The organism is Nonomuraea sp. NPDC050556 (assembly GCF_044457355.1).
Lineage (GTDB): Bacteria > Actinomycetota > Actinomycetes > Streptosporangiales > Streptosporangiaceae > Nonomuraea.
This window is the reverse complement of record NZ_JBITGU010000001.1, coordinates 621,365-843,753: the sequence shown is the minus strand read 5'-3', so window position 1 is coordinate 843,753 and position 222,389 is coordinate 621,365. Positions and strand designations below refer to the sequence as shown.

The following is a 222,389-nucleotide window of genomic DNA, read 5'->3' as shown; positions in this document are numbered from 1 at the left end:
CCTGCCCGTCGGCGGGCGCCGCCTGGGCGGGCCGCCCCGAGGCGGCGAGCCGCTCCAGGAGGAACGCGGTGAGCGAGGCGGGCGTGGGGTGGTCGAAGGTGACGGTCGCGGGCAGCCGCAGGCCGCTGCGGGCGTCGAGCCTGTTGCGCAGTTCGACGGCGGTGAGGGAGTCCAGGCCCAGGTCGCCGAAGGGCTGATCGGGCGCGACGGCCGCGGCCGCGACGCCGAGCACTGCGGCGACGTGCCCGGTGATCGCCTCCAGTACGGCCGGGGCCCGCCTGTCCTCCGGCAGGGAGGCCAGGTCCGGTCCCGGGGCGGTGACGGTCTTGCGGGACGGCCGTACCAGAGAGCGCAGGATGGGGGGCGGGTCCTGGATCGCGGCCAGGTCGAGCGCGGCGGTGACCACGACGGGCGGTGCCGCGCCCAGCGCGGCGTCGAACAGGGCGAGCGCCTCCCGCGTGGGCAGGGCGCGCAGGCCACCGCGCGCCGCCCGCGCCCGGTCGAGGTCGGTGAGGTGGGCGGTGATCCCGCTCGGCTGTGCCCACAGGCCCCAGGCCAGCGAGGTCGCGGGCAGGCCCGCCGCCCTTCTGGTCTCGGCCAGCGCGTCGAGACAGGCGTTGGCCGCCGCGTAGGCGCCCTGTCCTGGCGCGCCGAGGAGGCCGGCGACGGAGGAGTACAGGACGAAGGCGGCCAGGTCGTGCTCCTTCGTCAGTTCGTGCAGGTTCAGGGCCCCTCGCACCTTGGGGCGCAGCACCGCCGCCACGCGCTCGGGGGTGAGCGAGGTCAGCACACCGTCGTCGACGAGGCCCGCGGCGTGCACGACGGCGGTCAGCGGGTGTTCTGGGGGGATCGCGGCGAGCACCCGCGCGAGTTCCCGGCGGTCGGCGACGTCGGCCGCCGCCACCGTGACGTGCGCTCCCGCCGCCGCGAGCTCCTCCCGGAGTACGGCGGCGCCCGCCGCCCGCTCGCCGCTCCTGCTCACCAGGAGCAGGTGGCGGACGCCGCGGGTGGCGACCAGGTGTTTGGCCAGCTCGCCCGCCAGCACCCCGGTGCCGCCGGTGAGCAGGACCGTGCCCCGGGGGTCCCAAGGCCGCTCGTCGAGGGGTTCGGCGGTCAGCCGGGCCAGACGCGGAGCGAGCACCCGGCCGTCGCGGATCGCCACCCGCGGTTCCCCCGAGCCGACCGCCGCGTGGACGGCCTCCATCTCCGCACCGTTCTCCACGTCCCCGTCCGCGCCGTCGGTCACGTCCACCAGGACGATGCGGTCGGGATGCTCGGCCTGTGCCGATCCGACCAGCCCCCACACCGCGGCCATGGCGGGGTCGGGTTCCGCCGTGGACACGGCGTTCGTGGTGACGACGGCCAGCCGTTCCCCGCCTTGGAGCCGCTCCCGCAGCTCGGCCAGCACCCAGGCCAGCCGTTCCTCGACGGGCCGCGGCGACGGCGGCACCACCAGCACCTGGAGCGCCTCGGCGGTGGAATCCGCGCCGGTCGCGACGGGCGCCCAGGTCACGTGGTAGAGCTCGGCCGAGCGCAGCCGGTCGGCCGAGATCAGGCGGGCGCGCAGCGAGTCGACGGTGAGGACCGGCGCGCCCGAGGTGTCCGCGGTGTACAGCGACAGCTCGTCCTCGCCGCGCAGATCCAGCCGCACCCGCAGGGTGTGGGCGCCGGAGGCGTGCAGCCGGACGCCGCGGTAGGCGAAGGGCAACCGGTTGTGGCCGGGCGGGCTGTCGCGCAGGCCGTCGTGCGCGGCGAGGTGCAGCGCGGCGTCCAGGAGCGCGGGATGCACGCCGAAGCGCGCGGCCTGCTCCCGCTGCGCCTCCGGCAGCTCGACCTCGGCGAACAGCACGTCGCCCGAGCGCCAGGCGGCCCGCAGCCCCTGGAAGGCGGGGCCGTAGGTCAGGCCCGCTGCCTCCAGCTCCGGATAGACGTCCTCGGTGCTCACGGGCGTGGCGCCGTCGGGCGGCCAGACCGCGAGCGGGGCGGGCGGCTCCTGCGTGTCCCCGGTCAGGGTCCCCGAGGCGTGCCGGACCCATGGCGCCGTCCCGGTGCGCGAGTGGACGGCGACGGAGCGGCGGCCGGAGTCCGCCGCGCCCACCGAGACCTGGAACTCCACCTCCCCGCGCTCGGGCACGACGAACGGCGCCTCCAGGACCAGCTCTTCGATCGCGCCCGTCCCTGCCTCATCACCGGCCCTCACGGCCAGTTCCACCAGTGCGGCCCCCGGCACGATCACGGTGCCCATGACGGCGTGGTCGGCCAGCCAGGGATGGGTGCGCAGCGACAGCCGTCCCGGCAGCAGGACCTGGTCGCCGTCGGCGGCCACCACGGGGGCGGCGGCCAGCGGGTGCCCATCCGCCGCGACGCCCGAGGCGGGGTCGAGCCAGTAGCGCCGGTGCCGGAAGGCGTAGGTCGGCAGGTCGACGCGGCGCGCGCCCGGCAGCACCGCGTCCCAGTCGACGGGGCTGCCGTGGACGTAGGCGTGGGCGAGCGCCCGCGCGGCCGACAGTTCCTCGGGCTGGTCGCGGCGGAGCACCGAGGCGACGGCGTGCGCGTCGGGCAGCGTCTCGGCCGCCAGGACCGACAGCACCGCGTCCGGGCCGAGCTCCAGGAAGCCGGTCACACCCGCGGCCTCCAGTACGGCCAGCGCGTCGGCGAAACGCACGGGCTCGCGCAGCTGCCTGACCCAGTAGCCCGGGTCGGCCAGGTCACCGTCCGCCACCACGCGGCCGGTGAGCGTGGACACCAGGGGGATCTTCGTCGCCGCGGCCCGCACACCTTCCAGGACCTCGCGGAAGCGGTCGAGCACGGGGTCCATCAGGGCCGAGTGGAACGCGTGGCTGACCCGCAGCCGCCGGGTGCGCGCGCCCCGCTCGTCGAAGGCCGCCACCAGCCGGTCGACCAGGTCTTCCTGCCCGGAGACGACCACCGAGCGCGGGCCGTTCACCGCCGCCAGGCCGATACCGGGCCCCTCGGGCAGCGCCGCGAGGACGTCCTGCTCTCCGGCCTCGATCGCGGCCATCGCGCCCCCGGGCGGCAGTTCGCCCATCAGCCTGCCCCGTGCCGCCACCACCTTCGCGGCGTCGGCCAGCGACCACAGGCCGGCGACGTGGGCGGCGGCGAACTCGCCGATCGAGTGGCCGGCGACGTGGTCGGGGCGCACTCCCCACGACTCCAGCAGGCGGGCCTGTGCCACCTGGAGGGCGAACAGCCCCGCCTGCGTGTAGGCGGTCTGGTGGAGCAGGCCGCCGGTGCCGAAGACGGCCTGCCGTACCGACGGGCCTTCGATGTGCCGGTCGAGCTCGGCGACGGCCTCGTCGAAGGCGGCGGCGAAGACGGGATGGCGTCCCCACAGCGCGCGGCCCATGCCCTCGCGCTGGCTGCCCTGCCCGGTGAACAACCAGGCCAGGGCGCGGCCGGGCCGTCCGCTGACCACGTGCGCCGAGGGCTCGCCCGCCGCCAGCGCGGCAAGACCCGCCGTCAGGCCGCCGGCGTCGGCGGCCACGACCGCCGCGCGGTGGTCCAGATGGGCGCGGGTACGGCCCAGCGACAGGCCGACGTCGGCCGCCGCGGTCGCGGGACGCTCGGCGAGGAAGGCGGCCAGCCGCCCGGCCTGGGCGTTCAGCGCCTCCGGTGAGCGGGCGCTCAGCGGCCACGCGACGACCCCGTCGTACGGCTCGGCGGTGTCCTGCTCCTCTTCGCCGGCCTGTTCGATGATCACGTGCGCGTTGGTGCCACTGACGCCGAACGACGAGACGCCCGCCCGGCGCGGGCCGTCCGTCTCCGGCCACGGGCGGGCCTCGGTCAGCAGCTCGACGGCTCCAGCCGACCAGTTCACGTGCGGGCTCGGCTCGTCCACGTGCAGGGTTCTGGGCAGCACGCCGTTCCTGATCGCCTGCACGACCTTGATCACCCCGCCGACTCCGGCGGCCGCCTGGGCGTGCCCGAGGTTGGACTTCAGCGAGCCCAGCCACAGCGGCCTGCCCTCGTCGCGGTCCTGGCCGTAGGTGGCGAGGATGGCCTGCGCCTCGATCGGGTCGCCCAGGGAGGTGCCCGTGCCGTGGGCATCCATCAGGTCGACGTCGGCACCGCGCAGCCGTGCCGCGGCCAGGGCCTGCGTGATCACCCGCTGCTGCGCCGGTCCGTTGGGCGCGGTCAGGCCGTTGGAGGCGCCGTCCTGGTTGACCGCGGTGCCGCGGACCACGGCCAGCACCTCGTGCCCGAGCCGCCGCGCGTCCGACAGGCGCTCCACCAGCAGGAACCCCACGCCCTCCGCCCACCCGGTGCCGTCGGCCGAGGCGGCGAACGCCTTGCACCGGCCGTCCACGGACAGCCCGCGCTGACGGGAGAACTCCACGAAGCCCACCGGCGTCGCCATCACGGCCACGCCGCCCGCCAGCGCGAGGTCGGACTCCCCCGAGCGCAGCGACTGGACCGCCAGGTGCAGCGCCACCAGAGACGAGGAGCAGGCGGTGTCCACGGTCACCGCCGGGCCCTCGAACCCGAAGGTGTAGGCGATCCTGCCCGAGGCGACGCTGCGCAGCGTACCCACGCCCAGGTGGCCCTCCAGCTCCTGCGGCGTTCCCGGGCCGACGCCGTAGTCGCCGCCGGCCAGCCCCGCGAACACCGCCGTGCGGCTGCCGCGCAGCGTGCCCGGGTCGATGCCGGCCCGTTCGAACGCCTCCCAGGCGACCTCCAGGAGCTGGCGCTGCTGCGGGTCGATGGCCAGGGCTTCGCGCGGCGAGATGCCGAAGAACTCCGCGTCGAAGCCCGCCGCGTCGTGCAGGAAGCCGCCGTGCCGGGTGTAGGAGGTGCCGCGGTGGTCGGGGTCGGGATGAAAGAGCCGTTCCAGGTCCCAACCGCGGTCGGCGGGGAACTCGCCGACCGCGTCCCGCCCGTCGCTCACCAGCCGCCAGAGGTCCTCGGGCGAGTTCACCTCCCCCGGGTACCGGCAGGCCATGCCCACGATCGCGACGGGTTCGCGGCGGGCGGCCTCCACCTCGTGCAGGCGGCCGCGCAGGGTCTGCACGTCGGCGATCGCACGCTTGAGATATTCACGCAGCTTGTCGTCATCTGCCATGGCAAGTGCTCCCCTGAGGCGTCACAGCGAGTCGTGGTCCAGGAGCCGGAAGAGCTCCTCGTCGGTGGCGGTGTCGAGGTCGACGCCCGGCAGGGCGCTCCCCCACTGGTCGAGCAGCCGCCGCATGCGGTCGAGCAGGCCCGGCTCGCCGGCTCCCGAGGAGAGCGCGGCCTCCAGGTAGTCGAGCGAGGCGAAGGCGGAGGGGAAGCGCACGGCCTCCACGGAGGCTGACAGCTCGTCCCTGAGGTAGCCCGCGACGGCGGCGGGTGTCGGGTAGTCGAAGATCAGCGTGGCGGGCAGGTCCAGGTCGGCGGCGGTGCCCAGCCGGTTGCGCAGGTCCACCGCGGTCAGCGAGTCGAGGCCCAGATCGCGGAAGGCCCTGTGGAGCTCGATGGCGTCCGGCTCCTCGTGGCCCAGGACGACGGCGGTCTCCACGCGGACGAGCTCGACCAGGGCCGCCTCGAGGTCGGCGCCCGACAGGGCGGCCAGCGAGCGGTCCGGCGCGGGCGGCTCGGGGGTGGGACTCTCGGCCCGTCCCTGGGCGGGGGTGGCGACGTCGAGCCAGTAGCGGCGGTGCTGGAAGGCGTAGGTCGGCAGCTCAGCCGGACGGGCGCCGGGGAAGCAGGGTGTCCAGTCCACCGGCACGCCTCTGACGTGCACCTCGGCCAGCGAGGTGAGGAAGCGGTCGAGCCCGCCCTCGTCCCTGCGCAGCGTGCCGGCGACGACGGCGCCCGCGAGCGTCTCCTGGATGCCGGAGGTGAGCACGGAGTGCGGGCTGATCTCGATGAACACCTGGTGGCCCGCCTCGGACAAGCCGCGTACCGCCTCGTCGAAGCGCACGGGCTCGCGCAGGTTGGCGTACCAGTAGTCGGCGTCCATCGGCGCGTCGCCGATCCAGCCGGCGGTCACGGTCGAGTACAGCGGGATGTCGCCGGCGCGCGGTTCGACCGGGGCCAGCGCGTCGAGCAGGCCTTCGCGGATGCGTTCGACGTGGGGCGAGTGCGAGGCGTAGTCCACCGGGATGAGCCGCGCGCGGGCGCCCTCGGCCTTGTGCCCGTCGACCAGCGCGGCCACGTCTTCGGGATCGCCGGAGATCACGACCTGGGCGGGGCCGTTGACCGCAGCGATCGCCACCCGGCCCTCCCGGACGGCCACCTGGCCGGGCGGCAGCGCGATCGAGGCCATGGCGCCGCTTCCGGCCAGGCCGGTGATGGCGCGGCTGCGCAGGGCCACGACCAGCGCGGCGTCCTCGATCGACAGCTTGCCCGCGACGCAGGCCGCGGCGATCTCCCCCTGGCTGTGGCCGACGACCGCGTCCGGGCGTACGCCGTAGGACTCCCAGAGCGCGGCCAGCGCGACCATCACCGCCCACAGCAGCGGCTGCACCACGTCGACCCGCTCGGGGTCGGGCGCGCCCGACAGCCCGCGCAGCGCACCGGAGGGCGACCATTCCACGTACGGCTCCAGCGCCCGCTCGCAGGCGGCGAACCGCTCGGCGAAGACCGGCGCCGACTCCAGCAGCTCCACGGCCATCCCCGCCCACTGCGAGCCCTGGCCCGGGAAGACGAAGACGACCTTGCCCTCGGCGTCCGCGACACCGCGCACCACGCGGCTGGACGAGCTTCCCGCGCTCAGTGCCTTCAGCGCGCGCTCGTGCCCGCCGCTCTCGCCGGGCAGGAGCACGGCGCGGTGCTCGTGCGCGGCACGGGTGACCGCCAGGGCGAGGCCCACGTCGCCGGCCGGGACGCCGGGGTGCTCGGCGACGAAGGCGGCCAGCCGTTCGCCCTGGCCGCGCAGCGCGCCGGGGCTACGAGCGCTCACCGGCCACGGGACGATCCCGCCGGACGGTTCCGCGGCGCCCGGCTCCTCTTCACGTACCTGTTCGATGATCGCGTGCGCGTTGGTGCCGCTGACGCCGAACGACGAGATCCCGGCCCGGCGCGGAGCGTCCGTCTCGGGCCACGGGCGCGCCTCGGTCAGCAGTTCCACGGCTCCGGCCGACCAGTCCACGTGCGGGCTGGGCTCGTCCACGTGCAGGGTCTTGGGCAGGACGCCGTGCCTGATGGCCTGCACCATCTTGATGACCGCCGCCGCCCCCGCCGCAGCCTGGGTGTGGCCGAGGTTGGACTTCAGCGAGCCCAGCCACAGCGGCCGGCCGTGCTCGCGGTCCTGGCCGTAGGTGGCGAGGATGGCCTGTGCCTCGATCGGGTCACCGAGCGTGGTGCCGGTCCCGTGTCCCTCGACCACGTCCACCTGGGAGGGTTCGAGGCCGGAGGCGGCCAGCGCCTGGCGGATCACGCGCTGCTGCGAGGGTCCGCTCGGCGCGGTCAGGCCGTTGGAGGCGCCGTCCTGGTTGACCGCGGTGCCGCGGACCACGGCCAGAACCTTGTGGCCGAGCCGCCGGGCGTCGGCGAGGCGTTCGACCAGGAGCAGGCCCACGCCCTCCGCCCACCCGGTGCCGTCGGCCGAGGCCGCGTACGCTTTGCACCGGCCGTCCGGCGCCAGGCCCCGCTGGCGGGAGAACTCCACGAACACCGCGGGCGTGGCCATGACCGCGACCCCGCCCGCGAGTGCCAGGTCGGACTCTCCGGTGCGCAGCGACTGCACGGCCAGGTGCAGCGCCACCAGAGACGAGGAGCAGGCGGTGTCCACGGTCACCGCCGGGCCCTCGAACCCGAAGGTGTAGGCGATGCGGCCCGAGGCGACGCTGCCCGCGTTGCCGTTGGCCAGGAATCCTTCCAGCGGCACGGGAGCCTCGCCCACCCGCGGCTGGTAGTCGTGGTACATCACCCCGGCGAACACGCCGGTCCTGCTGCCGCGCAGCCCCGCCGGGTCGATGCCCGCGTGCTCGAACGCCTCCCACGTGGCCTCCAGCAGCAGGCGCTGCTGGGGATCGGTGGCCAGCGCCTCACGCGGCGAGATGCCGAAGAACTCGGCGTCGAAGTCGGCCGCGTCGTGCAGGAAGCCGCCGTGCCGGGTGTAGGAGGTGCCGGGGCGGGCCGGGTCGGGGTCGAACAGCGTCTCGACGTCCCAGCCCCGGTCGCCGGGGAACTCCGAGACGGCGTCCCCGCCCTCGGCGACCAGCCGCCACAGGTCCTCCGGCGAGCGCACGCCGCCGGGGAGCCGGCAGGCCATGCCGACGATGGCGATCGCGTCGTCTGCCGCGGCCGGGGCGGGCGCCCTGACCGTTTCGGCCCGGCCGGTGTCGCCGTGCAGTTCGGCGCGCAGGTGGCCGGCCACCGCGTGCGGTGTCGGGTGGTCGAAGGTCAGCGTGGCGGGCAGCCTCAGGCCGGTGGCCTCGTTGAGCCGGTTGCGCAGTTCGAGGGCGGTGAGGGAGTCCAGCCCCAGGTCGGTGAAGGCGCGCCGTACCGGGATCTGCCCGGGGTCGGTGCCGAGCACCGCGGCGGCCTGGGCGCGCACGAGGGCCAGCAGGTCCTCCTCCACGCGCGCGGCCGGGCGCGGCGCCGCCGCACCGCCGGCCCGCCGCGCGGGCCTGCGCGCCGGACGGACCAGCTCGCGCAGCAGCGGCGAAACCCCGGCCCCATCCGGTACGGCCCGCACGTCGAGCGCGGCGGGCACCACCACCGGCAGGCCCGCGCCCAGGGCGGCGTCGAACAGCTCCAAACCGGCCCGCTCACCCAGCGGCTGGATGCCGGCCCGCGCGAGCCGGGCCTGGTCCTGCGCGCCGAGGCGGGCGGTGATGCCGCTGCCGCCCTCCCACAGGCCCCAGGCCAGCGACAGCGCGGGCAGCCCTGCCGCGTGCCGGTGCTCGGCCAGGCCGTCGAGGTAGGCGTTGGCCGCGGAGTAGCCGGCCTGCCCGGCGTTGCCCAGGACCCCGGCGACCGAGGAGAACAGCACGAACCAGGCCAGGTCCAGGTGCTGGGTGAGCTCGTGCAGGTGCCGGGCGCCCTCCGCCTTGGGGCGGAACACGGTCCGCAGCCGGTCGGCGGTGAGCGCGCTCAGCACGCCGTCGTCGGTGACGCCCGCCGTGTGCAGGACCGCCGTCAGGGGGTGCGCGGTGGGAAGGCCCTCGATCAGCTCCTTGAGGAAGGCGCGGTCGGCCACGTCTCCGGCCCGGATGTCGACGCGTTCGCCCCACTCCTCCCGCAACCGCGCGGCGCCGGGGGCCTGGTCGCCCCGGCGGCTCAGCAGGAGGACGCGGCGGGCGTTGTAGGTCGTGAGCAGGTGGCGGGCGAGCAGCGTGCCGAGCGTGCCGGTGCCGCCCGTGATCAGGATGGTGCCCTCGGGGTTCAGCGGGCGGGTGGCGCCCGATCCTGTCTTTGTGGTCAGGCGGGGTGTGAGGGTTCGCCCGGCGCGCACGGCTATCTGTTCTTCTCCGCCTGCCAGGGCGCGGGCCTCGTGTGCCGTCGCCTCGCCGTCGATCAGGACGATGCGGCCCGGGTGCTCGGCCTGTGCCGAGCGCACCAGCCCCCACACTGCGGCGGCGCTCGGGTCCACATCGTCTTCCGGTACGGCGGCGACGGCTTGGTGGGTGAGCACCACGAGGCGGGCGGTGCCGTCGAGTTCGGCGGTTAGCTCGGCCAGAACGTGACGGGCCGCCTCGTCCGGTTCGGAGCCGGGGGTGGCGGTGATCACCGTCAGCTCGCCGTCGTGGGCCGTGGCGGGGGTCTCGCGCCAGGCGACGCTGTACAGGCCTTCCGGGCGGGCGGCGGGCCGGGCCACGCGCAGGCGCAGGGCGTCGACGGTGAGGACCGGGGCGCCTTCGGTGTCGTACACCTCGACGCGCCACTCCTCCGGGCCGGTGGGCGTGAGCCTTACCCGGGCGGCGGTCGCGCCGGCGGCGTGCAGCCGGACGCCGCGCCAGGCGAACGGCAGGCGGTTGCCCTCCTCGGGCAGCGTCTCGTGCGCCGCCAGGTGCAGGGCGGCGTCCAGAAGCGCCGGGTGCAGGCCGAAGCGGGCCGCCTCCTCCCGCTCGTCCGGCGCCAGCGCCACCTCGGCCAGCAGGGACTCGCCGTGCCGCCAGCCCGCGCCGGTCCCCCGGAAGGCGGGGCCGTAGTGGAGTCCTGTGCGGGCCAGCGTGTCGTAGAGGTCCGCGACGTCCACCGCGACAGCACCGACCGGCGGCCAAAGCCCTGGCGAACCGGCCTCCTGGCCCTGCTCGGAGACCTCGGGGAGCAGGCGGCCGGTCGCGTGTCTGGTCCAGTGGGTGCCTTCTGCGGGCCGGGAGTGCACGGTGACGGCGCGTGCGCCGGTCCCGTCCGGGGGTTCGACGCCGACCCGCACGTAGGCGGCGCCGTCCAGCGTCATGGGGGTCTCGATGACCAGCTCGTCCACCACGGGGGCGCCCACCTCCTCGCCCGCCCTGACGGCGAGCTCGACGAAGGCGGTGCCCGGCACCAGGACCGTTCCGGCGATCACGTGGTCGGCCAGCCACGGGTGCGAGCGCGCCGACAGGCTGCCGGTCAGCAGGACGGCGTCCGTCTCCGTATGCTCGGCCAGGCCGCCGAGAAGCGGGTGATCCGGGGAGTCCAGACCCAGCCGGCGCGGATCGGCGTCCGCCGGGCGCCGGTCCAGCCAGTGGCGCCGCCGCTGGAACGCGTAGGTGGGCAGGTCGGCCCGCCGGGCTCCGGGGAAGAAGGCCGTCCAGTCCACGGGGCTGCCGTGGACGTGGGCGTGGGCGAGCGCGGTGACCACGCTCGTCTCCTCCGGGCGGTCCTTGCGCAGGGCGGGGGCCAGGAGCGGGGCCTCGATCGCGAGCGACTCGCGGGCCAGGGCGGTCAGGACGCCGTCGGGGCCCAGTTCGAGGTAGGTGGTGGCGCCCTGGCGTTCCAGCGTGGTCACGGCGTCGGCGAAGCGGACGGGGGCGCGTACCTGCCTGACCCAGTAGTCCGGGCCCGCCAGCTCGTCCGGGGTGGCGGCGCGGCCGGTGAGCGTCGAGATCAGCGGGATGCGCGGCGCGGAGAAGCCGACACCGGCCAGGACTTCGCGGTAGGCGTCCGCCATGGGCTCCATGCGAGCCGAGTGAAAGGCGTGGCTCACCGTCAGCCGCCGGGTACGCCTGCCGCGTGCGGCGAATTCTGCGGCCAGCGCCGCGGCCGGTCCCTCCTCGCCGGAGATCACCACGGACGCGGGGCCGTTGACCGCGGCCAGCGAGACGCCGGGCGGCAGGGTGATCTCCCGCTCGGCGGCCTCGATCGCGAACATCGCGCCGCCCGGCGGGAGCTCCTGCATCAACCGGCCGCGCGCCGCCACGACCGCCGCGGCGTCGGCCGCCGACCAGACCCCGGCCACGTGGGCCGCGGCCAGCTCGCCGATCGAGTGGCCGGCCACGAAGTCGGGCAGCACGCCCCAGGACTCGAACAGGCGAAACAGCGCCACCTGCAGCGCGAACAGCCCCGCCTGGGTGTAGACGGTCTGGTCGAGCAGCCCGAGGCCGCCGAACACCACCTCGCGCACCGGCGGCCCCGGCAGGTGCGCGTCGAGCGCGGCGCCGGTGGCGTCGAACGCCTCGGCGAACACCGGGAAGCGCGCGTGCAGCTCACGGCCCATGCCGGCGCGCTGGCTGCCCTGGCCGGTGAACAGGAAGGCCAGCCCGCCGCCGGCTCTGCCCCTGATCACCCGTGCGGAGGCTTCACCGGCGGCCAGGGACGACAGCCCGGCCACCAGGCCGTCCCGGGTGCCGGCGACCACGACGGCGCGCTCGTCCAGCCGCGCCCGGGTCGTGGCCAGGGAGAACCCGAGGTCGACCGGGCCGGGTGCCGCCTCGCCGGTGGCGAAGGCCGCCAGCCGCGCGGCCTGTGCGCGCAGGCCCGCCTCGGTCCGCCCCGACACCGCCCAGGGCACGACCCACCCCTCCCCCGGCTCGCCGGACACGTCGAGCAGGTCCGGCCCGGTCGGGGGTTGTTCGATGATGACGTGGGCGTTGGTTCCGCTGATGCCGAAGGAGGAGACGCCCGCCCGCCGGGTGCCGTCCGGCCACGGCCTGGCCTCGGTGAGCACCCTGACCGCGCCCGCGCTCCAGTCCACGTGCGTGGTGGGCGCGTCCACGTGCAGGGTCCTGGGCAGGACGCCGTGCCGGATCGCCTCGACCGCCTTGATCACCCCGGCGAGGCCCGCCGCCGCCTGCGTGTGGCCGATGTTCGACTTCACCGAACCCAGCCAGAGCGGACGTCCGTGCGGGCGGCCCTGACCGTAGGTGGCCAGCAGGGCGTGGGCCTCGATGGGGTCCCCCAGCGTCGTGCCGGTGCCGTGCGCCTCGACCAGGTCCACCTCGGCGGCCGACAGGCCCGCGGCGCTGAGCGCCTGGCGGATCACGCGGCGCTGGGCGGGGCCGTTCGGCGCGGTCAGGCCGTTGGACGCGCCGTCCTGGTTCACCGCGGAGCCCTTGACGACCGCGAGCACCTGGTGCCCGTTCCTGACCGCCTCCGACAGCCGCTCCAGCAGCAGGAATCCCCCGCCCTCCGCCCAGCCCGTGCCGTCGGCGGCGTCCGCGAACGCCTTGATCCGTCCGTCGGCGGCCAGCCCGCGCTGGCGGGAGAACTCCACGAACCCGAACGGAGAGGTCATGACGGTCACCCCGCCCGCCAGGGCCAGATCGCACTCGCCCGCGCGCAGCGACTGCGCCGCCAGGTGCAGGGCCACCAGCGAGGACGAGCACGCGGTGTCCACCGTCACCGCCGGGCCTTCGAACCCGAAGGTGTAGGCGACGCGGCCGGAGGCCACGCTCGCCGCGGTCCCGACGATCAGGAAGCCGTCCACGGCGGGCGGAACCTCGCCGGGCCCGGCAGCGTAGTCCTGCCCGTTCATCCCGGCGAAGACGCCGGTTCTGCTGCCCTTCAGCGTCGTGACGTCGATCCCGGCCCGCTCGAACGCCTCCCACGCGGTCTCCAGCAGCAGCCGGTGCTGCGGGTCCGTGGCCAGGGCCTCGCGCGCGGAGATGCCGAAGAACTCGGCGTCGAAGTCGGCCGCTCCCTCCAGGAAGCCGCCGTACGCGGTGGTGGAGGTGCCGCGGTGGTCGGGGTCGGGGTGGAAGAGCCGCTCCAGGTCCCATCCGCGGTCGCCGGGGAAGGGCGCGATGGCGTCGCGCTCGTCGGCGACCAGCCGCCAGAGGTCCTCGGGCGATCGGACCCCGCCGGGGAAGCGGCAGGACATCGCGACGACGGCGATCGGCTCGGTCCTGTCGTCGCGCACACGCTGGAGTTGGCGCTGCGTGTCCTGCAGTTCGCTGGTGACCCGCAGGAGCAGCTGCTTGATCTTGTCCTCGCTCATCGACTTCTCTTTCACGAAAGGCCAAGGGTGTTGTTGACGAAGGCGAGCAGCGCCTCGTCGTCGGCGGGGGGCGGGTCTGTCTCGGGGGCGGCCGGGCGCCAGCTGCGGGCCAGGCGCGACAGGCGGGCGGCGGCGGTGTCGCGTTCGGCTTCGGTGACGCTCTCGTCCGCGCCGGCCAGCAGGGTCTCCAGCGCCTCGATCCCGGCCAGGACGGCGTCGATGGTGACCGCTTCCGGCTCCGGGGTGAGCTCGCCGTACAGGTGATCGGCGAGTGCCGCGGGGGTGGGATGGTCGAAGACGGCCGACGGCGGCAGCCGCAGGCCCGTCGCGGCGGCCAGCCGGTTGCGCAGCCGTACAGCGCCGAGCGAGTCGAATCCCTGCTCCTTGAAGGCCCTGCCGGGCTCGACCGCCTCCGGCGAGCGATGTCCCAGCACCGCCGCGACCTCGGCGCGCACGAGGGTGAGCAGGGCGCGCCGGCGCTCGGTCTCCGTCAGCCCGGCCAGGCCGTCGAGCGGCCGGGCCGCCGCGGCCGCGGTGGCGGTGGCGGTGGCGGTGGCGGCGGGTAGCAGCTCACGCAGCAGCGGGCGCTCTCCGTCCATGGCCGCCCAGTCCGCGTCGGCGATCACGAGGTACGGCTCGCCGCGCTCCAGCGCCCCGCCCAGCGCGGCGAGCGCCCGGCCGGGCGGCATGGCGCGCAGCCCGTAACCGGCCAGCGTGCGTTCCGCCGCGGCACTCATGAGCCCGTCGCCCGCCCAGGTGCCCCAGGCCACCGAGGTGGCGGGCAGCCCGAGCGCCCTCCTGCGCACAGCGAGCGCGTCCAGATAGGCGTTGCCGGGCGCGTAGTTGCCCTGGCCCGGCACCCCGCACAGCCCGGCGACCGAGGAGAAGAGCACGAACGCCTTCAGCCCGAGGTCCTTCGTCAGCTCGTGCAGATGCTCGGCCCCACCGGCCTTGGCCCGCAGTGCCCGGTCGATCCGCTCCGGGGTCAGGTCGCCGATGAGGGCGTCGTCCAGGGCGGCGGCGGCGTGGACCACCGCGGTCAGCGGGTACTCGGCCGGCACCGACGCGATCACGTCGGCCAGCGCTTGCCGGTCGCCGGCGTCGGCCGCGGCGAAGGTCACCTTCGCACCCGCGGCCGCGAGCCTGGCCCGCAGCGTGGCGGCGCCGGGCGCGGCCTCACTGCTCCTGCTGACCAGCAGCAGGTGCCGGGTGCCGCGTCCGGCCAGCCAGGTGGCCACGTGCCCGCCGAGCGCGCCGGTGCCGCCGGTGATGAGCACGGTGCCGTCGCTCTCCCAGCGGTGGGTGCGCGCGGGCGGTTCCGCGCGGACCAGTCGCCGCGCGTGGAGCCCGCTCTCGCGGACGGCCAGTTCCCGCTCGTCGCCGCCGAGCGCGGCGGCCAGCCGCTCCCAGTGCCGCTCGTCAGGCTCGGCGGGCAGGTCGATGAGGCCGCCCCACCCGGCGGGGTTCTCGACGGCGGCGACCGCGCCGAACCCCCACGTGAGCGCCTGTGCGGGGACGGGCGGGCGGTCCCGCTCGCCGACGGAGACGGCCTCGCGGGTGACCAGCCACAGGGGTACGGCCCGGCCCGCGTCGTCCAGCGCCTGGGTCAGGGCGACGTTCGCGCCGTGGTCGGCCAGGAGGGACAGGACTCCGGTGAGCTCGCCCTGCCCGGCCAGGCAGGTGGCGAGGTCGGCGCGGGCGGCCTGCCGTACCGTGAGGGTGACGACCTCGGCGCCCCGCTCGCGCAACGCCCGTGCGGCGAGCTCGGCCCACGCTCCGTGCTCGGGCGCGACGAGCGCCCAGGTCCCCCGGAGCGGCGCGGCGCCCGGATCGCGCACCGGCCGCCAGACGAGCCGGTGCGTCCAGGTGTCGGCGCGGGAGGTGTCCAGCCAGTGCCGTTCGCGCTGGAAGGCGTAGGTGGGCAGGTCGGTCAGGCGGCCGTCGGTCGCGGCGCTCCAGTCGACATCCGTCCCGTTGACGTACAGGTGGGCCAGGGCGGTGAGGAAGGACTCCGCCTCGGGACGCTCGGGGTGGGCCGTGGCCGCGACGGTGCGCGGGGGCTCCTCGTCGAGGCAGCCGAGGACCAGGGCGCTCAGCACGGCGCTCGGGCCCAGTTCCAGGTAGTCGTCCACGCCCAGCTCGCGCAGGGTCGTCACGCCGTCCAGGAACCTGACGGGCCGGCGAATGTGCCGGGTCCAGTAGCCCGGGTCGCGCAGTTCCGCGGCGGTCGCCAGGCGGCCGGTCACGTTGGAGACCACGGGGACGCGCGGGTCGGCGAAGTCGAGCCCCTCGGCGACGCGGTGGAAGGCGTCGAGCACCTCGTCCATGTGCGGTGAGTGGAAGGCGTGGCTGACGGCCAGGCGCTTGGCCCGGCGGCCGGCGGCGCGCCACTGCCCGGCGAGGTCGTCCACGACCGCTGCTGCGCCGGAGACCACCACCGCGCGGGGGCCGTTGACCGCGGCGACGTCCACCTCGGCCAGGTGCGGGGCGATGAGGTCGCGTACCTCGCGCTCGTCTCCGTCGACGGCGAGCATCGCGCCGCGTGCCGTCACCGCGGCCATCAGCCGCCCGCGCGCGGCGACCAGCGCGCACGCGTCAGCCAGGGACAGCACACCGGCCAGGTGCGCGGCGGTCAGCTCGCCGACCGAGTGGCCGATGAGGTGGCTCGGCCGCAGCCCGAACGACTGCGCGAGGCGGAAGAGCGCGACCTCATGGGCGAAGATCGCGGGCTGGGCGTAGGCGGTGTCGTCCAGCAGCGCGGTGTGCGCGCCGCTCGTCACCTCGCGCAGGGGATGCGCGAGGTACGGGTCGAGGTGACCGGCTACCTCGGCGAGGGCGTCGGCGAACACCGGGAAGCGCTCGCTGAGCTCGCGGCCCATGCCGGGGCGCTGGCTGCCCTGCCCGGTGAACAGCACGGCCAGCCTGCCCGGCCGCCCGGCCCGGCCCTTGACCACCACGGGTGGAGCTTCCTGGCCGCTGACCACGGCTGGTGTCGCTTCCTGGTCGGAGGCGATCGTGTCCAGGCCAGCGAGCAGGGCTTCGCGGTGCTCGCCCAGGATGACGGCGCGGTGCCCCAGTGCGGCACGGCTCGTCGACAGCGTGTGGGCGACGTCGCCGATCCGCACCGACGGGTCGGCGGCCCGATCGCGAAGCCGTGCCGCCTGCTCAGCCAGCGCGTTCTCGCCGGCGGCGGTCACCACCCATGGGGTTGGGCCGTCGCTCCGCGCCTCGGGCTCCGTCTCCTCCGGCGCCTGTTCGAGGATCAGATGGGCGTTGGTGCCGCTGATGCCGAAGGAGGAGACGGCGGCCCGGCGCGGTCGCTCCACGGCCGGCCACGGTGTCGTCTCCGCCAGGAGTTCCACGGCGCCCGCCGCCCAGTCGACGTGCGGCGTGGGCCGGTCCAGGTGAAGCGTCCCCGGCAGCGTCGCCGCGCGCAGCGCCTGGACCATGGCGATGACGCCGGTGACCCCGGCGGCGGCCTGGGTGTGGCCCAGCTGCGACTTCGACGAGCCGAGCAGCACCGGCCGTGCCCGGTCCTGGCCGTAGGTGGCCAGCACCGCCTGCGCCTCGATCGGATCGCCGAGCGCGGTACCCGTCCCGTGCGCCTCGACGGCGTCCACGTCGGCCGGTGCCAGGCCCGCGTCGTCCAGCGCCCGCCTGATGACCCGCTCCTGCGAGGGGCCGTTCGGGGCGGTCAGCCCGTTGGAGGCGCCGTCCTGGTTGACGGCGCTGCCCCGGATGACGGCCAGCACCGGACGGCCCTCGCGCCGGGCGGCCGTCAGCGGCATGAGCAGCACCAGCCCGACCGCCTCCGACCAGGCCGTGCCGTCGGCCGAGGCGGCGAACGGCTTGCACCGCCCGTCCGGGGCCAGCCCGCCCTGGCGGCTGAACTCCGTGAACATCCCCGGTGCCGCCATCACCGTCGCGCCACCGGCGACGGCCCGCTCGCACTCCCCCAGCCGCAGCGACTGCACGGCCAGGTGCATGGCGACCAGCGAGGAGGAACAGGCGGTGTCCACCGTGATCGCCGGCCCTTCGAGGCCCAGCGTGTACGCCAGGCGCCCGGAGGCCACGCTCGCCAGGGTGCCGGTGAGCACGTGACCCTCGTACTCCGGCGGCGCCTCGTGCAGCGGCGGGCCGTACTCCTGCGGCATCACCCCCACGAACGTGCCGGTACGGCTGCCGCGCACGCCCGCCGGGTTGATCCCGGCCCGCTCGTGGAGCTCCCAGGCCGACTCCAGGAGCAGTCGCTGCTGCGGGTCCATGGCGGCGCACTCGCGAGGGCTCAGCCCGAAGAAGGCGGCGTCGAAGCGGTCGGCGTCGTACAGGAAGCCGCCTTCGCCGGTGACCGAGCCGCCCGGCCCGTCACCGGCGCGCAGGCGCTCCAGGTCCCAGCCCCGGTTGCCGGGGAAGGGGCCGATGGCGTCGCGGCCGGAGACCAGCAGATCCCACAGCTCTTCCGGGGTCCCGGCGCCGCCGGGCCAGCGGCCGCTCATGGCGACGATCGCGATGGGCTCCCCGGCCGCCGGAGCGGCCGTCTCCGCCCGGACGGCGGGCGCCTGCTCGTTCCTGGTGAGGAAGGCGGCCACGGCCGAGGGGGTCGGGTGGTCGTAGACGAGGGAGGCGGGCAGCGACCGGCCAGCGGCGGCGCTCAGCCGGTTGCGGAACTCCACCGCGCCGACCGAGTCCAGGCCGAGGTCGCCGAAGGTGCGGGTCTCGTCGACCGCGTCGCCGCTCGGGTGGCCAAGGACGATCGCGAGAGCGTCCTTGACGAGGTCGAGGGCGTCGAGCCCGGCCCCCGGAACGTCTCGCTGTACCTCCCAGACCTCTCGCCCGGCTTCCTGGGCGGGCCGCGCTGCCGGTATGTCCGCGGCCGCTCCGTGCGCGGCGTCGAGCCAGAGTCCGCGGCGCTGGAAGGCGTAGGTGGGCAGGTCCACGGGCCGAGCCTCGGGGGCGGTGGTGGCCGGCCAGTCCACCGCGCCGCCGGCCACGTGCAGGCCCGCGAGCGAGGTGAGGAAGCGCCGCAGGCCGCCCTGGTCACGGCGGAGCGTGCCGATGCCGAGCACACCGGCCGCGCTCTGCTCGATGCCTTCGGTGAGCAGAGGATGCGGGCTGGCCTCGACGAAGAAGCGATGGCCCGCGGCCGCCGCCGCGGCGACCGCCCGCTCCAGCTCGACGGTCTGGCGCAGGTTGCGGTACCAGTAGTCCGCGGTGAGCTCCGCCGGGTCGAGCAGGCCGCCGGTGACGGTGGAGTAGAAGGCGGTGCCGGTGGCGCGGGGACGTACGTCGGACAGCTCGTCGAGGACCCGCTGACGGAGCGGCTCGACCTGGGGCGAGTGGGAGGCGTAGTCGACGGGGATCTCGCGGACCCTGACGCCCTGCGCCCGGTAGGTGTCCAGGAGTTCCGACAGCGCGCCGGGCTCGCCGGAGACGACGGTGGCGGCGGGGCCGTTGACGGCGGCGACGGCGAGCCGGTCGGACCACGGGATGAGCCTCCTGCGGACGTCGCGGGCGGGCGCGGCGATGGCGGCCATCGCTCCGCCGCCGATCGTGGCGACGGCCCGGCTGCGCCGTACGACGATGGTGGCGGCGTCCTGGAGGGTCAGCGCGCCGGCGACGTGCGCGGCGGCGATCTCGCCCTGGGAGTGCCCGATAACCGCGTCGGGACGCACCCCGGCCGACTCCCACAGCCGCGCCAGCGACACCATGACCGCGAAGAGCGCGGGCTGGACCACGTCCACCCGCTCCAGCGACGGCGATCCGGTACGGCCGGCCAGCACGTCGAGCAGCGACCAGTCCAGCCGCAGCGCCTCGGCGCACGCCTCCAGCTGACCGGCGAACACCGGTGACTCACGCAGCAGCCCGGCGGCCATCCCCGGCCACTGCGAGCCCTGACCGGGGAAGACGAAGACAGTGCGCCCGCCAGGCCCGGCCGTGCCCCGGACGAGGCCCGCCGCCTGGCCGCCCCGGGCGAGCGCCCGGAGCGCGGCCCGCGCCTCCCCGGCCGCGCCGACGACCACGGCCCGGTGCTTGAACGCCGTCCGCGTGGTGGCCAGCGACAACGCCACGTCAGCGGCGTCGAGCCCGCCGCGCTCCACCGCCTCGTCCAGGCGCCCGGCCTGCTCGCCCAGCGCCCCCGGAGAGTCGGCCGACAGCACCCACGCCACAACTCCCGCGGCGTCCGCGGGACGCCGCTCCCGCCCGGCGGGGGGCGTCGGCGGTTCGGCCAGGATCACGTGGCAGTTGGCGCCGCCCATCCCGAACGAGCTGACCCCGGCCACGAGCGGGCGCTCCGGCGCCGGCCACGGCCCGAGCGCGGTCTGGACGCGCAGGTTGAGCCGGTCGAGCGGGATGCGCGGGTTGGGCGAGGCGAAGTTGAGGCTGGCGGGCACCTGGCGGTGTGCGATGCTCAGCACCGTCTTGAGCAGCCCGGCGATGCCGGCGGCCCCTTCCAGGTGCCCCACGTTCGTCTTGACGGACCCGACGGCCAGCGGCCCCGTCCCGCGCCGTTCGCCCAGCGCCTGTCCCAGCGCCTCGGCCTCGATGGGGTCGCCCACCTTGGTGCCGGTTCCGTGCAGTTCCACGTACTGCACAGCGGACGGCGGCACTCCCGCGCGCCGGGTGGCCAGCCGGATCACCTCGGCCTGCGCGGCCGCGCTGGGCACGGTGAGCCCGTCGGTCCTGCCGTCGTGGTTCAGGGCGCTGCCGAGGATCACCGCGAGGATCCTGTCGCCGTCGGCCACGGCCCGTTCCAGCGGTTTGAGCACGACCAGCCCGCCGCCCTCGCCCCGCACGTAGCCGTTGGCGCGGGAGTCGAAGGTGAAGCAGCGTCCGTCCGGCGAGAGCCCGCCGAAGCGCTCGGCCTGCGCGGTCGCACCCGGAGCCAGGTTGAGGTTGACCCCGCCGGCCAGGGCCAGGTCCGCCTCCCCGCGCCGCAGGCTCTCGACGGCCAGGTGCACCGACACCAGCGAGGAGGACTGGGCGGAGTCGACGCTCAGGCTCGGCCCGGTCAGGCCCAGGACGTAGGAGACGCGGTTGGCGATGAGGCCGCGGTTGAGGCCGGGCATGGTGTGCCTGCTCAGCGCCTCGGGACCCGCCTGGGCGGTGAGGGTGGCGTAGTCGGAGGCGATCGCGCCGACGAAGACGCCCGTTGCCGTCCCGGACAGGGCGGCCGGCACGATCCTGGCGTGTTCGAGCGCTTCCCAGGCCAGTTCGAGCACGAGCCGTTGCTGCGGGTCCATCGCCACCGCCTCGCGGGGCGAGATGCCGAAGAACTCGGGGTCGAACCGGTCGACGTCCGCCACGAACCCGCCGGACCCCTCGATCCCGGCCCAGCGCCCGGGAGGCGGATCGGTGATCGCGGACCCGCCGGTACGCAGCAACTCCCACAGCGCGGCCGGGTCGCCGGCGGCGGGCAGCCGGCAGGATATTCCGATGACGGCTACCGCGCCGGCCGGACTGGAACAATCCTGCTCATGCGAATTGCCGCGACCCATCTTCGCTCCCTATCGTGGACCGGCGAGAAAGCTGGATCAAGCATCGCCAGTCCACAAATAGGGGGGTACCCCTAATGACCCCAGAACGTGAAATCTAATCGAGGCTGGCGGGCAGGTCGAGTCGCCGGGAAATGCCGAGCTTGCGATAGATATGGGTCAGGTGCTGTTCGACGGTGCTGACGGAGACATAGAGTTTCTCCGCGATCCGCCGGTTGGTGTATCCCTGGGCGGCCAGGGTGGCGACCCGGCGCTCGGCGTCGCTCAGCAACTCGCGTGCCCCGGGCTCGGCGTCCGGGCCCGGCCGCTCGATGGTCAGCGCCCTGCGCTCGAACAACCTGGCCCGGTGCGCCTGGCCGAGCTGGGAGTTCACCGACGCCAGCGCCTTGAGCGCACGCGCCAGCCCGGCCTGGTCGCGCACCACCTGGAAGATCTCCACGGCCTCCTCCAGGAGGGCTTGGCGCGCCTGCACGGGCATGGCGGCCGCCCGCAGGGTCAGCGCCGCTCCCCTGCCCTTCGACGGGCCGGGCGGCAGGAGCGCCAGGTGGTCGCCGACGAGTTCGCCCGCCCGTTCCGGTCTGCCGAGGTCCAGGTGGGCGCGCGCGGCGCCGAGCCGCCAGGGCACGATGCCGGGCAGGTCCAGGCCCCAGCGCGCCATGGACTCCCCGCACGCGGCGAAGTCGTCCAGCGCGGCGCTGGGCGCGCCCGTCGCGAGGGCGTACTCGCCTCGGGCGCAGCGGTAGTGCAGGCCGGCCGGGGTCTGGAAGGTGGCCTCGGGCACCGGTACGGCGAGGTAGCGCGCGGCCTCCTCCGGCTTGTCCAGGGCGAGCTTGGCGCTCACCATGCTGGCCAGCGGGAAGCTCAGGGCCACGCCCCATTCGCGCAGAGACAGGTGGGTGAGGGCGGCGCGGGCGCACCGCTCCGCCTGCGCGGGCTCGCCCTGCCGTACGTGGATCTCGGCCTGGATCGCGGCGAAGACGCCGAGCCAGCCGGGGTCGCAGTGGGTGGTGGTCTGTTCGAGCAGCGGCACGCACCAGCGGGCGGCCAGGTCGGCGCGCCCGGCGTAGACCAGCGTGATCAGGGCGGAGGTCAGCGACTCCAGCGCGCCCTCGCCCATGGGGCAGTGCCGCAGCACCTGCTGGGCGTGGCGGACGGCGGCGCGCTCGTCGTGTTCGCCGAGGAGGGCGTTCAGGACGTCGAGCCCCTCCAGGCCGGTAACCACCTCCACCGGCCCGCCGGACGGCGGGACACCGAGGTCCGGATACCAGAAACGGATCCAGGCGGCCGAGTCCAGCCAGGAGCCGGGACCTTCCGCCATCGCGGAAACGGCCTCGTCCACCCGGCCACGCCAAAGCAGCATTTTCACCGATCGCGAATTGACGGCGGCCCGCCGGATGTCGAACCATTCGTCGATCAAATGGGCCACGCGGGCCGAGGTCTGCTCATCGAGACAAACCTCGTCGAAAATACGGCGAAGCAGTCTCGCCGGAGCGTCGTAATTGCCGGAAGAATAGCGCGACAATCGCCTGGCCGCGGTCCGGCCGACGGCGACCCCTGAATCCATGACATTCATCAGTGCAAACATCCCCGCCAGAACGGGCGGCGTGGGTGACCGTCACCGAACCCCGGCCGCCGCCAAGATCGACACTCCTCCTCGGCCGTCACCGCCACTCGCGGACATCCGGCGAGCAGTATTTACCTACATTTCCTACTAATTAACCATGTAATTGGTAGATCGTCAAGGAGGCCTCCGAGCCAGCGCCGGCGCCGGCTCGGCTGAACAGGGGATCGAAGAAGAACACCACTGGCGGAGCGCAAGAGCGAGGCGGGGATCGGCGTCCCGTCCCTGGGGTGTGCCCGTCCACCGGATCGCGCCCGGCCCCGTCGATGATCCGTGCCCCGCTGAGGGCGATCGCGTCCATGCTTCTGGCAGGCTCATGGAGGGGTGATCCCCGCCGCTCGTCGAGCGGCGGGGATGACCGGGCCGTCAGCTGATCCTGGTCAGCCTCCACTGCTGGTTGGTGCCCGTCCCGCAGGTGTACTGGACGAGCTGGGTGCCGTCGGTCGTGGAGGCGCCCGGCACGTCCAGGCACTTCCCGCTGTTCACCGAGACGAGACGGAACGCGCCGCCCGCGACGGGGTCGAACGTCCACTTCTGGTTGTTGCCCGTGCCGCACGTCCACTGGATGAGCAGCGCGCTGTCGGCGGTGGAGGCGCCGGTGACGTCCAGGCACTTGCCGCTGTGGACGGCCGCCAGGGTGAAGGCGCCGCCGCCCGCGTCGGTGGCCTTCCACTGCTGGTTGGTCCCGCTGTTGGGCGCCCACTGCACGACGGTCGCGCCGTCGGCGGTCGAGCGCCCGCTGACGTCGGCCGCCTTGTTGCTGTGCGCGGCGGTCAGCGTGTAGACGCCGCCGTTCACGGGCCCGGCGCCGCCGCCTGATCCGCTGACGGTGAAGGAGTCCAGGTCGAACGGCGAGGCGACCGGGGACTTGAACACCGCGTACAGGGCCGCCGTGCCGCCCGGGTCGGTGACCGGGACGGCGGGCAGCGACACGTAGGTGTCCCAGCCGCCGGTGCTCGGCACCGTCTGGCTGGCCACGAGCGGGCCGGTGGGCGAACCGCTGCGCAGCTCGATCGAGCCGCCGTTGTTCGCCGGGGAGGACACGCGGAACGAGACCGAGGTGATGCCCTTGAGGTTGATCGGGTCGAAGGCGATCCAGTCGTTGTTGGAGATGTCGCCGATGCGCTTGCCGTTCTCCGCCCCGCCCTGGTCGATCACCCGGATGCCGGAGGAGCCGGTGAAGTGTTCCGCCTGCTTGCGCATGGTGTTGAGCTTGATGCTGGCGATCCCGGAAAGGCCGCCGTTGTCGGTGTACTTCGCCGTCAGGACGTGGAAGAAGTTGGAGGTCGGGTCGTGGCCGCCGTTGTCGTAGGGGAACGAGCCGGTGCAGCCGTTCTTCGTGGCCACGTCGTGGCTGTGCTCGTCATGGCCGATCGCGTAGAGCACCGACACCTTGGTGCAGTCGATCGCGGTGCCGTCTTCCGGGTCGGTGACCTTCACCTTGTAGGTGATCGTGCCGGAGGAGGCGACGAAGCCGCCGTTGGGCGGGTCCTCGAACACGACCGCCGGCCGGGTGTTGCCGACCGTGATGTCGGCCGTCGCCGAGCCGGTCTTGCCGCCGGGGTCGCGGACGGTGAGCCGCGCCGTGTACGTGCCGTTCGCGGTGTAGGTGTACGTGGGGCTGGCTGCGGTGGAGTCGGTGGTGCCGTTGCCGTCGAAGTCCCACGCGTAGCTGAGCGTGTCACCGTCGGGGTCGGACGATCCGGCCGAGGAGAAGGTCACCTGCAGCGGCGGCTGCCCCGAGTTCGGTGCGGCGGAGACCTTGGCCAGCGGGGCGCGGTTGCCGTTGACGTAGTCGACCCGGTAGACGCCGTCGTCGGAGTGGTCCTCGAACCAGCCGGTGCCCCAGTCGAGGTAGTACATGGCCCCGTCGGGGCCGAAGTCCATGTCCATGGGTGAGCGGAGGGTCAGGCCGGGCACGAAGTTGTTGATCTTCAGGAGATTGCCTCCTGTGTCCAGCCGCATCTCGCGGGCGTAGTTGCGGCTCCACTCGAAGAAGAACGGCGTCTTGTCGTAGTAGGCGGGGAACTTGCGCTCGGACGTGCTGGCGGCGTCGTAGTGGTAGAAGGGGCCGCCCATCGGCGCGGCCCCGCCGCTGGTCCCCATCTCCGGGTACGGCGAGCCGGCGTGGTAGTCGTACCAGACGGTGGCCGCCTGGGCCGCGGGCAGGTTCTGCAGGCCGGTGTTGTTGGGCGAGGTGTTGACCGGCGACGCGCAGTTGAACTTCGCGCCCGAGGTGCCGGTGGCGAAGTTGTAGTCGTTGAACGGCGTGTTGGCGCCGATGCAGTACGGCCAGCCGTAGTTGCCCGGCCCCTTGACCAGGTTCCATTCCACGATGCCTTCCGGTCCCCTGTTGGGGTTGGCGGAGCCGGCGTCCGGCCCGTAGTCGGCGGCGGAGAGCCAGCCGGTCACCGGGTCGACGTTGAAGCGGAACGGGTTGCGCCAGCCCATCACGTAGATCTCCGGCTTGGTCTGCGCGGTGCCCGGGGCGAACATGTTCCCGCTGGGGATCGTGTAGCCGCCGTTCTCCTCCGGGTGGATGCGCAGGATCTTGCCGCGCAGGTCGTTGGTGTTGGCGGCGGTGCCCTGGGCGTCGAACCGCTCGCGGCCCGGCCGTTCGTCGATCGGGGTGTAGCCGTCGGACTCCGACGGCTTGGTGTCGTCGCCGACGCCGACGTAGAGGTTGCCGCCCGGGCCGAACTCGATGTTCCCGCCGCTGTGTCCCGGCTCGGGGCTGCGCCAGGCCGGGATCTCGATGATCTTCTTCTCGCTGGCCATGTCGAGCGCGGTCCCCGCCGCGTTCAGCGTGAACCGGGAGACGCGGACGATCTCGGCGCTCCCGGCGGGCGAGTAGTTGATGAAGACACGCTTGTTGGTGGCGAAGCCCGGGTCGGCCGCGACGCCGATGACCCCGTCCTCTCCCCCGGTGTAGACGTTGAGCGTCGCCAGCGTGGTGACGGCGCCGCCGGTCGAGATCTTCTTCACCTTGCCGAGCCGCTCGACGTAGAAGAGCGTGCCGTCGGAGGCGACGTCCAGCGCCATCGGCTGGGCGGGCTGGTTGTCCAGGGTGACCTTCTGGAACCGGCTCGCGACGGTGCCGCCGCAGGATCCCGCCTCTGCGCCCGCCGCCCACTTCACCCCGCCCAGGAGGTGCTGGCGGAACAGCGGCTCCGAGTAGGAGGAGGCCTGGTGGCCCATGGCGGTGGCCCACACCTTGGCCGGCTGGCCCTCGCGGCACCAGGAGATCGGGTGGTCGTAGCCCATCTTGGACGGCCCGGCGTCGTAGGTCGTCTCATCAGCCGTCACCAGCACGTGCACGTCGCCGCGCAGGTTCTTGTCGAAGTTGTACCACTCCTCGGTCCGCACCCACCGGTCGGGCAGCCCCTTGGTGGAGGGGTGGACCTGGTCGGCCACCTTGGCCGTGCCCTGGAGGATGGACGAGTGCGCGGTCATGTGCGCGCCGCCCATCACGGCCTGGTCCCACCACGGGAACTGGGCCTCGATGTTCATGTCGGTGGTGTTGTGGACCGCGACGATGCCCTTGCCGCTGGCCGCGTAGTTCTGGATGCCCTGGCGCTGGGCGTCGGTGTCCCAGACCATGCCCGAGTTCTGGAGCATGATGATGACGTCGTAGCTGCTCAGCGTGGCCGAGGTGAAGACGTTCGCGTCCTCGGACAGGTCGAGCTGGAAGTTGTTGTCCGTCGCCAGCTGCTGGAACATCGCGATGCCCGCGGGGATGGAGTCGTGCCGGTAGGCTCCGGCGGCCGTCTTGGTGAACAGCAGCGCCTTGAAGGTGGCCGCTCGTGCGGCGGGGACGTGGACGAACAGGAACGTCAGGGCGAGGGCGAGTAAGGCGGATAACTTTCGCACAGCGGGTTCTCCTAGAGGATCCATCTCTGGTTGGCGGCGCCGCCGGTGTAGGCGGCGCGGAGCTGGTCGGTGGGCTTGTCGGGCAGCGAACCGCCGAGGTCCAGCTTCACCCGGTCGAACAGGGCGCGGTGGTCGGCGACGTGGGCGGCGCGCAGGTCCTGGTAGGACAGGGTGGTGTCGACGGCCCGGGTGACGGCGGCGTGCGGGTCGACTCCGCGATAGGTCGGATATTTCAGGGCGTAGTTGGTTCTCGCACTCAGGACGAAGGTGGCGCTGTCGGCACCGCTGACCCGCACCTGGCCGCCGGTGCCGGTGACCGTACCGCCCACGGTCTTGACCTGGACCTGCGCCTCGAAGGCAAGGCCGTTGTCGGCCAGCGCGCCGCGGATCGTCAGCCTGCCGCCGGTCGAGGTGGCGGTGAAGTCGCTGCGCGGCGAGGTGTAGCGCAGGGTGAAGCTGATCTTGCCCGGCTGGTTCGCGGTGAGCCGCCCGGCGATGACGTTGCCGGGGTGGCTGGCGAAGTACTCCCGGTCGAACACCGTGCCAGCGGCCGTGTAGGAGACCTTGGCGACGGCGTTGGCGATGTTCAGCGAGCGTTTGTAGCCGGTGTAGCCCGTGTCGGCCATGTCCAGGTGGAGATCGCCGAACGTCTGGTGGGCGCCGTAGCCCTGGCGGGGCTGGCCGAGCTTGCCCGCGACCCAGGCGGGGTCCGCCCTGCCGGTCGCGTCGATGGTGTCGACGACGTCCTTGACGGCGGTCGGCCGGGGTGAGGTCCAGTTGCCGTAGGTGTATCCGGGCGAGCCTGGGCCGCCGGTCCACAGCGTCTTCTCGTTGAACTGCAGTTGCTCGGAGCCGACGCCGCCGAAGAGCATCGCGCCGAGGGCGCCGTTGCCGATGGGGAGCGTCTGGGACTCCCAGCTCGTGGCGGGCTGGCCGTACCAGAGCGTGTACGGCTCCGCGGCGGCGATGACCGGCGCGCCCGTGAGCAGGAGGAGCAGGGTCAGGAAGGTTCTCATGACAGCGTCCAGCGCTGGTTGGAGGTGGCCGTGCAGTCCCAGATGATCAGCCTGGTGTCGTTGCCCGTGCCGCCCTGGAAGGCGTCCAGGCGGTTCTCCTCGTGCCGGGTGGTGACCGGTGAGGCGAAGGTGTACTGGCCGGGCTGCCAGGTGTCGCGCATGACGGCGTAGCCGCTGGTGGACAGGTAGAACGGGGCCGGGCTGGCGTTGGCGCCCAGCCGCAGGCCCGTGCCGTGGAACTGCTCGTCCGCTCCGCGCGACAGGGTCTGCGTGGCGCCGGTTCCGTCCCAGCTCAGGCCGGTGGCCTCGGACCAGACGAGCGTGGCGTTGTCGGCCTTGTAGAGCGCGAACCGCAGCGGGTTCTTGTACACCCGCAGGGTGAGCGCGGCGGTGGTGATCCGGTAGTGGTCGCCCGCGTCGGTGTAGGCGGGGTTCACCGCGCCGAACTCGGTGGCGATGGCCAGTTGCCCGACGACCGGGTCGGTCAAGGTGCCGTCGGGGGCCGGCCACCGCCGGAAGATGTCGGCGAGCACCACCCCCACGAACCGGGCGAGCAGGGCTAACGACAGTGTGCAGCGGAAGATGACGGTTCGACGGGGCATATCGGAGCCAATCCGTTCGGCGACAACTGGCTAACGCCGTCCTGCGCCGAAATATAGAGCCCCATCGCGGCCCTGCCCAGACCCTTTTGTCGGCAATCACTCGTAAGTGTGAGGGCTGTGAGCGAAAGCGGGCCTTGACAGGCAGGGCCTTGCGCGAGTGGATCCAGGTGTGAAATTTTACAGCTCTCCCCGGGCGCACACGTGAGGGGATTGGCAACGTGCAACTCGAACTTCGTCACTTACGCGCGGTGATGACCATCGCCGAGGTCGGCAGCGTCAGCCGCGCCGCGACCCAGCTCGGTGTCTCCCAGCCCTCGCTCACCGCCCAGCTCCACCGCATCGAGGAGGCTCTGGGCGGCCAGGTGTTCCGCCGCAGCCGGTCCGGCGTCAGCGTCACCCCGTTCGGCCAGTTCGTGCTGACCCGCGCCCGCGCGGCGCTCGTCACCGTCGACGAGCTGCTCAACGGCGACCACGAGGCGCGCACCGGGGTGATCCGCCTCGGCGGCTATGCCAATCCGGTGCTGAGCGGCCTGCTGCGACGGCTCAACGAGACCACGCACGCGGGCTTCACCGTGCACACCGAGCACTCTCCGCGCCTGCTTCTCGACCTGCTGGTCGCGCGCCGCCTGGACGCCGCCACGCTGATCGACTACCCGGGGCACGAGCTGCCCGCCGTACCCTCCGTCGACATCCGCACGATCGGGACGGAACCGGTCTTCGTCGCGATCGGCAGCCGCCACCCGCTCGCGTCCCAGCGCGAGATCTCCCTGGCGGACCTGGCCGGCGAGGACTGGGTCGTGTCGCCTCCCGACGGCGTGGGCTGGCCCGCCTACCTGGTGACCGCGTGTGAGGAGGCGGGCTTCACCCCGCGGGTGGCCCATGTGATGGTCGAGGCGGCCATGATCCGGGAGCTGATCGCCAACCATCATGCGATCTCCCCCTGCCTGGCGACCTTCGCCTCGGACGCCGACATCACCGTCCGCCCGCTGGCGGGCACGCCGCTGTGGGTGCGGCACCTGGTCGCCTGGCGGAGGGACGGGCCGCTGGCCGGACGGAGCGACGAGCTGTGGCAGATGGCCACGGGCGCTCATCGGGATGCCCTCGCCGGCCAGCCTCACCACGCGACGTGGCTGGCCCTGCGCACCGACTGAGCGATCAGCCGGTCTTGGCGCGGATGGCGCTGATCATGGCGTCGAGCCCGATCGAGTTGAACGGGCGGCCGAGGGAGCGCATCAGGGAGTTCTCCGAGGGGCGGTAGATGCCGTAGCGGTAGTAGCGGGCGCCCTCGTAGGTGCCGATCACGCCGCCGTCCGGGGTGGGCTGCCCCAGGTACCGGTACCACTTGAGGTGGTAGTACTGCTGGGTCGCCGCGGGGTAGACGCTGACGTTCGCCTCGTACGGCTCGCCACCGGCGTACCGGCCGTAGGGGTAGTCGTACTCGTCGGCGAGACCGGCCATCGAGTGGCCCAGCTCGTGGACGGCGACCCAGCCGGAGCTGGTGTTGCCGCCCGAAGCCGTGGCGACGCCCCCGCCGGCTCCGCCGTACTTGGTGGAGTTGGCCAGGGCCAGGACCTGGTCGGCCTGCGGGGCGTTGGCCGCGTAGGCGCGGGCCGCGTTCTCGTTCACGCACAGGAGCCGTTCGGTGTTGGCGCACCAGAAGCCCATCCCGAGCGCGGTGTTGCGGGAGATGCCCTGGGTCGGGTCGTTGTCGACGCCGGACTGCGGCGAGACGACGTCGACCATCCAGACGTTGAACGAGTTCCTGTAGGTCCTGAACGGCTCCACGGTCTGCAGGAACGCCCACTTCTCCGCGGCGTGCGCGTGGAAGGTGCCTAACTCGGAGGAGGTGTAGCCGTCGCCCACGAAGACCAGGTCGAAGCGCTGCTCGGACGGCCCGGTCTGCTGGAGGGCGACCACGTTCGCTGGCGGGGGTACGGCGAAGGCCGTACGGGGCTGGTCGCGCTTGGGGACCTTCACCTGCTGGATGGTGCCGTCTTCGGAGAACACCTCCACCCATTCCGTCGGGCCTGAGGCGAGGGCCGGGATGCCGGTCAGGGTACTGATCAGCAGGGCACTCGCCATCGCGTAGAGGACGCGGCGCATGGCAACTCCTGAGGCTGGGGGATCTTGTCCCCAGCGTGGGCGCACAGCCGCCTGGTGAATAATCTCGTTTGTCATACCTCTCGGGTTATGTCTGGCTCTTAGAATCCCAGGCATGGCCAGGCCGCTCAGAGTCGGCACCGCGGTGCTCGCCGTCTCGGCGATGGGCGGGTGGTTGCTCGCCGTCTCCCTCCCCCAGCAGCGCAACGGCCTGTTCTGGGCGCTCGGCGCGCTGGTCGGGCTGTCGTTCCTCGGCGCGGGCGTCGTGGCCTGGCGGCTGCATCCGCGCAACAGGGTCGGCCTGCTGATGGTGGCCGTCGGGATCGCGTGGATCCCGCAGCAGCTCCTGCAGGCGCGCGCGGACTCGCCGCTGTTCCTCTGGGCGCTGGCGTGGGGCGGGCTGTGGGCGGCACTGGCCTGCCACCTGTTCCTCGCCTTCCCCACTGGCCGGCTGACCGGGCTCCCGGCCAGGGTCGTCACCGGCTTCGCCTACGCGGCGGCGGTCCTGCTGCAGCTGGCCAAGGTCACCTTCATCCTGCCGGTCCCCGGACCCGTGGTGTCGGCGGCGAAGGTCCTGGACCAGTCCTCGTGGCTGGTGGTCACGGTCACCGGGGCCGCGGTGCTCGGGCTCGCGGTGGTGCGCTGGCGCGAGGGCAGCGCGACGCAGCGCCGCGCGAGCACCCCGGTCGTCGTCGCCTCGATGGTGGCGACGGTCACGTTCGTGGCCGAGATGCTCGCGGACGCCTGGGGGTCGGGCGACTCGGAGTACCTGTCGGCCATCGTCATGTACGGCGCGTTCGCGGCGGTGCCGCTGACCTACCTCGGCAGCCTGATGAGGACGCGGATGGACCGCGGCCGGGTGGCCGACCTCGTGGTCCGGCTGCGGAGCAGGAAGCCGCCGGACGACCTGGAGGCCGACCTGGCCTCGGTGCTGCAGGATCCCACGTTGCGCGTGGGCTACTGGATGGCCGACCTCGACGGCTACGTCGACGCCGAGGGGCGGCCGGTGGAGGTGCCACCCCTGGAGCACGGGCGGGTCATGACCAGGGTCGACCGGGACAGGTCGCGGCTGGCCGTACTCCTGCACGACGCGGCGCTCCTGGAGCAGCCCCTGCTGGTAGACGCCGCGTGCGCGGCGGCGGCGCTGGCGCTGGAGAACGAACGCCTCACCGCCGACCTGCGGGCGCGCCTGCGCCAGCTCGCCGCCTCGCGGGCGCGCATGCTCGCGTGGGGCGAGGCGGAACGCCGCAGGATCGAGCGCGACCTGCACGACGGCGTGCAGCAGCGGCTGCTTTCGGTCGCCATGACGCTGGGCCTGGCCGAGGCCACCGCCGAGCGGTCCAGAGCCACCGCGCTGATCGGCGAGGCCAAGACGGCGGTGCTCGGCGCGCTCGACGACCTGCGCGCGGTCAGTCACGGCATCCATCCGCCGGTGCTCACCGAGCGGGGCCTGCCGGGTGCGGTGAAGGAGCTCGCCGCCGTCGCGCCGATCACGGTCGAGTGCGTGATCGACGTGAGCGGGCGGCTGCCTCCCGCGGTGGAGAGCGCGGCCTACTACATCGTCAACGAGGCGCTGGCCAACGTCACCAAGCACGCCGGGGCGAGCCGGGCGTGGGTACGGCTGGCCCGCTCGGACGGCCACCTCGAGGTGGAGGTCGGCGACGACGGCCGGGGCGGCGCCGACCCTGCGGGCGGTTCCGGCCTGGAGGGGCTGGCGCACCGGGCGGAGGCCAACGGCGGGCAGCTGCATCTCCACAGCCACCCGGGCCACGGTACGGTACTGCGGGTGATGCTGCCGTGCGCGTAGCGATCTGCGAGGACTCCACCCTCTTCCGCGAAGGTCTGGCGCGCCTCCTCCAGGAGGCGGGCTTCCAGGTGGTGACGAGCGTGGACAACGCCGAGTCACTGCTGGAGCAGGTGGCCGCGACCAGGCCAGACGTCGCGCTGCTGGACATCCGGCTCCCGCCCACGCACACCGACGAGGGCCTGCGCGCCGCCGAGACGCTGCGGCTGCGCCATCCCGAGGTGGGCGTGCTGGTGCTGTCGCAGTACGTGCGGGTGAGCTACGCGGTCGAGCTGCTGGGCGGGCGCAACGAAGGCGTCGGCTACCTACTCAAGGACCGCGTCTCCGACCTGGCGGAGTTCGCGGCCGCGATCCGCCGGGTGGGTACCGGCGGCTCCGCCCTCGACCCCGTGGTCATCGAGCAGCTGGTCAGCAGGCACCGCCAGCCGGACGACCCGCTCATCCAGCTCACCGAGCGGGAGCGCGACGTGCTGCGGCTGATGGCGGAGGGCCGCACCAACATGGCCATCGCCGCACGGCTGGTCATCGCGGAACGCACGGTGGAGAAGCACTGCACGAGCATCTTCGCCAAGCTCGGCCTCGAAGCGGGACCGCACGACCACCGCAGGGTGCTGGCCGTCCTGCGGTATCTCAACGCGTAGGTGCGGCTACCCGCACCCCGCGAGTGCGGCTGCCCAGCTTCTGCGGCGGGCGCTGGATCGGCCACGATGGCGGCATGGCTACTGTTGACGCTCGCGTGCGCCGCTTACTGGCCGACTCCGGCGAACCACGCGCCTGGGTCTCCCCTCGGACGGACCTGGTCACCGCCCTCCTCGGCGTCTGGTTCGGCATCGGACTGATGATCGACGCGTGGGCGCACAGCAACCTGTCCCAGCTGGAGACGTTCTTCACCCCGTGGCACGCCGCGTTCTACTCCGGCTTCGCCGCGGTCTCGGGGTGGATCGCCTGGCAGGTGTGGCGGAACGTGCGCGCCGGACGCAACGGCCTGGCCGCGGTCCCCATGGGCTACCTGGCCGGGCTGCTGGCGATCCCCGGTTTCGCCCTGTTCGGCCTGGCCGACCTCACCTGGCACACGGTCCTCGGCATCGAGACCACCATCGACATCCTCTTCAGCCCCTCGCACCTCGGGCTGGTGGTGATGATGCTCATCATCATCACCACGCCGCTCCGGTCGGCGTGGAAGGCGCCCGACGTCGGCGCCTCCCCCTCGCTGGGCCGCCTGCTGCCCGCGCTGCTGGGGCTGGCCTTCGCCACCACGCTGGTCTCGCTTTTCCTGTCGTACGGCAACGCCATGCAGTTGGGCACGGGCACCGTCGTCGGATCGTTCTCCACGGTCGACGAGGCAGGCACCGACCGGCTGGCGGCCGCGATGGTCATCACCAACGTGGTCCTGCTCGCGCCCGTGCTCTTCCTCGTGCGCCGCTGGCGGCTCCCGTTCGGGAGCGTCACCCTCCTGTACGCCGTGGGCGTGCTCATGCCCGGCGCGCAGACGGCCTTCCGCAACCTGCCGATCCTGCTCGTCTTCGTCGCAGCGGGTCTCGTCGCCGACCTGCTCATCAGGTGGCTGCGGCCGTCGGCCGAGCGCCGGGCGGCCTACTGGGCCTTCGCCGCGCTGTCGGCGTTCGCCACCTGGTCGCTGTACATCGGGGTGGCGTCGGTGGCGGAGGGCACTCTGCCTGCCGTACCTGAGCTGTGGACCGGGGCCCCGATCGTCGCCGGGCTCCTCGGCCTGCTGCTCGGCGCCCTGTTCCTGCCCGACAAGGCATGATCCGCCGGATCCTCTGCCTCGCCCTCCTGCTCGTGCTGGCCGCCGCCTCCCCGGCGGCGGCGCACAACGTCATCGCGGGCTCCGACCTGCGCGTCGCCCAGACGATCGCGGGGACGGAGCTCACCGTGGTGATCCAGGGGACGCGGCGGGTGCCAGGTCCGCTGCGCGTCTCGATCGTCGCCTACCAGCCCTTCGCCGGGCCCGCGCTCCAGGTGGAGGTCCGCTCGCTCGCCTCCGGCCGCGCGGCGTCGGGCACCGTACGGCCCGGCGGCGCCGTACAGCTCCGGGTGGACCGGACGGGACCGCACGAGCTCACGCTCCGTGCGGGCGGCGAGGTCGCCCTCATCCCGTTCCGCGTGCTGGTGGAGCGGGCGGCGGGCTGGGAGTTCCTCATCTACGGCGGGCTGTTCTTGGCCGGAACCCTGCTCATCGGCGGGCTGCTCACCGGGACGCTCTCCCGGCCGTCGACCGGCCGCTACCTCGTCGCGGGAGCTGCAGCGGCGGCGGCCGTGGCGGCCACGATCGTCGTCCTGGAGCCGCAGCTCCCCGCGCGGCAGCCGGACGGGGCGGCGCCGGTGGAGCCGGTGAGCGGACGCCCGTACGCCGTGGGGCAGGTGCGTACCGTGCCCGAGCAGCCGGTGGCCGGTCAGGAGTTCACCGTCCGCCTGGACCTGGTCGACGGCGCCACCGGCCGGGCCGTCGACGACCTCGCCGTGCACCACGAGGCGCTGGCGCACCTCGTCGTGACCAGCCAGGACGGCAGCTCCTTCCGCCACGTGCACCCGCTGCGCACCGCGCCGGGGCGGTTGGAGACGCGGCTGCGTGCGGACGGTCCTGGGCGTTACCTGGTGTACGCGGAGTTCGAGCGCCAGGACTCCGGCGGGCAGATGGTCTCCGGCGCCTTCGACGTCACCGGCCGCGCCGTGACCGTTGCGGCGCCCCGGCAGCACGCGCCGCCCCGGCTGACGCCCGCCGCACCGACGGCCGGTCGCCCGGTGAGCATCGAGGTGGACCCCGCGGGGGTTGTGCGTCCTTGGCTGGGCATGCCGGGTCACCTGATCGTCCGCAGTCTGGACGGCGGTTTCCTGGGGCACGTCCACGCGATGGGCTCGGGCGTGCCGCTCCGCTTCACCTTCAGCTTTCCCGTGGCCGGTCGTTACCTGGCCTGGGCCCAGTACGCCGTCGAGGACCGGATCGTGACCGTGCCTTTCACCGTGGACGTCTCATGAGACGCGCCCTCATCGTGGTGGTCCTGGCCTTGGTGGCGATCACGGTGTTCGTCGTGGGCAACGCTTTTGGCGAGGACCCGTTCCAGGCGAGCGTCTCCGGCACCCGGTACGCCGTCGACGTGCGCATAGCCTCGCCGGGTACTGGCCCCGTCGTGGTGGACGTCCTTGTACGCACCGGCTCACCGGACACGGTCACGATCTCCACGGTGATGCCCAGCATGGGCCACGCCGTACCGGAAACAGCCGCGCCCCTGGCGGAGCCTCGGCATTTCACGGTCAAGGGCACCCTGTTCCCGATGGCCGGAGTCTGGGAGATCACGATCCGCCTGTCCGGGACCACCGGCACCGAAACCCTCACCGTCAACGCACTGATCACGTAGGGCTGAGCCGTTCGGACCGTTTCATGGAAACCGGCCCCCGACGGGCCGCATCATGAACGGGAGCGGGCGACGAGGAGGCCGAACATGGGCGGGATGGAATTCACGTGGCGTATGGCTTCCACGCTCGCCTGGCCGGTCGTGGCCATCATTGTCGCGCTCGTCTTCCGCAGATGGATCATCGAGAAGGTCAGTTCCGTCGCTGTCAAAGCGGGGCCGGTCGATGTGGAACTGACGCTCCTGGACAACAAAGTCGACGCGGTCGGCCAGGACATCTCGGCGACGCTTTCCGACAGCTCGCCCCTGCCAGAACCCGACGGCGCGATCCCCACGAGCCTCGTTGATTTGTTGTCGGTGGTCACCGAGAACCGCGACGAGGGGATTCGTACGGCGTTCCACCTCGTGCAGCAGGCGCTCAAGGAGCACTATCCCCAACTGCGCGGGGTGCCGCCGCAGCAGCTGCCGAACGCCATGCAGCGACTCGTGGCCAAGGGCGAGATGGAGGCCGACCTCGCATGGTCGGTGCAACAACTCTACGAGCTGCTCGTGATGCCGGAATGGAAGCAGGATTCGTCCGGCGACACCCGCGGCTACGCCTTTCTGATGCTGGCAGAAGGCGCGATTCATGGAATCCTGCGCAGCAAGGCGGAACCTTCTTCCCCGGTACCCGTGGAAACCTCGTGGCGCGGCATCTACAACGACAGCTATCCGATCGGGCTCGACATCACGACCCGGTCCGACGGCCGTTTCGATGGGACCATGACCTATCCGGACGACGATACGGCGACCAGCGTTACCGGGACCATCGAGGCGGACGACGACGGTATTCGCATCAACTGGAAAGAGCACGCCTACACCCGCAGAGGACTTCGGCCCATCAACTTCAACGGGACCTATTCCGCGGTCATTCGTGGAGACGTCATGGAAGGCGGCTGGTACCAAGGGAACCGCCACGTCGCGGATTTCACGATGACGGTCTCCGGCGTGACCGCTCCTTAATCGCATTCACCCAGAAAGTCCGCCTCGCCGTACGGTCTGCAGCTTCGCGCATCGCTCGGCCAGTCCCTCCCCCGTTCCCACGAGAGGTGAGCCCAGGCCCACGGCGAGCGCTCCGGCAGCCAGGTAGGTGGGGACGTCCTCGACGGCTATGCCACCGACCGCCACCAACGGGATGTCGTTCAGCGGTCCGCGCAGTGCGGTCAGGTAGGAAGGGCCGTGGGCCGAGGCGGGGAAGATCTTCACAGCGGCCGCTCCCGCCCGCCACGCGGTCAGGACCTCGGTGGGTGTCAGAGCCCCGCACAGGACAGGGAGCCGCGTGGCCTCGATCACCTCTGGCAGTACGGCGGGCGTCACCAGGAACTCGGCGCCCGCATCAGCAGCCTGCCTGGCCTGTTCTGCGGTGAGTACGGTGCCCGCGCCTACGCGTCCGCCCGCTTCCCTGATCGAGGCGATGGCGGTCAGCGCGTCCGGGGTGTTGAGCGTGACCTCCACCTGCGGCACCCCGTTGGCGGCCAGCCGCGCGGCGGTGGCCACGGCCGCGTCGGCCGACTCCATCCGCAGGATCGCGAAGACCGGTTCCAGGAAGCTCACCATTCGGTCACCTCGGCGCTTCCTTCGCGGTAGATCTTCGCCGACGCGATGCGGCCGCCGTCCAGCCGGTAGAAGCCCGCGATGGAGTAGGAGCGTTCCTCGCCGCCCACAGTCAACGTCTCGGTCATCTGGCAGGCGGCCTGATCACCCACCGCGAGCAGGTTCTCGATCGTCAACGTCGGCAGCAGGCCCTCCATCGCGCCCGCGAAGAGGGCGGTCAGCTCGTCGCGCCCCTTGACGACGCTCGTCCCGGTGACCCACACGGCGTCGTCGGTGAAACCGGCCATCAGGGCGTCGAGGTCGCGGTCGTTGAAGAAGCCCACGTGGGCCCGGAGGACGGCTGCCGCATCTGCTTCGATCATGGTCGGAGTCTTCCAGTCCTCAGCGAGCCCTGCCAGCGGGATTCGGCTCCTTCGGGACGGCGGTCCGCTCGGCACGGCCAGCGCCCAGCCGAACCTGTGCCCAATTGCCACACCGGCGCTGGCCGCCGCCTGCGTCGCCCGCGAGAAGACCCGCTTCGCCTACACCGGCCGCCGCCTGACCGAGCCGCACCAGCTCGTCATCGCCGGACGCCGCTGGTACCTGCTCGCCTACGACCTCGAGCGCGACGACTGGCGCGGCTTCCGCCTGGACCGCATCACCGACGTCCATCGCACCGGGCAGCGCTTCACCGCCCGCGACCTCGACGCCGCGGCCCAACTTGTGGACTCCCTGGCCGCCGTTCGCGGCGCGACCATCCGCGCCGAGGTCCTGCTCCACGTCCCCATCGACCAGGCGCGCATTCCCGCCTCGCACGGCACGCTCACCCCGGTCGACCAGCACTCCTGCCGCCTGACCACCTCTCCGGACTCGCCGCGCTACCTCGACCACCGGCTGAGCCAGTTGCGCGTGCCGTACACCCTGCTCGGCCCGCCCGAGGTCGCCGACCGGCTGCGCGAGCTCGGCCGGCGCGCCCTGGACGCCGTCACCCAGGCTCCTGAGCGCCCACCCGCTCCACGGTCCCCGCGAAGGCCCGGATGATCTCGGACGCCTCGACAAGATTCCCGCCCAGTAGGGCGTGGATTTGGCGTGTATGACCGGCGCTGACTAGGTTGGGACCGCACCCCTCGGCCCGTTCACCGGTATGTCGAGAGGAATGCGCATGAGTGAGATCCGCCAGGTCGCGACCACCCCCGACTGGTACGAGCCGTACAAGATCTCCCAGGCGATCCGCGCGAACGGCTTCATCTACGTCTCGGGCCAGGCCGGATTCGACGGGACCGGGGCCACCGTCTCCACGGAGTTCCTGGAGCAGGGCAGGCAGGCTTTCCGCAACGTCGAGACGGTGCTCGCCGCCGCCGGCGCCACCTTCTCCGACGTCGTCAAGGTCGGCATCTTCGTCCGCAACATGGCAGCCAACCTCGACCACGTGGTCCAACTGCGCGGGGAGTTCCTGACGAAGCCCTATCCCGCCGACACACTGATCGAAGTGGTGTCGCTCGCACAGCCGGACTGGCAGATCGAGGTGGAGGTCATCGCCCTCGACCGCCAACCCGGCCTGTGACTCGCTGGAGAGCCGGGACAACGACCCCCGCTTCGCCGCGCCGCTTGCAAACCTAGGATCATTAGGTTTATAACTGGGACCCCTAGGCGACGCTGGGCTGGTTCGTCCCTCGACGCCCCGCACCCGCGAAGGAGAACCATCATGAAGCTGCACGTGAACGGCGCGACCCTGCACTACGAGGTACGCGGCCAGGGCCCGCTCCTGCTGCTGATCCCCGGCGGCACGGGCGGTGCGGCGGCCTTCGACGCCATCGCCGACAGCCTGGCCGCCGACTACACGGTCGCGACCTACGACCCGCGCGGCATCTCCCGGAGCACGTTGGACGACCCCGAGGCCGAGCAGCGGGTGGCCGAGCACGCCGACGACGCCCTCCAGCTCCTGGAGCTGCTCCACCCGGGCGGGCCCGCCCGGGTGTTCGCCTCCAGCTCGGGCGCGATCGCCGCCCTGCACCTGCTCACCACCCACCCGGAACGCGTCGAACTCCTCGTGGCGCACGAGCCGCCGGTCGTCGAGGTCCTGCCGGACGCCGCCGAGCACCGCGCACTCATCGCCCGCGTGCAGGACACCCTCAGGGCCGAGGGCCTCATGCCCGCGATGGCCGAGTTCGCCGCAGGCTTGGGCGGGAACGGCGAGGCCAGGCTCCCACCCCAGGCGGCGGCGCGAGCCGAGCAGACGATGACCGACCTCCCGTATTTCGTCGGACGCATCGTGCCCAGCTTCATGTCCTACACCCCGGACCTGCGCAGGCTGGAGGAATCGTCAGACCGGCTCGTGCTCGCCGGCGGCCAGGACTCGCACGGCGAGCTCCCCTACCGCGCCGTCGCTTTCCTGGCTGAACGGCTGGGCAAGCCGATCGCGCACTTCCCCGGCGGACACGTCGGGCTGACCACCCACCCCGCCGAGTTCGGCGACACGCTCCGCAAGGCCCTCCATCAATAAGCACCATGGCCAACAGGCGGACCAGGGTGCGTCGCAGACAGCCGCGCCAATAGTCGGCGCGCGCGTCATGCATTAGTTCGGCTTATCGGATCATGGCCAGATTTGTCGTTGATGCCAGGGTCGCCAAAACCGACGATTGATCCATCCGAAACATCCCGTTTCAGGCTTCGCGGCGAGAGGAGTACAGGCGGCTGCGGCAGGCGGGCGCCAACATCACCCTGCCCGCTTCACGAGGAGCCCTGGGGTGAGCGGCTGTTCCAGCTCACCGACCCCGACGGCGTCGTGGCCCAACTCATGGAGTGGAAACCTCCCGCGGAGCCGGCGAGCCAACCCAAGGAGACCTAGATGCGTAAACTGACCTACTTCATCGGCGCGAGCGCCGACGGTTACATCGCCGCCGCCGACGGCTCCCTTGAGGACTTCTTCCCGCTGCCGGACGGACTCCTCGAGTACCTGGTGGCGCACTATCCGCAGACCCTTCCCACCCACCTGCACGCCCCGCTCGGCGTCACCGACCTGGGCAGCCGCTTCGACACGGTCCTGATGGGCCGCGGCACCTACGAACCAGGTCTGAAGGAGGGCGTCACCAGCCCTTACTCCCACCTCAAGCAGTACGTGGTCTCGGGGAGCCTCATCAACCCGGATCCCGCGATCACCGTCATCTCCGGCGACCCGGCGCACGCCGTACAGCAGCTCAAGCGCGAGACCGGTGGCGGGATCTGGCTCGCCGGTGGCGGCCGGCTGGCCGCCGCCCTGCTTCCCGAGATCGACGAGGTGATCGTGAAGATCTACCCGTTGATCCTCGGCAAAGGCATCGGGATGTTCGACGGGCAGATCCCAGCCGTTCGCCTCACCCTCACCGACGCCCACGTCCTGGCGGGCGGCGCCGCCGTCCACACCTACACCCGGAAGTGAGCCCAGCCGTGCGGACCATGCTCAACCCGGCGCCGCAGGTGGTGATCATCCCCCAGCAGGAGCCGCGTCACGTGAGTTCCACGATCTTCATCAGCCTGCCCGTCCGGGATCCGGAGGCTTCGGGAGCGTTCTTCACCCGGATCGGGTTCGCTCCCGATGCGGACTTCACCGGTGGCGACGTCGTCAGCATGCTGGTCGGCGGCGGGATCCACGTGTTCCTCGTCGCCGAGGCGTCCTTCCGCCGGGCCACCGGGCGCGCGGTCGCCGACCCGGGGAGGTGCGCCGAGGTCGAGCTCGCCGTACAGGTCGAGTCCCGGGCGCGGGTGGACGCGATCGCCGACGCCGCCTTGGCGGCGGGCGGTGCGGCGGCGGGCGGGCGTGACGAGCCTGGCATCGTCTTCCGCCGCGGATTCCGCGACCTGGACGGTCACCTCTGGGCCGTCGTGCACATGGGCTGAAGGATTAGCCCCCGCACGGCGGGCAGAGGTCTAGCCTGCGCCCCTTTGACAGTCAGATGAGCGCCTGCAGGGGAGCCGTCATGACCATCAGCACCTACCGGCAATGGGAGATCACCTCCGAGCTGTCCGACGTGCGCCGCCACCTCCGTGGTCACGCCACCCGTTCCGGCCTGGTCGGCGCACGGCTGGACGACCTGCTCATGGCGGCCAACGAGGCGGCCAGCAACGTGCTGGAACACGGCGGCGGGCACGGGATCGTGGCCAGCTGGTACGACGAGGAGTTCCTCACCGTCGAGATACGCGACACCGCTGGTGAGCTGACCTCGGCCGACACCCACCGCCGACGGCCCGCCAGGACCGCCACCCGTGGTTACGGGCTGTGGTTGATGGGCCAGCTGTGTGACCACTTCACCATCCACCAGCAGCGCGGCAGTTCATACGTGCGGCTGGTCATGGACCTTCGGGCAGGTTCACCGCACTCGTGGCAGGCGTGCGCGTAGCCGACCCGCCGTCGCGCTCGTCGGCGGTTTCCAGCCAGCCGAGCCGACCGGCGAGATCTCTGGCGCTGTCAAGAACGGCGCCCACGTAGGCGGACGGCTTGCCGGTACGCCACAGGAGCGACCACGGATAACTCGTCGCGGGCTCGACCACAGGCCGCCACGTGGTGCCAGGCCGATTGGAGGTACGGAAGGAGGAAGGGACACACAGCACACAACGGTGCTGGAGCACAAGGTCGGCGGCGGCTCGGCTACTCTCCACAGTCCCCTCATAGACGGTGGGCGAGAATCCGGCCGTACGGCACAGCTCAACGACGAACTGGTTGAACTCCGGCGTCTCAGCGTCCTCGCCCATCAGCAGCAGCTCACCCGCCAGCGCGGCGACGGCCACCCCATCCAGGGCGGCGAAAGGGTGATCGTCAGGCACCAGCACCCCGAGCGGGTCGAGCCTGATGAGCTCGGAGGTCACGCCCGACGGTGTCTGTGAGGATCGGCCGATCCCGATGTCCAGACGCCCGTCAGCCAACTGCCGGTACTGCTCGGGCGTGGACGCCTCGATCTGGTGGATCGTCAACTCCGGATGCTGGCGCTGGACCTCGCGCAGAACCTGCGGCATCGAGTCATAACCCGCGTCCACGATGCCGACCCGCAGCGTGGGCGGGGCTGCAGCCGCGTTACGCGCGGCATGCGTAGCCCGGCCCACCTGCGTGAGAATCTGCCGCGCTTCAACGAGAAACGCGGCACCCGCCGCAGTGAGGTCGACGTGATGGGTGCTGCGATCCAGCAACCGGACACCAAGCTCACGCTCCAAACGCTGGATCTGCTGACTCAACGCGGACTGCACGATGTGCTCGCGGGCCGCGGCCCGGCCGAAATGCAGCTCCTCGGACAACGTCACGAAGTAGCGCAACTGGCGCAACTCCACTTTCCTCACCCTAAGTCCTCGCGAGCGGGCGTTACTTGCTGGGTTTCGGTGTCTGGCAGTCGATCTTCGGGTTCATCCCGACGTAGTTGAGCGCGCCTGCCACGATCGTCACCGCGATGGTGGCGATCTTGTTGCAGTTCTCGACGGTACCGGTGTAGTAGCCGCGTTGACCAGCGGCGAAGGCGCCGATGACCAACCACAGCACGAGCACGATCGATCCGATGCGCATCGATTCCTCCCTTCACTTCCTGAAGACGTCCCTGGCCTTTCGCCGGTCAGCTTCAGGTTGCCCACGACCTGATCGGCCCGATGCTCCGCGGAACGGCTGGCGGCGCCTTATGGATGGCTGGACCTGCCGGTCGGGGACCAGCGCCGGCCACAAGGCGCCTGGACCCACTCTCTGCCCTGAGACGACGTGCGGAAACAGGCAGGTACAGGGCTGGTTATCACCGGAGCTGATCACCGGGAACCCCACCTTGCGCCAACCTGTCCAAGGCCGCGCGCGGAGGCGTACCGTAGGGGGACAGCGTCAACGGGCTTCCGACGAAGGTGCTGTGCCGTCCTGACCCTGCGGCTTGTCTGCACCGGCAAGCCCCGGAGGTACGGGATGGACGCCATCACCAGCTCAGCGACGTTCCCCGCTGTCACCTACGACAACGGGATCCTGCAGATCACCGTGGCCGCCGATCCGCCGGGCTTCGTCCTGTACGGGGCTCTGGACCTCAGCGGCTTCGTCGCCCTGCAAGACCTGCTGGCGGTCATGGGCGGCGGTCCCGTCGACGCCCACCTGGGCGAGCTCGACTTCATCGACGTGGGCTGCCTGCGGGTCCTGGTCAACGCGTCACTCAACCAGGTGATCAAGGTGGTTTCCGCATCGGCACCGGTAGGCCGCCTGCTGCGGCTCACCGGGTGGAACACGCTCGTCGACTGGCGGGCGCCGGATCCCTGCTCCATAACCGGCGGAGGTTGATGAACGCGCACCGCTCGGCAGCAGTGTGGGCGGCGATCAACATGCGCGCTCGCGCGGACGGCACGCCACCCTCCCTGAAGACGGTGTGCTTGACCTGCGCGCACGCGCTGGACGCCAGCGGCGCGGCCGTAGCCCTGAGCGGCCGGCGCATGGGTTACGAACCGGTGTACGCCAGCAGCCAGGACGCCCAGCGGCTGCTGGACCTGCACGCCACCCTCGGCGAGGGGCCGGGGCTCACCGCCATGGCCGATCGGCGGCCCGTACTCGTCCCGGACCTGAGCCAGGACGAGGCCCAGCGCCGCTGGCCGATGTTCGCCCCGGCCGCCCTGAAGCCACAGATCCGGGCGTTGTTCGCCTTCCCCCTGCAACTGGGCGCGATCTCCGTCGGCGTCCTGGAGATCTGCCGCGCGGAACCGGGCTGGCTGACCCCCGACCAGGTGGCCGACGCGCTGCACTTCGCCGACGCCGCCCTTCTCGTGCACGTCCAGCACCCCAACCTGGTGGAGGAGCACGGGATGATCGAGCTCTGGGCGCCGGTGCACCAGGCCACCGGTATGGTCGCGGTGCAGGCCCACCTCGACCTGAGCACAGCGTTCGTACGGCTGCGCGCCCACGCCTTCGCCGAAGGCCGCGGCCTCCTGGAGGTCGCGCACGACGTCGTCGCCCGGCGGCTGCGATTCCCACCAGAGTCCTCTTGACTCGTGCGACTATGAGAATTCTCAGGACGAGGTGAAGACGATGCTCGACCGGCACACCGTACAGACGTTCGTCGAGCTGGCCGACACCCTTGTGGTCGGCTTCGATGTCATCGACTTCCTGCAGACGCTGGCGGAACGCTGCGTCGACCTGCTGGAGGTGGACGCGGCCGGCATCCTGCTGGCCGACCAGCGCGGCACCCTGACCCTGGTGGCGGCCTCCACCGAGCGGGTGCGCCTCCTGGAGCTGTTCCAGTTGCAGAACGAGGAAGGCCCCTGCCTGGACTGCTTCCACGGCGGGCAGATGGTCACGTGCACCGACCTGGCCGCCATGCCCCAGCGGTGGCCGCGGTTCTCCCAGGCCGCCCACCAGGCCGGTTTCGCCGCGGTCCACGCCTTCCCGCTCCGGCTGCGCGATCAGACGCTGGGCGCGATGAACCTGTTCCGCCAGGCCCCCGAGGGGCTGTCGGAGGAGACGGCCGCCGTGGCCCAGGCGCTCGCCGACGTGTCCACCATCGGCATCACCCACGAACGCACCCTGCGCCAGCACCAGCTCGTCACCGAGCAGCTGCAGTACGCCCTGAACAACCGCACCATCATCGAGCAGGCCAAGGGCATGCTCGCCGAACGCGCGCACATCACCCTCAACGAGGCCTTCAACCGCATGCGCGCCTACGCACGCAACCACAACCAGCAGCTGTCCGCCATCGCCCTGCAGGTCATCGACCAGGAGGCGGCCATGGTGGCGCTCCTCCAACCCCAGCCGACCTCGGCCCGCCGCAAGGCGACGGCTCGCCCCGAAAGTGCCGCAGGGTACGAAGGAAGCCCCAAACCGACCCAATGAACGTCAGCGTGGTGATCCCCGCCACCGCGAGGGGCCGCACCAGCAGGTAGACCTCGATCGGCTGGCCCAGCAGCAGCCAGACACCCACGCTGGTGTTGACCAGGAGAACCAGCGCCCACACCACGGTCAGCCGCGCGAAGCACCGCTGGACCCGCTCCTGCCGGACGATGGACGCGGGCAGCCCGACGTAGTCGAGGATCAGCTTGCCCACCAGCGGCCTGCGCAGCCGTACGGACACCAGGAACGCGACGCTGACGCAGACGGTGCCCAGCTCGGGCTGCAGGAAGTAGACGATCGCGCTGCCGCTCCACAGCGCCAGCGCGGACCTGGCGGTGATCGCGAGCATGGCGAGAACCATGGTGCCGGAGATCGTCCTGCGCCACAGCAGCCTGACGGCGGCATTGCCGTACACCCAGGCCAGCACCGCCGCCAGCGCACCGTTCAGCCCGAAGAGGGTCAGCGCGGCGTAGAACACCGCCAGAGGCACGATCACGCCTTCGAGCAGCCGGGGAACGGCCTGTGACACCAGCGTCCTGACGCTCGGAAACGACACTCGCAGCGGATCTCCGTCGATCGGGCGGGCGGCGCTGTCGACACTGACCTGGACGGCTGTCATGGCGTTTCCAGTCAACATCGCCCATGAAAATGCGGAAACCGGCGTTCCCAGCAAGGCTTATCGATTCGGCTCACAACAGCTCGGGCGCAGGGTCTTATCGTGCGCTTAACGTCGCGGCAGGCCGCTCTTAGGGATCACTGCGGCATTCTCTGGGTTGTCGGAAGAAACACCGGAAACCGGGGGTAACCGAAATGCGCAAGATCATCGCCACCGCCCTGCTCGCCGCGACCGCCTTCGGCGGCACCGTGCTCGCCACCACCACCGCCGCCCAGGCCAGCACCACCGTCCTCGCCAGCGACGTCGTCCAGCCCGCCGGTCAGTCCTACTCCGGTACGGTCGCCACCAACGGCGCCCCCATCAAGGCCGCCCCCGCCAAGGCGTCCGACACCATCGACTGGCTGCCCTACGGCACCCAGGTCACCGGCACCGTCCAGGGCAGCTGGCTCGCCCTCAACGGCGGCGGCTACGTCTACCTGGGCCGCCTGGCCGCCAACTGACCCCGCCCAAAAGCGCACAACACATCGATCAGGAATCGAGAAGCGGGCCCATCCCGGGCGCACCTACCGTGAACACCATGGCCTACCTGGAATTCGTCACCCTAGAGGTGCCCGACCCCGCGGACGCGGAACGCTTCTACGCCGCCGCCTTCGGCCTCGACGACCGGCTGCGCCTGCAGTTCTCGGACGCGCCCACCTCGGGCTTCCGCGGCTTCGCCCTGTCGCTCGTCGTCGCCCAGCCCTCCACCGTCGACAGCCTCTACAGCACCGCCATAGAGGCCGGCGCCAAGCCGCTGAAACCGGTCGCGAAGTCCCTGTGGGGCTACGGCGGCGTCGTGCAGGCCCCGGACGGCGCGATCTGGACGCTCGCGAGCTCGTCGAAGAAGGACACCGGCCCGGCGACACGCGAGATCGACGAGGTGGTGCTGCAGCTGGGCGCGCACGACGTGCCCGCGAGCAAGCGGTTCTACGTCGAGCACGGATTCGAGGTGACGAAGAGCTACGGACGCAAGTACGTCGAGTTCTCGCCCCCGTCGTGTCCCGTCTCGCTGTCGCTCTACACCCGCAAGGCCCTGGCCAAGGTCGCCGGACTGCCGCCGGCGGGCAGCGGGTCGCACCGGCTGGTCATCGGCGGTGACACCAAGCCCTTCACCGATCCGGACGGCTTCGTGTGGGTGAACCACGACCTAGGGACGCAGTGACCTCCACAGGGACGCCGCCGAGGGGGCGAAGCGGACCCAGGCCGCCGGGTTGCCCGGGTCGGGCTCCAGCGGCGGCGTTGCGAACCTGACACGCGACAGATCCACGTCGCGCAGGTCCATCGCGAGCCTGAGCCGCGCGGCCGGAGTGTCGAGGCCCGGGTCGGTGACGATGGCCGCGCTCGCCGTCTTGGCCAGGGTGAGGACGGCCTCCGGCCCGAGGGTCTTCACCCGCTTGAGGAACGCCCGCAGGAAGCTCTGCTGCCGCCGGATCCGCCGCAGGTCGCTCTGGTCAGCGCCGACGTGGCGCAGCCGAAGGTAGGCGACGGCGTCGCGCCCCTTGAGTAACTGCCTGCCCGGCTTGAGACCGTCCGCGTCCTTGGCGGGGATGCCCGCGGGTACGGTCACCGGGACGCCGCCCACCGCGGTGGCCAGGTCGGCGGCCGAGGCGAAGTCGAGCACGGCGAAATGGTCGACGCGCAGCCCGGTCACCCTCTCCACGGTGGCGACCGTGCAGGTGGGGCCGCCGTAGGCGAAGGACCAGTTGAGCGGCGACCGAGCGGGGCCACAGGCCGGGCGGGCGACGACGGCGTCGCGCGGCAGGCTGACGGCGATCGCGGAACGGTGGCCGTAAGGGATGTGCAGCAGGACGGTCGTGTCGGAACGCGGGGTCTGCACCTTGCCGCCGCCGAGGGCGCGGTTGCCGTGGGCGCGGGTGTCGCTGCCCATGATGAGGATGTTCATGGCGTCGGGGTCGGGCGCGGGCCGCGGGCCGGTGGGCATCGCGACGGTCCTGATCTGAGCGGCCATGTCCGCGTATTGAGTGACGACCGCGGCCAGGCCGGTCAGCAGCACCGCGCCCAGCACGATCCACAACGTCAGGCGGCGGTTCATCAGACCTGGTACCCGGTGCCGAGTCCCTGCGCGGCCACCCACGCGGAGGTACGCACCAGCCCCTCGCGCAGGGGCACCCGCGGTGACCAGCCCATCAGCGCCTGCGCCTTGCTCGAATCGCTCAGCAGCCGATGCACCTCGCTGCCCGCCGGCCGTACCCGCTCGGCCCGCGCGGGCGCCACGGTCGCCGACGACCCGGTGATCTCGATGAGCAGCTCGGCCAGGTCGCCGATGGAGATCTCCCGGCCCGAGCCGACGTTGACCACCTCGCCGACCGTCTTGTCGGCGCGGGCCGCCGCGAGGAAGCCGCGCGCGGTGTCCTCGGCGAAGGTGAAGTCGCGGGTGGGGGTGAGCGCGCCCAGCTCGATCTCGGTGGCACCCGCGTGGAGCTGCGCCAGGATCGCCGGGATGACCGCGCGGGCGGACTGGCGCGGGCCGTACACGTTGAAGGGGCGCACCACCGCGACGGGCAGTCCGAAGGCGTGCCAGTACGACAGCGCCATCATGTCGGCGCCGATCTTGGAGGCCGAGTACGGCGACTGCGGCTGGATCGGGTGCTCCTCGGTGATGGGGACGAATCTGGCGGTGCCGTACACCTCGGAGGTCGAGGTGTGGACCAGGCGCGACACCCCCGCGCGCAGGCAGGCCTGGGCGACGTTGTGGGTGCCTGTCACGTTGGTCTGCACGTAGGACTCGGGCGCCCGGTAGCTGTAGGGGATGCCGATCAGCGCGGCCAGGTGGAACACGGTGTCGCAGCCGTTGACCGCGTCCATGACCAGTCCGGCGTCGCGCACGTCGCCCGCGACCACCTCGACGTCCTTGCCCGCCAGGTTGCCCCTGTCGCCGTAGGGCTTGTAGTGGGCGAGCGCCCGCACCTCGACGCCCTCGGCCAGGAGCGTGTCCACCAGCGTGCTTCCGACGAAGCCCTCCGCGCCGGTCACCAGTGCCTTCTTCATCGGGTCAGCTCCAAGGTCCAGGCGGCCAGCTCGGCGGCGGCTCGCAGGTGAGGGTGTGCGGGGTCGAAGGCTCGGCGCGGTCCGAGCCTGCCGAGCGCCAGCTCCAGCGCCGCGCCCGACAGCTCGCCGTCGGGCAGCACCACCGAGCCGTCCAGGGCGCGGGCGTTGCGGGTCTGGTGGTCGTGGGGCGCGTGCGGGTAGGGCACGAGTACGGCGGGCGTGCCGTGCACCGCCAGCTCGGCGACCGTGGCGGAGCCTGAGCGGCACACCAGCGCGTCGGCCGCGGCGTAGACGAGGTCCATGTCGGGGAAGTACGGCACCGCCCACGCGTTGCCCCCGCCGGGCAGCCGTTCGCCGAGCAGCTCGACGCCCTCGGTGCCCGCCTTGATGACGATCCGCACGTCGTCGCGGTCGCGCCAGCGGTGCGCCAGCTCGACGGCGGCGGCGTTGAGCCGTACCGCCCCGGCACTGCCGCCGTTGACGACGATCAGCCTCGCGTGGTCCGGCACGCCGAGCTCTGCGCGGGCGAACGCGCGCGGCAACTGGCGTACGGCGCGCATCGGCATGCCGACCACCCGGCCGGTCATCCCTGCCGACGGCATGGCCAGCGCCACGTTCCCGGTGAGCCTGGCGGAGAAGCGGTTGGCGCGGCCGGGCACCGCGTTGGACTCGTGGATGAGCGCGGGCACCCCGGCCAGGCGGGCGCCGGCGATCAGCGGGGCGCTGGCGTACCCGCCCATGCCGACGACTGCGCGGGCGCCCGTGCGCCGGATCAGCGCGCGGCACTGGGCGGCCGCGCGCGCCAGGGCGAACGGGAACCGGGCCGCCTCCGAGCGGATCATCGGCACCATGTCCACCAGGTGGAGGGGGAAGCCGGTGATGAGGCGGCTCTCCATGCCGCGTGCCGTACCGACGAAGGAGATCCCCGCGTCGGGGTCGGCCTCGCGCAGCGCCGCGGCGAGCGCCAGGCCCGGGTAGATGTGACCGCCCGTGCCGCCCGCGGCGATCATGACCTTCAGGTTCGCAACCATGACGGTCATGGTCGTGAGCTGGACTAAGAGAAATCTAAGAGCTCTGGCGGGCGGGTAGCCTCGGGCGAATGCGCGTGCTGGTGGTTGAGGACGACGGGGAAGTCGGCGAGGCGGTCGCCACCGCTCTCGAGCTGGACGGCCACGACACGGAGCGGGCGGGCGACGGGCGCGCGGGGCTGGCGGCCGTCCGTGACTTCGAGCCGGACGCGATCGTCACCGACGTGCTGATGCCGGTGCTCGACGGGCTGGCGATGTGCCGGGAGCTGCGGGCGAGCGGCGACCGGGTGCCGATCCTCATCCTGACCGCACGCGACGCCGTCGCCGATCGGGTCGACGGGCTCGACGCGGGGGCGGACGACTACCTGGTCAAGCCGTTCGAGGTGGAGGAGCTGCTCGCGCGGGTGCGGGCCCTGCTGCGCCGCGCCTACCCCGAGACGCCGCCCGAGCTGCGGCTGGGCGACCTGGTGGTGGACGTCGCGAGCCGGACGGGCAGGCGCGGCGGGCGGAGCGTGGACTTCACCCGCACCGAGTTCGCGCTGCTTGAGCTCCTGCTGGCCAACGCCGGTCAGGTGCTCCCCCGCGAGCTGATCGTGGACCGGGTGTGGGGTTACGACCTGGATCCCGCCACCAACGTGCTGGAGGTGTACATCGGCTATCTGCGGCGCAAGCTGGGCGAGCCGAAGCTGGTCCACACCGTGCGCGGGGTCGGATACGTGATGCGCGATGCCGATTAGGGCCCGGCTGGCGGTGGTCGCCGCGCTGGCCGTCGCGCTGGTGGTGGTGGCGGTGACCCTCGCGACGTTCCTGGTCGTGGAGCGCGAGCTGTACCGGGAGGTGGACCTCAGCCTCGTGCGGGCGGCGACGCGGGCGCAGCTGGAGGTGAAGGCCGACGGGGCGCCGGTGGAGCGGGAGTGCGCCTACCTGTCCTCGCCGGGGTGCGCGCAGCTGATCTCGCGCGACGGGCGGGTGGCCGATTCCGCGCTGCCCGCCGTACCGGAAGCCGCTCGTCAGGTGGCCAGGGGCGAGCACGACGCGCGCTTCGTCGACGGCGCCTACCTCGGCAACCCCATGCGGGCCTACGTCGCTCCGGTCGAGGGCGGTGGCGCGATCATGGTGAGCATGCGGGCCGACAGCGCCCACCGGGGCGAGGCCAGGGTCCGTACGGCGCTGCTGGTGCTGGGCGGCGGCGGGATCCTCGCCGCCGCGGCCATCGGCTACGTGGTGGCGCGCACCGGGTTGCGTCCGCTCACCCGGCTCACCGCGATGGCCGAGACCATCGCCGCCACCGGCGACCCCTCGCACCGGATGCGGGAGGGCGGCCGTGACGAGGTGGGCCGGCTGTCGGCGACGTTCAACACCATGCTCGGCGCGCTGGAACGATCGATCACCGCGCAGCGGCGCCTGGTCGCCGACGCCTCCCACGAGCTGCGCACGCCGTTGACGGCGCTGCGCGCCAACATCGGCCTGCTCGGCCGCGACGACCTGCCCGCCGCGTACCGGGCCAAGCTCACCGCCGCGCTGCGCAACCAGGCTGCGGAGATGACCGGGCTGGTCAACGACCTGATCGAGCTCGCCCGCGGCGAGGAGGAGACGGCCGAGGAGGAGCAGGTCTGGCTGGAGGCGCTGGTCGCCGACTGCGTGGCCCGCGCCCGGCGCAACTGGCCGCAGGTGAGCTTCACGGTCTCGCTGGAGTCGGTACGGATCACCGGGGTGCCCTCGCGGCTGGCACGGGCGGTGAACAACCTGCTCGACAACGCGGCCAAGTTCGGCGACGGGCGGGTGGAGGTGGCGCTGCGGCCGGGCTGGGAGCTCACCGTGCGCGACCACGGGCCTGGCATCGCCGAGCAGGACCTGCCGCACGTGTTCGACCGCTTCTACCGTTCACGGCAGGCGCGCACCATGCAGGGGTCCGGGCTGGGGCTGGCCATCGTCCAGCAGGTCGCCCACGCCCACGGCGCCTCGGTGTCCGCCGTCCGGGCGGCGGGCGGCGGTACCTTGTTCCGGCTTGCCGTTCAGCCCCGCAGGGAGGAGATGGCCTTCTCGATCCGCCGCTGACGCGTCTCGGGCTTCTTCGCGCTCTCGATCGCACGCACGTGCTCGCGCCTGTGGCTGTAGGCGAGGCCGTCGTACGCGGCGCGGGCGGCCGGGTCGGCGTCCAGGGCGCGGGTGAAGTCCTCCGGCTCGACGACGACGCGCGGTTCCGTGTCGAGTTCCAGGTCGACCTCGACCTCCTCGCCGATCTCGACACCGGCGGCCTGCCGGTTGGCGATGCTGAGGCCGAGCAGGTGGCGGCCGCGCATGAGAGCGATCCGGCTCTTCCAGGAGTGCCCGTTGACGGTGATCGTCACCGGCGGCCGCACTCCCCCGCCGAGCGCTTCAACCACTTCCGGGGGAACTTCCAGGCCGCGCATGGGCTCTGGGGGCTCGACGTGGGTACGGAACTTCATGGTCTTCTCCTGGTCGGTCTGCCGGTTCACTGCGGCCGTCCGGGACGGCTGTCCCGGACGGCTGTCGCGGTTACTCCGCGTAGGGCTGGTCGGTTCCCTCGGTGCTGAACCCGAGGCTCCAGATGTAGCCGTCGGGGTCGGCGAAGGTGCCGCCGTACCCGCCCCACGGCAAGGCGCCGGCGGGCTTGAGGATCGTGGCGCCCGCCTTCTCGGCCTCCGCCATGACCTCGTCGACCCGGGCCTCGCTGCGGACGACGTAGGTCAGGACCACTCCGCTGAAGCCGCTGCCTTCCTGGTCGGTGCCCACCAGGTTGGCCAGGCCCTTGCGACCGTAGAAGCCCACGGGCGAGGCGCCGTCGGACTCGAAGAACACCGAGATGCCGAAGTCACTCTTGATCTTCCAGCCGAGCCCTTCGATGTAGAACTGCTTGGCCCGGTCAAGGTCGCGGACGCCAAGAAGGATCGAGCTGACGTGTGCCTTCATGTCTTACTCCATACGAATGAGTGGTTATGTAGCGAAAGGGTAGTTGTGTACCCATTGCTCCGACGAAGCAGCTGCCGGAAATGTGAGGCGAGGTCAGCGCTCGTCGACGACCTCACCGAACTGCGCGGTGGCGTCCTTGGTGAGTGCCATGGTCAGCGGCGCTTCGGGGAAGGTGGGGATGGCGGCCAGGGCGGCGCCGAGCTCCTCGGCGCTCTCCCAGTGCCAGGTGTCGGTGTAGGTGCCGTCAGCGAGCTGGATCAGTACGGCGTGCGTGAGGCCGGGGTGGCCCTCGCGGACCGTGGCGATCAGCGAGGCGCGGCGGGCGAGGAACTCCTCCAGGTCGGATTCGGCCACGGAGTAGGCGTGCGTACGGACGACCGACATGGCTGTGGTCCCCTTACCAGGTTCCGGCGATCTGGCGGATGGGGGCGTTCAGGCGGTTGAACAGGTTCGTGGTGGCCGTGATCAGCAGGATCGAGGCCAGCTGCTGCTCGTCGAAGTGGTCGGCGGCGTTGTCCCAGACCCGGTCGGTGACCCCGGCGGGGTTGTCGGCCAGGCGGGTGGCCTCCTCGGCCAGTTCCAGGGCGGCGCGCTCGGCGTCGGTGTAGTACGGCGTCTCGCGCCAGGCGACGACCAGGCCGATGCGCTCGTCGCTCTCCCCCAGCTTGCGCAGAGCCTTGTACCCGGCATCGACGCAGAAGCCGCAACCGTTGATCTGGCTGACCCGCAGGTGGATCATCTCGGCCAGCTCGTGGGACAACCCACCGGACTGAGCAGCCTTCATCAGCTCCATGATCGGCTTCTGCGCGGCGGAGATGACCTTGGCGGGGTTCTTCATGCGGGCTTCCATCGTGTTTTCCTCCGTGTCGGCTGGTGTGAGATGAGCTTCTCCGCCACGGTTGATATTTCGGCGATGCGCGCACGATGCGCGCGTTTCACCTGGTCAGGCGTTCAGCCTGCGCGCGTCCCACCTCTGCGGCGCGGTGCAGGTATTCGACGATCACCGCCAGATCGTGGTCGGTGAAGCCTTCCAGCGCCTGGCGGAACGCCGCCGCAGGTTCGGCCCACGCCCTGCCGATCCTGGCGTTCGCGTCGGGGGCCAGCGCGACGAGCGTGCGCCTGCGGTCCTCGCCGTCGGCCTGCCGTACCACCAGACCGGCCTTCTCCAGGCGGTCGACCAGCCGGGTGGCCGAGCCGTGCGTCAGGCCGGTGAGCGTGGCGATCGTGCCGGTGGTCACCGGGCCGGGTTCGAGGTCGAGCAGGGAGATGCACTGCAGGTCGGTGGGGTGCAGGCCCAGGTTGTCGGCCATCGCCTGGTTGAACAGCGCGTACGCGGCGTAGTGGCGCTGGCTCTCGGTGACGAGCTGGTTGAGCAGGTCCGCTCGGGTTGACATCGCGCCTCCCCCTCTCTCATTATGTGCGTGACGCAAATGTTGCGTCACGCACGCTTCTATCGTACCAACGTCAGGACATCCTTGCCATGACCATCCTTGTCACCGGTGGCCGGGGCTCCGTCGCCCGGAGCCTCGTTCCCCTCCTGCGCGAGCAGGGTCTGCAGGTCCGCGTCGGCTCCAGCGCGCCGGAGGGCGCCGACGCCGTCCGTTGCGACCTCACCGACCCCACCACCTTCCCCGCCGCCCTGGACGGCGTCGCCTCGGTCTTCCTGTACGCCGAGCCGTCCCACGTCGGCGCGTTCGTCACCGAGGCCGTCAACGCAGGCGTGCGGCACATCGTGCTCCTGTCCTCGGCCGCGGTGTTCTTCGAGAAGGCAGACGAGAGCCCGCTGGCCAAGTCTCACCTGGACGTGGAGCGGGCGCTGATCGGCTCGCCGATCCAGGCCACGCTGCTGCGCCCCGGCACCTTCTGCGGCAACGCGCTGGCCTGGTCGTGGGCGATCAAGTCGGGCGAACCGATCAGCCTGCCCTTCCCCGGCGCCCACTGCGACCCGATCCACGAGGCCGACCTGGCCGCGTGCGCCGCCGCCGTCCTCACCGACCCGGCACTGGCCGGGAGGCCGTACACGCTCACCGGGCCGCAGTCGCTGACCTTCACCGAGCAGATCGGCATCCTGGGCCGGGCGATCGGGCGGGAGATCGCCGTCAAGCCGGTCACCCGCGAGGAGTGGAAGGCGCAGATGGCCGGCCACGTCCGCGGCGACTTCGCCGACGCGCTGCTCGACTGGTGGCAGTCGTGCGACGGCGTACCGGCCACGCTCACCGGCACCGTCGAGGAGCTGACCGGCCGGCCCGCACGGACTTTCGAGAGCTGGGCCCGCGAGCACGCCGGCAGCTTCACCCGCTGATCTAATCCCGGCAGGGTATTGACCCTGCCGGGATCCTTGATCCATGTCCAGGTTGTCAGGAATCTCGCTCGCTCTCGTCATAACGCTCGCCGCCGTCGCCGTGCCCGCCGAGGCCGCGAGCAACGCCGTGCGAGTGGATCTTTCGCGCAGCATGGGGGCTTTCCCCTTCTCCCCCGGGCGCCAGTTGAGCAGCATCCCGAAGAGCTGGAGGTACGGCACGGCCGCGAACGCCGCCCTCGACCGGCTCGATCTCGACCAGGTCCGGGTGTGGCTGAAGTTCGGCGACGCGCCGGAAAAGTCTTACGACTACCTGGCGGCCTACGCCACGCGCTCGAAGAGCCTGCTGGTCAACTGGCAGTCCAGCTACTCCCCTCTCGTCACGGGCGGCTCGTTCACCGAGGCGGAGCTGTTCACCGCCCAGCGCGACACGATGGCCGACTACAAGCGGCGCTTCCCCTCCATCGAATGGCTGGAGTCGGAGAACGAGGTGCCGAGCATCGCCGACTACTACCCGATGTACAGGTTCACCTACCGGGTGGTGAACGCGGTCAACGCGATGGGACTGCCTGGCCCGAAGATCAAGATCGGCGGGCCGACGACCGACATCTTCTCGACGCGGCGCATCGGCCAGTTCCTCGATCTGTACGCCGCCGACCAGGACCCGCACAAACGGCTCGACTTCATCTCCTACCACCAGTACCTGATCGACACCTCGGGCGACCCCGCGAAATGGACGGACACGAAGGAGAACCCGGCCGCCATCGCCACCGAGCGGACCCAGCTGAACGCGATGCTCGCCCAGCGCGGCCTCAGCCCCCTGCCCGCCCTGGTCAGCGAGACCGGCATCTTCCCCAGGGACCGGCAGACCTCCCTGGGGCTGCCGGCCGACCTCCGCATCCAGGCCGCCGCCCTGGCCTCGATGCACTACTACTACCTGGGCCAGCCCCAGGTCACCCCGTTCCACTGGACGGTCGACCACCCGGAGAACGACAGGAAGGACCTGTTCGAGGACACCGCGACCGGGGCCGCCCTGCCGTACTACAACACGATGCTGATGCAGTCGATGCTGCCGAAGACCAGATACGCGGCGGCCTCCGACGCGCTCAGCGCGCAGGGCCTCGGCGTGTACGGCCTGGCCGGCGCGGAACCCGGCAGGGTGGCGGTGATGACGTGGAACTACCAGTGGACGCACCAGACCACCTACCAGTCCAAGATCGTCCTGACGAACTTCCCCAGCGAGTTCAGGACGTCCAACGTCCTCGTGACCCGCTACAAGATCGGCAGCGGCGCGCTCGCTCCCGTCGAACAGTTCGTCATCGGACCGCGCACGGACGGCTCCTACACGAGCCAGACTCTGGAGCTGCAACCCAACGAGCTGCGGCTGCTCGTGCTCACTCCGACGACGAAGCCCGCAGGTCGTGGTTCAGCCGGGCCTGGTTCACTTCGTTGATGTGGCGCTCGGCCCAGTCCCTGACGGCCGCCAGCGGCTCGTCCAGGGTCAGTCCCAGCTCGGTGAGCTGGTACTCGACCTTGGGCGGCACGCTCGAATGCACGGTACGGCTGACCAGGCCGTCACGTTCCAGGCTGCGCAGGGTCTGGGTGAGCATCTTCTCGCTGATCCCCTCGATGGCCGCGCGCAGCTCGCTGAAGCGTTTGGTCCCCGTCGACAGCGAGCCCACGATGAGCGCCGTCCACTTGTCGGCGATGCGGTCGAGCGCCGCGCGCGACGGGCAGGGTGCGCTGTAGACGTCGGCGGGCCTTCCGTCGGGCAACCAGGCCAGCACCTGCCCTGGGGTGCCTGGGCGGGGACGGCGGGTGCGGGGAGGAGCCATGCCCAGAACGCTAGCCGACGGGAAGCAGGCTGGCCCACGCGCGCCGGGCGGCCGGGGGCAGCACGCGGCCGAAGACGTTCCCCGCGAAGTGGCCTCCGGCCAGCATGGTCCTGCCGTCCTCCAGCTCCTTGAGCACTCGCTCGCGGGTGCCGGTCGCCTGGGCCGGGTCGGCGTCGAAGGCGAAGCTCCAGTGGGTCTCGGTCACCTGGACCTGGCAGTGCATCACGTCGCCGAGGATCACCAGCCTCCGGTCGTCGGCGCCGCTGGGGTCGGTGACGACCAGGCTGCTGTGCCCGGGGGTGTGCCCTGGCGTGGCCAGGACGTGGACGCCGGGGGCGATCTCCTCGCCGTCGGCGGCGAACCCGATCACGTCGGCGAGCGGGGCGCGCACGGCGGCGGGGTCGGGGCCGACGAGGTCCTCCGTGCCCGCCCAGTGACGCCATTCCGCCTCGGTCACCAGGTGGCGGGCTTGGGCGAAGGTCAGTCCTTCGACGATCTGCCCCGGGCGGGCGTTCGGTGCCGGTGCGACGTTGGTGGTCCAGCCGACGTGGTCGTGGTGGAGGTGGGTGTAGAAGACGGTGTCGACGTCGGCGGGGGTGAGGTCCTCGGCGGCGAGGGAGTCGAGGAGGGCGCCGCCCTTGAACGTGGCCACGTCGGGGATGGCGAAGTCGACGGCGCCGAGACCGAGGTCGACGAGGAGGGTACGGCCTGCCGTACGGATGAGGAAGGATCCGACGCTGACGGGGAAACGGCCCTGGGCGTCGAGGTAGGGGGCGTGGGTGGACCAGCCGTCGGGTGAGCTGGCGGGGAACAGGACGGCGGGGTTGAGCCAGCCGTGGCCGTCGGGGAGGAACGTGACCGTCGTGTCGCCGAGGGCGAGCTGGGCGCGGGGCGCGGGATTGACCATGGACTAACTATCGGAGAGTGACTCTCCAGCGGGAAGTACGCACTTGCAAGTGCGCCCCCTATGCTGCCGGACATGATCCTTCGCCCGGGTGTTGAACACGCTGGCCACGCTGGTGGGGCCGACGATTCTCTACGCCGGGGTGATCGCGGGCGTGCTCGAAGGCGTGGAGATCCCCGACATGGTCGCGGGGGTCGGGATGATCATGATCTGGGCGGCGAGTCTCTTCCTGGCCGTACGAGCCTGGCGGCTGGCGATCGTCTGCCTGCCCGACCGCATCGTGATCCGGGGGTACCTGCGGTCACGTTCCGTGCCGATCTCGCGGATCGTCAAGATCACCGATGCCGCGTGGCCGGAGCTGCGCTGGGAGGGCAGGACGGCGGGGTTCCGCTCGATGTACCTGACACCGCTGATCATCCCCAGCTGGTCTCTCCCTATCGTCAAGAAACACGTGCTGGAGTGCCGTACGCGCCTGGAGGAGTGGATCGGCTCGCACGGGTAGGACGTGGAGGGATCCGCTGGTAGCGCTCCACACCACGGTTCTGGTCCTGCTCTTCGGCAGCGTCACGGAGAGGGTCCGCTGACACCGCGACTGGTGGGCGTCTTCACCACCGAGAACGGCGGCGTCGGGACGAAGGCGTGGGCCACCGGGAAGGCAGACAAGGGCTTCAACGCCCTCGCCGAGCTCATCGACGACCCGACCACGGCACAGGGGCAGTATCCGTCCTCCGCCGCCTGCTACGAGATGGTCATGGGGCTTCTTGAAAGGTACGGCGAAAGGCGGGGCTGCTTCTTCACCACCGTCACCTATGGGTGATCCAGCGGATTGAAGTGAGTACTCACTCCGCTCTTGACGGAGTGAGTACTCACTCCGTACCGTTGGCCGCATGACAGAGACACCAGAGCGCCGGAGAGCGCCGGGCATGAGCCCCGACCAACGCCGGGCGATGATCGTCGCCGCGGCACTCCCGCTGGTCGCCGAGCACGGCGCCGCCATCACCACCAGTCAGGTCGCCCGCGCGGCGGGCATCGGCGAGGCCACCATCTTCCGGGTCTTCACCGACAAGGACGAGCTGCTGGGCGCCTGCGTGATCGAGGCGATGAACCCCGACCACGTGCTGCGCGAGCTGGCCTCGATCCCCCTCGGCGAACCGCTGGCGGACCGGCTCGTCCAGGCGGCCGAGGCCCTGCGCGCCCACCTGGAGCGCATGGGCACGGTGATCGGCGCCCTGCACGCCTCCGGCCTCCGCCGCGACCGGTCACGCGGAGACCGGCCCTCGCCGGGCAGCCGGGAATCCTCGATGAAGGCCACACACGAGGCGGTGACCGAACTGATCGAGCCCGACCGTGCGACCCTGCGACTGGAGCCGGGAAAGCTCGCCTCGATCTTCCTGGGAACCCTGTCCATGGGCCGCCACCCCATGACGGGCGAAGCGGACGTGGCGCTACCGGACCTGATCGACATCCTGCTACATGGAGCTCTGCGCGCCCCCGGGAGCACCGCATGACCATCACCCTGAACCACACCATCGTCCCAGCCCTGGACAACCGGCAGGCGGCCCACTTCTTCGCCACAATCATGGGCCTCGAGGAGCTCCCGCCCGCCGGCCGTACCGGGAACTTCGCGCCGGTGCGGGTGAACGCGCAGCTGACCCTCGACTTCATGACGGTGGAACAGCCCGCCGCCCTGCACCTGGGCTTCGACGTGGACCCGGACACCTTCGACCAGATCCTGGCCCGGCTGCGGGAGAACGGCGTGCCTTTCGGCAACCATCCCGCTCACCCCGACAACGGCCGGATCGACCACCCGCTGTGCCCGCGCGGCCTGTTCTTCGTCGACGAGGTACGCAACCTGTACGAGCTCATGTCCCCGGCGTGACCATCGGCGAGATCAGCGTACGTCGACGTAGTCCACGCGGCTGGTGGCGGAGGTGTACGCGCCGGTCCCGCCGTACACCACCTTCCAGTAGCCGTCCCGTTTGGCCACGAACCGGCCGCCGAACGTGCCCGAACCGGCGGTCGTCACGCTGGCCAGCCGTACGTATGACGAGGAACCCGTCCTGCGGAAGAGGACGTCGACCCGAGCCCCGCCGAGCGCCCCGTACGTGGTCCCGCTCGCGGTCACCGCCTGCAGGGTGCCGGTCACGCTGAGCCCGGCTCCCCGGCGTACCGGCTCAGGGGCGGCATTGAAGGTGCTCAACCGGCTGGCACGCTTCACGGTGACGGTGAACGCCTTGGCCTGACCGGGCACCCCACTGGTGTCGTAGGCGGTCGCCGCGCAGGCCAGTGCGCCTGACGGGGTGGTCACGGGGAGACTCGCGGTGGTTCTGTAGGTCCCGCTCGCCACCCGAGCCAGGGTGAAGGCGGAGGCGCCGCAGGTGACGCGGACCTTGCCGACGGAGCCCGCCGTCTTGACCGTGATCGTCGACTTCGCCGATCCGGGGACGACGGTCACCGCGGTCGCCGTGGCGGAGCCGATCTTCGCCTGGGACGCCGCGACGACCGTGACCGGCAGCGTCCTGGTGACCGTCCGCTGGTTCACGTCGGTGAACGACATCGTGACCGTGTGCTCCCCCGGCCCGAAGGTCGTCCAGGAGCCCTCGTAGCGGCCCCGCTTCGCGTCGCCGTCCACGCGCTCGATCTCCGCCACACCGACATTGGTGATCTGCACCGCGGCGCTCTCCAGGCCCTTGGGGCTGGAGACCACGGCCTGGTAGGTGACCTTCTGCCCGACCGCGGCCCTGGCCGGGTTCACCTGGGCGGAGATGATCTGCGGTGCCGTGCTCGGGACCACCGCCACCTGGAAGGGGACCTCGGCGGACAACTGCCCGTAGTGGTCGCGTGCACGGGCGGTCAGGGCCAGTTGCCCCAGGGGCGCGTCCGCCGGGAGCGTCAGCTCGCCCGAGTAGGTGCCCTGCGGGCCGTAGGACAGCGTGGTGAGCAGCCTGTCACCCTGATGGACAGGAACTTCCAGCAAGTTGTAGTGCGCATCAGTGGTGGCGGTTGCCTGAAGCGTCACCTTGCCGCCAGGTTCTGCGGTGGGCGAGAGCGCAGTGACGCTCGTCAGAACGGGCGGATTCGCGGGCCAGATCGTGACCGGCGCATCTCGCCGGACGACCGTCCCGTTGTTGTCGGTCGCGGTGACGGTGAGCGTCGCGGAGGTCTTCTCCGCCACCTTGTGCACGGGGAACGAGCCCTCATACATGGCCAGGACGCTGTGCTGCAGCGGATGGGCGGTTCCGTCCAGGCTCAAGGTCACTTCCTTGAGGCCGAGCCCGCTGTAGGTGGAGACGCTGACCTGGGCGTTCCCCAGCTGGCCGCCGTCCAGGTCCTTGGGGTTGATCCAATTGATCACCGGAGGGGCGTCGGGATTGGGGGTGATGAAGAAGTCCAGCGTGGCGACGGTGACCCGCTTGCCTGCCGCGTCGCGGGCGGTGAGCGTCGCCTTGGCCGTGGTCGGGGCCTGGACGGCGGGTGCCGTACTCCTCCAGCGCAGCTGACCGGCCACCCTGGTCATGCTGACGCTTTTGCTGCCATAGGCGTACTGGACGAGCGGACCCAGCAGAGAGGCGTCGGACGGCGAGACGGCGATCTCGAAGCGCTCCCCGCTCTTGGGCGAGCCGGATGAGAGCGACAGTTCGACCGCGGTCGTCGGCGTGGGCGAAGGCTCTGGCGTGGGGTCGGCAGACGGCGAGACCGTGGGCTCCACGGTGGGTTCGCCGGAGGAAGGCTCCTCGCTCGGCTGGTCGGCTGGCTCATCCGATGCGGCCCCCTCCGGGACGGTGACCTCGGGGGATGATGCGGGTATGGGCTCGGCGAGTGCCACCGTGCCGGGGAACACAACCCCCAGGGTGACCATGGCCGCGACGATCAGCGAGCGCAACAACGTTCCTATCTACCTCAAAACGGTCAAAGCGCCCTTAATGTATCTTTATCTTCACATAACTCTCGCCAGTCTCTCCCTGGAACGGACAGGGCCGCCGCGACACCGTCGCGGCGGCCCACACGTTTGGAGCTACTTCTTGGGCGGTGTCACGTAGACGAGCGCGCCCAGGTTGCCGGGAAGCGGGGTGATCAGGTCGAACTTGATCCCCAGCGCCTTGCCCTCGTCACCGGGGTTGCCGGTACCCAGGACGTGCCCGTTGGCGATGACCTGCCCGTAGGCCTCGGTCGCCGGCGTGCCGTCGGCGTGGACGACGCGGGTGCTGTAACGCTGGTCGTCCTTGGACGGGACGACCACGGACGCCTCGGAATCCCTGTAGTACAGACTCCCGTTGACCAACTCCAGGCCCGGGTACCAGGTCTTGGCGTCGGTGAAGCTGGAGACGCCGCGCAGACCGGCGAAGTCGGTGCAGTAAGCGCTGAACGGCTCGTTCGGCGCCTCCAGGCACTCCTTGAACGGATACGTCTTGTTGAAGGAGAACGCGGCGTTGGAGGTCTGCACGCGGCTGTCGAGGTTCTTCGCCCTCGACGGGTCCTTCGTGGCCGCCTCACCGGTACGGCGCAGCGGGTCGTAGTGCGAGTCGACGACCAGCAGGCTGCCCTTGGAGCCGAGGCTCGGCGGCAACCCCAGGTAGGACCTGGCGGCGTTGTTGGCGTAGGTCGAGTCGCGGTACCAGACCAGCAGGCCGGGCGCGTTGTACTTGATGCGCTGGACCTTCCAGGCGCCCTCGCGGTTGTAGTCGGTGTCGTAGGTGTACTGCAGGCCCTTGTCGAACCCGTCGAAGTTGCGCCACTCCGCCAGGTAGAACCGGGAGATCTCGCGGTTGCCGTCGTTGATGGTCCAGCCGAGGCCGCCGGTGTTGGTGAAGGAGCCGCCGACGGCGGTCCAGCCGTTGGCGCCGCCCTCGACGTCGTCGCTCCAGACGGTCGTGCCGCCGTTGGTGAGCGCGAAGTCGTCGGCGTGCCAGCCGCGCGGCATGTAGGCGGCGTCGGTGTTGTAGACGAGACGCAGCTTGACGGACTGTCCGGCGAAGGCGTTCAGGCTGACGTAGTCGTGGCGCCAGCCGGGGCTCGTGCCGGTCAGACCGTACTTCTTGTTGCCGAAGGCGTGCAGGTTGCCGTTCGGGTCCGGGTAGCTGTCAGGGGTGCTGACCTCGGTGCCGGCCTCGTCGTAGACCTTCTGCTGGGTCCACGTGGTGCCGCCGTCGGTCGAGACCTCGACGAAGCCGTAGTCCCAGTCCTCTTCGATGTCGTAGTTGTTCCACATCCAGAACCGCAGGTCGGTTCCGGCGGGCACGGTCAGGTCGCGGGTCAGGCGGACGTTGGCCCATTCCTGGTCCATGCCGGACCACCAGGCGTGCGTGCCGCTGTGCGGGTCGAGCATCTTGATCGGGGCGCTGGCCACGTTGACGCGCACGCCGTCCTCGGTGAACTTGGGCGTGCGCGAGGCCTGCCCGATGGTCACCACCTTGGGCTTGTCACCGGGGTTGAAGACCTTCGGGTTCGCCCAGCCGAGCACCCACTTGTCCCACAGGCCCATGTGGACCGGCATCGACTGGAAGATCGGGCCGCTGTGCGATCCGGCCGACATGAGGTCCCAGAAGTCGACGGCCGCGTTGCCCGCGTTGGTGCTGTCGTACAGGTCGGGGAGGCCCAGGTCGTGGCCGTACTCGTGGGCGAACACGCCGACGCCGGCGTCCTCGGGCTGCACGATGTAGTTCGAGATCTTCAGCTGGGTGCCGGGGATCTGGAAGCCGCCGGCCACCGCGCTGGAGTGCGCCCACAGGGCGTAGGTGCCCTGCGCGCCGCCGTCGCTGGACTTGTCCTTGCCGGAGTGGACGAGGACGAGGTGGTCGATGACCCCGTCGGGCTCGGCCGTATTGCCGTCGCCGTCGGCGTCGCCGACGTCCTCCTTGTCGTAGTCGGCCCACGGGAAGCTCGGCTGCGCGGCCGCGAGCGCCTTGACGGCGTCGATCGGGAGCTGCCGGTTGCCGAGCGGGTTGTCGGGGTGCCCGGTCATGTCCTGGTACGGCTGGCCGCACGCGGCTGCGCCGTACCACGCCTCGGAGTGCGGGAGCTTGATCCAGCCCACGGCCGAGCCGGAGACGGAGTAGGCGCCCTTGGACATCTCCTCGTACATGTTCTTCATCGTGTGCTTGGAGATGTCGATGCCGGGCTTGCCGTCGCGCGGGTCGGTCAGGTCGGGCCGCACGCGGGTGGTGATGCCGTTCGTGCTGTAGAGCATCTTGTTGTAGTGCTCGGTGCTGAAGTCGGGCACCCAGAAGGAGTTGTTGTCCTTGTGCGCCAGCGTCGCCGGGTTGGGGATCTGGCTGTGCAGGGGGCCGTTCTTGACGGTGCCCGCGGGCTCCACGACGCAGTCGGTTGGAGCGCTCCGGACGGTGCGCAGGCGGTTGAACCCGGAGAAGTCGTCGTTGGCGTTCTCGTTGAACTCCACCAGGACGGTCAGCAGCTTGGCCGTGGTCGTGGTGGGGGAGTTCTTGAAGATGAAGTCGGCGGGGTTGCGGCCTGTCCTGATGGCCTCGTCCTCGCGCTGGGCCAGGACGCGGGCGGCGACCGGGTTGCCGCTGGTGAACTTGCGCTGGAGCTTCTGCCCCGGCGACAGCGAGCGCGCCTCGTTGCCCGGCAGCGCGGGCTCGTCGGTGCCCGGCCCTTCGATGGGCGCGGAGTAGTTGATGTAGTAGTCGTCGGCGCTCGGCTGGTATTGCGCAGCCGACTGTGCCGGCGACGCCGCCCCGGTGATCCCCAGACCGGCCACCACGAGCGCGGTCGCGGGGACGACGGCTAAGAGGCGTTTCCTTGACATTTACACCCTCCGTTGCCCGGGGTCTCCGGGCTGGGTCCAACAAGATCTGGTAAGGCGGACGCTAGAGGGCGGGTAAAGAGAAGGTAAAGAACGTTTGTTGAACTGTGATCTATCTGCTCATTGAGCACAGCAGGAGCATGGATAATACCTGGCCCGTAATGGCCTCCCCGTCCCCTGCGGCTCAGGGTCCGAGCAGGGGCGGGCGGCCCGGCACGCTGGACAGGCCCGTGGAGTCCGTGAAGGTCAGCCCGGAAAGGTCCAGGACCAGCTTCGGCGCGTGGTCAGGGAGGCGAGGACTGCGCGGCTGCGACGATCCGCTGCAGCGCCGCCGCGTGCCGTACGAAAGCCTGCCGGCCCGCCGTGGTGAGCTGCACGTAGGTGCGGCGCGCCCGCTTGTCCTGGTCCTTGCGCACCGCGACGTACCCGGCCTCGGCCAGCGCCGAGACCTGCTTGGACAGCGCGGAGTCGCTGGTGCCGATCGTGTCCCGCAGGAAGGCGAAGTCCACCCAGTCGGCCGGGGCCAGCAGCGCGACGATCGACAATCGTGCGGGAACGTGCAGGAACTCGTCGAAGTTCGCGTCCATCAGCGCAGGACGTCCCTGAAGACGCGGCGGGTCAGCGGCGTCAGGGCGAGGTAGGTCAGCGCCGTCGCGGCGGCGGCCAGGACGCTCTGCGACACCAGCCCGTGCGCCGGCACGTCGAACAGGGCCCAGGCGGCGATGCGGAAGGCCCCGAAGAGCACGCAGACAACCACCAGCAGACCGGCGTAAGGCAGCAGCTCGAGGCCCTTCGGCTTCCTGCGGACCAGCGCCCAGTGCTCGTGCACGACCCCCGCTCCCGCGAAGAGGCCGAACCCGAGGACAAGGGCAATGGTGTTCCACGGGCGATCGAGGTCACCCGACGCGAATCCCACGAAGAGGCCCAGGGCGGCTGCGAGCACGTAGGAGCGGGCGAAGGCGTGGCGGGCGATCTCCTCCCGGGTTCTGTCCTGCATGCGGCGCATCTCTTCAAGGGTGTCCTGCGCATGGTCGGCGTTCATGATCCGTCCTTGGTCGACGACTACTTTCCTGTGAAGAAAGTAGCATGTACTTTCCTCACAGGAAAGTGGCACGGCGGCGCGGTCTTCAACCCCTGCGCACGTGTCACCGGCCGCCGACGAAGTACCTGGCGGGGATGAAGAGCTCGTGCCCGGTGTCGAAGAGCACCCGCACCCCGGCGCTCGTCCACTCGGTCGACTTCACGGAGGTGGCGGACGTTTCGATGTCCACCCAGTGACCGTAGGAAATGCCGGGATCCCGACCGGCGAAGATCTTGTGCGACTCCCCGAACAGGGCACGCTCGCGAACCAGAGCGAGCACGTGCCGGGAACCGTCGGCGTACGCCACGGTGGCCGGCTGATCGCTGCGATAGACCACCTCGGACCGCGGCCACCGCGCCCCGACAGACAGCACCACACCCAGCACGACGCCGAGAACGACCAGCCCTAAGCCCTTCATCTACGGCCCGTGGCGTTGAGGACTGCGTCCACCACCATGTCGGCGTACGCGGCGTCGATCGGCCGGCCGGTGATCAGCAGCCGGTACCACAGCGGCGCGATGAGCATGTCCTCGATCAGGTAGGGGTCGAGGCCGACCAGTTGCCCCCGCTCCTGCCCGGCACGGATCCGCTCGCGGTTGCGCTCCGACAGGGAGACGTGGACCTGGGCGTGGAGGATGGCGGCGAGGTCGGGGTCGTGCTGGGCCGAGCCGATCACGCCGGCGACGATGCCGCGCAGTTGCTCGTCGGTGAAGATCGTGGTGACGGTGTGCATCCAGGTGCGGATGTCGGCCGCGAGATCGCCGGTGTCGGGGATCATGAAGTACGGCTCGCCCATCTGCTCGGTCACCGCCTCCAGGATCAGCGTCCCTTTCGAGGGCCACCAGCGGTACAGCGTCGGCTTGCCGACCCGGGCGCGGGTGGCGATCGCCTCCATGGTCACCGCGGCGTAGGAGCGCTCGGCGCACAGGTCGAGGGCGGCCTGGAGGATCGCCGCTCGTGAGCGCGGGCTTGCGCCGGCCTTTCCAGTCACGCGTCGAAGCTACCACAGAACGTGACGTTTCGTTCTTGACAGCGGGATCGCGGGCCTGACTTAATACCGCTCTGAACGTAACGTTACGTTTTCTAGCAGGAACCCTGGAGCAATACGTGAACGCCCTCATCTCTGACACCGTCATGCAGGCTCCGACAAGCAGAACGAGGAACACCATCCGCGGACGGGTTCACCTCCCCGGCGAGGCGGGCTTCGACGACACCGTCGACCAGCGAGTCGTGGCGGTCGTCGAGGCCGCCGGCGTCGACGACATCCGCGCCCTGCTGCGCTTCGCCGCCTCCGCCGGAATCCCGGTGACCACCCAGCCCGGCGGCAGGACCGGGGGCTCGATCCTGCTGCGTACCGGCCGCCTCAACGAGATCGCCGTGGACCCCCGCACGCGGATCGCCCGCGTCGGCGCGGGCGTCCGCGCCGGGGAGGTCCAAGCCGCCGCCTCCCGGCACGGCCTGACCGGGACTCCGGGCAGCTCTCCTGCGGTGTCGGTCACCGGCTACCTGCTGGGCGGCGGGCTGGGCTGCTTCGCACGCGAGTACGGCTGGGCCGCCGACCACGTGCGCGCCTTCGACGTCGTGGACGCCACCGGCCGACCCGCCCGGGTGAGCGCAGACTCCGACCCCGACCTGTTCTGGGCGCTGCGCGGCGGTGGCGGCGACTTCGCCATCGTCACCGCCGCCGAGTACGCCCTGCACCCCGAGCCGCTCCTGTTCGGCGGCCGCATGACGTGGCCAGCAGAGCGAGCGGCCGAGGTCGTCGACGCCTTCCGCGCCATCACCGCCGACGCCCCGGACGAGCTGACCGTCTCGGTGGACCTGCTCCCGCTCCGACGAGTCGCCGTGGACGCCACCTACCTGGGCGAAGAGGCCACGGCGCGGGACCTGCTGCACCCGCTGGACCGGATCGGCGATCTGATCTCCGACAGCCGCACGATGACGCCGATCACCGCGGAACCCATCGCCCGCGCGGAACTCCTCACCGACCTGGACGACGTCGCGGTCAAAACGCTGCTGTCGGCCCCGTTCCGGGTCCGGATCCGCCACCTGGGCGGGGCGCTGGCACGGCACTCGGACACCCCGCACGGCGCGGTGTCCGAGCAGTACGCCGTCCACCTCTCCGGAGCCATCCGCGACCGGCAGCACGCGCTGATCGCCGCGCTCGGCGACAAGGTCACCGGGCGCAAACCCTTCGCCTTCCTGGCGCCAGGCGAGAGCGCCGCGCAGGCGTTCTCCCCCGACACCATCGACCGCCTGCGGCGCATCAAGCGCGAGCGTGATCCCAAGGGCGTCTTCCGCAGCAACTTCCCCGTCCTCGCCCGATAACCCAGGAGTACTTCCATGCCCACCCTGCCCTGGACCACCCCCCACTCCCCCGAAGGACACGAGACCGCGCTGATCATGGCGTCGCGCTTCGAGGTCCGCAGCTTCAAGGACGTGCCGCGGTTCTTCCTCAACTCCCTCGCGGCGTGGCGTCAGGTCCGTAAGGCCCCGGGAGCCTTCGGCGCCTCACTCGTCGCCCGGCCGTTCAAGCGAACATTCCAGACGTTGTCCGCCTGGGAGAGCCGTGAGCACCTCATGGCGTTCGTCAACACCGAGCCGCACCGCGCCATCATGAAGGCGATGCGCCCCACGATGAGCGACTCCGCGTTCGTGTTCTGGAACGTCTCCGCCACGGATCTCCCGATCACCTGGGCCGAGGCCGAGCGACGCCTCGACGAACAGCAGGCCTGACCAGAGGCCGCCCGCAGGACACCTCATTGCCCCATGTGCGGCTATCCGAACGGCCAGGAGGAGGGGCCCGTCCCTCGGTAGCAGCAGGTGGCGCCCGTCGTGATCCGGGCGCGCAGCGTCGCGCCGATCGCGGGATCGGTCTCCGTGACGCGGTCCAGCGCGCGCCGGATGGCCCGTCCCACCGCGATCCTGACCCGCTCGCCGTCCCCCGGTCGCGACTCGGGACGAGCGGCGGCGGCCAGGTCACCGGCCGCGATCGGACGGCCAGGGGAGGCCAGCAACCGGGCCAGATGGTCCATCCCGACGCTGTGCGCGACGAACATCGCCCGGTCGTTCATCGCCAGCCGCCACCCCCCGCCCTGGCGCCGCAGGACCAGCGCGGGCTCCTCCGACGGCAGCGTCACCGCACCGCCGGAGGCGAGCGTGCGCGCCTGGGCCAGGCGCGCGCGTGACAGCGCCGCTGCAGGCGCGTGCCCCAGAGCAAGGTTGTCCTGTACGGCAGCGCGCAGGTGTTCGACAGCCGCCTCGCTGTCCCCGCCGGTCAGCGCCAGCACGCCGAGAGCGTGCTGGACGGAGCCCAGGCAGGTGACGCCGAAGCTGGCGAGCACCGGCAGGTGCGCGTACGGGGCGAGGAGGGGGTAGGCCTGGGCCGAGATCGTCGCGTCCCGCAGCAGGAACGCCGCCTCGGCCACGCAGTACATCGTCACGAGCCAGCTGCTCGTCCGCGGAATCGCGGCGAGATCGCGGCCGCACAGCCGCGCCAGCATGGTCTTGGCCAGCCGCCGCTGGCCCACGGTGGCGGCCGCTGCGGCCAGGATGGCGAAGAAGGAGTTGTCCGTCGCGCCGAGCAGCCTGGAATTCACCAGCTCGGACAGGAGCGGCACCAGCTCGCCGATCCGGCCCTGGTACCAACGGATGGTGGCGAGCTGGCCCAGGTGCCGCGCCTGGACGGAGTGGTCACCGGCCGCCGCGCCCAGCCGGGCGCACGCGGACGCGAGCTGCTCGGCGTGCCTCAGCCGCCCGCTCCTGATGGCGAGCATCACCTCCAGCCCCGCGGCGACGAACCCGGCCGCCAGGTGGTCCGCGGCGGTCAGGTGGGAGCGCAGCTCTCCGAGCGCCCGTTTCGCCCCCGGGTCCCCTGCCATGAACAGGTCGACGGTACGCAGCAGCGACGCCATCAGCGGGTCGCACCGGCGACCGGTACGAGGTGCCTGGGCGATCAGTTCCGTGACCAGCGCGGCGCGCAGTTCGCCGTGCGGCGGGCCCATCGCGCAGTGGTAGGCCATCCGCAGCGCCTCGGCGAGCGCCACCGCGTCGCCGTACCGCCGCACCTGGGGCAGGAGGGCGAGGATCGCGGTGTGGCTTCCCGCGCGGTAGTCCTCTTCCGCGGCCAGCCTCGCGCGTAACCGCAGGGCGAGCGGCGAGCCGGCGTCGATCAGCGACAGGGCGCGCACCTGACGTCCCCGCACGGTCGCCGCCTCGGAGACCGTGCGGTGCTCGTGCACCCACAACCCGCTCAGCCCCAGCGCGGCCGCCGCCGTCGACTCAGGCTCGTGTGCCTCCTGGTAGGCGGCCTCGAAACACGCCCGCGCGGCCCCGAGATCGCCGCGTACGGATAACTCGTACTCTCCAGCCTCAAGCGACACCTCGAAACCCTACCGGGGTAGTTGTTACAGCTGGAGGAACGGAGCGGAACGCCATCCGGACGAAACGTTCACCCCATCAGGAGGAAATCGTGCGCCGCTCATTCCTGGCCATTCCCTTCGCGCTCGCGCTGACGTTCGGGCTGCCGGGCGCCGCCCAGGCCGACCCGTCGACCAACATCCGCACCAGCGCCTCGTTCAGCGCCAAGTGCATCGGCCTGGCCGACAACGGCAGCACCGCCAACGGCACCAGGCTGGTGCTGTGGGACTGCCACGGCGGCATCGACCAGTACTGGTTCGGCAGGTCTGACCATTCCATCCGCAGCCTCGCCAACAGCGGCAAGTGTGTGGGACTGGCCAACAATGGCAGCACTGCCAACGGCACCAAGCTGGTGTTGTGGGACTGCCACGGCCACAACGACCAGATATGGGCCTTCACCCCTGCCGGCGACGCCCGCAGCTACCAGATTCGTAACTTCCCATCCGGCAAGTGCGTGGGTCTGGCCAACAACGGCAGCACCGCCAACGGCACCTCCCTGGTGTTGTGGGACTGCCACGGCGGACCCGACCAGGGGTGGCTGCTACCCGCGCCGTACGACAACGGGAACGCGCAGGCCCGCTACGGATTCACGCACTGACAGCGAAGGCCCCGAGAGTCATCTCGGGGCCTTCCCCGCGCCGGTCGTCATCTCTTCCCGCCCCTGTACGGCCGCGATCACCACCACGACCACCAGGGCCACCGCGACCAGCGGCAGGCCCGCCAGGAAACCCCACCGCCACGACAGGTACTCGGCCGCGATCCCGCCCACGAGCGGCCCCGCCACGAGCCCCACCAGGATCGCCACGACGGGAACGGAGATCGCCCTCCACAGTTCCGGCCCGGGGAAGGAGGCCCTGATGAGACCGGTCCCCGCCCACAACACGACCGCCCCCGCCAGCCCCTGCAACGCCCGGCCGCCGACCAGCAGGCCGGGCATGGGAGCCAGGCCGCACAGGGCGGTCGCGAGCCCGAAGGCCGCCAGCCCGAGAGCCACCGACACGACCAGCAGGACCCGCTGCCGACGGGGCGCCGGAACGAACGCGCCCGCGAACGCCAGCAGCGGGACGTACACCCCCACCTGCAGCGCCGAGCGGGACACCGCGAGATCAGCGCCGACCATCGGCATGATCGTGATGACCATCGTCGCGTAGACCGACACGAGCAGGGCGCACAAGCTGAGGGCGGCGAGCAGTAACCAGCGACTGGACATGCCGGAGACCCTAGTGGTTTACGGCGTATACATGACATGTATACGCCGTAAACCTGACAACCGCCGAGCGAATAGCCTCCGCCGCAGGGCCTGGTCCTGCCCTACCTCAACGGCCGCATCGCCCTGCCGGAACCCGACTTCCGCCGCCTGTGCGAAAGAACCGCGAGAAGGATCATCCATGGCCTCCAGGCCTGGTCTGGCCGCGGCGGCCTCCGCCGTCCGCCGGGCTCTCACCCATGGGTGGCGCCCCTGCCTCTACTGTTGATCGCCCCCAGGGTGAACGCGGCGGGTGCGGCATTCCTGGCCTACCAGCTCAGCCGGGGACCACGTCGTACGCCTGGTTGCGCGTGGTCTTTACGGTCGCCGCGGTGCTCGCCACGCGCCGCAGCAGCACCTGATCTTGATAACGGCGTAGACGATCGCACCGATCACCACCGCCAGCCCCCGGACGATCCGCCGCGACACGCTTCTGCTCATGGCCCCAGGCTGGACGCCACCGATAGACGATTCATCATCAATCCGTAATCGGCCTCCAGGTCAGTAGTCCAGCTCGGTGAGCGGCGCCAGGTCGGCCTCGCTCACCGCGAGCCTGATGCCGTCCTCGCCGAGCGCGGCGATCTGCTCCCAGACGACGAACCTGCTGTTCCTGTGCAGCCGCCTGACCAGCGCGCTGACCAGCCACGGAGCCCTGCCTCCCGGGCCGCGCTCGTAGCCGAACAGCTGGCCGGTGTAGCGAGGGCTCACGATCAGGCCGGACAGTTGGAAGGCCAGTTGCGTACGCATCAGCATCGGCCCGTCCTGGCGCAGCCGTACGTCATGGACATTGCCCACGACGGCGCCCGCGGCGTCGGTGACGGTCACGCCCAGCAGGCCGCTCAGCCGGGGCGCGCCCGGCTCGGCCTTGACGGGCTCGCCTTCCTCCTCGTCCTGCGAGCCGGAGCCTGGGATGCGGGAGATGACGTTCTCCCTGGTCCAACGTTCGAGCGCAGGCTCGGCCGGATCGCCGCCGACGGTGATCGCGCTGCCCAGCTCGGTGACCAAGCCCATCGGGATACGCCTGGGCTGCGGGTCCGCCTCCGGCCGGAACAGCGCGGTCGTGGCCGTCATCAGCTTCCCCGGGAGGCCGCCGAGCCGGGGGCCGAGGGCGAGCGGACCGGCCAGGATGGCGGAGACGTACGGCCGCTCGCCCGCCAGCTCCAGGTCGTCCACCTTGCACACCAGCCGCCCCGTGCTCGCCCTGACGACCTGCCGGTCGAGCAGGTGCAACCCGGCGTGTATCTCCCTCGCCCCGTTCACTGGCCCGCCTTCGTCGCGATCATCAACGGGATGGCAGCGACCGCCACGACGAGCAGCACGACCATGTAGAAGGTGCCGAGCGCGTTGCTGAACCTGCCGTTGACGTGCTCGCCCATGTAGTCGGGATCGTTGGCGATCATGAGGACGGGCAGGTAGGTGAGCGGGAGCGCGGCGGCGGAGAAGACCAGCGAGTACTCGGTGACCTTGATCGGGTCGATGGTGGTCAGGATCAGCGCGGTGGCGACGATCACGGCGACCAGCACGGTCGTGTGGAACCTGGCGGCGTCGACCGGCTTGACGTACTTGCCCCACTGCCAGCCGAAATACTGGCTGAAGGTGTAGCCGGACGACAGCGCGGTCTCCAGCGTCGCCCCGAACGTCGCGGCGAACACCCCGAAGATCACCGCGACCAGGCCGACCTTGCCCAGCGCGATGCCCGCGGGCAGCAGCATCTGGCCCAGTGTGTCGACCTGCGCGCCGACCGGCAGGAAGATCACCGCCGCGCATCCGGCGATCGCCAGCGACAGGAACCCGCCCAGCGGGAAGCCGACGAAGACGTTGGCCCACGCGACCAGCAGGTCCTTGCGCGTCCACTTCTCCTCGACGCCGCCGGAGGAGAAGAAGAACACCTCGTACGGGGTCATCGCGCCACCGAGCAGGGCGATCGCGTAGTACCAGTAGGTGGCGGCGCCCTCCTGCTCCGGCGGGCTGAACAGCTGACCGCCCAGCTCGCCCCAATCGGGCCCGAGCTGCCACAACGCCACCGCGAACGCCACCAGCGCCAGCCCGGCCAGCCCGAAGACCCGTTCCATGGTCTCGAACTTGACCCGCCACATCACCAGCCACGCGACGAACGCCACACCGGGCACCCAGATCAGGTAGTTGACCCCGGTGACCAGTTCGAGCGCGAGCGAGGCGCCACCGATCTCGGCGGCCAGGGTGAGCAGGTTGATGAAGAAGGAAGCGCCCAGGTTCACCAGCCCGGCGCGCGGGCCGAGCCGCTCCCTGACCAGGTCGAACACCGGCCTGCCCGAGACGGCGGCGATCCGCCCCGACATCTCGGCGAACAGGCAGATGCCCACCACGCCGACCACCACCACCCAGGCGAGCGACATCCCGAACCTGGCGCCGACCAGGGCGTTGGCCACCAGGTCACCGATGTCGACGAACCCGCCGAAGGCGGTCAGGATGCCCAGGGTGACGGCGAACAGCTTCTTCATGCCATCGCCTGCAGCTTCCTGGCCAGGTCGTCCAGTTGCCGTACGGCTCGCGCCGGATCCTCGATGCCGTCGCGCCTGACCTGGATGAGCAGCTCGTCCACCTCGTCCTCCGCCTGCTCGGTGAGGTCGAGGAGCCGCTCGCGCAGCTCGTCCGATCTGCCGGTCGGCGGCTGGACGGCGCCGAACTGCGCGTTCACGCCGCCCACGTCCTTGGCGGCCTCGGTGAGCAGGGTCTTCAGGTAGGGGGTGACCAGCCGATGCTCATCCCGTACGGCCAGCCGTACGATCTCCAGGGTCGACGCGACGGACTTGGCGCTCTCCTGCGCCTTGAGCTCGTAGTCGTGCTCGTCCCACGCGGGGCTGGCACATCCGGCCAGCACGAACGCGGCGGCGGCGAGCACGAGCAGCCGTCTCATACCCGCCCCCGCAGCAGGAAGTAGGCGAGCAGGCCCAGGAGCGCCAGCAACTGCGCCCATGCCACCAGCAACACCAGCCCCTCATCGGTCACATGGGGCTACTGCCCCGGTGATCGGCCTTCAGTCGCTGGTCAGTCCAGGGCCGGGGCAAGGAGGGCGAAGGCGCGGTCGGTCAGTTCAGAAGGTTCCTCGGCGCCGCCGCTGGCGCTCCACCGCTGCAGCACGGCGTCGAAGGCGGCGAGCGCCATCCCGGCGGCGAGCCCCGGATACAGGTCGGTGCCGAGGTCGAGCCCTAGGCGCTGCGCCAGCCCCGCCGCCAGGTCCTCGCGCCACTGGTCCTGGCGCTCCAGGAAGCGCCCGCGCAGGGCGGGGGTCCGCAGGATCAGCTGAACCACGCGCAGCGCCCTGTCGGAATGGTCGGCGCACGCGGCCATGGGCACCCAGACGGTGTGCCGCAGCGCCACGGACGGCCGTTCCTCCGCGGGGCGAGCCGCCAGCGCGGCGCGCATGCCGTCGCCCATGTCGGCGAGGAACTGGACGACCACGTCCTCCTTGGAGGCGAAGTAGCGGAAGAACGTCCGTTTCGACACGCCCGCAGTGGCCGCGATCTCGTCGATGGTGACGGCGTCGAACCCCTTCAGCGCCAGGAGCTGCAGTGCCGCTTCGCTCAGCTCGTCGGAGACGAGCTGGCGTTTGCGCTGGGCCATGCTGATCGAGCTCACCCCACGACCCTACCGCATGCCATCCACGGCACTTAGTAGCGCATTGACACCCAGTGCCATAGGCGACAATGTGTGCAGCATGTCGAAAAAGCAGCATTGGACAGCCGACCAGATCCCTGACCAGTCCACGCGGGTATCCGTCGTCACCGGAGCCAGTAGCGGCCTAGGTTTGGCCACCGCCAGGGCGCTCGCACGCAAGAGCGGGCAGGTGATCCTCGCGGTACGCGACGAAGCCAAGGGCCGCCTGGCCGCCGCGCGGATCACCGCCGACCACCCTGGCGCCGCGCTCGAGGTGCGCCGCCTCGACCTGGCCGACCTCGATTCCGTCCGGGAGTTCGCCGATGGGCTGCGTGCCGATCATCCGCGGCTGGATGTGCTCGTGAACAACGCCGGTGTGATGGCCCCGCCGCGCACGCTGAGCGCGCAGGGCCACGAGCTGCAGTTCGCCTGCAACCACCTCGGCCACTTCGCGCTCACGGGTCTGTTGCTCGATTTGCTGGCCGAGGGCAGTGATTCCCGCGTGGTCACGGTGACGTCGACCAACCACCGGCAGGGACGCCTCCACCTCGACGACCTTTCCGGGGAGCGCTCGTACTCACCCATGGGGTTCTACAACCAGTCGAAGTTCGCCAACGCCGTCTTCGGCTGGGAACTCCACCGGCGGCTGGCAGCATCCGGGGGTTCTGTGCGCAGCGTGCTCGCGCACCCCGGCTACACCTCCACCAACCTCCAGAAGGGCACGCCGGTCGCCCTGGTGAAGGTGCTGTTCGGCCGCGTTCTCGCCCCGCTCGCCCAGTCCCCTGAGCAGGGGGCGCTGCCTCAGCTGTACGCGGCCACCGCTCCGGGGGTGAACAGCGGCGAGTTCATCGGGCCCGGCGGGTTCGCCGAGCTACGCGGCGCTCCGACGCGGGTGCGCCTGTCCACCGCGGCGGCCGACCCCGAGACCGGCCGCCGTTTGTGGCAACTGTCGGAAGACCTCACCGACGTACGGTTCCTGAACCTCATCTGAGGGAGATCTGGTGCGGGTGGGAGTGGGGCTCGATCTCGTCCCCGCCGACGATGCGGACGTTGAGCTGCGGGTCGACCTGCCCGTCCGGGGAAGCCTGGTCGACCACGTCGGGGAGCGCGCCGGCCACCGCCTCAGCGAACGCCGCGGGCTCGACTCCGGCCTCCTGGGCGACCAGGGCGAGGCTGGCGGGATCCACGACGGTCAGCAGCTGTTCCGCGGTGATCGGCTCGTTGGCCCCGCCAGTGAGCCAGGACCGCGCCTGCGGCAGCTCACCCAGCGGGACGGTGACGACCGAGCCGGCTGCTTCACGATCAGACGCACAGTACCCATCGAGTCCGACATGAAGGCCATCGTCGCAGAACCCAGCCCCGCCGGCGGTCCTATCCGCCAGGAGAGGTGAGATGCCAGACCTTGAGCAGCGCCTTGGGCACCGCCGACAGGTCGCCGCCGGTGTCTCCGACGTGCACCCACCTCCCCTTGGCCTTGCGCTTCCAGATGTGCGGGCCGTCCTGGTAGCTGATCTCGTCGCCCTTCACGCCCACCTGCCCCAGGGCCCAGTACACGTGGTTCAGCTCGCCGTAGTAGACGTGCGTGGGTCCGTCGACCTGGCTGCGCTTGAAGTGCGTGGAACGGTTCCAGTAGGCGTCGCCGAGCGCCTTGCGCACCGCGGGGGTGACCTTCAGATTGCGCGCCTTGGGAGTGGAGGCCTGAGCCACCAGCTGCGCTTGGTGAGTGGACGCCTGAGCGGCGGGGGCGATGCCGAGCGGCAGGGCGAGAGCGAGCGCTGCCGTCGTTAAGATTCTCTTCATGCCTGTTGGAGTCACCCCAGGCGAGAAAGGTTCGCCCCGGACCTCGGCGCGGGCCGTCCCTGGACGGAGGCTAGTTGTCCGAGTGCTCCTCAACCCATGCGCGTGAGATGCCGCGGAAGTTGGGCGTGCTCGGGCACCTCACATACGAGCGGCTGTACCCGCCTGCCCATTGGCCGCGTCGCGTCAGGTCCGGTGCGGCGTCGTCATTGCACCTCACGACGATGCGATGAGCCCACTGCACCCAGTCAGGAATTGGCCCGGCGGACGGACACATGGGCGGCGGTGGTGAGGAGCTGAACTCCCGCTACGATGACGGCCGTGACGGCGGCCGCTGCGGTCAGCTTCCTGGCGGAAAACAGTCCTCTCACCGTGTTTGCCTCCGAGTCCTGGTCCCGATGACCTCCAGCACCCACGTGCTGCGGGCCACCGGGATGGAGGCGCTTCTCGATTCCTGATCGATCTCGTCGCGCGTCAGTGGCAGACCAGCGGAAGAGGCTGCGGACCGCAGGGGTGTCCGCGGTTGGCGCCGCCGTCGATCACTCCTGAGGGCGGCGAGACCCAGATGAAGTGTCCGGCGTTGTGCTTGCCGACATTCCCCGTCAGGGTGATCGGGGAGGTCGCGCGGCCGATGTGGATGGCGCCGCGTACTGGATAGCCCGCCTCGTCGGTGAGCCCGCTGGGATCATGGCCGTTCCTCTTGAACACGTTGCTGCTGAACGACTGCGTGGAGGAGGTGGAACGCTGGACGTAGATTCCGGCGGTGCCGTTGCCGGTGAACCGGTTGCCGGTGATGGTGGCGTCCATCAGGTAGCCGTACACGCCGATCGAGTTGTCCTTGAACGTGTTGTCCTCGATGACGGCGGCCGGTGCCCAGCCTGCCCGCACCGCGATGTCGGCGTTCCTGAAGACGTTGTCGCGCAGCACGAGGTTCCAGCTGTTGTTGTCCGCGCTGACCGGGGCGTTGTCGAAGACGTTGCCGGTGACGAGTCCGGCGTTGCCCTCGCTGAAGGAAAGGCCGCCCGAGGTCAGCTTGCTGGAGGTGAGCGTCGTGTAGGTGTTCAGGGCCGAGACGCTGTGCAGGGCGCAGCGGTCGATGGTCAGGCGGATCTGGCGGACGACGACGGCGTCCACGGCGCACCGGTGGCCGGAACCGCCGATGGACAGCTCCGGCCAGGCGCCGCCGCGAAGCCGTACGGGACCTCCGGTGATCGTCATGTCGCGGAGGTCGAGGGTGATGTGCGGGCGCAGGTCGTCAGCGCCGACGCTTGTGGCGAACCCTTCGATCCGGCCGTCGCGGATGACGGTTCCGGTCCAGGCGGTGCCTGAGGGGCCGACCTGGACGCCTGTGCCGCTGCCCGCGCCCCTGATGGTGTGCTCGGCCAGGTCGATGGTCACGTTGTCGGCGCCGATGATCAGCCCGTCCCCCGGGCACGTCAGGTCCTCGGTCAGGGTGACGCTGGACGTCAGGGTGCTCCCGCAGGTCACGGTGACGTCCGCAGCGGACGCCCGTGCGGGCCACAACAGCGCGGGCCAGAACAGCGCGGGCAGCAGGAGGACGGCGCAGCCTGCCCGTACGAGCCGGCGCCGTGCCGTGCGGAACCTCTCAGCGTGCATGTGCCCTCCACCCTCGATCGATGAAATGCCTGCCCCTTCTCTTCGCCGAGCACGGTCGATCATTACCGTGGTGGCCACATCAGGACATGTCAGCCCACTGGCTGCTTGGCCCGGACGGCTGCCGGTGTCCGGGCCGCCGTCAGCCACAGGCCTGTGAGTACGGCGCAGGCCAGGGTCACGGCGCCCGCCGCGAGGAAGGCGGTGTTGAGGCCGGATTCGAAGGTCCCGCCGCCGGACTCCCGCGCGTGGACGATCGCCCCGAGCACCGCCACGCCGAGCACCGCGCCGATCTGCCGCGTGGTGCTGCTGATGCCCGAGGCGAGACCGCCCTCCTGCGGGCTGACCGCCTGGATGGCGGCTCCGGTCAGCGGTGACATGGTGAGGGCGAACCCGATGCCGGCGACCGCCAGCCGCCACCACACGTTGCCGTAGCCGGTGTCGGCGTGGACGAGGCCCAGGGCCAGCAGCCCCACCCCGGCCAGCGCCAGGCCGATGCTGACCACGACGCGGTAGCCGTACCTGGCAGCCAACCTGCCCGCGAACGGGCTGACGATCACCATGGCCAGCGAGACCGGCAGGGTACGCAACCCGGCGACCATGATCGACGTCCCCTGAACGTAGACGAAGAACTGGGAGAAGAAGAACGACGACCCCATCAGCGCGAACCCGACCACGACCATCGCCGTGTTGGACACCGTGAACAGCCGCCGGCGGAACAGCCGCAGCGGCAGCATCGGCGTCGGCACCCGGCCTTCGACCACGACGAACGCCGCCAGGAGCGCCAGCCCGGCAAGGAAGCTGCCCAGAATCACCGGCGAGGTCCAGCCTCGGGAACCGCCCTCGATCAGGCCGTAGGTCAGGGCCCCCACGCCCGCGACGGACAGGAGCGTGCCGGGCACGTCGATCGGCGGCGCGCCCGGGTTGCGCGACTCCCCCAGCAGGCGCAGCCCCGCCAGCAGCAGGATCGCCCCGATGGGCGCGTTGACCAGGAAGATGGCGGGCCAGCCGAAGGACTCCACCAGGATCCCGCCCGCCAGCGGTCCTGCGGCCAGGCCGATGCCGCTGAACCCGGCCCACAACCCGATCGCCCTGACGCGCTCCCTGGGAGCGGGGTACGCAGCAGCGAGCAGCGCCAGCGAGGCGGGGCTCAGTGCAGCGGCGCCGACGCCCTGCAACACCCGCCCCGCGATCAGCCAGCCGATCGAGGGCGCGAACGAACACACCACCGACGCCGCCGTGAAGATCACCACCCCGGCCAGGAACACCCGCCTGCGGCCGAACCGGTCGGAGAAGACGCCTCCCGACAGCAGCAACATGGCCACCAGCAGCACGTAGGCGTCGACGATCCACTGCAGGCCGGTCAGCCCGGTGTGGAGCCGCTGCTGCATGTCGGGCAGGGCCGCGCCGACGATCGTGTTGTCGAGCAACACCATGAACTGACCCGCACAGGTCAGGGTGAGCAACGCTTTCACGTACATCCCTCCTAAAAGCAGCCAATAGCTGCGTTTAGGGAGACTCTAACGCAAGTGTCAACTGCGTTAAGGTGGGAGTATGGATGAGCAGGAGCGAGCCAGGCGGCCCGGCGGCCGCAGCGCCCGGGTGCGCGCGGCGGTGCACCAGGCCGTCACCGACCTGGTCAGCGAGCGTGGCTACGGGAACTTCACCGTCGGCGAGGTCGCGGCCCGCGCAGGTGTGGCCGACACCAGCCTCTACCGGCGGTGGGGCAACCTCCAGGCCCTGCTCAGCGATGTGCTGCTGACCCGGCTCAACACGCAGGCGCCGATGCCCGACACCGGGAGCCTGGCCGGTGACCTGCGCACCTACGCCACCAACGTGGCCCGCGAGGTCACCGGACCCGACGGCCTGGCGCTGGTGCGGCTGACCGTCGCGCTGTCGGGCGAGGGCCAGCAGGGCCTTCAGGCGCGTGACGAGCTTCTGGCCGACCGCAGGAGGCAGTTGCAGGTCATGCTCGACCGTGCACGCGACCGCGGCGAGGAACCGCCCGACGCGCTGGAGGTGCTGGACCATCTGCTGGCGCCGATCTACATGCGCGTCCTGTTCGGCGTGGGGCCGCTCACTCCTGACTACCTCAACGGGCTGGCCGATCGGTTGGGTCGTTGAGTGCCATCCGGGCGGCGCGCATCTGCGCGTACATCTCCCACGGTCCCTGCGGGAGGACGCGCCCGGTCTCCAGGAACGTCTTGAGGTTGGACAGCACGCACGGCCATCCGGCGGAGACGGAGACGAGTTCGTCGTGGTCGCTCAGGTTCTCGTGCGTGACGGTGAGCCGGACGATGTCGCCGTGCGGCTCGATGTCGAAGGTGACCCGGCCGGGGCCGAGGGGCCGCTCCTCGTTCGGGCCGGTCCTGGTGATCACCAGCCGCCTGGGCGGCGCGGCCTCCAGCACCGTGCCGACGAGGTCGACGATCCCGGAACCGTCGGTGCGCGGATGCTCCCAGGGTGATCCGACCTTCCAGTCGGAGACGTTGCAGTGCTCCGCCCAGTATGCGGCGCTCACGTCGGCGTCGGTCAGCGCGTGCCAGACCCGCTCCGGCGTGGCCTGGATGAAGGTGACGTACACATAAGGCATGCCGTACTCCTCTTTACCTTGAGCCATCAAGGTAACATTGAGGACCTGGTGCTGGGTACACCCCTGTTCTGTTGCCAGGTCCAGTGGAACGGGCTCCGCCGATCGGCATCGTCGAGCACATGCGGAAAATTCTTGGAATCGGCGGCGTCTTCTTCCTCGTCGCCCTGCTGGCATCCGGGGCGCTCAACGCCGTACAACCCCTGACCGGGGTGCCGGCCGAGGTCATCCAGCTCACCCAGTTCGGCCCGGCGCTCGGAGTCGCGGCCGTGGCGATCTTGTGGCCCGCCGCGGTGCGTTCGGCGCTCGCCGGAGCTCTCGGGGCCGTCCGCGGCGCTGGCGGCCCCGCCCTGGTCGCGCTGGCCCTGCTGGTCGTGGCGCTCTGCGCCACCGCCTACGGCGTCATCACCGGAGATCCCCACTTCACCTCCCCTGCCGACCTGGGCCATCCCGTCGCGCTCGTGCTCGTCGCCCAGCTGGCCGGGGCGTGCGGCGAGGAGGTCGGCTGGCGCTGCCTGCTGCAGCCGCTCCTGCGCACCCGCTTCGGCCCGCTCGCCTCGTCGGTCGTGACCGGGCTGCTGTGGGGCGCCTGGCATGTTCCGGTCTTCGGGCGGGGGCCGGTGTACGCGGGCGGGTTCCTGCTGGCGGCCGTGTCCCTGTCAGTGGTGCTGGGGCTGGCGCTCGACCGGGTGCGGTCGGGGAGGCTGCTGCTCGCGGGCGGGTTCCACACGGTGATCAACATCGGTCTGCTGCTGTTCATGGACGAGGAGAGCGGGGCTGCCGTCCCCATGGTGGCGTTCGGGGCGGCGAGCCTGGCGGTGGCGCTGATGGTTAGGCTCCAAGGTGCCCGGAATGCGAAAGTGAGCTGATCCTTGTTCGCGCCCCTCAGGCGATGCCTGCTGCTCAGCCTGCTCGCCCTGGCGGTACCCCTTGTGGGCGGGCTCGTGGTCCTGGCCGTTCTCCTGCTGCCCGTCGGCCTGGGATTCCTGCTGCTGCCGCCGGCCGCGGTGATGTTGCGCCTCCTGTCGGACCGGGCCCGCGCATGGACACCGGCCGCCGTGACCGGGCCAGAGCCACTCAAAGGCGACCGGGCACCCGCGATCCTGGGCGACGAGGGGTTCTGGCGCGACCTGATGTGGGCCTGGCTGGAGCCGGTGACCGGCGGGCTGCTGGTAACCCTTCCGCTCCTGCTCGTCGAGTACGGCGCGATCGGCGTGGTGATCGAACTGGTAGCGCCGCAGGCCGACTGGTACGGGTTCCTCCCCGGTCACAACCCGGTCGCGGGGGCGGTGCTGGGGCTCGGGCTCGCGGTGGCAGGAGTGGCGCTCGCGCCCGCCGTACTGCGGCTGCACGCCCGGTGGAGCCGATGGGCGCTGGCGGCGCCGCGCAGCGTCGAGCTGGTCAGGCGGATCGAACACCTCACCGAGGCCAGAGCGGAGGCGCTCGACGCACAGAGCGCCGAGGTGCGGCGGATCGAACGCGACCTGCACGACGGGGCCCAGGCGCGGCTCATCTCCCTGGGCATGGCGCTGGACGGCGCCGCCCGGCTGCTCGACAGCGATCCGGCCACCGCCCGCGACCTGCTCACCGACGCGCGCCAGAACGCCGCGCAGGCGCTGGACGACCTGCGCGACCTGGTCCACGGCATCCATCCGCCCGTGCTCGCCGACCGCGGCCTCGGCGACGCCGTACGCTCCCTTGCCCTGGACAACTTCCTCGACGTCCACGTCGAAACCACGTTGCCGGTACGGCTGCCGCCCCCGGTCGAGGCGGCGGCCTACTTCGCGGTCAGCGAAGTCCTGGCCAACGCCGCCAAGCACGCCGCCGCCCGCGAGGTCAGGATCGTCATGGCGGCGCGGGACGCGGAGCTGCGGATCACCGTCACCGACGACGGGCGCGGCGGGGCCGACCTCGCCAAGGGAACCGGACTGCGCGGCGTGGCGCGCCGGTTGGATAGTTTCGACGGCGTGCTCGCCCTGCACAGCCCGCCTGGCGGCCCCACCACCGTGACGATGGAGATCCCGTGCGCGTTGTCCTCGCAGAAGACCTCTTCCTGCTGAGGGACGGCCTGGTCCGCACGCTGACCGAGCATGGCTGCGAGGTCGTGGCGGCGGTCGACAACGGGCCCTCCCTGTTGCGCGCGCTGCTGGAGGAGCAGCTGGACGTGGCCGTGGTCGACGTACGGCTGCCACCCACCTTCACCGACGAGGGGCTCCAGGCCGCGCTGCGGGCCAGGCGGCAGCGGCCTGGCCTGCCCGTTCTCGTCCTGTCGCAGTACGTCGACCAGCTCTACGCCCACGAGCTCCTGGCCGACGGCGACGGCGCCATCGGTTACCTGCTCAAGGACAGGGTCACCAACACCGAGCAGTTCGTCGACGCGGTACGCAGGGTCGCGGCGGGCGGCACGGTCATGGACCAGAAGGTCATCACCAAGCTGCTCTCACGCAGCGAGGCCCGCGGCATGATCGCCTCCCTGACGCCCCGCGAGCGCGAGGTGCTGGAGCTGATGGCCGAGGGACGGTCGAACACGGCCATCGCCGCGCTCCTGCACGTCAGCGAGAGCGCGGTGGCCAAGCACACGGCGAACATCTTCGGCAAGCTCAGGATCACCGCGTCCGCCGACGACAACCGCCGCGTCCTGGCCGTCCTGGCCTACCTCAAGCGCTAGCCGTACGTCATGAAGGGGTTGTGGGCGAGTCGAGCCACGCGGAGATCAGCGAGGTGAAGTCCTCGCCCGTGCTCGTGTTGAGCCACGTGGTGAACGACGCCCTGTCCTGGGTGGTGTCGCGGTGTTCCTGCGCCCACGCCCGCATGGTGGCGAAGAACCGTTCGTCGCCCAGCCGCGTGCGGATCTCGTGCAGCATCAGCGCCGGTCCGTAATAGACGTTGCTGTCGGCGAACCTGTCGCGCTTGTAGTGACCGGGCGGCCCCGAGGTCTTGCGCAGCTTCCTGTCCCGCCCGCGCGCCCACGCCAGCGTCTCCTCCATGCTGGTCCACTCGTGCTCGCTCACCCAGAGCCACTCGTAGTACATCGCGAAGCCCTCGTTCAGCCACAGGTCGCGCCACGTGCGCGGGGTGACCGCGTTGCCGAACCACTGGTGGGCCATCTCGTGGGCGATGATGCTTGGCCGCAGGAACTCCGGCGACAACGTCACCATCTGCTGCGTCTCCATGCCCGTCTCGCTCGTCACCACCACGCCCGCGCTGGGGAAGGGGTAGGGGCCGAGGCGCTTCTCCAGCCAGCGCAGGACGGCGGGCGTCTTCCGCAGGGTGGGCAGGAGTCCTGCCTGGTCCTCCTTGCGCACCCAGTAGGTGATCGGGAGGTCGTGCGGGCCCCCGCCGGTGAACTTCCGGTACCGGTCGACGGTGAACAGCGTCACGTAGCTGGCCACGGGGTGGGTGGAGCGCCAGCGGAAGGTTCCGCCGTCGCGTCCCGCGTAGGCGCCGTGCGCGACGGCCGCCCACCCCTTGGGGACGGTGATGGCCACGTCGTAGAGCGCCTCGTCCGAGGGCAGGTCGTTGACGGGGAACCAGGTGAAGGCGCCGTACGGTTCCTGCAGCGCCCACGCGCTGCCGTCTGCGGCTGCTCTCAGCCCGACCAGCCGCAGGTCGCTGCGGTGCTGCTTGGTGCGCACCGCCTTGGGCCCGCCGTGGTAGCGCACGACCACCTCGGTCTCGGCGCCCGCCGCCAGCGGGGCGGCCGGCCGTACGACGAGGTCGTCTCCCGGGTGGCGGGAGGTGGCCGGTTCGCCCGCGACGGTGACGGCGTCGGCCTTCAGCGCACGGCTGAAGTCGAGGGCGATCGTGTCGAGACGCTTCACCGCCCGCACCTTGAGCCGTGCGGTGCCGGTGAGCTCGCGCCTGCCGGGGTTCCAGTCCAGCTTCAGCCCGTAGTGCAGGACGTCGATGTCGGCGTTGCCGTAGGCGGGGAAGACCGGGTCGGCGACCGGCTCCGACCGCCCGTCCTGGGGGACGCCTGGAACGGCCGTCGCTGCGGCCAGCAATAACGCGGTGATCAAGTGCACCGGGCCACCGTAGCGGCAGACGTGTCAGCCGTTGAACACGCGGTCGACGAACAGGCCTAGGTTGACCAGCATCCGATCCACCCGCTCCTCCAGCGTCAGCGTCTCGAACTGCACCCCGAGGTCCGTGAGCTTCTTCCCCCTGACGTACAGCGGGCACTGCAGGTCGGCGCACATGTAGGTGCCCACCGTGTTTCCCAGCCGTCCCGACGCGCCCGCGCGCGGGGCCACGAACAGCGCCACGCCCTGCCCGGAGTGCGCGCTGACGCACACCGAGCAGACCGTGGACTTGGTGAAGCTCCTGGTCACTTCGGTGGGAAACCGCAACGTCACCCCCACCGGCTCGCCCTTGCGCTCGGCCACGATGTAGCCGCGCTCGGGCGCGCCCGGATCCCGCCAGCCGAGGAAGTCGAGATCCTCCCAGGGGACGTCGCGGGGAAGGTTGATCCGGCTCGCCTCGCCTTTGGAGCAGTTGACGAAGGATGCGCGGATCTGTTTGTCGTTGAGCGGTTCCACATCACGGAACGTATCAACCGGCGACCTGGTCGTTCGAGCCAATTACCGCCGCCCGCCTGGCCTCCCTCAGCGCGACGGCGGTCAGCCAGGCGAATGCCGCCACCACCGCGATCCGGTCGGACAGTCCCGCCACGCCCACGAAGCCGGCCGTCTGCGCCGTCCCCACGGCGGACACCACCATCGCCGCGACGAAGACCACGGCGGTGCCGACGCTGTAGGCCACCCAACCGCGCGCCATCACGATGCAGGCCGCCACGAACGCGATCGCCGCCACCAGGGCGAAGAGGTTGTGCAGCATCCCGTGGACGGTGCCCACGGGATACAGCGGGGTTCCGGCGGGATAGCCGCCGACCGGGTCGGTCGTGAAGAACGCGGTGCCGAGGAATCCGAGCCCCCACACCCCGATCAGCACCGACCCGGCCTTGCGGACCTTCCACAGCCCGGCCGCGAGCGCCAGGCTGAGCGCTCCGGCCAGGACGAAGTTGACGACCTGCACCGATCCGCCCGGCCCCAGAGCCAGGGAGCTGATCGGATGGCGCATCGCATCGTAGGACTCCCTCGTGGCCCCCACCACGAGGAAGATCAGCACGAACAGCGGCCCGGCGAACGCCCCGGCACGCAGCAGTGTTCTGTCAGTCATGGGGGTGACCGTAGAGAGCCCGCCAGGTTGGCACCATCCGGAATCCCCCTGATACACCCCTACGGGTCAGGTGTACTGCGCCGGGCTGGTGGACTCGGCGATGATCGTGTTGCTGGAGTTCCAGACGCGGATCCGGCTGTAGTAGGTGCGCCCGCCGACGGCGGGCTCGCCCACCGCGGCCAGGAACCCGGTCCTGCACGAGATCTGGGTGCTGCGCAGGGTGCTGCCGCTGCGGTCGATCAGCGCGACGGAGATGCGGGCGCAACCGGGCACGCTTGCATTGAGGTAGCCGTCGGCCACCACGCTTCCGTTGCTGACCACGCTGATGCACGCCCGCACCTCCCACGAGGGCCAGTTGCCGCAGCCGCCGCCACTGGCGGCGTGTGCGGCGGGTGCGGTGGTGAACATCGTGGCAGCGGCGGCTCCGGCCAGGCCGAGGGCGGTGAGGGTACGGCGAATGTTCGTCATGACGATGATCTTCACTCATTGGATAGAAGCGTTATCTAACTAGGAATGATCTACGTATGAAGATCAGATGGCCGCGCGGAACTCCGCGTTCCAGCGTTCCGCGCTCTCGTGGTCCGAGGGGAAGAACGCCTCGACACGGAGTTCCTGAGCGGTGACGTCGATCGGCGTTCCGATGGTGGAGACGATCGAGAAGAACCGGATGACCGCGCCCCCGACCCGGAAGTGCACGTCAAAGACCGGGATCGCCGGGGGCGCCGTGATGAGCCGCTCGACCTCCGGGCGCGACCGCAGTTGCTGCACCAGTTCTGCGGTGGCCAGGTCGAGCACGCCGCCCACCGCCTCGCGGCGCGCGCGTTCCAGGAGCGCGGGCACGACGTCGCCCCAGTTGGCGACGGCGTCGCGGACCGGTCCCGGCTCGATGATCAGTTTCAGCACGTTGGCGTCCGCCGGGATGGGCGCGGACGCGAACAGGCGCGCCGCCCCCTGGTTGGCGCGCAGGAGGTTCCACCCGCGGTCCATCACGACGGCGGGCAGCGGGTCGTGCCTGTCGAGCATCTGGCCGATGGCGGCCGCCACCCTCCGCATCGCCGGATCGTCGAGCCCGCTGTGCGCGTACAGCGGGGCGAATCCGGCGGCCAGGAGCATGCCGTTGCGGTCGCGCAGCGGGACGTCCAGCGCACCTGCCAGCCTGAGCACCATCTCCCGGCTCGGGTGGGAGCGGCCGGTCTCCAGGAAGCTCATGTGGCGGGGTGTCGTCATCGCGGCCGAGGCGAGGGCGAGCTGGCTCATCGCGCGTACCCGGCGCCAGTAGCGCACCAGGGCGCCGAAGGACGAGTCCATGGCTCGACCGTACGGCGGCGCGGGCGCGGGCGTCGCTTCCCTCCGAAGGAAGTGCGGCCGGGCGGGGGCCGGGGAGAAGGTCGCTCCATGAACCTTTCGATTCTCACCGCACGAACCGCTCCTGCCGAGTCCCGGCCGATCCTCGACGGCATCGAGGCCGACCTCGGTTTCGTCCCCAACCTCGCCGGCGTGATCGCGGCCAGCCCCACGCTCCTGGCGGGCTTCGACGGGCTGCGCCGGGCCGTCGGCGACAAGTCCTTCGACCCGGTGCATCGGGAGATCGCCGGGGTCGCGGTCGGCGTCGCCGTGGGCAACGCCTACGGTGTCGCGTTCCACTCGACCGTGCTGGACCACCTGGGCGTCGGCCAGGACGACATCGAGGCGATGCGCCGAGGCGCGGAACCCCGCCAGGAGCTCCACGCGGCCGTCTACGCCTTCGCCAGGGCGCTGGTGATCGAGCGCGGAGCCGTACCGGAGGCAGTGGTACGGCGAGCGACCGGCGCGGGGCTCGGCCCGGCGGACCTGCTGCAGCTGGTCACCGAGTGCGCCTTCGCCACGCTGGTCGGCCTGGTCGACAACCTGGCCGGACCCGTCGAACTCGACGAACCCCTCCGCCCACGCGCCTGGAAGTAACGATCCCCGGCTGTCGCAGCGCCGCACTCGATGTGCGGCGCCGCGTACCTCTCCTCGGCCGACCCCAGCGAGGTGAGGAGCAGGCCGTTCATGCCGATCACCGAAACCGCCCGGCGCAGGGGTCAGGACGCGTCCTCCACACATTGCAGGGCGGTCAACAACGCGGCCGGATCCTGCAGAAGAGCCGGATTTCGCTCCATGTGGATGAGCTGTTTCTGCGTCAGTTCCCGCACCACGCAGGTGTCACCATCCTTCAGCAGCAGCAGGGAGCCGATCAGCACTGCGGCTTTCCGCTGCGACCCCAAAGCCGTAATCAGGGCACTGGCCGCAGCGGCCTTCTTCTCATCCACCTCGGCCTGTGCCCGGTGGAGCCCTTGGAGCTCTATAGCCCTGCGAAGCTCGTTGCCGATGTCCTTGGCGCCATTGGAGGTCAGCATGTCAGTGGTGCGGCCGATCATCCGCCTCAGCCACGAGCCGCGTATCGGCGGGCTCCAGTCGAGGTCGCCGTATCCGAAGGCGCGCAGAAGGTCTGCCAGCGCCCCTTCCGTGGACGCGCTGCCGCCCTCATCGCCCAGGTAGAGCGTCACCGGAACGGCTGCTGACCCGGGCGATGCCGAATACTGCGCATGCGCGCGGAAAGCCTCCCGAAGGACCTCTTCCAGGGGACGCTCCGACAGAGCCAGCTGGGCCACGTCGCGCATGCTGAGCCTGCGGTCCACTGCCGCCCTCTGTAGCCAGCGGGACGCCTGCGGCTCGGTCCACCCGTGCCGGGTCATCAGCAGACCCTTGGCCCGCTCCACCAGTTTCCTGGTCTCGAGCCGTTCCGGCAGGTCGGCGGCCTCCTTGGCCAACGCCCGAATCTCCTCGTGCCTGCTCACCGCTCTTTCGATGGCGGGCACGAGGTCGGTGGCGGTGAACGGTTTGACCAGAAAGGCCATCGCCCCGGCGTCCCGCTGTGAGGAGGCGGTCAGGATCAGGCAGGGCGCGATGCCTTCGGCCACGATCCGTCCTGCCGCCGAGATACCGTCGAGCACGGGCAGCTTGACGTCCAGGATGACCAGGTCGGGACGGAGATCGGTGGCCAGCCTGATCGCCTCCTCCCCGTCACCGGCCTCAGCGACGACGACGAAGCCGTTCTCCTGGAGCATCTCCCTGAGATCGAGGCGGATCAGCGCCTCGTCCTCGGCGATCACCACACGCCGTCGAGATCCCTCGGTCACGGTTGTGCCTCCATGGTCGAACTCGCGTCCACCGTACGGCAGCGCGCCCTTTCTCACCGCCGGCGCGGGTCAGAACGTCACCGGCAGTTCCTCCACGCCGCTGGTGAGCCTGTCGGGCTGGCGCCGTAGCTGCTCGGCGGGTACGGCAAGCCGCAGACCTGGGAAGCGCGCGAGGAGCTTGCTGAAGGCCACCCGTAGTTCGAGGCGGGCCAGCGGGGCGCCGATGCAGTAGCGCAGGCCGTGACCGAAGGCCACGTGGTGGGCGTTGTCCCGGGTGATGTCGAAGCGCTCGGGCGAGGGGAACGCGGTGGCGTCGTGGTTGGCGGCGGTGGTGTCGAGCACGACCAGTTCACCGGCGCGCACGTGGGTGCCGCACAGGTCCAGGTCGGTGCGGACGTAGCGCGGGATGACGCCGATGGCGTCGGCGGGCAGGCGCAACATCTCATCCACCGCGCCGGGGATCAGCTCGGGCCGCTGGAGGAGGAGTTGCCACTGCTCGGGGTTGGTCAGCAGGCAGACGGCGCCGAGTTCGATGGCGACGACCGTGGTCTCGTGCCCGGCGAACAACATCGCCATGGAGAGCATGGCGATCTCGTCGTCGGGAATCCGGTCGATCATCTGGCTGATGAAGTCCTCACCGGGCTCCTTGCGCTTGCGCCGGACGAGGTCCTGGCCGTAGCCGTACAGAGCCAACAGGCCCTGCTCCGACAGCTCGCGGTTGGTCACGTCGGCGGTCTGCTGGCTCCAGGTGCGAAACTGCGGCCGGTCTTCGTACGGCACGCCGAGCAGTTCGCAGATCACCAGGATCGGCAGGGGCAGGGCGAGCGCCTGGCACAGGTCGGCGGGTGAGCCGTGGGCGGCCATGTCGTCGAGCAGTTCGTCGGTGATGGCCTCCATCCTCGGGGTGAAGGCCCTCATGCGCTTGGGCGAGAAGTGCGGCTGGAGCAGCGAGCGCATCCGCGCGTGCTCTTCCCGCTCGGTCTCGAAGTTCCCGCGCGGGCCGCCGAACAGCACCGACTCTCCGGTGCGGGCGGCGTTGGCCGGGTCGGGATGGGAGCGACCCAGCCTGTCGTCCGACAGGTAGTGCTTGACCTCTTCGTACCCGGTGACCAGCCAGGCGTCGTGTCCCGTCCGGGTACGGACTCGGTGCACGGGGCCCAGCCCGGCCAGCTCTTGTAAGAGCGGGGGCATCGCCAGCGGATGCTCGGTACGGAAGGGCAGCTGTGGGGTCATACACCCTAAGAAATCACCGAAGCGAAGGCACCGCCAACCGTCTGGCTCGGGTGGGATCGCCACCGCTCGCGAAATCGTCCACGCCCAGCACATACCTGCACTGCCGGTCATCTCCGGTGCACCCAGAGGTCCAGCAGCCCCCGATGGCGAGGGTTGTGCTGCCACTCCGAGAGGTCGGCCAGGCGCAACACGGGGGGAACCTGCCGAGGAGGCGGGTGATCGCGATCTCCGCCTGCAGGCGGACCAGCGGTACGCGGGCCGTCGGGACGTTCGTACGGCTCCATGGCGAGCGACTGCCCGGTTTCGGGATCGAGGATGATGCGGCTGGTGCTCCCGCCGCCGCCCGGCGCGGTGTGGGTGAAGGCCTGGCCCTGACGCCCCTTGGGGTCGGTGACCCGGCCGAGCGACCGTACCCCTGGCAGGTCGGCCAGCATCCGGTAGGCGGCCGCGCGGACCGTCGGCGAGAGCGGGCCCTCTGGATGGAAGAGCACGATCCCGGCCGCCGCCCACAACTGGTCGGCGTCACCCTCGACGGGGCCGCCGAGCCCTCCCCCACGGGTCCAGTCGAGGAGCCGCTCACGAAGGAGGGCCGGGTCGTCGGGGAGGGTGCTCACGTCCAGGCCGGGGTGGGCCTTCAGGAACCTCTCCAGGCCACCGTTCATCTGGATGACCTCGGCCCGCTCCTGCGGCTGGACGTCCACCTCAAGGCAGGGGCTGGGCGGCACGAGCTTGCCGTCCTTGTAGACCCGAGCCCGGATTCTTCTTCATGGTCCGGCGGAGCCGTACTGCCACGAAGGCGAGCAGTCCGAGGGCGGCGAGCGCAAAGAGCGCGTTGCCGATGAGGTCCACGTTCGCGGGTGCCGGGAAGCTCGGCTGCTGGGGGAAGCTGTGCCAGGCGTAGGTGACCAGGCCGCCGGCGCCCAGGGCGAACCTGTGCCAAGGGCCCCAGCCCGTGCGCCGGGACCAGCGCAGGATGAGTAACGTCATCGTGGCGTAGAGCGCGAGGTAGAAGCCGACCGTGATCCACGCGGGCACGACGGACTCCAGCGTGATTCCCACCATGGCGAGCAATGTGGGGAGCCAGAACGCCAGCCCGGCCACGAGGGTGATCGCGAAGACGGTCCATGGGCCGGGCGGCGTGGCCTGGAGCGGGGGGCGGCGGGATCGCGCGGGCAGGAACGCGGTGATGATCAGGGCGGCGGCCGTGATCAGTGTCCAGGTGATCTGGCCGGCCGACAGCGGGTAGATGTCGGGACTTGCCAGGGCGATGGGTACGGCGCCGCCCAGCAGGAACAGGACGGCTGTCAGGGTGAGGCCGACCTTGCCGAGCCAGGGGGTGTCCGGCCGGTGTGAGCCCGCCTCCACCATCGAGATCGGCACGGCGATGCTCCACACCCCATGGATGGCCAGAACGAACACGGTCCAGTAGGCGCCGATGCCCAGGGCAGGAACGAATCCATAGTCGAGCAATCGCAGCCCGACATAGTCGGGGTCGAACAGCGACCGGGTGAGCAGGCCCTCTTCGATCACGGCATAGGCGAGGCCGAGCAGGATGATCCCCGGCCACCCCAGCCGCCACCGGCGGGCGACCTCGCGGATCAGCAGCGCACCACCGCCATAGAGCGGAATCAGTCCGATGATCATCGGTAGGGCGTTGATGGCGATGTTGCCCAGCAGATACTCGCCGACCAGCGGCGCGAGAACCAGCAGGCCGAGCGCGGGGAGAATGCGCGACTTCTTGCGATAGTACGTGTTCATCACCATTGAAAGCTTCGTTGCCTTCAGCAATTCCGTCAATCAATGGACTCGCATAAGCGCAGCTCGCAGCCGCAAAAGTGATGCTTTGACAATGAAGCTGAACGCAATGGAACGTTGCGTTGGATGGCGGCGAACGCAATAGTGGTGTCATGTCAGAAGGAAGGTTGACCCGGCAGGACCGCCAGCGGATCGCGAACGGCCTGGCAGAAGGCCGCTCGTACGCCGAGATCGCCAGGCGGCTGGATCGGCCGACCTCGACGATCAGCCGCGAGGTCGGACGCAACGGCGGTCCCGGCGACTACCGCCCCGAGCGGGCGCACCAGGCCACGGCGCGGCGGGCGCGGCGCGGCGCCCCGGCACGTTGGCCCGAGGCAGAACCCCGGGACCGCAAGGTCTTCGAGGTGGAAGAGGGAGCGGTCGAGATGGCGGTCGGGATGGGCCTGCCGAAGATGGTGGCGCGCGTGCTCATCGGCCTGTGGCTGAGCGAGGACGGCAGGCTCACCGCGGCCGAGCTGTCGCGCGGGCTGAAGGTCAGTCCCGCCTCGATCTCCATGGCGGTGGGCTACCTGACCCAGCAGGGGCTGATCAGGCGCGAACGCGATCCCCGGGGGCGGCGCGACGTCTACGTGGTCGACGACGACGCCTGGTACCGCTCGGCGGTGATCAGCTCGCGGCGAACGCTCGTGGCGGCTGAGATCACGAAGGCGGCTGGGCAGACGCTGGGGCTCGACACGCCCAGGGGACGCCGCCTGGCCAGGGGCGGCGCGTTCCTGGAGGGCATCAGCCTGGACGCGCTGGCATCGGCAGAGCGCTGGCGCGACTCGCAGGTCATCTCAGATGCACCCGGAGTTCCAGCAGGCCCCGATGACGGGGGTTGTGCTGCCACTCCGGGAGGTCGGCCAGGCGCAGCCCGGGGAACCTGCCGAGGAGCCGGGTGATCGCGATCTCCGCCTGCAGGCGCGCCAGCGACGCCCCGAGACAGTGGTGGATGCCGTGGCCGAAAGCCAGGTGCCGGGAGTTGTCGCGGGTGATGTCGAACCTGTCAGGGTCGGCGAAGACCGCCGGGTCGCGGTTGGCGGCCAGCAGCGCGATCTGGACGAACTCCCCCGCCGGGATCACCGTGCCGCCGATCGTCACCGGCTCGGTCGTGTAGCGCAGCGATGCCAGGCCGGACGGGCTCTCGCAGCGCAGCGTCTCCTCGATCATCCCCGAGGTGAGGCCGGGGTCGGCGCGCAGCGCGCTCAGCTGGCCGGGGTGGGTGAGCAGGAGGTAGAGGGCGTTGGCGATGAGGTTCACCGTGGTCTGATGGCCGGCCACCAGCAGCAGGAAGGCCATCGAGGTGATCTCCTCCGGGCTGAGTTCCTGTACGGCGAGCAGCGAGGACAGCAGGTCGTCGCCGGGATTGACCTGCTTGTGAGCGACCATGGCGCGAATGTGGCCGACCATGCGCTCCGCGGTCATGATCGACACTTCCCCGTCGCCAGGACCGTCGTCGTGCGTGTTGCCGCGGACCTGGTGGTCCTCCTGGTGGCTGACCTGGCTTCCGATGAGGAGTTCGAAGGCCACGGCGACCGGCAGCGGCAACGCGAACCGGCTGAGCAGGTCGACCGTGTCCGCGCCGTCGAGCTCGTCCAGCAACGCGTCGGTGAAGGCCTCGATCCTGGGACGGAGCGCCTCCACCCGCCGCTTCGTGTAAGCCTTCAGGACGAGCTTGCGCAGCCGGGTGTGCCGTGGTGGGTCGGAGTTGAGCATGTGCGTCGTCATCGCCTCGCCCGGCCCTTCGTGCATGCCGGACTGCTCGGCGTACCGCTCGCTCGCGCGGTCCTTGCTCAGCCGGGGATCGTTCAGCGCCGCCTTGCAGTCGGCGTAGCCGGTGACCAGCCATCCTTCGAGGGGGATGGCGCCGGGGAATCGGACCTTCCGCACGCCGCCGCCCTCACGCCAGCACCGGTAGGCCTCGTGCTGGTCGGTGAAGAAGAGCTCAGCGGACATGGATGAAATCGACTCCGAGCAGGCCGAGCAGCGGCACCTTGGCCTTGCGCTGCCGGGGATCCACGCTGAGTCCCGTCTCGCGTACCCGGTCGAGCAGCAGCTCGGCCAGAGGCATCACCAGATGCCTGCCCCAGCACCGCTCCGAGACGTGCCCGAACGGCAGGTAGCCGGGCGCCGAGTCGGGATCGAGGTGCTCCCAGCGCTCCGGCCGGAACTCATGGGGCTCATCCCACAGGGCCGGATCGCGGTGGGACAGGAGCGGCAGGATGAGGACGTCGTCGCCGTGGCCGATGCGTGGGTCGATGCCGGGATATTCGGGTGAGCGGTTGCGCAGGATGTTCCACGACGGCGGCAGCAGCCGCAGCGCCTCGTGGAGGATGTGCCTGCTGGGGACTCCGTCGTCGAACGGTGAGCCGAGCCAGAGGGCGTTCGCGACGAGCGTGGAGATGGTGAAGCAGACCGGCGCCGCGGTCCTGCGGTACATCCCCATCGCGTGGCGCCGATCCTGGTAGCCCGTCGCCCCCGCCGCCACCTGCGCCAGCCTGGTGCCCGGTTTCAACCAGCCGGGAAGTGCCGCCCCCACCGCGATGACCGACCAGGTCAGTTTGGGGGTGAGTTCGAGATATCTGCTCATGAGCATCCGCAGCCGATATTGGTCGGGATGCAGAATCAGATCGCGCAACAATGTGTGCCCGGTGAGTGGCCAAGGACCGGTCAATTTCGCATTCGCCGGTAAAGGCTCTTTCAATGCCTGTCGCACGTCGTGGCCAATGGCCCGCATCAGCGTCGCGGCTTCGCCGTGCGATATCGTACGGCCCTGCAGTGGCTTGAATGTCGGCCGCTCGCCCTCGGTGGCCCGGCGGGCGGCGAGAATGGCGTCGGCCAGCTCGTGGCCGGCGATCCCGATGGTGTCCGGCTCCAGCCTGAACAGGTCCTTTCCCAGGTGATCCCGGAACAGGGCGGCGAGGCGCGGGGCGAACACGGTCGCTCGGGTGCTGGGGAGTTGGGCAAGAGACATGGGGCTCTCCGAGTACACCGGAGTCCGCGCTTCTGTTCGGCGAAGCGCGGACTCTTGTTGTGGGCCAGGTTGGTTTAGTACCAGATGTACCAAGCCTTGGACTTCAAGCTCCGCTGCCTGCTCATGGCATTGCGCACGGCGAAGACAATCTTCATGGTCGACACCCCTTTTCGGTTTGCAAGAAAGGCGGATCTGTCTACGCGCTCAGGCTAGGTCGGCGGCATTGTCAAAACCTAGGCACGAGATATACAGGCTGATCAACTCACCGTTGGGTGCTGCCGTCAGAACCGGATGGCGATGTCGCGTGCGGTCGCAGCGGCCGGGGTGCCGTTGCACAGCACGGCCTGCCCGGTGGAGATGAGGACCGTGGAGCAACCCTCGTTGTCGGTGACGGTCAGGGCCGCACGGAACGTCCCGGCTCGCGGGTAGAGGTGGGCGATCCGGGGGTCTGCGCTGGTCAGGGAGGTGCCATCACCGAAGTCCCAGCGGTGGCGCGCCACCCGCCCGTCCGGGTCGGTGGACGCCGACGCGTCGAAGGCCACCGTACGGCCGGCGACACGGGCAGCGAAGCCCGCGACCGGCCCCTGGTCAGGCAGGACCGCGGCAGACCCGAAAGCAGGCTCCGCTCCCCCAGTGGTGAAGGGCGAGCCGGGCAGGGTACGCGTCGTCCCGGTGGCGCTGAGAGCGAACGCGCCGAGTGCCCCGCCGCGGGGATCGCCCGTGGAGGCGTAGAGGAATCGCCCGTCGGGCACCGTGGTGATCCCGACCGGGCCGATACCGGCGGGAACCGGCGACCTCTTCACCGGCGCGAGAGCTCCGTCGGTGCCGACGGAGAAGCCCGACACCGCGCCGTCGCCGAGAGGCGTGTTGCCCGCGCCCGGGGCCGGGCTGGCGACGTAGACGAAACGTCCGTCGGGTGAGGTGGTGATGCCTTCCGGGAAGGTCGACACGGCGTACGGCGAACGGGGCAGCGCGGTCAGCACGCCGTCCGAGCCGATCGCGAAGCCGTAGATCTCGGAGGTGTCGCTGCAGGTCAGGTAGAGGTGGCGGCCGTCGGGCGAGATGGCCATGGCCCCGCAGAAGCGGCCCAGCCGTACCGGCGCTGTGACCTCGGCAAGGGTGCCGTCGTCCTTGATCGCGAAGGTGCTGATCGCGCCGACGGAGGTGAGCCGGTCGGGGCCGGGATCGCCGTGACCGACGTACAGGAACCGTCCGTCGGGCGTCACCGCCAGGCCGCGCGGATTGGCCACGGTGGTTTCCGTAGGAGAGCTGCTCAGCGGGCTGAGCCGCCCGTCAGGAGCGATCGCGAACCCGGCCACGGACTTGCTGAAGACATGAGCGACATACAGGAAGTGGCCGCCCGGCGTGACGACAATTCCCAGAGGTACGGCTCCGCCGGTCGCGACAGTGGCCAGCGGAGTTAACAGGCCCTGTGCTCCAACCGTGTAGGCCGAGATGGTGCCCGCATCGTCGTCGCCCGCGTTGACCGCGTAGGCGGCGCGGCCGTCCGGGGTGAACGCCATCTGACGCACCCCCGGCCCAGCGGCCACCCGATCGCCGGTCAGGACCGGCCGCCCGGTGGCCGGGTCAACGACGAATCTGGAGATGTCGGAGGTGGCGCTGTTGGTCACATAGACGGCGCGCTCCCCCCTCGGCACCGGCTGCGTCAGAGCACCGGCAGGCCCGGACGGTACCAGCGCCGCCACGGCCAGCAGCGCGGTCAAAGCCGCCAGACGGCGAGTACCCACAAGGCTCAGATGCTTCATCAACTTCTGCCCCCTCTACTGTCGACAGACCCCCATATCACGGCGTTCCATCGCGTTCCGTCACGTTCCGGTTGGCGTGGCGAGGCGGCAAGTGATCGTTGAGCGTTCTCCAACTGCGGCCTCTTAAGTTGCCGACATGCCCAACATCGGTCTGGCAGAGACCATCATCACGTTCCTCATCCCCCTGGCTGCTCTCTGGGTCGTCATCTACACCGCCGTACGGACCGCGATCCGCCACAGCAAATGACGTCAGTGGTTGCACGGCCCGACCGTGTGAATGCACCGATCACGTTGCCGTTCTTGACGATCTGAGCGCGCACTTTGAGCTTTCCGGCGAGGAACGCACTGCTCTCGGCGCACGGGGCCCATTGACAAGTGATCTCTTTACGTAAAAAATAGTTTTCGTAATGAGAGACGTCATCTACCTCGACCGGATCGAACAGGCCGAGGCTCTGCTCAAGCCGCAGCGGATCGAAGTGCTGCGGCACCTCGCCGAGCCCCGCTCCTGCACCGAAGTCGCCGCCGAGCTCGACCAAACCCCTCAACGCGTCTACTACCACGTCAAACGCCTGCTCGAAGCCGGCCTGGTGCGTCAGGTGGCCGAGCGTCGGGTGCGCGGCATCCACGAGGGCATCTACCAGGCCGCCGCCCGCTCCTACTGGCTGTCAGCCCGTCTGGTGGGCCGGATCGGCCTGCGCCAGACCCGCGACCGGCTCAGCCTGGGCTACCTCGTCGACCTCATGGAAGACGTGCAGGCGGACGTCGCCGCGCTCGACCTCACCCGCCCCGACCTGCCCTCCATCGGCGTGTCCGGCGACATCCGGGTGCGTCCGGAGCAGCGCGGGGCGTTCCTGGAGGAGCTGCAGCGGTCCCTGCAGGACCTGTTCAGCCGCTACGGCGGCGCGGAGGGCGACGCGTTCCGCCTGGCCGTCGTCTGCTACCCCAAGGGAGACCCCGATGAGCGAACAGCACCAGCCGGCGAATGACCTGCGCCTGCGCGCGGTCGTCCCGGCCACCCCCAAGATCGTGTACGAGGCGCTCACCGACCCGGCCGCGCTCCGCGTGTGGCTGGCCGAGCACGCCGAGGTCGACCTGCCCGGCACCTACCGGTTCTGGGGCCGCTTCACCCCCGACGGCGGCGCCCCGCACCAGCGGGTGCTGCACGTGGACGAGCGCACCCTCCGGTTCGCCTGGACCGTGGACGGCGTGGAGACCACGGTCGGGTTCGAGCTGGCCGAGGACGAGGACGGCACGCTGGTCACGCTGATCCAGAGCGACCTGCCCAGCTTCGAGGACGTCCTGGCTGATACGGCCGGCGCCCGCGGAGCGCTGCAGACGTTCTGGACCCTGGCCATCGCGAACCTCGCCGACTACCTGGCCGGTCGCGAGCTGACCTCCAAGTGCGACTTCACCTCACCCGAGCTGCACGCCTCCGTCGTGATCGACGCGACGCCGGACCAGGTGTTCGACTCGATGACCCAGTCCGACCAGTTCCACCGATGGTTCGGCGCCAACGTCGACATCGAGCCGTACGTCGGCGGCCGTTTCGCGATGGGCGGCTTCGAGCTGGACCCCGGCGGCGCCACATTCGTCGAGTTCGAGCCGGGGCGCAAGGCCACGCTGCGTTTCGCCGACGGCTTCACCTCCGGCTGGGAGCTCGAAGGCTCGGACGGCAAGACCCGCCTCACCCTGGTGCAGAGCGGCTTCGACCCGGCCAACCCGCCGTACCCGGGGTGGGCCGGCTGGCTGGGCGGCATCGCGGCGCTGCGTCGCTATCACGAGCAGCCCGGGTGGCGCTCGATCTGGCGTGAGATCAGCGCCCCCGGCGTGCCCGAGGGCATGCTGGCCATCGACTAGTGACCGTTCCTGGAAGGACGCAGCACATGGCTTCACTCGTCTTGAAGATGTCCGTCTCGCTGGACGGCTTCGTCGCGCCCAGCGACGGCAGCGGCCACTGGATCGCAGCTGGGCGCTCCGGCGACGCCCTCGACTGGAACGTCGAGACCGTCAGCAACGCCGGAGCGCACCTCATGGGCGCCACCACGTACACCACCTGCGCCGCCTTCTACCCGACCGCGCCCGGACCGCTGGCCAAGCCGATGAACGAGATCCCCAAGATCGTGTTCTCCAACTCGCTCACCTCCGGCGACTGGGACGAGACGACGATCGCCACCGGAGACCTGGCCGAGGCCGTCACGCGGCTCAAGAAGGAGCACTCCGACGGCTACCTGCTCGCCCACGGCGGGGCGAGGTTCGCCCGGTCGCTGGTCGAGACCGGCTTGATCGACGAGTACCGCCTTCTCGTCCACCCGGTCATCCTGGGCGCGGGCGAGAGCATCTTCCCCGCGCCCCTAACCATCGAACCGGCGAACACCGTCGTCTTCAGCGGCGGTGCCGTCGCCCACGTCTTCACTGTTTCCTAGCGACGTAGAGCTTCATGTCGGTGAAGTCGACGGTGATCGTGTAGGGCTTCCAGAAGCAGTGCGAGAACCAGCCCATCGTGTCGAACCCCGTCCCGAAGGGCGTGGGCACGTTGACCGGCTGGTTCGGGTTCGAGTAGCAGTAGACCTCCCTGGCTACGGCGTTGCCGAGGCGGATCTCCTTGGGGTAGCAGGGGTAGACCACGGCCGGATGGCTCTGGGCGAACGTTCCGACCATGCGCTCCATATCGGTACGGATCCCCAGCTGCTTGGCCGTTTCCCCGCGCACGCCCGCGACGATCTCGCTGCCGCCGCCGAGGTTCACGCCCACCACGCCCGTGCGGGAGCGTACGGCCCCGGCGAAGCTGCCCGTGCTGTGCAGGTACTGCTCGCGGGCCAGCCACAGCGGCAGGGGTTCGGCGCCCGCCCGCATGGCGGTGGCGCGTGCCGTTCTGGCCGCTTCCTGGGTACGGCGGCGCAGGATCAGTTGCCTGCCCGCGTAGTCGAAGGTGGTCAGCAGGTGGTAGAAGACCCACGTGCCGATCAGGCCGTCTGCGTCGGTGTCGACGTCCTCGCCCGACTCCGTCGCCGACCAGCCCACCGGGACGTTGCGGAGTTCGATGCCGCCCAGTTTGAAGGAGTCGAGGATCCCGTAGTGGGCCCAGATGGCGCCGCCCTCGTACTCGATCTTCTGGCTGACGGCGGGGGTCAGCCCGGCTTCCTTGGCCACCGACGCGCGCATGCTCAGGTTCGGCGCGCCGGTGTAGAAGGTGAAGCGCTTGGCGGGTCCGCCGTTGACCGAGGCTTCGACCAGCGGCTTCGGATCCATCTGCTGGAAGGGCAGCCGCGCCAGGTCGCCGTGGACCTGGTAGCCCTCGCCGCGGACGGCCGCGAACCACGTGGCGTAGCTGTCCTCCCCCGCCGCCTTCCAGTGGGGTGCGGACAGGGCGAACTTGTCCTGCCGGATGTAGCAGTCGGCCAGGAAGTAGTTGGCGTCCCTGTCAGCGGGCGCGAGGGCGACGGCCGTCTTGAGGTATTTCTCGGCGCCGGGGAACTGGTTGGCCAATAACGCGACGTAGCCTCGCCCGCGTGCCGCGTGCATGTTCTTGGGGTCCTTCTTCAGGATCTCCTCATAGGCGCGGGCTGCCCGCTCGAACTCCCCTGCTTTGAACAACGCGTCCGTATCCGTGTCCGCGCCGCCCAGCAGCGGCGCGGTCACAGCCGTAGCGGCCAGCACGGCGGCACCTCGAAACACCGAGCGCCGGTCCCATTCTCCGCCATTCATCAAAGCCTTCTCCTCTTCGTGATCACTTCCGCTCCACTGAAGAGGTACGGCTGTTGCCGTGACGTATGCGTTTCCCGATACGCCCGCGATACGTTCGCCTATTTCTTGACGGCGTAGCGCAGGAGCGTCACGCCGTTCTCGAAGCCGGTGGCCTCGATCAGCTGCAGGTCCTGCCGGTCCTCGAAGACGCGCCTTCCCGTGCCGCGTGACGCGGGGCAGACGAGCAGGGTGATCTCGTCGACGACGCCCTCGGCCATGAGGGAGTGCATGAGCGTCAGGCTCCCCCACAACCAGATGTCCTTGCCGTCCTGCTCCTTGAGCGACCGGACGGTGGCGGCCGGGTCGCGCGTCACGGTCGCGGCGGGGAAGTCGCCCCAGGGGGCGTCCTCCAGCTTCGACGAGGCGACGTACTTGGTGAGGTTGTTGAGCTTCTCGCCGTACTCGCCCTGCTCCTTGGCGTACGGCCAGTAGCCCTTGGTCTGGGCGTAGGTGTTAGCACCGAGAATCAGCGTGTCGACCGCGTCGACGAACCCCATCACGGTTTCCTTGAACGCGGGGTTGGTGGTCTCTGAGAACGGCTCGCCCGACACGAAGCTGAGCCCGCCGTCCTCCTCCGCGGCGATGTTGTCGACGGTGATCCACTGCTGGACGATGAGCTTTCGCATGACTGGCTGTGCCTTTCGCGTAGCGGTTCTTCTTCCCGAGGACGGAGCCACATACGAGTTCTCGACATCGCTGACGGTCAGTTTGTGACGAGGTGGGGGGCAAAGTGCTTGGGTTGACGCATGCGGTACGGCATCAACGTCGCGATTCTCGGTGACCTCGCGGAGCCGGCGCGCCTGGTCAGCCTCGCCCAGGAGGCCGAGGCGGCCGGGTGGGAGGCTCTGCTGGTGTGGGATCACCTGGCCTTCACCTGGGGCACGCCGTCGGCCGACCCGTGGGTGGCGCTGGCCGCGGCGACGCAGGCGACCTCGCACATCAGGCTGGGCACGGCGGTGACGGCCGTGGCCCGGCACCGTCCCGAAGTGCTGGCGCAGACGGTGGCGACGCTCGACAGGCTGAGCGGTGGGCGTGCGATCCTGGGCGCCGGGCTGGGCGGCGTGCCCCGGGAGTTCACCGCCTTCGGCTCGACGCGTCCCGGCGGGGTCGCGCTCGACGTGGTGGCCTCGCTCTGGTCCGGTGAGGAGGTGCATCACCGGGGGGCTCACTACACGGTCGATGGGGTACGGCTCGCGCCGCTGCCCGTCCAGCGGCCCCGGGTGCCGGTGTGGGTTGGTGGGACGGCCTCTGGTGCGCTCCGGCGTGCTGCGCGCTGGGACGGCTGGATCGTCGCCGGGGACGACCAGGAGGGTCGTATGACCCTTTCGCCCGACGCGCTGGCCGCCCAGGTCGGCGAGCTGCGCGGGCTCGACGTGGCGGTCATCGGGGTGAGCGAGCCGGGGTCGTCGGTCCGGGTGTACGCCGATGCGGGCGCCACGTGGTGGCTGGAACACCTCCACGGCTTCCGGGGGTCGATGGAACAGCTGGTGCGGCGCGTCAGGGCAGGCCCTAACGAGTGTCCAGTCGACTGGTGATCGTGTCGAGGGTCGGCCAAGGAGGACCATCGCGCAGCGAGCGCAGAAGTTCCTCTCCGAACCGCCTGCCGTTCGGAAGCTGGTCGCCGAGTCTCCAACGCCAGGCCGCGACCATCGCCAGAACGAGCTGCCGGCAGTAGTCCAGCAGTTCCTGTTCCACGTTCGGATAGTGCTCGCGGACCGCCTCGGACACATGCGCGAGATCGAACTCGACGGGTCCACGGCAGCACGTCTCGAGGTCGACGAAAAGCGGGCCGTTCTCCGTAGCGAGCACATTGCCCGGATGCGGCTCACCGTGGAGCAGTTGCTCAGCTGCGCCGCGGTCCTCGATCGCCCGCCGCAGGTCGCTCAGCCTGCCGCCGAGGAACGCGCGTTCCGCGTCGGTGAGCTCCGGCGAGAGACCCGGGTCGGCAACGACTGCTTCGGCCTCCGCGACGCGATCCGTGAACCGCGGGCTCGGCATGTCGATCTTGCGCATGCCTTCGTGCAGGTGCTCCAGCGCCTTGGCGTAGTCGCCCGGTGTTGTGTGAGATGTCGCGGGTTCGTAGTAGGTCCACAGCGTCACTGTGAAGCCATCCCGGGTGTACACGCGTGGGTTCACCCGAGGTTCCAGGAGGCCGGTCGGGCATCCGACCTGGGCGAGCCGTTGGGCGAGCTCGACCTCGAACTGTGCGGCCTCATGCCCTGCGGGGGCGACCCGGGCAAGGACGTCACCCGGAGTCAGCCGCAGCGCCAGCCTGTTGGAGTTGTGGAGAACGATGGCGTCGTCGGCTGGCAGGTCGAGCGATGCGGCGAGCGAAGTCGCAGCCGCGATCGCGCGCGTGATGTCGGTGATCTCCACCCTCAAATCATGACATCCAACCCGCCCTTGAACGCGTTCAGCGCGAGACTGAGCTCATGAAGATCGTGATACCCGGGGGAACCGGGCAGGTAGGCACCATTCTCAATCGCCTGCTGAGCGCCGCAGGCCACGATGTCGTCACCCTGACCAGACGGCCTGTGCACGATCGCGAGGTCCATTGGGACGCCGAGAACCTCGGCCCGTGGGCGGCGGAGATCGACGGCAGCGACGTCGTGATCAACCTGGCAGGGCGCAGCGTCAACTGCCGCTACACCCCGGACAACCTGCGGGCCATGATGGATTCGCGGGTGCACTCCACCAGGGTCGTGGGTGCGGCGATCGCGGCCGCCGTCCGTCCTCCCCGGCTCTGGCTGCAGATGAGCACCGCCACGATCTACTCCCACCGCTTCGACGCTCCCAACGACGAGGCGACCGGCGTGCTCGGCGGTGCGGAATCCGGCGTGCCGCGCTACTGGGCCTACAGCGTCGAGATCGCGAAGGCGTGGGAGCGGGCACAGAAGCAGGCGGAAACACCGCTCACGCGTAAGGTCAGCATGCGCACCGCGATGGTGATGAGCCCCGATCGCGGCGGCGTCTTCGACGTCCTGCTGCGCCTGGTACGGCTCGGCCTCGGCGGCCCGATCGCCGGTGGCGCGCAGTACGTGTCCTGGATCCACGACCACGATCTCGTCCGCGCCGTCGAGTTCCTGGCCGACCGGGACGACCTCGTCGGGCCGGTGAACCTCACCGCTCCCGACCCCTTACCGCAGCGCGCGTTCATGCGGGTGCTGCGCGCCGCGTGGAAGGTTCCCGTCGGGCTCCCAGCGACGAAGGGGATGGCCGAGCTGGGCGCGTTCATGCTGCGCACGGACACCGAACTCCTGTTGAAAAGCCGCCGCGTCGTCCCTGGCCGCCTCCTCGAAGCGGGCTTCGTCTTCGACTACCCGCGATGGCCGGAGGCCGCCGATGATCTCGTCCGGCGTGTGCGTGCCTAGGCGAGGTCGAGGGTGGCCAGTTCGCCTCTCGTGGTGATGCCGAGCTTCGGATACGCCTTGTACAGGTGGTGGCCGACGGTGCGATGGCTGAGGAAGAGCTGGGCGGCGATGTCGCGGTTCGACATCCCCTGGGCGGCCAGCCGGGCTATCTGGAGCTCCTGCGGTGTGAGACGCACCCCGTCCACGCTGCGGGCCGGGATCGTGGTCGTCCCGATGAGGTTCAGCTCCGCCCTGGCCCGCGCGGACCAGGGCGTGGCGCCGAGCTGCTCGAAGGCGTTCAGTGCCGTTTGCAGGTGGCCGCGGGCGTCACTCTTGCGCCTGGCCCTGCGCAGCCACTCGCCGTAGAGGAGGTGGGTGCGGGCGTGGTCGAACGGGCGGCTGTCCCGGGCGTGGAGCTCCAGCGCGGTCACGTAATGCTGCTCCAGGCCGTCGACCAGGGCCCGGCATCGGGCGACCAGCGCGTCGCTCCAGGTCAGCCCGATGTGCGCGGCCCATGCCTCGAAACGGGCGAGAGCGGTGCGCGCGCTCGGCAGCTGTCCCAACCGCACCGCCGCCTCGATCAGGTCCGGGGTGCTGCGGATGACCGGCAGCTGGCAGTGCATCGCGTTCGCGGCCAGGCTCTCCAGCTGCGACAGCGCCTGCTCGGCCCGGCCGTACCCGAGGTCGAGCAGCGCCAGCGACCAGCGACTGGCCGCGACGGCGACGGAACCAGCGGTCTCCACGCAGGAGGCGCAGCGTTCCTCGTCGCCCTGCACCGCGGCGACGTAGGCCAGGATGGAGCTCGCCTGACCGGCCCATTCGGCCTGGGAGGTGTCGCGGGCGATCCGCAGCCCTTCCTCGGCGTTGCTGAGCGCCTCGCCGTACTGGCCGAGAAGGACCTGGGCGGTGGCCAGGTAGGTGAGGGCGGCGGGCAGCAGGCCGATGCGGCCCTGGGCGCGCAGCTCGCGCACCGTGGCGACGGACAGCTCGCTGATCCTCGCCTCGTGCCCCATCGCCAGCCCGGCGCCGCGGATCAGCATGAGGGCGGACATGTCGCCGATGTCCAGTGCCAGGGCGGCGCGGGTGACCTCGGGGAGGGGCGGCAGGCCGGTGGCGGGCAGGCCGAGCTGCAGGTGGACCGACCAGATGGTCAGCTGCAGGACCGGGGTGAGCGGGTCGCCGGGCGCCGGCCGCAGTGCGGTCAGCCGTTGGAGGGTCCTGTCCGCGAGGTCGTTCTCGCCGGAGTTCCACGCCAGGAACATGCTGCCCATCAGCGACCACAGGGAGCCTTCCGGCTCCTCGTCGGCGGCGTCGAGCAGGAGCCCGTGCGCGGTGCGCAACCGGCCGCGCGCGGAGTTGACCGTCGATCTGGCCATGGCGATCCTGATCCGCAGCCGCGGCGTGGTGGCCTGCCCGGCAGCCAGTTCGGCGAGCTCGCCGGCCAGGTCCAGGTCACCCGCCTCGACCGCCGCCTCGGCGGCCAGGACGTTCCTGCGCGTGCGTTCTGCCTGGTCGGGGGTCAGCCGGGCGGCTCTGGCGTAGGCGACGGCCGCGGAGCCGAAACCGCTTCGCTCCCCCGCGCGTACGGCGGTGCGCTCCAGCTCGGCGGCCGCCCGCTCGTCCGGCCCCGCCGCGGCCGACGCCAGGTGCCAGGCGCGGCGATCGGCGTCCGCGGGTGAGCTGAGCAGGTCGGCGAGCGCCGCGTGTACGGCCAGCCGCAGGACCGGCGGCGCTCCCCGGTAGACGGCCGCCCTGACCAGCGGATGGCGGAACGCCACCGTGCCCTCGCTGACCCTGATCAGCCCCTCCGCCGCGTCGAGCGCCTCCGGGGACGCGCCGAGCACCCGGCCAGCGGCCAGCACCAGCTCCAGGCCGGGGCTGGGATCGCTGGCCGCGACGAGCAGCAGCAGCCTGGCCAGCTCAGGCAACCGTTCGACCTGGGTGTGAAAGGCGTCCTGCACCCGCTGGGTCAGAGGCAGGTCGCCGGTGGGGGACGCTTCCGTGGGCAGCTCCAGCAGCGCGAGCGGGTTGCCCGCCGCCTCGGCCAGGATGCGGTAACGCGCCATCGGGCTGAGCTCCGCGTCTCGCGCCGACAACAACGCCGCCGAGTCCTCGACGCTCAGGGCGGCCAGCCGTACCTCGTCGAGGCCAGGGGTCGCCGCGGCGTCACGGGTGGCGATCAGCACCACGATCCCGTCCGACCCCAGCCGCCTGGCGGCGAACAGCAGGGCGTCGGCCGACGCGCGGTCCAGCCAGTGCGCGTCGTCGATCACGCACAGCAGCGGCCGGTCCTCGGCCACCTCCGACAGCAATGACAGTACGGCCAAGCCGACCAGGAAGCGGTCTGCCGACGTGACGGGCGCCAGCCCGAACGCCGCTCGCAACGCCAGGCGCTGCGGTTCCGGCAGGCCGTCGACCCGGTCGAGCACGGGACGCAGCAGGAGGTGGAGCGCGGCGAAGGGCAGCTCGGCCTCGGCCTCGATCCCGGTGGCGCGGACGACCCGCATCCCCTCGGCGGCCGCGACGGCGTGGTCGAGCAGCGCGGTCTTGCCGATCCCCGGCTCCCCACGGACGATCAGCGCGCCGCCGCCACCCGCGGCAGCGTCCTTCAGCAGCCGCTCGATGACCGACTTCTCGTACCCTCGCCCGCACAGCATGGGCTTAAGTATCGATTACCCAATTGTTGACTGATTCGCCAGCCCGGCGGCCTGCGTAGCGTCCTCTTCCATGAGGAACACCCGCCGGCTGGTGGAGCGCTACTTCGCCAGCTGGAACGAGAAGAACGCGGCCGCCCGCCGTACCACGATCGACGAGATCTGGGACGAGGACGCCAGCTACCTCGACCCCATGGGGCTGGCCAGGGGGCGGGACGCCGTCGACGCCACGATCGCCACCCTGCAGAGCCAGTTCCCCGACTTCGCCTACAGCCTCGCGGGCACGGTCGACGCCCATCACAACGTGGCCAGGTTCTCCTGGGAGTTCGGCCCCGTGGCCGGGTTCAGCGTCGTCGTGATCAACGACAACGACCAGATCACCTCCGTTTTCGGCTTCCTCGACAACCTCTGAAAGCAGGGATTTCCATGAAGAACATCCTCATCTCCGGCGGCAGCATCGCCGGGCTGGCCCTGGCCCACTGGCTCCCCCGCTATGGCTTCTCCGTCACCGTGGTCGAGCGGGCGCCGGCTCCCCGGCCCGGCGGCCACGCGGTGGACCTGCGCGGAGTGGCGCGCGAGGTCGCAGAACGCATGGGGATCATGCCCCGGATCCTCTCCGCCCGGGTGGACGAGCGCGGCCTGGCCTATGTCGACGAGAACGGCAGGCGGCAGGCGAGCATGCCGGTCGACCTGTTCGGCGGCGAGGGCGCGGTCGCGGAGATCGAGATCCTGCGCGGCGACCTGACCGACATCCTGTACGGCACGGCCCAGCAGGGCGTGGAGTACCTCTTCGACGACTCCGTCACCTCGATCACCGACTCGGGCGACGACGTGCTGGTCTCCTTCGAACACGCCGCGCCGCGCCGGTTCGACCTGGTGATCGGCGCCGACGGGCTGCACTCCAACGTCCGCAGGCTCGCCTTCGGCCCGGAGGAGCAGTTCGTCAACCACCTCGGCGCCTATACCGCTTACTTCTCCATCCCGGTCGACGGTCTCACGCTCGGGCACTGGTTCCTGCTGCACAGCTCGCCGGGCGGGCGGCTGTCCGCCATCCGGCCCGACGGCCTGAACAGCGCCAAGGCGATGTTCAGCTTCACGGCCACCGACCTGGTCTACGACCGGCGCGACGCCGCGCAGCAACAGCAGATCCTCCGCGAGCGGTTCGCCGACGTGGGGTGGCACACGCCGTACCTGCTCGCGGCGATGTCGCATGCGCCCGACTTCTTCTTCGACACGATCAGCCAGGTGCGGATGGAGCGCTGGTCGCGCGGGCGGGTCGCGTTGCTGGGCGACGCGGGATATTGCGGGTCGCCGCTGTCGGGCAACGGCACGGCGATGGCGCTGGTCGGCGCTTACGTGCTTGCCGGTGAGCTGGCTGCTTCGCGTGGCGAGCACGTCGCGGCGTTCGCCCGCTATGAGGAGGTGCTGCGGCCGTACGTCACGGAGTGCCAGAAGCTGCCGCCGGGCGGGGTGGGCGGGTTCCTTCCCAAGAGCCGGATGGCGATCCGGATGCGCAACGTGTCGGTCAGGGCGATGACCTCGCGTCCCTTGCGCGGTCTGATGGCCAAGGCGGCGCAGAAGGCGGACTCCATCACGCTCGCCGACTACGCCCACATCCCGGCTGTGCGGCCATGATCGCTCGGCGCGTTCGGCGTTGTCCTCCATTCCTCGGGAGTGAGCGCGATGTCCGTCCTGCGCGCGATCAACTCCTTTGTCGATGACGGCCACCATGGTCTGATGCCGTGTAATCCGCTCGACAAGTAGCCGGTGCTGCTCGTGCAGCCGGTCGGCGTCGCGCGGGCCGGCACTCCGGCCAAGTGGGCCACGACCCTGTGGACCCTCACGCCCGTGAGGCCGGCGGCTGTGGAGGCCGATCACACTCGGAGCGTCTTTGACGAGTTCGTACGGGCAGTGCTCTACTTCCCTGCCATGACAACTCTGACGAACCTCCAGCTCACCCCCGTCATCGATGAGACAGCCCGGCTGGTGGCCGAGCACTACGTTTTCCCCGAGATAGCCGACAAGCTCGCTGACCTGCTCCAACGGCGCCTCGCCGAGGGCGCCTACGACGTCGGCGGCGCCGAGGAGCTCGCCCGGCTGGTCACCGCGGACCTGCAGTCCCTCAACGACGACAAACACCTGAGACTGCTGTTCCACGCCACCCCGGTCTCCCCCGGGGAGGGCGCGGCGACCCTGGAGTCCATCCGCCGGGACTTCGACACCTCGCTGGGCGGTGCGCCCCGGGTGGAGTTGCTCGACGGAGGGGTCGCCTTGTTGGAGCTGGCGCCGATGCTGTTTCCGCTGGATTGGGCCGCCGAGCCGCTGAGCGCCGCGCTCACCCTGGTCTCCCGCGCCTCGGCGCTGATCGTGGATCTTCGCAAGAACCTGGGCGGCGACCCGGACTCCGTCGCCTTCGTCTGCAGCTACCTCTTTGATGAGCGCACCCACCTCAACACCATGTACTGGCGCGACGGCGAGCGCACCGAGCAGTCATGGAGCCTGCCGTACGTTCCCGGCGCGCGTTTCGGCGGCAGCAAACCGTTGTACGTGCTGTCCAGCGAGAGCACCTTCTCCGCCGCTGAGGAACTGGCCTACGACCTGCAGCAGCTCGGCCGCGCCGTCGTCGTCGGCGAGCCCACCCGCGGCGGCGCACACCCGCGCAAGGGCTGGACCGTGCACCCCCATCTGGAAGCCACCGTCCCCACCGGCCGCGCCATCAACCCTGTCTCCGGCACGAACTGGGAGGGCACCGGTGTGCAGCCGGACGTCCCTTGCGCCGCCGCGGAGTCCCTCGAGCAGGCGCACGCTCTGGCCCTCGCCCGGCTGGCGGGCTGACACGGCCCAGTCCGTCGGCAGTGGAGGTGGGTGCTGTGGGTTGATCTTAGGCAGTGGCCGTCGCGGTGGCCTGGCCGTACCGGGACCTCCTCATCGCTGCTGGTGGCTGGCGCGGCTGAGGAAGGCGCCCACCTCGGCCGGGGCCTTTCGTGCTCATCACTTCCGCTGATGAGCCCTCCGGCAATTGCTCGTTGCCCTGCCTCGCGCGGGTGAGGACAGTGGAGTTCAGGCCGTCTCACGCTGCCCCGACGGTGCGGCAGGTCGGCCGTGAGCAGGGCGCACGGATGCTCTGGTGCACAACCCCACAGATGATCATCTGGCTCGGGGTTCACGTTCGACGAAACACACGGGTACGGCGACGCCTGCCGTACAGAGGATCGGTCCGCTGAAGGTACGCGCAACATCGACAGCACTGAAAGGGACTGATGATGGCCGCCACCAAGGGTCGGAAGCCTGCCCTCGTCGCGAACAGCACTAGCAGAGAGACGGTGTCTCGGCCGGTCGACTACGTCTGGGCGGCAGCGAGGATCAGCCTCGGCTGGATCTTCCTGTGGGCCTTCCTCGACAAGACCTTCGGCTGGGGCCTGGCCACACCGCCCGCCAAGGCCTGGATCTCCGGCGGGAGCCCCACCACCGGCTTCCTCAAAGGCGCCGGCGGCTTCTTCGCCGGCCTGGCCGGACAGCCGTGGGTCGACTGGCTCTTCATGCTCGGCCTCTTCGGCATCGGCACCGCCCTGATCCTGGGCGTCGGCTTGCGGATCGCCGCAGTTACCGGTGGGCTGCTGATGGTCCTGATGTGGGCGGCGGAACTGCCATTGGCCAACAACCCGTTCATGGACGAGCACCTCGTCTACGCCATCGTCCTGGCCGGCCTGGCCCTCGCGGGCGCAGGCGACACCCTCGGCCTCGGCCGGATGGTCCGGCCCTACCCTGCGCTGAGGTAGCCGCCATCCACGAGGGCCCGTGTGATCATGCCTCCTCCGCCCAGGGTGCCCTCAGGAAAGGCCCATCGAAGGCGACGATCACCGCACCGCTGCCCAGGCATTACCCCAGGAACGTAGCGGTACGGTGATTGCCGGGTCAGCGCGTCGCCCGAGAGGTCAGGCAGGAACCGATTGGCGCTGGGCCCCCCGTCCGACCGGTCAGCAGAGCGGTGCGGTGACGGTGTTGCCGATCATGGTGACCGCGGTTTGCGCCAGGGCACGGCCGGGCGTGAGTGTCGCGCCGTTCTGGGCGACGATGGCGGTCTTACCCAGGATGACGCCCTGGGCATGGGCCCCTGCCGACAGGGTGGCCTGGGCGGATGACTGCCAGAACACGTTGCACGCGCGCGCTCCGCCGCTCAGGACGATGTTGGCGGACGCCGCGAAGTTCAGTGCGCCGCCGACCTGGAAGATGAAGACGTCGGTGGGCCCGCCGTTGAGGGTGACGGTGTTGGACACGGTCACGTCGGTGGTCCACTTGTAGAGACCCTTCCCGATGGTCGTCGGTCCGGTGATCACACCGGCCGGGACGTTGAGGGTGTCGGGGGGCGTTCGCCCGGCCGCGTCGTTGTAGGCGGTGGTCTCGTTGCCTACCGCGGTGGTGAGATTGGTGGGGGTGGGCGAGGTGTAGTCGGCGGCGTATACCTTCCCGACCACGTGGGAGGAGGTCGCGTAGGTGCCGTCAGGGGCGAGGATCAGGCCGAAGCCGGTGATCGAGGTGGACCCGGACGGGGAGATCCCCACGTTGCCGGTGATCGCCGTGACCCCCGTGGTGGAGACTCCTGAGCTCGCCAGGATCGCGTAGTTGCCTGCTGCCCCCAGGTTCACCGGGCTGGGGTTGGTGTAGGCGTGGGCAGGCGAGGCGACCAGGACGGACGTCCCCAGGATCGCCAGCCCGCACAGCAGGATCGCGCTCCCCCGGGGTCCGGCACGGGTACGTCGTGAGACTGCGGGTACGGCGTGGACGGTTTCGGTTGACATGAGACCAGAACCTTTCTCGTTGCTGGGGCGCTCGATCGCTCCATGTCGCGGTGGCGACCGGGCGCGGGCGGTGGAGATCACATGCGATTGGTGGCTGACAGCTTGTGTCTCCTAGACGTCTTAACGTCATCACAGCTGCGGCTCTGGGGCTATCCCCGAGGACACCACGCTTATGACTGGCAATACGACGGAACTGTCACCAATACCTGTCAGCCGGTACGCTGCGCGGCGGCGTGCGCTGGGTCGACACCTCTGAGCACGGCGAGGGTCACGCCGCGCCGATCGGCGGCGACGTACAGCAGGATCGCGGTTTCGGCTCGGGGCGTCTCGACCCGCTGCTGCCGTGCGGTGCGACTGCCGCGCCCTCTGGTCTCGCTGCCGAGCTCGAGGATGTTCACCAGTGCATCACACCTGATCGCCTGGAATGGGCTCCAGACCCCGCAGCGGCAGCCATTCCTCAGCAAGCCGGGGGGACTCGCAGATCCCTTGAAATCCCAGCCAACTGGCAAGCCGCGGGCGTCGCGATCGGCGACGGGGTCGAAGTCAGCGGCATCTCGAGAAACCCATCTCCACCCTGCGGGGCCGAACGAGGCTGAGCACCTGGTCAGGCACCACAATCCGGAAACCCAGCTCTCCGAGCCGGCACCGGCCGGTCGTCCGTCCCAACCTCGCCGTGATCCATTGTCTGGTGAGCAGGTCGAACACCTGCTGAGGTGGCGCGCCGACGAGGACCTCCTAACGGAGGGACGTCCCGGCCGCTTGTGCCTGTCGTCGGGCGCGGTCTGCGGGGCTGCCGAACGGGCTTCCGTCGCCAGCCTCCAGGTAGTCGCGCAGGCTCGTCATGTAGTGCTGCCAGCTGCGGCTGCACATGCCGAAGCACTCCAGCGCCTCGCTCAGGCCCTGGTGGCGGAAGACGAGCTCGGAGGTGTCGCCGTCGACCGGGGTGATGGTGAACGTGGGCCTGGTGCCGATCCAGTCGGGCAGGAAAGGGCAGTCGATGACAGTCCATCGCACCGACGTCGGCCGGGCCGCCTCGTCGACGTGGATGACGAGTGGCTCGGGGGTGTTCATGAGGAACCGCAGCTCGCCGCCGGTCGCACCGGACCCGGTCGCCGGGTTCCACCATGCCGCGAGCCCCGTGACAGTGGTGAGCGCGTCGAAGAGGGCGTCAGGCGACGCTTTCACCCGCACGGTCGTCTGATAGTCCGCAGTGCTCGTCATGGCCAGGTCCTTCCGATTCGATGCTGGTTGTTGGGTGAGGAACAGGGCAGGCCTGTCAAGGTGGTCGCTCAGCGCCTCGCGCTCGCTCACGCCATCCCTCGGCGTGGCTTTCACAGGCCTTCGCGCGAACCCGGTCTCGACGACCCTCAGGCGTGTGCCGGAGCCAGCCGCTTCGAGGGTGAAGGCGGGCTTGTGACCTCCACGCCCCGCTCGATCCGGTCAGGGAATGCCATCGCAGCCTCCAGCTAATAGCAACCAACCGATTGCCACTCTATAGCAACCAACTGGTTGCATCAAGGCTCGGGAGTCTTCCCCGTCCAGCAACCCCAGAGCCTTCCCAAGAAGGGCACGGCACCGCCCAGGAACGGGAAGGCCGCAGGCCACCACGGCGCGGGCAGCGGGAGCGAGGCTGTCACATTCCGGCGATCAGCTTGTCCACTCTCTCGTCGACGCTGCGGAACGGGTCCTTGCACAGCACGGTGCGCTGCGCCTGGTCGTTCAGCTTCAGGTGCACCCAGTCGACCGTGTAGTCGCGCCGCTTCTCCTGCGCCTTCCGGATGAACTCGCCGCGCAACCGCGCACGAGTGGTCTGCGGCGGCACCGACTTCGCCTCGAAGATCTTGATGTCGGACGCCACCCGCTCCACCGCGCCGCGCTTCTGCAGCAGGTAGAACAGCCCGCGACTGCGACGAATGTCGTGGTAGGCCAGGTCGAGCTGCGCGACGCGGGGCGAGGACAGCGGCAGGTCGTACTTGTTCCGATACCGCTCGATGAGCTGATATTTCGCGACCCAGTCAATCTCCCGGGACACCAGGTCCAGGTTCCCGGTCTCCACCGCGCGGAGCGTGCGCTCCCACAGCTCCAGCACGCGCTTCGCCACCACGTCACCGCCGCGCCGGTCCACGAAGTCCCTCGCCTTGCCGAGATACTCCTGCTGGATCTCCAGCGAAGACGCCTCGCGCCCGTTGGCCAGCCGTACCCGCCGACGACCGGTCATGTCGTGGGAGACCTCGCGGATCGCCCTGATCGGGTTCTCCAGCGACAGGTCGCGCATCACGATCCCGGCCTCGACCATCCGCAGCACCAGGTCCGTCGCCCCGACCTTGAGCAACATCGTGCTCTCGCTCATGTTCGAGTCACCGACGATCACGTGCAGGCGGCGGAACCGCTCGGCGTCGCCGTGCGGCTCGTCGCGGGTGTTGATGATCGGGCGGGACCGGGTCGTCGCCGACGACACCCCTTCCCAGATGTGCTCGGCGCGCTGCGACAGGCAGTAGACGGCGCCACGCGGCGTCTGCAGCACCTTGCCCGCCCCGCAGATGATCTGCCGGGTGACCAGGAACGGGATCAGCACGTCCGCCAGCTGCCCGAACTCGCCCTGACGGCTCACGCAGTAGTTCTCGTGGCAGCCGTAGGAGTTGCCCGCCGAGTCGGTGTTGTTCTTGAACAGGTAGATGTCGCCGGCGATGCCCTCCTCGCGCAGCCGCTGCTCGGCGTCGATGAGCAGGCCTTCGAGGATGCGCTCGCCCGCCTTGTCGTGGGTGACGAGTTCGATGACGTTGTCACACTCTGGTGTTGCGTACTCGGGGTGGCTGCCCACGTCGAGGTACAGACGTGCGCCGTTGCGGAGGAAGACGTTGCTCGATCGGCCCCAGGACACGACCCTACGGAACAGGTACCGGGCCACCTCGTCCGGCGACAGCCTGCGCTGTCCCCGGAACGTGCAGGTGACGCCGTACTCGTTCTCCAGGCCGAAGATGCGACGGTCCATGACCTCACGCTACGTCCCCCAGGCCTCCAGCGGGGAAGATCTTGGGGTACGGCGTGCCGATCACCAGAAGCGCGGCTGGGCGGGAATGGACTCCAGGTCGGTGAGGAGCAGCTCGCGATCCTCGTCCTGGGCGATGTCCTCGGCGGCGCTCAGGGCCTGCTCGGTCCAGGCGCGGGCCTGCTCCTTGTCGCCCGCGACCGCGTGGGCGCGGGCCAGTGACTCGTAGGCGAAGGCCAGATCCCAGTCCCCGATGCCGTGCGCCCGGCAGATCTCCAGGCCGCGCCGCGCGTGGTGGAGGGCGGGCTCGGCCCGGCCCAGCACGGAGTAGACGCGCGAGCACTGCCACTCGCCGCGGCTGAGGTTCACCGGGGCGCCGACCTGGCCCCAGTGGTAGCGCGAGGCGTGCGCCATGTGCAGCATCCGGTCGTCGTCCTCGGCGCTGCGGTCCTCCTTCTCCATCAGCCGCCACACCCCGTTGAACAGATCGATGGCCGTACGCCGCTCGTCGCCCGTGTCCTGCTTGTCCTGGTCGGTCATCGCCGTGGTGACTCCGTCCTCGATGAGATGGTCGGTGCGGTGGAGCTCTCCCCTGACCCGGTCCAGGCGGGCCTGGAGGCGGCGCCGGTGCTGGATCAGCACCTGCTGGATCGCGACCTCGTCGTACGGCGTGGCCAGGCACGCGCGCACCTGCTCCAGCGGGACGTCGACCGAGCGCAGCAGCCGCACCAGCCGCGCGGGCGCGACCTGCTCGGCGCTGTAGAGCCGGTAGCCCGTGCCGGGGTCGACCGCGGCGGGCGACAGCAGGCCCACGCGGTCGTAGTGCCGCAGGGCCTTCGCGGTCAGGCCGACACGGCGTGCCAGCTGGCCGACCGTGATCAGCTCGGGTCCATCCACCATGTCCCGAACCTAGAACCTTGCCCCGCGGGAACCTCAACCGCAGCACGGCGCGTTCCGAGATCCTAAACAACAATGATCTCTAGTTGTTTTTTACCACTATGCATGATTAGTGTTCTGCTCGCACGGTCGACATCTCGAGACGGAGCAGGATGATGCAGATGAGCGCTCGCAGGACGAACCTCGTTCTGGCCACGCTGTCCTTAGGAATGTTCGTGCTCGGCAGCGGCGAACTGCTCGTGGTCGGGTTGCTGAACCTGATCGCGGCCGACCATCGGGTCCCCATTCCCGTGGCCGGAGGGCTGGTGACCGCCTATGCGCTGGGCCTCGCCATCGGCGGCCCGATCCTGACGGCGTTGACGATCAGGCTGAACCGGCGACTGATCCTGATCGGCGCGGTCGCTCTGGTCATCCTCTGCACCCTGACCCCGGCCCTGACCACGAATTTCGACCTGTTCATCGTGATGCGCGCGGTCATGGGAGCGCTGCACGGCCTGTTCGTCGCCGTCGGCTTCGTGCTGGCGATGTCGATCGTCGCGCCGGAACGCATGGGCCGGGCGATCTCCGTAGTCGTCTCCGGCCTGTTCGTGTCGACCGCTCTGGGCGTACCGCTGGGCACGCTGGTGGGTCAGGCGCTGGGCTGGCGAGGCTCCTTCACGGCTGTCGCCGTGCTCAGCGCGATCGCGCTGGTCGCCACGGTGATCCTGATCCCGTCCATGCCCAGCGCCGGTGGCGGCGCGGCCAGTCAGGCCAGGTACGCGTTCGCACCACGGGTGCTCGCCGCGCTGGTCGTGAACGTCGTGGCGTTCGCCGCGGTGTACGCGACGCTCACCTACATCGTGCCGTTCCTGGAGAACGTCACCGGCATCTCCGGCACGCTGATCGGCTTGTTCCTTCTGAGCTACGGCGTGGCCACCGCGGTGGGCTCCTTCGCCGGCGGCCGGTTCGCCGACGAGAACGCCTCGCGCACCCTGGTCATCGGTGCCGTGGGGGTGGCGGCCTCCCTGCTGGTGCTCTTCCTCGGCGCCACGATCCCGGTGCTCGTGGCGGTGGCGCTCCTGGCCTTCGGCTTGTTCGCCATGGGCATGGTGCCCTCGATGCAGTACCGCGTCGTGAGCCTGGCCGGGCCTGGTGGACAGCTGGCGTCCTCGCTACCGGTCTCCGCGGCCAACATCGGGATCGCCCTGGGTTCGTACGCCGGTGGCGTGGCGATCGGCGCCTCCACCCCCTTGTCCACGGTGGTCACCGGCTTGGTCATCGCGGTGATCGCCATCCCGGTCGCCTGGGCCACCAGCTTCCTCAAGCCCCCGGTGCTTCAAGGAGCGCTCTGATCGAGGTCCGGCGCCAGGGCCTGGGTACGTGCCTCCACGATCTGGCGCACGATCCGGCCGGCCCCACAGCCCTCGGCCGTGGCGTATGCCTCGGCGGCCAGGGCTACCGCGTCGTCCCGTCGGCCCTGTGCGGCGGCGATGTAGATCAGGCCCACCTGGTTGGCGGCGACGGCGGCGGGCAGCCCGAGCTCCCGGCACAGCCGTACGGATGCCTCCAGATGTTCCCGGGCGGAGTCCAACCGGCCTGCGGCGTGGTCGGCGATGCCCAGGTGCCTGAGCACCTCCCACTCGGTGTGCCGGTCGCCCGCCGCGGTGGCCAGGCCGTACGACTGCTCGAGGAGAGGGATGGCGCGGGCGGGGTCGTTCCGTACGACCTGGTGGAAGCAGCCCTCCCAGAACACCGAGTTCGCCTCGCCCGCCGCGTCGCCCAGCGCCCGGTAGAGGTGTGTGGCGCGTTCGAACAGCGGCAGCTCGCGCGGGTCCTCGCGCCGGTCGTCGAGGAACCTCGCGTGCAGGATCCGGCCCCTGGCCAGGGCGAGGTCGGCTTCGAGCCTGTCCAGCTCCTCCTCCGCCGCGCCCAGCTCACTGACGTCGCCGGTCGAGATGGCCCGCTCGTAGGACAGCTTGGCCTTCTCGATGCTTGCTTCCATGCCTGCCCCGATCATCCTGTCGCGGTCCATGAGACCGTACGCCGACCCTCATGGACATGCCAATCGGCCGTGACCGATCAGGCGTTCCTGGCCGGGTGCGCGCCGGGGTCGTCAGGGCAGGAGGGTCAGTGCCTTGGTGAGGCCGGGGTCGCGGCCGCGTGAGAGGTCGTCGGCTGTCAATGGCGCGTAGTGGTCGGGTGGCACGTCGATGGTGTTGATGATCTCCCTGTTGGGGCCGAGGCCGTACTTCACCGGGAACTCCAGGACGCGAGCTGCACGACGTGGTCGCCCACGGTCTGGCGGTCATCGTCATGCAGGCGCAGGGCGGCGCGGCCGCGTTCGCCAGGCGCCCGCAGGACACGCTCGCCGCCCTGGGCACCATCGTCGAGACCGGCCGCGCCTCGCTGGCCGACATGCGCCACGTCCTGGCCGCCACCGGCCCGCCAGCCACGCGTCCCGCGCCGGGCGTGGCCCGGCTGCCACACCTCGTCGACCAGGTGCGCGGCTCGGGGACGCCCGTCCTGCTGCACGTCGGCGGCAGGCCGGAGCCGCTGCCCACGGCGGTCGACCTGGCCGCCTACCGGATCGTCCAGGAGGCGCTGACCAACACCATGAAGCACGCGGGGCCGGGCGCGCGCGCCCAGGTCACGGTGACGTACGGCGAGCGCGACCTGACCGTCGAGGTGTGTGACGACGGCGTCGGCGGGCGGCGGCATGACGGTTCGGGCAACGAGTTGCGCGGGATGCGCGAGCGGGTGGCCGTGCTGGGCGGGTCGCTCAGCGCCGAGCCCGGGTCCACGGGCTTCGCCGTACGGGCTCTGTTGCCTTATGCGGGGAACCGGCATGATCCGGGTCCTCCTCGCCGACGACCAGGCGCTGCTGCGGGCGGGCCTGCGGATGATCCTCGACAACGCCGACGACATGAGGGTGGTCGGCGAGGCGGCGGACGGCGCTCAGGCGGTCGCCATGGTCGCCGAGACCGCTCCCGACGTCGTGCTGATGGACGTCCGGATGCCCGACGTGGACGGGATCGAGGCCACGCGGCTCATCCGCGCCCGGCACGGCGGGACCCGCGTCCTCGTGCTGACCACGTTCGATCTGGACGAGTACGTCTACGCCGCGCTCCGGGCAGGCGCGGGCGGTTTCGTGCTCAAGGACACTCTCGCACCCGATCTGCTCTCGGCGATCCGCGCGGTCGCCGGGGGCCACGCGATCGTGGCTCCGGCCGTGACCAGGCGGCTGATCGAGCGGCACATCGGCAGCGGCGACGGCCCGCTCCCCTGCTCCGACCTCGAGCTCCGCGCCCTCACCGAGCGAGAACGCGAGGTGCTCGCGCTCATCGCCCGCGGGCTGTCGAACGCCGAGATCAGGCCCGGCTCCCCGCCCGACGGCGGCTAGGCGGCTGCCCCTTTCGCTACGATGATCGCTGACTCACGCGAGGAGTGCGGATGCATCCGAATCCACCGCAGCCCATGTTTCCCCAGTACGGCCAGCCGCCCAGGCAGAAACCGCGGGCGAACACCGCGGCGGCGGTGGTCGCCGGTGTCCTGGCGCTGTTCACCGCCGCGATGCTCGTCTGGTTCGCGCTCAACGACGCGATCGTCGCCGGCGGGCAGACCGGCATGTGGTCCAGGATGGTGGTGCTGAACGTGCTCGGCGGCGTCATCGGCGCCGCGTCGCTGCTGGTCCCAGCCGGGTTCACGGTGGCGCGCAAGATCCCCGGCGCATGGACGCTGTGCGCGCTCTGCACGTTCTACGTCGTGGCGTCCCTCGTGGTGTCGCCGCTCCTGTTCGGCACGCCGTTCAGCGCTCAGCTCACGTTCCTCTTCGGCTTCCACAAGACCAACGGCGTCATCATCGGGCTGGCGGTCATCTTCGCCATCCTGACCGCGATCACGGCGGCGATCGCGGCCAGCGTGAAGTCGTTCAGATGAGGTCTGCCGCTTTCTGTCGGTGGCCTCTGCGAGGATCCGCCGTAGGCGCCACGACCAGGGAGTGATCAATATGGCAGAGACCTTCAAGGCACTGAGTGATGACTTCCTCCGCTTCACCGGGGAGATCGTCTGGTGCACCCTCACCTCGGTGGACGACCATGGACACCCCCGATCGCGCATCCTCCACCCCATCTGGGAGGTGATCGACGACCGCCCGGTCGGCTGGATCGCCACGGGCAGGACTCCGGTCAAGACGAGGCACCTGGACAACAACCCCCACGTGTCCTTCTCGTACTGGAGCCCAGCCCAGAGCGTCGTCCTTGGCGAAGCCGTCGCGTCATGGGTCGACGACCCGGCGACGAAGCGCCACATCTGGGATCTTTTCACCACCACCCCGCCACCCCTCGGCTATGACCTGCGGATCACCGGCGCGGATGGCCCGGAAAGCCCGGCCTTCACGCCCCTGCGCCTCGACCCCTCCCGGGTCCAGGTCCTCGACGGCGCCGAGTTCCCGCGCAACTTCACCCCCCGTACGGCTGTGCTGGGTGTGTCTGGTTAGTCCCGATCAGCGACTTGTGGTGCCACGGTGTGTAGTGACACGCTTACATCATGACCGTGTTCGCCGGAGGCAAGATCGAAGCGTTCGTCGGGCCCACCGAGCTGGGCGCTGCCGACAACCTCGAACGTGTGATCATCGACTTCATCAACGGAGCCAAACGTTTCCTCGACATCGCCGTCCAGGAGCTCGACTCCGAACCCATCGCCCAGGCCATCCTCGACGCGCGCTTCCGTGGCGTGAACGTCCGCATGGTCCTGGAGCAGGACTACCTCGTCTCCGCCAAGCTGCCGGCCGTCTCCCTGCAGATGGGCGAGGACGATGACGCCGCCCGCCGGCGCGTCCAGTGGGGCCAGGAGCTCGGCGCCAAGAGCCTGGAGCCCAACCGCAGGATCCTGGCCGCCCTGCTGCGCTGCAACATCGACGTCAAAGCCGACTACAACCCGGCGATCTTCCACCAGAAGTTCATCATCCGCGACTACCGCGAACGCGCCCTGCCGACGTCGGCGATCCTGTCGGGTTCTGCGAACTTCACCGACACCGACAGCCACCGCAACCTCAACCACGTCGTGATCTTCCACGACTCCCGCATCTGCCGCGAGTACACGGAAGAGTTCAACCAGATGCGCCAGGGGAAGTTCGGCCGGGGCGAGCACGGCAAGATACCCGCCGCCTACAACCTCAACGGAATCCCGGTCAAGGTGCTGTTCGCCCCCGATCACGCACCCGAGCTGGAGATCATGAAACAGATGCTCAAGGCGACCAGCCGCGTCGACTTCGCGATCTTCACCTTCTCCGGCTCCTCGGGCATCGACGACGCCATGATCGCCCTGGCCGAGGCCCGCCGTACCATCACCGGCGCCATGGACCCCGGCCAGGGCGCCCAGACCTGGGCCGCCACCCACGACCTGGACCGCGCCCACATCGAGCTGTACTTCCCCAAACGCAGCCCCGCCTTCGGCAAGCTGCACCACAAGCTCATGGTCATCGACGAGGCCACCGTCATCGCCGGATCCTTCAACTACACCGCACCGGCCAACAACTACAACGACGAGAACATCTTCGTCATCGGCAGCCCCTACCCCGACCTCCCCAAACGCGAGGGAGGCCCGGTGGACCCGGCCGCCTGCGCCGAACTGGCCCGCTACTTCCGCACCGAGATCCACCGCATCGAAGCAGCGGGCGAACGTTTCATCGGCCAGCCCTGACTACAAGGCGGCCGTGGTCTTTCCCAGGACGTCGGCGATTCGCGCGTAGTCGATGTCCTGGCCTTCCGCGATGTCGACGGCCTTGCGTTCGCCCTTGCCCAGGGCCCTGAGGAAGCCCTTGGCCACGGGGATGTCCGTGGCGTTGAACACCATGAAGGACACCTTGTCCCGGGCGACCGCGATGACGGCCGCGAACTCGCCGTGCTTGAGGAAGTGCGGCTTGCCGTACAGCAGCCGCTCCTCCGCCACGGGAATGGTCTCGTGGACCATCGCGCGCAGCTTCTCGCAGACGTCGATCTGCCACGGCGCGGTGTTGTCGATGTACTTGGTCACGTCGTCGTTCATGGTCTTCTCCAGAGGTCAGTCGACGAGGGCGCCGCAGGAGATGTTCACCTGCGTGGACGTCATGCTCCTGGCGTGGTCAGACGCCAGGAATGCGGCGACCCGGCCCACGTCGTCCAGGGTCGCGGCGCGCTTGAGCAGGGTGGCGTCCACCATCTTCTGCTTGAACGGCGCCGTCTCGGGAAGGTCGGGCAGGGACTCGGGGATCCCGCTGGTGCGCATCGAGAGCACGCGGACCGAGTGCGGGCCGAGCTCGCAGGCCCACTGCCGCCGCATCGCCTCGATCAGGTCGCACCCGACCTGTACGGTTCCCAGTCCGGGCGTGGAGTTGCCCGCGTCCGAGCCGCCGAAGTGCAGGATGACCCCCGAGCCCTGCTTGACCATGTGCCGTGCTGCTGCCTGGGTGGTCAGCAGGAACGAGCGCGCCACCTTGTCCATGGCCCTGCCGAAGTCGGCGACGGGCATGTCGAGCAGCGGCACGAACAGCGCGTCCTGCGCGATGAGGTTGATCGACACGTCGATGCTGCCGGTCTGTGCCGCGATGGAGTCGACCCAGCCGTTGACGGCGCTGTCGTCCAGGGCGTCCACGATCGCGGTCTCGGCCAGGCCGCCCCGGCGGCGGATGTCGGTGGCGACGGTGTCGAGCTTGCCCGGGGTGCGGCCGGCGAGGAAGACCCGCGCCCCCTCGGCGGCGAAGCCGCGCGCCATCGCCCCGCCGATGTCACCGCCGCCCCCGTAGATCACCGCGGTCTTGTTCTCCAGCAGCATGTCGTCTCCGTCCGTCGGTTCGATGGCTCGAATCTAGGTACGGCACGGCAGGGCGGGCATCGGTCCTGCGACTGCTCCGGCGGAACCGCTGATCAGGACGGGCGGCGACGGGTACGGCGGGCCGCAGGCAAGGCCACCGAGGGGGACGGACGTGGTGGCGAGTAAGTAGGTCGACTGATACCGGCTCACAGGTCGAGCTTGGCGAGCTCCATCCGGCGGGTCACGCCGATCTTCGGATAGGCCCGGTAGAGGTGATGTCCCACGGTGCGCGGGCTGAGGTAGAGGCGCGCCGCGATCTCCCTGTTGCTGAGTCCGGCCGCGGCCAGCCGTACGACCTGGAGTTCCTGCGGGGTCAGCCGCTGGAGCGGGTCGTCGGCCTGGGCGCGGTCGGAGGGCCGGTCGCCGAGGACCGCCAGTTCCGTGCGGGCGCGCTCGGCCCAGCGGGCCGCGCCCAGCTTGGCGAAGGCCTCCTCCGCCTGCGCCAGGGCGGCGCGGGCCTCCGGGCGGCGGCGCTGGCGGCGCAGCCAGCCGCCGTAGGCGAGCCTGGTCCGCGCGAGGTCGTAGGGCCGGTCGGGGATGAGCAGCAGCGCCGCGCGGTAGTGGTGTTCCGCCTGGTCGTCGTCGGTGAGCAGGGCCCGACAGCGCAGCTCCAGGGCCCTGCCGACGTCGTTGTGCCCGGCCCACGCCGCCAGAGCCGGGAGGTGGCGCTGGGCCAGGTCGGCGCGTCCGGTGCGGATGGCGGCTTCGACGTGGTCGGGTATGGCCCTGATGAGCAGATCGTTCCGGGCGGGGCCTCCGCAGGCTTCCTCGAACCCGTCGAGCGCCTGCTCGGCGCGTCCCTCGGCGAGATCGAGCAGCCCGACACCCCATGCGGCGAGGGCGGCGTTGGTGGGGTGCAGGTCAGCGTGGTCGCGCGCCTCGGCGGCCAGCGCACGGCACGCGTCGGCGTCGCCTATGACGGCCTCCAGCCAGGCGGCGATGGCCCTCAGTACGGTCACCTGCATGCCCATGCCGATGTCCGAGGCCAGCGAGATGCCCTGGGCGAGGTCGGCCCGCGCGCCGCGGAAGTCGCCACGCAGCAGCCGTCCGATGGCCAGCGGTTCCAGCACGTACGGCAGCCAGCCGAGCGACCCGTCCGCCCTGACGTCGGCCGCCAGCGACTCCAGCACGTCGATCGCCGCCCCGTCGTCGGCGGTGAGCAGTCCCATGAATCCGGCGATGACCCGCTCGACGAAGTCCTGGACGGTTCCGGCCCTGACGGCCTCGACCAGCGCGCGCATGGGCACGACCCCGGCGCCGAACTCGCCGTCGGCATGCCGGCCGTACCCGATCAAGGCCGCCACCGCGGGCGTCAGCGCCGCGTCCGAGGGCAACCGTACGGTCTCCAACCGGGCGACGGCCCGCTTGACGAGATCGTGCGCGCACGCGTCGCGGGCCGCCCACACGGCCTCGGTCAGCATGGAGACCGCCCGCTCCGGATGGCTGCCGATGATCAGCGTGGCGCCCTCCAGGGCCAGGGCGGCGTCGGCGGCCGGTGAGGTGCTCTCGTAGGCGACCTGGGCGCGCACGTAGGTGGCCTCGGCGACGACGTCGGCCCTGCCGGTCAGCGCGGCGGCCTCGGTCGCCAGCCGGGTCGCCCATTCCGGGCGGCCGCCGTCGTAGGCCGAGCGGGCCGCGCGGACGATGCGCTGCGCCTTGTCCTCCTGGCCGGTGCTGAGCCGCGCCGCCCGCTCGTACGCCACGGCCACCGCCACCGAGCCGCCGCGCTGCCTGGCCCGCTCGGCAGCGTGTTCCAGCTCCCCGGCGACCTCGTCGTCCGGGCCGGTGGCCGCTGCGGCCCGATGCCAGGTGCGCCGGTCGGAGTCCGCCGCGAGCCACAGCGCACCGGCAAGGGCTCCGTGCACGGCGATGCGTTGATGGTGAGGGGCGCTCTGGTACACCGCCGAGCGGATCAGCGGGTGGCGGAACGTGATCTCGTCGGCCGACGTGACGACGAGACGGGCCTCCTCGGCGGGGCCGAGGTCGACGGGTGACACGCCGAGGGCGGCGCCCGCCCGCAGGACCACGTCGAGCTCGCTGCTGCCGTCGGCCGCCGCCAGCAGGAGGAGCAGGCGGGTGGCCGCGGGCAGCTCTTCGAGCTGGGCGCGGAAGGCGTCCTGCACGCGTCCGGCGACCCTCAGCGGGCCGACCGGCGCGACCGGACCCTCCTTCGAGACGCGGGAGAGCTCCAGCAGGGCCAGCGGGTTGCCGCCCGCCTCCTCCAGGAGCCTGTCACGCACCGGTACGGCCAGCTCGGGCGCGCACGCGGCCAGCAGTTCCGCGGCGGAGTCACGGTCCAGCCCGTCCAGCCGCATGACCTCGATCCCCGGCGTGGGGAACGGCTGCGCGGTGTCGCGCACGGCGAACACCATCACGATCGGATCCTCGTGGAGCCTGCGCGCCGCGAACAGCAACGCGTCCGAGGACGCGCGGTCCAGCCATTGAGCGTCGTCGATCAGGCACACCAGCGGCTGCCGGGCGGCGAGATCCGACAGCAGCGTCAGCGTGGCGGCGCCGACGAGGAACGGGTCGCGCACCGGCACCTCGGCCAGGCCGAACACCGACCGCATGGCGACCGCCTGCTGGCCGGGCAGGACGTCGAGGCGATCCGCGAACGGGTGCAGGAGCAGGTGCAGCCCGCTGAACGGCAGCTCGGCCTCCGTCTCGATGCCGACCCCGCGTAGCAGCTCCATCCCGTCCGCGACGGACGCCAGGTCGTCGAGCAGGGCCGACTTGCCGATCCCCGCCTCACCCCGCACGACGAGCGCGCCGCTCCGGCCTTCGCGCGCCTCGTCGAGCAGTGCCCCCAAACGCCCGCACTCAGGACGGCGCCCTATCAGCATGACGGCACAGTAGCGTCAGTCCAGCTTGCCGAGGAAGGCGTTGATCATGTCCAGCCGGTGGATGCGGATCGCGCCTGTGATGGGGTTGATCGCCAGGCAGCGTTCGTTCTCCTTGGTCCAGATGCGGACGAGCACCTCCTCGCCGTTGAGCCAGCGGTCCGCGTAGGCCTTCTCGCCGGTCGCGGGGTTCAGGTCGATCGGGTTGCCCGTGGGCTTGCCGGTGGTGGCGTCGATCGTGATCAGGGTGCGGTCTTTGGAGACGACGGCCAGGGTGTGGCCGTCGGGGGCCAGGACGGCGCCGCTGTCGAGCTGGCCCGGGGCGAGGGGCGCGCTCGACCTGGTCTCCTCTGCGACGTCCTCGGCGGTCAGCGTGGTGGTGCCGCCTTCTGTCGCGGTCTCGAACCTGGTGCCCTGGTCGTCGATCGCGATGAGCTCGTCGCTGAGGAGAGGGGTGCTGACCCCGGTGGTGAGGTCGAGCATGAACCGCGACTCGGTGGTGGAGTTCAGGCCGATGTAGCGACCGTTGCGCGAGGAGACGAAGAAGGCGCCTTCACCGGCCAGGCCAGAGCCGACGGGCCTGCGTACGCCGGTGGTCAGGTCCCTGGCCACGGCGCGGCCGCCGGTGTCTACGTAGGCGACGCGGGTGCCGTCGAGGGTGATGTGGAAGGTGCTTTCGTCGCCGTACGCGGCGTCCGGGACTCGCCACTCCTTGCCTGAGACGGTGATCAACCGCCACTGCAGGCAGGGTATGTCCGTCTCCTTCTCGCAGAGGCTCCGGTAGGCGTAGGCGACCGGCTCGCTGAGCGTTGCCGGCATGGCGGCGGGGGTCGGCCAGGTCCGCCCCGCCACCATGACTACCTCGACCGCTACGGCCGCCGCCAGCACACCCGCCGACAGGGCGGATGCGCCGACGGTCAGCGCGATCCTGCGTCGGCGGTTCCCGCGTACGGCCCGCAGTACCTCATCGGCCACATCGACCGGCGGCTGGGCGGCGGCCAGCGCCGCGAGGTCCACTTCGTCGGCCTGCTCGTACTCCTGGTGCAGGGCCGCGAACAGCTCGGGGATCTCGACCGTCACCGCGTCGGGCAGCCCGCAGTACGACCGTGCCACCAACGCGGCACGCTCGGACGGGGACCGGCCCGACAGCGGGAAGTCCTCTGGCACGGGCGGCCGGGTGGTCAGGTAGTCGCGGAGGATCTCGCGCAGCGCGATGTCCTCGGGCCGGTACCAGCGCGGCCAGCGCTTCCCGACGGTGATCAGCGCGCGGACGGTCAGCTCACGCGCTGCCCCGTGATCGCCTGTGAGCAGGTAGGCCGTCCGTGCCAGGTGGTCGGTGTGGTCGGCAAGAAACGCCGATAAATCATCGTTCTTCCCCATTGGTGCCCCCAATGGGGAGTCTAGTCAGGCGCGGAACGGCACCCAAGAGTGACGCCAGTCACATGAGGTCCACGGTCTCGAAGCGCAGCAGGTCTCCCGGCTGGCAGTCGAGGACCTCGCACAGCGCGTTCAGCGTCGTGAAGCGGATCGCCTTGGCGCGGCCGTTCTTGAGCACCGCCAGGTTGGCGGGGGTGATCCCGACGCGCTCGGCGAGCTCGCCGACGGACAGCTTCCGCTTGGCCAGCATCACGTCGATGTCGACGATGATCGGCATCAGATCACGTCTTCCAGCTCGTTCCGCAGCCGCGTCGCCTCGACGTCGCGCGCGACGGCCTGGGCGAGCAGCATCCGCAGCACGAGCACGACGAGCGCACCTCCCAGGGCTGCCAGACCGATGCCGCCCATGATGACGGTGATGCCCGGGCTGTCGTCATGCTCTGGCGCCAGGACGGCCGTGAGCACGAACCACAGCAACGCGGCCGCAGCGATCGCGCCGATCACGATGTCCACGTACCGGAAGGCGGCGTGGGAGAACACGGTTCCGCGCCGCACCATCGTCACCAGCCGCCATACGCAGACCACGATGACCTGGGCGGCCACGATGCCCAGGATCACGATCACGCGGACCGGGGTCAGAGGGAACGACCCGTCCTCCGGGTCGCTTCCGCTGATCAGCACCCACAGCATCACCGCCTGGACGAAGACGGTGCTGGCGAGCACCCCCACGAGCACGACGCGCAACGCACGCACGGTCAACGCTCCCACTGGCTCTCCTTCGATCGATTTACGATCATAATCTATCGATATTCGATAGGCTGCGCTAGTGAAGGCAGAACTTCGGTGCGGACCTGTGACATGGAGACTTGATCCCTTATGGTCGTAGTTCGTGCAGCCTTTAGCGCCCTCAGACCCACGGCACATCGACGACTTCCGGCTGAGCGGGGTTCTGGGCCGGGGCGGACAGGGGTCGGTGTATCTCGCGGAGGACCCCACCGGGGGCAAGGTGGCGGTCAAGGTGCTGCACACCTCCTTCGCCGGTCAGCCTGCCGCCCTGCGCCGCTTCACGCAGGAAGCCGACACCGCCCGGCGGGTCGCGCCCTTCTGCACCGCGCGGGTGCTGGCGGTCGGAGTGGCCGACGACCGGCCCTACATCGCCAGCGAGTTCGTCTCGGGCCCCTGCCTGGCACAGCTGGTGCGGGAGCAGGGGCCACGCTCGGGCAACGGCCTGGAGCGGCTCGCGGTCACGACGCTCACCGCGCTGGCGGCGATCCATCGCGCGGGCATCGTCCACCGCGACTTCAAGCCCACCAACGTGATCATGGGGCCAGAGGGGCCGGTGGTGATCGACTTCGGGATCGCACGAGCGGTGGAGATGACGGCGACCAGCAGCGTCATGGGAACACCGGCGTTCATGGCGCCCGAGCAGTTCGCCGGGACGGCGGGGGCGGCAGCCGACCTGTTCAGCTGGGCGAGCACGATGATCTACGCGGCGACCGGGCAGCAGCCTTTCCGCGCGGACACCATGCCCGCCATGATGCACGCGATCCTGACCCACGAGCCGGATCTGGCCGGGGTGCCGGACGGCTTGCGCGGGCTGGTGGCCGGTTGCCTGGCCAAGGACCCTGCTGTACGGCCCAGCGCGGACGAACTGCTGGCGGCGCTGACGGGGCAGAGCGCTCCCGCCACGGCGTGGCCGGGACCACCACGGACACTGATGATGCCCGACGCCGCGGCGACGCCCGCACACGCCGGTCAGCAGATGGCCCCACCGGTCTTCAACGGTCCCGGCTCGGGCCCTCATGGAGCTGCCCCACCGGCGCCTTACGGGGCTGGGCCGTACGTTCTGAACGGCCTTGGCACCGCGCCTCAGGTGGCTCGGCGGCGACCGCCGAGTCTGGCTTTGGCGATCGCGACGCTGCCCATCGCGGGGATCCTGGCTTTCACCTTGTTCATGAGCCCGGGGATCTCCGTGGTCGCCATGTTCCTGCTGATCCCCGTCATCGGCGTAGCCGTACGCGGCTACAACCTCGGCGCCATGATCACCTCGTTCATGACGCTTCCGCTGGGGGGCGTCTTCCTGCTCTGGGCCGCTCTCGGGTCCGACGAGGACCCGCCTCTCGTCCTCATGCCCTACGGCTCGGCCATGTTGCTGGGTGCGGTGATCGCGGGCACCGCGCTCCTGGCCTGGCGGGCGAACCTGGTGACCGGGGTCCTGGGAGCGATCGGCGGTTTCCTGTTCACGGTGTCGATGACGCTCGCGCTGATCGACGAACTGACCGACACCTCCGGGAGCGCGTTCAAGACCGCCCTCCTGGTCGTGACCATACTCTCCCGGGTACTGATCATCGTGTGGCTGCTCGTGCTGAGCATCCTGCTGATCCGCAGCGCCGCGCGCAGAGCGCCGGCTACTTCCTGACGGGCTGGTAGAGGCCCCAGCGGCTGTAACCGGAAACGGGGTTGGTGGAGAAGGTGGCCTTCGCGAGCTGTCCCCAGGTGATGCGGTGCTCGCCGCCGTCACCCGTGTAGTTGTTGGGGTCCCAGACGGTGAAGGTCTTCGCCCGCTTGTCATAACCGTTGACGATCATGACGTGACCGACGTCCTTCCTGCCGAAGTCGACGTCCCTGTACCAGGGCAGCCGGTCGAGGAAGACCTGGACGGGAACGGCCTTGCCCAGGGTGCCGACGCTGTGGGCGATCCGCTGGCCCAGACGCTTGGAGCTGTAGACGTCCGCTGCGGGGACGTAGGTGTATCCGGTGTCCTTGGAGTACGCGTTCAGCACCCGGAGGATGTTGTCGGCGAGCGTGCCGTCCTTGGTGGTCCGCATCTTCCTGGCCAGGGTGGTCTGGCTGACCTTGATGCCGAGCGTGCGCAGGGCGATCGCGCCCGACGCCGGGGCGCACCAGTGGTCCGTGGCCTGGAAGACGCCCTTGATCGCGATCTCGGCCCGCGCGGGTGACGCGGCTGTTAGCGCGATGGTGCTGCCGGCAGGGGCTGGGGTCGCCTCCGCGCTCACGGGATGGAGGGCGATGAGGGCCGAGGTCAGGACTGCGCTTGCCAGAAGCTTCTTCACGCGGGATGTCTCCAGGTGTTATGTCACGAAAAATCCTGACCGGCACCCTACATGATCACGCCTGCCGCAGGCGGGGGTCAGTCGCGCGCCGCGTCGTCGCCGCGCACGCTCTTGTAGACCCCGTACAGGAACTCCACCCCTCCCACGACCATCAGGACCACGCCCAGCTTGGAGGGCGTGAAGACAACGATCTCCACATCAAGACCGAACAGCCACAGCGCAAGCCCCACCACAAAGGTGATCGAACCAGCGAGGAGCGCCTTACGAGCAGAAGACATGACAAATCCCTTTTCACACCGAAATTAGGCGAACCGAGTAATTAAAACGTAGTCACGCCCGGCCAGGAAGGCGTCCTGCCCCTTGAGGAGATCGCGCTACATCCTTCGACGGACGTAACAGCCACCGCGGTACTCTTCACCGTGAGTGCTACGGGGGTTCAGGTCGCTGTTCTTGGTCCGGTGCGGGCCTGGCGGGATGGGGTGGAGGTCGATCTCGGCCCGCCACAGCAGCGGGCGCTGCTCTGCGCGCTGGTCCTGTCGGAGGGCCGCCCGGTGCAGCGGGGGCAACTGATCGAGATCCTCTGGGAGGGCCAGGAGCCACCGCCCAGCGCGGTGGCGATGCTGCGGTTGTACGTCTCCCGGCTGCGCGCCGTGCTCGGGCACGACCGCCTGGTGTCGCTGGGCGGCGGCTACGCGCTCTCCGGAGTGGGCACCGATCTGGCCCGCTTCCGCGACCTGGTCGGCGCGGATGAGCACCGGAAGGCGCTGGCGCTGTGGAACGGCGAGCCGCTGCCCGATCTGCCCGGCGGGTACGGCGCGGCGCGACGGGCGCATCTGGACGAGGGCAGGCTGGCCGCGGTGGAGGCCGCCTGCGCCCGGGACATCGATCGCGGCAGGCCGGACGAGGCGGTCGCGGAGCTGACCGCACTGGTGGCGCAGGCGCCGTATCGGGAAACGGTGCGGGCGCTGCTCATGCGCGCCCTGGTGGCCTGCGGCCGCCGGGCGGAGGCGCTGGCGGTGTTCGACGCCGTCGAACGGCTGCTGGACGAGGACCTCGGCCTCGCCCCGGGCGAGGATCTGCGCGGCCTGCGGGAGCAGCTTCTCCCCACCGCGGTCCCCGAGCAGTTGCCTGCCGCCACAGCCGACTTCACCGGCCGCGAGGAGCAGATCCAAGCCTTGATCGGCGCACTGGCCGAGGGCCGGACGGTCGCGGTGTCCGCGTTGTCCGGGATCGGCGGGGTGGGCAAGACGACGCTGGCGGTCCAGGTCGCCCACCTGGTGCGGGAGCAGTACCCGGACGGGCAGCTCCACGTCGACCTGCACGGCACGGGCACCGCACCGACCGACCCCTCCCTCGCGCTGGCCACCCTCCTGCGGGCGCTGGGCGTCGCCGACGACGGCATCCCCGACAAGCAGGCCGACCGAGCCGCGCTGTGGCGCTCCACGCTGGCCGGGCGGCGGATCCTGCTCCTGCTCGACAACGCCCGGGACGCGCAGCAGGTGCTCCCCCTGCTGCCGGGCAGCCCGACCTGCGGCGTCCTGGTCACCAGCAGGGCCAAGCTCTACGACCTGGTCAACGTGCAGGGCGTCGACCTGGGACTCCTGCCGCCCGCGGACTCGCTGACCCTCCTGGCGAAGATCATCGGCGCCGACCGGAGTGCGGCGGAGCCCGCGCAAGCCGTACGGCTGGCAGAGTTGTGCGGTCACCTGCCGCTGGCCCTCAGGGTGGCGGGTTCCCGGCTGGCCAGCCGGCCCGCGTGGAGCCTGGAATCCATGGCCGACCGGCTGGCCGACGAGCACAACCGGCTCAAAGCGCTGCGCTCCGGCAGCCTGGCCGTCGACGCGACCTTCGAGCTGTCCTACCGCCAGCTCACCCCCGGCCAGGCCCGCGCGTTCCGCCTGACCGCCGTCCCCGACGGTCCCGACCTGTCCCTGCCTACCGCCGCCGCGATCCTCGGCCTCGACGCCTACGAGGCGGACGACCTCCTGGAGTCCCTGGTCGACCTCAGCCTGCTGGAGTCGGCCACCGCCGGCCGCTACCGCCATCACGACCTGCTGCGCGCCTACGCCCGCCAGCAGCCCGACCAGGAACGCGAGCAGGCGTTGGAACGAGCGCTCGGCTTCTCCCTGAGCACGGCGCTCGCCGGGGCCCGCGTCGTCAACCCCAAGTCGCCCATCGAGGACCACCTGACCGGCAGCGCTGTGCCCGGCATCCCCCTCAAGACGTCCCAGGACGTCTACGACTGGACGCGGGCAGAGCTGAAGGGCCTGCTCGCCGTCAGCCGCCAGGCAGCACGCACGCCAGGAGGCAGGGCGCTGCGCCTGGCCGCCGAGCTGATGTACGTCGCCCAGATGCTGATGGAACTCCTCCCCTACTGGCAGGAGGTCGACCCGACCCTGCGCGCGCTGGCGGACGGCGCCGTCCTGAGCGCCGACCCGGCCAGCGAGGCGTTCTCCAGGGTCCAGCGCGGCCTGCTGCTGTCCTTCAGGGACGAGCTGGACCAGGCCAGGGCCGAGCTGGAGCGGGCCGTCCCCGTCATCCACGACCAGGACATGCCGTTCCTGCGGGCCTGCGCCCTGTACCAGCTGGCCAACATCTCCCGCCGCCAGGGCCACAGCTCGGAGGCGATCGGCCAGAGCGAGCAGGCGCTGACCCTGTTCCGCGAGCTGGGTGATCCGTACGGAGAGTCCGGTGCGCTCGCCCTCCAGGCCCGCATCCTGGCCGCGGCCGGAGAGCACGAACCGGCGACGCGCGCGGCGCAGCGCATGGTCGAACTCGGCCGCGCCCTCGACGACGAGAGCAACCTGGCGTTCGCGCTGTTCCAGGCAGGCGTCGTCATGGTGATCGCCGAGCGGCCGCGTCCGGCGATCGAGCTGCTGACCGAGGCCCTCACCCTGCACCGTGCCGTGTTGGAACCCATGTGGGAAGCCCTCACCCTGGCCAGGCTGGCGGCCGCCCACCTGGCCGTCGAGGAGACGGAGCAGGCCGTCGAGTACGCGCATCTGGCTCTGGAGCTGGGCCGCAAGCTCGATCTCGCCTTCGCCATGGGCCTGGCACTGACCGTCCTGGGCGAGGTGGAGGGCAACCGCGATCGCCTGCACGAGGCGCTCGCCCTCTTCCTCCAGAGCGGCGACAGAACCGAGGCGGCCCGGGTCGAGACCCTGCTCAAGACAACCCTGTAGGGCGGATGCCCCGCCCTACCAGGTGCTGTCGTCCATGGCGCGGAGCTGCCAGCTCTGGTGGGCCGACCCCACCCAGTCCCACGTCTGGATCGCCGCGCCGTCCGTCTGCAGCGCGCTGTAAACGGTCAACGCCAGCCCGCTGTGCTTGGCCAGGATGCCGAAGGACCCGTTGCCCTTCGGAACGAGCCTGAACTTCTGATGGTCGGTCGCCTCCCACCCCCGCTGCTGCACCCCGGTGCCGTTCACGGTGCCTGCCCCGGTGACGGTCAGCGCCTTCCCGCTGTGCTTGGCGATGATGGCGTAGTAGCCGTCGCCGACCGGGCTCAGGGAGAACTTCTGGTTGGCGCCGCTGACCCAGGTCGACATCACGACCTGCCCGCCGTCGGCGAGTGACGACTGGGCGATGTCGAGGACCTTCTCGATGTGCCCAGCCACGATGTGGGCGCGGGTGGGGACGGGCGGCAGGGCAGGAGCGGTGGATGCGGGCGGGGAGGCGACCGAGGCGACGGAGGTACCGGAAGCGGTGGACTCCGTCGTGAGGTAGTAGTCGGTGAGCAGGACGGCGATGTCGTTGATGTAGGGGACGAACGCCGGGAAGTGCTCGGAGATGACGGACTTGGCCTTGGCGGTCAGGTCGGTGGGGTTGCCGATGGAGGTGCCCAGGTAGGGTTCCAGGCGCTTGACCAGGGCGTAGGTGCTGGTGATCTTCTGCGTGGCCATGACCTGCTGCAGGGACGGCTTGGCGCCGGGGGTGGTGGGCAGGACCCGGCTGACGAAGGTGACACGGTGCAGGATGCGCCAGCAGGGCGGCTTGCGGTCGCTCTGGCGGGCCCGCTTGAGCGCCAGAGCGTTGGGTTCCGTGCTGCGCTCCAGCCACTCGGGGTCGATGACCTTACCGTAGAAGTCCTCGAAGTTGTCGGTGCTGGTGTCCAGGTAGAAGCTCATGAACCGGTAGGCGTCGACCCGGCCGGGCACCAGGGCGGGCTTGCCGTCCTTGTCGAACAGCGGGGTGTCGCCCTCGAAGCGCTGGAGCTGGCGCCCTGGGGCGCAGTTGACGTCGAGGCTGAAGGTCCTGGTAGCGTCCTTCGACTTGCTGCGGGTGACGCTGTATCCGGTGCCGAACGACGCCTCCACGCCGAACTTGCAGCCTGTCCCGACGACGTCGAAGCTGACCGCGAAGTGGCCGCCGATGGTGGCGTTGAAGGAGTAGGAGCCGGTGACGGTCTCGGTGACCTGGTCGGTGGTGCCGGTGGTCTCGGCGAAGAATCCTCCGGCGGCGGTCCACACGTAGGTGTTGGCGATGTTGCGCCGAGAGGCTGAGCGGGTGGCGTTCCTGAGCGCCTCCCGGTTGACGCCTGGCTCGATCTCCGCTCCGGTGCCGCCCATCATCCCGTTGAGCACCTTGGCGGCCTGGGCGCGAGTGAGGTCGGGAGCGTGGGTCTCGGTGGAGACCGACTCGTAGAAGCTCTGCAGTTGCTGCTCCTCGCGCTGGATGCGCTTCTTGAGCCGGTAGGCCTCACCCGGCCGGTAGTAGCTGAACTCGCCGCGCAGGCCGTCGGCGGCGTTGGGGAAGTGGGGGTCGGCGAAGGGCCGCAGCTCCTTGGCCGTGCCCTGCTCGGCGAAGCCGACCAAGCCGTCCAGGGTGCCCTGCTTGGTGTAGCGGGGGTTGATCGGGAAGGGGATGAGGTTCCAGTCGCGGGGGATGCCGGGGCTGGGCAGCATCCGGTAGGCGACCAGGGCGCCGCTGTGGACCAGCCGCAGCGCGTAGAGGTCGGCGGTCTCCGACTGCACGACGGCGAAGCCGGTGTTGGCCGGGACCCAGCGCCGCCCGGCGGCCGGGTTGACCTGACGGCGCGCGTCGGGGTCCTCCCAGCCGCCGGTGAGCTCGACCTTGCTGGTGCGGGTCGTGTTGGTGCCCTGGGAGACCCGCGCCTCGTTGCTCCAGCTGTTGGAGAAGTCGAACTGGGTGTTGATGTTGTATTCGTAGGCGGTCGAGCTTGCGGGGGTGGCGGTGCCGACACCCAGGGGCGCCTGGACCGTCATGACGTCGCTCTTCCACGCCATGTCGAACGAGAACTTCACCGAGGTGTCGATGCTGTGTTCCTTCTGCGAGGACAGGGTGTTGACGACGTTGTCGGCCTGCACGAACGCGACGGACGAGGCGTTGCTGTAGTCGCTCCCGCTGGTGACGAGGTTCTCCGAGGGGACCGGCGGGGCGCCCTCGATGTAGCCGATGAGCTGCGGGTCGAACTGCGCCTGACCCACCCACGTGGTGGTCAGCTCGCCGACCTTGTACCCGGTGACCAGCACCCACTTCCTCGGCTGCAGGTAGGAGTAGGCGCGCTTCATCACCCCGAACGTCATGCCCTCGGCGTTCTGCTGGACGTCGCCGTACTCGGTGGCGGCAGGCGTGCGGGTGGTGGTGGTGTGGAAGGGGCTGCGCAGGCCGGTCAGCGCCGAACGCACCTCGGCGGTGTCGGAGGAGATCGGCGCGCTGGACAGCACGATCCTCGGGGCCGGCGTGGACTGGGTCAGGTGGTTGCCGCCCAGGCCCGCGTCGTGCACCTGCGCTCCGGCCGCGGTGTCCTCGATGCCGAAGGGATAGTAGGCGAGCAGGTCCTGCCGGTCGCCGCGGATGCGGCCGAACATGTTGTCCAGGATCTGCTCCTGGGTGCGGGCGCTGCGCCACACGCGGATCTCGTCCAGGTCACCCGTGTACGCCTCGCCGTACCCCGTCGGAAGCTTGCGTGCGGCCACGGCGCTGTGCGCGGGGCTCTTCTTCACCTGCATCAGCCGGCTTCCCGGGTCGGTGACCAGCTTGGCGGGGGTGGGGACGCCGTTGCGGTAGAAGGTGAACTCGTTGCCCTCGGGGTCGGGGGTGGCGACGCGGGTGACCGCCGACAACGTGGCCGGGTAGGCGTCGCACAGGTCGGCCGTCTGGGTGCCCCTGGACTCGGAGAAGGTCCACCACGCGGTCAGGCCGGTGGCCTTCTTGGTGATCGGCACGGCGATCTGCTTGGAGTTCCTGGCCACCGACCAGATCCGCACCTCCGTCAGCACGCCGCGCAGCCCGAACGTCTCCTTTCCCACCTGGTGGCTGCCGAGGTGGACGGGAGAGTCGTTGCCGACCGGCTTGGCGCCGCCGTACTCGTGGACGTTGCCCACGATCTTGCCGTTGACGTAGAAGCAGATCTCCACCGAGCCCGAGATGCCGGTGGGGTTCTTGCGGGTGACCGCGACCTTGGTGAACTCCTTGGGCTTGAGGAAGGCCCCCGACAGGTAGGTCTTCTGCTGCCCGTCGCCGCCGGACCCGGCCTCGAAGCCGAAGGCGAGCTGCCCGTCGGCCTCGACATACAGGCTGTACGGCACGGCGCGGCGGAGACCGGCGCCCATCGCGCCCTTGCCCACCAGGCCCTGCCTGAAGCCCAGGGTGTCCAGGCTCACGAACGCCTCGATCGTGAGGTCGTCGACGAGGTCCAGGCCGCCTGCCCCGCCCGCGTTGAGGTGACCGCTGCCGTCCATGGCGATCGCACGGCTCTGCTTGAACGAGACGGCCAGGTGCGCCCACTCCTCCAGCGCGAACGGCTCGGTGCCGCGCACGACCTGGTCGTTGACCCCGGCCAGCAGGACGTAGCCGCTCTTGCCCGACGGCAGCGGCGCCTTGTCCAGGCCGAGCGAGTAGCGGGAGTTGTTGCCCAGGTCGGTGTTCAGCACCCGGACCGGCCCGTCGACGAAGGTCGGGAACGCCCAGGCCTCGATCGCCATGTCTCCCGGCGCGGCGAGCTTGGCCAGCTTGGAGACGTCGGAGATCTCCAGGCGGTGCTGGGCGATGGCGTCGAAGGAGAAGGCGCGCCCTGGCGCGTCACCCTGCCAGCGCGGGACGAGCGGCCCGCGGACATCGGTGGCGGTGCCGTCGGCCACCGGCGCGACAGCGGCTCCGGCGTCGGCCCTGACCAGGAGCGATCCGCTGGCCAGCGAGACTGCCGGGGTGCTGCAGGAGGCCTGGGTGTAGTCGTAGATCGCCTTGCGCACCTTGGCGCCCGGCTTGGCGGTCAGGCCGCCGGCGGTCAGGGTGAGCTGCGGCGAGCCCACCTGCGACGTGGCGATCGTGCGGACCTCCTCCCCCACCGCGATCGCCGAGCCGGGCGGCAGCGTGATGAGGAGCGGCTCCACCAGCAGCACGACCTTGTCCTGGACCGCCATGAGCGTGCCCAGATCCGCGCCCTGCACCGGCCCGTTGAGCACGGCGGCCAGGTGGTCGGCGCGTTGCGGCACGTTCGTGTAGGTCTCCGTCACCGTCCCCTTGGACACGGTCACCGTGCACGTCCCCGAGCCTGCCGCGCTCACCTTCACCGAGAAGTCGGTCAGAGCCGCCGAGATCTCGCGGCTGGTGAACCGGATCGCCCCGTCGGCGACCTTGAGCTGCTTGACGGCGGGGGAGACGGTGGCCGGATAGTAGGCGGCGAAGAACTCACCAGCGCCGCCGCGGAAGTACAGCACCACCTCCCCCGCCGAGCTGTCCAGCAGGGAGGGCGAATCGTTCGTCCAGGCGAAGGCCAGCACCGCCCCGAGCACGTTCAGCCCCCGGCGGTCCACGCAGACCGAGGGCATCGGCAGGACCTCTCCGGCGCCGCCCTGCAGGCCGCCGGTCAGCGTCGCCAGCGCGTCCTGCGCCGCCGTCAGGGCGGCCAGGTCGGCGCCCAACCGGCGCCTGGCGGCGTCCTGCTCCTGGAAGCGGTCGAAGTGGTACTGGGCCTCGACGAGGAGGGCACGCTCCCACTCGCGCTCCCTCGCCCTGGCCGGCCCGAGGATGTTCTTGTTGAGGTCGTGCAGGGTGAACCCGGGCACCCCGCCGTGCAGCGTGTCATGGATGCCGGCCAGGCGGGCGCTGGTGGAGATCAGCTCGTCCGCCAGCGCCTTGTCGGTGTAGTAGCGGCCGCGTGCCTCGGTCACGGCGGCCTCGGCGGCCTGGCGCTGCTCCAGGCCGGCCGTGGAGCCGGGTTTCCCGACCCAGGCCAGGTCGATGACCTCCGGCAGGGCGGCCAGCCTGCCGTCCTGCGAGACCGCCAGGTCCAAAGCGGTCACGAAGAAGCGGCCGGCCGGCTGCCCTTGGGGCGGCGGACCCGACGTGGCGAAGGCCAGCAGCACGCGTCCCTGCCGCTTCTCCTGGGCGGCGGAGGTCCCGTAGCCGGTCACCACGGGCTCCTGCTGGTAGAACAGCGTCGCTGCCGGGGCGGAGGCAGGCGTTCGCCCGACCATGGTGAAGAAGGACCGCACCACCCCCGGGCCGTCGTAGAGGGGCGCGTCCGAGGTCACCCAGGCCGGGCTGGCGCCAAGGATGTCGGTGCGGATGCTGATGTTGGCGCTGAAGCCGTTCGCGGTCCGGTCGTTCAGCTTGATGCCCATGCCCTCGTCGCAGCGGAAATAGGTGAACAGGCCGGGCTCGTCGCCACTCGGCCGCCGCTCTCTGTCGGCGAAGTCGGTGCGGGCGACACTCCACACCCGCAGCTCGTCGATGTCGCCGGTGAACTGGTCGTAGACCCTCAGCCCGGCGAGCATGCCCTTGCCGATCTGCAGCGCGGACGTGCACGGCACCACGGCCGTCGAAGGCTGGGCGGCCACCTGCGCCCCGTTGAGGAACAGCCGCATCCGCGCCCCGTCGAACACGGCCGCCACGTGGGAGTACACGCCCAGCGGCATCGGCGAGCCCGCCACGGCGGTGTCGGGACCGTGGACGAACTCGAGCTTGCCGTCGGCGGTCAGTCCCAGCTTGACGGACAGGGACAGGGTCGCGGCATCGCCGATGCGGCCCACGATGACGCTCTTGGCCGCCACGGTGGGCTTGACCCACACCTCGATCGTGTACGGCCCGGCGGGTGCGGCCCTGCCCGCGTTGCCTCCGAGCACCGGGCAGGTTTTGGCGCCGTTGAAGCGCAGCGCGGTGCCCGCCTGGTCGCGCGGGGGAAGCACCGGCACCAGCGCCCGCCCGGTGTGGGAGTCCATGCCGGGCGCCCGCTCCAGCACCGAGCCGGCGAACTTGGGGTCGGGGCTGGTGTAGAACTGGCTGCCCTCGGCGTTGAACAGGCCGTCGGCGCCCTGTTCCAGGTTGTAGCTGTAAACGCAGGAGCCTTCGACGGCGAAGATCTGCCAGCGCGACACCCCCTGCACCGCGGTGGGCAGGAGCAGGACGGTGAACCTGCCTTCGATCAGCTTCCGCACGAACGACAACTTCTGGGTCGGCTCGTGGAACAGCCGCCCCTCCATGTCGCGGGTCCCCAGGGTGTCGCCGCCCGAGGCGGGGCTGGTCCTGCTGCGGCTGCGCTGGTAGCGCACCTCGACGACCGGCCGCAGCTCCGAGCCGACCAGGACGAACCGGTCGCACAGCAGGGAGCCGTCCGTCTGCGCCGTCGCGACCCCGTTGAGCAGGCGCGGATGGCCGGCGTTGCCCGATAAGAGGCCGCCGGTCAGCGCGTACACCGAGCCCGGCTCGCCGGCGGCCACGGACTGCCGGAACACCAGGATGTGGCGGCCGTCGGACATGGCGTGGATCGGGGCGGCCGCGGTCAGGCGAGCCGTCGTCGACAGGAACGGGTCGCTCTCCCCCGTAAGCAGCGTGTCGGGGGGCGTGACCTCGTCCCCGCCCATCTTCTTCACCGTCGGAATGACCCCCACCGGGGAGTTCCTGGCCACGTCGACGATCTCGGCGGGGAAGGGCAGCGGCTGGGGATCGTTGTTCCAGTACGCCGCGTCGAGCGCTCCGCGCGCCCGGTCGGCCTGGTCCAGGCCGAGGACGGTGTAGTGGATCCTGCGGTCGGCGTCGACCGCGAAGGCCACCACTTTCCCGTCGTGCCGCACCATCGTGGTCGCGATGTACTCGCGGTCGCTGTAGACCTTCACCAGGTTCTTGTTCTGCATCGCCGGACTCCTCGCCTTTTCAAGCCCGCAGAATGAATTCGCGCAGCACGGAGCCGCGCACAAACAAAAGAAATCCCCCGCAGCCGACAATGGGCACAGAAAACCAGGGACTTCCTGGCGAATACCAGGCCAAGCCCCGAACTCGGCAGCCTCCCCTCACCGAAAGGCGCCACTCCCACCGCCGACGACAATGGCACCAAGTGCTCACATTGCATCGAAATCAACGATCAAGCAAGCCAGGTCTCTCTAACTCCCCGGAAATCGCGGGGAGCCTGGAAACGCTGTTTCGGTCGCCTGTAAATGATGGGAGGATCGAGATCATGACCGTTGTTTCCGGCGATTTCGAGCTGACCATGGACGAGCTGCGCGTCGTCGCGCGCTACGTGGCGGAGAGCGCCCAGGACGTCCTGCCCGTGTTCGAAGCGGCGGTTCCCGACGACCCGCGTCCGCGCGCCGCGCTGGATGCCGCGTGGGAGTTCGTCAACGGTGCGAGAAGGACCAAACTGCAGCGCACCACCTCGCTGGACGCGCACCGAGCCGCGAAGGAGGCGGGCGCCGAAGTGGCCCGCCTCGCCGCGCGGTGTGCCGGTGACGCCGCCTCCGCCGCCTATCTGCACCCGATCTCGCAGGCCACCCAGGTCGGCCACATCCTGCGGGCCGCCGCGAGCGCCGCTCGCATCGGCGAGCTGAACGCGGGCGACGACCCCACGGTCGGAGCCATGCTGATCGAACAGGCCCGTCAGCGGGCCACTCCGGAACTGATCTCCGTGCTTTCTCGCTACCCCCTCGCGCCGACGGCGAAGAACCGGGTCGCACAGCTCATGAGCAGCCTGGACGTCTCCCTGCGCGCTACCGCGCAGGCGTGACGGGCGGCTTCACAGGCTGGTGAAGAAGGCTCGTACGTCGGTGACGAACGCCTCCGGCTGCTCCAGCGCGGCGAACGTGCCGCCGCGCTCGTGCTCCACCCAGCCCACGATGTTGTTGTCGCGCTCGGCGAAGCGGCGGATGGGCCGCAGGATGTCCTTGGGGAACACCGAGATCGACGTGGGTACGGTGGCCGGCTTGAGCTCCCACTCCACGCTGGTGTCCTGGTCGGTGTCGGGCGTCTCGACGAAGGAGCGGGCGGCCGAACCTGCGGTGTTGGTCAGCCAGTAGAGCATGACCGTGCCGAGCAGGCGGTCGGCGTCGATGTCGCGGTCGCTCCACTCGTGGTAGACGCTCGCGAACCAGGCCAGCAGCGCGACCGGCGAGTCGGCCATGCCGTACGAGAAGGTCTGCGGCCTGGCGGACTGGATGAGCTTGTAGCCGTACTGCTCGCCCATGTACCGCTCGCGGAAGGCCAGCCGTTCCTGCTCGACCTCGCTGAGGCCGTCGAACTCGCCGGGCGCGCCGATCGGGAAGCAGATGATGCCGTTGCCGTGCATGCCGACGACCCGTTCCGGGGCCAGGACGCCGACCTCGCGCGAGATCCAGGTGCCCCAGTCGCCGCCCTGCACGCCGAAGCGCTGGTAGCCGAGCCGGCCCATGAGTTCCAGCCAGGCCTTGGCGATGCGGGTGGAGCCCCAGCCCATCTCCGCGGTCGGACCGGACAGCCCGTAGCCGGGCAGCGACGGGATGACCAGGTGGAAGTCGCGGCTGAGCGGCTCGATCACGTCGAGGTACTCCAGCGGGGAGCTCGGCCAGCCGTGGGTGACGAGCAGGGGCAGGGCGTCGGGGCTGGCGGAGCGGATGTGCAGGAAATGGACGGACTGCCCGTCGATGTCGGTGACGAACTGGTCGTGCTGGTTCAGCTCGTCCTGCGCCCGGGCCCAGTCATAGCCGGTGCGCCAGTGCTCGACCAGGTCCTTGAGGTGGGCGAGCGGGACTCCGTACTGCCAGCCGAGGCCGGGAACCTCGTCCGGCCAGCGCACCCGGTCGAGCCGCGCGCGCAGGTCGTCGAGGTCGGCCTGGGCGGTTTCGAGGCGGAAGGGCCGGATGTTCACAATGTTCTCCTCACTAAAGCCGTACGCTGTACCGTACAGCCTACGGTTCAGGAGTGCAAACGGAGTCCGCGGGGAGGGCTCCGGTGGCCAGGTAGGCGTTGACCTTGGTGTTCACGCAGGCGTTGCCGTACTCGCCATAGATCCCGTGTGCGGTGGCGCCGCGCAGGGTGAGCAGGCGGGAGCCGGTCAGCGCCCGGTGCATGGCCCTGCTGCCCTCATAGGTGGTGGCGGTGTCGCCGGTGGAGGAGAGGATCAGCGCGGGGGTGGAGTTGCCGATCACCGTGAGGGGCTCGCGCGGCCGGTTCGGCCAGAAGGCGCAGGGCCAGATGGTGTTCTTGAGGGGGCCGAAGAGGGGGTGGCGGGTACGGCTGCGCTGGACGTCGTTCCAGTAGACGCCGGGGTCGCGCGGCGCGGCGCGGTCGCCGCAGACGATCGCGGCGGTCGGGCTGACGAGCGGGGAGCCCGCGCTGGTCAGGACGAACCTGAGGAATCCCTCGAGCTGCGGGCCTGGTACGGCGGGGCGGCCGTGCGCCGCCTCGTTCAGGGTACGGACGGTGGCGGCGAACTCCGCGCGGGCCGCGGGGCGGTCGTCGCCCGGTCCGATGGACAGGATGTACGGAACCGTCTGGCTGTCCACCTCGTGCGATCCGACGCGCAGGGGGCCTTTCCGCGCAACGATCTTGTTCACGGTGGCGAGCACGGCCGCGCGGGTGTCACCGAGGCCGTAGGTGCCGTGCCGTTCAGCGGCCCACTTCGCCCAGCCGCTCAGCGCGCGTTCCGCCTCGTCCTCCCCGCCCCGCATCGCCCTGGGGCCCCACGTGCGCGGATCCCCGGCGCTGTCCATGACCACGCGGTCGGTGCGGCCGGGGAACATCTGGGTGTAGACCGCGCCCAGGTAGCTGCCGTAGGAGACGCCGAAGAAGGAGATCCGCCGCTCCCCCAGGGCGCGGCGCACGAGGTCGATGTCGCGGGCCGTGTCGCGCGTGTTGGCGTACGGGAGCACGTCGGCGTGGCGCCGGGCGCAGCGCTCGGCCAGGTCGCGCTGCACCGCCACCTGCCGGTCGAACCGGGCGCGGGTCGGACCGGCCGAGCGGATCCACATGCCGATCGGCCAGCCGCAGTCGATCGGCGTGCTGCGCCCGACGAAGCGCGGGTCCAGGCCGATGAGGTCGTAGCGGGCGGCGACGTCCTTCATGGCCGCGCGCATCTGCAGGGGCATGCCCAGCGTGCTCTCGCCGGGCCCGCCGCTGTTGAGGACGAGGGCGCCGATGCGGTGGGCGCGGTCGGTGGCGGGCAGGCGGGACAGCGCGAGCTTGATGGTACGGCCGGCCGGTCTGGAGTGGTCGAGCGGCACGGTGAGCTCGACGCACCGGGCGCCCGCCCGGTCGAGCTCCTTGCCGATGGGGTCGCCCTGGGAGCAGGGTTTCCAGTCGAGCGGGCCGCTGTCGGCTCTGGCCGGGAGCGCGAAGGCGGCGGACAGGACGATCAGAGCAAGGGGAAATGTCGCTTTCATGATCGAGTACGCTATTTCGGCTGGCCGTGCGGCACGATACAGCGGGCCGCAGGCGCGTTACTACAGCCCGCTGTAGTCCTCGACGGGGAGAGGGAGGTGCCCATGCGCGACCGTGCGTTCTCCGGCTCGGTCTACCTGCTGGGCACGCTGGCCACCGCCGTACTCACAGCGCTCGCCCTGCCGGTGCTGCTCGCGCCGCCAGCGGCGCGGGGCTGGGCGGGCCTGCACCGGCGGCGGGCCGCCAAGCTGCTCGGCGTTCCCGACGACGGGCCTCCCGGCGTACGGCGGGCCCTCGCCTGGGCGTTCGCCCACGTCTTCGCCGGGTTCACGCTCGGGCTGGCCGCCCTTCTGTGCCTGGGCAACATCCTGACCGGCGCGGTGGTGATGACGTCGTGGTGGGCGTTTCCGTACGACGCGCGTCCCACCCTGTTCTCGTTCCTCGACGTCCCCGTGGACGATTGGGCGACCGCGCTGGCCGGGGGCTCCGTGCAGGTCGCCGTCCTCAGCGCCGCGGCCTGGTGGGGGCTGCCGGTGCTGGCGCGGCTCCACGCGCGGCTGTGCCTGGCGATGCTCGTGCAGTCGGCCCGCGAGCAGCTCACCGAACGCGTCGACGTGCTGACCAGGAGCCGGGTGGGCGTCGTCGACGCCCACGGCACCGAGCTCCAGCGGATCGAGCGCGATCTGCACGACGGGACGCAGGCGCGCCTGGTCACCATCGCCATGCAGCTCGGCCTGGCCAGGGAGTTGCTCACCGACGAGCAGAACCCGCTGGCGACGCTGCTCCGGCAGGCGCACGAGACGACGGAGGAGGCGATGGTCGAGCTCCGCACGGTGCTCCAGACGATCTACCCGCCGATCCTCGCCGACCGGGGGCTCGACGGAGCGCTGGCGGCGCTGGCCGCCCGGTCGAGCGTCCCGGCCCACGTCGAGCTCACCGATCTGGGGACGCTCCCGGCGGCCGTGGAGGCGGTGGCCTACTACGTGATCGCCGAGGCGCTGACGAACGTGACCAAGCACGCCGCCGCCACGCGGGTGTCCCTCCGGGTCGAACGCTCCGGCGACCTGCTGTCCGCCGAGGTCGCCGACGACGGACGGGGCGGCGCGGACGACGCGCGGGGCACCGGGATCGCCGGGATCCGGCGGCGGGTCGCCGCCCTGGACGGCACGGTCCGCCTCGACAGCCCACCGGGCGGGCCCACCACGCTCGCCGTACAGATTCCCTTGCTCTAGGAGGTCCCATGCGGGTCGTGATCGCCGAGGACAACGTCCTGCTGTCCAGCGGCCTGGAACTGCTGCTGGCGGCGAAAGGCTGCGAGGTCGCGGCGGTCGTCCGCGACGGCGAGGCGTTCCTCGACGCCGTCGCGGAGCACCGCCCCGACATCGCCATCGTCGACGTACGGCTGCCGCCGTCGTTCCGCGACGAGGGGATCCATGCGGCGCTGCGTGCCCGCCGCGAGCACGGCGCGCTGCCGATCCTGGTGTTGTCGCAGTATGTCGAGCGCGAGTACGCCGGGGAGCTCCTCTCCGACGGGCGCGGCGGCATCGGCTACCTGCTCAAGGACCGTATCGGGCGGGTGGCCGAGTTCATCGACGCCCTGCGCCGCGTCGCGGCCGGGGGCACGGCGATGGACCCCGAGGTGATCGCCCAGCTCCTCGTCCGGCGCGGCGGCGACCCCCTGGACACGCTCACGCCCCGCGAGCGGGAGGCGCTCGCCCTGATGGCGCAGGGCCACGACAACGCCACGATCGCCGAGCGGATGCGCATCTCGGACAACGCCGTGCACAAGCACATCGGCAACATCTTCGCCAAGCTCGGCCTTGCCCAGGACGACTCCGGCCACCGCCGCGTCCGCGCCGTACTCGCCTACCTGGACGCGGCTTAGCTCCCGGTGCGCCCGCTGCCAAGAACACTGCGCGCTGTGCTAACGACTTCCATGATCAACCGTACGTAGGCTGCGCAGGTCGGATCCGCCGAACGGGATTGAGGTACGGCACATGAAGCGAAATATCAGGCGATGGGGTGCCCTTGGCACCGCGGCCATTTCCCTGGCAGGGGCCATGGTCATCGTGGGCGGCGCCACGGCGGCGCACGCGGACACCCGGTGCAGCGCGAGTGCGATCTACATCAATGACAGTCCCGGGGGTGACCCGAAGCAGCGGGCGTACGGCCATTCCCACAACACCGGCAACCACTACGTCAACGGTTCCCTGTGGGACGCCTATCGGGGCTTGCACAAGTGGTTCTGGATGGCCGACAACGACGGCGGGCAGGACGGTGACAGCGCGGACACCTTCTACGGCAACTCCTGGTGCTATTCATCCGCCCCACCGCAGCCGTCCAGCTCCTAGCAGTTCTTGAACCCGCGGGGGTACGGGGCCCAGAGCCTCACCGAGGACTCGAACCACCACGTGCGTGAGGAACCCCCGGGGATGTAGTAGCAGTGCAGGTCGGGGCCGCGGGCGATGTCGATCTTCTTCCTCGACCCGCGGCTGCCGCAGTTGGTCCAGGTCAGCTTCCACGTGCGGACCTTGGTGTAGGCGTTGAACGACTCGCGGACCGAGCCGCCGCAGTTGGGGTCCGCCGCGGCGGCCGGCGCAGCCCCCGGCCCGAGGGTGAGTACGGCGGCAGCGGCCAGAGCCGCGCCCGCGATGGCTGTGCGCATTGCTTCCTCCTCCGTGTGGCGTTCCGTGCGCTCAGACCGTAGGCGGGCGGATGTTGAGCCGGTGTTGAGGAAGCGTTGGATGTCCTAGCGGCCCGCCATCTCGAGGAGCGCCCGGTCCAGCGGGGTGGCCTCGAGACCGAGGGCTTCCCGGGTGAACGTCGAGTCGAGGACGAACGGCCGCCGGTAGAGGTACTGCATCTCCGGGACCTCGGCCATGATCGAGTCGGCCTTGGCCAGGGCGCGGAGGCCGGTCAGCGGCAGGCTCTCCAGCTTCGGCTCCGGCGCCCCCGTCAGGGACGCCAGCCGTACGGCCAGCTCCCGCGCGGACATCAGCGTCGACGGCACGTGCCACGCCCGCCCCCAGGAGCGTTCGTCCCCGGCCGCCGCGACCAGCGTGCGCGCGACGTCTCCGACGTACGACCAGCTCTGCTGCACGTCCAGGTCGTAGGGCAGGACCGCGGGATCCCCGGCCAGCAGCGGCGCGGTGACCATCAGGTTGAACAGCGAGTAGACGCCCGCCCCGAGGTAGTCGGCGGCGCGCACCTCGCTCACCCTGGCCGTCGAGGCCAGGGCGTCCTCCCAGATCCGCGCCCGCACCGCACCCTTGATCGTGGTCGGCGCCATGGGCAGATCCTCGGTGAAGGACCCATCCACCGGGCCATAGCCGTACACATTGCTCAACATCACGAAACCCACCCCGGTCCGTTCCGCGGCGATCAGCTGCGCTGCCGCCAGCGCCGGGAACTCTTCAGGCCAGCGGTCGTACGGCGGCGCGGCACAGTTGATCATCGTGCTCGCCCCCTGGACCAGCGAGGTCAGTGCATCGGCGTCGGTGGCATCGGCAGCCACCCGCTCGACCAGCGGGTGCTCGGCTCCGGTGCCGCTCCGGGTGATCTGGCGCACCCGCTCGCCGGAGTCGGCCAGCAGCCGGGCGGTCGCCGTACCGGTCGAACCCGCTCCAAGAACAACGGTGAAAGTCATGGGACCAGCGTGGCGCCGGTGGCGGAGCTAGAGTAGTGGCCGGAATGCCAGATACCCGGAGGTTTTGGCCATGCACCGTATCGTCGTCATCGCCACCCCTCCCGTGACCGTGTTCGACCTGTCCATCCCCGAGATGGTGTTCGGCGCGGCCGAGGTGGACGGAGGCCCTGGCTATGAGGTCGTCTTGTGCGCCGCCGACCCCGGCCACATCACCGGCACCTACAGCCTGGACGTGCTGATCCACCACGGCCTGGAAGCCGTGGCCGACGCCGACACCGTCATGGTCACCGGCTCAGGCGCCCGCGACAACGCCGACCCCAGCGTCCTGAACGCCCTGCGCCAGGCGGCGGACGCGGGTAAACGCGTCGCCTCCATCTGCACCGGCGCCTTCACCCTCGCCCAAGCCGGGCTGTTGGACGGCCGAGCCGCCACCACGTACTGGGTCCATTCACGCGAACTGAGCCGCCGCTTCCCCGCCATCGAAGTCCAGCCCGACGTCCTCTACGTCGAGGACGGCCAGATCCTCACGTCCGCCGGGCTCAGCGCCGGAATCGACCTGTGCCTGCACATGATCAGAACCGACTACGGCGCTGCCGTGGCCAACGCCGTGGCCCGCCTCGCCGTCTTCGCCCCCGTGCGCCCCGGCGGCCAGGCCCAGTTCATCGACTCCCCCTTGCCACCCGAACGCGGCACCTCCCTGGCCGAGACCCGGGAATGGGTCCTGCGCCACCTGCACGAGCCCCTGACCCTGCCCGACCTGGCCACCCACGCCCACACCAGCGTCCGCACCCTGACCCGCCGTTTCCACGCAGAAACCGGCCTCAGCCCGTTGCAGTGGCTCCTGCACCAGCGCATCCAGCGCGCCAGAGAACTCCTGGAAACGACCGCGCTGCCGATGGACCAGGTAGCCAGCCACAGCGGCCTGGGCAGCGCAGACACCCTCCGCCACCACCTGGTGAAGCGCCTGGGCCTCACCCCCAGCGCCTACCGCACCGCCTTCAGCCCAGCAGGCAGAGCAGAACCCGCCTGAACGACTCCCCGGTCAGCCGGGCGCGGCGTGCGTTCCTCACCTTCGAGCCGCCGCCGCTGGAGAACCGGCGGCTGGTGCGCGCCGCCCTCAAGCTGCCACGCGTGTCGGCGTGCCAGGTGGGCGAGCGGGGCCTGGAGGTCTGGAACACCGGAGCCGCAGGGCAGCGGACGACCTGGCAGGCTCAGCCGACCTGGAACGTCAAGGCCGTCACGTACGCGTGGAACGACCCGCTGGAGATCGACGTGTCCGCGGCGTTCCTCGGTGACGATTCAGCGGTGACGCTGGGCCTGCGGGCGACCGACGAGAAGGACCCGCTGAGCAGCTTCGTCTTCGGCAACGCCGCGCAGCTGGTCGTGGAGTCGGCGACAGCGCCGCCCACGCCGACCGATCCCACCACCGAGCGCAAGCCGTGCGACAGCCGTCCCTACCTGAACACCGCCACGCCCCAGGTGCGTGCGGCGGTGCGGCTGGAGGAGGACCGCGAGGCCTCCGGCCGCTGGCAGTGGGAGAAGACGGACGGCACCGGCCAGCGCGAGTAGGTCACCCCGGCCACCTACGGCTCGGAGCTGTCCTCGTCGCTGCCCGCCGGTACGCACGAGGGTGGTTACCGCTGGCGGGTCAGGGCCGAGGACGGCTGGGCCACGAGCGAGTGGAGCCCGTGGTGCGAGTACGCCCTCGACCTCGTCGGGCCGGAGACCGCTCCGACGGTGAGCGCCGCCATCTACTCGGGGAGCGACCCCGTGGGCGGCGTCGACGTGCCCGACGAGTTCAAGCTGAGCGTCAACGGCGCCCACGACGTGGTGGGGTTCAGGGCCACGCTCTACGGCTCCTACGACCTGCCCGCCGGCGAGGACGGCACGGCCACGCTGCCGTTCACGCCGTGGCGGCCCGGCCAGTACACCCTGGAGGTGGTGACCTACGACAGGGCGGGCAACCTCAGCCCGGCGGCCCGGCACACGTTCACGGTCGCCAAGTCGCCGCCGGACGTGCCGACCGGCATGACGATCCTGGTGAACCAGACGCCGCTCACGCTCCCCCGTCCGAACTGCGCACGAGGCGAGGACCGGCCGTGGTACGGACCCGGGGCCGCCTATCCCACGGCCCGCTTCGTCAACCGTGACGGCGGGCCGATCGTGGCCAGGTTCCAGTTCCAGACGCTGGACGGCGAAGCCGTGGAGGAGAAGACGACGGTCCCGCAGTATTCGGGCGCTTACACCTCGATGGAGATGACCGACAAGCTTCAGGACGGCCAGATCTACCGCTGGCGGGCTCGGGGCGAGGACACCGTCAACGAGGTGAACGGCGAGTGGAGCGCATGGTGTGAGTTCGGGTACGACGCGGTCGGGCCGAAACAGCCGCCGGCCCTGTCGGTCTCCGGCGAATCGATGACGCTCGGTCCTGACGGGAACGAGGGGATCACGGGCTACTTCTACGGCGCCCCTCCCGGCTACCCCGGGACCGCCATACGTCACGTGGAGGGCCGCGAGGCCACGGTCACCTTGCCGCCGGACGAGTATGTGGCGGTCTTCGCCCACGACAGGGCGGGCAACCTCAGCCCGGTCGCCACCTACATCAGGAACTGAGCGCCGCGCCTTCTCCTTCGGGAACTCTTGGAGGAGAAGGCGATGGGGCCTGTTCTTCAACAGTCAGAGCGTGGAGCCCGGTCGCAAAGCTGCGGCTGGATGGCCTGCTATGCCTGGCCCGTCTCGGGCTTCTTCCTGGTCAGCGCGACCGAGAGGCCGGCTCCCAGGCACAGGGCGAGGATCAGGCCGAGCAGGAAGTTGTGCGAGGCGGTGCCGACACCCATACCGACCGCCAGACCGGTCGCCATACCGAGGGCCCAGTTGGTGTTCTTGTTCTCGTTCGTCATGCTTCGATCTTGGCCTGCTGGAGCGGTTCGGCGTAGACGCAGCAGTCATGGGTGGTAGGTGACAGCTGTCATCGACATCGCTGTGAAGAAGTCCATGAGCCGTACCTGCCTCGTGGCTACTGGCGGGAAAGTGCGCGGGTGAGGCCGGCCAGGATGGTCGTTGCGAGAATCCACCCGGCAGTGATCAATGCGGCGGCCAGCCACTGTTGCAGGCCGCGCGGCCCAAAAGCGCCCTCCTGGCCGAAGCTGATGATCGGGAGGAGCAGGTCCAAGGTGAAGAGGAAGGCGTTGAAAGGGGGTGCTTCGCCGGGTTTGAAGGCTGGTGGTTGGTCGAGGGTGAAGATGACCGTGCCGATGAGGAGCAGGGCTGCGAGCCACACTGCGGCACGAAAGGGGCGGTAGCCGTACCCGACGGTCCAATCCTGGAGGTATCCCCACAACCGCGCGCCGAGCCGTTGTCCCGTCCGGCGGCGGCGTTGTTTGGCCAGGAGCACGTCACGGGCGGCCTCGTCGTGGCCGTGCCTGCGGTAGACGGCGCCCAACTGTTCGTAGGGCTGAGGCTGGTAGGTCTCCTTGGCCAATAGGGCGAGTCTGTCCTGGACGGGGAGGGGGGTTTCCAGGCTGTCGTAGGTGAAGCCGTTCATCAGGACGCGTGCGGGCCACTGGCCGGGGACGTCGTCGAGGACGCCGACCCGGCTGTGGCGCAGGTCGACGGTCCCCCGCAGGACGGTTCGCGGGCCGATCTTCAGTGAGGCTGCTTCGACGCCATCGAGGTGGAGGTCACCGTCGATGGTCGTCTCGGCCAGGCACAGGGTGGCGGCGATCTGGGTGTTTCTGAGCGAGAGGTCTCCTGTGGCGGTGAAGCCTTCGCAGCAGTCGAGGCTTCCGCCCGTGGTCGTCTCCCACAGGGACAGGGCACGCCTGCCGGGGTTGCTCAGCGCAGCGCCGTGAAACGCCACGCTGCCCTCGACCCGGGCGTTGATGAGCACGATCTCGCCGTCGACGCGGAAGCCTTTGCTGCAGCTGAGCCAGCCGGTGGCTCCCAGTCGCCGGAGGGAAAGAGCCGTCGCGTCCGGGTTGGACAGTTTGGCGCCGTCGAAGTTGACCGATCCGCGCACCTGGGTGGAGTCCAGGAAGATCTCCCCGTCGGCCACGAAATCAGGTGTGGCGCGCATTCCGCTGCCGATCTCCATCAGCGGTGCGTTCAGCGCGCGTCGTCCCGGGTTGGTGAGGGTCGCCTGCGCGAAACGGAGCGAACCGGCCACGCGGGCTCCGCGTAACAGGACTTCGCCTTCGGCCGTGAAGCCGTCGTCGATGACGAGCGCGCCTTCGACGGTGAGCCGCTCCGCGTTCAGGGCTACGCCTTCGGGGTTGGACAGGCGGGCGCCGCTGAACACGCACCGCCGCCCGATCCGGGCCTCCTGCACGCTCAGCTCACCGCTGGAGTGGAGGCGGGCGCACGACAGACCGCCGTCGATGACGATTCCCTCTGCGGTGAGTGAGCGCCCGATCCGTGCGCCGTCGAGGGTCATCGAGCCGCCGATCCTGGCGCCCGCGACGCGCATGTCCCCGTCGATGACGGCGTTCACGCACCGGAGGTCGCGGTCGACGATCAGGCCGTCGGCGTGGAGGGCGTGGATGGCTGCGCCGTTCAGGTTGAGCGTGCCGGAGACGTGGGCTCCGGCGAGCTGGATCGGGCCGCTGATCAGGCAGTCCTCCAGGCGCAGCGTGGCGCTGATCGCCGCGTCCGTCGCCTGGAGGCCGGGCGCCCGGGAGGCGGCGAGGTTGATCAGGCCGGTGCGGGCTCCGGTGAGGACCGGCGCTTCCTCGAACTCACACCCGGTCAGGATCAGCGGGCGGGGTAGTTCGGCGTACGACAGGTCCAGGCGGCCGGTGATCCGGGCTCCGGACAGGTGCAGCTGCCCGGCAAGGGTGCCGAGCAGCATCCTCGCGAGGATCTCAGCCCGTACGGCGGAGCCGGAAAGATCCACCGGACGGGCTGTGGGAAACGCCTCCCAGACGGCGAGCTCCGGCTCGGACAGATCCTCGATGATCACAACGCTCATCCTGCCCTGCTCGAGCGCCGGTCCGCCACACCTCACCCGAGCGCGAGAACCGTGTCGATGCCGATCCGCTCGAGGAAGACCTGGTCATGGCTGATGATCAGAAGGGCTCCGCGATAAGCGTCCAGCGCCTCCGCGAGCTGTTCGACGCTCGCGAGGTCGAGGTTGTTGGTCGGCTCGTCGAGGATCAGCAGCTGCGGCGCCGGCTCGGCCAGCAGCAGCTTGGCGAGCGAGACCCGGAACCGTTCGCCGCCGGACAGCGTGCCGACCGGCCGGTCGACGCTGCTCCCCCGCAGCAACAGACGGGCGAGCTGGTTGCGTATCGTCCCCGGCGGCGTCTCCGGCGCGACGGACCTGACGTTCTCGATGGAGCTCGCCCCGTCGTCGAGCCCGTCGAGCCGCTGCGGCAGGTAGCCGACGCGATCGGTGAGCAGCTCGCCACCCCCACGCCCCTGGACCAGCTCCTCGACCAGCGTCGACTTCCCCGACCCGTTCGGCCCGACGAGCGCGACCCGCTCGGGACCCTGGATGACGATCTCGCGCCCGAGTGCGCGAAGGACGGCGAGCCGTCGCCCGCGCGGGACGTCCGGGTCGGGCAGCGTGAGGTGGATGTGCTCCTCCTCGCGCACCCGCGCGTCGGCGGCGTCCACGGCCGCCTGCGCGGACTGGACCTTGCCGTCGAGCGTCGACCGCATCGCCCCCGCCGAGACCTGGGCCTTGCTGGCCCGGTTCCCGGCGAGGATCTTCGGGATGTTCTGCGTCTTCTTGGCGGTACGTTCCCGGCGGGCGAGCTTGGTCTCCGCCTCGATGCGCTGCCGCTTCTCGACCTTGAGCGCCTGCTGGGCCGAGCGCGCGGCCTGGACGGCGGCGGCCTGCTCCAGCTCCAGGCTCTCCTTCCAGGCGCTGTACGGCCCGCCGAACGTGGTGAGGCGCCCGGCGTACAGCTCGGCGGTGTGGTCCATGTGCTCCAGGAGCTCGAGGTCGTGGCTGACCACGACGAGGGTGCCAGGCCAGTCGTCCACGAGGTCGGCCAGCAGGGCTCTGGTGGGCCGGTCGAGGTTGTTGGTGGGCTCGTCGAGCAACGTGATCGGGGTACGCCGGAGGCGCAGCCCGGTGATCGCGATCAGCATCGCCTCCCCGCCGGAGACGCTGGTGACGCTCCGGTCGAGGTCGGCGGCGGTGAACCCGATCCGGTGCAGCGCCTCGTCGGCGCGCGCCTCGATATCCCAGTCGTCGCCGATGACGTCGAAGTGCTCCTGGTCCACCTCACCGTCCTCGATCGCCCGCATGGCGGCGAGGACACCGTCGATGCCGAGCAGCCCGGCAAGGGTCAGGTCGTGGCTGAGGGTGAGCGTCTGCGGCAGGTACCCGACCTCACCGGAGACGACGATCCGCCCTGCGGTCGGGGCGAGGGCACCGGTGACGAGACGGAGCAGGGTGGACTTCCCCGCCCCGTTACGCCCGATCAGTCCTGTACGGCCGGCCGCCAGCGTGCCGTTCACCGCGGACAGCGCGACAGTCCCGTCGGGCCATTGAAACGTCAGGTCGTGCAGGGTAATAGCGGAATTCATGAGGTTCTCTTCACTGAAGATCGACGCGTTCGGGAAACGGTCCGAACATGCCGGTGCACCTCGGGCAGGGGGATACCAACACCACAACCTGCGAGAAGGAGGGACTACGCGGCAGCTCGGCTGCTAGCTTCTGTCGACCTCGATCTCCATACCCACCACCTTACCAAGGAACTTCAGTCGTGCAGAAGCCGGTGGATCTGCTCGGTCTCGGGTTCGTGCAGGGTGCCGGCGTGGAAGATGTGCAGCCAGCCGTCCACGTCGGTCTGGAAGAGGTCGTCGCGGAGGGACGGGTCGGCGCCGCGTTCCAGGAGCAGGCGGACCACGGCGAAATGGCCGGACATGACCGCCCAGTGCAGGCCGGTCCGCCCGTAATAAGGTGCGCTGTCGGGGGCGACGCCGTAGTCGAGGAACCACCGCACGACCTCGACCCGCCCGGCCTGGCAGGCGTGGACGAACGCCTCGGCGAGGATCTCCTCCGGTTCGCCGGTCCTCGGAAGCAGCGGTGGCAGGCCGAGACCGGCGTCGGCCGGGTCGGGGCGTGACGACGCGGCGTCCGGGCGTAACCTGCCGTCGCTGTCGAAACAGGACTGGACGAGATCCAGCCGTCCGCATGCCGCGTAGGTCCACAGCGCCCCCGGGACGATCCCGCGCTCGGCCAGCAGGTCGACGCACCCCGTGCTGTCGTGGTGGATGGCGGCCTCCAGCGGGGTGCTCCCCCACTTCGTGGAAGCGGGGTCGGCGCCCGCTTCGAGCAGCAGGCGCACGTATTCGACCCGGTTCGCGCGGGCGGCCCAGAGGAGCGGATCGTCCAGGCTGGTGGCCTTGGCGAGCAGGACCTCCACACCCGCGCGCGGCACCCCGAGCTCCTCCCCGAGCCGGATGCCCGGGATGGTCTCGGGACCGGCGAGCATGCCCAGCAGGTCCTCGGCCTGCTCGGCCGTCAGCCCGGCCAGCCGTTCTGCTTCGCCGTCCCGCAGCGCTTCGGCATAGGGGTGCAGCCGCCGGCGCCTCTCGTGGCGCTCGTCGAGGTCGCGCCTGGACCTGTCGGCGAACGCCGCGAACTCCCGCCACGTGGGGAAGCCATGCTCCCGCGCGATGACCAGCCGCGCGTCGCGAAGCTCGGCGGTGGCGGCGGAGGTCGCCTCGGCGTGCCTGGGCACGCAGGCCCGCAGGCGGCGCAGCGCGTCGGGATCGTCACGACGCAGATCGGCGAGCAGGGAGTCGGCCAGCGAGGCGAACGTGCCCGACCCGACCCCCAGCAGGCGGGAGCACCTCAGCGACGCGCGTCCCGGCGTCCGCATCGCCCTCGGCGTACGTGCGAATCAGGCTTTTGGCCTGCTTCCTGTAGTACTCCAGGTTCGGGTTGGCGGACATCGCAACCTCCTTCGTCGCCGAGGTCCGCTCGCCCGGCAGGAAAGAGGTTGGTCGTGCCCGATGCAGTGATGTGGTGCTTGAGGTGGGAAAGTCCCTGCCCGCGGACCGGCAGCGCCCTCATGCGCTCTTCCTCCATCATGGCACCACGACGAGCCGCCTGCCCTTGAGGTCGGTTCGCTGCCAGGCGCGTTCGATGTCGCTGAGGGGCACCTTCTCCACCTCGAAGGTGAGCTCGCCGGACTGCGCCCATGCCACGACCTGCCCGTACGCTTCGCCCATGGTCTGCGGGCTCAGCCCCTTGGCCGCGCCGTAGATCTCGACCCCCGAGGTGCGCAGGCTCTCGGCGGCGAGCGCGAGCCCTGCCCCGGCCGACTCGCCGACCTGGATCACGCGGGTGGGCTTGCCGAACGTGAACGACTCAGGGGTCAGGGTACGCAGCAGGATCTCGGTGGGCCGCCCCCACAGGTAGTCCACGACCACGTCGTACCCGTCGCCCTTGGCATCGGCGAACGCCCGCGCCAGCGCCTCGTCGGAGACCGCGGTGTTGATCACCGTGTCCGCGCCGATGGCCCGTACCTCTTCCAGCTGCCGGTCGTCGCGTCCGGTGGCCACGATCCGCCCGGCGCCCAGCAGCCTGGCCACCTTGACCGCGAGCCGCCCGGCGACCCCGGTCGCGCCCTGCACCAGCACCGTCTCCCCCGGGACGAACCCGGCGGCGGTCTTGACCGACATGCCGGTGATGGCCGAGCCCATCACGGTCGCCACGGCCGGGTCGATCCCGTCCGGGATCGGCGCGTACGACCCTTCCGGCACGACGGTCCTCTCGGCCAGCGCGCCGTACGGCAGGCGGGGGTGGCCGAAGCCGACCAGGGTGCCGTCGGGCAGCGAGCCGATGCCGTCGAAGGCGGGGATCACCGGCAGGTGGCCGATGAACTTCTCGCTCGCGTAATGCGTCCCGGCCGCGATCACCTTGTCGACGTTCTCGACCGCGACCGCCAGGACCTCGATCACTACTTCCCCTTCACCGGGCACCGGGTCGGGAAAGTCCTCATAGCGGGGAATGCCGCCGACTTCATGCAGAACCGCTGCTTTCATCGGTCATCCTCTCTATCGCTGATAGAGAGACTCTAGCACTGATAGAGTCAGCGCATGGCCTTGGACAAGCAGCGGATCGTGAGCGAGGCCGTCGCACTGCTGGACGCCGAGGGCCTCGACGGGGTGACCACGCGCAAGCTCGCCACCCGGCTCGGCGTGCAGTCGCCGACCCTCTACTGGCACGTCCCGAACAAGGCGGCCCTGATCACCGCGATCGCCGAGGCGATCCTGGAGCAGGAGTTCCCCGAGCTGGTGCCGCCCGAGCCGGAGGAGCGGTGGCAGGACTGGCTGGTCGGTCTTGCCGAACGGCTGCGCCGGGCGCTGCTGGCCCATCCGGACGGCGCCCGCGTCATCTCCGCCTCCCAGCTGTCGCTCAAGATGGCCGCGATCTCCGAGCTGGCGATGAGCACGCTGAAGGAACGCGGCCTGCCGTTGCGCCAGGCGCGCCTGATCGTTCTGACGGTGGAGCGCTTCACGGTCGGCTTCGTCCTGGAGGAGCAGGCTCCCGGAGGGCCGCCCGACACGGAGGGCTTCGACCTGGACGCCTACACCGCGGCCTACCCCACGGTCATCGCGGGGATATCCGAGTACTTCCAGCCTGGCCGTACGGTCGACGACCTGTTCCGCGACTGCCTGGAACAGATCATCGGCTGACGGCCTCCATCACGTACGGCCAGGCAGCCGCGCCCAGCTTCGCGGCCGCCTCCGGCGTACCACCGTGGTCGAACTGCGTGGACGGGGGCGGCGCGACCTCTCCGGGGAAGACGATCCGGTGACCGGCGTCGTCCCGGGCGACGAGCACCGCCTCGCGCCGGGCGGCGAGCTCGCGGGCGAACCGCAGCGACGGCCACATCCGGTCGGCGCCACCCGCGACCAGCACCAGCTCCGCGTCACCCTTCTCCACCGGGATCCCGGCGGCAGGCACCCGGTCCGCATAGACCACCAGGCTGCGTTCATACCAGTCGAGAACGGACACAGGTTCGCCTTCCGGCTCCTTCGGCGTCCAGGACTCCGCATAGGGAACGAACGGCAGCGGCCGCCCCTGCCACGTCCAGCTTGACCGGTACGGCCTGTCCCTGCCGTCCATGCCCGGACCGACGTTCGCCCAGGTGACGGAGGAGGGAGCGAGCGCGATCACGGCGTCGGCGCAGCCGGAGAGGGTGGACACGAGCAGCGCCGCCTCCGCGCTCTTGGAGAGCCCCAGAATGCTGACACGCCTGGCACCCCGCTGCCGCAGCAGCTCGGTCGCGGCGACGAAGGTCTCCAGCGGGACCTCGCAGATGCCGGGCGGCTGCCCCGGCCCGCCGAACCACCTGACCGACACCGCGATCACACCGGCACGGGCGAAGAGGCGGCACCGCTCCCGCTCGATCCGCCCGCTCGACCCGGACAACACCAGCACACCCGCACGGCTGCCGCCAGCGGCCGGTTCGGCAACGAAGCCCTCCCAGGGGCCGGTCAGCTCATCCTCGACCATCCCACCAACCTACGGCGTTGACTTTGTCGCAAGGTATGACGCACTCTGTTGATACAAAGCTTGCGACAAAGGAGGCGCGATGACCCGCGAACCGGACACTGCACTGCGCTTAGCAGGTGAGTGGCTGACCAGTCACGACCTGGCCGACACCCGCCCGACCCCGCTGCTCGCCAGCCGGCTGGCGGTCCGCAGACGCGCCCGCCTCGCCGCTTACGTCATCCTCGCCGCACTGATCATCGTGAGCGCCCTCGTGGCGGCCTCCGCTTTCGGCGGCCGTCCGGTACCGCTGCTGGCGCTGGCCGCCGTGGTGGCCGGGCTGCTGCTGGCGCAGTCGCTGCTCGACTGGTGGGTGCGCCGCGTCGACCAGCGGGCGGGCGCGACGCTGTCGCGCAGGGCCGCCCATCCGATCCACCCCGGCTGGCGGTCCGTGCTCGGCCGGCCGTACGCCGTCTTCGCGGTCGTCACGTCGGCCGGCGCGATGGTGCTGGCAGCGAGCGCCCTGGCCGTTCCCGACCCCACCGTGCGGCAGCTGGCCGTCGTCGTGCTGATCGGCCTGCTCGGCGCGACGGCCATCACCGCCATGCAGCTGCGCCACCTGCTCAGGTTCCCGGTCGTGGCGGAGGACGAGGAGTCGCTGACCGCCGACGTCATCATGCGCGTCGAAGACGCCCGCGAGCTCACCACGCCGAACGTGCAGTGGTCGCTGCCGGTGGTGCTGTTCGGCACCGCGCCCGGCTGGTGGGGCGCCGCCGCGTTCGCCTACATCATCCTGAGCCTGGCCGCGTGCATCGCGCTCCACGCGAGGACGCCGTCGACCGCGACGGTGGCGCGGCAGGCCATGATCCAACGATGATCGTCATCGACACCGCCTCGCCGGTGCCGCCGTTCGAGCAGCTGCGATCCCAGCTCGCCTGGCAGATCCAGGACCGCACGCTGGCCGTGGGCGCCCGGCTGCCGACCATCCGCCATCTCGCGGCCGACCTCGGCCTGGCCGTCAACACGGTCGGCCGGGCCTATCGGGAGCTGGAGGAGGCGGGGCTGATCGAGACGCGCGGGCGGGCGGGCTCGTTCGTGTCGGCCGCCGGCGAGGAGGGGCGGGAACGGGCGCGCCTGGCGGCAGCCGACTACGCGGCCGTGATCGCCAGCGTGGGCATCGACGCGGGCGAGGCGCTCCGCATCGTCCAGGCCGCACTGACCTCGGACGCCGCAGCACAAGGCCTGTCATGACCGGAACCAAGGAGTACCCGTGCGATTAGGTCTGCGACTGTTCATCGCCGCGGCCACCGTGGTGGTGTGCACAACTGCCAACCCTGAGCCTGGGGCAGCGGCTCCCGCCTGGGGCGAGTGCCCGCCGACGCAGAGCGGCACCACGCGCGACCCACGCCAGCAGTGCGCGACGCTGCGGGTGCCGCTGGACTACCGCGCGCCCCGCGGGCGGAGCATCGAGATCGCGATCTCCCGGATCAGCACGGCGCGAGGCGGGGCGCGGCGCGGGATCCTGCTGTCCAACCCGGGCGGACCGGGCGGTAGCGGCCTGGACCTGCCCAGCCAGCTGGTGACCGTACTGCCGCGCGAGGTCCTGGACCGGTACGACCTGATCGGCTTCGACCCGCGAGGAGTCGGCCACAGCACCCCGGTCACCTGCGGCCTCGATCTCGAGAGGCAGTTCACCCTGCTGCTGCCCTACCCGGCGCCGGATGGCGGCATCGAGCGCAACGTCGCCTTCGCGCGGGACACCGCGGCCGCATGCGCTGAACGTTCCGGCGATCTGCTCCCGTTCATCACCACGGCCAACACGGCCCGGGACATGGACCGCATCCGCGCCGCGCTCGGTGAGCGGAAACTGTCCTACTACGGCGTTTCCTACGGCACCTACCTGGCGGCCGTCTACATCTCGTTGTTTCCTGGACGCGCCGATCGCATCGTGCTGGACAGCGCCGTCGACCCGGGCCTGGTGTGGCGGGACATGTGGCGAACCTGGAACGAGGCGATCGCGGTGCGTCTGCCCGACCTCCTCGCCTTCGCGGCCGAGCGGGACGCCGTCTACCACCTCGGCGCGACGCCGGAGGAGGTGCGGCGCACCTACGACCGGCTGACCGCGGCCCTCGACGAACGGCCCCTGCCGAACCTCGACGGCAACGCCCTGCGCGAGATCACCCGCGTGGGGCTCTACCTCGACGGCCTCTTCCCGTTCATGGCCGAGCTCTGGCAGGAGCTCGCGGCCGCCGTCTCGGGATCCCCCCTGGACACCGCAGTCCTGACGCGCCTGGACCGGCTGCGTTCGGCGCAGACACCTTCGGACAACCGCGTCGCCGCGCTCTACGCGGTGGTCTGCGACGACGTCGCCTGGCCACGCAGCGTGGCGCTGCACGCCCGGCAGGTCGCCGCCGACCGGCGGGCGTGGCCGGTGACGGCGGGCATGCCGTCGAACCTCTGGCCGTGCGCGGCGTGGCCCTACCGGCCCGTGGAACCGCCGGTGAAGATCACCGGTCACGGGCCGCGCAACGTGCTGATCCTGCAGAACACGCGCGATCCCATCACGCCGTTGGTGGCCGCGCACGGCCTGCGTGCCGCGCTCGGACGGCGGGCCGTCATGATCACGGTCGACCAGGGCGGGCACAGCGTGGCCGGGCTGGGCAGCTGCGCCGACGAGGCGATGAACTCCTTCCTCGCCACCGGGGTGCTGCCCGAGCGCGACCGCTTCTGCCCGGCTGCCCCTCGCCCGCTCCATGGCCTGCCGTACATACCTTCAGCGGAGATTCACGGTTACTTCTAGGACGACGGCGTGGGCGCCGTCGGCGTCGACGAGGTGCTCCTCCACCGTGGGGCCGGTGACGGCCAGGCGGTGGCGGTGGAGCCAGCCGAACAGCTCCTGTCCGGCGCGGACCACACCTCCTGAGGCTGGCGCGATGGCGCGCACGACGGTGCGGGAGGGCAGGGACAGCTGCTCACGAGCGTCACCCGCGGTCACAGCCGCGGCGAACCCTCCCGCCGGGTGCCCGCGCAGCCAGGTCAGCAGGGTGCCCGGCGACGCGGTGCAGATGTTTGCCAGTTCGGATGGATGGTCGACCCACAGGCGGCGGACGCGTAACCGGCGCGAGCCCACCACGGCCTGCTGAGGCAGGATCGACGTCGGTGTGGCGAGGTGGTCCTCGGCGTGGGCCGCGGTCGCGGCGAGCGTGGCGATGTCACGTCGGATGCTCGCCACGACCTCGGTCAGCGCCTGCCGTACGTGTGTGTCGGGTGCGTCCAGGAGATCGGCGATCTGGCGCAGCGGCAGCCCGAGGCGCCGCAGCCCACGGATGCGTTCGAGCCTGGACAGCTCGGCCACGCCGTACCAGCGGTAGCCGGTGACGCCGTCGACGGCGGCGGGAGCCAGCAGCCCGATCTTGTCGTAGTGGCGCAGGGTTCGTTCGGATACTCCGGCCATGCGCGCCAGTTGCCCGATCCGCCACATGATCGTCCCTCTCGGCATGTTGACCTTGTCCCTGTGTCAGGGTTCTACCGTCACCGTCCATGAACGATCTGAACTCTCGGGACCGGCTCACCGGCGCGCTGCTGCTGACGTCGTTGGTAGCCATGATCGCCGGTGCGGCCATCGTGGTGCCATCGGGGTTGACCCTGAATCCGTCCGCCCCCGACGCCGCGCTCGCCGCGGTAGGCGAGCGTGCCGGACTCCACCTGACCGAGCTGGCCCTAGACGTGCTGGGCTGGCTGACCCTGACCTCGGCCGGGCTGTTGATGACCACACGCCGGACCGAGACCTTTCGGTCCTACCTGGTGACGCTGGGCGGTGGCCTGCTGGCGTGTGCCGGGCTGGCGGGCCTGCTGCACGACGCGGGGAACCTGGCCCTGACCCAGCTGGCCTCCCGTCCGACGGCCCCGGCGGCCGCCACCGTGGCGTCGGCGGTCATGCTCACCGCCAAGTGGGGGGTGAACCTGGCCGGGCTGCTGTGGGTCGCCGCCACCACCGCCACCGCGGTCGGCGTCCCCCTGCCCTCCAGGCTCCGTGTCACCGGCCTGATCGCCGCGCTGGCGGGGCTGGCCGCTGTCGCGCTTCCGTGGACGACCGGTGGATCCTCGGCGGAGCTGGAACAGCTCGGGTACGCGCTCCACCTGCCGATCATGATCTGGTACGGGGTCCTGGGCCGGCGGTATCAGACCGGGATCCAGTTGCCGTGAAAGCCCGCGGGGATGCGCACCGGGACGTGCACTTCGGCGAGCGGGGGCGCGGACAGGTCGGTGGCGTCCAGGATCACCAGGTAGCTCGTGCCAGCCCCGCGGTCGTGGGCGAACGTCATCAGGAAGCCCTCGTTCTCGCTGGTCCCGGCCCGGGGTACGAAGACGGCCTCGCCGCAGGTGTGGCCGGGCGGGAGGCGGTGCACCGCGCGTTCGCCGCCGCCGGTGAGGTCGTAGGCGTAGATCTCCGACCGCTCGGGCTCGGCGTCCAGGGAGAAGCTCGTCGTGTAGCCGTAGCGGTGGGGCAGGCCGAGCACCGAGCCGGCCACGCGCGGGTATTCGCTCGGCGCGTCGTCGAGCGCTTCCTCGGCGACCGCGCCCGACCTCAGGTCCAGCGTCCAGCGGTACACGACCGGGAGCCCGCCCTCCAGGTCGTCGGCGCCGCCGCGCCACAGCGTGGGGACGCGGGTGCCGGTGACGGTGATCGTGCCGCCCTCCTCGAAGGCGTTCATGGTGTGCCACACGTAGCACGGGGCGACGTCGAACCAGCGCACGGGCGCGTCGTCGCCTGCCGTACGCGCCAGGACACCGAACCGGGCGCGGTGCGCGTCGTCCCAGCGCCACGGCGCCCCGCCCGCGGCGGCCTGGGCGCGGTCGAAGACGACCGGCAGGTCCATGAAGATCACGTGATTGCGGGTGATGGCGAAGTCGTGCATCATCGTCGCGCGCGGCACGTCCACGACCCGCTTCTGCACCACCTCGCCGGCGGCCGAGGCGCGGTAGAAGGTCAGGTACGGCGGGCGCAGCTGGTAGCCGAAGAACAGCAGCTCGCCCGTGATCGGGCAGGTCTTCGGGTGCGCGGTCATCGGGGTCTGCAGGACCCCGTCGAAGGTGTGCGCCCCGATCGTGACGAGGTCCGCCGTCATCTCGTACGGCAAGCCGCCCTCTTCCAGGGCGAACAGCCGGCCAGCGTGCGCGATCAGGTGGGTGTTGGCCGTGGTGACCCGGTAGTCGATCCGGTTGGTCTCCTGGTCGAAGGCCAGGGCGAAGCGGGACTGGCCCGGGTGCTCGTACAGCGGCGTGCGCACGTACCGGCTGCGGTACCAGCGCGCCCTGCCGCCGTCCAGCGCGATGGTGTGGATCATTCCGTCGCCCGCGAAGGAGTGCGGCGACCAGCCGGTGCGCGGGTTGGGGCCGTTGCGGAAGAACTGGCCGCTCAGCTCGGCCGGGATCTCGCCGACGACCTTGGACGGCTCCAGGCTCACCTCCTCGGCGACCGGCGCGTTGTTGCCCGCGAGATGCAGAGGCACGGTTTCGGACATGTTGGACTCCTGTCGGCATCGGTGGGGACGCGACAACCGTGCACGAAGAAATCCGCATAAAACAGTCTTGTTCTTCCAGCCCGCCTCAGCCGCCCGACAGAACCCCAGGTGAGAGCCTGGGCGGAGACTTCACGGTCTGACCAGGCCGTTCTGGAAGGCGAAGGCCACCGCCTGGGCGCGGCTGGTCAGGTTGAGCTTGGTCATGGCGCGGTGGAGGTGGGACTTCACCGTGCCTTCGGCCAGGTGGAGGCGTTCGGCGATGTCGCCGTTGGCCAGGCCGTGCCCGACCAGGCTCAGGACGTCCTGCTCCCGTGGCGTGAGCGCCGTGTCGCTTCCGGCCCGCAGGACGAGCGGTTGCCGCTGGATGTAGTGGCGGATGAGCCTGCGCGTGATGCTGGGTGTGAACGGAAGGTCCCCGACCGCCACCGCGTCGATCGCGGCGAACAGGCGTTCGGCGGGCGTGCTCTTCAGCAGGAAGCCGCTCGCCCCGGCCAGCAACGCGGCGTAGACGTACTCGTCCAGGTCGAACGTCGTCAGGATCAGAATGCGGGGCATGGGATCGCAGGCGCTGGCCAGGATGCGGTTGGTGGCGGCGATGCCGTCCATGTCGGGCATCTGGATGTCCATGAGGATGACGTCGGGCCGCTGCTCCGTAGCGGTGGTGACGGCCTGCTCGCCGCTCGCCGCCTCGTAGACCACCTCGACGGACGGCGCGGCCCGCAACAGCGCGGCGAGCCCGGCCCGCACGAGTTCGTGGTCGTCCACCACGAGGACCCGCATCAGGAGACGGCCAGACTGAGCGGCGCGCCGACGGCGAGGGGCAGGGTCAGCCGTACCTGAAACCCGCCGCCCGGGAGTGATCCGGCCACCAGCGTCCCTCCGTAGATCTTCGCTCGTTCCGCCATGCCCAGCAGGCCGTGGCCGTGACTCCCGGATCCCTCTGCGGCATCGCCGGAATCGGTGATCAACACGTCCAGGCAAGCGGGCCGGTAGTCGATGCACACGGTCGCGGTGGCCTCCCCCGCGTGCTTGACCACGTTGGTGAGCGACTCCTGGATCACCCGGTAGGCGCACAGGTCCAGCCCCTGGGGCAGCGGGCGGGGAGCGCCCAGGACGATCACGCGGACCGGCACACCGGCGGCCTCGACGCGTTCTGCCAGCTCCGATATCCCGCTCAGGCCAGGTGGCGGGTGATAGCCGGATTCCGGCTCGCCGGGGTCGGGACGAAGCGCCGACAGGAGGTGGTACATCTCCGACAACGCCACCCGCCCGGTCTCGGCCACGGTCACCAGCGATCGCCGGGCGGTTTCCGGGTCGCTGGTGAACACATATCCCGCCAGCTCCGCCTGGACGGCCATCACCGCCATGTGGTGCGCGACGATGTCGTGCAGTTCCCGCGCGATCCGGACACGTTCGTTGAGCAGCGCGCGGGAGGCGCGCTCGCGGTGCTCCTGGTCCAGCAGGTCGGTGAGGTGGGCCAGGCGTTCGTTGCGGTCGACGAGCTGGCGGTTGCGCTCCCCCAGCCGCCGGACGCCGTCGCCGAACGCCCACAGGACCGCGATCCAGATCAGCGTCATGACGATGACGTCGGGTGCGGCGTTGGGCCAGGTGTTCAGGTTGCTGTAGATCATGATCGGTGCGAGCACGACCGTTCCGGCCAGCACCATCGGGCGCGGGCGTAACGCGGCCAGCGTCCCGAACGCGAACTGCGGCGCCAGCTGGCCGAGCGCCGGCCAGTACCCCGCCACCTCGCTCAGGCCGGTAGTAGCGCAGGCGACCAGCATGACGGTGGCTGGAGCGATCCTGCGGAACGCGATCGACAGGTTGCCGATGAGCATGAGCAGGAGCCCGCCGAGATCGAACGGGCGCGGCCCGGCAGGGTAATGGTCGAGCACAACGCGTAAGGAGAAGGCGAAGCCCACCGTTGCCAGGAGTCCGTCGATCAGCCGCGGATCGGTCCGCGCCAGCCAGTAGATCCGTCGCCGCACGGCGTCACGGTACGTCTTGGGAGTCCCCACGTCCTCCGCCTCTGAGTTGAACCCTTTACACCCCTTGTTGCTTTCTTTCCTAAACCTGAGTCACAGCGTGATCTTTTGCAACCCCTGTATCAACTGCGGCCAACCACGGCGGCGTCCGAAGTTCAACCCGCGGCTAGAGGCCGACAAACCCCTCCCCATGTTCTTCTTGGTGCCAAATCGGTGGACGCCCGAAGGGAATGGCATGAGGCGACGTCGCTGGACCAGAGCCGGGGCGGGATTGGCCGTACTCGTATCGATCGCGGCCCTGTTCCTGCCAGGGTTCATCACAGGAGTGCCGGCCGCGGCCGCGGCCGGTCCGTGGGTGGACCCGGGCCTCACGGCGAAGGTCGCGAACGGTCACACCGTACGCGTGAACGTCGTGACGGCCACCCGCGCCGACCTGCCGGCCGCGGCCGGCTCGGTCGCGGCGGGACGGGTGTTGCAGACGCTGGCCAGGCTGCCCATCGTGACGCTGCGCGTGGACAGGGCGGGTCTTGAACGGCTGGCAGCACAGTCCGGCGTGGTCAGCGTGACGGAGGACAAGCCGAGCCCGCCGGTGCTGGCCGACAGCATCCCGCTGATCGGCGCCGACCGTACGCGGGCGGCAGGGCTGACCGGGAAGGGTACGGCTGTCGCCGTACTCGACACGGGTGTCGCGACGCACCACCCCTTCTTCGGAGGACGCGTCGTGGCCGAGGCGTGCTTCTCGCCTGCCGATCCCGACTACGAGGCCACCAGCCTGTGCCCCAACGGCACCCCGCAGCAGGAGGGGCCCGGATCGGCCGACTCCGACACCGGCCCGTGCGCCAGCCTCGACTGCGCTCACGGCACGCACGTGGCCGGGATCGCCGCGGGCAACGCGCAGGGGGTGGCGGGGGCGCCCGGCAGCGGCGTCGCCCCGGCCGCGAACATCGTGGCCGTTCAGATCTTCAGCAGGTTCGAATCCGAGGACTTCTGCGGCGTGGGCGAGGCTCCGTGCGTGCTGAGCTTCACCAGCGCCCAGCTGGCCGGCATGGAGAAGGTGTTATCCCTGCGCGAGTCCGGCACCCCGCTGGTCGCGGCCAACCTGAGCCTGGGCAGCGGCCTGTTCACCGCACCGTGCGACAGCGACCCGCGGAAGGCGGCCATCGACAAGCTGCTGGCGGCAGGGGTGGCCACCGTCGTCGCGTCGGGCAACAGGGGCTACCCGGACGCGGTCAGCGCGCCCGCCTGCGTGTCGTCAGCCGTCGCCGTCGGCAGCACCACCAAGCAGGACGAGATCTCCGACTTCAGCAACCGGGGCCCGCTGCTCGACCTCTTCGCACCCGGTTCCGACATCGTCTCCTCCATCCCCGGCAACCAGTGGGCGCCGATGAGCGGCACCTCCATGGCCACCCCCCACGTCACCGGTGCCTTCGCCGTCCTGCGGCAGAAGTTCCCGCAGGCTCCGATCGCCGAGTTATTGGCGAAGCTCCAGGACACAGGAAAGCCCATCGAGGGAACGCCCAGGATCCAGCTCGACGACGCCGCCCTCGGGGTGATCCCGCGGCCGGGACCCGGCCAGTACTTCGACCAGCGCGCCCGGATCCTGGACAACGTCCAGGTCAGCGCGAACTCCACGATGTCCGTGCCCGTCGCCGGGGTGGCGGGCCTACCGGCCACCGGCCTCGCCTCCGTCGCCCTCAACATCAGCGCCCGTGGGGCGTGGTTCAACAACGGGGCGATCGCGGTCTACCCCAGCGGCGACACGGCGCCGGACGGGAACGCGGTCAGCTACGACAGCACCCATGTCTCCTCCACGCTCGTGTTCGCCAAGGTCGGATCCGACGGGAAGATCCTGGTGGCGAACCGGAGCACCCAGCCGGTCACCCTCTACCTCGACGTGCACGGTTACACGCTCGACCATGCGGTCGCCACGATCGGCGGAACGTACGTGGCGTCGCCTCCCACGCGGCTCGCGAACCGGATCTCCGTACCCGCATGGGGTAACTACGAGCTCGCCACGAGCGGCCTTCCGGCTACCGGCGTGGACGAGGTGGCGCTCGGGGTGCGGCTGAAGAGCACTGCGGGGGGAACCGTACGGATGTATCCCTCCGGGGACGTCTATCCCGTCGAGGCCAACGCGGAGTACGTGGCCAACACCCCGACCCAGTTCTTCACCATCGTGAAGCCTGGGGCTGGCAAGAAGATCAACATTCACAACCTGGGTGGGTCTCCGGTCGAGGTCACGGTCGACCTGACCGGCTACTACACCGCGGCGCAGCGCGGGTGGGTCGTCAACGCCGTCCGCGCGGCTCCCGTCGCGCGTGATGTGACCATCCCGGGGGGAGGCTCCTACACGTACCGGCCGCAGCAGGGCCCGTCGGCGCTCGGGCTCACCGTCACCGCGCGTGGGACCACGGGCACGGGCGCGGTCGAACTCGTCGGCTCTGCGGTCACCGTGGTCGAGTACCGTGCGGACGGGCTGGATCGGGTGGGGTTTGTGCTGGCTCCGGTACGGCCTGACGGCACGGTCGTTCTCAAGAACAACGGGACTGGGCCGGTCACGGTCGGCCTCGACCTGTACGCGACCCTGTCCACTCGCTGAACTCTCGAAAGGTCCTGTGCGCAGGCAGAGTCTGCGCACAGGGCTCTGATCTTGTCGTTTACGTTCCTCTAGGCGGCTGGCCGGGCTCGCGTTGCGATTGGGTTCTCGCTCACCAGCGCGTGGGCAGCTGGGTCACGGCCCGGCAACCGGGGCACCTGACCGGCATCCGCGCGGATTTGGCGAGCTCTACAAACATCCAGCGCGAAGATCGGAAACTGTAATCGTACAAAGGAGGCCTCCCCGGCGGGGAGGCCTCCTTCGACGGGCGACGTTACGGGCTGGTAGCCAGGCTCATCACGAACGGCACGGCACCCGCCCTCGGCGTGAACGTCACGAACCGTTCGTTCACACCATTGCGCCAGGCCCCAGTGGCGCCTTGGAACTCGAGGTCGAGGTCCACATCAAGGACAATGCCGTCAGCTGTCGGCGAGGCGCTTCTCACCTTGGCGATCCGGGCGGCCTTGAGCACGAGCGCGTCCGCTCCGTCGACAACCTGCTCGTCGGCGACGAGGTATTCGCGGCTCGCGACGACAAGGCCGTCCGTACGCCAGCGGTCGAGGAAAGCCTGCAACTCCCCGACCGCTTCAGAACGCGAGATGCCCTGCCCGGCTCCCGTTGCCGTCGAAGGCACCGGCGACGGGCTGGGCTCGACAGCCGACCCCGAGCAACCAACGCTGATACCGACGACGACCATCACGATGGACATGCGCAGAATCCGGGCAGGCACTCGCATCACGGCACCGTGATCGTGTTCTTGAACTTGTCGTGGTAATAAGTGGTACGGCTGCCGCCGAAGTCCCAGCGCGTGTGCCGGCGGTTGGTGTTGTGCGCGTCGATCAACGTGCTGTTGTCGCCGGCGTAGGCCACGGCGATCGTGACGTGGTCGATTTCCCCGTTGGAGGTCCAGTCGTCGAAGATGACGTCGCCGATAAACATGCTACGGATATTGTAGCTACGCGTGTACGACGCGGATCCCTTTTTCCCGAGGGACGCGAAGTTGTACGCGGATCCCCGCGGATTGGCGACGAAGAATCTGTGCTGTGCGGGCGTGTAGCGCCAGGCCGTCGCGGTGGCGCCGCAGGTGGTCAGCCCTCCCGGGTGCCAGTAGGGCCTTTCCGAGGGGAAGTTCGCCGCCCCCGGGTCCCAGAGCGCCTGGGAGACGAAGTTCGCGCAGTCCCCGCCGACCGGGTTGCAGTTGGGATAGACCCTGTTGTAGGAGCGCCAGTACCGGTCGGCATAGGCCGCCGCCCTACCCCGGTTGTAGCTGAACGGGTGCGAAGCGGGCGCCGCCGCCGCGGCCTTGGCCAGCAGATCCGGAGTCGGGGTCCCCGCGGTACCGGCGTCGGCGGGACCGGATACGTCGATGTCGTCGGACGCGCCGGGTTCCGAGCGCGGCGTCACGTGGTCGGCGGCCAGTTCCTCGTTGAAGGGGTCGACGTAGGCGTCGGAGACGATCTTCCAGCCTCGGCTGGTCTGGGCCATCGTGATCAGGTGGTTCGTCGCCACCTCGCTGGTCACCGTCTCGCCCGGGGCGAACGCCCGTCCCGCGGCACGCGCCGACGCGACGTCCGCCTCCTTCTCCGGCGGGAGCGTCTCCCCGGTCGCGGAGGTGCTCCACAGCATGGTGGTCGTGACCTCGCCGGTGACGGTGGCGCGGCTCCCGGAGACGGTGACCGCCCCCACGACCAGCGCCGAGTCGACCGACGTGTAGGTGTCGCTGTGCGAAGCGGCCCAGTCACGGAACTGGGTCGACTTCCCCAGCTCGTAGGCGACGGCCGCCTGCGACGCGTTCGTGTCCGCCGCTGAGCTCTCGCCGGCGTCCAGGGCGAAGGCGGAGATCGCGGTTTGGGTTTCGGGGGTGGACAGGAGCTGGCCGTCCACCGCGTCCAGATAGCCCTGCGCGGCGGCGACCGCGTCCTGCTGCGTCGTCGCGGAGGCCGGGGTGCCGAGGCTGACGACACTCACAGGACCGCTGACGGCGACAATCAGAAACGGAATTAACGCGTTCTTCTTGGGAACCTTCATTGCTCGCTTCACTCCTAGCGTGGAGGGGAGCCCAAGGGCGCACCGAAGGGAGAGATCGCGACCTTCCCCGCCCTCCTTTCCACTGGTGGGTGCCGTGACCTTGACCCCGACGATGGACCAGCTTTATGCCGGGCAGGCCGTACGATATTTCGACCATGATCAGCGTGTCTTCTGCCGCCAGTTAGCACTTGAACTGAACCGGAGTTGCGAATTCTGGCCGGTTCCATCTGGACCTGACATGTGGCGCAACTCCAGTCAGCAGACCAGTGCAGGGGTCTCGCTTCAACAGGCGGCCGAGGGCGGGGCGGAAGTGCCCGGCGATGCTCTATTCGTCCAGGTCAAGCGATCCCGCCGAGCCGATATGCCCGGCGCGGCGCGCCACCGCGCGGGCGCGGAACACCACGAGGGCTCCCGACACGTGCCGGGAGCCCTCGTCGTGCGTCGCATGCTGGGTGCTGCTAGAAGTCGAACTCGCCCTTTTTGGCGCCGTCGATGAAGGCGTTCCACACTGAGGCGCTCACGATGTAGGGGGGCTGCTCAGGGTGCTCGGAATCGCGGATGCCGACTCGCCCGCCGGCCAGCGGCGCGACTTCGATACAGTCTCCGCTGTCGCCTGAGCGGGTCGCCTTGCGCCATGCGGCGTCGTCCAGCAGGTCTTGGGTTACTTCCATTGCGCGGCTGTCTCCTCGATCAACTGGAGTGAGGCCCGGCGAGACAGGGCATCGCCGTGCAACATCTCATATCTCGACTTGGTCTCCAGGACCCGGTCGGCATCTGCGGTGATCTGGCTCAGCGTGATCGACTCGAGGTAGGCCGTGTCGGGCATGCCTGGTCCGCTGGCGAGAATGAACGCGCCCTGCAGGCCAGTGGTGAGCCATGAGCTGTGCGGAAGAATCCGGATGTGGACGCGGGGGTGGTCATCGAGTGCAGCTAGGTGGGTCATCTGCTCGGCCATCACCGCCTCGGTGCCGATGGGTCGGGTCAGGACGCCTTCATCCAATACTGCCCATAGCGTAGGCCCGTTCTCCCGTCGCAGGACAAGCTGCCGATCCATCCGGGCAGCCACGTTCTGCTCTACCAGTTCAGCCGTGGTGTTCGGTTTTCCACGGAAGATGGCCCGTGCGTAGGCGGGGGTCTGCAGCATGCCGGGGACTATCAGGGGCTGCCAGGTTCGCAGCATATTGGATCGTTGCTCTATTTCCACGAGTTGTGCCAACCAGATCGGCCAGCGCGAGGCGTGATCGAGAGTTTCCTACCAGAGCGCCACGAGCGAGCCGTTCGAGCGCAGTGCGGCGTCGGCGTCGCGGGCGAAATACTCGTCCGCCGGGCGTTCGCCGCGTTCGACCATGCTGATCTTCGAGACTGACCAGCCGAGCGCCGCCGCGAGGTCCTTTTGTCGCATGCCTGCAGCAATGCGGTATTCGCGGAGAGAAACACCGAATTCTGCTCTCGGAGTCTTCAATGAGGGCTCTGGCTCTGCGTCGGGCGAGGTCATGAGGCTCCCCTCCGGTCGGCACACATGAAATACACGTCATCCGTGTAGTAGCACACTGCATTCGTGTCCCGGAAGTGCTTTGGGACAGCCACCAAATGCACGCCGGTTCTGGGATTGTCGCACCATGCCAGTTAGTCACACCGTCACTTGGTGGCGGTGAATCGGGGATATGCAAAGTCGACTACACAGATTCTCCCGGAGGATGTGTGGTCGATGACCGGGCAGTAACGAGGCAAATGCGGTGATTAACATGGTTTCGCAAACCGGCCTGCAAGAACTCGGAGTCGTCGAGTTGACGCGTGATGATCGTGCGCCGTATCGGGCTCGCGAGCACGTCACCTCCTGGGTGGGGAGCTCACACCCAGCGCGAGAGATGCTGATCCTCGCCACGTCCGAGCTGGTCACCAACGCCGTCACGCACGCCGATCTCGGACACGGGCGGTGCTGGGTGCTGGTCCAACTCGCACGGGGAGTCGACTTCTTCAGGCTTGCGGTGACCGACCCGGGCTCGGTCTTCTCCCAGCCCTATCGCATCCCGCTCCAGGCGCCGCGGTTGGGCCGAAACGCCGAGACGGGACGGGGACTGGGCATCGTGGCCAGCCTCTCGCGCGGGCGGTGGGGCACCTATGTTCTGCCGCAAACAGCACAGCGCGTCGTGTGGTGCCACCTGGACGCTGTCGAACTGCTGCTTCCAGAAGCACAGGAGAGAACCGACCACCGCCTCAAGCCCGCCTAGGAGTTGACCATGAACGAGCCCTCCCCAAGCCACGTTCAGGTGGCCACACGGGGTTGCAAGATTGACTTCTCTGTCGGGGCACGGGAGCTGGAGATCCGGAAACGAAGGCGGCGGACTGGCGAGTGCCGGGCTGATCCGTGTCAGCCCGGCATGGTCCGCCTAGCCCTGGGGCTCCTCCGCTGGGCAGCGGGTGCCGCGTGCGGGGATCGTCAGTGAGATCAGGTAGCTGTCCATCGCGACCGTGGTGCACTCGGTCATGCCGTAAATGCCGTGCCCCCACCCCTCATACGTGAGCAGCGTCGCCCGCGCACCAAGCTGCCGGGCCACGTTGGCCGACCACTCGTACGGGGTGTCCGGGTCGTGCTTCGAGGTGCCCACCAGCAGCGGTGCTGTGCCTGTGTACTTCAGCCGGTGCTGCGGGTTGTTCACCGGATGCCCCTGGCAGATCGGCATGTCGCCCATCGGCATCGGGTTGTACCGCATGTCCGGCGCCACCGCGTTGGAACTACGCATCACCTCGGCGTACTCGCTGTAATTCCGTAGCGACAGGTTGAAGTCCTCGCACAGGATCGCGGTCGGGAGTTCGGCGAACTCGCCGTTCGCGGGGCCGTTGCCGGGCGGGCCCGGCATGTCGTCCGGCACCGGACCGCCGGTCAAGGCGAGGAGGACCTTGGCCTCCAAGCGCCACGCGGGTGCCTCGTTGAGGACGACGCCCAGCCAGAGGAGGTTGTGGGCGCTCACCGGGCGGTCGGTGACGCCCGGCCAGTACAGCTCGCCCCGGCCCGCCTTCTCCAGCAGCCCCTTCCACAGCGCCCGGATGTCGCGCCCGTGCAGGACGCAACCGGTGTCCCGCTGGCACCAGGCGACGAACTCGTCGAAGCTGTCCTGGACTCCGGCCGCCTCGGTCACCTGGAACGCCTTGGCGTTCAGGCTGTGGTCCATGTTGCTGTCCAGCACCATGGCCCGGATCCGGTTCGGGAAGAGCTCGGCGTACATCTGCTGGGCCAGCGTGCCGTACGAGACGCCGTACGAGGTCAGCTTGGCCTCGCCGAGCGCGGAGCGGATGGCGTCCATGTCGCGCGCCACGTTGGCCGAGTCGAGGTGGTCGTACAGGGGGCCGGTCAGCTTGCGGCAGTCCGCGCGCAGCTTCCTGTCGAAGGCGACCCACCTGTCGTAGTCGGCCTGGCTGGTCATGACCGGGTACGGCATCTGGTTGTATGTCGCGGCCGTGCAGGTCACCGAGCCGCTGCGGGCCACGCCCCGGGGGTCGTAGCCGACGATGTCGAACCGGCGCTGGACCTCCTCGCTGAAGCCGGAGGGGCGAAGGATGTCGTTCACGCCGGAGTTGCCCGGACCGCCGGGGTTGGTCAGCAGGGATCCGATCCGCGCGGCGGGATCGGTGGCCTTGCGCCGGGCGAGGGCCAGGGCGACGGTGGGTCCGTTCGGCCTGGACCAGTTGATCGGTACGGCGAGCGTCCCGCACTGGACGGCGGGCTCCTCCTCGCAGGGCTTCCAGAGGATGCCGCGCTTGCCGACGGCGTCCGTGACGTCCTTTCCAGATATTGCCGCACTGGTCACCCCGGTCATCGGGGCGGTCAGCAGTGTCGCTATCGCCACGAGGGCAGTGACGATCGCGGTGATTCTTCTTGGCACCTTGCTCCCATGGTTGATCGGCTGGTCAGAGGTCCCTCAGGCGGGCCAGCTCGGTGCGGGTGACGACGCCGAGCTTGGGAAACGCGCGGTAGAGGTGGTGGCTGACGGTCTTCGGGCTGATGAGGAGCTGGGCGGCGATCTCCCGGTTGGTGACGCCCGTCGCGGCGAGCCGTACCACCTGGAGTTCCTGCGGTGAGAGCAGGGCCGCCAGGTCGGGCGCGCCCGGCGTGACCGTCACCCCGGCAGCGCGCAGTTCGGTGCGCGCCCGTTCGGCCCAGGGACGGGCCTCGGCGCGTTCGAAGACCTCGAGCGCGGAGCGCAGGCGAACCCTGGACTCGTTCTTACGGCGGGCGCGACGCAGCCACTCGCCGTAGAGAAGGTCCGTGCGGGCGCGCTGGAAGGGCTGGTTGGCCTCGTTATGTGCCCGTACGGCCAGCTCCCAGTGCCGTTCCGCCTCGTCGTCCGGGGCGAGAAGGGCGCGGCAGCGGTGAAGGACGGCCTCCGCCCACGGGTGGCGGGCCGCGGCGGCCCAGAACTCGAAGCGGGTGAGCGGTTGCGCCGCCCGGTCCGCCAGTCCCAGCCGTGCGGCGGCCTCGACCTGGTCGGGGGCGAAGTAGATGGGCATGATCTGGTGCCGGAGCGGCCCGCGGGCGGCGGCCTCGAAACGTTCGAGCGCGGCCTCGAAGCGGCCTTGGCCTAGGTCCAGCAGGCCGAGCGCCCACTCGGCCCAGCCCGCTATGGTCGCGACCGGGTGGGCGGCGAGGTGCGCGAGCGTGCGTTCCGCCAGCTCACGGCAGTCCTCCTCGCGGCCCTGCACGGCGCTCACCATGGCCAGGACGCTCTCGAAGTGCGCGACGCGATGGCTCTGGCCGATGTCGGTGGCGAGGCTGCGTCCCTCGGTGGCGGTCGTGACGGCGTCGCGGAACCGGCCGAGGTAGAGCTGGTGGATGGCCTGCACCGCCTGGCCGAGCGGCAGCAGGCCGATCATGCCCTCGGCCCGGCACTCCTCGACCACGGACTGGGCGATGGACAGCCCGTTGTCGAAGTCGCCGGAGATGCCGGCCAGCGAGCAGACGCTGATCCGCAGGGCCGCCATGCCGGTCGGGATCGCCGCCCCCACGGCGACGAGGTCGCGGAACGGCGGCAGCGCCCGGTCGAGGTCACCGGCCAGGAAGTCGGCCATGGCACCGGCTGCCCGGACGAACCCGTCCAGCCCGTCCTCCGGCGCCAGCGGCAGGGCGGTCAGCCGGGCCGCCGACTCGGCGACGGCCTCGGGGTCGCTGAGGTACCAGGCGTTGCGCACGGCGTCCAGCAGGAGGAGCGCGGCGCCCTTCCTGTCCAGGGCGGCGATGGAGTCGGCGCCGTCGACGAGGATCCTGTGCGCGTCGTGGACGGCGCCCCGGTCGAACGCGATCCGCCCGCGCAGGCCCGCCAGCCTGGCGCGGGTCAGCGGGTCGTCGACCAGCCGCCGCGCCTGGTCGGCGAGGACCTGCGCATGGGACAGGGCGCCCGCGTCGGCTGCGGCCTCGGCCGCCAGAGCGAGGCGTCTGGCGCGTTCTGGCAGGCCGGGGGTGAGCCTGGCGGCCCGCTCCAGGGCGGCGGCGGCCGCCGCGTGGCCCTGGCGTTCGCGGGCGCGACCGGCGGCCCGTTCGAGCGCGGCGGCGAGGGACTCGTCGCGACCGGTCGCGGCGGCGGCCAGGTGCCAGATCCGTCGGTCGGCGTCCTGCTCGTCGTCCAGTGCCCCGGCGAGCGCGCGGTGGACGGCCAGGCGCTCGTCGTAGACCGCGCGCTGGGCCGCCGCCGTACGCATCAGGGGGTGCCCGAAGGCCAGGCGGCCACCGGCGGTCGACAGGAATCCGGCCCGTTCTGCCGGGCCGAGCGCGGCGGCCCCGACGCCCAGCTCGCCCGCCGCGCGTACGACGACGTCGAGGTCCCCGGCGTCGTCCAGCGCAGCGACCAGCATCATCGTCTGCGTGTCCAGCGGCAGGACGGCGATGCGCGCCTCGTACGCCTCCTGGATCCTGCGCGGCAGCGGCAGCGGCCCCTCCGCCTCGGGCAGCCGCGGCAGTTCGATCAGGGCGAGCGGGTTGCCGCCACTGGCGGCGAGAACCCTTTGGCGTACGGCCGCGCCGAGCGTCGGCGCATGATCACCCAGCACCTCGTCGGCGGCCCGCCGGTCGAGCCCGTCGAGCCGCAGCTCGCGCACTCCGGGAGCGTCGAACTCGTCCCGTGCCGCGAACAGCAGGGCGATCCCCTCCGAGTACAGCCGCCTGGCCACGAACAGCAGCGCCTCGGCCGACGACCGGTCCATCCACTGCGCGTCGTCCACCAGGCAGAGCAGCGGGCCGTCCTCGGCCACCTCGGTGAGCAGCGACAGGGCGGCCAGGCCGATGAGGAAACGATCCTCCGGGGCGGTTGCCAGGCCGAACGCGCCCTCCAGCGCCCTCGCCTGCGGCGCGGGAAGCTTGCCGATGCGGTCGAGCGCGGGGCGCAGCAACAGGTGGAGCGCCGCGAAGGGCAGCTCGGCCTCGGTCTCGATGCCCGTGGCGCGCAGCAGCCGCACGCCCTGCGCGGAGCGGGCCGCATGGTCGAGGAGCGCGGACTTGCCGATCCCCGGCTCCCCCCGGACGATCAGGCTCTCGCTCGCGCCCGCCCTGGCCCGCGCGACCAGCGCCTCGATCTCCGCCTGTTCTCGTTCCCGCCCCCGCAGCACCCTCGGAATCTATCGGACGGATTGCCAGACATTTACCCGATACCGGACAGACGGTCCCTCTTCCTACGGTGGAGCCATGGACTTCCTGATCTTCTTACTGCTGTTCACGGTCGTGTGCGGATGGCTGGACCACTGGGCCACTTCACGGACGGGGCGCTGAATGTTCATCGGACACTTCGGCCTGGCCGCCGCGGTCAAGGCGGCGCAGCCACGCGTTCCGCTGTGGTCGCTCATGCTCGCCACGCAGTTCCTGGACGTGATCTTCGTGGGCCTGTACCTGGCGGGCGGGATCGAATCCTTCCAGGCCGTCACACAGGGGACGTACGGCGAGGCGCTGATCGACGCGCAGTACACCCACTCCCTGCTGGGCGCACTGCTGCTGTCCGCGGTGTACGGCGCGCTCGGCGCGTGGCGCTGGGGCACGAAGGCGGGAGGGGTACTGGGCGCGCTGGTGTTCAGCCACTGGGTGCTCGACCTGCTGGTGCACCGCGCCGACCTGCCCCTGCTGCCCGGCAACGCCGGCGACCTGCCGCTGCTCGGTATCGGGCTGTGGCAGACCCCGTGGGCCACGGGTGTCGTCGAGGGGATCCTCCTGGTGGTCGGCGCGGTCCTCTACTTCCGTTCCGTACGGCAGCGCGCCCCGCTCACCTGGCGCGCCATGGTCTCGGGCGGCGTCATGGTCGTGCTCCTCGCGCTCGGCCTCGCCGTAGACGTCCTGAGCTAGGAAGGCAACTCGTGTTCTTCGACGTGCCTGGCGGCAGGCTGGCCTACGACAGCGAGGGCGAGGGACCGCTCGTCGTGTGCGTGCCCGGCCTGGGAGACACCCGCGATGCCTACCGCTTCCTGCGCCCGCCGCTGGTGGAGGCGGGGTACCGGGTGGTGACCATGGACCTTCGCGGGCACGGGGAGTCGTCGGCGGAATGGGATGACTACTCCCAGACCGCGGTGGGCTCCGACATCGTGGCCCTGCTGGAGAAGCTGGACGCGCCCGGCGCGGTCCTGCTCGGCAACTCCTACGCCGGTGGCGCCGTCGTCCACGCCGCCGCCGACGCGCCGGAGCGGGTAGCCGGGATCGTCCCGATCGACGGTTTCCTCCGGGCGGTCCGGCCTACCGTGGTCGTCCGGCTGATCGCCTCGTCCCCGAGGTTGTGGAGCCTCTATTACGGCCGGGCGCACCCCACCGCGAAGCCCGCCGACCTGGCCCAACACCGGGCCAGGTTGGTGGCCCTGCTGCGCGAGCCGGGGCGGCACCAGGCGATGCGCGCCATGCTCCTGAACGGCGCACCGGAGGCCGAGCACTTCATTTCCGAGGTCCACTGCCCGGTGCTGGTGCTCATGGGCGCCAGGGACCCCGACTTCCCCGACCCGGCGGCTGAGGCACGGACCCAGGCGTCGCTGCTGCGCGGGCAGGCCGTCATGATCGACGGCGCGGGCCACTACCCGATGTCGGAGTTCCCCGACCGCACCGCCGAGGCCCTGCTGCCCTTCCTGAAGAACGTGTTCTAGCCCGCGCGGTTGGCAGCGGCGATGGAGGCGCGGAGTTTGGTCAGGAGGTGTTCCAGCGCGTGCACCTCCTCCGCCTTCCAGTCGGAGGTGAAGAGCATCCACCGTCGCAACCCGACGGCCTCCAACTGGTCGAGAGTCTCGCGGCCGCGCGGGGTGAGGGTGATGACGTTGGCGCGCCTGTCGTCCTCGTCGGTGATCACCTGGACCTTGCCCTCCTCGACCAGGGCCTGCACCTGGCGGGTCGCTGACGACTGGTGCACGTCGAGCGCCTTGGCCAGGTCCGACGTGCGGACCGGTTCCGTGGCGGCGACGAGCTGCAACATGCGCAGCAGCCCGGCCTGAGGGCGCTGCCTGCGGGCCCGTTCGATGCCGTCACTCACCAGGAGCAGCGCGTTCACCATCCGCTGGACGTCTTCCTCGTTGGGCTTCACACGAGTCAGCATATATTGCTTGCATGCAGCATGCAATTAACTTAGAGTCTGCGCCATGACGACAACAGACGCCCCCACCGCCCTGATCGGACGCCTCGGCAACACCCTCGCCGGGCTCGGCATCGGCCTGTTCTGCCTCACCATGGCCGCTGCCGCCATCGGCCCGGAGCCCGACCAGATCGTCTGGACCAGAGCGGGCGGGGTGCTCGCCGGGTCGGTGATCTGCCTGTTCATGGTGAGGCGCATCCTCGCCGGGCAGCGTCAGGCGTACGTGCGGATGCGGCTGATCTCCCTGGCCGCCTGCGCCCTGGTCACCGTGGGCGTGGCCCTGCCCGGCCCCTACCCCGCGTGGTTCCGTGCCGAGCAGGTGGTGCACGCCCTGGTCCTGGCCGCCCTGGTCTACGCCCTGAACCGCCCTGCCCTGCGTGAGGCCTTCAAGTCGAACTAGTAGCGCGAGCCGACCGGCTCCGGCAGGGCGTTCAGCGGATATCGTCAGCCGTCTCCGCAGAGATCCGTCGCTCAGATCCAGCGAGGCGGGCCGGAACCTGTTGACGTGGCTCTCCATCGATTCGGCCTGCGCTGAGCGGTGGCCGGAGTTTCTCGACTGCCTTGGTCTTGGAAGCCGCTCGGGGGCCGGCAACGGTAGGAGGCACCTCGCGGACGAGTTGGAGCCCCGCGCGAAGATCGACTCTGGGCAGTGACGTCCATCTAGAGCTCGTCGACGATGAGCTCGGCGGCTTGGCGCGGGTCCCCGCCCGTGCGCTCGCCGAGCTGGTCCACCGACCAGTGCTGGTGTGCCGACAGCCGGAGCCCGGGTTCGCACCGCTCGCCGTACACACCGAAGTCGAGATCGGGCATGCGGTCGTACAGCGCCTGGACCAGGTCGGCGGCGAAGGCGTCGCGGGCTGCGCGCGCCACGGGATCACACTCGCGCAGGGCCTCGGAGGCGGCATCCCCCTCGTAGCCTTCCAGGTACGGCACCAGTGCAGGGTCTCCCAGACAGGCGATCGCCGCGAACATCAGGTCGCTGACCCCGCCCCTGTCCAGGAGTTGGCCCACGTGCGGCGAGATCCGGCGGTCGCGGCGGCGGGCCAGCCCGGCGATCGCCTCCTCCCGCGCCTCGGTGTACTGATCGTCGACGCGCGCCCACAACGCCTCCCGGATCGCCGGGCTGTCGGCCTTGCACTGGGTTCCCAGGGCGAACGTCGCCCAGTCGCGTACCTCATCCTCGGGGTCGGCGCTGAGCCGGATCAGCGCCGCGATCACCGCATCATCGTCCTCGCAGTCCATCGGCAGCGACCACGCGACGTAGAGGCGGACATCCTCGTCGGGGTGTTCGGCCAGGCGCAGCAGCTCGGGGACGGCACGCTTCTCGCCCGTGCAGCCCAGCGCCCGCGCGATCGCGGCCTGGACGGAGGGGTCGGTCTCCGAAAGGATCCCGTCCAGGCAGACGGACAGCACCCGTGCTGGAAGCGACGCATCGGTGTGCACCAGCCACCCCAGCAGGTCGAAGCCGATCTTGCGCTCGGCCGCATCGAGCGACCGCACCATCACGAAGCCCAGCTCAGAGGCGGCCTCGGGGGCTTCCGCCGCCTTCGTCACCAGATCCCACGCCTGGTCGAAGTCGCCGGGATACGTGGCGTTCCTCGTGAGCTCGACCGCCTCGGCTATGAGTTCCACAACGCGGATGGTCACACCCTGTAGACCGAGACATGGGAGCGCGAGTCCGCGGTGAATTCCGCTCCCGTCCAGTCGGCGTGCCTGGACTCCAGGGTCATTCCCGCCAGTTCGGCCATCAGGTCGAGCTCGGCCGGCCAGATGTATCGATGCGGGCTGCGGAACACCCGCGCCTCCCGGCCGCCCTCCGAGTCGAACCGGAAGTGGTGCGAGACGACCTGCTGGCGCAGGACGTCGTAGGTGTCGAGCCCGATGTAACCCGCCGCGGACTCCCAGACCACGGCCTGCTGACCCGGCGGCAGCTTGCGGAGTTCCGGGACCCACAGCTCGACCACGAACCGGCCACCCGGCACAAGGTGACGTGCGGCATTACGGAAGCAGGCAACTTGCTCGGCCTGCGTGAGCAGGTTGGAGATGGTGTTGTAGACGAGATAGACGAGATGGAACTCCCCCGGAACCCGTGCAGTGGCCATGTCACCGACGACGACCGGGATGGCCGCCTCGTCCGCCTTCGTGCGGAGCTGGTCGATCATCGGCTGCGACAGCTCGATGCCACAAACCTGGACTCCACGCTCCGCCAGAGGCAGCGCCACCCGCCCGGTCCCGATCGCGAACTCCAGCGCCCGCCCGCCCCCGGCCAGCTCCACGAGACGGTCCACCACCGGCCCCAGCACCTCAGGTGCGAACATGCCGACCCCAGGAGTGTCATAACTCTGAGCGGCCTGGTCATCCCAAATCTCACGGTGAACCACGAGCAGCGATGATTTCCCGCCGCCCAGAGATCGTCAACGCCTTTTCCGCTACCCCAGGGTGAGGGCCGGCCGTCTCGGGGTGCGGATGCCGCGGCGCAGGAGGGCGGGCAGGCACAGGATCGTGCCGAGGGCTCCGGTCCACACCGCTGCCTGCAGCCCGCCCAGGGCGGTGACGGCGGCAGCCAGCAATGATCCCAGCGCGACCGCGCCCCAGAGCAGGAACCGCTGCACGGCGGACACCCGGCCCAGGAGTTCGGGCGGGGTCTGCGTCTGCCGCAACGTCAGCGAGGTGGGGCTGAAAGCGCCCTCCCCCACGCAATGGACGACGCTGCCGACGATCAGCCCGACGGCTCCCAGCGTGCCGGGCGCGCCCAGCACGGGCATGGCCACGATGCCCAGCACCGAGACCGTGGCGGACAGGATCAGCGCGCGTGAGCTGCCCAGCCGCCGCATGAGGGCGGCGGAGGCGAGGTTGCCGATCGGATAGCCCGCCGCCGCCGAGCCCACCACGACGCCGATCCACAGCGGCGACAGCCCGAGGACGTTGCGGCAGTACAGGACCAGGCTCGTCTCCACCATGGACAGGAACAGCACGTACACGGTGCCGCAGGCGAGGACCGGCTCCAGGACCGGGTGCCCGGCCACGAATCTGAGTCCGGTGGCGATGTCCCGCCGCACCCAGCCTCGCTCCCGCACGAGCGCGGCCGGCGGTGGCTCCCGGTGCCGGATCATGACGAGCGTCACCAGCGAGGCCGCGAAGCTGAGGGTGTTGGCGACCAGCGCACCCGCCACGCCGAGCACGCCGATGACCGGCCCCGCGACCACCGGCCCCACCGCCTTGGCGGTCGATTCCGACAGCGCGAGGCGGACGTTGCCGCCGTGCAGTTCATCCGGATCGTGGAAGAGGCCGGGCAGGTAGGAGGTGTAGGCGACCTGGAAGAACACCAGCGCGCACCCACTCACCAGGACCAGCCCGAACAGCAGGGGGAAGCTGAGAACACCGGTGACCGCCGTGACCCAGATCGCCCCGAACACGACCATCTGCACGCCGTCCCCTGCCAGCATGACGGTACGGCGGGGCAACCGGTCCACGATCGCCCCCGCAGGTAAGCCGAGCGGCAGGAAAGGCAGGAACAGCGCGAACGGCAGCAGCGCGGCCTGCGCCGGGGACGCGCCCAGCACCGTCACCGCGAGCAGGGGCAGCGCCAGCGTCATGAAGTGGTCGCCGAACAACGACATCGACTGCCCCGCCCACAGCAGTCCGAAGTCACGCCGCGCCGTCACGCGTGCCGCCAGAAGTCACGCAGCAGCGAGTGGACGGTCTCCGCCTCCTCGACATGGCTGAACGAGCCGCTGCGCTCCAGCATGTGGAAGCGCGCCTGGGGCGCGAAGCGCTGGAAGTCGCGCTGGAGCGCCGGATGCAACGCCCGGTCGTGCCGTCCGGCCAGGACCATCAGGGGCACGCCGATCTCCTTGAGCCGGGGACGGAAGTCAGGGATCCTGACCACCTCACCCCCGATCATGAAGTCGACATCCTCTCCACAGAAAACGGGATAAAGCTCGATATTTCGGGCGCCGGGCTCGTCGGCCAGCAGGGCGGCGTTGCCGGGGTCGTAGAACCTGACCAAGGGGGCGGCCTTGGCGAACTCCTGCCTGATGGGCGCGTCGGTGGAGCGCAGGCCGTCCAGCCGCAGCGCCTGGATCCGCTCCCACACCTCGGGCAGCTGCGTGGCCACCTCGCGGTTGATGTTGGCGTGGTTGAGCTGCCACATCTCCGGGCTGTGCAGGGTGTTGGCCAGGGTGACCGTGCGCGCCAGGGCGGGATGGTCCAGCGCGATCGCCTGCGCGATCAGCCCGCCGTACGAGAAGCCGTACAGGTGCGCCGGGCCCAGGTGTCCGAGCAGCGCGGCCACGTCGGCGACGTCGTCGGCGAAGGTGATCTCGGCGAGGTCCCGCGGGCGGTCGGAACGGCCTCGGCCGTACAGGTCCACATAGATCACCCGATGGTCCATCGCCAGGGCGTCGAAGTGCGGGTGGAAGATCACATGCGATCCGGCCGGGCCCAGCCCGGACAGCAGCAGCACGGCGTCGCCTTCGCCGTGCTGCTCCACCCAGATGCGGCGGTCGCGGATCTCGTACGGCTGGCCAAGAGGATGTTCGATCACGGTGTTCAGCTTTGCCGAGGCCAGAGGCGACTACCGGCGGTTTTCGGACCTCGCGTTACGGCTCCGGTACGCCGAGGGCGGCGTGGAGCTCGCGCGCCCGGGCGGCTTCACGCGGGTCGTTCGTGACCGCTGCGAGGCCCGCGTGCGCGCGGGCCTGCTGCGGCACGTCCCCGATCTCCGTCGCGATCCGGAGGGCCTCCGTGTGGTGCTGTACGGCCTGCGCCGGGTCGCCCATGGCGTGCGCCGCCTGGCCCAGGCTGTCGAGCACGTCGGCCGTGCCCGCCGGGTGCGCCTCGTCGCGATAGATCGCCAGGGCCGCCCCGAGGTGGTCGAGCGCCAGGTCGAACCGTTCCTGCTCGATGGAGAGCAGGCCCAGGTTGTTGAGCGCCTCCGCCTCGCCTACGCGGTAACCCTCCTCACGGAAGATCTCCAGCGCCCGCTGATGGTAGCCGACGGCGTCGTCGAAGAGTCCCAGTTTGCCGCTGATGTCGCCGAGGTTGGTCAGGCTGGACGCCTCGCCCAGCCGCGCGCCGATGTCGCGGCAGAGGCGCAGCGCGGCCTCGAAGTGCAGCCGCGCGGCCAGGTAGTCCTGCCTGCGGGTGTCCAGCGCGCCGAGGAAGGTCACCGCCCGCGCCTGATGCCGCTTGTGCCCGAGTTCGCGGCCCAGTTCCAGAGCCTCCCCGGCATGCCGGCGCGCCTCGTCGTAACGGCCGAGCGGGAACTGCGACTCGGCCAGGTTGTTGAGCGCGTTGGCGGTCCTGTCCCGGTCTCCCAGCCGCCGCCCGGCTGACACGGCATTGGCGTGTACGGCTGCCGCCTCGTGGTAACGCCCGTTGACGTCGAGGTAGAGGTAGAGGATCGACGCCAGGTCCAGCGAGACCTCGCCCTGGTCCCCGGCGGCGACCGCCAGCAGGTTGGCGGTCTCCGCGGCGAGCCAGGCGCCGGCCGTACCCTCGTCCGGGAAGGAGACGGCGGGCGTCAACGGCGCGGCGAGAACGGGGCGGCCGGGAGCGCCGTCGTGGAACAGCGCGTCGACCGCGGCGTTGGCGGTGTGGCGGTAGTGGTCGAACAGCCTGGTCAGCGCCTCCTCCCGGGCCTGCTCGGGCTCCTCGGCCGCGACCGTGCTCCGGGCGTGGTCGCGCAGCAGGTCGTGGAAGGTGTAGCGGCCCGGCTCGGTCTGGAGGAGCATGTGGGCGTCGAGCAGGTCCTCCAGCAGGTCCTCCGCCCGGTCTGCGGGCAGGCCGGCGAGCGCCGCAGCGGCCCGCGCGTCGACGTCGGCGCCCGGGTGCAGGCCCAGCAGCCGGAACATGCGCTGCTGGCCGGGGTCGAGCTGCTCGTACGACAGGGTGAAGGCGGCCGCCACACCCCGCTCGGACGTGGTCAGCTCGCTGAGCCTGCGCCGCTGGTCGCGCAGCCGTTCCGCCAGGTAGGCCACGGACCAGCGGGGGCGGTGGTGCAGCCGGGCGGCGGCGATCCGCACCGCCAGGGGAAGGAAGCCGCACAGGTGCAACACGTCCAGCACGGCCAGGGGTTCGTCGCGGGCGCGGTCTCCGACGATCGCGGTGAACAGGGCGAGGGCGTCCTGCGCCGGCAGCACCTCCAGGGACAGCTGGTCGGCGCCGTCCAGGTCGAGGAGGCGGCGCCTGCTGGTGATCAGCATGAGGCTGTGGGTGGCGCCGGGCAGGAGCGGCCGGATCTGGTCGGTGTGCCCGGCGTTGTCGAGGATGATCAGGGCGCGCCGGTTGACGAGTTCGGAACGCCACAGGGCGGAGCGGTCGGTGTCGGAGGCCGGGAGCCGTTCTGCTGGCAGTCCCAGCTGGCGGAGCAGGGTCTCCAGGGCGGCGCCCGGCTCGACGGGGCGCTGTCCCGGGGTGTGGGCGTGGAGGTCGATGAAGAGCTGCCCGTCGGGGAAACGTTCGGCCAGGCGGTGTGCTGCGTGGACGGCCAGGGTGGTCTTGCCGACCCCGGCCATGCCGTCGACCGCGGAGATCGTGACCACGCCGCGGCCGTGGGACCAGGTGTCGGCCAGCCGGTCGAGTTCGTCGGCACGCCCGGTGAAGTCGGGGATGTCGAAGGGCAGGAACGACAACGGGCGGCCTTGGGCGTCGGGTGCGGGCAGGTCCAGTGCCGGGTCGTTGCGCAGGATGGCCTGCTCCAGCTGCTGGAAGTCGCGGCTGGGGTCCAGGCCCTGCTCCTCTGCCAGGGTGGCGCGGAAGGTCCGTGCGGCGGCGAGGGCGTCCGGCTGGCGTCCTGAGCGGTGCAGGGCCAGCATGAGGTGGCGGACGAGCCGCTCGCGCAGCGGGTGCGCGGCGACCTGCGTGGCGAGCTCTTCTGTCACCTGCAGGTGGGAGCCGAGCTGCAGCTCCAGTTCGACCGCCTGCTCCAGGGCGCTCAGCCGTCGCTCATCCAGCCTGGCACGCGCCTGCTCGACGAAGTCGGCGCTCACGTCGGCCAGGGCAGGCCCCTGCCACAGCGCCAGCGCCCTGCGGATCTGCCCGGCGGCCTCCTCAGGGGTCAGGCCGGACGTGGTGCCCATGAGGCCGTTGAATTCCTCCAGGTCCAGCTGTCCTGGCTTGAGCTGCATCACGTATCCGGCGCTGCGGGTGGCCAGGACCTCGTCGGCGCCGGCGTCGCGCAGGACCCTGCGGATCGCGGCGATCGACGAGTGGAGCTGGGCGCGGGCGGTGTCGGGCGGGGTGGTGCCCCACATGGCGCCGATCAGCCGCTCGGTGCTGATCGGCGTGCCTGCGTGGAGGAGCAGGTAGGCCAGGATCGCCCGTTGCCTGGGCGCCAGCGACTGCCCGCCCTCCGGCACCACCACCGGCCCAAGCACAGCAAAACGCACGCCGATCCCCCCTTATCGGTCATACATAGCGAACGAATGGCAAACGTAGCAATCACCTCCCCCATGCTTCCTCCCAGTTCCACTGACTGAGAAAGAGGCGCGAGATGCCCGGCCCCCACCGACTGATTCCCCGCTTTCCAGGACGCCTGCCGTACATGCTGGCCGGGGCCGTCGACGCGCTGGGCAACGGGTTCTACGCCGCGTTCTCGCTGCTGTTCTTCCAGAAGGTGACCGGTCTGCCGATGGAGGAGGTCGGGCTCGGCCTCAGCGTGGCGTTCGTGGCCACGCTGCTGGCCAGCCCCGCCATCGGCGCCGGGATCGACCGGTTCGGGGCCAAGCGGATGCTGGTGGCGGGCAATCTGACGGCTGCCGTGGGTTTCGCCGGGTACCTGCTCGTCACCGACCTGCCTGGACTGGTCCTGGCCGCGACGCTGACCTCGCTCGCCAACCGGATCTACTACCCCGGGGCCTCGGCGCTGATCGGCGAGCTGGTGTCCGGTAAGGACAGGGACGCGCTGATCGCCGTCCGCTCGACCGTGCTGCTGTCGGCGGTCGGGCTGGGCGGGCTGGTCTCCGGCGTCGCGGTGGGCTTCGGGGGCTACGAGATCGTGGCGGGCGTGCAGGTTGCCAGCTATGCCGGTGCGGCGCTGCTCCTGAGCCGGGTCCCCGTGCCCGCGCGCGCTCCGGCCGACCGGCCGCGGGGCGGCGGCACCTTGGCGGTGTTGCGCGACCGGCGGTTCATGGCCTTCATCGTGGTCACCCTGCCGATCAGCTTCGCGCAGGACGTGTTCATCTGGGCGCTGCCCCTTTACGCGGGCGCCGAGCTGCACATGTCACCGGCCGTGATCGGCGTGTTGTCGGCGTGGAACACGCTGCTGGCCGCGGTCACCCAGATGCCGGTGAGCCGGCTGCAGCGCAACACCCGCCGCGCCAGGGGCGCCGCACTGGGCGCGGTGCTGTACGCGGTGTCCTTCGCCGCGTTCGGCCTGGCGGGCATGCTGCCGGGCGTGGCCACCTTGCTGGTGGCGACCACTGTCTACGTGCTGGCCGAGCGGGTGCAGTTCCCGCCGCTGGAGGCTCTGAAGATCTCGATGGCCCCGGCCGAGCTGCGCGGACGCTACATGGCCGTCTACAGCATGCTGTGCGGCGGCCTGACGGCGGCGGTAGCGCCATTGCTGTTCACACTGGCGATGGGTGTTTCCCCGACGTTGCTATGGACGGCCCTGGGCGTCGGCGTGTTGCTCTCAGCGGGCGGCTACCTCCTCCTGGGCGAACAGCCCGCCACGGACCCCGCGGAAAACGACCGCGTCAGTGCATGAGGGCCGGGGCTGACGGCGAGGCGCCATAGGGAAGTCACCTCTGCGGCTCGGGCGGCGTGGAGGGGGACCGTGGTGTCTCTGGCTCGTGGGTGGCGTGGCTGGGTGTCTAGCTTGTCCTCGACGTGCAGGCCCGCTGCCTCGATGTGGGCCAACAGGTCGCTGCGGGTTCTGAGGCCCAGGTGCTCGGCCAGGTCCGACAGGATGAGCCATCCCTCGCCTCCCGGCTTGAGGTGGGTGGTCAGGCCGGACAGGAAGGTGTGGAGCATGGTGCTGTCCGGGTCGTAGACGGCCTGTTCCAGGGTGGAGGTGGGGCGGGCTGGGATCCAGGGTGGGTTGCAGACGATGAGGTCCGCGCGGCCTTCGGGGTACAGGGTGGGGCCTACGACGTCGATGCGGTCGGTGAGGTTCAGGCGGTCGACGTTGTCGCGGGCGCAGGTCAGGGCGCGGGGGCTGATGTCGGTGGCCACGACGTGGTCGATGCCTCGACGGGCCAGGACGGCGGCGAGCACTCCGGTCCCCGTCCCGAGGTCGAAGGCGGTACGGCGGGCCGTCGGCCCGGGGAGGGGTGCCTGTGTGGCGAGGTCGATGTATTCGCCCCTCACCGGGGAGAACACGCCGTAGTGGGGGTGGATGCGGGCTTCCAGGGCCGGTATCTCGACGCCCCTCGTGCGCCACTCGTGCGCGCCGATCACACCCAGGAGTTCCGTGAGCGCGACAGCCCGCGGTTCCGACGGCGGGCCGTAGGCCTCCGCGCATGCCTGCCGTACATCGGGAGCCCTGCGCAGGTCCAGGCGGTAGTCGTCGTCCAGCAGGACCAGCAGCCTGCCCAGCACGCGGGCGCGGTGGCCGCGGGCCGCGCGGTGCGGGTGGAAGGAGTCCACCAGGGGAGGCTTCCTGTCGATGCGGCGGGCCATCGCGCGCAGGAGGTGACGGGCGTTGTGGAAGTCGCCGTGCCACAGCAGGGCGGTGCCTTCGCAGGCCAGCCGGTAAGCGGCGTCGGCGTTCGTGCGGTCGTCGGCGCCGATGACCCGGCGGGGCGGCGGCGTCGTGCTCTCGGAATGCCAGCGGGCGGAACGCTGGGTGTTCGTCTCTGTCCAGCGGATGGTGGACACCACATACTCCTCGTGGTCGAACGTGCGGGGGCACGAAGAGCACTTCGACGAGGAGCAGTGCAGGGTACGGCTATCGCTCCCGCGTCGAAGCGCGAGAGGAGGAATCGCCGAGAACCATGCCGAGTGTCACAGAGGAGAGACTACTGGTCCGAGTCCAGCCACCATGCCTTGAGCCGCCCGTCCGTCAGCCCGGCGACCACCATGGTGCCCTGGCTCGTCCGGCCGAGGGTCATGGCCGTCACCTGCCGGCCGGCCGGGAGCAGCGAGGCCTGCTCGCCGCTCTCCATCCAGGCGCGCAGCCCGTTGCCCGCCTCGGTCACCAGCAGCGTGCCGTTGCGGTTGAGCACGGAGACCAGGCTCTGCGTGGTCTTCTGTGCCTTGGCCCCGCGCGCGCCCCTGCCCAGTTCGTGTACGGCGGTGCTGCTGCCGACCGTGACCGCCACCTTGTTCCTGCCCACGGCCGACAGGGCGCGGATCTGCTTGCCCATCCCCTGCACCACGTTCCCACGCACCAGGGAACCGCGCTCGCTGCCCGCGATGACGGCTTCGCCGTCCCAGGCCAGGGCGGTGACGGGGCCGCTGAGCTGCCGCACGGTGCCCACCACCTGCGCGGTGTTCAGGTCGAGCGCGGCCAACCGGCCGTCCGCGCACCCGACGAAGGCGACCGCACGGCCCTGGTGCCTGCCAGGGACGGAACGGGCCTCACCCTTGCAGTACGCGTGCCACTTCCCGTAGCGGCGGCTGTCCGGCCGGTACGTGCGCAACACGCCGTCCTGTCCCGTCCAGACCACCACGGTCTGGCCGTTCACCTCGGTCAGGTTCACTGAGCGCACCCAGCCCTTCGTCCTGGCGTCGAACTTGGCGATCCGGTCGGCGTTCACCGGATCCCACAGCTCGATCGTGCCGTGCGCGGCGTCGGCGACCGCCACCACGTCCTGGCCGCCCACCTGGCCGAGGGCCAGCGCGGAGACCTCGACCCGCGAAGGGCCGAACTGCTGCCCCACCTGCTGGCCGAACTCGACCCGAGGCACGGTCACCGGCTCCTGCTGACCACCGAACGGCCGCTGCTGCCCGCCGGTGGCGGACATGCGCCACAGCGTGACCGTTGTCGTCGCGGCGAGCGTCAGGGCGGCCGCTCCGGCGGCGAGCAGGCGCTTCCTCCTGCTGGCCGGGCGTGCCCGCCTGCGTCGCGTGCGCCGGTCCGTCGGTTTGGCGTCGCCGTCCTCCAGAACCACCGTCGCCGGTGCCAGGCGCTGGAGCAGCTCTTCCGCCGTGGGGCGGGCGGCTGGGTCCTTGGCCAGGCAGGCGGACAGCAGCGAGCGCAGCGGCTCGGCCACCCCGGACAGATCCGGCTCCTGGGTGAGGATGCGGTGCATGACGGCCGGGATGGAGTCGCTGCCGAAGATCGGCGTCCCGGTGGCGGCGAAGCCCATCGTCGCGGCCCAGGCGAACATGTCGGAGGCGGCGGTGACGGTCTCGCCCGCGATGTGCTCGGGCGCCATGTAGCCGGGTGTGCCCACCACGGAACTGGTCGCGGTGGTGGCCGAGTCCACCGTCCTGGCGATGCCGAAGTCGATCACCCGGGGGCCGTCGGCGGCGACCAGCACGTTGCTGGGCTTGAAGTCGCGATGGACGATCGCGGCCCGGTGGATGGCGGCCAGCGCGGCAGCCGTACCCCTGCAGAAGCGCTCCAAGGCTTCGGCTGGCAGCGGGCCGTCGCGGGTGACCAGGTCCTGCAGCGAGGGGCCTTCGATGTACTCGGTGACCATGTACGGCCGCTCGTCCATCAGCCCGGACGATAAGACACGCGCGGTGAACTCGCCCGTGATCTTCTCGGCCGTCGCCGCCTCGGCGAGGAACCTGCGCACCGCCCTGCGGTCGCCGACCAGCCTGGTGTGGAGCAGCTTGATGGCGACCAGCCCGCCGTCGCCGCCCTTGCCGAGATAAACGCTGCCCTGACCGCCGTCCCCCAGGACGGCGGTCACCTGGTAACCCGCTATCTCAGCCGGCTCCCCAGCGAGCAACTTCCGTACGCCCCCCGAATCCCCCATAGACAGATAGATATCGTGTCAGGCGCTCATGGCGGAAATCTGATCACCACGTGGTGGGCTTGCTCGGGGTGAACAGCCACACGGTGAAGAAGTTGGTCAGGTCCTGGCCGGAGATCTTCTCGGCGAGCGTGATGAACTCGTCCGTGTCGGCCACGCCGTACCGATGGTCGGTCGCCCACGTGCGCAGCAGCCGGAAGAACGGCTCGTCGCCGATCTTCGCGCGCAGCGCCTGCAGCGTCATGCCGCCCCGGTTGTAGACGGCGGTGCCGAACATCGTGTCGCGCTGCGGGTCGGCGACCTTCGACGCCCAGAACGACGCCGGCCTGGTGGCGTACTGCCGGTCGAACCACGCCTGGACGGTCTCGCCGCCGGTGTGCTCGGTCCAGTAACGCTGGGAGAAGGTGGCGAACCCCTCGTTCAGCCAGATGTGCTGCCAGGTCCGCACGGAAACGCTGTCGCCGAACCACTGGTGCGACAGCTCGTGCGCGACCGTGGTCACGCTGCGCACGGCGGAGTACAGCGGTTTGGTCTGGTTCTCCAGCGAGAAGCCGACGACGGGGACGTTGTCCACGATCGCGCCGGTCTCCTCGAACGGGTAGCGCCCGAACACCTCGCTCCAGTAGTCGGTGATCTCGCCGGTCTGCTGGAAGACGACCTCGGTGCCCGGCACGGTCGGATCGGTGGCGACCCATTCGCGGATCCCGTCCGGCGTCCTGCCCTTCTGCACGTCGAACTTGCCGATCGTGGTCGTGACCAGATAGGAGGCCATCGGGCGCAGCTCGTTCCACAGGAAGGTCGTCGTGTCGCCGCGCGTGACCTGCGCCGCCAGCACGCCGTTCGCGGCGGCGACGAGCCCCTTCGGCACGGTCACCGCGATGGTGTAGGTGGCCTTGTCGCTCGGGTGGTCGTTGGAGGGGAACCAGGTGCTGGCCGCGTTCGGCTCGCAGGCGACGAGCACGCCGTCCTCCGTGGCGATCCATCCGTACGGTAGGCCGAACACGATCGGGCCGCCGAGCGGCTCGGGGATGCCGTCGTAGGTGACGCCCACGTCGAAGACGCTGTTACGGCGCAGGCCCGAGGGCGGCGTGACGACCAGCTCCTGGCCGTCGCGGGTGTAAGTGGCCTCGCGGCCGTTGACCGTGACCGATCGCACGGTGAGCTGCTGGAAGTCCAGGTCGAAGCGGGACAGGTCCTGGGTGGCGCGGGCCAGCATGTGGACCGTTCCCTTGAGCACCTTGGTGGCCGGGTCGTAGGCCAGGCCGAGGGTGTAGTGCTGGGCGTCGTACCCGCCGTTGCCCTCCAGCGGGAAGTAGGGGTCGCCGAGACCGGGCGCGCCCGGCTGGAAGTCGGGTGGCATGGCCGCGGCAGAGGACGGGGCCACCGCGAAGGTCATGGCGGCCACCGTACTCAGGGCAGCGGTCAGGCGGGCGATCCGGGCAAGCACCATTGCAAGCCTCCGTGGACGTTGGTCATTAGCCCGAGAGTGAAGGAAAAACTCGAACTTGTCCGGACCCAATATTCAGACGGCGGCTATTCGGCGATGGCTGTGTGGTAGCACCACACGTAGCGGCACACGACGGCCGCGTCGCTCCCTTCCGGCGGCACGTCGGGCTGGTCGTCGGCGTACTCGAAGTGCTCGTAGCCGGCGCGGTAGGGGACGGCGATCCGTTCACCGAGGCGGGGCGCTGGGACGACGAGCAGTCTCGCCTCCTCCGGCAGGCCGGCTGGACCTCCGACGAGCTCGATCATCACCTGGTCCATGACGTACCTCCCGTTGATCACGGAAACGAACGAGTGCATTACTGACTGTGACAGTCAGTAATGGTCGTCAACCAGTGTCAAGAGCGCCTCAACGATGTAGCCCTATGAACTGCGGGCGATGTTCGCCAGATGCCGGATCGTGACCCCCCACCAGACCAGGCCGATCAGGCCGCCGCCCACCGCACCGAGCCAGCCCCAGCCATGGCTGAGGCCGACGACGATGCCCGTTGCCGCTCCGATGGCCACGCAGAGCAGCAGGAGCGCGGCGACCTGCCAGCCGCCCTCGGACCCCTTCGAGTAGACGTAGGTGAGAGTGCTCATGGCGAACAGGTATCCCAGAGCGAAGTGGATCAGGGCGCCGACCACGATGCCGCCGAGGGCGACCACCCAGAGATTGTCCGTCCATGCGTTCAGCGCGAGGAACGAGACAATCAGAGGGAAGGCGCCGAAGAGGCGGGCGACGAAGGCTACGACCGGCTGGGGCGAGGAAGCCATGGACGCAAGATAGGCCTGGCGACTGGTGGCGTAAAGATCACATACCCCTCGCCTGCGTGAGCCGGCTACCAGGTGAGGTAGGGGCTGAACTGGAAGGCGTAACCGATATACCTTCCCTGGTAGTAGGCGTCGACGTTGAGGTAGGTCTCGTACTTGTGACCGCCCTTGGGGTTCATCACCCCCGACTCGTAGCGCTTGTACCAGGCGTTCGCCCGCGCATCGGGAGTGCAGTCGATCTGCCTCCCGCCGACGTATCCGTCGACGGTGTCGGTGATGTGAATCGTGACCGTGCAGTTCGTCCAGAGCCCGGGGTTGGCGGCCGCGAACTTCACGTAACCGTCTCCCGTGAGGTAGTTGATGCCGCTTGCGCTGATACAGGCCTGGACGGCGAACTGGGAGTCACCAGGCCCGGTGAACGCCGACCAAGTGGAGCAGCCACCACCCGACGCGGCGGCCGCCGGAGCTACAGGCAGGAATACGGCTCCGCCCACCATCATGATCGAAAGGAGCAGGTGCTTGTGTCGCATGGAATCCTCCTTCAGATCCACTCGGTGCAGGCGTATCTGGTCCAGCTGCCCGCTGTGCTGCGGCCCTCGGCGGGCACATCCACGCACACCATGACCTCGGCCTCGGGGGCGTACAGCATGGTGGTGCGGAGGCGGGTGCCCGGGATCTCGTTGGCGGAGACGCGGCGGGGCGGCTGGGCCAGGCCGATCTCTGGGACGTCGCCGATCTCCTCGCGGTAGATCGACACCTTGTACTGCCCGGCCACCGTGGGGTCGAAGGCGCCCCAGTTGGTGGAGCACTTGGGGCCCCAGAACACCCTCAGCACCCCTCGGTCGGTGGTGATCTTGGCGCCTTCCTTCCTGGGCACGTAGGAGCCGACGTTGCAGCCGGTGGTGGAGGCCAGCTTGGCGTCGCAGTCGTAGCCCTGGCAGCGGGGCTCGGCGGCTGAGGCGGGCGAGGACAGGGTCGCGGTCATTCCGGCCATCACCAGGAGGACGGCGGCGGCCTGGGCGAGGGATCGTTTCATGTGGATCAGTGTCCGCAGCGGATCTCCGTACCCAACAGTCATGAAATATCGGGACACAGGGGGACACGGAGCTCCACTAACGTGCCCTCTCCCGGCGCGGACTCCACCACCGTGGTTCCGCCGATCTCGGCTACTCGGCCCTCGATCGACTCGCGCAACCCCACTCCCCCGCCCCGCGAGGCGAACCCCACGCCGTGGTCCAGCACCCCGACCACGATGTGGTCGCCCTCCACCCGCGCACGCACCACGGCCTGCCCGGTGCCCGCGTGCTTGCGCACGTTGGTCAGCGCCTCGCGCACCGCGCCGGACAGCGCCTCCACGGTGGCCACGGGCAACACCGCACCGGAGGCACGCAGCCCGGCCGCGTTGAGGTCCACCGCAAGCCCGGCGACGATGGCCTGCTCCACGACCTCCTCCAGGGACGCGGTCAGGTTGCTGCCCGAGCTGTCGTGGTCGCCGCGCACGTAGCCGCGCAGCCAGCGGGCCTCGGCGGCGACGTGCGCGCGGACCTGCTCGTCGGCGAGCCATCCGTCGCGGACCAGCGCCTCCATCGTCTGGAGCACCCGGTCGTGCAGGATGCGCCCGTTGCGGGTGCGTTCCCGCTCGGCGGCCAGCCGGGCGACCTGCTCGCGGGTCTCGTCCAGCTCCGCGGCGTTGCGGCGCAGCTGGGTCGCGATGAACCACGCGATGGCGGAGTCGACCCAGAAGCCGATCGTGTGCGGCACCGCGCCCAGCCAGAAGAAGCCGCTCCAGGCCTGCATGTACAGGTAGGCCACCACCAGCGGGACGGTGGCGGCCAGGGCCGCTCGAAGGGTACGGAATGCCGTCCCGATGCCGATGGAGACCAGCAACATGTAGGGCAGCACGAAATCGGGCCCCGAGCCTTTGACGGCGGTGCCCGCGACCACGGTCATCGCCGTCGCGGTCGCCGCGGTCAGCACGGAGTCGGCCGTGATCACCCAGGCGGGCGGCACCCTCCGGCGCCGCCAGGTGAGGAACACCACCAGCGCGCTCTCCAGGCCGAGTACGGCAAGCGCGGGCGCGAACCCCGGCACCTGCCTGCGCAGCCCGCTGTCGCCCACGAAGTTGAGCGCGATGACCTCGGCGAAGGCGGCGAACCGGAAGAGCATGACCGTCCAGGCCAGCGCGCTCTCGGTACGCCGGCGCGCCTCCCCGGACCCGGTCACCTCCCCCGCTCGATCCGGCGCAGCGCGGCGGCGATCAGCTGGGCCTTGTTGTCCACCTGCAGCTTGCGGCGGATGCGTTCGATGTGGGTGTCCACGGTCGACTTCTTGATGCCCATGCGCCGGGCGATCTGGTCGTAGGTGAACCCCTGCGCGATGTAGGCGAGCGTCTCCTCCTCGCGCGGCGCCAGCCGTACGGCAGGCTCAGGGTCGGGCGCCGGGGCGGCCAGTTGCGCGTGCAGGATGTCGGCGAGGCCGGCCGACAGGTAGAAGCCGCGGGCGGCGACGGTGCGCAGCGCGGTGGTCATGAGCTCGGCGGGGTCGCTCTTGGTCACGTACCCTCTGGCCCCTGCCCGGATGGCCTGGGTCAGGTCGTACGGCTTGGCGGAGGCGGACATCACCAGCACGTTGTAGAGCGGCGACAGCTCCGCGATGGCGGTCAGGCAGGGCTCGTCGACGCCGAGGTAGAGGTCGAGGATGAGCACGTCCAGGTCGGTCCGGCCGTCCAGGATGCCGGGGTCACGGCCGCTGAGCACCACTTCGAACTCGGTGGTGCTGTGCAGGAGGTGTTCCAGGCCGTGGCGGATGAGATCGTGATCGTCGACGACCGCGATCTTGATCATGTCCCACTCCCGCATGTGCCAGCCTGACCCGCAAGATGATCTCATGCCAAGTCCCCTTTTAGGGGGACAAGTAGTGGTGGAGCAGGGCAGGCTCACCGGCCGCGTTCAGCCAGGTGGCCCGGGTGCTGGCCACCCTGCGCCAGCCTGACCGTTCGTAGAGCCTGATGGCGGCCGCGCCCTCGGACGAGACCTCGAGCTCGAGCGGACCTCGTGCGGCGGCCCGGACGCTGTCGAGGAGCCGGACGGCCACGCCCCGCCCGCGAGCGGCGGGGGTGACGAACAGGCGGCTGACCTTCGTGGCGCGGGTCAGGGCGACGTGGCCGAGCACGGTCTCGCCCTCGACCGCTATCCAGGCTCCGGCCAGGCCGTCCGGCGTCAGCCACGCGCCGGGGTCCTGCGGCCAGTCGACCGGATACCGGTCGGCGGCCTGGACCTCGGCGAGGGCCTCGATACAGGCGGGCAGGTCTTCTGGGGTGCGGGGGCGGATCTTCACGCGGGCAGAGCCTCCTTAGGGTCTGAGCACGATCTTGCCGTGGGTGTGCCGGCGTTCGAGCTCGGCGTACGCCTGGCGGACCTGCGTCAGCGGGTAGGCGTTGGCGATCGGGACTTCGAGGTGCCCGTCGGCGATCAGGGCGGCCAGCTCGGCAAGCACCTCGGCGCCCGGTCTGGGGTTGGGTCCGGGTTCGGTCCTGACTCCGTACTTGGCGGCTGCCGCGAAGTCGGCGATGGTGTCGATCCGTCCGACCGCTACGCCGAGGGCGAGGGCCAGTTCGACGTACCCGCCGCCGTGGGTGTCGATGAAGGCATCGACGCCGCCCGGTGCGGCGGCCCTGATCCGGTCTTCGACGCCGTCACCATAGGCGACCGGGATCACACCGTGCCTTCGCAGCCACTCGTGGTTGTGCTGGCTCGCCAGGCCGATGACCGTGGCTCCGGTACGGCGAGCGAGCTGAACGGCGAGCGAGCCGACTCCTCCGGCCGCTGCGGAAACGACGACGGTCTCCCCGCTGTCGAGCCGCATGGAATCCACCGCCCGCCACGCCGTCACCCCGGCGACGTACAGGCCGCCGGCCACCTCCCACGGGACGCCGTCCGGTTTGGGGGTGAGGTTGTCGACGTCGACCAGGACCAGCTCGGCCTGGGAGGCCCGCTTCTCGGAGAACCCGATCACCTCGTCGCCGACCGAGAATCGGTCGGCTCCGGCGCCCACTTCGGCGACGACCCCGGCGAGGTCGCTGCCCTGCCCGGAGGGAAAGGTCGAGGGAAAGATGGCGGCCATCGCGCCGGTGCGAATGGCCGCCTCACCGGGGTTGATGCCTGCGGCCTTGACCCGCACGAGGACCTGCCCGCCCGCGGGCACCGGCCGGTCGACCTCGTCGACCCGCAACACCTCGATTCCGCCGAACTCATCGTATCTCACTGCTTTTGCGCCGGTCACCGGCGTGATCGTCGGTCCACTCATGCCGTCGATCATGTTGCCGACTCGGGTGGGGCGTCCAAGACAGGTCGGGTGAGCGGCGATACCGCACGGGTATTGTCCCTGGTCAGTTACCCTTGCACGTCTGGCCGTCGGCCGTCACGTCGCGGGCCTCGGGGTACTTCCACCGGCAGGCGTCCGTCCAGGTGACGTCAAGGGTTCCCGGCGTGTCCGCCGGGGAGTTCCAGGCGGGCAGGGAGCAGGTGTGGGTGCCGTCCGAGTTGTTCTGGAACATCAGATAGCCCTTGGACTTGCAGTAGCCCTCGAGATCACCGGTGTCGACCGTGCCCACCGTGGCGGGCTCCTGGGCCGTCTTGCTGGGCTCCGGCGCCTTCGTCGTCGCCTTGGTCGTCGGCTTGTTCGTCGCCTTCGTCGACTGCCGGGGTTCCGTGGTCGGCTGCTGCGCCTGGCTGCTGCGCGACGGCTTCACCGTCGGGTGCGGGGTGGATCGGCTCCGGGAGGGCTTGGGAGTGGAATGTCCGGGCGTGGGCTTCTTGCTGGGCGATGCGGATGAGCTCGATGACGTGGACGCCAGGGTCGGCGTGGGCGAGGGCGAGAACGGCGCGGATCCGGCCACTGGCGGCGTCGCGCCCCGGTCCGCCTGGGTGATCCCGGGCGACAGGATGACGTACCCGACTCCGGCGGTGATCAGCGCCGCCGCCGCGACCGCTGCCACGGGCACCCAGCGTCGGCGGGTCGCCGTGACGGCCGGTGGCGCCGCCGTACCACGCAAATGCTCGACCACCTGGGCGGCGGTGGGCCGCAGGGCGGGGTCCTTGGCCAGGCACGCCTGGACGAGGCCGCGCAGCCGGTCGTCGAGCCTGCTGAGGTCCGGCTCGCCGTGCAGCGTCGCCCGCACGACCGCGGCGCCCGAGTCGCCGTCGAAGGCCCGCGTGCCGTTGGCGGCGTAGACCATGGTCGCGCCCCACGCGAACAGGTCGGCCGCCGGGCCCACGTCACCACCGGTGATCATCTCGGGAGCCATGTAGCCGGGGGTGCCCATCGGGCGGCTGGTGTCCTGCGGCACGCTGAGGTCGAGGGCCCGGGAGATCCCGAAGTCGATCACCACGGGCCCGTCGGGGCCGAGCAGGACGTTGCTCGGCTTGAAGTCCAGGTGGACGACCCCGGCATGATGGATGGCGGCCAGCGCGGTGGCGGTGTTGATCGCCAGCCGTTCCAGGGCGGGAACGCTCCGGGGCCCGGACTGCTGGACCGACTGCTGTAACGACGGTCCCTCGACGTACTCGGTGACGATGAAGGGCCACCTGCCCGCCACGCCCGCGTCGAGCACCCGCGCCGCGCTGAACGGCGCCACGCGTTTGGCGGTCTCGAACTCGCTGAGGAACCGGCGCTGCGCCCGGTCGTCGGTGAGCAGGTGGAGATGCAGCAGCTTGACCGCCACCTGGTGACCCTCGGCCGACCTCCCCGCGAAGACCGTGCCCTGACCTCCGGCCCCGATCCTGCCCACCAGCGTGTAAGCACCGATGGACCGTGGATCCTCCGGCAGCAGGTCACCTATCTCCGACACCCGGCCTCCCTCGATAAACCGCGGCAAGATCGTACCAATCGGAGATAAGCGGACATGTCTAGACTGGGGGTGTCGATCATCGAGCTGCCCTCGAGCACGCTGGCGCGCGTCCGGTTCCGCTGGTCGATGCTCAGCGAGATCCCGGCGAGCCTGAAGGTGTCCCACCGGCCGGGCCGTCCGCCGTGGATCGCCAAGTGGTGGCACGACGTGAGCCCGCACCTGCCGCCGGCGCCGTTGCGGCTGCTGCGCGAGCTGGCCCCCACGCAGCCCGGCTCCACCAGCCCCGACTTCTTCTACGGCGCGCCGTCCCGGCACCGGCCGGCGGCTGGAGCGAGCCTGGCGGAGGAGCTGCACGCGATGGTGAGCGCCACCGACGCCCAGCAGGTCCACGACGAGCTGCGGCACGCGGCGGTCGGCGACCCGGAGGCCGGTATCCCCGCCGTTCCCCGCCCGCTGTCGCTCGCGCTGCTGGAGCGCGACGCGGACGTCTACCTGCGGACGGTTGCCGACGCCATGGACCTCTACTGGCGGGTCGCGATCCAGCCGTACTGGGGGGCTTTGCGCTCGGGGCTGGAGCGGGAGCTCGACGTGCGCGGCAGGCAGCTCGCCTGTCACGGGGTGGCTGCGACCCTGGCCTCGCTGTCGCCCCGCATCCGACTACACGAGCGCGACGACCGCTCCCAGCTCGTCGTCAACGGGGTACGGTGCCGGACCGTGCGCCGGCACCGCACCGCCACGCACGGCCTGGACGTCACCGCCTCCGCCTTCCTCTACGACACCCCGATCACCGGGCCCGACATCTCGGGCACCGAGGACTGCTACTACCCCGCCGGGCAGCTCGGCGCCATCTGGCAGCCCGCGCGCACGGCTGCCGGATTCGGGCTGGCCGACCTGCTCGGGGCCGTGCGGGCGGCGCTGCTCGCGGACCTGCGGGCGGCCGCGACCACGGCAGAGCTTGCCGTACGGCATGGCCTGGCTCGCTCGACGGTCTCCTACCACCTGACCGTCCTGCACCAGAACGGGCTGGTGGTACGGCGGCGCGACGGACGGCACGTGCTCTACCAGCGCACAGCGGCGGGCGACGCGCTCACCGGCTGAGGATTCGAGCCGGGTCGAATTCATCGCCACCCATCGCGAAATCGGCTGCCATGGACGCATGTCACACCACGCAAGGAAAGACACGTCCTGGCCGATCGCGACCGGCGGGGGCCGGGGCGGCGACACTACCGCCCCGCGCGAGCCAGAGACGACCGATCTGGAAGGGGAATCCTCATGAACCGCTTCACCCTGGCTCTCGCGCTCGTCGCAGCGGCCGGACTGACCTCAGCGCCGGCCGTCACCCGGCCGACCGGCCCGCCCGTCTGCTGCGTCACCGCCAGTGACCTGACCCCCAACCCGGGGGTGTGGGAGGGCCACTAGGGGTTGCGGCGGACGCCTACCTGCTCCAGGTCGAGGCGGGCGCCGGTGTCGCTGCGGAGCTCGACCTGCACCGGCGCTCCCGTGCCGTGCTCGACGTGGAGGATCGCCGGGTGCCCGTCCTGGAGGTACTTGTCGCCCCACTGGATCAGCGCGAGCACCGCCGGGAGCAGGTCGCGGCCCATGTCGGTGAGGACGTACTCGTACCTGGTACGGCTGTCGCCCTCCCGATAGGGCTGCTTGCTCAGCAGACCGGCGTCGGTGAGACGGCGTAGCTGCTCCGCCGCGACCCGGTCGGTGATGCCGACCCGGTCGACGAACCCGCTGAACCGGGTCGTGCCGTAGAAGGCCTCCCGCAGGATCAGCAACGTCGACCGGGTCCCGACCACCTCCAGGGCTTTGACCAGCGAGCAGGTGACCGGCTTCCACGAGCCGAGATCGGCGAGCGAGCCTTCCATGACAGCGGACATGGACCCGATGGTATCCGACTCTGACCTGAGTCATGTACAGTCAGCGCGTCCTGGCTATACAAATCTCCAGTCAGATAGGTGGGGTCCTGTGAGAGAGGTTGCGGTACGCAGCCGGACGATCGTGTTCGTCCTGTGTACAGCCGCGTTCATGGCGACGCTCGACGTCTTCGTGGTCAACGTGGCCTTCACCGACATCGGCAGGAGCTATTCCGCCTCGTCGCTGTCGGACCTGAGCTGGGTGCTCAACGCCTACACGATCGCCTACGCCGCGCTGCTGATCCCGGCGGGGCGCATGGCCGACCGCCATGGGCGGAAGGCGGGGTTCCTGCTGGGCCTGACGGTGTTCACCCTGGCCAGCGTCGCCTGCGCGGCCGCCCCTTCGCTGTGGTGGCTGGTGGCGTTCCGGGTGTTACAGGCGGCCGGGGCAGCGGCGCTCACGCCGACGAGCCTGGCCCTGCTGCTGACGGCGCTGGCGCCGCACCAGCGGGCCGGGGCGGTCAAGGTGTGGGCGATCACGAGCTCCTTCGCCGCCGCGGTCGGTCCCGTGGTCGGCGGGGCGCTGCTGCAGGTGTCGTGGCAGTGGATCTTCCTGATCAACCTGCCGGTCGGCATCCTGGCCTTCGTCGGGGCCGCGCGATTGGTGCCGGACTCGCGCGACGAGACGGTCACCCGTACGCCCGACCTGCTGGGCGTGGGGGTGTTCGCGGTCGCGATCGGGGCGCTCGCGCTCGGGCTGGTCAAGGACGGCGCGTGGATCGCTTTCGTGGTGGCGGCGCTCGGCCTGGTGGCTTTCGCCGTACGCATCGTCCGGCATCCGGTTCCGGTGGTGGATCCGGCGTTGCTGCGGGTGCCGACGTTCGTGTGGGCGAACGTCACCGCGCTGCTGTTCTGCGTGGCGTTCGGCGCGGTGTTTCCGAGCGTCGTGCTGTGGCTGGAGAACGTCGCCGGTTTCTCCACGCTCGCCACCGGTTTCGCCATCGTCCCCGGGCCTTTGATGGTGCCGCTGTTCGCCGCCGTCGGCCAGCGGCTGAGCAGGGCGATCCCCGTGAGAGTGGTCACCGCCGTGGGAAACCTGCTGTTCAGCGGGGGTGCGGTACTGCTCGCCGTAAGCGCCTCCACCGACGTGGACTACCCGCTGCGCGTGCTCCCCGGATGGATGATCATCGGTGTGGGCATCGGACTGGCCCTGCCGAACATCATCGCCGCCGCCACCGCCGCCCTGCCCGCCGCGCAGGCCGCCACCGGCAGCGCGGTGGTCAACACCAGCCGCCAGCTCGGCTACGTGTTCGGCGTCGCCATCCTGGTCGCCATCCTCGGTGCGATCGACGTGCCCCACGACCGGGCGCTGGCCGCCTTCCAGCACGGCTGGTGGTTCATCGCCCTCACCGCCGCCCTCAGCGCGGCCACGGCCCTCGGTCTGACGCAGGCAGTTCGACGGTGATGCGGAGGCCTCCGGCCTGGCGGGGGGCGATGGTGAGCACTCCGTCGTGCGCCTGGACGATGCTCCTGACGATCGCCAGGCCGAGGCCCACCCCGACGTGGTCGTCCCGGATGCGTTCGGCGCCGCGCTGGAAAGGCTCGGTCAGGGTGGAGATCAGCTCCGGCGGGAGCCACTTGCCGGTGTTCTCCACCGTGAGCGTGACGGACCTGGGGTGTACGGCGGTGCTCACCCACACCGCCCCCTCGGCGGGCAGGTTGTGCACGATCGCGTTGTGCACGAGGTTCGTGGTCATCTGCAGCAGGAGCGCCTGCGACCCGACCGTCGGGGCGATGTCGCCGAAGGCCTCCAGGGTGATGCCGCGCTGCTCGGCCAGGGGGAGCAACGTCTCCGTCGCCTCCTCCACGGCCAGCGACAGGTCGACGTACCCGCGGGTGAACGACCGCCGGTCGGCGCGGCTGAGCAGGAGCAGCGCCTCGGTGAGGTCGATCGCCCTGGTGTTGACGGCGTGGAGGCGTTCGACGAGCTCGCCGGGGTCCCGGTTCGGGTCGTTGCGGGCCACTTCGAGCATGGCCTGCGAGATGGACAGCGGGGTGCGCAACTCGTGCGAGGCGTTGGCCGCGAACCGCTGCTGCTCCGCGACATGGGCTTCGAGCCGGGCCAGCATCGTGTCGAAGGCGTCGGCGAGCTCGCGGAACTCGTCCTCGCTGCCCTCCAGGTGGATCCGGTGGGCGAGCGAACCCTCCGCGGCCATGCGGGTGGCGTGGGTGATGCGCGTCAGGGGCGCGAGCATGCGCCCGGCCAGCAGCCATCCGCCCACGAAGCCGAACAGCAGCAGGAACCCCAGCGCGGTAGCCGCCTTCGGGACGAAGGCGCGCACGAGGTCGGACTGGTTGGGAACCCTCATCTCCGTGACGATCACTTCGGGGACGTACCGCAGCAGGTACACCCACACCACCGCGAGCAGCAGCGCGCCCGCGAGCATGACGAACCCCGCGTAGCTGAGGGTGAGCTTGAGGCGGACGCTCATGCCTGGATCTCTACGCACGCTCGTCGTCCCCGCGGTCGATGCGGTACCCGACGCCGGGCACCGTGGCGATCACCCACGGCTCGCCGAGCCGCTTGCGCAGCGCCGAGACCGTGATGCGCACGGCGTTGGTGAACGGGTCGGCGTTCTCGTCCCACGCCCGTTCCAGCAGGTTCTCCGCGCTGACCACCCCGCCCTCCGCCGCCACGAGGACTTCGAGGACGGCGAACTGCTTCCTGGTCAGCGCGATGTACCGCCCGTCGCGGTAGACCTCGCGGCGGAACGGGTCCACTCGCAGGCCCGCGATCTCCCGCACCGGCGGCCTGCTGTAGCCGCGCCTGCGGTCGAGCGCCCTGAGCCTGAGCACGAGCTCCCTGAGCTCGAACGGCTTGGTGAGGTAGTCGTCGGCGCCGAGTTCGAACCCGGAGGCCTTGTCGTCGAGCCGGTCGGCGGCGGTGAGCATGAGGATCGGCATGCCGCTGCCCGAGGCGACGATGCGTTCGGCGATCTCGTCGCCGGAGGGGCCCGGGATGTCGCGGTCGAGCACGGCGATGTCGTAGGTGTTGACGCTCAGCATCTCCAGCGCGGTGTCGCCGTCTCCGGCGATGTCGGCCGCGATCGCCTCCAGGCGCAGCCCATCGCGGACGGCCTCTGCCAGATAGGGCTCGTCCTCAACGAGCAACACACGCATCCCACGATGCTACGAGCAGGAACATATCGCCGACGTATCGAAAACCTCATACGTGCCTGCAACACCGCAATTCCTTGACTGGAGGCATGACAAGGTTTCTGATCATCGCTCTGGCGGCCGTCATCGCGGCATTCGTCGGGGTCGTCGCGTATCAGTCAGTGTCGTCCTCGGCCGTTTCGCCCGGCGGCGCCGGGAAGGCCGACGGTGTGGTTCCCGATGGCGTGACGGTGTTCGACGACGAGTACCCCGCTGTTTCCAAGCTCGATCCGGCCCTTCTCAAGGCGGTACGGCGGGCCGCCAGGGACGCCGGGCGCTTCCGCATCGAGTTCCGGGTGAACAGCGGGTGGCGGTCGAAGAAGTACCAGAACCAGCTGCTGCGCGAGGCGATCTCGAAGTACGGTTCCGAGGCCGAGGCGGCGCGCTGGGTGGCCACCGCCGACACCTCCCTCCACGTGAAGGGCAAGGCGATCGACCTGGGCCCGTCCGAGGCGACGGCGTGGTTGTCGCGGTACGGCGCGCGTTACGGGTTGTGCCAGATCTACGACAACGAACCGTGGCACTACGAGCTGCGCCGCAAGGCCTGCCCGCCCAGGTACCCGGACCCCACGCACGACCCGAGACTGCAGGCTCACTAAGGCCCCGCGGAGGGGACCCTCCGTGTGGGAGGGCCCTTCTGCTGGGCGCTCTGGGCGATATTGTTCCGTCATGGGCAAGACGGTCTTGAGTTGCGCAGCCGTATCGCTGGACGGGTTCATCGCCGACGACCATGACGCGGTCGGCCCCCTCTTCGACTGGATCGGCAACGGGGACGTCACCTGGTCCTACCCCGGCAGCGAGGACGTCTACACCACCACGCAGGCGACGGCCGACTTCATGCGCACCCACTACCGGGACGTCGCCTGCGTCATCATGGGCCGCCGCCTGTTCGACCTGACCAACGGCTGGAACGGCCGGCCGGCCGCGGGTGAGCACGTCTTCGTGGTCACCCACCAGCCGCCCAAGGACTGGGAGTACGCGGACACGGCGCCGTTCACGTTCGTCGACAGCGTCGAGGCGGGCGTCGCCGCCGCGCACGACTTCGCCGGTGACCGGCTCATCGACGTGTGCGCGGGCCAGGTCGGCTCCCAGGCGCTGAAGCTCGGCCTCATCGACGAGATCGTGCTCAACGTCGTCCCGGTGGTGTTCGGCACCGGCCGCCCGTTCTTCGCCACCGGCCCGCTGGACGAGCCGATCAAACTCGGCAACCCCTCACAGATCGTCCCAGGAAACGGCGTGACCCACCTCGTCTACGACGTCAGTGCTCCACGGTGACCACGATCCACTCCAGCCCGTGAAAGACCTCGCCGGCCACCGGCCGGAGGCTGCCGTCGCGCAACCCTGCCTCCGGCGTTGCGATCCCACCAATGCCTGGACCGTGGAGGAGCCGGGCGCGCACGCCGGGCTGTCGCGCGCGTCGTTCGCGCGGCGGTTCACGGCGATCGCGGGGCGGCCGCCGCTGGCGTACCTGACGTGGTGGCGGTATCGCCGGGTGCCGGGATGAGGCATCACGACGCCGGGCGGTGGCTGGCGCAGTTCACGGTGCGGATCAGCGTCGTCTGCCCGCGGTGCGGCGGCCACGCGCTCGTCGTCAGCCGTCCCGGCCTCCCCGAGCCCACGTATTTCAGCGAGCTGATGTTCCAGCCCCGCCGCCTGGCCTGCGCGGGATGCGGCGCCACCGCCGACTGGACGCCGGAGGTGAAGGGAAAGGGGCTGGTCGGCGCGACCATGGGCGGCACGGAGGACCCGTTCTTCCGGCGGCCGCTGTGGTTGCAGACCCGCTGCCTGGGCCGGGTCCTCTGGGCGTACAACGAGGAGCACGTCGACGAGCTGGCCGCCTACGTGGGCGCCCTGCTGCGCGAACGCGGGCCGTACCGCCCGACGATGTCGATGCTCGCCCGGCTGCCGGTATGGATGAAACGGGCGGGCAACCGTACGGAGGTCCTGGCAGGGCTGGCAAGACTGCGCTCCCTGGCAGAACGCTCGTCGCCCGCCGACCGCTCCGACGCCGCACACGATCGCGGCGACCGCTCCCGCCACCGGCCGAGCATGTACTTCCGGGGCGGGCCGTACTAGAGCTTGCCAACCGTGGGGGCTAACCGTTAGATATAGGGGCTAACGGTTAGAGGAGGTCCCCCATGCAGCAGGAAGTGGTCCTGGCGATGCTGGCCAAGGAGCCCTCGCACGGCTACGAGCTGCGCGCCCGCCTGCGCGACGCGCTCGGTCCCCTCGGCGACGCGATGAACGACGGGCAGGTCTACGTCACGCTGACCCGGCTGGAGAAGGCCGGGCTCCTGGAGGTCGAGCGGACAGCCGACCGCAAGGTGTACGCGCTCACCCCCGAGGGCCAGCAGCGGGTCGCCGAGTGGATCGCCGAGGTGAGCTGGCCGAAGCCCGACCTCGCCGAGTTCCACCTCAAGCTGATCGCCGCCGCGTCGGCCGGGCTGGCCGACCCGATCACCATCGTCGACACCCAGCGGCGCGAGCTGCTGCGCCGCCTGCGTGACGCCCAGCGCGCCGCCATGGCCGAGCCGCCCCAGTCGAGCGCGGCGCTGCTGCTGGAGGGCATCGTGCTCCGGCTCCAGGCGGACCTGCGCTGGCTGGAGGCGTGCGAGAAGAACTGGACCTACAGAAGGAGCGGACTGTGAGCACGGTGCTGCGCGCCCGAGGGCTGCAGAAGGAGTACGGCAGGGCTGAGGGGTTGGTGCGCGCCGTGGACGGGGTCGATCTCGACGTCGCCGAGGGCGAGACGGTCGCGATCATGGGGCCCAGCGGCTGTGGGAAGTCGACGTTGCTGCAGTTACTCGGCGGGCTCGACCGCCCCTCGGGCGGTGAGGTGGCGCTGAACGGCTCCCGCATCGACGGCCTCAGCGAGAAGGCACTGGCCGAGCTGCGCAGGACCGCCGTCGGCTTCGTCTTCCAGGCTTTTCACCTGATGGAGGAGCTCACCGCGGTGGAGAACGTCGAGTTGCCCGCGCTGCTGGCCGGGCGGTCGCCGCGGGCCGCCAGGCGGCGGGCGGAGGAGCTGCTGGAGCAGGTCGGGCTGGAAGGGCGGGCGCGGTTCCTGCCGTCCGCGCTGTCCGGCGGGCAGCGGCAGCGGGTCGCGGTCGCGCGGGCGTTGAGCACGGAGCCGTCGGTCGTCCTCGCCGACGAACCGACGGGGAACCTGGACAGCGCCGCCACTCTGGACGTCCTGCGGCTGTTCGAGGGGTTGCACGAGTCCGGCCAGACGCTGGTCATCGTCACCCACGACCCGCGGATCGCGGCCACGGCCGACCGGATGATCACGATGCGCGACGGCGCGTTCGTGGACGACACCAGGTTGACCGGGGGCACCACCGGGCAGCTCGGCGCGCTCCTCGGGCTCGGGGACTGAGGGCATGGGGCGCATCCTGCTCGTGTGCCGCCTCGCCGTGCGTGACCTGCGGCGGCGCCGTACCGAGACCGCACTGCTGCTGCTCGCCGTCATGGCGGCCACCACGACGCTGACGCTCGGGCTCGTGCTGCGTGACGCGTCCGGCCAGCCGTACCTGAGCACCAGGGCAGCCACCGCCGGGCCCGACGTGGTCGCCAGCGTCGGCCAGGCGTCGAACCTCGCGGAGCTGGAGAAGCTGGCCGCCGCGCCCGGAGTCACCGGCCACGGCGGGCCGTACCCGGTCGCTGCCGCGAAGCTCGCGGTCGCCGGTCGCACGTCGGACGTGCAGGCCGTGGGGCGCGACGCCGCTTCCGCCCCGGTCGACCGGCCCGAGCTGGTTCAGGGCAGCTGGGCCGGTGGTGGGGGCGTGGTGGTCGAGGCCGCGTTCGCCAACGCGCTCAGCGTGCGCGTCGGTGATGAGGTCACGCTGAACGGCAGGCCGTACAAGGTCACCGGGGTCGCGGTCACCGCCGCCATGCCGCCGTATCCGGGGTCGTCCTGCGTCGTCCCCTGCATGAACGGCGCCGGGGACGACGCGCCTTCCGGGGTGTTGCGCAATCCCGGGCTCGTCTGGGTGAGCCAGGCCGACGCGCTGGGTCTCGGCGCGGACGCCTACCTGATGAGCCTCAAGCTGGCCGACCCCGGCCAGGCCCAGGCGTTCGTCGAGGCGAACCGAGGCGTGCAGGCGCAGGCGTGGACCACCATCCTCGACGACGCCACCGACCTGGCCAAGGACTCCCAGATCCTGCTGCTCATCGGGGCCTGGCTGCTGGGGCTGCTCGCCGTGGCCAGCCTTTCCGTGCTGGTCGGCGGCCGGATGGCCGACCAGACCAGGCGGGTCGGGCTGCTCAAGGCGGTCGGCGGCACGCCGGGGCTGGTCGCCGCCGTGCTGCTCGCCGAATACGTGCTCGTGGCCGCCGTCGCGGCGGCCGCCGGGCTGGTGGCCGGGTCGCTGACCGCTCCGCTGCTCACCGAGTCCAGCGCCGGACTGGTCGGCAGCGCGGTCACGCCGCCGATGACCCTGTACACGGCCGTTGTGGTGACCGCCGTGGCGCTCGGGGTCGCGGTGGTCGCGACCGCCGTCCCCGCCGTGCGCGCCGCCCGCTCCAGCACCGTCGCGGCGCTGGCCGACTCGCCGCGCCCGCCGCGCCGCGTCGGGTGGCTGATCGCGATGTCGGCGCGGCTGCCCGTCCCGCTGCTGCTCGCCCTGCGGGTCGCCGCCCGGCGTCCACGCCGGGTCGTGCTGGCGGTGGTCAGCATCGCGATCACGGTCAGCGGGATCTACGTGCTGCTGGTGCTGGACGCCTTCCTCACCGCGCAGCCGCTCGTCGGCGGGTACGGCTCCGCGCAGGTGGAGGTGCTGCGCCACGTGCTCCTGGTCTGGACTGTGATGCTGCTCGCGCTGGCGGCGGTCAACGCCGTCGTCATCACCTGGGCGACCGTACTCGACAACCGGCACTCATCCGCGCTGGCCCGGGCGCTCGGCGCGACCCCGCGCGACGTGACCACGGCCCTGGCCGCCGCGCAGGTGCTGCCCGCGCTCGCCGGGGCCGTCCTGGGCGTCTTCCCCGGCGGGGTCGCGCTGTTCGCCGCCATCAGCGCGATCACCGGCGGCGACAGCGCGAAGGTGACGCTCCCCTCGCCGTGGCAGCTCGGGGTCCTGGTGCTGGCCACCGTACTCGTGGTGACCGTACTCACCTCCGTCCCCGCCCGCCTCGGCGCCCGCCGCCCGGTGACCGAGCTGCTCTGAGTTACTTGCGGATCGTCCTGCTGATCCACTCCGCGTACGCGGGCACGTTGGTGTACAGGCCGGGGCCCTCCGCGCAGGAGGGGCTCTTGGCGCCTGGGCCCGAGGTGACGCCGATGAGCTCCCATCGGCCGTTCCTGCCGCGTTGCATCTGCGGGGAGCCGGAGTCGCCGTTGCACGCCATGGCCTTGGGCACCCGGCTGATCGTGCACAGCCGGGTGTCTCCGGCGAAGCCGGGGCCGCACTCGGAGACCGCGCCCCGTCGGGTGTCGAGCTGGTTGAGCCGGTTGGACATCTTCCAGTCGGCCGGGGTCGTGGCGGCCTTGGTGATGCCGAAGCCGATGATCCGCGTCGGGGTGCCGGGCCCTCCCGGGCGTTCTGCGAGCTGGATGGGCTTCTTGGAGACGGGGCGGTCCAGGCGGATCAGGGCGATGTCGTTCTGGTTGGGCGAGGACTGGGCGTAGCCGGGGTGGGTCACCACCTGCGCGATCTTGCGGACGGTTCCGCCGGACTTGCGGTGGTCGCTGCCGACGCGGACGGTTCCGTTGGGGATCGAGCCGATCTCCATGTCGAGGCAGTGGGCGGCGGTCACCACCCACTGCGGGTCGATCAGCGCCGCCCCGCACACGCCGTCCTTGAGGCCCAGGGCGGGAGCGGAGATCGGGATCGAGGCCATGAACGGGTAGGACTCCGTGGCCTTCTTGCCGTTGACGATCGCTCCGGCGCTCCCGGCCGTCGCCACGAGACAGGCCGCACCGGCCAGAGCGACAACGGCGAACGATTTGGTGCTGAACACAGGGAGTAGCCCTTCGCTGGAAGATTGTGACGTTATGAAGCTATATGTCGTGATCCAGCGAGGGCGATCATGGCAGCACGACAACGCAGAGTAGGGAATGCCCTACCGGGTCACCGTGGCGTGCAGGGGGACGTGGTCCGACCAACCGGCTCTGGCGCGGTCGACGAAGCAGCCGCGCATGCGGCCGTCGGCCGCGAACACGTAGTCGATCTTCCGTTTGCGTGTGACGTAGGTCCAGCGGTTGCGCGGGTCGCACTCGTCGCGGCCGTCGTAGGCGGTGGCGGCGGCGCGCGGGGTGAGGTTGAGGTCGCCGCCGACGACGCCTCGGGAGAGGGCGAGCAGCTCGCGGAGCTGTTGGTGGCGGTACGGCGCGCCCTTCTGCCGGTCGTCGTAGACCGAGCCTGAGGAGAGGTGCGCGGTGCAGAACGTACGGCCTGCCGTACAGATCGCGAATCTTCTGGTGGCCCACGGCGGGGAGGTCAGCGGGTGCACCTCGAAGCGGGCGTCGGGTTCTGCGACGGCCATCGTGACGCTCCAGGTCCCGCGCGACCTGCCGGTCCAGTCGGGGGCGCATTCGTACGGCGAGCCGTCCGGGCGGGTGAATCCGGCGGACTTGACGCTCCAGGACCGGCCGGTGCGTGACTCCAGCTCGCGTTCGAGGTCGGCGTCTGCGCCCGTGCAGAACTCCTGGAGGAAGACCACGTCCGCCTTGGTGGCCAGGACGGCGACGTGCCAGGCCAGCTCGGCGGTGCTGCGGCGGAAGAGGGGGCAGCTGCTGTAGGTGCCCGCGCAGGCGTTCCACGTCATCACCTGGATCACCTGGGGCTGCGCGGGCAAGGTGACGGCCAGTTGAGCGGCGATCAGGAGGCTGCGGATCATCACACCAGCAACTCGTCCAGCTCGGCCTGGAAGAGGAGGGCGGGGTCGAAGCCCATTCCGGCGAAGTGGCCGGAGAGCTCCAGGGACAGGACGCCGTGCAGCCTGGTCCAGAAGCGCAGCGCGCGGTGCAGGACCGTGGGTGGGTCCCGGTGGTCGCCCGCCCAGTCGCGGTGGTCGGCCAGGTGGGCGTCGAACGGCGTCGCCGAGCGGTCCCAGGGTAGTGCGGCGCTGGCGTCGAGGAGGATCGCCATGGTCTGGGAGGAGATCAGGGTGATGTCGGCGGGGGCGTGGTAGCCGGGGACCGGGGTGCCGTAGATGAGGAGGTAGCGCTGGGGGTCGTCCAGGGCCCAGGCGCGCAGGGTGTGGGCCAGTTTTGCCAGGTCGGCGCCCTCGTCGGCGGCTTGGCCGAGGGTGTCGGCGAGGCTCTGGTAGGCGTCCCTGATGAGTTCGGTGATGAGCTCGTCGCGGCTGGCGTAGTAGCGGTAGAGGGCTGGTCCGCTCATGCCGAGTTGTTTGGCGATGGCGTTGAGGGAGAGCGCGGAGGCGCCTGTGGTGGCGATCTGGCGCCAGGCGTGTTCCTTGATCTCGGCGCGTAGTTGGGTGCGGTAGCGCTCGCGCGGGGTCTTCGTGTCCGCCATGACCGTCCCTTGGCTACATCCTGCAGATTTAGTTAGAGGCTATCACGAACGTTATTGAGTCTGCCGATATTCGCCAGTTATAACTTCTAACGAAAGACAGAGTGCCTAACAAAGGAGACGCCATGTCGAGATCAGTGATCGTGTCCGCCTGGGCGGTCCCCGTGATGGTGCTCGGCCAGTTCGCCCTGCTGGCCGTGGTCCCGGTGGTGATAGCGGTCGTCCGGGCCCGCGACCGTGCGGTTCGTGTGGCGGCCGCGCTGCTGGCGGTGGTGTATGCGATCCCGCTGGCCGTGTGGCTGATCCGCCCGGACGGCGCACCGAGCCTGTCGAAGGACATCCACCCGGCCTTCGTCGCGTTGGTCGTCGCCGCGTCGGCCACCCTCATCGCGACAACCCTCCGCGCCCGCAAGCAGCGACGCTCCTCCACTCCCCACGCACTAACGGTCCTTCGCGCCCGCAAGCACTAACGATCCTTCGGGCCAGCAAGCGTTGATGGTCCTTGGCGCCCGCGAGCGCTGATGCTCGTGCGCGCCTCCAAGCGCTCAGGGCCCTCCGCTCCCCCAGCAGCAACGGTCCTGCGTGCCTCCAAGCGCCAACGGTCCTCCGCTTCCCCAAGAGCTGGCGGTCCTTCGCCCCCGCGACCGCGGGAGGTCCTTCACGCCCAACCAGCGTGGGTCCTCCACGCCAGCGAAGCGCTCTCCCTGACCGCAAAGAAGCGTGGCCCTCCGCGCCCGCAAGCGCTGACGATCCTCTCTCCCCGCAGGCGCTGATGCTCCTCTCTGCCCGCACGCGCTGATGATCCCCCGGGCCCGCAGGCACCTTCGGCTCTTCGCACCCGCAAGCGCTGACGATCCTCCACGCGCAAAAGCGCGACCCGCTCACACCGGCAAGCACTGTTGAAGGGAATCACCATGTTCACCGAGGTCATGATGTCGCTCGCCCTGAGTGTCACTCTCGCGGGCAGCGTCCCCGCAGACGCGCAGCCCCGCCTGGAGTGTCGTGGGGTGGGGGTCGACGTCGCGGCGAAGATCCGCTACCGGACCGAGATCCTCATCAAGGCGCCCCTGAGCACCGTCTGGGCCATCCAGACCGACGTCAAGCGCTGGCCCTCCTGGCAGAAGGCCGTCACCTCCGCCGAGCGCCTGGACCACGGCCCGCTACGCAAGAACTCCCGCTTCCGCTGGACCAGCCCGGTGCCCGAGACCCCCGTCACCCCCGCCACCACGCTGGTCATCACCTCGACCGTCCGCCAGCTCCAGCACCACACGTGCATCCGCTGGACGGGACCGGCTGTCGGCGAGGGGCTGCGCATCGACCGGGGCGTCCACGTCTGGACGTTCACCCCGGTCAAGGACGGCGTGCTGGTGCGCACCGAGGAGACCCACGCGGGCGAGCAGATCGAGACCAACGTGCCGCTGGCGAAGGGGTTCCTCGGAAAGGGGCTCGAGGCCTGGCTGCACGACCTCAAGACCGCCGCCGAAGCACGCTGACCAATAGGGGGATGCGTGCCGCCAGAGCTCGCGTCCAGGGTGCTGGATCATGTCGATGTCCGCATATCCCCCGCTCAACCTGCACGTTCACACCCCGCGCATCACCTTGGCCGCGGCGACGGACGAGCTCCTCGAACGCCTTGTCCCCGTGGAACGTAAGGGTGTCGTCGTTTCCAGGCCCTGGCCGTTCGACGACCCGATGTCCCTCTACGACGACAGCCCCCAGCGGGAGTGGGGCTGGCTGCGCGGCATCTGGGCCGGGCGGGCCCGCGTGAACGAGGACTTCTGGCGGCTCTACTTCGTCGTCATGGTGGACGGCGAGCCGGTCGGGATGCAGGACCTCTTCGGCATGGGCTTCACGAAGTACGGCACCGTGGGCACCTTCTCCTGGCTCGCCCCCGACCTGCGCGGCCGCGGGCTGGGCAAGGAGATCCGCCAGGCCATCCTGCATCTGGCCTTCGAGGGTTTCGGCGCGCGGGAGGCGGAGAGCGACGCGTTCCACGACAACGTGGCCTCCAACCGCGTCTCCGAGGCCCTCGGTTACGAGCCGAACGGCGTCACCTGGGACACCCGCCGAGGTGAAGCCGCCCCCTTGAACCGGTGGAGGCTCACCAGGGAACGCTGGGCGAAGACCCGCCGCGGCGACATCGACCTCGTCGGCGTCGCCGAGTGCCGCCCGGTGCTGGGAATCACGCAATAAGACGTCTCCCTCAGGTGAGGGAGGGGTCTTTCCGACAGGTGCTCCAAGAGCTCTTGGAGCACCTGTCTCCCCTCACGAGGAGAGAGAAGCAGAGGTGGGAGGGGCTCCTCATCTCCGGAGGGTTCTGGGCACTCTCGAGGCGAAGGGTCCTTCTGCCAGGTGCTCCAAGCCTGTGAAGGATCACGCCACAAGCAGGCGGAGGCCGAGCTCCGCCGCGTCCAGGTCGAGCAGGTCGCGGTTGCGCTCGGCCCACAGCCCCGAGGCGAGGTCGCCGCGGAGCCCGTCCACCACGCGCCGCTCGACGTCCGGCCCGACCCGGGCCCAGACCGAGACCCCGCGCCGCACGTCCTCCTCCAGATACGCCTCGGGCCGCCGCCAGTAGGCCTCGAACAGGCCGTCAGCGCAGTCCCACGGGATCAGCACCGGCTCCACCCGCGCACCGATCGCGCGGGCCTGCTCATCCAGCGAAGGACGCCCGGCGGCAAGGCCCGCGAACTCGGGCAGGTAGTCGCGGATCAGCCAGAACTGGTCAGGGTCGCTGCCGTCGTAGGTGAACACCACCACGCGCCGCGCGACCCGCCGCATCTCCCGCAGCCCGGCGATCGGGTCGGGCCAGTGATGCGTGGTGGAGACCGCCATCGCGACGTCGAACGACTGGTCCTCGAACGGCAGGCTCTCCGCGGTGGCGGCCACCACCGGCGCGGAGCCGGCCGGGCGCTGCGCCCGCATGACCGCCGACGGCTCCACCGCGGTGACGTCACGGTCGGTGGGCTCGTAGGAGCCGGTGCCCGCGCCGACGTTCAGCACGGTACGCGCGTCCCCCAGCGCCGCCCAGATCTGCTCGGCGATCCGCGGCTCGGTGCGCCGCGTCACCGCGTAGGTGGTCCCGATCGTGTCGTACAACATCACGCCATTTGATCACACAGGTCCCTCGTCCATCAGGCTCGCGACGACGTCGGTGACCCGTCGCCCGGCCTCGCGTTCCAGCCTGGCGCTGACCGCCTCCAGGCTCGGGTCGAGCTCGCGGAGGAGCGCCGCGGCCTCGCCCGCGAGGTCCGGGTCGAGGACGGCACCCTCGTCCCCGACCAGCCGCCCGGCGCGGTTCACCAGGTCGGCAGCACGTCCGCGCCGCCGTTCGTCGGTCATCACCACGTTCAGGAGCCCCGTCTGCGCCCCTTCGAACAGCGCGATCCACGCCCGGCCCGCCTCGGTGGTGCCCAGCAGCTCGTCGCGCACCTTGCGCAGCGCGTCGACCTCCAGCTCGTGGCCCAGCAGCTCGATCGCGCAGATGCACTGCTGGACGAGCGCCAGCAGCCCGGACTTCACCTCGCGCTTGATCGGTTCCGGGTCGGCGGGGTGGAAGGAGTCGCGGGCGTTGCCCACGAAGGGACCGGCCTCGATCGTGTAGCCGTAGACCTTGCGCTGCGCGGGGTTGGCGATGTGGCGGCTGTAGGCGTAGTCGCCGTGCGTGCCGGTCGTGCCGTACAGGTCGAAACCGCTCTGGTTCTTGTACACCCGCCCGCGCACCGCGGCGATCGCGTCGACGATGCGCTGCCCGACGGTCGTGAAGCGGAGCTGGTCGCGCGGCGACAGGTACTCCTCGTAGCCGGGCACGCCGATCGGCCGGCAGGTGCCGGTGGGCAGCGTGGTGAAGTTCCTGCTCGGGTCGGTGGTCTGCGCGGGCGCGTGGCCCCACGGGTAGAGCACCAGCTCGGAGTAGGAGTGCACGTCGGCGAAGCAGTCGACGCGGAGCGTGTCGAGCAGGTGCCTGACGTTGCGCGTCTCCGGCTCGCTGGTCGCCCCGGTGCCGACGTAGACGTCGGTGCAGGGATTGCAGGAGGTCTGGCCCTCCGTGACCCCCCACAGGAAGTCCGCGTTGCGGTTGAGGTCGACGCCGTCGCAGGTGGTGCCCGCGTTGTCCCGGCGGTTCTTGCGCCACATGTCGTCGGTCGTCATGACGTACGCCCTGCCGTCGGGGTTGACGCAGGGCAGGAGGTAGAGGTCGAGGACGTCGAGCATCAGGCGCAGCTCGGCCACCGGCCAGACGCGGCCGCCCAGCACCAGGTCCTGGCCGGTGCGGTCGGCGTTGATCAGATCGACCGCCAGCTCGACCAGCAGGTCGGGGTTCATCAGCTCGCGGGCGTGGGTGCCGCCGATGAGGAGCACGCCGCGGCGCTCTGGACCGCCGCCCCTGCGTACCCGGAGGGCGCGGATCGGCCGTCCCTCGACGGAGTTCTCCGGCAGCGGAACGAGCGTGCAGTACTGGGGAAGAGCCTGGGCCAGCAGGCCCACCAGGTCGTCGAGCTGCTGTGCAGTCCGGTACATCAGAGCTGCCCCTCGATCCACGCGCGTGCCGCGTCGTCGCCCATGATCAGGTCGGCGTCCAGCGGCCTGACCGGCACCGCCGCCTGAAGGTGCACGTGGACGCCCTGGTCGAGCAGGCGCACGACCTCGTCCAGGTCGATCAGGACGCGGACGTCGCCCGCCTGGTCGGGTACCCGGTCAAGATCGAGGTCGGCGGCGAGCTGGGCGACGTCCGCCGTCAGTTCGGCTGCCGGGTGCACCGTCGCCTCGAAGCGCACGCTGCGTGGGTCTACGGTCACGATTACCACCCCTGTCCAGGGTGGGCTCAGGAACCTCGCAGGTCAATGCGTATTTTGCCCACCCAGGTCGATCGGCGCGCCGTCACGCCGGGCGCGGGGCGCCGAGAACGGCGAAGCGCAGACCGATCAACGCCCCTCGTCGTGGTGGTCGTAGCCAGAGTAGCCCTGCTCAACGGTGGTGCTCGCCTGGGCGGGCATGGCGGCCATCGCCGTCGTGGCGGTCGCGAGAATCGCCACGCTGGTGAGAAACGCGGGGACCTTCATGTGTTTCCTCCTCGTTGGATCGGAATGAGGGCGACCGTAGAAATCCCCGATTGACTTCTCGTGGAGAAGCGCACAAACCGATCGTCAATGTGCGTGGTGCAGGGTGGCCCGCCATGAAGCGACTTCCCGTTGCACCCGGCCGGCGGCTCCTGGGCAGGCTTCACCTGCTCCACCGCTACCTAGACGAGTGGACCAGGGCGTACGGCCCGCTGTACCGGTTCCGCCTGGGCGGCAAGCCGTTCGTCGTGGTCGCCGATCCCCAGCGGGCCAGGCAGATCCTGCGCGACCGCCCGGACGGCTTCCGCCGCATGTCCGCCATCGGCGACGTGCTCGGCGAGCTGGGCCTGGCCGGGCTGTTCGCGGCCGAGGGCGACGACTGGCGCAGGCGCAGGCGCCCCGTCGCGCGGGCGCTGAACGCCGCCCCGGCCGAGGAGGTCGTCGCGGCGGCCACCGACCGGCTGCGCGAGCGGTGGGCGCGCCGCTCCCCCGGCGGCGACGTGCACGCCGACCTGATGCGCTTCACCGCCGAGGTGATGGCGGGTGTGGCGCTCGGCAGGGAGCTGGCGGCCCGCGAGAGCCTGGCGGAGATCTTCCCGATGCTGGCCCGCCGCATCAACGCCCCGTTCCCTTACTGGAGGTATGTGAAGCTGCCCGCCGACCGGCGGCTCGACCGGGCGATCGCGGCGCTGCGCGCGGAGATCGGCGGAGGCCCGTTCCTTGAAGCGATCCCCGCGGACCAGGCGTTCGCCGAGGCGATGACCGTGCTCGTGGCGGGGCAGGACACCACGGCGTCCACGCTGTCCTGGCTGCTCCACCACCTGGCCACCCACCCGGGCGCGTGGGAGCGGGCGCGTCTGGACCCGGACGAGGTGATCAGGGAGTCGATGCGGCTGCGGCCGGTCGCGCCGTTCCTGTTCCTCGAGACGCTGCGTGACACGGACATCGCCGAGGCCAGGGTGCCGCGTGGCACCGCCGTCATCGTCATGACGGGCGCGGCGTTCGGCGGCGGGCCGCGCGTGTGTCCTGGCAGCGCGCTGGCCATGCTGGAGCTCAGGAGCGTCGTCGCGATGCTGCTGGACACCTTCGAGCGGCCGGTGAGCACGGTTCTTCCCGGCGAGCGTTTCACGTTCGCCGTCGAGCCCGTCGGCCTGCGGCTGGAACTCACACGACGCCGATGAGATCCCGATAAGAACGCATGTATGTCGTTGGCGGATTCTCCGCTCATGACATCTTTCGTCCCACCACATGGCGGTCGCCGCGTGGGGTCTGGGGTTCACGTTCTGGACCACGGTCTCCGTCCTCTCCTACACCCGCGTGGCCGACCTGGCCGTCGGCGAGGTCGCGACCGAGCTGACCGTCGCGGGCCTGGCCGGGCTGGCGGCAGGGCCGCTGGTCGAGGGCGGTGGGCCCATGACCAGCCAGCCGACCAGCGCGGTCTTCACCGTCGCGGGCTGCCTGGCGCCGCTCGTGGTCCGTCGCTTCGCCAGGGAGGCCCTCTCGCTCATGGCCTGAGCGCGTCCAGGAGGGTGTGGGCGAAGGCTGCTGCCGCGTCGGCGTCGCCGCGGTGGTCCGGGGCGGACATGTGGGCCAGGAAGGCGTGCTGGAAGCAGGCGCCGAGCAGCAGGCCCGCCGCCGCCTGGACGTCGGCGTCCCGCCGTACACGGCCCGCCTCCTGCTCGGCGCGCAGGTAGGCGGCCAGCGCCTCGTTCGCCTTGTGCGGCCCGGCTCCCTGTCGCCGCAGTTCCTCCTTGTGCGTGGCCAGGGTGGCGGGGTCGGCGAACATCGAGGCGAGCATGGGGAAGCCGTCGCGGTAGAACGCGATCGCCGCCTCGGCGACGGCGGTGAGGTTGCCGGCGAGCTCCCCGGTCCCGGCCTTGCCGTGCAGCGCCTGCGCCAGCCGGGCCATGCCGGGCGACCGTTCCCGCACCACCGCCACGATCAGGTCGGCCTTGTTGGTGAAGTGCTTGTAGAGGGCCGCCTCGGTGAACCCGGCGGCCTGCGCGATCTGCCGGGTGGTCGTGTTCGCCAGCCCCCGCTCGGCCATCACCCGCGCCGCCGCGTCGAGGATCACATCCCTGGTACCCATCCGCTTCCCTTCCCAGGCTTGACCGGTTAGTAAACGCTCACTAATCTGGCTAACGAGCGTTTACTAACTTATCGGAGGTCCCCGTGGTCGCCGTCATCCTCGCCCTGATCCCCGTCGGAGGGCTGGGAGCCCTCATCTACGTCGCTTTCCGCCGCCCGCCCGCCAACCCGCCCATCGGCCCCGGCGCCCACACTGTCATGGTCGGCTTCGGCGACAGCCTCACCCACGCCACGCTGAGCACCGACTGGATCGGCGCGCTGCGCGACCGGCTCGGCCCCGACGGCTACGCGTTCTTCAACGCCGGACAGAACGGTCATACCAGCGCCGACCTGCTGCGCCGCCTGGACGACGTGGTGTCCCGCCATCCGGATGCCGTCACCATCTGGGTCGGCACCAACGACGCACGCAACAACGTCCCGGTGACCGAGTTCCGCGCCAACCTGGAGGCGATCGTCGACGGGCTGCGCACCCGCACCACCGCGCGCCTCGCGCTGATGTCGTCGCCTCCGCTCGGCGAGGACCTCGACGGCGAGATGAACCAGCGGCTCGCCCCGTACGTCGCCGCCACCGAGGAGGTCGCCAGGCGGGCTGCCCTGACCTACCTGCCCGCCCACGAGCGCCTCGCCGAGCATGCCGGGAAGTACGGCAAGGCGCCGCGTTACGCCTTCGGCTTCGGTCTGGCCATGCGCGCCGCCGTGCAGCGTTACGTCCTGCGCCGCTCGTTCGACGCCATCGCAGCGGGCAACGGCCTGACCGTGCTCACCGACCACGTCCACCTCAGCGACCGGGCCGGTGCCACGGTCGCCGACCTGGTCACCGGCTGGCTCACCCGCACTCACGCAGCCGGTCCACGACAGCGCTGACGGCCGGGCGGGCCGAGGCGCTCTCCCGCCACAACGCGAACACCCGCCGCGTGGGCGGCGGGTCGATCGCCACGAACCGCACCCCGCCCGGCCCGGACTCGCGCCCCAGGCGAGGGATCACCGCCACCCCCAGACCCGCGGCGACCAGGGCGAGCTGGGTCGAGTGCTCCGAGGCCGTGTGCGCCACCCGCACCCCCGCCAGCGTCCTGACCAGCCAGTCGTGGCAGATCTGCCCCTGGCTCCAGGTGATCCACTCCTCGCCCGCGAGCTCACACACGGCCACCCGCTCGCGCGCGGCGAGCGGGTGGTCGTCCGGCACGGCGAGGTCGAACACGTCGTCCAGCAGCGGCAGCCGTACCAAGGTCGCGGGTACGGCCAGCACGTCCTCGGCCCAGTCCTGGACGACGGCCAGGTCCACGTCGCCGCGGACCAGCGCGGGGATCGACTCGTGCGGCTCCTGCTCCGACAGCGACACCGTCAGGTCCGGGTACCGCGACCGCAGGCTCCGCAGCACGCCGGGCAGCAGGCCGCGCGCGGCGGTGGCGAACGCGGCGACCGTCATCGGCCCGGTGACCGCGCCCCGGTGGCGATCGAGCCGGGTCTCCACGCGTTCGACGTGGTTGAGCAGGTCTCCCGCCTCGCGGGCGAGCACCTCTCCAGCCCCGGTCAGCCGTACGCCCCGGCCCTGCCGTTCGACCAGGAGCTGGCCGACCTCGCGTTCGAGCCGCGCGATCTGCTGGGAGATGGCCGAGGTGGTGACGTGCAGCGTGCGGGCGGCGCCCGCGACGGAGCCTGTCGTCCAGATCGCGTGCAGGACGCGCAGCCGCTCCAGGTTCAACACCGTAGTGATGCTACGCGATGAGGGAAGAAAGAGTCACTTGTCCTAAGCGATGGGTGGAGGACACAGTGGGCTCGTGCCCATCCACCAGATCACCCTCGGCAAGGACCTGCCCGTCCACCGGCTCGGCTTCGGCGCGATGCGGCTGACCGGCGACCCCGCCCGGCTGGACCGCGAGACGGCGAGGTCGATCGCCCGCCGCGCGGTCGAGCTCGGCGTCACGTTCTTCGACACCGCCGACTCCTACGACTTCGGGGACAACGAGGAGCTGCTCGCCGAGGCGCTCCATCCGTATCCGCCGGACGTCGTGATCGCCACCAAGGGCGGCCAGATCAACCTCGGGCCGCGCTGGATCCCGCTCGGCCGCCCCGAGTACCTGCGCCAGCAGGCGGAGCTGAGCCTGCGCCGGCTGCGGCGCGACCACCTCGACCTCTACCAGCTGCACCGGATCGATCCCACGGTGCCGCTCGCCGACCAGATCGGCGCGCTCAGGCTGCTGCAGGACGAGGGCAAGGTCCGCAATATCGGTTTGTCCGAGGTCACCGTGGCGCAGGTGGAGGAGGCGGAGGCGATCACGCCGATCGCGAGCGTGCAGAACCGCTACAACTTCACCGACCGCGCTTCCGAGGACGTCCTGGATTACTGCGAGCGGCGCGGGATCGCCTTCATCCCGTGGTTTCCCGTCGCGCCGCTGACCCGGTCCGCGCACGGCGGCCTCGACGCGGTCGCCGCGCGCCTGGGCGTCAGCCGTACGCAGGTGGCCCTCGCCTGGCTGCTGCACCGGTCGCCCGTCATGCTGCCGATCCCCGGCACCTCCTCGCGCGTGCATCTGGAGGAGAACGTCGCCGCCGCAGAGATCGACCTGAGCTCAGCCGAGGAACTCCTTCAGTGAACGCGGCTCGCGGCCCAGGATGTCGGCCACGGTCGTGGTCGTGCTCGCCCAGCGGCCGTCGCCGATCTGCGCCATGAGGGCGGCCAGATCGGCGGGCATGCCGCGCCTTTCCAGGTGGGCTGCGGCCTCCTCGACCGGCAGGTCCACGTAGCGCACGGGGCGGCCGAGCGCGCGGGTGAGCTCGGCGGCGACCTCGTCGTGCGTGGGCGCGACCGGCCCGGTGAGCTCGTAGGTCGCGTCGGCGCCGACGGGGCGGGTGAGCAGCGCGGCGGCGACGGCTGCGATGTCCCGCGCGTCGATGTATCCGACAGGGCCCCTGCCGTACGAGCCGAAGATCCGGCCCTCCTCGTCGACGTCGGCGGCGAGGTTCTGCATGAAGCCGACGGGCGCCAGGATCGACCACGGCACTCCTGAGGCCTTGAGATGCCGGTCGACCTCGCCGTGCATGCCGAACCCGAGCAGGCTGGCCGACGTCACGCCGCGCACGGAGACGGTCACCACCTGGGCCACGCCCGCATCCGCCGCACGGTCGATGACCCCTTGGTGGGCCCGCACGAACCCCGGCCACAGAGCGCTGTTGAGGAAGAGCCGGTCGCCGGGCTCCAGCGGGATGCTCTCCGGGCGTTCCAGATCGCCGACCACGTAGGGGCAGCCGAGCTCCTCGCCCTGTTCCGCCCGCCTTACCACGGCCAGCGCCGACCCGCCGAGCTCCTCGATCAGCGCGCGCCCGATGGTGCCCGTCGCACCCGTCACCACGATCATGGTTACCTCCTAAGCGGAATGTAGACTTCCGGTTGTACACTAAGCGGAAGCCGATCGTCCACTTCGAGGGAGAACTCATGCGCGCCGACGCTCGCCGTAATCGGGACAGGATCCTGGAGGCGGCGCGGGACGCGATGGCCGAGCGTGGCGCCGACGCGCCGATGGAGCTGATCGCCCGCCTGGCCGGGGTGGGCGTCGGGACGCTCTACCGCCGCTTCCCCGACCGCGACGTGCTGCTCGCCGCGCTGGCCGAGCAGTACGTCCACGAGCTCGTCGACGCCCTCGACGCCGCCGTCATGGCCGAGCCGGACGCGTGGGCGGCCGTGCGTGCCTTCGTGGTGCACAGCGTGGAGAAGGGGCGGGGCGCCGTTGCAGCGGCGCTGGCCGGGGCGTCCGCGCCGGAGGGCAGGCAGGCGCTGGTGGAGCGGGTCGACGAGCTGGTACGGCAGGCGCAGGCGGACGGCGGGATGCGACGGGACGCGGGCTCCGGCGACATCATGGAGCTGCTCAGCGTGTTCGCCTGCCACCCGGGCGTGATCCCTGAGCGTTTCCTGCCCCTGATGCTGGACGGCCTCAGCGCTGTACGTTCCCCAGCATGAGCTACGTCTATCTCGGCATCGTGCTGCTGCTCGGCGTGGCCGGGGCCGTGGTGGGGCGGCGGCAGGCGCGCGGCGGGCTGCGGCTGCTGGCGGGCGGGATCCGGGTCCTGGGGACGGTGACCGACCTGACCATGGCGTCGGCGGGCAACACGCGCAACGCCAACTACTACGTGACCTTACGGTTCGACAGCCAGGACGGGCGGACGTGGGAAACCCGCTCCCCGGTGCTGATGCGCCCCGAGGACGCGGAGCTCGGAGCGGTGATCACGGTCGTCTACGACCAGTCGGACCCCCACCACGCCCGCATCGACTCCAAGCCGGGCCTGGGCATCGGCACCGGCCTCCTCGTGCAGTGGATCGGCGTCGCCCTGATCGTCATCGCCGTGCTCGGCGGCCTGGTGGCTCCCTATCTGCCCTGAGGCGCTTCGTAGGTCCACTCCTTGCCCGCGCAACCGGTCGCCTGGCCCAGCGAGCCCGGGTGGGGAGCCGGGGGCAGGGACGGGTCGGTCGTCTCGCACATCCGCATCGTGACCCGGCTGAGCGTCGGGTGCGGCGGCACTTCCAGCTTGAACGACCCCCAGGTCCACGACTGGTCCTGCGGGCTGGACGGATCCTTGCAGACGGTCACCTTGTACGACTTGCCGGTCGCCCCGGCGTAGATCCCGCCGGACACCTCCGTGCAGGGCCGGTTGAACTCGTCGGCGTTGCTCGTGGTGTTGGTGTTCTCCACGTAGCCCACCACGAAGTACTTCTTCCGCCAGCCGCCCGTGGGGTTGTGCCTGCCGGGCCTGACCCACTGCCGCTCGACGATGTTCCTGCCGACGATCCGGCGGTTCACCCCGGCCTCCGGGTCCTGCCACACGAAGGGGCCGAACTCGGCGATCACCACCACGTCGGCTGACGCATGTGCCGCGGAGGGGGCCAGGACCACGGCCGCGACCACTCCGGCCAGAAGGCCGCCAATCCTGCTCATCTGCTCTCCCTGGGCTCGGTTCCTGCCCTTAGGTGATCAGGCCGCCCTTGCACTCGCCTTGCACGCCGCTTTTCCCGGCTTTCAGCTCGGAAAACCCTCCAAAGAGACCCGGCCACCCCCGGTGCCAGCATGTGAGGAAACGACCGTCGGAAGGGCAATCTGATGGTGAAAGTGATCGGCGCGGGCTTCCCGCGCACGGGAACGTCCTCGATGAAGGCCGCGCTCGAGAAGCTCGGTTTGGGCCCGACCTACCACATGTTCGAGATCTTCAAGAACCCTCACCACGTCGACCGCTGGCTCCCCCTGGCCGAGGGAAAGCCGGTGAACTGGGACGAGGTCCTCGACGGCTACCACT

Annotated in this window: 215 protein-coding genes and 3 pseudogenes (2 of these 218 running past the window's edge); 91 read left to right on the top strand and 127 right to left on the bottom strand. The window is 70.6% G+C overall.

Going from position 1 to position 222,389, the window contains the following annotated elements; all coding sequences use genetic code 11:
• The 7 genes from ACIBG8_RS04205 to ACIBG8_RS04175 all read right to left on the bottom strand — a co-directional run.
• Positions 1–5,080: the 5' portion of an SDR family NAD(P)-dependent oxidoreductase gene (locus ACIBG8_RS04205; RefSeq protein ID WP_397341033.1), read on the bottom strand. 863 nt of this gene lie to the left of the window's left edge; only the first 5,080 of its 5,943 coding nucleotides appear in the window; the start codon lies at positions 5,078–5,080; the stop codon falls past the left edge of the window.
• Between the two features lie 21 nt (positions 5,081–5,101).
• A complete protein-coding gene (locus ACIBG8_RS04200; RefSeq protein WP_397341032.1) occupies positions 5,102–13,309 on the bottom strand; it encodes an SDR family NAD(P)-dependent oxidoreductase in 8,208 nt (2,735 codons plus the stop codon).
• Between the two features lie 11 nt (positions 13,310–13,320).
• Positions 13,321–20,805, bottom strand: coding sequence for an SDR family NAD(P)-dependent oxidoreductase (locus ACIBG8_RS04195; protein ID WP_397341030.1), 7,485 nt, complete (start codon positions 20,803–20,805; stop codon positions 13,321–13,323).
• A gap of 94 nt (positions 20,806–20,899) precedes the next feature.
• The gene (locus tag ACIBG8_RS04190) at positions 20,900–22,162 is read right to left on the bottom strand and encodes a LuxR C-terminal-related transcriptional regulator (protein WP_397343892.1); all 1,263 of its coding nucleotides are present in this window, start codon (positions 22,160–22,162) and stop codon (positions 20,900–20,902) included.
• A gap of 627 nt (positions 22,163–22,789) precedes the next feature.
• Complete coding sequence (locus ACIBG8_RS04185) at positions 22,790–26,293, bottom strand: ThuA domain-containing protein (protein ID WP_397341029.1); 3,504 nt, start codon at positions 26,291–26,293, stop codon at positions 22,790–22,792.
• 11 nt (positions 26,294–26,304) lie between these two features.
• Positions 26,305–27,309 (bottom strand): glycoside hydrolase N-terminal domain-containing protein, encoded by a 1,005-nt coding sequence (locus tag ACIBG8_RS04180; protein ID WP_397341028.1) that lies wholly within the window; start codon positions 27,307–27,309, stop codon positions 26,305–26,307.
• Positions 27,306–27,911: a hypothetical protein gene (locus ACIBG8_RS04175; protein WP_397341027.1), complete on the bottom strand. Its 606-nt coding sequence runs from the start codon at positions 27,909–27,911 to the stop codon at positions 27,306–27,308. Before ACIBG8_RS04175 ends, ACIBG8_RS04180 begins: the two co-directional genes overlap by 4 nt.
• A gap of 218 nt (positions 27,912–28,129) precedes the next feature.
• On the opposite strand from ACIBG8_RS04175, the gene ACIBG8_RS04170 reads away from it, so the two are divergent.
• Positions 28,130–29,062 carry a LysR substrate-binding domain-containing protein gene (locus ACIBG8_RS04170; protein ID WP_397341026.1) on the top strand — a complete coding sequence of 311 codons (933 nt, stop codon included), beginning with the start codon at positions 28,130–28,132 and terminating at the stop codon, positions 29,060–29,062.
• 4 nt (positions 29,063–29,066) lie between these two features.
• On the opposite strand, the gene ACIBG8_RS04165 is transcribed toward ACIBG8_RS04170, so the two are convergent.
• On the bottom strand, positions 29,067–30,014 hold the full coding sequence (locus ACIBG8_RS04165; RefSeq protein WP_397341025.1) for a M64 family metallopeptidase: 948 nt from the start codon (positions 30,012–30,014) through the stop codon (positions 29,067–29,069).
• 112 nt (positions 30,015–30,126) lie between these two features.
• Here ACIBG8_RS04165 and ACIBG8_RS04160 point away from each other — a divergent pair, with 112 nt between their 5' ends.
• The 6 genes from ACIBG8_RS04160 (at position 30,127) to ACIBG8_RS04135 (ending at position 36,188) form a co-directional block, all read left to right on the top strand.
• A complete protein-coding gene (locus ACIBG8_RS04160; RefSeq protein WP_397341024.1) occupies positions 30,127–31,818 on the top strand; it encodes a histidine kinase in 1,692 nt (563 codons plus the stop codon).
• Positions 31,809–32,456 carry a response regulator gene (locus tag ACIBG8_RS04155; protein ID WP_397341023.1) on the top strand — a complete coding sequence of 216 codons (648 nt, stop codon included), beginning with the start codon at positions 31,809–31,811 and terminating at the stop codon, positions 32,454–32,456. The genes ACIBG8_RS04160 and ACIBG8_RS04155 overlap by 10 nt, the downstream gene beginning before the upstream one ends.
• A 74-nt stretch (positions 32,457–32,530) precedes the next feature.
• Positions 32,531–33,583: a hypothetical protein gene (locus ACIBG8_RS04150; RefSeq protein WP_397341022.1), complete on the top strand. Its 1,053-nt coding sequence runs from the start codon at positions 32,531–32,533 to the stop codon at positions 33,581–33,583.
• Positions 33,580–34,812: a hypothetical protein gene (locus ACIBG8_RS04145; protein WP_397341020.1), complete on the top strand. Its 1,233-nt coding sequence runs from the start codon at positions 33,580–33,582 to the stop codon at positions 34,810–34,812. Before ACIBG8_RS04150 ends, ACIBG8_RS04145 begins: the two co-directional genes overlap by 4 nt.
• Complete coding sequence (locus ACIBG8_RS04140) at positions 34,809–35,192, top strand: hypothetical protein (protein WP_397341019.1); 384 nt, start codon at positions 34,809–34,811, stop codon at positions 35,190–35,192. Before ACIBG8_RS04145 ends, ACIBG8_RS04140 begins: the two co-directional genes overlap by 4 nt.
• Positions 35,193–35,276: 84 nt before the next feature.
• Entirely contained in the window at positions 35,277–36,188 is a 912-nt protein-coding gene (locus ACIBG8_RS04135; protein ID WP_397341018.1) for a hypothetical protein, read from the top strand.
• 6 nt (positions 36,189–36,194) lie between these two features.
• Here the strand turns inward: ACIBG8_RS04135 and ACIBG8_RS04130 are convergent, their stop codons facing one another.
• Both ACIBG8_RS04130 and ACIBG8_RS04125 read right to left on the bottom strand, forming a co-directional pair.
• Positions 36,195–36,782: a bifunctional 4-hydroxy-2-oxoglutarate aldolase/2-dehydro-3-deoxy-phosphogluconate aldolase gene (locus ACIBG8_RS04130; protein WP_397341017.1), complete on the bottom strand. Its 588-nt coding sequence runs from the start codon at positions 36,780–36,782 to the stop codon at positions 36,195–36,197.
• Positions 36,776–37,141 carry a nuclear transport factor 2 family protein gene (locus ACIBG8_RS04125; RefSeq protein ID WP_397341016.1) on the bottom strand — a complete coding sequence of 122 codons (366 nt, stop codon included), beginning with the start codon at positions 37,139–37,141 and terminating at the stop codon, positions 36,776–36,778. Before ACIBG8_RS04125 ends, ACIBG8_RS04130 begins: the two co-directional genes overlap by 7 nt.
• Between ACIBG8_RS04125 and ACIBG8_RS04120 the strand changes: the two genes are divergently transcribed.
• The 6 genes from ACIBG8_RS04120 (at position 37,140) to ACIBG8_RS04095 (ending at position 41,134) form a co-directional block, all read left to right on the top strand.
• The gene (locus tag ACIBG8_RS04120; protein ID WP_397341015.1) at positions 37,140–37,799 is read left to right on the top strand and encodes a WYL domain-containing protein; all 660 of its coding nucleotides are present in this window, start codon (positions 37,140–37,142) and stop codon (positions 37,797–37,799) included. The genes ACIBG8_RS04125 and ACIBG8_RS04120 overlap by 2 nt on opposite strands.
• Positions 37,800–37,920: 121 nt before the next feature.
• Positions 37,921–38,322: a RidA family protein gene (locus ACIBG8_RS04115; protein ID WP_397341014.1), complete on the top strand. Its 402-nt coding sequence runs from the start codon at positions 37,921–37,923 to the stop codon at positions 38,320–38,322.
• Positions 38,323–38,463: 141 nt separating this feature from the next.
• Positions 38,464–39,261 carry an alpha/beta fold hydrolase gene (locus ACIBG8_RS04110; protein WP_397341013.1) on the top strand — a complete coding sequence of 266 codons (798 nt, stop codon included), beginning with the start codon at positions 38,464–38,466 and terminating at the stop codon, positions 39,259–39,261.
• 345 nt (positions 39,262–39,606) lie between these two features.
• Positions 39,607–40,176, top strand: coding sequence for a dihydrofolate reductase family protein (locus tag ACIBG8_RS04105; RefSeq protein WP_397341011.1), 570 nt, complete (start codon positions 39,607–39,609; stop codon positions 40,174–40,176).
• Positions 40,177–40,193: 17 nt separating this feature from the next.
• Positions 40,194–40,634, top strand: a complete 441-nt coding sequence (locus ACIBG8_RS04100; RefSeq protein ID WP_397343891.1) for a VOC family protein — start codon at positions 40,194–40,196, stop codon at positions 40,632–40,634.
• Positions 40,635–40,714: 80 nt separating this feature from the next.
• Complete coding sequence (locus ACIBG8_RS04095) at positions 40,715–41,134, top strand: ATP-binding protein (protein ID WP_397341010.1); 420 nt, start codon at positions 40,715–40,717, stop codon at positions 41,132–41,134.
• Here ACIBG8_RS04095 and ACIBG8_RS04090 read toward each other — a convergent pair.
• On the bottom strand, positions 41,085–42,056 hold the full coding sequence (locus tag ACIBG8_RS04090; protein ID WP_397341009.1) for a LysR family transcriptional regulator: 972 nt from the start codon (positions 42,054–42,056) through the stop codon (positions 41,085–41,087). The two genes, ACIBG8_RS04095 and ACIBG8_RS04090, sit on opposite strands and share 50 nt — an antisense overlap.
• A 31-nt stretch (positions 42,057–42,087) precedes the next feature.
• On the bottom strand, positions 42,088–42,285 hold the full coding sequence (locus ACIBG8_RS04085; RefSeq protein ID WP_397341008.1) for a hypothetical protein: 198 nt from the start codon (positions 42,283–42,285) through the stop codon (positions 42,088–42,090).
• A 378-nt stretch (positions 42,286–42,663) separates the two neighbouring features.
• On the opposite strand from ACIBG8_RS04085, the gene ACIBG8_RS04080 reads away from it, so the two are divergent.
• From ACIBG8_RS04080 to ACIBG8_RS04070, 3 genes are read left to right on the top strand one after another with little or no spacing between them, the layout of a single operon-like run.
• The gene (locus ACIBG8_RS04080; RefSeq protein ID WP_397341007.1) at positions 42,664–43,026 is read left to right on the top strand and encodes a hypothetical protein; all 363 of its coding nucleotides are present in this window, start codon (positions 42,664–42,666) and stop codon (positions 43,024–43,026) included.
• Entirely contained in the window at positions 43,026–43,724 is a 699-nt protein-coding gene (locus tag ACIBG8_RS04075) for a GAF and ANTAR domain-containing protein (protein ID WP_397341006.1), read from the top strand. Before ACIBG8_RS04080 ends, ACIBG8_RS04075 begins: the two co-directional genes overlap by 1 nt.
• A 40-nt stretch (positions 43,725–43,764) precedes the next feature.
• Positions 43,765–44,565 carry an ANTAR domain-containing protein gene (locus ACIBG8_RS04070; protein WP_397341005.1) on the top strand — a complete coding sequence of 267 codons (801 nt, stop codon included), beginning with the start codon at positions 43,765–43,767 and terminating at the stop codon, positions 44,563–44,565.
• 43 nt (positions 44,566–44,608) lie between these two features.
• Here ACIBG8_RS04070 and ACIBG8_RS04065 read toward each other — a convergent pair.
• Positions 44,609–45,181, bottom strand: a pseudogene (locus tag ACIBG8_RS04065) (VC0807 family protein); the annotation flags it as partial.
• A 191-nt stretch (positions 45,182–45,372) separates the two neighbouring features.
• Here ACIBG8_RS04065 and ACIBG8_RS04060 point away from each other — a divergent pair.
• Together ACIBG8_RS04060 and ACIBG8_RS04055 are read left to right on the top strand one after the other, a co-directional pair.
• Positions 45,373–45,678, top strand: coding sequence for a hypothetical protein (locus ACIBG8_RS04060; protein ID WP_397341004.1), 306 nt, complete (start codon positions 45,373–45,375; stop codon positions 45,676–45,678).
• 77 nt (positions 45,679–45,755) lie between these two features.
• Positions 45,756–46,379: a glyoxalase gene (locus ACIBG8_RS04055; protein WP_397341003.1), complete on the top strand. Its 624-nt coding sequence runs from the start codon at positions 45,756–45,758 to the stop codon at positions 46,377–46,379.
• Here the strand turns inward: ACIBG8_RS04055 and ACIBG8_RS04050 are convergent.
• Genes ACIBG8_RS04050 through ACIBG8_RS04040 form a run of 3 tightly spaced genes read right to left on the bottom strand, consistent with a single transcriptional unit; the run spans position 46,365 to position 49,257 of the window.
• Positions 46,365–47,270 carry an LCP family protein gene (locus ACIBG8_RS04050; protein WP_397341002.1) on the bottom strand — a complete coding sequence of 302 codons (906 nt, stop codon included), beginning with the start codon at positions 47,268–47,270 and terminating at the stop codon, positions 46,365–46,367. The genes ACIBG8_RS04055 and ACIBG8_RS04050 overlap by 15 nt on opposite strands.
• Positions 47,270–48,226: a GDP-mannose 4,6-dehydratase gene (locus ACIBG8_RS04045; RefSeq protein WP_397341001.1), complete on the bottom strand. Its 957-nt coding sequence runs from the start codon at positions 48,224–48,226 to the stop codon at positions 47,270–47,272. Before ACIBG8_RS04045 ends, ACIBG8_RS04050 begins: the two co-directional genes overlap by 1 nt.
• The gene (locus tag ACIBG8_RS04040) at positions 48,223–49,257 is read right to left on the bottom strand and encodes a UDP-N-acetylglucosamine--N-acetylmuramyl-(pentapeptide) pyrophosphoryl-undecaprenol N-acetylglucosamine transferase (protein WP_397341000.1); all 1,035 of its coding nucleotides are present in this window, start codon (positions 49,255–49,257) and stop codon (positions 48,223–48,225) included. Before ACIBG8_RS04040 ends, ACIBG8_RS04045 begins: the two co-directional genes overlap by 4 nt.
• Before the next feature lie 68 nt (positions 49,258–49,325).
• On the opposite strand from ACIBG8_RS04040, the gene ACIBG8_RS04035 reads away from it, so the two are divergent.
• Together ACIBG8_RS04035 and ACIBG8_RS04030 are read left to right on the top strand one after the other, a co-directional pair.
• Positions 49,326–49,991 (top strand): response regulator transcription factor, encoded by a 666-nt coding sequence (locus tag ACIBG8_RS04035; RefSeq protein ID WP_397340999.1) that lies wholly within the window; start codon positions 49,326–49,328, stop codon positions 49,989–49,991.
• Positions 49,981–51,312, top strand: a complete 1,332-nt coding sequence (locus tag ACIBG8_RS04030) for an ATP-binding protein (protein WP_397340997.1) — start codon at positions 49,981–49,983, stop codon at positions 51,310–51,312. The genes ACIBG8_RS04035 and ACIBG8_RS04030 overlap by 11 nt, the downstream gene beginning before the upstream one ends.
• On the opposite strand, the gene ACIBG8_RS04025 is transcribed toward ACIBG8_RS04030, so the two are convergent.
• From ACIBG8_RS04025 to ACIBG8_RS04005, 5 genes are all read right to left on the bottom strand, one after another.
• The gene (locus ACIBG8_RS04025) at positions 51,270–51,704 is read right to left on the bottom strand and encodes a YdeI/OmpD-associated family protein (protein ID WP_397340996.1); all 435 of its coding nucleotides are present in this window, start codon (positions 51,702–51,704) and stop codon (positions 51,270–51,272) included. The genes ACIBG8_RS04030 and ACIBG8_RS04025 overlap by 43 nt on opposite strands.
• 70 nt (positions 51,705–51,774) lie before the next feature.
• On the bottom strand, positions 51,775–52,188 hold the full coding sequence (locus ACIBG8_RS04020) for a VOC family protein (protein ID WP_397340995.1): 414 nt from the start codon (positions 52,186–52,188) through the stop codon (positions 51,775–51,777).
• Positions 52,189–52,281: 93 nt separating this feature from the next.
• On the bottom strand, positions 52,282–52,572 hold the full coding sequence (locus tag ACIBG8_RS04015) for a hypothetical protein (protein ID WP_397340994.1): 291 nt from the start codon (positions 52,570–52,572) through the stop codon (positions 52,282–52,284).
• A gap of 13 nt (positions 52,573–52,585) precedes the next feature.
• Positions 52,586–53,038 carry a carboxymuconolactone decarboxylase family protein gene (locus ACIBG8_RS04010; protein ID WP_397340993.1) on the bottom strand — a complete coding sequence of 151 codons (453 nt, stop codon included), beginning with the start codon at positions 53,036–53,038 and terminating at the stop codon, positions 52,586–52,588.
• A gap of 85 nt (positions 53,039–53,123) precedes the next feature.
• Positions 53,124–53,582, bottom strand: coding sequence for a MarR family winged helix-turn-helix transcriptional regulator (locus ACIBG8_RS04005; protein WP_397340992.1), 459 nt, complete (start codon positions 53,580–53,582; stop codon positions 53,124–53,126).
• Positions 53,583–53,668: 86 nt separating this feature from the next.
• On the opposite strand from ACIBG8_RS04005, the gene ACIBG8_RS04000 reads away from it, so the two are divergent.
• A complete protein-coding gene (locus ACIBG8_RS04000) occupies positions 53,669–54,490 on the top strand; it encodes an SDR family oxidoreductase (protein ID WP_397340991.1) in 822 nt (273 codons plus the stop codon).
• 43 nt (positions 54,491–54,533) lie between these two features.
• Positions 54,534–55,940: a hypothetical protein gene (locus ACIBG8_RS03995; RefSeq protein WP_397340989.1), complete on the top strand. Its 1,407-nt coding sequence runs from the start codon at positions 54,534–54,536 to the stop codon at positions 55,938–55,940.
• On the opposite strand, the gene ACIBG8_RS03990 is transcribed toward ACIBG8_RS03995, so the two are convergent.
• Positions 55,882–56,322: a winged helix-turn-helix transcriptional regulator gene (locus tag ACIBG8_RS03990; protein WP_397340988.1), complete on the bottom strand. Its 441-nt coding sequence runs from the start codon at positions 56,320–56,322 to the stop codon at positions 55,882–55,884. The two genes, ACIBG8_RS03995 and ACIBG8_RS03990, sit on opposite strands and share 59 nt — an antisense overlap.
• Before the next feature lie 10 nt (positions 56,323–56,332).
• The gene (locus ACIBG8_RS03985) at positions 56,333–57,229 is read right to left on the bottom strand and encodes an MBL fold metallo-hydrolase (RefSeq protein ID WP_397340986.1); all 897 of its coding nucleotides are present in this window, start codon (positions 57,227–57,229) and stop codon (positions 56,333–56,335) included.
• Between the two features lie 88 nt (positions 57,230–57,317).
• Here ACIBG8_RS03985 and ACIBG8_RS03980 point away from each other — a divergent pair, with 88 nt between their 5' ends.
• From ACIBG8_RS03980 to ACIBG8_RS03965, 4 genes are all read left to right on the top strand, one after another.
• On the top strand, positions 57,318–57,728 hold the full coding sequence (locus tag ACIBG8_RS03980) for a hypothetical protein (protein WP_397340985.1): 411 nt from the start codon (positions 57,318–57,320) through the stop codon (positions 57,726–57,728).
• 93 nt (positions 57,729–57,821) lie between these two features.
• Positions 57,822–58,043 (top strand): hypothetical protein, encoded by a 222-nt coding sequence (locus ACIBG8_RS03975; protein WP_397340984.1) that lies wholly within the window; start codon positions 57,822–57,824, stop codon positions 58,041–58,043.
• Between the two features lie 70 nt (positions 58,044–58,113).
• A complete protein-coding gene (locus ACIBG8_RS03970) occupies positions 58,114–58,734 on the top strand; it encodes a TetR/AcrR family transcriptional regulator (protein ID WP_397340983.1) in 621 nt (206 codons plus the stop codon).
• Positions 58,731–59,105 carry a VOC family protein gene (locus ACIBG8_RS03965; protein ID WP_397340982.1) on the top strand — a complete coding sequence of 125 codons (375 nt, stop codon included), beginning with the start codon at positions 58,731–58,733 and terminating at the stop codon, positions 59,103–59,105. The genes ACIBG8_RS03970 and ACIBG8_RS03965 overlap by 4 nt, the downstream gene beginning before the upstream one ends.
• 12 nt (positions 59,106–59,117) lie before the next feature.
• Here ACIBG8_RS03965 and ACIBG8_RS03960 read toward each other — a convergent pair whose 3' ends face one another.
• The 6 genes from ACIBG8_RS03960 to ACIBG8_RS03935 form a co-directional block, all read right to left on the bottom strand.
• Positions 59,118–61,112: a hypothetical protein gene (locus tag ACIBG8_RS03960; RefSeq protein ID WP_397340981.1), complete on the bottom strand. Its 1,995-nt coding sequence runs from the start codon at positions 61,110–61,112 to the stop codon at positions 59,118–59,120.
• Between the two features lie 129 nt (positions 61,113–61,241).
• Positions 61,242–63,992 (bottom strand): immune inhibitor A domain-containing protein, encoded by a 2,751-nt coding sequence (locus ACIBG8_RS03955; protein WP_397340980.1) that lies wholly within the window; start codon positions 63,990–63,992, stop codon positions 61,242–61,244.
• A gap of 281 nt (positions 63,993–64,273) precedes the next feature.
• Positions 64,274–64,576, bottom strand: coding sequence for a winged helix-turn-helix domain-containing protein (locus ACIBG8_RS03950; RefSeq protein ID WP_397340979.1), 303 nt, complete (start codon positions 64,574–64,576; stop codon positions 64,274–64,276).
• A complete protein-coding gene (locus ACIBG8_RS03945) occupies positions 64,576–65,031 on the bottom strand; it encodes a hypothetical protein (RefSeq protein WP_397340977.1) in 456 nt (151 codons plus the stop codon). Before ACIBG8_RS03945 ends, ACIBG8_RS03950 begins: the two co-directional genes overlap by 1 nt.
• Before the next feature lie 103 nt (positions 65,032–65,134).
• Positions 65,135–65,488, bottom strand: a complete 354-nt coding sequence (locus tag ACIBG8_RS03940) for a hypothetical protein (RefSeq protein ID WP_397340976.1) — start codon at positions 65,486–65,488, stop codon at positions 65,135–65,137.
• On the bottom strand, positions 65,485–66,060 hold the full coding sequence (locus tag ACIBG8_RS03935; protein WP_397340975.1) for a TetR/AcrR family transcriptional regulator: 576 nt from the start codon (positions 66,058–66,060) through the stop codon (positions 65,485–65,487). The genes ACIBG8_RS03940 and ACIBG8_RS03935 overlap by 4 nt, the downstream gene beginning before the upstream one ends.
• Positions 66,061–66,176: 116 nt before the next feature.
• Here ACIBG8_RS03935 and ACIBG8_RS03930 point away from each other — a divergent pair, with 116 nt between their 5' ends.
• Together ACIBG8_RS03930 and ACIBG8_RS03925 are read left to right on the top strand one after the other, a co-directional pair.
• On the top strand, positions 66,177–67,397 hold the full coding sequence (locus ACIBG8_RS03930; protein WP_397340974.1) for an FAD-binding oxidoreductase: 1,221 nt from the start codon (positions 66,177–66,179) through the stop codon (positions 67,395–67,397).
• 15 nt (positions 67,398–67,412) lie between these two features.
• The gene (locus ACIBG8_RS03925; protein ID WP_397340973.1) at positions 67,413–67,805 is read left to right on the top strand and encodes a DUF3291 domain-containing protein; all 393 of its coding nucleotides are present in this window, start codon (positions 67,413–67,415) and stop codon (positions 67,803–67,805) included.
• A 41-nt stretch (positions 67,806–67,846) separates the two neighbouring features.
• Here ACIBG8_RS03925 and ACIBG8_RS03920 read toward each other — a convergent pair whose 3' ends face one another.
• Positions 67,847–69,451, bottom strand: a complete 1,605-nt coding sequence (locus ACIBG8_RS03920) for a hypothetical protein (RefSeq protein ID WP_397340971.1) — start codon at positions 69,449–69,451, stop codon at positions 67,847–67,849.
• A gap of 89 nt (positions 69,452–69,540) precedes the next feature.
• Here ACIBG8_RS03920 and ACIBG8_RS03915 point away from each other — a divergent pair, with 89 nt between their 5' ends.
• Positions 69,541–70,086 carry an RICIN domain-containing protein gene (locus ACIBG8_RS03915; protein ID WP_397340970.1) on the top strand — a complete coding sequence of 182 codons (546 nt, stop codon included), beginning with the start codon at positions 69,541–69,543 and terminating at the stop codon, positions 70,084–70,086.
• Positions 70,087–70,104: 18 nt separating this feature from the next.
• On the opposite strand, the gene ACIBG8_RS03910 is transcribed toward ACIBG8_RS03915, so the two are convergent.
• The 5 genes from ACIBG8_RS03910 to ACIBG8_RS03890 all read right to left on the bottom strand — a co-directional run bounded on the left by ACIBG8_RS03910 (position 70,105) and on the right by ACIBG8_RS03890 (position 74,352).
• The gene (locus tag ACIBG8_RS03910) at positions 70,105–70,698 is read right to left on the bottom strand and encodes an MFS transporter (protein WP_397340969.1); all 594 of its coding nucleotides are present in this window, start codon (positions 70,696–70,698) and stop codon (positions 70,105–70,107) included.
• Positions 70,699–71,235: 537 nt separating this feature from the next.
• Positions 71,236–71,994 carry a hypothetical protein gene (locus ACIBG8_RS03905; RefSeq protein ID WP_397340968.1) on the bottom strand — a complete coding sequence of 253 codons (759 nt, stop codon included), beginning with the start codon at positions 71,992–71,994 and terminating at the stop codon, positions 71,236–71,238.
• Entirely contained in the window at positions 71,991–73,214 is a 1,224-nt protein-coding gene (locus tag ACIBG8_RS03900) for an NRAMP family divalent metal transporter (RefSeq protein ID WP_397340967.1), read from the bottom strand. The genes ACIBG8_RS03905 and ACIBG8_RS03900 overlap by 4 nt, the downstream gene beginning before the upstream one ends.
• Positions 73,211–73,630 (bottom strand): hypothetical protein, encoded by a 420-nt coding sequence (locus ACIBG8_RS03895; RefSeq protein WP_397340966.1) that lies wholly within the window; start codon positions 73,628–73,630, stop codon positions 73,211–73,213. Before ACIBG8_RS03895 ends, ACIBG8_RS03900 begins: the two co-directional genes overlap by 4 nt.
• A gap of 131 nt (positions 73,631–73,761) precedes the next feature.
• Positions 73,762–74,352: a TetR family transcriptional regulator gene (locus tag ACIBG8_RS03890; protein ID WP_397340965.1), complete on the bottom strand. Its 591-nt coding sequence runs from the start codon at positions 74,350–74,352 to the stop codon at positions 73,762–73,764.
• Between the two features lie 79 nt (positions 74,353–74,431).
• On the opposite strand from ACIBG8_RS03890, the gene ACIBG8_RS03885 reads away from it, so the two are divergent.
• Positions 74,432–75,361, top strand: coding sequence for an oxidoreductase (locus ACIBG8_RS03885; RefSeq protein WP_397340964.1), 930 nt, complete (start codon positions 74,432–74,434; stop codon positions 75,359–75,361).
• On the opposite strand, the gene ACIBG8_RS03880 is transcribed toward ACIBG8_RS03885, so the two are convergent.
• The 4 genes from ACIBG8_RS03880 to ACIBG8_RS03865 form a co-directional block, all read right to left on the bottom strand.
• Positions 75,354–75,629: a YidB family protein gene (locus ACIBG8_RS03880; RefSeq protein WP_397343890.1), complete on the bottom strand. Its 276-nt coding sequence runs from the start codon at positions 75,627–75,629 to the stop codon at positions 75,354–75,356. The genes ACIBG8_RS03885 and ACIBG8_RS03880 overlap by 8 nt on opposite strands.
• Before the next feature lie 112 nt (positions 75,630–75,741).
• Positions 75,742–76,170 carry a hypothetical protein gene (locus ACIBG8_RS03875; protein WP_397340963.1) on the bottom strand — a complete coding sequence of 143 codons (429 nt, stop codon included), beginning with the start codon at positions 76,168–76,170 and terminating at the stop codon, positions 75,742–75,744.
• Between the two features lie 471 nt (positions 76,171–76,641).
• Positions 76,642–77,784, bottom strand: a complete 1,143-nt coding sequence (locus ACIBG8_RS03870) for a right-handed parallel beta-helix repeat-containing protein (protein ID WP_397340962.1) — start codon at positions 77,782–77,784, stop codon at positions 76,642–76,644.
• A gap of 89 nt (positions 77,785–77,873) precedes the next feature.
• On the bottom strand, positions 77,874–79,256 hold the full coding sequence (locus ACIBG8_RS03865; protein WP_397340961.1) for an MFS transporter: 1,383 nt from the start codon (positions 79,254–79,256) through the stop codon (positions 77,874–77,876).
• 79 nt (positions 79,257–79,335) lie between these two features.
• Here ACIBG8_RS03865 and ACIBG8_RS03860 point away from each other — a divergent pair, with 79 nt between their 5' ends.
• Entirely contained in the window at positions 79,336–79,905 is a 570-nt protein-coding gene (locus ACIBG8_RS03860) for a TetR/AcrR family transcriptional regulator (protein WP_397340960.1), read from the top strand.
• Here ACIBG8_RS03860 and ACIBG8_RS03855 read toward each other — a convergent pair.
• Positions 79,874–80,374 (bottom strand): SRPBCC family protein, encoded by a 501-nt coding sequence (locus tag ACIBG8_RS03855; RefSeq protein ID WP_397340959.1) that lies wholly within the window; start codon positions 80,372–80,374, stop codon positions 79,874–79,876. The two genes, ACIBG8_RS03860 and ACIBG8_RS03855, sit on opposite strands and share 32 nt — an antisense overlap.
• A 119-nt stretch (positions 80,375–80,493) precedes the next feature.
• Here ACIBG8_RS03855 and ACIBG8_RS03850 point away from each other — a divergent pair, with 119 nt between their 5' ends.
• From ACIBG8_RS03850 to ACIBG8_RS03840, 3 genes are read left to right on the top strand one after another with little or no spacing between them, the layout of a single operon-like run.
• A complete protein-coding gene (locus ACIBG8_RS03850; RefSeq protein WP_397340957.1) occupies positions 80,494–81,240 on the top strand; it encodes a lysostaphin resistance A-like protein in 747 nt (248 codons plus the stop codon).
• A 3-nt stretch (positions 81,241–81,243) separates the two neighbouring features.
• On the top strand, positions 81,244–82,431 hold the full coding sequence (locus ACIBG8_RS03845) for a sensor histidine kinase (protein ID WP_397340956.1): 1,188 nt from the start codon (positions 81,244–81,246) through the stop codon (positions 82,429–82,431).
• A complete protein-coding gene (locus ACIBG8_RS03840; RefSeq protein WP_397340955.1) occupies positions 82,395–83,039 on the top strand; it encodes a LuxR C-terminal-related transcriptional regulator in 645 nt (214 codons plus the stop codon). Before ACIBG8_RS03845 ends, ACIBG8_RS03840 begins: the two co-directional genes overlap by 37 nt.
• A gap of 7 nt (positions 83,040–83,046) precedes the next feature.
• Here the strand turns inward: ACIBG8_RS03840 and ACIBG8_RS03835 are convergent, their stop codons facing one another.
• The 5 genes from ACIBG8_RS03835 to ACIBG8_RS03815 form a co-directional block, all read right to left on the bottom strand.
• A complete protein-coding gene (locus ACIBG8_RS03835; protein WP_397340954.1) occupies positions 83,047–84,396 on the bottom strand; it encodes a M1 family metallopeptidase in 1,350 nt (449 codons plus the stop codon).
• Between the two features lie 24 nt (positions 84,397–84,420).
• Positions 84,421–84,909 (bottom strand): FBP domain-containing protein, encoded by a 489-nt coding sequence (locus tag ACIBG8_RS03830; protein ID WP_397340953.1) that lies wholly within the window; start codon positions 84,907–84,909, stop codon positions 84,421–84,423.
• Positions 84,910–84,922: 13 nt separating this feature from the next.
• Positions 84,923–85,549 carry a DUF998 domain-containing protein gene (locus tag ACIBG8_RS03825; RefSeq protein ID WP_397340952.1) on the bottom strand — a complete coding sequence of 209 codons (627 nt, stop codon included), beginning with the start codon at positions 85,547–85,549 and terminating at the stop codon, positions 84,923–84,925.
• Positions 85,550–85,615: 66 nt separating this feature from the next.
• Entirely contained in the window at positions 85,616–86,017 is a 402-nt protein-coding gene (locus ACIBG8_RS03820) for a hypothetical protein (RefSeq protein ID WP_397340951.1), read from the bottom strand.
• 63 nt (positions 86,018–86,080) lie between these two features.
• Positions 86,081–86,857: a helix-turn-helix domain-containing protein gene (locus ACIBG8_RS03815; RefSeq protein ID WP_397340950.1), complete on the bottom strand. Its 777-nt coding sequence runs from the start codon at positions 86,855–86,857 to the stop codon at positions 86,081–86,083.
• Between the two features lie 87 nt (positions 86,858–86,944).
• Between ACIBG8_RS03815 and ACIBG8_RS03810 the strand changes: the two genes are divergently transcribed.
• Positions 86,945–87,490: a carboxymuconolactone decarboxylase family protein gene (locus ACIBG8_RS03810; RefSeq protein WP_397340949.1), complete on the top strand. Its 546-nt coding sequence runs from the start codon at positions 86,945–86,947 to the stop codon at positions 87,488–87,490.
• Between the two features lie 668 nt (positions 87,491–88,158).
• Here the strand turns inward: ACIBG8_RS03810 and ACIBG8_RS03805 are convergent.
• From ACIBG8_RS03805 to ACIBG8_RS03790, 4 genes and pseudogenes are all read right to left on the bottom strand, one after another.
• A pseudogene (locus tag ACIBG8_RS03805) lies at positions 88,159–88,683 on the bottom strand (ANTAR domain-containing response regulator); the annotation flags it as partial.
• A gap of 96 nt (positions 88,684–88,779) precedes the next feature.
• Entirely contained in the window at positions 88,780–89,943 is a 1,164-nt protein-coding gene (locus ACIBG8_RS03800; RefSeq protein ID WP_397340948.1) for a cytochrome P450, read from the bottom strand.
• Between the two features lie 107 nt (positions 89,944–90,050).
• The gene (locus tag ACIBG8_RS03795) at positions 90,051–90,668 is read right to left on the bottom strand and encodes a hypothetical protein (RefSeq protein WP_397340947.1); all 618 of its coding nucleotides are present in this window, start codon (positions 90,666–90,668) and stop codon (positions 90,051–90,053) included.
• Entirely contained in the window at positions 90,646–91,701 is a 1,056-nt protein-coding gene (locus ACIBG8_RS03790) for a hypothetical protein (protein ID WP_397340946.1), read from the bottom strand. Before ACIBG8_RS03790 ends, ACIBG8_RS03795 begins: the two co-directional genes overlap by 23 nt.
• Before the next feature lie 149 nt (positions 91,702–91,850).
• Here ACIBG8_RS03790 and ACIBG8_RS03785 point away from each other — a divergent pair, with 149 nt between their 5' ends.
• Positions 91,851–92,639, top strand: coding sequence for a helix-turn-helix domain-containing protein (locus tag ACIBG8_RS03785; RefSeq protein ID WP_397340944.1), 789 nt, complete (start codon positions 91,851–91,853; stop codon positions 92,637–92,639).
• On the opposite strand, the gene ACIBG8_RS03780 is transcribed toward ACIBG8_RS03785, so the two are convergent.
• From ACIBG8_RS03780 to ACIBG8_RS03765, 4 genes are all read right to left on the bottom strand, one after another.
• Complete coding sequence (locus ACIBG8_RS03780; protein ID WP_397340943.1) at positions 92,530–93,693, bottom strand: cytochrome P450; 1,164 nt, start codon at positions 93,691–93,693, stop codon at positions 92,530–92,532. The genes ACIBG8_RS03785 and ACIBG8_RS03780 overlap by 110 nt on opposite strands.
• The gene (locus tag ACIBG8_RS03775; RefSeq protein ID WP_397340942.1) at positions 93,683–94,675 is read right to left on the bottom strand and encodes a cytochrome P450; all 993 of its coding nucleotides are present in this window, start codon (positions 94,673–94,675) and stop codon (positions 93,683–93,685) included. The genes ACIBG8_RS03780 and ACIBG8_RS03775 overlap by 11 nt, the downstream gene beginning before the upstream one ends.
• 110 nt (positions 94,676–94,785) lie before the next feature.
• Entirely contained in the window at positions 94,786–94,866 is an 81-nt protein-coding gene (locus tag ACIBG8_RS03770) for a tryptorubin family RiPP precursor (RefSeq protein WP_397343889.1), read from the bottom strand.
• 126 nt (positions 94,867–94,992) lie between these two features.
• Positions 94,993–96,459, bottom strand: a complete 1,467-nt coding sequence (locus ACIBG8_RS03765) for a beta-propeller fold lactonase family protein (protein WP_397340940.1) — start codon at positions 96,457–96,459, stop codon at positions 94,993–94,995.
• A 425-nt stretch (positions 96,460–96,884) separates the two neighbouring features.
• On the opposite strand from ACIBG8_RS03765, the gene ACIBG8_RS03760 reads away from it, so the two are divergent.
• From ACIBG8_RS03760 to ACIBG8_RS03750, 3 genes are read left to right on the top strand one after another with little or no spacing between them, the layout of a single operon-like run.
• Complete coding sequence (locus tag ACIBG8_RS03760) at positions 96,885–97,463, top strand: helix-turn-helix domain-containing protein (protein WP_397340939.1); 579 nt, start codon at positions 96,885–96,887, stop codon at positions 97,461–97,463.
• Entirely contained in the window at positions 97,435–98,334 is a 900-nt protein-coding gene (locus ACIBG8_RS03755; RefSeq protein ID WP_397340938.1) for an SRPBCC domain-containing protein, read from the top strand. Before ACIBG8_RS03760 ends, ACIBG8_RS03755 begins: the two co-directional genes overlap by 29 nt.
• Positions 98,335–98,360: 26 nt before the next feature.
• A complete protein-coding gene (locus ACIBG8_RS03750; protein ID WP_397340937.1) occupies positions 98,361–98,900 on the top strand; it encodes a dihydrofolate reductase family protein in 540 nt (179 codons plus the stop codon).
• On the opposite strand, the gene ACIBG8_RS03745 is transcribed toward ACIBG8_RS03750, so the two are convergent.
• Both ACIBG8_RS03745 and ACIBG8_RS03740 read right to left on the bottom strand, forming a co-directional pair.
• Positions 98,887–100,182 carry a tetratricopeptide repeat protein gene (locus ACIBG8_RS03745; RefSeq protein ID WP_397340936.1) on the bottom strand — a complete coding sequence of 432 codons (1,296 nt, stop codon included), beginning with the start codon at positions 100,180–100,182 and terminating at the stop codon, positions 98,887–98,889. The genes ACIBG8_RS03750 and ACIBG8_RS03745 overlap by 14 nt on opposite strands.
• A 98-nt stretch (positions 100,183–100,280) precedes the next feature.
• The gene (locus ACIBG8_RS03740; RefSeq protein ID WP_397340935.1) at positions 100,281–100,847 is read right to left on the bottom strand and encodes a dihydrofolate reductase family protein; all 567 of its coding nucleotides are present in this window, start codon (positions 100,845–100,847) and stop codon (positions 100,281–100,283) included.
• 120 nt (positions 100,848–100,967) lie between these two features.
• Between ACIBG8_RS03740 and ACIBG8_RS03735 the strand changes: the two genes are divergently transcribed.
• Complete coding sequence (locus ACIBG8_RS03735) at positions 100,968–101,756, top strand: LLM class flavin-dependent oxidoreductase (RefSeq protein WP_397340934.1); 789 nt, start codon at positions 100,968–100,970, stop codon at positions 101,754–101,756.
• Here ACIBG8_RS03735 and ACIBG8_RS03730 read toward each other — a convergent pair.
• Complete coding sequence (locus ACIBG8_RS03730; RefSeq protein WP_397340933.1) at positions 101,731–102,597, bottom strand: phosphotransferase; 867 nt, start codon at positions 102,595–102,597, stop codon at positions 101,731–101,733. The genes ACIBG8_RS03735 and ACIBG8_RS03730 overlap by 26 nt on opposite strands.
• Before the next feature lie 56 nt (positions 102,598–102,653).
• On the opposite strand from ACIBG8_RS03730, the gene ACIBG8_RS03725 reads away from it, so the two are divergent.
• Positions 102,654–103,592: a TIGR01777 family oxidoreductase gene (locus ACIBG8_RS03725; RefSeq protein WP_397340932.1), complete on the top strand. Its 939-nt coding sequence runs from the start codon at positions 102,654–102,656 to the stop codon at positions 103,590–103,592.
• On the opposite strand, the gene ACIBG8_RS03720 is transcribed toward ACIBG8_RS03725, so the two are convergent.
• A complete protein-coding gene (locus ACIBG8_RS03720) occupies positions 103,589–106,228 on the bottom strand; it encodes an AAA family ATPase (RefSeq protein ID WP_397340931.1) in 2,640 nt (879 codons plus the stop codon). The two genes, ACIBG8_RS03725 and ACIBG8_RS03720, sit on opposite strands and share 4 nt — an antisense overlap.
• 70 nt (positions 106,229–106,298) lie before the next feature.
• On the opposite strand from ACIBG8_RS03720, the gene ACIBG8_RS03715 reads away from it, so the two are divergent.
• The 4 genes from ACIBG8_RS03715 (at position 106,299) to ACIBG8_RS03700 (ending at position 110,004) form a co-directional block, all read left to right on the top strand.
• Entirely contained in the window at positions 106,299–106,637 is a 339-nt protein-coding gene (locus ACIBG8_RS03715) for a nuclear transport factor 2 family protein (protein ID WP_397340930.1), read from the top strand.
• 14 nt (positions 106,638–106,651) lie between these two features.
• Complete coding sequence (locus ACIBG8_RS03710; RefSeq protein WP_397340929.1) at positions 106,652–107,860, top strand: FAD-dependent monooxygenase; 1,209 nt, start codon at positions 106,652–106,654, stop codon at positions 107,858–107,860.
• A 294-nt stretch (positions 107,861–108,154) separates the two neighbouring features.
• Complete coding sequence (locus ACIBG8_RS03705; protein ID WP_397340928.1) at positions 108,155–109,060, top strand: S41 family peptidase; 906 nt, start codon at positions 108,155–108,157, stop codon at positions 109,058–109,060.
• Positions 109,061–109,488: 428 nt separating this feature from the next.
• Positions 109,489–110,004, top strand: a complete 516-nt coding sequence (locus tag ACIBG8_RS03700; RefSeq protein ID WP_397343888.1) for a hypothetical protein — start codon at positions 109,489–109,491, stop codon at positions 110,002–110,004.
• Positions 110,005–110,202: 198 nt separating this feature from the next.
• Here the strand turns inward: ACIBG8_RS03700 and ACIBG8_RS03695 are convergent, their stop codons facing one another.
• The 5 genes from ACIBG8_RS03695 to ACIBG8_RS03675 all read right to left on the bottom strand — a co-directional run bounded on the left by ACIBG8_RS03695 (position 110,203) and on the right by ACIBG8_RS03675 (position 114,913).
• Positions 110,203–111,024: an ice-binding family protein gene (locus tag ACIBG8_RS03695; RefSeq protein WP_397340927.1), complete on the bottom strand. Its 822-nt coding sequence runs from the start codon at positions 111,022–111,024 to the stop codon at positions 110,203–110,205.
• Positions 111,025–111,233: 209 nt separating this feature from the next.
• Entirely contained in the window at positions 111,234–111,422 is a 189-nt protein-coding gene (locus tag ACIBG8_RS03690) for a hypothetical protein (protein WP_397340925.1), read from the bottom strand.
• Positions 111,423–111,759: 337 nt separating this feature from the next.
• The gene (locus tag ACIBG8_RS03685) at positions 111,760–112,245 is read right to left on the bottom strand and encodes an SRPBCC domain-containing protein (protein ID WP_397340924.1); all 486 of its coding nucleotides are present in this window, start codon (positions 112,243–112,245) and stop codon (positions 111,760–111,762) included.
• A 412-nt stretch (positions 112,246–112,657) separates the two neighbouring features.
• Entirely contained in the window at positions 112,658–114,016 is a 1,359-nt protein-coding gene (gene pafA, locus ACIBG8_RS03680) for a Pup--protein ligase (RefSeq protein ID WP_397340923.1), read from the bottom strand.
• A 60-nt stretch (positions 114,017–114,076) separates the two neighbouring features.
• A complete protein-coding gene (locus ACIBG8_RS03675; RefSeq protein WP_397340922.1) occupies positions 114,077–114,913 on the bottom strand; it encodes a MerR family transcriptional regulator in 837 nt (278 codons plus the stop codon).
• A 158-nt stretch (positions 114,914–115,071) separates the two neighbouring features.
• Here ACIBG8_RS03675 and ACIBG8_RS03670 point away from each other — a divergent pair, with 158 nt between their 5' ends.
• Positions 115,072–116,241 (top strand): MFS transporter, encoded by a 1,170-nt coding sequence (locus tag ACIBG8_RS03670; RefSeq protein WP_397340921.1) that lies wholly within the window; start codon positions 115,072–115,074, stop codon positions 116,239–116,241.
• Here the strand turns inward: ACIBG8_RS03670 and ACIBG8_RS03665 are convergent.
• On the bottom strand, positions 116,226–116,891 hold the full coding sequence (locus ACIBG8_RS03665) for a hypothetical protein (RefSeq protein ID WP_397340920.1): 666 nt from the start codon (positions 116,889–116,891) through the stop codon (positions 116,226–116,228). The genes ACIBG8_RS03670 and ACIBG8_RS03665 overlap by 16 nt on opposite strands.
• A 111-nt stretch (positions 116,892–117,002) precedes the next feature.
• The gene (locus ACIBG8_RS03660; RefSeq protein WP_397340919.1) at positions 117,003–117,143 is read right to left on the bottom strand and encodes a hypothetical protein; all 141 of its coding nucleotides are present in this window, start codon (positions 117,141–117,143) and stop codon (positions 117,003–117,005) included.
• Positions 117,144–117,202: 59 nt separating this feature from the next.
• Between ACIBG8_RS03660 and ACIBG8_RS03655 the strand changes: the two are divergent.
• The 5 genes and pseudogenes from ACIBG8_RS03655 to ACIBG8_RS03635 all read left to right on the top strand — a co-directional run.
• A pseudogene (locus tag ACIBG8_RS03655) lies at positions 117,203–117,658 on the top strand (sensor histidine kinase); the annotation flags it as partial.
• 76 nt (positions 117,659–117,734) lie between these two features.
• Complete coding sequence (locus ACIBG8_RS03650) at positions 117,735–118,289, top strand: response regulator (RefSeq protein ID WP_397340918.1); 555 nt, start codon at positions 117,735–117,737, stop codon at positions 118,287–118,289.
• A gap of 50 nt (positions 118,290–118,339) precedes the next feature.
• Positions 118,340–118,825, top strand: coding sequence for a hypothetical protein (locus ACIBG8_RS03645; RefSeq protein WP_397340917.1), 486 nt, complete (start codon positions 118,340–118,342; stop codon positions 118,823–118,825).
• A gap of 70 nt (positions 118,826–118,895) precedes the next feature.
• Positions 118,896–119,384: a pyridoxamine 5'-phosphate oxidase family protein gene (locus ACIBG8_RS03640; protein WP_397340916.1), complete on the top strand. Its 489-nt coding sequence runs from the start codon at positions 118,896–118,898 to the stop codon at positions 119,382–119,384.
• Between the two features lie 50 nt (positions 119,385–119,434).
• Positions 119,435–120,589, top strand: a complete 1,155-nt coding sequence (locus tag ACIBG8_RS03635) for a phospholipase D-like domain-containing protein (protein ID WP_397340915.1) — start codon at positions 119,435–119,437, stop codon at positions 120,587–120,589.
• Here the strand turns inward: ACIBG8_RS03635 and ACIBG8_RS03630 are convergent, their stop codons facing one another.
• The 7 genes from ACIBG8_RS03630 to ACIBG8_RS03600 are packed head-to-tail and all read right to left on the bottom strand — an operon-like array spanning position 120,590 to position 126,723.
• Positions 120,590–120,934 carry a DUF1801 domain-containing protein gene (locus tag ACIBG8_RS03630; protein ID WP_397340914.1) on the bottom strand — a complete coding sequence of 115 codons (345 nt, stop codon included), beginning with the start codon at positions 120,932–120,934 and terminating at the stop codon, positions 120,590–120,592. It abuts the gene before it with no gap.
• A 15-nt stretch (positions 120,935–120,949) separates the two neighbouring features.
• A complete protein-coding gene (locus tag ACIBG8_RS03625; RefSeq protein ID WP_397340913.1) occupies positions 120,950–121,699 on the bottom strand; it encodes an SDR family NAD(P)-dependent oxidoreductase in 750 nt (249 codons plus the stop codon).
• A gap of 33 nt (positions 121,700–121,732) precedes the next feature.
• Positions 121,733–121,888 (bottom strand): hypothetical protein, encoded by a 156-nt coding sequence (locus tag ACIBG8_RS03620; RefSeq protein WP_397340912.1) that lies wholly within the window; start codon positions 121,886–121,888, stop codon positions 121,733–121,735.
• Complete coding sequence (locus tag ACIBG8_RS03615) at positions 121,885–124,581, bottom strand: ATP-binding protein (RefSeq protein ID WP_397340911.1); 2,697 nt, start codon at positions 124,579–124,581, stop codon at positions 121,885–121,887. Before ACIBG8_RS03615 ends, ACIBG8_RS03620 begins: the two co-directional genes overlap by 4 nt.
• Positions 124,582–124,596: 15 nt before the next feature.
• Positions 124,597–125,958: a hypothetical protein gene (locus ACIBG8_RS03610; protein WP_397340910.1), complete on the bottom strand. Its 1,362-nt coding sequence runs from the start codon at positions 125,956–125,958 to the stop codon at positions 124,597–124,599.
• Positions 125,959–126,016: 58 nt separating this feature from the next.
• Positions 126,017–126,232: a helix-turn-helix domain-containing protein gene (locus ACIBG8_RS03605; protein ID WP_397340909.1), complete on the bottom strand. Its 216-nt coding sequence runs from the start codon at positions 126,230–126,232 to the stop codon at positions 126,017–126,019.
• Positions 126,232–126,723 carry a DUF2975 domain-containing protein gene (locus ACIBG8_RS03600; protein WP_397340908.1) on the bottom strand — a complete coding sequence of 164 codons (492 nt, stop codon included), beginning with the start codon at positions 126,721–126,723 and terminating at the stop codon, positions 126,232–126,234. Before ACIBG8_RS03600 ends, ACIBG8_RS03605 begins: the two co-directional genes overlap by 1 nt.
• A gap of 121 nt (positions 126,724–126,844) precedes the next feature.
• On the opposite strand from ACIBG8_RS03600, the gene ACIBG8_RS03595 reads away from it, so the two are divergent.
• Entirely contained in the window at positions 126,845–128,374 is a 1,530-nt protein-coding gene (locus ACIBG8_RS03595; protein ID WP_397340907.1) for a serine/threonine-protein kinase, read from the top strand.
• Here the strand turns inward: ACIBG8_RS03595 and ACIBG8_RS03590 are convergent.
• Both ACIBG8_RS03590 and ACIBG8_RS03585 read right to left on the bottom strand, forming a co-directional pair.
• The gene (locus ACIBG8_RS03590; RefSeq protein WP_397340906.1) at positions 128,364–129,029 is read right to left on the bottom strand and encodes a C39 family peptidase; all 666 of its coding nucleotides are present in this window, start codon (positions 129,027–129,029) and stop codon (positions 128,364–128,366) included. The two genes, ACIBG8_RS03595 and ACIBG8_RS03590, sit on opposite strands and share 11 nt — an antisense overlap.
• A 77-nt stretch (positions 129,030–129,106) precedes the next feature.
• On the bottom strand, positions 129,107–129,307 hold the full coding sequence (locus ACIBG8_RS03585; RefSeq protein WP_397340905.1) for a DUF5708 family protein: 201 nt from the start codon (positions 129,305–129,307) through the stop codon (positions 129,107–129,109).
• A gap of 180 nt (positions 129,308–129,487) precedes the next feature.
• Between ACIBG8_RS03585 and ACIBG8_RS03580 the strand changes: the two genes are divergently transcribed.
• On the top strand, positions 129,488–132,211 hold the full coding sequence (locus tag ACIBG8_RS03580) for a BTAD domain-containing putative transcriptional regulator (protein WP_397340904.1): 2,724 nt from the start codon (positions 129,488–129,490) through the stop codon (positions 132,209–132,211).
• A 15-nt stretch (positions 132,212–132,226) separates the two neighbouring features.
• Here the strand turns inward: ACIBG8_RS03580 and ACIBG8_RS03575 are convergent, their stop codons facing one another.
• The gene (locus ACIBG8_RS03575) at positions 132,227–139,126 is read right to left on the bottom strand and encodes a LamG-like jellyroll fold domain-containing protein (RefSeq protein ID WP_397340903.1); all 6,900 of its coding nucleotides are present in this window, start codon (positions 139,124–139,126) and stop codon (positions 132,227–132,229) included.
• Between the two features lie 320 nt (positions 139,127–139,446).
• Between ACIBG8_RS03575 and ACIBG8_RS03570 the strand changes: the two genes are divergently transcribed.
• Positions 139,447–139,992: a putative immunity protein gene (locus ACIBG8_RS03570; protein ID WP_397340902.1), complete on the top strand. Its 546-nt coding sequence runs from the start codon at positions 139,447–139,449 to the stop codon at positions 139,990–139,992.
• Between the two features lie 9 nt (positions 139,993–140,001).
• Here the strand turns inward: ACIBG8_RS03570 and ACIBG8_RS03565 are convergent, their stop codons facing one another.
• Positions 140,002–141,108: an epoxide hydrolase family protein gene (locus ACIBG8_RS03565; protein ID WP_397340901.1), complete on the bottom strand. Its 1,107-nt coding sequence runs from the start codon at positions 141,106–141,108 to the stop codon at positions 140,002–140,004.
• Positions 141,109–141,148: 40 nt separating this feature from the next.
• Positions 141,149–142,621, bottom strand: a complete 1,473-nt coding sequence (locus ACIBG8_RS03560) for an alpha/beta hydrolase (RefSeq protein WP_397340900.1) — start codon at positions 142,619–142,621, stop codon at positions 141,149–141,151.
• Between the two features lie 102 nt (positions 142,622–142,723).
• On the opposite strand from ACIBG8_RS03560, the gene ACIBG8_RS03555 reads away from it, so the two are divergent.
• The 3 genes from ACIBG8_RS03555 to ACIBG8_RS03545 all read left to right on the top strand — a co-directional run bounded on the left by ACIBG8_RS03555 (position 142,724) and on the right by ACIBG8_RS03545 (position 144,970).
• Positions 142,724–143,851, top strand: coding sequence for a histidine kinase (locus tag ACIBG8_RS03555; protein ID WP_397340899.1), 1,128 nt, complete (start codon positions 142,724–142,726; stop codon positions 143,849–143,851).
• A gap of 8 nt (positions 143,852–143,859) precedes the next feature.
• The gene (locus ACIBG8_RS03550; RefSeq protein ID WP_397340898.1) at positions 143,860–144,504 is read left to right on the top strand and encodes a LuxR C-terminal-related transcriptional regulator; all 645 of its coding nucleotides are present in this window, start codon (positions 143,860–143,862) and stop codon (positions 144,502–144,504) included.
• 112 nt (positions 144,505–144,616) lie between these two features.
• The gene (locus tag ACIBG8_RS03545) at positions 144,617–144,970 is read left to right on the top strand and encodes a hypothetical protein (protein WP_397340897.1); all 354 of its coding nucleotides are present in this window, start codon (positions 144,617–144,619) and stop codon (positions 144,968–144,970) included.
• Here ACIBG8_RS03545 and ACIBG8_RS03540 read toward each other — a convergent pair.
• Positions 144,967–145,284 (bottom strand): hypothetical protein, encoded by a 318-nt coding sequence (locus ACIBG8_RS03540; protein WP_397340896.1) that lies wholly within the window; start codon positions 145,282–145,284, stop codon positions 144,967–144,969. The two genes, ACIBG8_RS03545 and ACIBG8_RS03540, sit on opposite strands and share 4 nt — an antisense overlap.
• Positions 145,285–145,368: 84 nt before the next feature.
• Positions 145,369–146,265 (bottom strand): NAD-dependent epimerase/dehydratase family protein, encoded by an 897-nt coding sequence (locus tag ACIBG8_RS03535; RefSeq protein WP_397340895.1) that lies wholly within the window; start codon positions 146,263–146,265, stop codon positions 145,369–145,371.
• Positions 146,266–146,335: 70 nt separating this feature from the next.
• On the opposite strand from ACIBG8_RS03535, the gene ACIBG8_RS03530 reads away from it, so the two are divergent.
• From ACIBG8_RS03530 to ACIBG8_RS03520, 3 genes are all read left to right on the top strand, one after another.
• Positions 146,336–147,295 carry a GlxA family transcriptional regulator gene (locus tag ACIBG8_RS03530; RefSeq protein WP_397340894.1) on the top strand — a complete coding sequence of 320 codons (960 nt, stop codon included), beginning with the start codon at positions 146,336–146,338 and terminating at the stop codon, positions 147,293–147,295.
• Positions 147,296–147,396: 101 nt separating this feature from the next.
• Positions 147,397–147,834: a hypothetical protein gene (locus tag ACIBG8_RS03525; protein WP_397340893.1), complete on the top strand. Its 438-nt coding sequence runs from the start codon at positions 147,397–147,399 to the stop codon at positions 147,832–147,834.
• A gap of 168 nt (positions 147,835–148,002) precedes the next feature.
• On the top strand, positions 148,003–148,878 hold the full coding sequence (locus ACIBG8_RS03520; RefSeq protein ID WP_397340891.1) for a hypothetical protein: 876 nt from the start codon (positions 148,003–148,005) through the stop codon (positions 148,876–148,878).
• Positions 148,879–148,985: 107 nt separating this feature from the next.
• Here ACIBG8_RS03520 and ACIBG8_RS03515 read toward each other — a convergent pair whose 3' ends face one another.
• The 5 genes from ACIBG8_RS03515 to ACIBG8_RS03495 form a co-directional block, all read right to left on the bottom strand.
• Positions 148,986–149,165, bottom strand: a complete 180-nt coding sequence (locus tag ACIBG8_RS03515; RefSeq protein WP_397340890.1) for a hypothetical protein — start codon at positions 149,163–149,165, stop codon at positions 148,986–148,988.
• A gap of 116 nt (positions 149,166–149,281) precedes the next feature.
• Positions 149,282–151,231 (bottom strand): hypothetical protein, encoded by a 1,950-nt coding sequence (locus tag ACIBG8_RS03510; protein WP_397340889.1) that lies wholly within the window; start codon positions 151,229–151,231, stop codon positions 149,282–149,284.
• Positions 151,232–151,263: 32 nt separating this feature from the next.
• Complete coding sequence (locus ACIBG8_RS03505; protein WP_397340888.1) at positions 151,264–152,799, bottom strand: ABC-F family ATP-binding cassette domain-containing protein; 1,536 nt, start codon at positions 152,797–152,799, stop codon at positions 151,264–151,266.
• 173 nt (positions 152,800–152,972) lie between these two features.
• Positions 152,973–154,100, bottom strand: coding sequence for an ankyrin repeat domain-containing protein (locus ACIBG8_RS03500; protein ID WP_397340887.1), 1,128 nt, complete (start codon positions 154,098–154,100; stop codon positions 152,973–152,975).
• A 208-nt stretch (positions 154,101–154,308) separates the two neighbouring features.
• The gene (locus ACIBG8_RS03495) at positions 154,309–155,268 is read right to left on the bottom strand and encodes a zinc-binding alcohol dehydrogenase family protein (RefSeq protein ID WP_397340886.1); all 960 of its coding nucleotides are present in this window, start codon (positions 155,266–155,268) and stop codon (positions 154,309–154,311) included.
• 54 nt (positions 155,269–155,322) lie between these two features.
• On the opposite strand from ACIBG8_RS03495, the gene ACIBG8_RS03490 reads away from it, so the two are divergent.
• On the top strand, positions 155,323–155,922 hold the full coding sequence (locus ACIBG8_RS03490) for a TetR/AcrR family transcriptional regulator C-terminal domain-containing protein (RefSeq protein WP_397340885.1): 600 nt from the start codon (positions 155,323–155,325) through the stop codon (positions 155,920–155,922).
• On the opposite strand, the gene ACIBG8_RS03485 is transcribed toward ACIBG8_RS03490, so the two are convergent.
• Positions 155,912–156,745, bottom strand: a complete 834-nt coding sequence (locus ACIBG8_RS03485; protein WP_397340884.1) for an acyl-CoA thioester hydrolase/BAAT C-terminal domain-containing protein — start codon at positions 156,743–156,745, stop codon at positions 155,912–155,914. The genes ACIBG8_RS03490 and ACIBG8_RS03485 overlap by 11 nt on opposite strands.
• Positions 156,746–156,824: 79 nt before the next feature.
• Here ACIBG8_RS03485 and ACIBG8_RS03480 point away from each other — a divergent pair, with 79 nt between their 5' ends.
• From ACIBG8_RS03480 to ACIBG8_RS03470, 3 genes are read left to right on the top strand one after another with little or no spacing between them, the layout of a single operon-like run.
• Complete coding sequence (locus ACIBG8_RS03480; RefSeq protein WP_397340883.1) at positions 156,825–157,598, top strand: hypothetical protein; 774 nt, start codon at positions 156,825–156,827, stop codon at positions 157,596–157,598.
• The gene (locus ACIBG8_RS03475; protein ID WP_397340882.1) at positions 157,595–157,972 is read left to right on the top strand and encodes a GntR family transcriptional regulator; all 378 of its coding nucleotides are present in this window, start codon (positions 157,595–157,597) and stop codon (positions 157,970–157,972) included. The genes ACIBG8_RS03480 and ACIBG8_RS03475 overlap by 4 nt, the downstream gene beginning before the upstream one ends.
• A gap of 19 nt (positions 157,973–157,991) precedes the next feature.
• Positions 157,992–159,521, top strand: a complete 1,530-nt coding sequence (locus tag ACIBG8_RS03470; RefSeq protein WP_397340881.1) for an alpha/beta hydrolase — start codon at positions 157,992–157,994, stop codon at positions 159,519–159,521.
• On the opposite strand, the gene ACIBG8_RS03465 is transcribed toward ACIBG8_RS03470, so the two are convergent.
• Positions 159,495–160,220 (bottom strand): helix-turn-helix domain-containing protein, encoded by a 726-nt coding sequence (locus ACIBG8_RS03465; RefSeq protein WP_397340880.1) that lies wholly within the window; start codon positions 160,218–160,220, stop codon positions 159,495–159,497. The two genes, ACIBG8_RS03470 and ACIBG8_RS03465, sit on opposite strands and share 27 nt — an antisense overlap.
• Positions 160,221–160,261: 41 nt before the next feature.
• On the opposite strand from ACIBG8_RS03465, the gene ACIBG8_RS03460 reads away from it, so the two are divergent.
• A complete protein-coding gene (locus ACIBG8_RS03460) occupies positions 160,262–160,927 on the top strand; it encodes a hypothetical protein (RefSeq protein WP_397340879.1) in 666 nt (221 codons plus the stop codon).
• Here ACIBG8_RS03460 and ACIBG8_RS03455 read toward each other — a convergent pair.
• The 3 genes from ACIBG8_RS03455 to ACIBG8_RS03445 all read right to left on the bottom strand — a co-directional run bounded on the left by ACIBG8_RS03455 (position 160,903) and on the right by ACIBG8_RS03445 (position 164,234).
• Positions 160,903–162,246: a carotenoid oxygenase family protein gene (locus ACIBG8_RS03455; protein ID WP_397340878.1), complete on the bottom strand. Its 1,344-nt coding sequence runs from the start codon at positions 162,244–162,246 to the stop codon at positions 160,903–160,905. The genes ACIBG8_RS03460 and ACIBG8_RS03455 overlap by 25 nt on opposite strands.
• Before the next feature lie 129 nt (positions 162,247–162,375).
• Complete coding sequence (locus tag ACIBG8_RS03450; protein WP_397340877.1) at positions 162,376–163,026, bottom strand: response regulator; 651 nt, start codon at positions 163,024–163,026, stop codon at positions 162,376–162,378.
• Positions 163,026–164,234, bottom strand: coding sequence for a sensor histidine kinase (locus tag ACIBG8_RS03445; RefSeq protein WP_397340876.1), 1,209 nt, complete (start codon positions 164,232–164,234; stop codon positions 163,026–163,028). The genes ACIBG8_RS03450 and ACIBG8_RS03445 overlap by 1 nt, the downstream gene beginning before the upstream one ends.
• Positions 164,235–164,466: 232 nt before the next feature.
• On the opposite strand from ACIBG8_RS03445, the gene ACIBG8_RS03440 reads away from it, so the two are divergent.
• Positions 164,467–166,830: a S8 family peptidase gene (locus tag ACIBG8_RS03440; protein WP_397340875.1), complete on the top strand. Its 2,364-nt coding sequence runs from the start codon at positions 164,467–164,469 to the stop codon at positions 166,828–166,830.
• A 271-nt stretch (positions 166,831–167,101) separates the two neighbouring features.
• Here ACIBG8_RS03440 and ACIBG8_RS03435 read toward each other — a convergent pair whose 3' ends face one another.
• The 5 genes from ACIBG8_RS03435 to ACIBG8_RS03415 all read right to left on the bottom strand — a co-directional run bounded on the left by ACIBG8_RS03435 (position 167,102) and on the right by ACIBG8_RS03415 (position 170,350).
• Positions 167,102–167,536, bottom strand: a complete 435-nt coding sequence (locus tag ACIBG8_RS03435) for a hypothetical protein (RefSeq protein ID WP_397340874.1) — start codon at positions 167,534–167,536, stop codon at positions 167,102–167,104.
• Positions 167,537–167,562: 26 nt separating this feature from the next.
• Complete coding sequence (locus ACIBG8_RS03430) at positions 167,563–168,855, bottom strand: amidase domain-containing protein (RefSeq protein ID WP_397340873.1); 1,293 nt, start codon at positions 168,853–168,855, stop codon at positions 167,563–167,565.
• Between the two features lie 458 nt (positions 168,856–169,313).
• Positions 169,314–169,526, bottom strand: a complete 213-nt coding sequence (locus ACIBG8_RS03425; RefSeq protein ID WP_397340872.1) for a DUF397 domain-containing protein — start codon at positions 169,524–169,526, stop codon at positions 169,314–169,316.
• Complete coding sequence (locus ACIBG8_RS03420; protein ID WP_397340871.1) at positions 169,517–170,059, bottom strand: DUF5753 domain-containing protein; 543 nt, start codon at positions 170,057–170,059, stop codon at positions 169,517–169,519. Before ACIBG8_RS03420 ends, ACIBG8_RS03425 begins: the two co-directional genes overlap by 10 nt.
• 48 nt (positions 170,060–170,107) lie before the next feature.
• Positions 170,108–170,350 carry a helix-turn-helix domain-containing protein gene (locus ACIBG8_RS03415; protein WP_397340870.1) on the bottom strand — a complete coding sequence of 81 codons (243 nt, stop codon included), beginning with the start codon at positions 170,348–170,350 and terminating at the stop codon, positions 170,108–170,110.
• 250 nt (positions 170,351–170,600) lie between these two features.
• Here ACIBG8_RS03415 and ACIBG8_RS03410 point away from each other — a divergent pair, with 250 nt between their 5' ends.
• Positions 170,601–171,086, top strand: a complete 486-nt coding sequence (locus ACIBG8_RS03410; protein ID WP_397340869.1) for an ATP-binding protein — start codon at positions 170,601–170,603, stop codon at positions 171,084–171,086.
• A 159-nt stretch (positions 171,087–171,245) separates the two neighbouring features.
• On the opposite strand, the gene ACIBG8_RS03405 is transcribed toward ACIBG8_RS03410, so the two are convergent.
• Positions 171,246–172,739 carry an alpha/beta fold hydrolase gene (locus ACIBG8_RS03405; protein WP_397340868.1) on the bottom strand — a complete coding sequence of 498 codons (1,494 nt, stop codon included), beginning with the start codon at positions 172,737–172,739 and terminating at the stop codon, positions 171,246–171,248.
• 25 nt (positions 172,740–172,764) lie between these two features.
• Positions 172,765–175,452: an AAA family ATPase gene (locus ACIBG8_RS03400; RefSeq protein WP_397340867.1), complete on the bottom strand. Its 2,688-nt coding sequence runs from the start codon at positions 175,450–175,452 to the stop codon at positions 172,765–172,767.
• 160 nt (positions 175,453–175,612) lie between these two features.
• On the opposite strand from ACIBG8_RS03400, the gene ACIBG8_RS03395 reads away from it, so the two are divergent.
• A complete protein-coding gene (locus ACIBG8_RS03395) occupies positions 175,613–176,176 on the top strand; it encodes a permease (protein ID WP_397340865.1) in 564 nt (187 codons plus the stop codon).
• Positions 176,177–176,187: 11 nt separating this feature from the next.
• Positions 176,188–176,958 (top strand): alpha/beta fold hydrolase, encoded by a 771-nt coding sequence (locus ACIBG8_RS03390; RefSeq protein ID WP_397340864.1) that lies wholly within the window; start codon positions 176,188–176,190, stop codon positions 176,956–176,958.
• Here the strand turns inward: ACIBG8_RS03390 and ACIBG8_RS03385 are convergent.
• Positions 176,955–177,389: a MarR family winged helix-turn-helix transcriptional regulator gene (locus ACIBG8_RS03385; protein WP_397340863.1), complete on the bottom strand. Its 435-nt coding sequence runs from the start codon at positions 177,387–177,389 to the stop codon at positions 176,955–176,957. The genes ACIBG8_RS03390 and ACIBG8_RS03385 overlap by 4 nt on opposite strands.
• A 55-nt stretch (positions 177,390–177,444) precedes the next feature.
• Here ACIBG8_RS03385 and ACIBG8_RS03380 point away from each other — a divergent pair, with 55 nt between their 5' ends.
• Positions 177,445–177,837: a hypothetical protein gene (locus ACIBG8_RS03380; RefSeq protein ID WP_397340862.1), complete on the top strand. Its 393-nt coding sequence runs from the start codon at positions 177,445–177,447 to the stop codon at positions 177,835–177,837.
• 260 nt (positions 177,838–178,097) lie between these two features.
• Here ACIBG8_RS03380 and ACIBG8_RS03375 read toward each other — a convergent pair whose 3' ends face one another.
• The 5 genes from ACIBG8_RS03375 to ACIBG8_RS03355 all read right to left on the bottom strand — a co-directional run bounded on the left by ACIBG8_RS03375 (position 178,098) and on the right by ACIBG8_RS03355 (position 184,828).
• A complete protein-coding gene (locus tag ACIBG8_RS03375; protein ID WP_397340861.1) occupies positions 178,098–179,069 on the bottom strand; it encodes a HEAT repeat domain-containing protein in 972 nt (323 codons plus the stop codon).
• An 11-nt stretch (positions 179,070–179,080) separates the two neighbouring features.
• Positions 179,081–179,755: a class I SAM-dependent methyltransferase gene (locus tag ACIBG8_RS03370; protein WP_397340860.1), complete on the bottom strand. Its 675-nt coding sequence runs from the start codon at positions 179,753–179,755 to the stop codon at positions 179,081–179,083.
• A gap of 111 nt (positions 179,756–179,866) precedes the next feature.
• Complete coding sequence (locus ACIBG8_RS03365) at positions 179,867–181,102, bottom strand: MFS transporter (RefSeq protein WP_397340859.1); 1,236 nt, start codon at positions 181,100–181,102, stop codon at positions 179,867–179,869.
• The gene (locus ACIBG8_RS03360; RefSeq protein ID WP_397340858.1) at positions 181,099–181,983 is read right to left on the bottom strand and encodes an alpha/beta fold hydrolase; all 885 of its coding nucleotides are present in this window, start codon (positions 181,981–181,983) and stop codon (positions 181,099–181,101) included. The genes ACIBG8_RS03365 and ACIBG8_RS03360 overlap by 4 nt, the downstream gene beginning before the upstream one ends.
• A 55-nt stretch (positions 181,984–182,038) precedes the next feature.
• Entirely contained in the window at positions 182,039–184,828 is a 2,790-nt protein-coding gene (locus tag ACIBG8_RS03355) for an AfsR/SARP family transcriptional regulator (protein ID WP_397340857.1), read from the bottom strand.
• A 104-nt stretch (positions 184,829–184,932) separates the two neighbouring features.
• On the opposite strand from ACIBG8_RS03355, the gene ACIBG8_RS03350 reads away from it, so the two are divergent.
• Positions 184,933–186,147, top strand: coding sequence for an MFS transporter (locus ACIBG8_RS03350; RefSeq protein ID WP_397340856.1), 1,215 nt, complete (start codon positions 184,933–184,935; stop codon positions 186,145–186,147).
• On the opposite strand, the gene ACIBG8_RS03345 is transcribed toward ACIBG8_RS03350, so the two are convergent.
• The 12 genes from ACIBG8_RS03345 to ACIBG8_RS03290 all read right to left on the bottom strand — a co-directional run bounded on the left by ACIBG8_RS03345 (position 186,084) and on the right by ACIBG8_RS03290 (position 197,411).
• Complete coding sequence (locus ACIBG8_RS03345) at positions 186,084–187,259, bottom strand: methyltransferase (RefSeq protein WP_397340855.1); 1,176 nt, start codon at positions 187,257–187,259, stop codon at positions 186,084–186,086. The two genes, ACIBG8_RS03350 and ACIBG8_RS03345, sit on opposite strands and share 64 nt — an antisense overlap.
• Before the next feature lie 140 nt (positions 187,260–187,399).
• Entirely contained in the window at positions 187,400–189,244 is a 1,845-nt protein-coding gene (locus ACIBG8_RS03340; protein WP_397340854.1) for a WD40 repeat domain-containing serine/threonine protein kinase, read from the bottom strand.
• A 109-nt stretch (positions 189,245–189,353) separates the two neighbouring features.
• Positions 189,354–190,757 carry a M1 family metallopeptidase gene (locus tag ACIBG8_RS03335; RefSeq protein ID WP_397340853.1) on the bottom strand — a complete coding sequence of 468 codons (1,404 nt, stop codon included), beginning with the start codon at positions 190,755–190,757 and terminating at the stop codon, positions 189,354–189,356.
• 83 nt (positions 190,758–190,840) lie between these two features.
• Positions 190,841–191,071, bottom strand: a complete 231-nt coding sequence (locus ACIBG8_RS03330) for a DUF5988 family protein (protein WP_397340852.1) — start codon at positions 191,069–191,071, stop codon at positions 190,841–190,843.
• 102 nt (positions 191,072–191,173) lie between these two features.
• A complete protein-coding gene (locus ACIBG8_RS03325; protein WP_397340851.1) occupies positions 191,174–191,566 on the bottom strand; it encodes a hypothetical protein in 393 nt (130 codons plus the stop codon).
• A 65-nt stretch (positions 191,567–191,631) separates the two neighbouring features.
• A complete protein-coding gene (locus tag ACIBG8_RS03320) occupies positions 191,632–192,093 on the bottom strand; it encodes a hypothetical protein (RefSeq protein ID WP_397340850.1) in 462 nt (153 codons plus the stop codon).
• A gap of 11 nt (positions 192,094–192,104) precedes the next feature.
• Complete coding sequence (locus ACIBG8_RS03315; protein ID WP_397340849.1) at positions 192,105–192,599, bottom strand: hypothetical protein; 495 nt, start codon at positions 192,597–192,599, stop codon at positions 192,105–192,107.
• Positions 192,600–192,637: 38 nt separating this feature from the next.
• Positions 192,638–193,786 (bottom strand): sensor histidine kinase, encoded by a 1,149-nt coding sequence (locus tag ACIBG8_RS03310; RefSeq protein WP_397340848.1) that lies wholly within the window; start codon positions 193,784–193,786, stop codon positions 192,638–192,640.
• Complete coding sequence (locus tag ACIBG8_RS03305; protein ID WP_397340847.1) at positions 193,783–194,406, bottom strand: LuxR C-terminal-related transcriptional regulator; 624 nt, start codon at positions 194,404–194,406, stop codon at positions 193,783–193,785. Before ACIBG8_RS03305 ends, ACIBG8_RS03310 begins: the two co-directional genes overlap by 4 nt.
• Positions 194,407–194,464: 58 nt before the next feature.
• The gene (locus tag ACIBG8_RS03300) at positions 194,465–194,899 is read right to left on the bottom strand and encodes a GNAT family N-acetyltransferase (protein ID WP_397340846.1); all 435 of its coding nucleotides are present in this window, start codon (positions 194,897–194,899) and stop codon (positions 194,465–194,467) included.
• A gap of 15 nt (positions 194,900–194,914) precedes the next feature.
• Complete coding sequence (locus ACIBG8_RS03295; RefSeq protein ID WP_397340845.1) at positions 194,915–195,868, bottom strand: NADP-dependent oxidoreductase; 954 nt, start codon at positions 195,866–195,868, stop codon at positions 194,915–194,917.
• 82 nt (positions 195,869–195,950) lie between these two features.
• Positions 195,951–197,411, bottom strand: coding sequence for a protein kinase (locus ACIBG8_RS03290; protein WP_397340844.1), 1,461 nt, complete (start codon positions 197,409–197,411; stop codon positions 195,951–195,953).
• Positions 197,412–197,465: 54 nt separating this feature from the next.
• Between ACIBG8_RS03290 and ACIBG8_RS03285 the strand changes: the two genes are divergently transcribed.
• Together ACIBG8_RS03285 and ACIBG8_RS03280 are read left to right on the top strand one after the other, a co-directional pair.
• On the top strand, positions 197,466–198,509 hold the full coding sequence (locus ACIBG8_RS03285) for an ArsR/SmtB family transcription factor (RefSeq protein ID WP_397340843.1): 1,044 nt from the start codon (positions 197,466–197,468) through the stop codon (positions 198,507–198,509).
• Between the two features lie 174 nt (positions 198,510–198,683).
• Positions 198,684–198,830, top strand: a complete 147-nt coding sequence (locus tag ACIBG8_RS03280) for a hypothetical protein (RefSeq protein ID WP_397340842.1) — start codon at positions 198,684–198,686, stop codon at positions 198,828–198,830.
• Here the strand turns inward: ACIBG8_RS03280 and ACIBG8_RS03275 are convergent.
• Positions 198,827–199,297, bottom strand: a complete 471-nt coding sequence (locus ACIBG8_RS03275) for a winged helix-turn-helix transcriptional regulator (RefSeq protein ID WP_397340841.1) — start codon at positions 199,295–199,297, stop codon at positions 198,827–198,829. The genes ACIBG8_RS03280 and ACIBG8_RS03275 overlap by 4 nt on opposite strands.
• A gap of 88 nt (positions 199,298–199,385) precedes the next feature.
• On the opposite strand from ACIBG8_RS03275, the gene ACIBG8_RS03270 reads away from it, so the two are divergent.
• Complete coding sequence (locus tag ACIBG8_RS03270) at positions 199,386–200,738, top strand: MFS transporter (protein WP_397340840.1); 1,353 nt, start codon at positions 199,386–199,388, stop codon at positions 200,736–200,738.
• Here ACIBG8_RS03270 and ACIBG8_RS03265 read toward each other — a convergent pair.
• Both ACIBG8_RS03265 and ACIBG8_RS03260 read right to left on the bottom strand, forming a co-directional pair.
• Positions 200,692–201,765, bottom strand: coding sequence for a sensor histidine kinase (locus tag ACIBG8_RS03265; RefSeq protein WP_397340839.1), 1,074 nt, complete (start codon positions 201,763–201,765; stop codon positions 200,692–200,694). The two genes, ACIBG8_RS03270 and ACIBG8_RS03265, sit on opposite strands and share 47 nt — an antisense overlap.
• A gap of 10 nt (positions 201,766–201,775) precedes the next feature.
• Positions 201,776–202,453, bottom strand: a complete 678-nt coding sequence (locus tag ACIBG8_RS03260) for a response regulator transcription factor (protein WP_397340838.1) — start codon at positions 202,451–202,453, stop codon at positions 201,776–201,778.
• 86 nt (positions 202,454–202,539) lie between these two features.
• On the opposite strand from ACIBG8_RS03260, the gene ACIBG8_RS03255 reads away from it, so the two are divergent.
• From ACIBG8_RS03255 to ACIBG8_RS03225, 7 genes are all read left to right on the top strand, one after another.
• Entirely contained in the window at positions 202,540–203,088 is a 549-nt protein-coding gene (locus ACIBG8_RS03255) for a M15 family metallopeptidase (RefSeq protein WP_397340837.1), read from the top strand.
• Between the two features lie 70 nt (positions 203,089–203,158).
• A complete protein-coding gene (locus ACIBG8_RS03250) occupies positions 203,159–203,764 on the top strand; it encodes a dihydrofolate reductase family protein (protein WP_397340836.1) in 606 nt (201 codons plus the stop codon).
• Positions 203,765–203,783: 19 nt separating this feature from the next.
• Positions 203,784–203,993, top strand: coding sequence for a hypothetical protein (locus ACIBG8_RS03245; RefSeq protein ID WP_397340835.1), 210 nt, complete (start codon positions 203,784–203,786; stop codon positions 203,991–203,993).
• Positions 203,990–204,565 (top strand): hypothetical protein, encoded by a 576-nt coding sequence (locus ACIBG8_RS03240; protein ID WP_397340834.1) that lies wholly within the window; start codon positions 203,990–203,992, stop codon positions 204,563–204,565. The genes ACIBG8_RS03245 and ACIBG8_RS03240 overlap by 4 nt, the downstream gene beginning before the upstream one ends.
• Before the next feature lie 62 nt (positions 204,566–204,627).
• The gene (locus tag ACIBG8_RS03235; RefSeq protein ID WP_397340833.1) at positions 204,628–205,137 is read left to right on the top strand and encodes a PadR family transcriptional regulator; all 510 of its coding nucleotides are present in this window, start codon (positions 204,628–204,630) and stop codon (positions 205,135–205,137) included.
• The gene (locus ACIBG8_RS03230) at positions 205,134–205,865 is read left to right on the top strand and encodes an ABC transporter ATP-binding protein (RefSeq protein ID WP_397340831.1); all 732 of its coding nucleotides are present in this window, start codon (positions 205,134–205,136) and stop codon (positions 205,863–205,865) included. The genes ACIBG8_RS03235 and ACIBG8_RS03230 overlap by 4 nt, the downstream gene beginning before the upstream one ends.
• Positions 205,866–205,869: 4 nt before the next feature.
• Positions 205,870–207,654 carry an FtsX-like permease family protein gene (locus ACIBG8_RS03225; RefSeq protein ID WP_397340829.1) on the top strand — a complete coding sequence of 595 codons (1,785 nt, stop codon included), beginning with the start codon at positions 205,870–205,872 and terminating at the stop codon, positions 207,652–207,654.
• A 1-nt stretch (position 207,655) separates the two neighbouring features.
• Here ACIBG8_RS03225 and ACIBG8_RS03220 read toward each other — a convergent pair whose 3' ends face one another.
• The 3 genes from ACIBG8_RS03220 to ACIBG8_RS03210 form a co-directional block, all read right to left on the bottom strand.
• Positions 207,656–208,447: a S1 family peptidase gene (locus ACIBG8_RS03220; RefSeq protein WP_397340828.1), complete on the bottom strand. Its 792-nt coding sequence runs from the start codon at positions 208,445–208,447 to the stop codon at positions 207,656–207,658.
• A gap of 102 nt (positions 208,448–208,549) precedes the next feature.
• Positions 208,550–209,326 carry an endonuclease/exonuclease/phosphatase family protein gene (locus tag ACIBG8_RS03215; protein ID WP_397340826.1) on the bottom strand — a complete coding sequence of 259 codons (777 nt, stop codon included), beginning with the start codon at positions 209,324–209,326 and terminating at the stop codon, positions 208,550–208,552.
• Positions 209,326–209,964 (bottom strand): TetR/AcrR family transcriptional regulator, encoded by a 639-nt coding sequence (locus tag ACIBG8_RS03210; RefSeq protein WP_397340825.1) that lies wholly within the window; start codon positions 209,962–209,964, stop codon positions 209,326–209,328. The genes ACIBG8_RS03215 and ACIBG8_RS03210 overlap by 1 nt, the downstream gene beginning before the upstream one ends.
• A 122-nt stretch (positions 209,965–210,086) precedes the next feature.
• Here ACIBG8_RS03210 and ACIBG8_RS03205 point away from each other — a divergent pair, with 122 nt between their 5' ends.
• From ACIBG8_RS03205 to ACIBG8_RS03195, 3 genes are all read left to right on the top strand, one after another.
• Positions 210,087–210,431 (top strand): hypothetical protein, encoded by a 345-nt coding sequence (locus ACIBG8_RS03205; RefSeq protein WP_397340824.1) that lies wholly within the window; start codon positions 210,087–210,089, stop codon positions 210,429–210,431.
• A 444-nt stretch (positions 210,432–210,875) separates the two neighbouring features.
• The gene (locus tag ACIBG8_RS03200) at positions 210,876–211,454 is read left to right on the top strand and encodes an SRPBCC family protein (protein WP_397340822.1); all 579 of its coding nucleotides are present in this window, start codon (positions 210,876–210,878) and stop codon (positions 211,452–211,454) included.
• A 49-nt stretch (positions 211,455–211,503) separates the two neighbouring features.
• Entirely contained in the window at positions 211,504–212,154 is a 651-nt protein-coding gene (locus ACIBG8_RS03195) for a GNAT family N-acetyltransferase (protein ID WP_397340821.1), read from the top strand.
• Positions 212,155–212,334: 180 nt separating this feature from the next.
• Here the strand turns inward: ACIBG8_RS03195 and ACIBG8_RS03190 are convergent, their stop codons facing one another.
• The 4 genes from ACIBG8_RS03190 to ACIBG8_RS03175 all read right to left on the bottom strand — a co-directional run bounded on the left by ACIBG8_RS03190 (position 212,335) and on the right by ACIBG8_RS03175 (position 215,021).
• Positions 212,335–213,060: a class I SAM-dependent methyltransferase gene (locus ACIBG8_RS03190; RefSeq protein ID WP_397340819.1), complete on the bottom strand. Its 726-nt coding sequence runs from the start codon at positions 213,058–213,060 to the stop codon at positions 212,335–212,337.
• Positions 213,061–213,072: 12 nt separating this feature from the next.
• On the bottom strand, positions 213,073–214,479 hold the full coding sequence (locus ACIBG8_RS03185; RefSeq protein WP_397340818.1) for a M14 family zinc carboxypeptidase: 1,407 nt from the start codon (positions 214,477–214,479) through the stop codon (positions 213,073–213,075).
• Positions 214,479–214,757, bottom strand: coding sequence for a hypothetical protein (locus ACIBG8_RS03180; protein ID WP_397340817.1), 279 nt, complete (start codon positions 214,755–214,757; stop codon positions 214,479–214,481). Before ACIBG8_RS03180 ends, ACIBG8_RS03185 begins: the two co-directional genes overlap by 1 nt.
• A 126-nt stretch (positions 214,758–214,883) precedes the next feature.
• Entirely contained in the window at positions 214,884–215,021 is a 138-nt protein-coding gene (locus tag ACIBG8_RS03175; protein ID WP_397340816.1) for a hypothetical protein, read from the bottom strand.
• Positions 215,022–215,134: 113 nt separating this feature from the next.
• On the opposite strand from ACIBG8_RS03175, the gene ACIBG8_RS03170 reads away from it, so the two are divergent.
• Entirely contained in the window at positions 215,135–216,199 is a 1,065-nt protein-coding gene (locus ACIBG8_RS03170) for a cytochrome P450 (protein ID WP_397340815.1), read from the top strand.
• A 67-nt stretch (positions 216,200–216,266) separates the two neighbouring features.
• Positions 216,267–216,533: a hypothetical protein gene (locus ACIBG8_RS03165; protein ID WP_397340814.1), complete on the top strand. Its 267-nt coding sequence runs from the start codon at positions 216,267–216,269 to the stop codon at positions 216,531–216,533.
• On the opposite strand, the gene ACIBG8_RS03160 is transcribed toward ACIBG8_RS03165, so the two are convergent.
• Complete coding sequence (locus tag ACIBG8_RS03160) at positions 216,523–217,107, bottom strand: TetR/AcrR family transcriptional regulator (protein ID WP_397340813.1); 585 nt, start codon at positions 217,105–217,107, stop codon at positions 216,523–216,525. The two genes, ACIBG8_RS03165 and ACIBG8_RS03160, sit on opposite strands and share 11 nt — an antisense overlap.
• Positions 217,108–217,190: 83 nt before the next feature.
• Between ACIBG8_RS03160 and ACIBG8_RS03155 the strand changes: the two genes are divergently transcribed.
• Entirely contained in the window at positions 217,191–217,970 is a 780-nt protein-coding gene (locus ACIBG8_RS03155; RefSeq protein WP_397340812.1) for an SGNH/GDSL hydrolase family protein, read from the top strand.
• Here the strand turns inward: ACIBG8_RS03155 and ACIBG8_RS03150 are convergent.
• Positions 217,933–218,811, bottom strand: a complete 879-nt coding sequence (locus tag ACIBG8_RS03150; protein WP_397340811.1) for a LysR family transcriptional regulator — start codon at positions 218,809–218,811, stop codon at positions 217,933–217,935. The genes ACIBG8_RS03155 and ACIBG8_RS03150 overlap by 38 nt on opposite strands.
• Positions 218,812–218,947: 136 nt before the next feature.
• On the opposite strand from ACIBG8_RS03150, the gene ACIBG8_RS03145 reads away from it, so the two are divergent.
• Entirely contained in the window at positions 218,948–219,700 is a 753-nt protein-coding gene (locus ACIBG8_RS03145) for an aldo/keto reductase (RefSeq protein ID WP_397343887.1), read from the top strand.
• On the opposite strand, the gene ACIBG8_RS03140 is transcribed toward ACIBG8_RS03145, so the two are convergent.
• Positions 219,677–220,462 carry an NAD(P)H-binding protein gene (locus ACIBG8_RS03140; RefSeq protein ID WP_397340810.1) on the bottom strand — a complete coding sequence of 262 codons (786 nt, stop codon included), beginning with the start codon at positions 220,460–220,462 and terminating at the stop codon, positions 219,677–219,679. The two genes, ACIBG8_RS03145 and ACIBG8_RS03140, sit on opposite strands and share 24 nt — an antisense overlap.
• A gap of 77 nt (positions 220,463–220,539) precedes the next feature.
• On the opposite strand from ACIBG8_RS03140, the gene ACIBG8_RS03135 reads away from it, so the two are divergent.
• Both ACIBG8_RS03135 and ACIBG8_RS03130 read left to right on the top strand, forming a co-directional pair.
• Positions 220,540–221,061: a TetR/AcrR family transcriptional regulator gene (locus ACIBG8_RS03135; RefSeq protein WP_397340809.1), complete on the top strand. Its 522-nt coding sequence runs from the start codon at positions 220,540–220,542 to the stop codon at positions 221,059–221,061.
• Entirely contained in the window at positions 221,058–221,480 is a 423-nt protein-coding gene (locus ACIBG8_RS03130; protein WP_397340808.1) for a DUF3592 domain-containing protein, read from the top strand. The genes ACIBG8_RS03135 and ACIBG8_RS03130 overlap by 4 nt, the downstream gene beginning before the upstream one ends.
• On the opposite strand, the gene ACIBG8_RS03125 is transcribed toward ACIBG8_RS03130, so the two are convergent.
• Positions 221,468–222,034: a hypothetical protein gene (locus tag ACIBG8_RS03125; RefSeq protein ID WP_397340807.1), complete on the bottom strand. Its 567-nt coding sequence runs from the start codon at positions 222,032–222,034 to the stop codon at positions 221,468–221,470. The genes ACIBG8_RS03130 and ACIBG8_RS03125 overlap by 13 nt on opposite strands.
• Positions 222,035–222,196: 162 nt before the next feature.
• On the opposite strand from ACIBG8_RS03125, the gene ACIBG8_RS03120 reads away from it, so the two are divergent.
• On the top strand, positions 222,197–222,389 hold the start of the coding sequence (locus ACIBG8_RS03120) for a sulfotransferase family protein (RefSeq protein WP_397340806.1). The gene runs 497 nt beyond the window's last position; only the first 193 of its 690 coding nucleotides appear in the window; it begins with the start codon at positions 222,197–222,199; the stop codon falls past the right edge of the window.

Coding starts and splice junctions, on each gene's coding strand:
- ACIBG8_RS04200 (WP_397341032.1), bottom strand. CDS start 13,309: ATGAGCGAGGACAAGATCAAGCAGCTGCTCCTGCGGGTCACCAGCGAA.
- ACIBG8_RS04195 (WP_397341030.1), bottom strand. CDS start 20,805: ATGGGTCGCGGCAATTCGCATGAGCAGGATTGTTCCAGTCCGGCCGGC.
- ACIBG8_RS04190 (WP_397343892.1), bottom strand. CDS start 22,162: ATGCTGCTTTGGCGTGGCCGGGTGGACGAGGCCGTTTCCGCGATGGCG.
- ACIBG8_RS04180 (WP_397341028.1), bottom strand. CDS start 27,309: ATGAGAACCTTCCTGACCCTGCTCCTCCTGCTCACGGGCGCGCCGGTC.
- ACIBG8_RS04175 (WP_397341027.1), bottom strand. CDS start 27,911: ATGCCCCGTCGAACCGTCATCTTCCGCTGCACACTGTCGTTAGCCCTG.
- ACIBG8_RS04165 (WP_397341025.1), bottom strand. CDS start 30,014: ATGCGCCGCGTCCTCTACGCGATGGCGAGTGCCCTGCTGATCAGTACC.
- ACIBG8_RS04160 (WP_397341024.1), top strand. CDS start 30,127: ATGGCCAGGCCGCTCAGAGTCGGCACCGCGGTGCTCGCCGTCTCGGCG.
- ACIBG8_RS04150 (WP_397341022.1), top strand. CDS start 32,531: ATGGCTACTGTTGACGCTCGCGTGCGCCGCTTACTGGCCGACTCCGGC.
- ACIBG8_RS04145 (WP_397341020.1), top strand. CDS start 33,580: ATGATCCGCCGGATCCTCTGCCTCGCCCTCCTGCTCGTGCTGGCCGCC.
- ACIBG8_RS04140 (WP_397341019.1), top strand. CDS start 34,809: ATGAGACGCGCCCTCATCGTGGTGGTCCTGGCCTTGGTGGCGATCACG.
- ACIBG8_RS04135 (WP_397341018.1), top strand. CDS start 35,277: ATGGGCGGGATGGAATTCACGTGGCGTATGGCTTCCACGCTCGCCTGG.
- ACIBG8_RS04130 (WP_397341017.1), bottom strand. CDS start 36,782: ATGGTGAGCTTCCTGGAACCGGTCTTCGCGATCCTGCGGATGGAGTCG.
- ACIBG8_RS04120 (WP_397341015.1), top strand. CDS start 37,140: ATGGTCGGAGTCTTCCAGTCCTCAGCGAGCCCTGCCAGCGGGATTCGG.
- ACIBG8_RS04125 (WP_397341016.1), bottom strand. CDS start 37,141: ATGATCGAAGCAGATGCGGCAGCCGTCCTCCGGGCCCACGTGGGCTTC.
- ACIBG8_RS04115 (WP_397341014.1), top strand. CDS start 37,921: ATGAGTGAGATCCGCCAGGTCGCGACCACCCCCGACTGGTACGAGCCG.
- ACIBG8_RS04110 (WP_397341013.1), top strand. CDS start 38,464: ATGAAGCTGCACGTGAACGGCGCGACCCTGCACTACGAGGTACGCGGC.
- ACIBG8_RS04105 (WP_397341011.1), top strand. CDS start 39,607: ATGCGTAAACTGACCTACTTCATCGGCGCGAGCGCCGACGGTTACATC.
- ACIBG8_RS04100 (WP_397343891.1), top strand. CDS start 40,194: ATGCTCAACCCGGCGCCGCAGGTGGTGATCATCCCCCAGCAGGAGCCG.
- ACIBG8_RS04095 (WP_397341010.1), top strand. CDS start 40,715: ATGACCATCAGCACCTACCGGCAATGGGAGATCACCTCCGAGCTGTCC.
- ACIBG8_RS04085 (WP_397341008.1), bottom strand. CDS start 42,285: ATGCGCATCGGATCGATCGTGCTCGTGCTGTGGTTGGTCATCGGCGCC.
- ACIBG8_RS04080 (WP_397341007.1), top strand. CDS start 42,664: ATGGACGCCATCACCAGCTCAGCGACGTTCCCCGCTGTCACCTACGAC.
- ACIBG8_RS04075 (WP_397341006.1), top strand. CDS start 43,026: ATGAACGCGCACCGCTCGGCAGCAGTGTGGGCGGCGATCAACATGCGC.
- ACIBG8_RS04070 (WP_397341005.1), top strand. CDS start 43,765: ATGCTCGACCGGCACACCGTACAGACGTTCGTCGAGCTGGCCGACACC.
- ACIBG8_RS04060 (WP_397341004.1), top strand. CDS start 45,373: ATGCGCAAGATCATCGCCACCGCCCTGCTCGCCGCGACCGCCTTCGGC.
- ACIBG8_RS04055 (WP_397341003.1), top strand. CDS start 45,756: ATGGCCTACCTGGAATTCGTCACCCTAGAGGTGCCCGACCCCGCGGAC.
- ACIBG8_RS04050 (WP_397341002.1), bottom strand. CDS start 47,270: ATGAACCGCCGCCTGACGTTGTGGATCGTGCTGGGCGCGGTGCTGCTG.
- ACIBG8_RS04045 (WP_397341001.1), bottom strand. CDS start 48,226: ATGAAGAAGGCACTGGTGACCGGCGCGGAGGGCTTCGTCGGAAGCACG.
- ACIBG8_RS04040 (WP_397341000.1), bottom strand. CDS start 49,257: ATGGTTGCGAACCTGAAGGTCATGATCGCCGCGGGCGGCACGGGCGGT.
- ACIBG8_RS04035 (WP_397340999.1), top strand. CDS start 49,326: ATGCGCGTGCTGGTGGTTGAGGACGACGGGGAAGTCGGCGAGGCGGTC.
- ACIBG8_RS04030 (WP_397340997.1), top strand. CDS start 49,981: ATGCCGATTAGGGCCCGGCTGGCGGTGGTCGCCGCGCTGGCCGTCGCG.
- ACIBG8_RS04025 (WP_397340996.1), bottom strand. CDS start 51,704: ATGAAGTTCCGTACCCACGTCGAGCCCCCAGAGCCCATGCGCGGCCTG.
- ACIBG8_RS04020 (WP_397340995.1), bottom strand. CDS start 52,188: ATGAAGGCACACGTCAGCTCGATCCTTCTTGGCGTCCGCGACCTTGAC.
- ACIBG8_RS04015 (WP_397340994.1), bottom strand. CDS start 52,572: ATGTCGGTCGTCCGTACGCACGCCTACTCCGTGGCCGAATCCGACCTG.
- ACIBG8_RS04010 (WP_397340993.1), bottom strand. CDS start 53,038: ATGGAAGCCCGCATGAAGAACCCCGCCAAGGTCATCTCCGCCGCGCAG.
- ACIBG8_RS04005 (WP_397340992.1), bottom strand. CDS start 53,582: ATGTCAACCCGAGCGGACCTGCTCAACCAGCTCGTCACCGAGAGCCAG.
- ACIBG8_RS04000 (WP_397340991.1), top strand. CDS start 53,669: ATGACCATCCTTGTCACCGGTGGCCGGGGCTCCGTCGCCCGGAGCCTC.
- ACIBG8_RS03995 (WP_397340989.1), top strand. CDS start 54,534: ATGTCCAGGTTGTCAGGAATCTCGCTCGCTCTCGTCATAACGCTCGCC.
- ACIBG8_RS03990 (WP_397340988.1), bottom strand. CDS start 56,322: ATGGCTCCTCCCCGCACCCGCCGTCCCCGCCCAGGCACCCCAGGGCAG.
- ACIBG8_RS03985 (WP_397340986.1), bottom strand. CDS start 57,229: ATGGTCAATCCCGCGCCCCGCGCCCAGCTCGCCCTCGGCGACACGACG.
- ACIBG8_RS03970 (WP_397340983.1), top strand. CDS start 58,114: ATGACAGAGACACCAGAGCGCCGGAGAGCGCCGGGCATGAGCCCCGAC.
- ACIBG8_RS03965 (WP_397340982.1), top strand. CDS start 58,731: ATGACCATCACCCTGAACCACACCATCGTCCCAGCCCTGGACAACCGG.
- ACIBG8_RS03955 (WP_397340980.1), bottom strand. CDS start 63,992: ATGTCAAGGAAACGCCTCTTAGCCGTCGTCCCCGCGACCGCGCTCGTG.
- ACIBG8_RS03950 (WP_397340979.1), bottom strand. CDS start 64,576: ATGGACGCGAACTTCGACGAGTTCCTGCACGTTCCCGCACGATTGTCG.
- ACIBG8_RS03945 (WP_397340977.1), bottom strand. CDS start 65,031: ATGAACGCCGACCATGCGCAGGACACCCTTGAAGAGATGCGCCGCATG.
- ACIBG8_RS03940 (WP_397340976.1), bottom strand. CDS start 65,488: ATGAAGGGCTTAGGGCTGGTCGTTCTCGGCGTCGTGCTGGGTGTGGTG.
- ACIBG8_RS03925 (WP_397340973.1), top strand. CDS start 67,413: ATGCCCACCCTGCCCTGGACCACCCCCCACTCCCCCGAAGGACACGAG.
- ACIBG8_RS03910 (WP_397340969.1), bottom strand. CDS start 70,698: ATGTCCAGTCGCTGGTTACTGCTCGCCGCCCTCAGCTTGTGCGCCCTG.
- ACIBG8_RS03900 (WP_397340967.1), bottom strand. CDS start 73,214: ATGAAGAAGCTGTTCGCCGTCACCCTGGGCATCCTGACCGCCTTCGGC.
- ACIBG8_RS03895 (WP_397340966.1), bottom strand. CDS start 73,630: ATGAGACGGCTGCTCGTGCTCGCCGCCGCCGCGTTCGTGCTGGCCGGA.
- ACIBG8_RS03885 (WP_397340964.1), top strand. CDS start 74,432: ATGTCGAAAAAGCAGCATTGGACAGCCGACCAGATCCCTGACCAGTCC.
- ACIBG8_RS03875 (WP_397340963.1), bottom strand. CDS start 76,170: ATGAAGAGAATCTTAACGACGGCAGCGCTCGCTCTCGCCCTGCCGCTC.
- ACIBG8_RS03870 (WP_397340962.1), bottom strand. CDS start 77,784: ATGCACGCTGAGAGGTTCCGCACGGCACGGCGCCGGCTCGTACGGGCA.
- ACIBG8_RS03860 (WP_397340960.1), top strand. CDS start 79,336: ATGGATGAGCAGGAGCGAGCCAGGCGGCCCGGCGGCCGCAGCGCCCGG.
- ACIBG8_RS03855 (WP_397340959.1), bottom strand. CDS start 80,374: ATGCCTTATGTGTACGTCACCTTCATCCAGGCCACGCCGGAGCGGGTC.
- ACIBG8_RS03850 (WP_397340957.1), top strand. CDS start 80,494: ATGCGGAAAATTCTTGGAATCGGCGGCGTCTTCTTCCTCGTCGCCCTG.
- ACIBG8_RS03825 (WP_397340952.1), bottom strand. CDS start 85,549: ATGACTGACAGAACACTGCTGCGTGCCGGGGCGTTCGCCGGGCCGCTG.
- ACIBG8_RS03820 (WP_397340951.1), bottom strand. CDS start 86,017: ATGACGAACATTCGCCGTACCCTCACCGCCCTCGGCCTGGCCGGAGCC.
- ACIBG8_RS03815 (WP_397340950.1), bottom strand. CDS start 86,857: ATGGACTCGTCCTTCGGCGCCCTGGTGCGCTACTGGCGCCGGGTACGC.
- ACIBG8_RS03810 (WP_397340949.1), top strand. CDS start 86,945: ATGAACCTTTCGATTCTCACCGCACGAACCGCTCCTGCCGAGTCCCGG.
- ACIBG8_RS03800 (WP_397340948.1), bottom strand. CDS start 89,943: ATGACCCCACAGCTGCCCTTCCGTACCGAGCATCCGCTGGCGATGCCC.
- ACIBG8_RS03790 (WP_397340946.1), bottom strand. CDS start 91,701: ATGAACACGTACTATCGCAAGAAGTCGCGCATTCTCCCCGCGCTCGGC.
- ACIBG8_RS03785 (WP_397340944.1), top strand. CDS start 91,851: ATGTCAGAAGGAAGGTTGACCCGGCAGGACCGCCAGCGGATCGCGAAC.
- ACIBG8_RS03780 (WP_397340943.1), bottom strand. CDS start 93,693: ATGTCCGCTGAGCTCTTCTTCACCGACCAGCACGAGGCCTACCGGTGC.
- ACIBG8_RS03770 (WP_397343889.1), bottom strand. CDS start 94,866: ATGAAGATTGTCTTCGCCGTGCGCAATGCCATGAGCAGGCAGCGGAGC.
- ACIBG8_RS03760 (WP_397340939.1), top strand. CDS start 96,885: ATGAGAGACGTCATCTACCTCGACCGGATCGAACAGGCCGAGGCTCTG.
- ACIBG8_RS03755 (WP_397340938.1), top strand. CDS start 97,435: ATGAGCGAACAGCACCAGCCGGCGAATGACCTGCGCCTGCGCGCGGTC.
- ACIBG8_RS03750 (WP_397340937.1), top strand. CDS start 98,361: ATGGCTTCACTCGTCTTGAAGATGTCCGTCTCGCTGGACGGCTTCGTC.
- ACIBG8_RS03745 (WP_397340936.1), bottom strand. CDS start 100,182: ATGAATGGCGGAGAATGGGACCGGCGCTCGGTGTTTCGAGGTGCCGCC.
- ACIBG8_RS03740 (WP_397340935.1), bottom strand. CDS start 100,847: ATGCGAAAGCTCATCGTCCAGCAGTGGATCACCGTCGACAACATCGCC.
- ACIBG8_RS03735 (WP_397340934.1), top strand. CDS start 100,968: ATGCGGTACGGCATCAACGTCGCGATTCTCGGTGACCTCGCGGAGCCG.
- ACIBG8_RS03725 (WP_397340932.1), top strand. CDS start 102,654: ATGAAGATCGTGATACCCGGGGGAACCGGGCAGGTAGGCACCATTCTC.
- ACIBG8_RS03720 (WP_397340931.1), bottom strand. CDS start 106,228: ATGCTGTGCGGGCGAGGGTACGAGAAGTCGGTCATCGAGCGGCTGCTG.
- ACIBG8_RS03715 (WP_397340930.1), top strand. CDS start 106,299: ATGAGGAACACCCGCCGGCTGGTGGAGCGCTACTTCGCCAGCTGGAAC.
- ACIBG8_RS03710 (WP_397340929.1), top strand. CDS start 106,652: ATGAAGAACATCCTCATCTCCGGCGGCAGCATCGCCGGGCTGGCCCTG.
- ACIBG8_RS03705 (WP_397340928.1), top strand. CDS start 108,155: ATGACAACTCTGACGAACCTCCAGCTCACCCCCGTCATCGATGAGACA.
- ACIBG8_RS03700 (WP_397343888.1), top strand. CDS start 109,489: ATGGCCGCCACCAAGGGTCGGAAGCCTGCCCTCGTCGCGAACAGCACT.
- ACIBG8_RS03695 (WP_397340927.1), bottom strand. CDS start 111,024: ATGTCAACCGAAACCGTCCACGCCGTACCCGCAGTCTCACGACGTACC.
- ACIBG8_RS03685 (WP_397340924.1), bottom strand. CDS start 112,245: ATGACGAGCACTGCGGACTATCAGACGACCGTGCGGGTGAAAGCGTCG.
- pafA (WP_397340923.1), bottom strand. CDS start 114,016: ATGGACCGTCGCATCTTCGGCCTGGAGAACGAGTACGGCGTCACCTGC.
- ACIBG8_RS03675 (WP_397340922.1), bottom strand. CDS start 114,913: ATGGTGGATGGACCCGAGCTGATCACGGTCGGCCAGCTGGCACGCCGT.
- ACIBG8_RS03670 (WP_397340921.1), top strand. CDS start 115,072: ATGAGCGCTCGCAGGACGAACCTCGTTCTGGCCACGCTGTCCTTAGGA.
- ACIBG8_RS03665 (WP_397340920.1), bottom strand. CDS start 116,891: ATGGAAGCAAGCATCGAGAAGGCCAAGCTGTCCTACGAGCGGGCCATC.
- ACIBG8_RS03650 (WP_397340918.1), top strand. CDS start 117,735: ATGATCCGGGTCCTCCTCGCCGACGACCAGGCGCTGCTGCGGGCGGGC.
- ACIBG8_RS03645 (WP_397340917.1), top strand. CDS start 118,340: ATGCATCCGAATCCACCGCAGCCCATGTTTCCCCAGTACGGCCAGCCG.
- ACIBG8_RS03640 (WP_397340916.1), top strand. CDS start 118,896: ATGGCAGAGACCTTCAAGGCACTGAGTGATGACTTCCTCCGCTTCACC.
- ACIBG8_RS03635 (WP_397340915.1), top strand. CDS start 119,435: ATGACCGTGTTCGCCGGAGGCAAGATCGAAGCGTTCGTCGGGCCCACC.
- ACIBG8_RS03630 (WP_397340914.1), bottom strand. CDS start 120,934: ATGAACGACGACGTGACCAAGTACATCGACAACACCGCGCCGTGGCAG.
- ACIBG8_RS03625 (WP_397340913.1), bottom strand. CDS start 121,699: ATGCTGCTGGAGAACAAGACCGCGGTGATCTACGGGGGCGGCGGTGAC.
- ACIBG8_RS03615 (WP_397340911.1), bottom strand. CDS start 124,581: ATGCTGATAGGGCGCCGTCCTGAGTGCGGGCGTTTGGGGGCACTGCTC.
- ACIBG8_RS03610 (WP_397340910.1), bottom strand. CDS start 125,958: ATGGGGAAGAACGATGATTTATCGGCGTTTCTTGCCGACCACACCGAC.
- ACIBG8_RS03605 (WP_397340909.1), bottom strand. CDS start 126,232: ATGCCGATCATCGTCGACATCGACGTGATGCTGGCCAAGCGGAAGCTG.
- ACIBG8_RS03585 (WP_397340905.1), bottom strand. CDS start 129,307: ATGTCTTCTGCTCGTAAGGCGCTCCTCGCTGGTTCGATCACCTTTGTG.
- ACIBG8_RS03575 (WP_397340903.1), bottom strand. CDS start 139,126: ATGCAGAACAAGAACCTGGTGAAGGTCTACAGCGACCGCGAGTACATC.
- ACIBG8_RS03570 (WP_397340902.1), top strand. CDS start 139,447: ATGACCGTTGTTTCCGGCGATTTCGAGCTGACCATGGACGAGCTGCGC.
- ACIBG8_RS03560 (WP_397340900.1), bottom strand. CDS start 142,621: ATGAAAGCGACATTTCCCCTTGCTCTGATCGTCCTGTCCGCCGCCTTC.
- ACIBG8_RS03555 (WP_397340899.1), top strand. CDS start 142,724: ATGCGCGACCGTGCGTTCTCCGGCTCGGTCTACCTGCTGGGCACGCTG.
- ACIBG8_RS03550 (WP_397340898.1), top strand. CDS start 143,860: ATGCGGGTCGTGATCGCCGAGGACAACGTCCTGCTGTCCAGCGGCCTG.
- ACIBG8_RS03545 (WP_397340897.1), top strand. CDS start 144,617: ATGAAGCGAAATATCAGGCGATGGGGTGCCCTTGGCACCGCGGCCATT.
- ACIBG8_RS03540 (WP_397340896.1), bottom strand. CDS start 145,284: ATGCGCACAGCCATCGCGGGCGCGGCTCTGGCCGCTGCCGCCGTACTC.
- ACIBG8_RS03535 (WP_397340895.1), bottom strand. CDS start 146,265: ATGACTTTCACCGTTGTTCTTGGAGCGGGTTCGACCGGTACGGCGACC.
- ACIBG8_RS03530 (WP_397340894.1), top strand. CDS start 146,336: ATGCACCGTATCGTCGTCATCGCCACCCCTCCCGTGACCGTGTTCGAC.
- ACIBG8_RS03515 (WP_397340890.1), bottom strand. CDS start 149,165: ATGACGAACGAGAACAAGAACACCAACTGGGCCCTCGGTATGGCGACC.
- ACIBG8_RS03510 (WP_397340889.1), bottom strand. CDS start 151,231: ATGAGCGTTGTGATCATCGAGGATCTGTCCGAGCCGGAGCTCGCCGTC.
- ACIBG8_RS03505 (WP_397340888.1), bottom strand. CDS start 152,799: ATGAATTCCGCTATTACCCTGCACGACCTGACGTTTCAATGGCCCGAC.
- ACIBG8_RS03500 (WP_397340887.1), bottom strand. CDS start 154,100: ATGCGGACGCCGGGACGCGCGTCGCTGAGGTGCTCCCGCCTGCTGGGG.
- ACIBG8_RS03495 (WP_397340886.1), bottom strand. CDS start 155,268: ATGAAAGCAGCGGTTCTGCATGAAGTCGGCGGCATTCCCCGCTATGAG.
- ACIBG8_RS03490 (WP_397340885.1), top strand. CDS start 155,323: ATGGCCTTGGACAAGCAGCGGATCGTGAGCGAGGCCGTCGCACTGCTG.
- ACIBG8_RS03485 (WP_397340884.1), bottom strand. CDS start 156,745: ATGGTCGAGGATGAGCTGACCGGCCCCTGGGAGGGCTTCGTTGCCGAA.
- ACIBG8_RS03480 (WP_397340883.1), top strand. CDS start 156,825: ATGACCCGCGAACCGGACACTGCACTGCGCTTAGCAGGTGAGTGGCTG.
- ACIBG8_RS03475 (WP_397340882.1), top strand. CDS start 157,595: ATGATCGTCATCGACACCGCCTCGCCGGTGCCGCCGTTCGAGCAGCTG.
- ACIBG8_RS03465 (WP_397340880.1), bottom strand. CDS start 160,220: ATGCCGAGAGGGACGATCATGTGGCGGATCGGGCAACTGGCGCGCATG.
- ACIBG8_RS03460 (WP_397340879.1), top strand. CDS start 160,262: ATGAACGATCTGAACTCTCGGGACCGGCTCACCGGCGCGCTGCTGCTG.
- ACIBG8_RS03455 (WP_397340878.1), bottom strand. CDS start 162,246: ATGTCCGAAACCGTGCCTCTGCATCTCGCGGGCAACAACGCGCCGGTC.
- ACIBG8_RS03450 (WP_397340877.1), bottom strand. CDS start 163,026: ATGCGGGTCCTCGTGGTGGACGACCACGAACTCGTGCGGGCCGGGCTC.
- ACIBG8_RS03440 (WP_397340875.1), top strand. CDS start 164,467: ATGAGGCGACGTCGCTGGACCAGAGCCGGGGCGGGATTGGCCGTACTC.
- ACIBG8_RS03435 (WP_397340874.1), bottom strand. CDS start 167,536: ATGTCCATCGTGATGGTCGTCGTCGGTATCAGCGTTGGTTGCTCGGGG.
- ACIBG8_RS03430 (WP_397340873.1), bottom strand. CDS start 168,855: ATGAAGGTTCCCAAGAAGAACGCGTTAATTCCGTTTCTGATTGTCGCC.
- ACIBG8_RS03425 (WP_397340872.1), bottom strand. CDS start 169,526: ATGGAAGTAACCCAAGACCTGCTGGACGACGCCGCATGGCGCAAGGCG.
- ACIBG8_RS03415 (WP_397340870.1), bottom strand. CDS start 170,350: ATGACCTCGCCCGACGCAGAGCCAGAGCCCTCATTGAAGACTCCGAGA.
- ACIBG8_RS03410 (WP_397340869.1), top strand. CDS start 170,601: ATGGTTTCGCAAACCGGCCTGCAAGAACTCGGAGTCGTCGAGTTGACG.
- ACIBG8_RS03395 (WP_397340865.1), top strand. CDS start 175,613: ATGTTCATCGGACACTTCGGCCTGGCCGCCGCGGTCAAGGCGGCGCAG.
- ACIBG8_RS03380 (WP_397340862.1), top strand. CDS start 177,445: ATGACGACAACAGACGCCCCCACCGCCCTGATCGGACGCCTCGGCAAC.
- ACIBG8_RS03370 (WP_397340860.1), bottom strand. CDS start 179,755: ATGTTCGCACCTGAGGTGCTGGGGCCGGTGGTGGACCGTCTCGTGGAG.
- ACIBG8_RS03350 (WP_397340856.1), top strand. CDS start 184,933: ATGCCCGGCCCCCACCGACTGATTCCCCGCTTTCCAGGACGCCTGCCG.
- ACIBG8_RS03335 (WP_397340853.1), bottom strand. CDS start 190,757: ATGGTGCTTGCCCGGATCGCCCGCCTGACCGCTGCCCTGAGTACGGTG.
- ACIBG8_RS03330 (WP_397340852.1), bottom strand. CDS start 191,071: ATGGACCAGGTGATGATCGAGCTCGTCGGAGGTCCAGCCGGCCTGCCG.
- ACIBG8_RS03325 (WP_397340851.1), bottom strand. CDS start 191,566: ATGGCTTCCTCGCCCCAGCCGGTCGTAGCCTTCGTCGCCCGCCTCTTC.
- ACIBG8_RS03320 (WP_397340850.1), bottom strand. CDS start 192,093: ATGCGACACAAGCACCTGCTCCTTTCGATCATGATGGTGGGCGGAGCC.
- ACIBG8_RS03315 (WP_397340849.1), bottom strand. CDS start 192,599: ATGAAACGATCCCTCGCCCAGGCCGCCGCCGTCCTCCTGGTGATGGCC.
- ACIBG8_RS03305 (WP_397340847.1), bottom strand. CDS start 194,406: ATGATCAAGATCGCGGTCGTCGACGATCACGATCTCATCCGCCACGGC.
- ACIBG8_RS03295 (WP_397340845.1), bottom strand. CDS start 195,868: ATGAGTGGACCGACGATCACGCCGGTGACCGGCGCAAAAGCAGTGAGA.
- ACIBG8_RS03285 (WP_397340843.1), top strand. CDS start 197,466: ATGTCTAGACTGGGGGTGTCGATCATCGAGCTGCCCTCGAGCACGCTG.
- ACIBG8_RS03280 (WP_397340842.1), top strand. CDS start 198,684: ATGAACCGCTTCACCCTGGCTCTCGCGCTCGTCGCAGCGGCCGGACTG.
- ACIBG8_RS03275 (WP_397340841.1), bottom strand. CDS start 199,297: ATGTCCGCTGTCATGGAAGGCTCGCTCGCCGATCTCGGCTCGTGGAAG.
- ACIBG8_RS03265 (WP_397340839.1), bottom strand. CDS start 201,765: ATGAGCGTCCGCCTCAAGCTCACCCTCAGCTACGCGGGGTTCGTCATG.
- ACIBG8_RS03260 (WP_397340838.1), bottom strand. CDS start 202,453: ATGCGTGTGTTGCTCGTTGAGGACGAGCCCTATCTGGCAGAGGCCGTC.
- ACIBG8_RS03255 (WP_397340837.1), top strand. CDS start 202,540: ATGACAAGGTTTCTGATCATCGCTCTGGCGGCCGTCATCGCGGCATTC.
- ACIBG8_RS03250 (WP_397340836.1), top strand. CDS start 203,159: ATGGGCAAGACGGTCTTGAGTTGCGCAGCCGTATCGCTGGACGGGTTC.
- ACIBG8_RS03240 (WP_397340834.1), top strand. CDS start 203,990: ATGAGGCATCACGACGCCGGGCGGTGGCTGGCGCAGTTCACGGTGCGG.
- ACIBG8_RS03235 (WP_397340833.1), top strand. CDS start 204,628: ATGCAGCAGGAAGTGGTCCTGGCGATGCTGGCCAAGGAGCCCTCGCAC.
- ACIBG8_RS03225 (WP_397340829.1), top strand. CDS start 205,870: ATGGGGCGCATCCTGCTCGTGTGCCGCCTCGCCGTGCGTGACCTGCGG.
- ACIBG8_RS03215 (WP_397340826.1), bottom strand. CDS start 209,326: ATGATCCGCAGCCTCCTGATCGCCGCTCAACTGGCCGTCACCTTGCCC.
- ACIBG8_RS03210 (WP_397340825.1), bottom strand. CDS start 209,964: ATGGCGGACACGAAGACCCCGCGCGAGCGCTACCGCACCCAACTACGC.
- ACIBG8_RS03205 (WP_397340824.1), top strand. CDS start 210,087: ATGTCGAGATCAGTGATCGTGTCCGCCTGGGCGGTCCCCGTGATGGTG.
- ACIBG8_RS03200 (WP_397340822.1), top strand. CDS start 210,876: ATGTTCACCGAGGTCATGATGTCGCTCGCCCTGAGTGTCACTCTCGCG.
- ACIBG8_RS03195 (WP_397340821.1), top strand. CDS start 211,504: ATGTCGATGTCCGCATATCCCCCGCTCAACCTGCACGTTCACACCCCG.
- ACIBG8_RS03190 (WP_397340819.1), bottom strand. CDS start 213,060: ATGTTGTACGACACGATCGGGACCACCTACGCGGTGACGCGGCGCACC.
- ACIBG8_RS03185 (WP_397340818.1), bottom strand. CDS start 214,479: ATGTACCGGACTGCACAGCAGCTCGACGACCTGGTGGGCCTGCTGGCC.
- ACIBG8_RS03175 (WP_397340816.1), bottom strand. CDS start 215,021: ATGAAGGTCCCCGCGTTTCTCACCAGCGTGGCGATTCTCGCGACCGCC.
- ACIBG8_RS03170 (WP_397340815.1), top strand. CDS start 215,135: ATGAAGCGACTTCCCGTTGCACCCGGCCGGCGGCTCCTGGGCAGGCTT.
- ACIBG8_RS03165 (WP_397340814.1), top strand. CDS start 216,267: ATGGCGGTCGCCGCGTGGGGTCTGGGGTTCACGTTCTGGACCACGGTC.
- ACIBG8_RS03160 (WP_397340813.1), bottom strand. CDS start 217,107: ATGGGTACCAGGGATGTGATCCTCGACGCGGCGGCGCGGGTGATGGCC.
- ACIBG8_RS03145 (WP_397343887.1), top strand. CDS start 218,948: ATGCGGCTGACCGGCGACCCCGCCCGGCTGGACCGCGAGACGGCGAGG.
- ACIBG8_RS03140 (WP_397340810.1), bottom strand. CDS start 220,462: ATGATCGTGGTGACGGGTGCGACGGGCACCATCGGGCGCGCGCTGATC.
- ACIBG8_RS03135 (WP_397340809.1), top strand. CDS start 220,540: ATGCGCGCCGACGCTCGCCGTAATCGGGACAGGATCCTGGAGGCGGCG.
- ACIBG8_RS03130 (WP_397340808.1), top strand. CDS start 221,058: ATGAGCTACGTCTATCTCGGCATCGTGCTGCTGCTCGGCGTGGCCGGG.
- ACIBG8_RS03125 (WP_397340807.1), bottom strand. CDS start 222,034: ATGAGCAGGATTGGCGGCCTTCTGGCCGGAGTGGTCGCGGCCGTGGTC.